218 protein-coding genes, 3 tRNA genes, 1 rRNA gene, 10 pseudogenes and 1 other annotated feature (2 of these 233 only partly in view) are annotated in these 230686 nt (G+C 39.6%); of the genes and pseudogenes, 44 read left to right on the top strand and 188 right to left on the bottom strand.

Translation table 11 applies throughout. From position 1 onward, the window contains the following. Nucleotides 1–626: the 3' portion of an IS6-like element IS1216 family transposase gene (locus IGI72_RS04420; protein ID WP_162985213.1), read on the top strand. It extends 55 nt beyond the left edge of the window; 626 of the gene's 681 nt are visible here — the last part of the coding sequence; its start codon lies beyond the left edge, outside the window; the stop codon is at nt 624–626. A 304-nt stretch (nt 627–930) separates the two neighbouring features. On the opposite strand, the gene IGI72_RS04415 is transcribed toward IGI72_RS04420, so the two are convergent. From IGI72_RS04415 to IGI72_RS04405, 3 genes are all read right to left on the bottom strand, one after another. Then, nucleotides 931–1695, bottom strand: coding sequence for an ABC transporter permease (locus IGI72_RS04415; protein WP_002337614.1), 765 nt, complete (start codon nt 1693–1695; stop codon nt 931–933). Then, entirely contained in the window at nt 1692–2345 is a 654-nt protein-coding gene (locus IGI72_RS04410) for an ABC transporter ATP-binding protein (protein ID WP_002307505.1), read from the bottom strand. Before IGI72_RS04410 ends, IGI72_RS04415 begins: the two co-directional genes overlap by 4 nt. A gap of 83 nt (nt 2346–2428) precedes the next feature. Further along, the gene (locus tag IGI72_RS04405; RefSeq protein WP_002307506.1) at nt 2429–2851 is read right to left on the bottom strand and encodes a cupin domain-containing protein; all 423 of its coding nucleotides are present in this window, start codon (nt 2849–2851) and stop codon (nt 2429–2431) included. Nucleotides 2852–3757: 906 nt separating this feature from the next. Between IGI72_RS04405 and IGI72_RS04400 the strand changes: the two genes are divergently transcribed. Next, nucleotides 3758–4252, top strand: a complete 495-nt coding sequence (locus tag IGI72_RS04400) for an AAA family ATPase (RefSeq protein ID WP_002337568.1) — start codon at nt 3758–3760, stop codon at nt 4250–4252. A gap of 379 nt (nt 4253–4631) precedes the next feature. Here the strand turns inward: IGI72_RS04400 and IGI72_RS04395 are convergent, their stop codons facing one another. Next, nucleotides 4632–4988 (bottom strand): helix-turn-helix transcriptional regulator, encoded by a 357-nt coding sequence (locus IGI72_RS04395; RefSeq protein WP_002337567.1) that lies wholly within the window; start codon nt 4986–4988, stop codon nt 4632–4634. 198 nt (nt 4989–5186) lie between these two features. Here IGI72_RS04395 and IGI72_RS04390 point away from each other — a divergent pair, with 198 nt between their 5' ends. Further along, nucleotides 5187–5270 carry a type I toxin-antitoxin system Fst family toxin gene (locus tag IGI72_RS04390; RefSeq protein ID WP_071869432.1) on the top strand — a complete coding sequence of 28 codons (84 nt, stop codon included), beginning with the start codon at nt 5187–5189 and terminating at the stop codon, nt 5268–5270. A gap of 314 nt (nt 5271–5584) precedes the next feature. Here IGI72_RS04390 and IGI72_RS04385 read toward each other — a convergent pair whose 3' ends face one another. Then, nucleotides 5585–5785, bottom strand: coding sequence for an LPXTG cell wall anchor domain-containing protein (locus IGI72_RS04385; protein ID WP_002337566.1), 201 nt, complete (start codon nt 5783–5785; stop codon nt 5585–5587). 160 nt (nt 5786–5945) lie between these two features. Between IGI72_RS04385 and IGI72_RS04380 the strand changes: the two genes are divergently transcribed. Next, nucleotides 5946–6626, top strand: coding sequence for an IS6-like element IS1216 family transposase (locus tag IGI72_RS04380; protein ID WP_162985212.1), 681 nt, complete (start codon nt 5946–5948; stop codon nt 6624–6626). Continuing rightward, nucleotides 6605–6931, top strand: coding sequence for a transposase (locus IGI72_RS04375; RefSeq protein WP_375354779.1), 327 nt, complete (start codon nt 6605–6607; stop codon nt 6929–6931). The genes IGI72_RS04380 and IGI72_RS04375 overlap by 22 nt, the downstream gene beginning before the upstream one ends. 197 nt (nt 6932–7128) lie before the next feature. Here IGI72_RS04375 and IGI72_RS04370 read toward each other — a convergent pair whose 3' ends face one another. Genes IGI72_RS04370 through IGI72_RS04345 form a run of 6 tightly spaced genes read right to left on the bottom strand, consistent with a single transcriptional unit; the run spans nt 7129 to nt 11887 of the window. Next, nucleotides 7129–7725 (bottom strand): YdhK family protein, encoded by a 597-nt coding sequence (locus tag IGI72_RS04370; protein WP_002316691.1) that lies wholly within the window; start codon nt 7723–7725, stop codon nt 7129–7131. Nucleotides 7726–7745: 20 nt separating this feature from the next. Next, nucleotides 7746–7952 carry a hypothetical protein gene (locus IGI72_RS04365; protein ID WP_002307659.1) on the bottom strand — a complete coding sequence of 69 codons (207 nt, stop codon included), beginning with the start codon at nt 7950–7952 and terminating at the stop codon, nt 7746–7748. Between the two features lie 14 nt (nt 7953–7966). Then, nucleotides 7967–9361, bottom strand: a complete 1395-nt coding sequence (locus IGI72_RS04360; RefSeq protein WP_002337643.1) for a sensor histidine kinase — start codon at nt 9359–9361, stop codon at nt 7967–7969. After that, the gene (locus IGI72_RS04355) at nt 9361–10041 is read right to left on the bottom strand and encodes a response regulator transcription factor (RefSeq protein ID WP_002294790.1); all 681 of its coding nucleotides are present in this window, start codon (nt 10039–10041) and stop codon (nt 9361–9363) included. The genes IGI72_RS04360 and IGI72_RS04355 overlap by 1 nt, the downstream gene beginning before the upstream one ends. A 27-nt stretch (nt 10042–10068) precedes the next feature. Next, nucleotides 10069–11652, bottom strand: a complete 1584-nt coding sequence (locus IGI72_RS04350; RefSeq protein ID WP_005237583.1) for a multicopper oxidase family protein — start codon at nt 11650–11652, stop codon at nt 10069–10071. A gap of 10 nt (nt 11653–11662) precedes the next feature. Then, the gene (locus IGI72_RS04345; protein WP_002294786.1) at nt 11663–11887 is read right to left on the bottom strand and encodes a heavy-metal-associated domain-containing protein; all 225 of its coding nucleotides are present in this window, start codon (nt 11885–11887) and stop codon (nt 11663–11665) included. Nucleotides 11888–12068: 181 nt separating this feature from the next. Between IGI72_RS04345 and IGI72_RS04340 the strand changes: the two are divergent. Beyond that, nucleotides 12069–12188 (top strand): annotated as a pseudogene (locus tag IGI72_RS04340) (transposase); the annotation flags it as partial. Between the two features lie 340 nt (nt 12189–12528). Here the strand turns inward: IGI72_RS04340 and IGI72_RS04335 are convergent. The 4 genes from IGI72_RS04335 to IGI72_RS04320 are packed head-to-tail and all read right to left on the bottom strand — an operon-like array spanning nt 12529 to nt 16178. Next, nucleotides 12529–12738: a heavy-metal-associated domain-containing protein gene (locus tag IGI72_RS04335; RefSeq protein WP_002325575.1), complete on the bottom strand. Its 210-nt coding sequence runs from the start codon at nt 12736–12738 to the stop codon at nt 12529–12531. A gap of 16 nt (nt 12739–12754) precedes the next feature. Beyond that, entirely contained in the window at nt 12755–15199 is a 2445-nt protein-coding gene (locus IGI72_RS04330; RefSeq protein ID WP_029486063.1) for a heavy metal translocating P-type ATPase, read from the bottom strand. Further along, nucleotides 15183–15548, bottom strand: a complete 366-nt coding sequence (locus IGI72_RS04325; protein WP_005237590.1) for a BlaI/MecI/CopY family transcriptional regulator — start codon at nt 15546–15548, stop codon at nt 15183–15185. The genes IGI72_RS04330 and IGI72_RS04325 overlap by 17 nt, the downstream gene beginning before the upstream one ends. A gap of 15 nt (nt 15549–15563) precedes the next feature. Further along, a complete protein-coding gene (locus IGI72_RS04320; RefSeq protein ID WP_002337632.1) occupies nt 15564–16178 on the bottom strand; it encodes a TIGR01906 family membrane protein in 615 nt (204 codons plus the stop codon). 155 nt (nt 16179–16333) lie between these two features. Here IGI72_RS04320 and lgt (IGI72_RS04315) point away from each other — a divergent pair, with 155 nt between their 5' ends. The 3 genes from lgt (IGI72_RS04315) to IGI72_RS04305 are packed head-to-tail and all read left to right on the top strand — an operon-like array spanning nt 16334 to nt 17527. Beyond that, entirely contained in the window at nt 16334–17137 is an 804-nt protein-coding gene (gene lgt / locus IGI72_RS04315) for a prolipoprotein diacylglyceryl transferase (RefSeq protein ID WP_002294779.1), read from the top strand. Next, nucleotides 17121–17345: a DUF2933 domain-containing protein gene (locus tag IGI72_RS04310; protein ID WP_002307648.1), complete on the top strand. Its 225-nt coding sequence runs from the start codon at nt 17121–17123 to the stop codon at nt 17343–17345. The genes lgt (IGI72_RS04315) and IGI72_RS04310 overlap by 17 nt, the downstream gene beginning before the upstream one ends. After that, a complete protein-coding gene (locus IGI72_RS04305; protein ID WP_002307645.1) occupies nt 17342–17527 on the top strand; it encodes a DUF2933 domain-containing protein in 186 nt (61 codons plus the stop codon). Before IGI72_RS04310 ends, IGI72_RS04305 begins: the two co-directional genes overlap by 4 nt. A 600-nt stretch (nt 17528–18127) precedes the next feature. On the opposite strand, the gene IGI72_RS04300 is transcribed toward IGI72_RS04305, so the two are convergent. Both IGI72_RS04300 and IGI72_RS04295 read right to left on the bottom strand, forming a co-directional pair. Beyond that, the gene (locus tag IGI72_RS04300) at nt 18128–19411 is read right to left on the bottom strand and encodes a hypothetical protein (protein ID WP_005237611.1); all 1284 of its coding nucleotides are present in this window, start codon (nt 19409–19411) and stop codon (nt 18128–18130) included. 201 nt (nt 19412–19612) lie between these two features. Then, nucleotides 19613–20017 (bottom strand): NusG domain II-containing protein, encoded by a 405-nt coding sequence (locus IGI72_RS04295; protein ID WP_002337550.1) that lies wholly within the window; start codon nt 20015–20017, stop codon nt 19613–19615. Nucleotides 20018–20289: 272 nt separating this feature from the next. Between IGI72_RS04295 and IGI72_RS04290 the strand changes: the two genes are divergently transcribed. Both IGI72_RS04290 and IGI72_RS04285 read left to right on the top strand, forming a co-directional pair. After that, complete coding sequence (locus IGI72_RS04290; protein WP_074536906.1) at nt 20290–21657, top strand: peptidoglycan DD-metalloendopeptidase family protein; 1368 nt, start codon at nt 20290–20292, stop codon at nt 21655–21657. Nucleotides 21658–21659: 2 nt separating this feature from the next. Further along, nucleotides 21660–22322 (top strand): class A sortase, encoded by a 663-nt coding sequence (locus IGI72_RS04285; RefSeq protein WP_438753274.1) that lies wholly within the window; start codon nt 21660–21662, stop codon nt 22320–22322. 22 nt (nt 22323–22344) lie between these two features. Here IGI72_RS04285 and IGI72_RS04280 read toward each other — a convergent pair whose 3' ends face one another. Continuing rightward, entirely contained in the window at nt 22345–23025 is a 681-nt protein-coding gene (locus IGI72_RS04280) for an IS6-like element IS1216 family transposase (RefSeq protein ID WP_001067799.1), read from the bottom strand. Between the two features lie 41 nt (nt 23026–23066). Between IGI72_RS04280 and IGI72_RS04275 the strand changes: the two genes are divergently transcribed. Then, nucleotides 23067–23486, top strand: coding sequence for a S41 family peptidase (locus IGI72_RS04275; RefSeq protein WP_229045690.1), 420 nt, complete (start codon nt 23067–23069; stop codon nt 23484–23486). Nucleotides 23487–24013: 527 nt separating this feature from the next. Here the strand turns inward: IGI72_RS04275 and IGI72_RS04270 are convergent. Next, on the bottom strand, nt 24014–24247 hold the full coding sequence (locus IGI72_RS04270; protein WP_005225230.1) for a hypothetical protein: 234 nt from the start codon (nt 24245–24247) through the stop codon (nt 24014–24016). A gap of 121 nt (nt 24248–24368) precedes the next feature. Between IGI72_RS04270 and IGI72_RS04265 the strand changes: the two genes are divergently transcribed. Beyond that, nucleotides 24369–24455, top strand: coding sequence for a type I toxin-antitoxin system Fst family toxin (locus tag IGI72_RS04265; protein ID WP_115224856.1), 87 nt, complete (start codon nt 24369–24371; stop codon nt 24453–24455). Nucleotides 24456–25029: 574 nt separating this feature from the next. Here IGI72_RS04265 and IGI72_RS04260 read toward each other — a convergent pair. The 3 genes and pseudogenes from IGI72_RS04260 to IGI72_RS04250 form a co-directional block, all read right to left on the bottom strand. Further along, nucleotides 25030–25383, bottom strand: coding sequence for a nucleotidyltransferase family protein (locus tag IGI72_RS04260; RefSeq protein WP_034868666.1), 354 nt, complete (start codon nt 25381–25383; stop codon nt 25030–25032). Nucleotides 25384–25713: 330 nt separating this feature from the next. Beyond that, entirely contained in the window at nt 25714–25968 is a 255-nt protein-coding gene (locus IGI72_RS04255) for a hypothetical protein (RefSeq protein WP_223597930.1), read from the bottom strand. Between the two features lie 882 nt (nt 25969–26850). Next, nucleotides 26851–27487, bottom strand: a pseudogene (locus IGI72_RS04250) (transposase); the annotation flags it as partial. Nucleotides 27488–27758: 271 nt separating this feature from the next. On the opposite strand from IGI72_RS04250, the gene IGI72_RS04245 reads away from it, so the two are divergent. From IGI72_RS04245 to IGI72_RS04235, 3 genes and pseudogenes are all read left to right on the top strand, one after another. Beyond that, complete coding sequence (locus IGI72_RS04245) at nt 27759–27953, top strand: hypothetical protein (RefSeq protein WP_005225228.1); 195 nt, start codon at nt 27759–27761, stop codon at nt 27951–27953. 401 nt (nt 27954–28354) lie between these two features. Next, nucleotides 28355–28975: a CadD family cadmium resistance transporter gene (locus tag IGI72_RS04240; protein WP_005237707.1), complete on the top strand. Its 621-nt coding sequence runs from the start codon at nt 28355–28357 to the stop codon at nt 28973–28975. A gap of 111 nt (nt 28976–29086) precedes the next feature. Then, nucleotides 29087–29419 (top strand): annotated as a pseudogene (locus IGI72_RS04235) (transposase); the annotation flags it as partial. A gap of 41 nt (nt 29420–29460) precedes the next feature. On the opposite strand, the gene IGI72_RS04230 reads toward IGI72_RS04235, so the two are convergent. The 12 genes and pseudogenes from IGI72_RS04230 to IGI72_RS04175 form a co-directional block, all read right to left on the bottom strand. Then, nucleotides 29461–30153, bottom strand: a complete 693-nt coding sequence (locus tag IGI72_RS04230) for a Crp/Fnr family transcriptional regulator (protein ID WP_005225225.1) — start codon at nt 30151–30153, stop codon at nt 29461–29463. 16 nt (nt 30154–30169) lie between these two features. Continuing rightward, nucleotides 30170–30721 (bottom strand): annotated as a pseudogene (locus tag IGI72_RS04225) (Dps family protein). A gap of 1 nt (nt 30722) precedes the next feature. Then, entirely contained in the window at nt 30723–30959 is a 237-nt protein-coding gene (locus IGI72_RS04220) for a heavy-metal-associated domain-containing protein (RefSeq protein WP_005225223.1), read from the bottom strand. Nucleotides 30960–31022: 63 nt separating this feature from the next. Next, nucleotides 31023–31631 (bottom strand): annotated as a pseudogene (locus IGI72_RS04215) (HAD-IC family P-type ATPase); the annotation flags it as partial. A 102-nt stretch (nt 31632–31733) separates the two neighbouring features. After that, nucleotides 31734–33638 carry a heavy metal translocating P-type ATPase gene (locus tag IGI72_RS04210; protein WP_074536898.1) on the bottom strand — a complete coding sequence of 635 codons (1905 nt, stop codon included), beginning with the start codon at nt 33636–33638 and terminating at the stop codon, nt 31734–31736. A 319-nt stretch (nt 33639–33957) separates the two neighbouring features. Continuing rightward, the gene (locus IGI72_RS04205) at nt 33958–34191 is read right to left on the bottom strand and encodes a heavy-metal-associated domain-containing protein (RefSeq protein WP_003125439.1); all 234 of its coding nucleotides are present in this window, start codon (nt 34189–34191) and stop codon (nt 33958–33960) included. A gap of 146 nt (nt 34192–34337) precedes the next feature. Continuing rightward, nucleotides 34338–35192: pseudogene (lgt, locus tag IGI72_RS04200) on the bottom strand (prolipoprotein diacylglyceryl transferase). Further along, nucleotides 35177–35514: pseudogene (locus IGI72_RS04195) on the bottom strand (hypothetical protein). The pseudogenes lgt (IGI72_RS04200) and IGI72_RS04195 overlap by 16 nt, the downstream one beginning before the upstream one ends. 228 nt (nt 35515–35742) lie before the next feature. Continuing rightward, nucleotides 35743–36447, bottom strand: a complete 705-nt coding sequence (locus IGI72_RS04190; RefSeq protein ID WP_003125436.1) for a Crp/Fnr family transcriptional regulator — start codon at nt 36445–36447, stop codon at nt 35743–35745. A 144-nt stretch (nt 36448–36591) separates the two neighbouring features. Beyond that, entirely contained in the window at nt 36592–37164 is a 573-nt protein-coding gene (locus tag IGI72_RS04185) for a Dps family protein (protein ID WP_002292150.1), read from the bottom strand. Nucleotides 37165–38004: 840 nt separating this feature from the next. Continuing rightward, entirely contained in the window at nt 38005–39195 is a 1191-nt protein-coding gene (locus IGI72_RS04180; RefSeq protein ID WP_074536899.1) for an IS256-like element ISLgar5 family transposase, read from the bottom strand. A 297-nt stretch (nt 39196–39492) separates the two neighbouring features. Further along, nucleotides 39493–40839: an aspartate ammonia-lyase gene (locus IGI72_RS04175; protein WP_003125428.1), complete on the bottom strand. Its 1347-nt coding sequence runs from the start codon at nt 40837–40839 to the stop codon at nt 39493–39495. Between the two features lie 158 nt (nt 40840–40997). Here IGI72_RS04175 and IGI72_RS04170 point away from each other — a divergent pair, with 158 nt between their 5' ends. After that, the gene (locus IGI72_RS04170; RefSeq protein WP_003125427.1) at nt 40998–41429 is read left to right on the top strand and encodes an Lrp/AsnC family transcriptional regulator; all 432 of its coding nucleotides are present in this window, start codon (nt 40998–41000) and stop codon (nt 41427–41429) included. Nucleotides 41430–41487: 58 nt separating this feature from the next. On the opposite strand, the gene IGI72_RS04165 is transcribed toward IGI72_RS04170, so the two are convergent. The 9 genes from IGI72_RS04165 to IGI72_RS04125 form a co-directional block, all read right to left on the bottom strand. Continuing rightward, nucleotides 41488–41934, bottom strand: coding sequence for an Lrp/AsnC family transcriptional regulator (locus tag IGI72_RS04165; protein ID WP_005470356.1), 447 nt, complete (start codon nt 41932–41934; stop codon nt 41488–41490). Nucleotides 41935–42026: 92 nt separating this feature from the next. Further along, nucleotides 42027–43199, bottom strand: a complete 1173-nt coding sequence (locus IGI72_RS04160; RefSeq protein ID WP_074536900.1) for an MFS transporter — start codon at nt 43197–43199, stop codon at nt 42027–42029. Nucleotides 43200–43213: 14 nt separating this feature from the next. Then, a complete protein-coding gene (locus tag IGI72_RS04155) occupies nt 43214–43966 on the bottom strand; it encodes an amino acid ABC transporter ATP-binding protein (RefSeq protein ID WP_060792673.1) in 753 nt (250 codons plus the stop codon). A gap of 25 nt (nt 43967–43991) precedes the next feature. Beyond that, complete coding sequence (locus IGI72_RS04150; RefSeq protein WP_005470349.1) at nt 43992–44963, bottom strand: NAD(P)-dependent oxidoreductase; 972 nt, start codon at nt 44961–44963, stop codon at nt 43992–43994. Nucleotides 44964–44975: 12 nt separating this feature from the next. Continuing rightward, nucleotides 44976–46196, bottom strand: coding sequence for a PLP-dependent aminotransferase family protein (locus IGI72_RS04145; RefSeq protein WP_005470347.1), 1221 nt, complete (start codon nt 46194–46196; stop codon nt 44976–44978). 23 nt (nt 46197–46219) lie between these two features. Further along, on the bottom strand, nt 46220–46966 hold the full coding sequence (locus tag IGI72_RS04140; RefSeq protein ID WP_074536901.1) for an amino acid ABC transporter ATP-binding protein: 747 nt from the start codon (nt 46964–46966) through the stop codon (nt 46220–46222). Then, nucleotides 46963–47673, bottom strand: a complete 711-nt coding sequence (locus tag IGI72_RS04135) for an amino acid ABC transporter permease (protein ID WP_074536902.1) — start codon at nt 47671–47673, stop codon at nt 46963–46965. The genes IGI72_RS04140 and IGI72_RS04135 overlap by 4 nt, the downstream gene beginning before the upstream one ends. Nucleotides 47674–47685: 12 nt before the next feature. Further along, a complete protein-coding gene (locus IGI72_RS04130) occupies nt 47686–48498 on the bottom strand; it encodes a transporter substrate-binding domain-containing protein (RefSeq protein WP_074536903.1) in 813 nt (270 codons plus the stop codon). Nucleotides 48499–48533: 35 nt separating this feature from the next. After that, on the bottom strand, nt 48534–49286 hold the full coding sequence (locus tag IGI72_RS04125; RefSeq protein WP_003125416.1) for an amino acid ABC transporter permease: 753 nt from the start codon (nt 49284–49286) through the stop codon (nt 48534–48536). Nucleotides 49287–49592: 306 nt separating this feature from the next. Between IGI72_RS04125 and IGI72_RS04120 the strand changes: the two genes are divergently transcribed. Further along, complete coding sequence (locus IGI72_RS04120) at nt 49593–50276, top strand: PHP domain-containing protein (RefSeq protein WP_002335147.1); 684 nt, start codon at nt 49593–49595, stop codon at nt 50274–50276. Between the two features lie 36 nt (nt 50277–50312). Here the strand turns inward: IGI72_RS04120 and IGI72_RS04115 are convergent, their stop codons facing one another. The 6 genes and pseudogenes from IGI72_RS04115 to IGI72_RS04090 form a co-directional block, all read right to left on the bottom strand. Next, nucleotides 50313–50810 (bottom strand): GNAT family N-acetyltransferase, encoded by a 498-nt coding sequence (locus tag IGI72_RS04115; RefSeq protein WP_002295755.1) that lies wholly within the window; start codon nt 50808–50810, stop codon nt 50313–50315. 55 nt (nt 50811–50865) lie between these two features. Beyond that, nucleotides 50866–51774 (bottom strand): annotated as a pseudogene (locus IGI72_RS04110) (IS982-like element ISEfm1 family transposase). A gap of 415 nt (nt 51775–52189) precedes the next feature. Beyond that, nucleotides 52190–52435: pseudogene (locus IGI72_RS04105) on the bottom strand (MerR family transcriptional regulator); the annotation flags it as partial. Nucleotides 52436–53230: 795 nt separating this feature from the next. Further along, nucleotides 53231–53536 carry a hypothetical protein gene (locus IGI72_RS04100; protein WP_060792665.1) on the bottom strand — a complete coding sequence of 102 codons (306 nt, stop codon included), beginning with the start codon at nt 53534–53536 and terminating at the stop codon, nt 53231–53233. 86 nt (nt 53537–53622) lie between these two features. Beyond that, a complete protein-coding gene (locus IGI72_RS04095) occupies nt 53623–53838 on the bottom strand; it encodes a hypothetical protein (protein WP_010748155.1) in 216 nt (71 codons plus the stop codon). 66 nt (nt 53839–53904) lie between these two features. Further along, the gene (locus IGI72_RS04090) at nt 53905–54105 is read right to left on the bottom strand and encodes a cold-shock protein (protein WP_074536940.1); all 201 of its coding nucleotides are present in this window, start codon (nt 54103–54105) and stop codon (nt 53905–53907) included. A gap of 295 nt (nt 54106–54400) precedes the next feature. On the opposite strand from IGI72_RS04090, the gene IGI72_RS04085 reads away from it, so the two are divergent. Then, on the top strand, nt 54401–54550 hold the full coding sequence (locus IGI72_RS04085) for a hypothetical protein (protein ID WP_175445299.1): 150 nt from the start codon (nt 54401–54403) through the stop codon (nt 54548–54550). Between the two features lie 75 nt (nt 54551–54625). Here IGI72_RS04085 and IGI72_RS04080 read toward each other — a convergent pair whose 3' ends face one another. The 19 genes from IGI72_RS04080 to IGI72_RS03990 form a co-directional block, all read right to left on the bottom strand. Next, nucleotides 54626–54829, bottom strand: coding sequence for a hypothetical protein (locus tag IGI72_RS04080; RefSeq protein WP_005225249.1), 204 nt, complete (start codon nt 54827–54829; stop codon nt 54626–54628). A gap of 670 nt (nt 54830–55499) precedes the next feature. Continuing rightward, complete coding sequence (locus IGI72_RS04075) at nt 55500–56570, bottom strand: chromate transporter (RefSeq protein ID WP_005225247.1); 1071 nt, start codon at nt 56568–56570, stop codon at nt 55500–55502. A 403-nt stretch (nt 56571–56973) separates the two neighbouring features. Continuing rightward, the gene (locus IGI72_RS04070; RefSeq protein WP_005225246.1) at nt 56974–57453 is read right to left on the bottom strand and encodes a GGDEF domain-containing protein; all 480 of its coding nucleotides are present in this window, start codon (nt 57451–57453) and stop codon (nt 56974–56976) included. A 706-nt stretch (nt 57454–58159) separates the two neighbouring features. Further along, entirely contained in the window at nt 58160–58516 is a 357-nt protein-coding gene (locus IGI72_RS04065) for a hypothetical protein (RefSeq protein WP_223597931.1), read from the bottom strand. A gap of 120 nt (nt 58517–58636) precedes the next feature. Continuing rightward, the gene (locus tag IGI72_RS04060; protein ID WP_218193596.1) at nt 58637–60304 is read right to left on the bottom strand and encodes an FAD-dependent oxidoreductase; all 1668 of its coding nucleotides are present in this window, start codon (nt 60302–60304) and stop codon (nt 58637–58639) included. Nucleotides 60305–60321: 17 nt separating this feature from the next. Beyond that, a complete protein-coding gene (gene arsB, locus IGI72_RS04055) occupies nt 60322–61401 on the bottom strand; it encodes an ACR3 family arsenite efflux transporter (RefSeq protein WP_218193595.1) in 1080 nt (359 codons plus the stop codon). A 2-nt stretch (nt 61402–61403) separates the two neighbouring features. Further along, nucleotides 61404–61730, bottom strand: a complete 327-nt coding sequence (locus tag IGI72_RS04050) for an ArsR/SmtB family transcription factor (RefSeq protein WP_074536842.1) — start codon at nt 61728–61730, stop codon at nt 61404–61406. A 611-nt stretch (nt 61731–62341) separates the two neighbouring features. Next, nucleotides 62342–63472, bottom strand: a complete 1131-nt coding sequence (locus IGI72_RS04045) for a serine/threonine-protein kinase (RefSeq protein ID WP_074536843.1) — start codon at nt 63470–63472, stop codon at nt 62342–62344. A gap of 342 nt (nt 63473–63814) precedes the next feature. Further along, entirely contained in the window at nt 63815–64180 is a 366-nt protein-coding gene (locus IGI72_RS04040; RefSeq protein ID WP_074536844.1) for a hypothetical protein, read from the bottom strand. 18 nt (nt 64181–64198) lie between these two features. After that, nucleotides 64199–64825 (bottom strand): hypothetical protein, encoded by a 627-nt coding sequence (locus IGI72_RS04035; RefSeq protein ID WP_074536845.1) that lies wholly within the window; start codon nt 64823–64825, stop codon nt 64199–64201. A 218-nt stretch (nt 64826–65043) separates the two neighbouring features. Then, nucleotides 65044–65280: a hypothetical protein gene (locus tag IGI72_RS04030; RefSeq protein WP_074536846.1), complete on the bottom strand. Its 237-nt coding sequence runs from the start codon at nt 65278–65280 to the stop codon at nt 65044–65046. Nucleotides 65281–65474: 194 nt separating this feature from the next. Beyond that, nucleotides 65475–65933 (bottom strand): hypothetical protein, encoded by a 459-nt coding sequence (locus IGI72_RS04025; RefSeq protein WP_138314763.1) that lies wholly within the window; start codon nt 65931–65933, stop codon nt 65475–65477. A 75-nt stretch (nt 65934–66008) separates the two neighbouring features. Further along, on the bottom strand, nt 66009–66395 hold the full coding sequence (locus IGI72_RS04020) for a DUF6075 family protein (RefSeq protein WP_138314764.1): 387 nt from the start codon (nt 66393–66395) through the stop codon (nt 66009–66011). 46 nt (nt 66396–66441) lie between these two features. Further along, nucleotides 66442–67104, bottom strand: a complete 663-nt coding sequence (locus tag IGI72_RS04015) for a DUF2786 domain-containing protein (protein ID WP_138314765.1) — start codon at nt 67102–67104, stop codon at nt 66442–66444. Between the two features lie 405 nt (nt 67105–67509). Further along, nucleotides 67510–67743: a hypothetical protein gene (locus tag IGI72_RS04010; RefSeq protein ID WP_074536848.1), complete on the bottom strand. Its 234-nt coding sequence runs from the start codon at nt 67741–67743 to the stop codon at nt 67510–67512. A gap of 35 nt (nt 67744–67778) precedes the next feature. Beyond that, the gene (locus tag IGI72_RS04005) at nt 67779–67940 is read right to left on the bottom strand and encodes a hypothetical protein (RefSeq protein ID WP_171025425.1); all 162 of its coding nucleotides are present in this window, start codon (nt 67938–67940) and stop codon (nt 67779–67781) included. Between the two features lie 54 nt (nt 67941–67994). Continuing rightward, nucleotides 67995–68861: a DNA cytosine methyltransferase gene (locus tag IGI72_RS04000; RefSeq protein WP_074536849.1), complete on the bottom strand. Its 867-nt coding sequence runs from the start codon at nt 68859–68861 to the stop codon at nt 67995–67997. Nucleotides 68862–68967: 106 nt separating this feature from the next. Next, nucleotides 68968–69147: a hypothetical protein gene (locus IGI72_RS03995; protein ID WP_008381280.1), complete on the bottom strand. Its 180-nt coding sequence runs from the start codon at nt 69145–69147 to the stop codon at nt 68968–68970. Nucleotides 69148–69230: 83 nt separating this feature from the next. Next, nucleotides 69231–69563 carry a hypothetical protein gene (locus IGI72_RS03990; RefSeq protein ID WP_138314766.1) on the bottom strand — a complete coding sequence of 111 codons (333 nt, stop codon included), beginning with the start codon at nt 69561–69563 and terminating at the stop codon, nt 69231–69233. Nucleotides 69564–69699: 136 nt separating this feature from the next. On the opposite strand from IGI72_RS03990, the gene IGI72_RS03985 reads away from it, so the two are divergent. After that, complete coding sequence (locus IGI72_RS03985) at nt 69700–69903, top strand: hypothetical protein (RefSeq protein ID WP_085811501.1); 204 nt, start codon at nt 69700–69702, stop codon at nt 69901–69903. Nucleotides 69904–69990: 87 nt separating this feature from the next. Here the strand turns inward: IGI72_RS03985 and IGI72_RS03980 are convergent, their stop codons facing one another. The 35 genes from IGI72_RS03980 to IGI72_RS03810 form a co-directional block, all read right to left on the bottom strand. Continuing rightward, on the bottom strand, nt 69991–76491 hold the full coding sequence (locus IGI72_RS03980; RefSeq protein WP_230311410.1) for an SNF2-related protein: 6501 nt from the start codon (nt 76489–76491) through the stop codon (nt 69991–69993). 38 nt (nt 76492–76529) lie between these two features. After that, nucleotides 76530–76850 (bottom strand): type II toxin-antitoxin system PemK/MazF family toxin, encoded by a 321-nt coding sequence (locus IGI72_RS03975; RefSeq protein WP_138314767.1) that lies wholly within the window; start codon nt 76848–76850, stop codon nt 76530–76532. Next, a complete protein-coding gene (gene mazE / locus IGI72_RS03970) occupies nt 76840–77010 on the bottom strand; it encodes a type II toxin-antitoxin system PemI/MazE family antitoxin (protein ID WP_138314768.1) in 171 nt (56 codons plus the stop codon). Before mazE ends, IGI72_RS03975 begins: the two co-directional genes overlap by 11 nt. A gap of 93 nt (nt 77011–77103) precedes the next feature. Then, nucleotides 77104–78003: a nucleotidyl transferase AbiEii/AbiGii toxin family protein gene (locus IGI72_RS03965; protein ID WP_223597819.1), complete on the bottom strand. Its 900-nt coding sequence runs from the start codon at nt 78001–78003 to the stop codon at nt 77104–77106. 13 nt (nt 78004–78016) lie between these two features. After that, nucleotides 78017–78610 carry a type IV toxin-antitoxin system AbiEi family antitoxin domain-containing protein gene (locus tag IGI72_RS03960; RefSeq protein WP_218193476.1) on the bottom strand — a complete coding sequence of 198 codons (594 nt, stop codon included), beginning with the start codon at nt 78608–78610 and terminating at the stop codon, nt 78017–78019. A 90-nt stretch (nt 78611–78700) separates the two neighbouring features. Next, nucleotides 78701–79138: a hypothetical protein gene (locus IGI72_RS03955; protein ID WP_223597820.1), complete on the bottom strand. Its 438-nt coding sequence runs from the start codon at nt 79136–79138 to the stop codon at nt 78701–78703. A gap of 27 nt (nt 79139–79165) precedes the next feature. Next, on the bottom strand, nt 79166–81223 hold the full coding sequence (gene mobP2, locus IGI72_RS03950) for a MobP2 family relaxase (protein ID WP_218193477.1): 2058 nt from the start codon (nt 81221–81223) through the stop codon (nt 79166–79168). Continuing rightward, nucleotides 81223–81654: a hypothetical protein gene (locus tag IGI72_RS03945; protein WP_138314771.1), complete on the bottom strand. Its 432-nt coding sequence runs from the start codon at nt 81652–81654 to the stop codon at nt 81223–81225. Before IGI72_RS03945 ends, mobP2 begins: the two co-directional genes overlap by 1 nt. Before the next feature lie 17 nt (nt 81655–81671). Then, nucleotides 81672–81941, bottom strand: coding sequence for a hypothetical protein (locus IGI72_RS03940; protein ID WP_223597821.1), 270 nt, complete (start codon nt 81939–81941; stop codon nt 81672–81674). Nucleotides 81942–82274: 333 nt separating this feature from the next. After that, the gene (locus IGI72_RS03935; RefSeq protein WP_223597822.1) at nt 82275–83234 is read right to left on the bottom strand and encodes a hypothetical protein; all 960 of its coding nucleotides are present in this window, start codon (nt 83232–83234) and stop codon (nt 82275–82277) included. Between the two features lie 15 nt (nt 83235–83249). After that, complete coding sequence (locus IGI72_RS03930) at nt 83250–83891, bottom strand: hypothetical protein (RefSeq protein ID WP_223597823.1); 642 nt, start codon at nt 83889–83891, stop codon at nt 83250–83252. A gap of 19 nt (nt 83892–83910) precedes the next feature. Beyond that, a complete protein-coding gene (locus tag IGI72_RS03925) occupies nt 83911–85023 on the bottom strand; it encodes a lysozyme family protein (RefSeq protein ID WP_223597825.1) in 1113 nt (370 codons plus the stop codon). 2 nt (nt 85024–85025) lie between these two features. After that, nucleotides 85026–86180, bottom strand: coding sequence for a toprim domain-containing protein (locus IGI72_RS03920; protein ID WP_223597826.1), 1155 nt, complete (start codon nt 86178–86180; stop codon nt 85026–85028). Between the two features lie 20 nt (nt 86181–86200). Further along, the gene (locus IGI72_RS03915; protein ID WP_223597827.1) at nt 86201–86392 is read right to left on the bottom strand and encodes a hypothetical protein; all 192 of its coding nucleotides are present in this window, start codon (nt 86390–86392) and stop codon (nt 86201–86203) included. Beyond that, the gene (locus tag IGI72_RS03910; RefSeq protein WP_223597828.1) at nt 86392–88956 is read right to left on the bottom strand and encodes a trse protein; all 2565 of its coding nucleotides are present in this window, start codon (nt 88954–88956) and stop codon (nt 86392–86394) included. The genes IGI72_RS03915 and IGI72_RS03910 overlap by 1 nt, the downstream gene beginning before the upstream one ends. 123 nt (nt 88957–89079) lie before the next feature. Then, on the bottom strand, nt 89080–89814 hold the full coding sequence (locus tag IGI72_RS03905) for a hypothetical protein (RefSeq protein ID WP_223597829.1): 735 nt from the start codon (nt 89812–89814) through the stop codon (nt 89080–89082). 545 nt (nt 89815–90359) lie between these two features. Continuing rightward, the gene (locus IGI72_RS03900; protein WP_223597831.1) at nt 90360–90752 is read right to left on the bottom strand and encodes a DUF5592 family protein; all 393 of its coding nucleotides are present in this window, start codon (nt 90750–90752) and stop codon (nt 90360–90362) included. A gap of 13 nt (nt 90753–90765) precedes the next feature. After that, nucleotides 90766–92895 carry a pLS20_p028 family conjugation system transmembrane protein gene (locus IGI72_RS03895; protein ID WP_223597833.1) on the bottom strand — a complete coding sequence of 710 codons (2130 nt, stop codon included), beginning with the start codon at nt 92893–92895 and terminating at the stop codon, nt 90766–90768. Continuing rightward, complete coding sequence (locus IGI72_RS03890; RefSeq protein ID WP_223597836.1) at nt 92888–95467, bottom strand: type IV secretory system conjugative DNA transfer family protein; 2580 nt, start codon at nt 95465–95467, stop codon at nt 92888–92890. The genes IGI72_RS03895 and IGI72_RS03890 overlap by 8 nt, the downstream gene beginning before the upstream one ends. A gap of 230 nt (nt 95468–95697) precedes the next feature. Next, on the bottom strand, nt 95698–95943 hold the full coding sequence (locus IGI72_RS03885) for a hypothetical protein (RefSeq protein WP_218193488.1): 246 nt from the start codon (nt 95941–95943) through the stop codon (nt 95698–95700). A gap of 24 nt (nt 95944–95967) precedes the next feature. After that, nucleotides 95968–96882 carry a hypothetical protein gene (locus IGI72_RS03880; RefSeq protein ID WP_218193489.1) on the bottom strand — a complete coding sequence of 305 codons (915 nt, stop codon included), beginning with the start codon at nt 96880–96882 and terminating at the stop codon, nt 95968–95970. 266 nt (nt 96883–97148) lie between these two features. Continuing rightward, nucleotides 97149–97328 (bottom strand): hypothetical protein, encoded by a 180-nt coding sequence (locus IGI72_RS03875; RefSeq protein ID WP_218193490.1) that lies wholly within the window; start codon nt 97326–97328, stop codon nt 97149–97151. A gap of 415 nt (nt 97329–97743) precedes the next feature. After that, nucleotides 97744–98307, bottom strand: a complete 564-nt coding sequence (locus tag IGI72_RS03870) for a DUF5626 family protein (RefSeq protein WP_218193491.1) — start codon at nt 98305–98307, stop codon at nt 97744–97746. A 233-nt stretch (nt 98308–98540) separates the two neighbouring features. After that, entirely contained in the window at nt 98541–99608 is a 1068-nt protein-coding gene (locus IGI72_RS03865) for a hypothetical protein (protein ID WP_438753240.1), read from the bottom strand. Between the two features lie 3 nt (nt 99609–99611). Beyond that, nucleotides 99612–99941, bottom strand: coding sequence for a hypothetical protein (locus tag IGI72_RS03860; RefSeq protein ID WP_218193493.1), 330 nt, complete (start codon nt 99939–99941; stop codon nt 99612–99614). Then, nucleotides 99938–100162, bottom strand: coding sequence for a hypothetical protein (locus IGI72_RS03855; protein ID WP_218193494.1), 225 nt, complete (start codon nt 100160–100162; stop codon nt 99938–99940). The genes IGI72_RS03860 and IGI72_RS03855 overlap by 4 nt, the downstream gene beginning before the upstream one ends. Nucleotides 100163–100177: 15 nt before the next feature. After that, entirely contained in the window at nt 100178–100993 is an 816-nt protein-coding gene (locus IGI72_RS03850; RefSeq protein WP_218193495.1) for a hypothetical protein, read from the bottom strand. Nucleotides 100994–101099: 106 nt separating this feature from the next. Next, a complete protein-coding gene (locus IGI72_RS03845; RefSeq protein WP_218193496.1) occupies nt 101100–102929 on the bottom strand; it encodes a hypothetical protein in 1830 nt (609 codons plus the stop codon). 57 nt (nt 102930–102986) lie between these two features. After that, the gene (locus tag IGI72_RS03840) at nt 102987–103445 is read right to left on the bottom strand and encodes a hypothetical protein (protein ID WP_218193497.1); all 459 of its coding nucleotides are present in this window, start codon (nt 103443–103445) and stop codon (nt 102987–102989) included. Nucleotides 103446–103655: 210 nt separating this feature from the next. Then, a complete protein-coding gene (locus tag IGI72_RS03835) occupies nt 103656–108413 on the bottom strand; it encodes an MSCRAMM family protein (protein WP_438753235.1) in 4758 nt (1585 codons plus the stop codon). Between the two features lie 791 nt (nt 108414–109204). Next, nucleotides 109205–109522 (bottom strand): type II toxin-antitoxin system PemK/MazF family toxin, encoded by a 318-nt coding sequence (locus tag IGI72_RS03830; RefSeq protein WP_438753232.1) that lies wholly within the window; start codon nt 109520–109522, stop codon nt 109205–109207. Beyond that, nucleotides 109509–109784, bottom strand: coding sequence for a type II toxin-antitoxin system RelB/DinJ family antitoxin (locus IGI72_RS03825; protein WP_005225277.1), 276 nt, complete (start codon nt 109782–109784; stop codon nt 109509–109511). The genes IGI72_RS03830 and IGI72_RS03825 overlap by 14 nt, the downstream gene beginning before the upstream one ends. Before the next feature lie 929 nt (nt 109785–110713). Beyond that, on the bottom strand, nt 110714–111202 hold the full coding sequence (locus tag IGI72_RS03820) for an AAA family ATPase (RefSeq protein WP_034868317.1): 489 nt from the start codon (nt 111200–111202) through the stop codon (nt 110714–110716). A 538-nt stretch (nt 111203–111740) separates the two neighbouring features. After that, nucleotides 111741–112130, bottom strand: coding sequence for a DUF4430 domain-containing protein (locus IGI72_RS03815; protein WP_438753230.1), 390 nt, complete (start codon nt 112128–112130; stop codon nt 111741–111743). Between the two features lie 87 nt (nt 112131–112217). Beyond that, entirely contained in the window at nt 112218–114695 is a 2478-nt protein-coding gene (locus tag IGI72_RS03810; RefSeq protein ID WP_438753228.1) for a vitamin B12-dependent ribonucleotide reductase, read from the bottom strand. Nucleotides 114696–114835: 140 nt separating this feature from the next. Here IGI72_RS03810 and IGI72_RS03805 point away from each other — a divergent pair, with 140 nt between their 5' ends. Together IGI72_RS03805 and IGI72_RS03800 are read left to right on the top strand one after the other, a co-directional pair. Further along, the gene (locus tag IGI72_RS03805; protein WP_087627021.1) at nt 114836–115375 is read left to right on the top strand and encodes a hypothetical protein; all 540 of its coding nucleotides are present in this window, start codon (nt 114836–114838) and stop codon (nt 115373–115375) included. A 557-nt stretch (nt 115376–115932) separates the two neighbouring features. Then, nucleotides 115933–117360, top strand: coding sequence for an APC family permease (locus tag IGI72_RS03800; protein WP_087627020.1), 1428 nt, complete (start codon nt 115933–115935; stop codon nt 117358–117360). A 115-nt stretch (nt 117361–117475) separates the two neighbouring features. On the opposite strand, the gene IGI72_RS03795 is transcribed toward IGI72_RS03800, so the two are convergent. The 5 genes from IGI72_RS03795 to IGI72_RS03775 all read right to left on the bottom strand — a co-directional run bounded on the left by IGI72_RS03795 (nt 117476) and on the right by IGI72_RS03775 (nt 122273). Beyond that, the gene (locus IGI72_RS03795) at nt 117476–118102 is read right to left on the bottom strand and encodes a TetR family transcriptional regulator (RefSeq protein ID WP_086294631.1); all 627 of its coding nucleotides are present in this window, start codon (nt 118100–118102) and stop codon (nt 117476–117478) included. Nucleotides 118103–118149: 47 nt separating this feature from the next. Continuing rightward, a complete protein-coding gene (locus IGI72_RS03790; protein WP_086294630.1) occupies nt 118150–118851 on the bottom strand; it encodes an ABC transporter ATP-binding protein in 702 nt (233 codons plus the stop codon). Between the two features lie 5 nt (nt 118852–118856). Then, nucleotides 118857–119933, bottom strand: coding sequence for an ABC transporter permease (locus IGI72_RS03785; RefSeq protein WP_123834059.1), 1077 nt, complete (start codon nt 119931–119933; stop codon nt 118857–118859). A gap of 318 nt (nt 119934–120251) precedes the next feature. Continuing rightward, on the bottom strand, nt 120252–121211 hold the full coding sequence (locus IGI72_RS03780; RefSeq protein ID WP_438753223.1) for an L-lactate dehydrogenase: 960 nt from the start codon (nt 121209–121211) through the stop codon (nt 120252–120254). Between the two features lie 93 nt (nt 121212–121304). Next, complete coding sequence (locus IGI72_RS03775; protein WP_438753221.1) at nt 121305–122273, bottom strand: TDT family transporter; 969 nt, start codon at nt 122271–122273, stop codon at nt 121305–121307. A gap of 150 nt (nt 122274–122423) precedes the next feature. Between IGI72_RS03775 and IGI72_RS03770 the strand changes: the two genes are divergently transcribed. Continuing rightward, nucleotides 122424–123251: a LysR family transcriptional regulator gene (locus tag IGI72_RS03770; protein WP_438753218.1), complete on the top strand. Its 828-nt coding sequence runs from the start codon at nt 122424–122426 to the stop codon at nt 123249–123251. Nucleotides 123252–123335: 84 nt separating this feature from the next. Here IGI72_RS03770 and IGI72_RS03765 read toward each other — a convergent pair whose 3' ends face one another. The 5 genes from IGI72_RS03765 to IGI72_RS03745 form a co-directional block, all read right to left on the bottom strand. Continuing rightward, nucleotides 123336–123764 (bottom strand): GNAT family N-acetyltransferase, encoded by a 429-nt coding sequence (locus IGI72_RS03765; RefSeq protein ID WP_438753216.1) that lies wholly within the window; start codon nt 123762–123764, stop codon nt 123336–123338. 383 nt (nt 123765–124147) lie between these two features. Next, on the bottom strand, nt 124148–126823 hold the full coding sequence (gene mngB / locus IGI72_RS03760; RefSeq protein WP_438753214.1) for a mannosylglycerate hydrolase: 2676 nt from the start codon (nt 126821–126823) through the stop codon (nt 124148–124150). Between the two features lie 263 nt (nt 126824–127086). Further along, complete coding sequence (locus IGI72_RS03755; RefSeq protein ID WP_015509121.1) at nt 127087–128187, bottom strand: PTS fructose transporter subunit IIC; 1101 nt, start codon at nt 128185–128187, stop codon at nt 127087–127089. Nucleotides 128188–128205: 18 nt separating this feature from the next. Further along, nucleotides 128206–128529, bottom strand: coding sequence for a PTS fructose transporter subunit IIB (locus tag IGI72_RS03750; protein WP_005225262.1), 324 nt, complete (start codon nt 128527–128529; stop codon nt 128206–128208). Then, nucleotides 128526–128987, bottom strand: a complete 462-nt coding sequence (locus tag IGI72_RS03745; RefSeq protein WP_005225261.1) for a PTS sugar transporter subunit IIA — start codon at nt 128985–128987, stop codon at nt 128526–128528. Before IGI72_RS03745 ends, IGI72_RS03750 begins: the two co-directional genes overlap by 4 nt. Before the next feature lie 247 nt (nt 128988–129234). On the opposite strand from IGI72_RS03745, the gene IGI72_RS03740 reads away from it, so the two are divergent. Then, the gene (locus IGI72_RS03740) at nt 129235–131169 is read left to right on the top strand and encodes a BglG family transcription antiterminator (RefSeq protein WP_438753210.1); all 1935 of its coding nucleotides are present in this window, start codon (nt 129235–129237) and stop codon (nt 131167–131169) included. 169 nt (nt 131170–131338) lie between these two features. Here the strand turns inward: IGI72_RS03740 and IGI72_RS03735 are convergent, their stop codons facing one another. From IGI72_RS03735 to IGI72_RS03715, 5 genes are all read right to left on the bottom strand, one after another. Continuing rightward, the gene (locus IGI72_RS03735) at nt 131339–131929 is read right to left on the bottom strand and encodes a nucleotidyltransferase family protein (RefSeq protein ID WP_015509119.1); all 591 of its coding nucleotides are present in this window, start codon (nt 131927–131929) and stop codon (nt 131339–131341) included. A gap of 178 nt (nt 131930–132107) precedes the next feature. Then, entirely contained in the window at nt 132108–132731 is a 624-nt protein-coding gene (locus IGI72_RS03730; protein ID WP_438753207.1) for an NAD(P)H-dependent oxidoreductase, read from the bottom strand. Between the two features lie 206 nt (nt 132732–132937). Beyond that, the gene (locus IGI72_RS03725) at nt 132938–136837 is read right to left on the bottom strand and encodes a Spy0128 family protein (protein WP_438753205.1); all 3900 of its coding nucleotides are present in this window, start codon (nt 136835–136837) and stop codon (nt 132938–132940) included. 85 nt (nt 136838–136922) lie between these two features. Then, nucleotides 136923–137264, bottom strand: a complete 342-nt coding sequence (locus IGI72_RS03720) for a hypothetical protein (RefSeq protein ID WP_438753203.1) — start codon at nt 137262–137264, stop codon at nt 136923–136925. Continuing rightward, entirely contained in the window at nt 137254–138684 is a 1431-nt protein-coding gene (locus IGI72_RS03715; protein ID WP_438753200.1) for a hypothetical protein, read from the bottom strand. The genes IGI72_RS03720 and IGI72_RS03715 overlap by 11 nt, the downstream gene beginning before the upstream one ends. A 494-nt stretch (nt 138685–139178) precedes the next feature. Between IGI72_RS03715 and IGI72_RS03710 the strand changes: the two genes are divergently transcribed. The 3 genes from IGI72_RS03710 (at nt 139179) to IGI72_RS03700 (ending at nt 140227) form a co-directional block, all read left to right on the top strand. After that, nucleotides 139179–139499 carry a DMT family transporter gene (locus tag IGI72_RS03710; RefSeq protein ID WP_015509118.1) on the top strand — a complete coding sequence of 107 codons (321 nt, stop codon included), beginning with the start codon at nt 139179–139181 and terminating at the stop codon, nt 139497–139499. A gap of 148 nt (nt 139500–139647) precedes the next feature. Further along, nucleotides 139648–139887 carry a helix-turn-helix transcriptional regulator gene (locus IGI72_RS03705; RefSeq protein ID WP_015509117.1) on the top strand — a complete coding sequence of 80 codons (240 nt, stop codon included), beginning with the start codon at nt 139648–139650 and terminating at the stop codon, nt 139885–139887. After that, complete coding sequence (locus tag IGI72_RS03700) at nt 139877–140227, top strand: hypothetical protein (RefSeq protein WP_015509116.1); 351 nt, start codon at nt 139877–139879, stop codon at nt 140225–140227. The genes IGI72_RS03705 and IGI72_RS03700 overlap by 11 nt, the downstream gene beginning before the upstream one ends. A gap of 207 nt (nt 140228–140434) precedes the next feature. Here IGI72_RS03700 and IGI72_RS03695 read toward each other — a convergent pair whose 3' ends face one another. From IGI72_RS03695 to IGI72_RS03670, 6 genes are all read right to left on the bottom strand, one after another. Continuing rightward, nucleotides 140435–143491 (bottom strand): mucin-binding protein, encoded by a 3057-nt coding sequence (locus IGI72_RS03695; protein ID WP_438753196.1) that lies wholly within the window; start codon nt 143489–143491, stop codon nt 140435–140437. 531 nt (nt 143492–144022) lie between these two features. Beyond that, entirely contained in the window at nt 144023–144379 is a 357-nt protein-coding gene (locus IGI72_RS03690) for a RidA family protein (protein WP_015509114.1), read from the bottom strand. Between the two features lie 100 nt (nt 144380–144479). Then, nucleotides 144480–144845 (bottom strand): hypothetical protein, encoded by a 366-nt coding sequence (locus tag IGI72_RS03685; RefSeq protein ID WP_438753194.1) that lies wholly within the window; start codon nt 144843–144845, stop codon nt 144480–144482. A 90-nt stretch (nt 144846–144935) separates the two neighbouring features. Then, nucleotides 144936–145529 (bottom strand): HD domain-containing protein, encoded by a 594-nt coding sequence (locus IGI72_RS03680; protein WP_438753192.1) that lies wholly within the window; start codon nt 145527–145529, stop codon nt 144936–144938. A gap of 198 nt (nt 145530–145727) precedes the next feature. Next, the gene (locus IGI72_RS03675) at nt 145728–146108 is read right to left on the bottom strand and encodes a DUF7006 family protein (RefSeq protein WP_005225213.1); all 381 of its coding nucleotides are present in this window, start codon (nt 146106–146108) and stop codon (nt 145728–145730) included. A 486-nt stretch (nt 146109–146594) separates the two neighbouring features. After that, the gene (locus tag IGI72_RS03670; RefSeq protein ID WP_438753190.1) at nt 146595–148088 is read right to left on the bottom strand and encodes a helix-turn-helix domain-containing protein; all 1494 of its coding nucleotides are present in this window, start codon (nt 148086–148088) and stop codon (nt 146595–146597) included. A 530-nt stretch (nt 148089–148618) separates the two neighbouring features. Between IGI72_RS03670 and IGI72_RS03665 the strand changes: the two genes are divergently transcribed. Beyond that, complete coding sequence (locus tag IGI72_RS03665; RefSeq protein ID WP_438753187.1) at nt 148619–149053, top strand: hypothetical protein; 435 nt, start codon at nt 148619–148621, stop codon at nt 149051–149053. A 104-nt stretch (nt 149054–149157) separates the two neighbouring features. On the opposite strand, the gene IGI72_RS03660 is transcribed toward IGI72_RS03665, so the two are convergent. From IGI72_RS03660 to IGI72_RS03650, 3 genes are all read right to left on the bottom strand, one after another. After that, on the bottom strand, nt 149158–151830 hold the full coding sequence (locus IGI72_RS03660) for a MucBP domain-containing protein (RefSeq protein WP_438753185.1): 2673 nt from the start codon (nt 151828–151830) through the stop codon (nt 149158–149160). A 395-nt stretch (nt 151831–152225) separates the two neighbouring features. Beyond that, on the bottom strand, nt 152226–152699 hold the full coding sequence (locus IGI72_RS03655; protein WP_336682607.1) for a DUF1456 family protein: 474 nt from the start codon (nt 152697–152699) through the stop codon (nt 152226–152228). A 57-nt stretch (nt 152700–152756) separates the two neighbouring features. Then, complete coding sequence (locus IGI72_RS03650) at nt 152757–152897, bottom strand: hypothetical protein (RefSeq protein WP_284592015.1); 141 nt, start codon at nt 152895–152897, stop codon at nt 152757–152759. Nucleotides 152898–153514: 617 nt separating this feature from the next. Between IGI72_RS03650 and IGI72_RS03645 the strand changes: the two genes are divergently transcribed. Continuing rightward, complete coding sequence (locus IGI72_RS03645; RefSeq protein ID WP_005225207.1) at nt 153515–153964, top strand: DUF305 domain-containing protein; 450 nt, start codon at nt 153515–153517, stop codon at nt 153962–153964. A 131-nt stretch (nt 153965–154095) separates the two neighbouring features. Here IGI72_RS03645 and hisIE read toward each other — a convergent pair whose 3' ends face one another. The 8 genes from hisIE to hisG all read right to left on the bottom strand — a co-directional run bounded on the left by hisIE (nt 154096) and on the right by hisG (nt 161408). Next, complete coding sequence (hisIE, locus tag IGI72_RS03640; protein WP_438753181.1) at nt 154096–154728, bottom strand: bifunctional phosphoribosyl-AMP cyclohydrolase/phosphoribosyl-ATP diphosphatase HisIE; 633 nt, start codon at nt 154726–154728, stop codon at nt 154096–154098. Between the two features lie 38 nt (nt 154729–154766). Beyond that, nucleotides 154767–155525, bottom strand: a complete 759-nt coding sequence (gene hisF / locus IGI72_RS03635) for an imidazole glycerol phosphate synthase subunit HisF (protein ID WP_005225205.1) — start codon at nt 155523–155525, stop codon at nt 154767–154769. Further along, a complete protein-coding gene (gene hisA, locus IGI72_RS03630; RefSeq protein WP_438753179.1) occupies nt 155522–156241 on the bottom strand; it encodes a 1-(5-phosphoribosyl)-5-[(5-phosphoribosylamino)methylideneamino]imidazole-4-carboxamide isomerase in 720 nt (239 codons plus the stop codon). The genes hisF and hisA overlap by 4 nt, the downstream gene beginning before the upstream one ends. Beyond that, nucleotides 156238–156861 carry an imidazole glycerol phosphate synthase subunit HisH gene (hisH, locus tag IGI72_RS03625; RefSeq protein ID WP_438753176.1) on the bottom strand — a complete coding sequence of 208 codons (624 nt, stop codon included), beginning with the start codon at nt 156859–156861 and terminating at the stop codon, nt 156238–156240. The genes hisA and hisH overlap by 4 nt, the downstream gene beginning before the upstream one ends. A 65-nt stretch (nt 156862–156926) precedes the next feature. After that, on the bottom strand, nt 156927–157520 hold the full coding sequence (gene hisB, locus IGI72_RS03620) for an imidazoleglycerol-phosphate dehydratase HisB (RefSeq protein WP_005225202.1): 594 nt from the start codon (nt 157518–157520) through the stop codon (nt 156927–156929). Beyond that, nucleotides 157517–158575: a histidinol-phosphate transaminase gene (hisC, locus tag IGI72_RS03615; protein WP_438753174.1), complete on the bottom strand. Its 1059-nt coding sequence runs from the start codon at nt 158573–158575 to the stop codon at nt 157517–157519. The genes hisB and hisC overlap by 4 nt, the downstream gene beginning before the upstream one ends. After that, complete coding sequence (gene hisD / locus IGI72_RS03610) at nt 158572–159852, bottom strand: histidinol dehydrogenase (RefSeq protein ID WP_438753171.1); 1281 nt, start codon at nt 159850–159852, stop codon at nt 158572–158574. Before hisD ends, hisC begins: the two co-directional genes overlap by 4 nt. Continuing rightward, nucleotides 159849–161408: an ATP phosphoribosyltransferase gene (gene hisG / locus IGI72_RS03605; protein ID WP_438753169.1), complete on the bottom strand. Its 1560-nt coding sequence runs from the start codon at nt 161406–161408 to the stop codon at nt 159849–159851. Before hisG ends, hisD begins: the two co-directional genes overlap by 4 nt. A 514-nt stretch (nt 161409–161922) precedes the next feature. Between hisG and IGI72_RS03600 the strand changes: the two are divergent. Next, nucleotides 161923–162560: pseudogene (locus IGI72_RS03600) on the top strand (CPBP family glutamic-type intramembrane protease). Nucleotides 162561–162717: 157 nt separating this feature from the next. Here IGI72_RS03600 and IGI72_RS03595 read toward each other — a convergent pair. From IGI72_RS03595 to IGI72_RS03555, 9 genes are all read right to left on the bottom strand, one after another. Continuing rightward, nucleotides 162718–162882, bottom strand: a complete 165-nt coding sequence (locus IGI72_RS03595) for a hypothetical protein (RefSeq protein ID WP_186318456.1) — start codon at nt 162880–162882, stop codon at nt 162718–162720. A gap of 118 nt (nt 162883–163000) precedes the next feature. Beyond that, nucleotides 163001–163843 (bottom strand): Cof-type HAD-IIB family hydrolase, encoded by an 843-nt coding sequence (locus tag IGI72_RS03590; RefSeq protein ID WP_074934501.1) that lies wholly within the window; start codon nt 163841–163843, stop codon nt 163001–163003. A gap of 239 nt (nt 163844–164082) precedes the next feature. Beyond that, complete coding sequence (locus tag IGI72_RS03585; RefSeq protein ID WP_438753167.1) at nt 164083–164466, bottom strand: DUF7006 family protein; 384 nt, start codon at nt 164464–164466, stop codon at nt 164083–164085. Nucleotides 164467–165044: 578 nt separating this feature from the next. Next, nucleotides 165045–165701, bottom strand: coding sequence for an HAD family hydrolase (locus tag IGI72_RS03580; protein ID WP_438753165.1), 657 nt, complete (start codon nt 165699–165701; stop codon nt 165045–165047). A 266-nt stretch (nt 165702–165967) separates the two neighbouring features. Continuing rightward, nucleotides 165968–166582, bottom strand: coding sequence for a hypothetical protein (locus tag IGI72_RS03575; protein ID WP_005225192.1), 615 nt, complete (start codon nt 166580–166582; stop codon nt 165968–165970). A gap of 233 nt (nt 166583–166815) precedes the next feature. After that, on the bottom strand, nt 166816–168081 hold the full coding sequence (locus tag IGI72_RS03570) for a CapA family protein (protein ID WP_438753162.1): 1266 nt from the start codon (nt 168079–168081) through the stop codon (nt 166816–166818). A gap of 281 nt (nt 168082–168362) precedes the next feature. Then, on the bottom strand, nt 168363–168494 hold the full coding sequence (locus IGI72_RS03565; protein ID WP_010747544.1) for a hypothetical protein: 132 nt from the start codon (nt 168492–168494) through the stop codon (nt 168363–168365). After that, nucleotides 168491–170629, bottom strand: coding sequence for a ferrous iron transport protein B (gene feoB, locus IGI72_RS03560; protein ID WP_438753159.1), 2139 nt, complete (start codon nt 170627–170629; stop codon nt 168491–168493). The genes IGI72_RS03565 and feoB overlap by 4 nt, the downstream gene beginning before the upstream one ends. After that, nucleotides 170629–171096 (bottom strand): FeoA family protein, encoded by a 468-nt coding sequence (locus IGI72_RS03555; protein ID WP_128432710.1) that lies wholly within the window; start codon nt 171094–171096, stop codon nt 170629–170631. Before IGI72_RS03555 ends, feoB begins: the two co-directional genes overlap by 1 nt. Nucleotides 171097–171453: 357 nt before the next feature. On the opposite strand from IGI72_RS03555, the gene nrdH reads away from it, so the two are divergent. The 3 genes from nrdH (at nt 171454) to nrdF (ending at nt 174998) form a co-directional block, all read left to right on the top strand. Further along, nucleotides 171454–171678 carry a glutaredoxin-like protein NrdH gene (gene nrdH, locus IGI72_RS03550; protein ID WP_005225182.1) on the top strand — a complete coding sequence of 75 codons (225 nt, stop codon included), beginning with the start codon at nt 171454–171456 and terminating at the stop codon, nt 171676–171678. Nucleotides 171679–171775: 97 nt separating this feature from the next. Continuing rightward, entirely contained in the window at nt 171776–173935 is a 2160-nt protein-coding gene (nrdE, locus tag IGI72_RS03545; protein ID WP_005225181.1) for a class 1b ribonucleoside-diphosphate reductase subunit alpha, read from the top strand. Between the two features lie 97 nt (nt 173936–174032). After that, nucleotides 174033–174998, top strand: coding sequence for a class 1b ribonucleoside-diphosphate reductase subunit beta (nrdF, locus tag IGI72_RS03540; protein WP_005225180.1), 966 nt, complete (start codon nt 174033–174035; stop codon nt 174996–174998). Nucleotides 174999–175057: 59 nt separating this feature from the next. Here the strand turns inward: nrdF and IGI72_RS03535 are convergent, their stop codons facing one another. From IGI72_RS03535 to IGI72_RS03510, 6 genes are all read right to left on the bottom strand, one after another. Beyond that, on the bottom strand, nt 175058–176116 hold the full coding sequence (locus tag IGI72_RS03535) for an alpha/beta hydrolase (RefSeq protein WP_151195707.1): 1059 nt from the start codon (nt 176114–176116) through the stop codon (nt 175058–175060). A 90-nt stretch (nt 176117–176206) separates the two neighbouring features. Continuing rightward, on the bottom strand, nt 176207–176923 hold the full coding sequence (locus tag IGI72_RS03530; protein WP_005225178.1) for an MIP/aquaporin family protein: 717 nt from the start codon (nt 176921–176923) through the stop codon (nt 176207–176209). Next, the gene (gene glpO / locus IGI72_RS03525; protein ID WP_438753156.1) at nt 176916–178745 is read right to left on the bottom strand and encodes a type 1 glycerol-3-phosphate oxidase; all 1830 of its coding nucleotides are present in this window, start codon (nt 178743–178745) and stop codon (nt 176916–176918) included. Before glpO ends, IGI72_RS03530 begins: the two co-directional genes overlap by 8 nt. A 3-nt stretch (nt 178746–178748) precedes the next feature. After that, nucleotides 178749–180269 (bottom strand): glycerol kinase GlpK, encoded by a 1521-nt coding sequence (gene glpK / locus IGI72_RS03520; RefSeq protein WP_005225176.1) that lies wholly within the window; start codon nt 180267–180269, stop codon nt 178749–178751. A gap of 131 nt (nt 180270–180400) precedes the next feature. Further along, a complete protein-coding gene (locus IGI72_RS03515; RefSeq protein WP_015509062.1) occupies nt 180401–181843 on the bottom strand; it encodes a helix-turn-helix domain-containing protein in 1443 nt (480 codons plus the stop codon). Further along, nucleotides 181833–183140 carry an FAD-dependent oxidoreductase gene (locus tag IGI72_RS03510; RefSeq protein WP_375806079.1) on the bottom strand — a complete coding sequence of 436 codons (1308 nt, stop codon included), beginning with the start codon at nt 183138–183140 and terminating at the stop codon, nt 181833–181835. The genes IGI72_RS03515 and IGI72_RS03510 overlap by 11 nt, the downstream gene beginning before the upstream one ends. 136 nt (nt 183141–183276) lie before the next feature. On the opposite strand from IGI72_RS03510, the gene IGI72_RS03505 reads away from it, so the two are divergent. Continuing rightward, a complete protein-coding gene (locus IGI72_RS03505) occupies nt 183277–184101 on the top strand; it encodes a DUF92 domain-containing protein (protein ID WP_438753152.1) in 825 nt (274 codons plus the stop codon). A 61-nt stretch (nt 184102–184162) separates the two neighbouring features. Here IGI72_RS03505 and IGI72_RS03500 read toward each other — a convergent pair whose 3' ends face one another. From IGI72_RS03500 to IGI72_RS03490, 3 genes are all read right to left on the bottom strand, one after another. After that, nucleotides 184163–184873 (bottom strand): MgtC/SapB family protein, encoded by a 711-nt coding sequence (locus IGI72_RS03500; protein ID WP_034858162.1) that lies wholly within the window; start codon nt 184871–184873, stop codon nt 184163–184165. A 232-nt stretch (nt 184874–185105) separates the two neighbouring features. Next, nucleotides 185106–185807 carry a glucosamine-6-phosphate deaminase gene (gene nagB, locus IGI72_RS03495; RefSeq protein WP_438753150.1) on the bottom strand — a complete coding sequence of 234 codons (702 nt, stop codon included), beginning with the start codon at nt 185805–185807 and terminating at the stop codon, nt 185106–185108. A 153-nt stretch (nt 185808–185960) separates the two neighbouring features. Then, on the bottom strand, nt 185961–186563 hold the full coding sequence (locus IGI72_RS03490) for a LysM peptidoglycan-binding domain-containing protein (RefSeq protein WP_074536355.1): 603 nt from the start codon (nt 186561–186563) through the stop codon (nt 185961–185963). A 234-nt stretch (nt 186564–186797) separates the two neighbouring features. Between IGI72_RS03490 and IGI72_RS03485 the strand changes: the two genes are divergently transcribed. After that, nucleotides 186798–187187: a YxeA family protein gene (locus IGI72_RS03485; RefSeq protein WP_005225168.1), complete on the top strand. Its 390-nt coding sequence runs from the start codon at nt 186798–186800 to the stop codon at nt 187185–187187. A 316-nt stretch (nt 187188–187503) separates the two neighbouring features. On the opposite strand, the gene glnA is transcribed toward IGI72_RS03485, so the two are convergent. From glnA to IGI72_RS03455, 6 genes are all read right to left on the bottom strand, one after another. Then, nucleotides 187504–188844 carry a type I glutamate--ammonia ligase gene (gene glnA, locus IGI72_RS03480; RefSeq protein WP_005225167.1) on the bottom strand — a complete coding sequence of 447 codons (1341 nt, stop codon included), beginning with the start codon at nt 188842–188844 and terminating at the stop codon, nt 187504–187506. Nucleotides 188845–188903: 59 nt separating this feature from the next. Further along, the gene (locus IGI72_RS03475) at nt 188904–189284 is read right to left on the bottom strand and encodes a MerR family transcriptional regulator (RefSeq protein ID WP_005225166.1); all 381 of its coding nucleotides are present in this window, start codon (nt 189282–189284) and stop codon (nt 188904–188906) included. A 290-nt stretch (nt 189285–189574) separates the two neighbouring features. After that, nucleotides 189575–190819, bottom strand: a complete 1245-nt coding sequence (gene hflX / locus IGI72_RS03470) for a GTPase HflX (RefSeq protein WP_438753147.1) — start codon at nt 190817–190819, stop codon at nt 189575–189577. After that, nucleotides 190816–191733: a tRNA (adenosine(37)-N6)-dimethylallyltransferase MiaA gene (miaA, locus tag IGI72_RS03465; RefSeq protein ID WP_005225164.1), complete on the bottom strand. Its 918-nt coding sequence runs from the start codon at nt 191731–191733 to the stop codon at nt 190816–190818. The genes hflX and miaA overlap by 4 nt, the downstream gene beginning before the upstream one ends. After that, nucleotides 191730–192479 (bottom strand): glycerophosphodiester phosphodiesterase, encoded by a 750-nt coding sequence (locus tag IGI72_RS03460; RefSeq protein ID WP_438753145.1) that lies wholly within the window; start codon nt 192477–192479, stop codon nt 191730–191732. Before IGI72_RS03460 ends, miaA begins: the two co-directional genes overlap by 4 nt. Before the next feature lie 223 nt (nt 192480–192702). Beyond that, nucleotides 192703–193221: a hypothetical protein gene (locus IGI72_RS03455; protein ID WP_005231097.1), complete on the bottom strand. Its 519-nt coding sequence runs from the start codon at nt 193219–193221 to the stop codon at nt 192703–192705. A gap of 175 nt (nt 193222–193396) precedes the next feature. Between IGI72_RS03455 and clpP the strand changes: the two genes are divergently transcribed. Next, a complete protein-coding gene (gene clpP, locus IGI72_RS03450; protein WP_005225161.1) occupies nt 193397–193987 on the top strand; it encodes an ATP-dependent Clp endopeptidase proteolytic subunit ClpP in 591 nt (196 codons plus the stop codon). 62 nt (nt 193988–194049) lie between these two features. On the opposite strand, the gene IGI72_RS03445 is transcribed toward clpP, so the two are convergent. From IGI72_RS03445 to IGI72_RS03435, 3 genes are all read right to left on the bottom strand, one after another. Next, nucleotides 194050–194643, bottom strand: coding sequence for a gamma carbonic anhydrase family protein (locus IGI72_RS03445; protein WP_005231095.1), 594 nt, complete (start codon nt 194641–194643; stop codon nt 194050–194052). 62 nt (nt 194644–194705) lie between these two features. After that, nucleotides 194706–196463 carry an ABC transporter ATP-binding protein gene (locus IGI72_RS03440; protein WP_005225159.1) on the bottom strand — a complete coding sequence of 586 codons (1758 nt, stop codon included), beginning with the start codon at nt 196461–196463 and terminating at the stop codon, nt 194706–194708. After that, complete coding sequence (locus IGI72_RS03435; RefSeq protein WP_438753141.1) at nt 196460–198193, bottom strand: ABC transporter ATP-binding protein; 1734 nt, start codon at nt 198191–198193, stop codon at nt 196460–196462. The genes IGI72_RS03440 and IGI72_RS03435 overlap by 4 nt, the downstream gene beginning before the upstream one ends. 401 nt (nt 198194–198594) lie before the next feature. Here IGI72_RS03435 and IGI72_RS03430 point away from each other — a divergent pair, with 401 nt between their 5' ends. Together IGI72_RS03430 and rnjA are read left to right on the top strand one after the other, a co-directional pair. Continuing rightward, nucleotides 198595–198807, top strand: a complete 213-nt coding sequence (locus IGI72_RS03430; RefSeq protein ID WP_005225157.1) for a DNA-directed RNA polymerase subunit epsilon — start codon at nt 198595–198597, stop codon at nt 198805–198807. A 1-nt stretch (nt 198808) separates the two neighbouring features. Then, nucleotides 198809–200488 (top strand): ribonuclease J1, encoded by a 1680-nt coding sequence (gene rnjA / locus IGI72_RS03425; RefSeq protein WP_005225156.1) that lies wholly within the window; start codon nt 198809–198811, stop codon nt 200486–200488. A 144-nt stretch (nt 200489–200632) separates the two neighbouring features. Here rnjA and IGI72_RS03420 read toward each other — a convergent pair whose 3' ends face one another. The 10 genes from IGI72_RS03420 to ezrA form a co-directional block, all read right to left on the bottom strand. Then, nucleotides 200633–200833: a cold-shock protein gene (locus tag IGI72_RS03420; RefSeq protein WP_005225155.1), complete on the bottom strand. Its 201-nt coding sequence runs from the start codon at nt 200831–200833 to the stop codon at nt 200633–200635. A 199-nt stretch (nt 200834–201032) separates the two neighbouring features. Continuing rightward, entirely contained in the window at nt 201033–201725 is a 693-nt protein-coding gene (radC, locus tag IGI72_RS03415; protein WP_005225154.1) for a RadC family protein, read from the bottom strand. Nucleotides 201726–201807: 82 nt separating this feature from the next. Further along, nucleotides 201808–202482: an HAD family hydrolase gene (locus IGI72_RS03410; protein WP_005225153.1), complete on the bottom strand. Its 675-nt coding sequence runs from the start codon at nt 202480–202482 to the stop codon at nt 201808–201810. After that, nucleotides 202475–203788 (bottom strand): bifunctional folylpolyglutamate synthase/dihydrofolate synthase, encoded by a 1314-nt coding sequence (locus IGI72_RS03405; protein WP_015509046.1) that lies wholly within the window; start codon nt 203786–203788, stop codon nt 202475–202477. Before IGI72_RS03405 ends, IGI72_RS03410 begins: the two co-directional genes overlap by 8 nt. 147 nt (nt 203789–203935) lie before the next feature. Continuing rightward, complete coding sequence (locus tag IGI72_RS03400; RefSeq protein ID WP_016611927.1) at nt 203936–206581, bottom strand: valine--tRNA ligase; 2646 nt, start codon at nt 206579–206581, stop codon at nt 203936–203938. Nucleotides 206582–207184: 603 nt separating this feature from the next. Next, nucleotides 207185–207419: a binding site (T-box leader), on the bottom strand. A 57-nt stretch (nt 207420–207476) separates the two neighbouring features. Beyond that, a complete protein-coding gene (tpx, locus tag IGI72_RS03395; protein ID WP_010747457.1) occupies nt 207477–207968 on the bottom strand; it encodes a thiol peroxidase in 492 nt (163 codons plus the stop codon). A gap of 65 nt (nt 207969–208033) precedes the next feature. Next, nucleotides 208034–208687 carry a redox-sensing transcriptional repressor Rex gene (locus IGI72_RS03390; RefSeq protein ID WP_005225148.1) on the bottom strand — a complete coding sequence of 218 codons (654 nt, stop codon included), beginning with the start codon at nt 208685–208687 and terminating at the stop codon, nt 208034–208036. A 154-nt stretch (nt 208688–208841) separates the two neighbouring features. Further along, nucleotides 208842–210050: a tRNA uracil 4-sulfurtransferase ThiI gene (gene thiI, locus IGI72_RS03385; protein WP_005225147.1), complete on the bottom strand. Its 1209-nt coding sequence runs from the start codon at nt 210048–210050 to the stop codon at nt 208842–208844. Between the two features lie 47 nt (nt 210051–210097). Next, complete coding sequence (locus IGI72_RS03380; protein WP_438755059.1) at nt 210098–211240, bottom strand: cysteine desulfurase family protein; 1143 nt, start codon at nt 211238–211240, stop codon at nt 210098–210100. Nucleotides 211241–211426: 186 nt separating this feature from the next. Then, nucleotides 211427–213148: a septation ring formation regulator EzrA gene (gene ezrA, locus IGI72_RS03375; RefSeq protein ID WP_005225145.1), complete on the bottom strand. Its 1722-nt coding sequence runs from the start codon at nt 213146–213148 to the stop codon at nt 211427–211429. 358 nt (nt 213149–213506) lie between these two features. Between ezrA and IGI72_RS03370 the strand changes: the two genes are divergently transcribed. After that, the gene (locus IGI72_RS03370) at nt 213507–214856 is read left to right on the top strand and encodes an aspartate kinase (RefSeq protein WP_438753138.1); all 1350 of its coding nucleotides are present in this window, start codon (nt 213507–213509) and stop codon (nt 214854–214856) included. Nucleotides 214857–214927: 71 nt separating this feature from the next. Here the strand turns inward: IGI72_RS03370 and IGI72_RS03365 are convergent, their stop codons facing one another. The 3 genes from IGI72_RS03365 to IGI72_RS03355 form a co-directional block, all read right to left on the bottom strand. Further along, entirely contained in the window at nt 214928–215452 is a 525-nt protein-coding gene (locus IGI72_RS03365; protein WP_034695349.1) for a haloacid dehalogenase, read from the bottom strand. 95 nt (nt 215453–215547) lie between these two features. Continuing rightward, entirely contained in the window at nt 215548–216408 is an 861-nt protein-coding gene (locus IGI72_RS03360; protein ID WP_005225142.1) for a Cof-type HAD-IIB family hydrolase, read from the bottom strand. An 8-nt stretch (nt 216409–216416) separates the two neighbouring features. Next, nucleotides 216417–217247 (bottom strand): DUF72 domain-containing protein, encoded by an 831-nt coding sequence (locus IGI72_RS03355; RefSeq protein WP_016610430.1) that lies wholly within the window; start codon nt 217245–217247, stop codon nt 216417–216419. An 88-nt stretch (nt 217248–217335) separates the two neighbouring features. Here IGI72_RS03355 and IGI72_RS03350 point away from each other — a divergent pair, with 88 nt between their 5' ends. Further along, nucleotides 217336–218304 carry an asparaginase gene (locus IGI72_RS03350; RefSeq protein WP_005225140.1) on the top strand — a complete coding sequence of 323 codons (969 nt, stop codon included), beginning with the start codon at nt 217336–217338 and terminating at the stop codon, nt 218302–218304. Nucleotides 218305–218354: 50 nt separating this feature from the next. On the opposite strand, the gene IGI72_RS03345 is transcribed toward IGI72_RS03350, so the two are convergent. The 6 genes from IGI72_RS03345 to IGI72_RS03320 form a co-directional block, all read right to left on the bottom strand. Then, nucleotides 218355–219113 (bottom strand): acyl-ACP thioesterase domain-containing protein, encoded by a 759-nt coding sequence (locus IGI72_RS03345; RefSeq protein ID WP_010747450.1) that lies wholly within the window; start codon nt 219111–219113, stop codon nt 218355–218357. Nucleotides 219114–219128: 15 nt separating this feature from the next. After that, nucleotides 219129–219959, bottom strand: coding sequence for a fructosamine kinase family protein (locus IGI72_RS03340; RefSeq protein WP_074934642.1), 831 nt, complete (start codon nt 219957–219959; stop codon nt 219129–219131). Nucleotides 219960–219975: 16 nt separating this feature from the next. Further along, the gene (locus tag IGI72_RS03335; protein ID WP_438753135.1) at nt 219976–220755 is read right to left on the bottom strand and encodes a tyrosine-protein phosphatase; all 780 of its coding nucleotides are present in this window, start codon (nt 220753–220755) and stop codon (nt 219976–219978) included. Nucleotides 220756–220914: 159 nt separating this feature from the next. Next, nucleotides 220915–222303 carry an L-cystine transporter gene (locus tag IGI72_RS03330; RefSeq protein ID WP_010747447.1) on the bottom strand — a complete coding sequence of 463 codons (1389 nt, stop codon included), beginning with the start codon at nt 222301–222303 and terminating at the stop codon, nt 220915–220917. A gap of 343 nt (nt 222304–222646) precedes the next feature. Next, nucleotides 222647–223975 carry an aminopeptidase C gene (locus IGI72_RS03325; protein WP_005225135.1) on the bottom strand — a complete coding sequence of 443 codons (1329 nt, stop codon included), beginning with the start codon at nt 223973–223975 and terminating at the stop codon, nt 222647–222649. A 119-nt stretch (nt 223976–224094) separates the two neighbouring features. Beyond that, nucleotides 224095–225111: an acyltransferase family protein gene (locus tag IGI72_RS03320; protein ID WP_438753133.1), complete on the bottom strand. Its 1017-nt coding sequence runs from the start codon at nt 225109–225111 to the stop codon at nt 224095–224097. 164 nt (nt 225112–225275) lie between these two features. Here IGI72_RS03320 and IGI72_RS03315 point away from each other — a divergent pair, with 164 nt between their 5' ends. After that, nucleotides 225276–225665 carry a GntR family transcriptional regulator gene (locus IGI72_RS03315; RefSeq protein ID WP_005225133.1) on the top strand — a complete coding sequence of 130 codons (390 nt, stop codon included), beginning with the start codon at nt 225276–225278 and terminating at the stop codon, nt 225663–225665. Further along, nucleotides 225662–227050 (top strand): hypothetical protein, encoded by a 1389-nt coding sequence (locus IGI72_RS03310; RefSeq protein ID WP_428221153.1) that lies wholly within the window; start codon nt 225662–225664, stop codon nt 227048–227050. Before IGI72_RS03315 ends, IGI72_RS03310 begins: the two co-directional genes overlap by 4 nt. A 90-nt stretch (nt 227051–227140) precedes the next feature. On the opposite strand, the gene IGI72_RS03305 is transcribed toward IGI72_RS03310, so the two are convergent. Then, a tRNA-Asn gene (locus IGI72_RS03305) sits at nt 227141–227214 on the bottom strand. Nucleotides 227215–227408: 194 nt separating this feature from the next. Here IGI72_RS03305 and IGI72_RS03300 point away from each other — a divergent pair. Continuing rightward, nucleotides 227409–227481 (top strand) — tRNA-Thr (locus IGI72_RS03300). 94 nt (nt 227482–227575) lie between these two features. On the opposite strand, the gene IGI72_RS03295 is transcribed toward IGI72_RS03300, so the two are convergent. From IGI72_RS03295 to IGI72_RS03285, 3 genes are all read right to left on the bottom strand, one after another. Beyond that, complete coding sequence (locus IGI72_RS03295; RefSeq protein WP_010747444.1) at nt 227576–227815, bottom strand: hypothetical protein; 240 nt, start codon at nt 227813–227815, stop codon at nt 227576–227578. A gap of 484 nt (nt 227816–228299) precedes the next feature. Next, nucleotides 228300–228449 carry a hypothetical protein gene (locus IGI72_RS03290; protein ID WP_438753130.1) on the bottom strand — a complete coding sequence of 50 codons (150 nt, stop codon included), beginning with the start codon at nt 228447–228449 and terminating at the stop codon, nt 228300–228302. A 4-nt stretch (nt 228450–228453) separates the two neighbouring features. After that, nucleotides 228454–228888, bottom strand: a complete 435-nt coding sequence (locus IGI72_RS03285) for a universal stress protein (protein WP_074536338.1) — start codon at nt 228886–228888, stop codon at nt 228454–228456. A 392-nt stretch (nt 228889–229280) separates the two neighbouring features. Here IGI72_RS03285 and IGI72_RS03280 point away from each other — a divergent pair, with 392 nt between their 5' ends. Next, the gene (locus IGI72_RS03280) at nt 229281–229637 is read left to right on the top strand and encodes an iron-sulfur cluster biosynthesis family protein (protein ID WP_015509034.1); all 357 of its coding nucleotides are present in this window, start codon (nt 229281–229283) and stop codon (nt 229635–229637) included. 48 nt (nt 229638–229685) lie between these two features. On the opposite strand, the gene IGI72_RS03275 is transcribed toward IGI72_RS03280, so the two are convergent. The 3 genes from IGI72_RS03275 to rrf all read right to left on the bottom strand — a co-directional run. Beyond that, on the bottom strand, nt 229686–230336 hold the full coding sequence (locus tag IGI72_RS03275; protein WP_005225128.1) for an HAD hydrolase-like protein: 651 nt from the start codon (nt 230334–230336) through the stop codon (nt 229686–229688). Between the two features lie 168 nt (nt 230337–230504). Then, nucleotides 230505–230578 (bottom strand) — tRNA-Asn (locus IGI72_RS03270). 11 nt (nt 230579–230589) lie between these two features. Beyond that, nucleotides 230590–230686, bottom strand: a 5S ribosomal RNA gene (gene rrf / locus IGI72_RS03265) (it continues 19 nt past the right edge of the window).

Below are 230686 nucleotides of genomic sequence, written 5' to 3'. Positions count from 1 at the left end.
GCTACTATCTTCGTTATAACCTTAGCTATCGTGAAGTTCAAGAAATCTTATATGATCGTGGCATTAACGTTTCTCATACGACGATTTATCGTTGGGTGCAAGAATATGGCAAACTACTCTATCAAATTTGGAAAAAGAAAAATAAAAAATCCTTTTATTCATGGAAAATGGATGAAACGTACATCAAAATTAAAGGAAAATGGCATTATTTGTATCGAGCCATCGATGCAGATGGTTTAACCTTGGATATTTGGTTACGTAAAAAACGGGACACACAAGCAGCCTATGCTTTTCTTAAGCGGTTAGTGAAGCAGTTTGATGAACCGAAGGTTGTAGTCACAGATAAAGCCCCCTCTATTACAAGTGCCTTTAAGAAACTAAAAGAATACGGCTTTTATCAAGGGACAGAACATCGTACCATTAAATACCTGAATAATTTGATTGAACAAGACCATCGTCCAGTAAAGAGACGCAATAAATTCTATCGAAGTTTACGCACTGCCTCTACCACGATTAAAGGCATGGAAGCCATCCGAGGATTATATAAGAAAACCCGAAAAGAAGGCACTCTCTTCGGGTTTTCGGTCTGTACTGAAATCAAGATATTATTGGGAATCCCAGCTTAAATCATAGATACCGTAAGGGATTTTATTCTTTATTTAAAACTTTGCAACAGAACCGTTCGTCGAAAGTTCTCATTGGTTGAGGATAGGCATGTTCAAAACAATCAGTCCGATATCCTTTTAATCCAGTTGCTGCACTATATAAAAAATTTCATCATAGTTTCGCCCTAGTCGTTCCAAAGATTCGATGACAAAAATATCCTTCTTCCTTAAAAAATGAAGTTCTTTTGCAATTATTCTCGTGAGGTCTTCTTTTAACTACATAAAATTGTAACCACTGGTTTTAAGAGTAGTGTATCATCCCAAATCATATAATTAATTGACTGCGATTGTTATAAAACTCACGGTAAGCCATATAACTAGCAATAAACGAAGAAATCGCAGTAACTGAAATCAACATAAACATCACAACAATTTGGTAACGAATCGCTTGAACAGGATCAATTCCCGCAAAAACCAACCCTGACATCATACCTGGTAGGCTGACAAGTCCAACCGTTTTTGTTTGGTCAATTGAAGGAGCCATGCCCGTTTTGACGCTTTCTCTTACAATACTCATGGACGCTTGTTTTTTATTGGCTCCCAATGCCAATTTTTCCAATACCTGTTGGCGTTGGTCCGTAAATTTTGAATTCAAAGACCGATAGGTCACTCCAATCGCAGTCATGGCGTTGCTGGCAATCATGCCTGTAATTGGAACGATTTGGGAAGGGGACCAGTCAATGACTCCTGAAAAAACAAGAATGAGTAAGGACAAGGCTGTTCCTACTCCAATAGCCGTCGTTGAAATTTTAAAAGAGCGGTTGATCCCCTCACTGCGTGTATGGGCGTTATAAGAAGCGTTGAACACAATGAACAAAACCATCGCTAAAGTGAGAAAGTTGTTATCCACTCGTAATACGTAGCTCAATACATATCCAATAAGGAATAATTGAACGACAGCGCGAATTCCCGCAATAAAAATGTCGTTTCCTAATCCCAATTTCTCTTTGTAATCAATCAACAAGGCAACTATCAAGAGGACAGAGGATAAAAGCAAAGAAAGATTACTGATTTCCAAATTGTTTGTCATTTCGATTCCTCCATTTTTCCACCTTTGATAGTAATCAGACGAGAAGCTTGGTCGATTTCTTCCTGGTTGTGAGTGACGGCCAACACCGTAGTTTGTTGGTCTTTCATCATGTCTCGGACTAAATCAAGGACAATCGCTCTGTTTTCTTGGTCCAATGAACTGGTAACTTCATCCAGGAGCAACACTTTCGGTTGATACATCAAATTTCGGACCAATGCAACCCGTTGTTTTTCCCCTCCTGATAGTTCCTTGACCTCTTTCGATAAGTAAGTTTCAGGTATTTGAACTCGTTCTAACAATTTTTTTGCACGTTCCCGATCAAATCCTTCTTCTCTTATGCGGGCAGGAAAAGACAAGTTCTCTTGAACTGTCTCATCGAATAGAGAAGCGTTTTGAAAGAAATAAGAGACTTCTTTTCTATACTCCACAGGATCGATTTTTTGCAGATCCGTACCTCGATAATAAATTTTTCCGGAAGTTGGGGAAAGCAGCGTACCAATTAATTTCAAAAGGGTACTTTTTCCACTTCCAGAAGGACCAGAAAAAACAATCACTTCCCCTTTGTTTACTGTAAAAGAGATATCTTGAAGGATTTGGTTTCCGTTTGCCTGAAAACCAACCTTCTCTAATTGAAACAATGAATCACTCATACCACTTCTCTCCTTTATAAAAAAGCCCTGCACCAGTGGACCATCCATACGGGTGCAGGGCTTTTGTTTCATCCTAGTGTACCTCAGTGTTCGTTTGGATCGTTTTTGGCGTCTTCATGAGTAGGGTGAACCGTTCCTTCAAGGTGATCTGGACCAGCATAAATGGTATACAGTCTGAGCGGCTTATCACCGGTGTTTTCGATGTTGTGCCACATGTCCGCCGGAACAAATACGGCGTCATCATCCATCACTTTTTGTTGAACATGTAAGTTATCTTTAGAAGGCCCCATTTTACACACGCCTTCTCCTTCTTCAATACGGATAAATTGGTCAATGCCTTCGTGCACTTCCAAACCGATGTCATCGCCCGGTTGAATGGACATTACGGTGACTTGCAGTTTACTGCCTGTCCAAATGGTCGTCCGGTAATTATCATTTCCTGTGGTGGCGTCTTCAATATTAATGATATACGGCTTCTTCCCATGATCCTTGTAGTCTATTTCCATCTTCCATTCCTCCTAGTCTTTGTACTGAAACAATGATACCTACTTCTTATTTATAATAATTCTAATTAATGGTACCACATCTAAAATTCTATGCAAAAAAATTGGCTTTTTGGAGAGCGATTCTAAACAAAGACCATATAATGCGCAATTACAATTGGTACCCCTTAATCCTCAGCACATAAAGGAAAAAATATGGAATCAAAAAATAATCGATATGTACTCTGGTTATGACTTGAATCAGGGAGAATTTCAGAGACGACACATCATACTTTTTTAGTTTGCACTTGTAAACTAACTAGCGTACATTAAGTTTATGCTCACTATCAAGCGTTGTCAATCCTTTAGACTCTTATCAATTTCGAAAGAAAGTAGCAAGGTTATTGATTGTGACTGTAAAAGTGGGGTGTTCCTATAAGCACATTAAACTATCTTCTCTAATTTATCATGCTATTTAAATTCTGTTTTTTCATGAGAATTTTTGTCCAAAACTTGTTAAAATGATTTTAAAAAATACTTACATACACAATCCCCAAAAAACACTAATGTCATTTCAGTCAAAAAAGATACCGCAGAAAATTTCCACCTGAGATTCGATACGATATTACTCTCTTGACAGCCAGCTTAATTCCTTAGTTGAATAGATTATTAAAGTGCACAAAAAACAATGCGGCGTTTGTTATATTTTCTGGTATAAGCGACGGTGCTATAAACTTTTTTGCAGATTAAAAATCATATGAATTTAACTCCAGTAATAAGAGATTAAGTGCCAATGCATAAATGGAGGCATGTCCAGCACTATGCGAATGCTAAAACATCAATAGTACAGGAAATCATGAAAAGAGTGAATAGTAATAATGCTTAAGGAGAGTGTCATGTTTTCTTGGTTTGTTATAGGAGGTTATATCAATGAAAAATACAGTAGATAATTTGTCGAAAAGTAAAGTTATTTTAATGTGCGGCCCTGCGGGAGCAGGTAAATCAACACTAGCAAAAAAATTTGAAAGTACCGGGATGACAATACTATCTTATGATGAAGAATCATTCAAACGAGGTTTGAATGAACATCCTTTACCTCAGGAGGTTTTAGAAGATATTAAAACCTATCTTGATGAAAAACTAATTTCACTTATCATGCAAAACATTGATATTGTTCTCGATTATTCATTTTGGTCTAGAGAAATGAGAAATGAATATATTTCATTATTAAAGAAATACGACATAGAACCCAAAATCTATTATATAAAGACACCTAAGGAAGTTGTTATGGAACGTATTCGAAAAAGAAACGGAAATCATCAAAATGATATCATATTGACGGAGCAAACAGCTTCCACTTATTATGATCATTTTCAACCCCCAACTGATGAAGAAGGTGAAGTTATAGTAGTCGAGGGATATTAATATTGTGGTTTTAGGCATGGAAATTGTACTAGATGATAAGTTTTGTCAAATTTTTTGAAAGATATACTTCCAACAAGGGGATACCAGCTTCAGGTGATATCATTATTGTCATCTCAGAGCAGGGGGTAGTATTGATTCAGCCGGAAGAATAAGTGGCGATGCAATGAAGACGATGAATGCATTATTGAAATTACAGGAAAAAAACTTACTGAAATACGTTATGTTTATTCTTTTGACAACTCTACTCAATCATGATTATGCAATTAGACACGTTATTTTTTATCATGAATGGATATGTTCCCGTCTACCGATGGTGCTAAAAACGCAGTGAATATGTTTCCGAGAACGAACATACTCAAATGACATTCATTCTGTCCTCTCAAGCCACATCGAGTTGGTGGGATTGATAACAAGGGTGGAAAAGTAGAGGCTGGAAATGGCTTGATATAGCGGTATTTTGAGGATTTTGGAGAGTTGAGATTATTTCTTCTTCCATTTCTAAATCCAATGTTACTTGTTCTGATTCTGGTTCTGTTGGCTCATTTGGGATTAAATCCACTACTAGCGTTGAGTTAGTTAACTTTGCAATTTGTTCTAGTGTTTTTATGGTTGGATCTGATTTTCCTGATTCTATTCGTGAATAATTTGATCTACTCATTTCTAATTCTTGGGAGAATTTTTCTTTTGATTTGGTACCTCTCATCTTTTTTAAGTTTTCTCTAAATGCTAGTTCCAAGTTTCTCCCCCCTGTTTATGTAAATATTTTGCACGTTTTCCATTTAATTATATCGTTACACCTTGTAAATCACAAGTGATTAATCACAAATCACTTGTGATTAGTGATTTTAGCTTTTATCTTAATTTATCAACTGTTTAGAATATTAAGTATGCTATACTAATTAACGGCAACTTGCCCCGTAAGGGGGTGCTATTCATGGAACAAATTATCTCGTTAGTTATCGCACCACTTTTAGTGGGTCTAATAATCACATTAGTTGATCATTGGTTAGATGATTAGACGATAGCAAGCAAGTTGCTGTCTAACTCACACGCTTGTATTCGCAACAAGTGCAAAGAAAAGCCCGACCTACTCGCAATAGGTTGGGCTTTTGTGCTATTCATTAGAACTTATCTCGTTTCGCACATTCATTATAGCATGATTTCAAAATGAAGCCAAGTTGCTGATTCTATCTGTTGTTATTGGTGTTGCCTAGAACGATTCTAAGCACATGTTTAATTTTAAAGTGGGCAATTTTATCTTTAAAATGTCCTACAATGATTCAATAAAAGCATGGCTGCTAGTGAAACTTGCGACCATGCTTTTAAATTTACTTAAATTCTCTTTTTAAAAATGATTCCTGATCCTAATACCATTAATGAACCTAGGACAGACAATGCAATATTTGCTGTTTCACCTGTTTTTGGTAAAACTTTCATTTTTCCGTCTAAACCTTTAACTGTAACTGTTCCGTCTTTTTGAACGTCTGCTCCAATTTCTTTAGCTTCAACTTTTTTTGTTGTTCCTATATTCAAAAATCATTTGACGATTAATTATTTTTTAGGTAGCGTATGTTTCAATAAACCAATTGAGTCTATCGTTAATAAGCTAAATAATCAGCGGTTCTGTTGCAAAGTTTTAAATCTACTATCAAATAAGGTAGAATAATAGAAAAAGATAGCAGGAGGAATGACGATGAATCCTTTTAAAGGAAAGCAATTTCAGCAGGATGTGATTATTGTAGCCGTGGGCTACTATCTTCGTTATAACCTTAGCTATCGTGAAGTTCAAGAAATCTTATATGATCGTGGCATTAACGTTTCTCATACGACGATTTATCGTTGGGTGCAAGAATATGGCAAACTACTCTATCAAATTTGGAAAAAGAAAAATAAAAAATCCTTTTATTCATGGAAAATGGATGAAACGTACATCAAAATTAAAGGAAAATGGCATTATTTGTATCGAGCCATCGATGCAGATGGTTTAACCTTGGATATTTGGTTACGTAAAAAACGGGACACACAAGCAGCCTATGCTTTTCTTAAGCGGTTAGTGAAGCAGTTTGATGAACCGAAGGTTGTAGTCACAGATAAAGCCCCCTCTATTACAAGTGCCTTTAAGAAACTAAAAGAATACGGCTTTTATCAAGGGACAGAACATCGTACCATTAAATACCTGAATAATTTGATTGAACAAGACCATCGTCCAGTAAAGAGACGCAATAAATTCTATCGAAGTTTACGCACTGCCTCTACCACGATTAAAGGCATGGAAGACATTCTAGGATTATATAAGAAAACCCGAAAAGAAGGCACTCTCTTCGGGTTTTCGGTCTGTACTGAAATCAAGGTATTATTGGGAATCCCAGCTTAAATCATAGATACCGTAAGGGATTTTATTCTTTATTTAAAACTTTGCAACAGAACCGCTTAGATCAATGCCTTCCACAATGGTTTTGTAAGAAGCTGACGTTTTTAAATAAATACAAATTAGGGATTCAATATGCTTTAAAACCCAGGTATAGTAATGGTTCATTGGAAAGAACAAATAATAAGATAAAAGTGATAAAACGAGTAGCCTACGGCTATCGAAATTTCCACAACTTTCGAGCAAGAATTTATCTCATTCAAGGCTTGATCTTCCAAGTAAAACAAAAACCAGTTAAGCACTCTGCCTAACTGGTTATGACTAAATTTTCAGTTGTCTCTCTACCAGCACTAAATGTCGAAGAGCCAAAAATCTGAGCCAGAATGAGGTTCGTTCTGACCCAGATTTGATTTTGCACAACTCATCAGTCCTTATTAACAAAGAGCTCATATTCCTCATGTTGAGAATACGAAGGCCATGTACCAGCTTATTGGTTTAGTATATAAAATTACTCATTATTTTCGTCATATTCCATCTCATCTTCAGTTACCCACATATGATTCTTAACTTCTTCTTGACCATCGGTTGGAGTGTAATTAACAACGTAAACAGTTCCTGTAATAGATTTATCTACTTTTGCTTCAGCTCCCATCATCCCATCCATGTGATCGGCATTCAAGATAACAGTATCGCCCTCATTTGCTACAGTCTCAGTATCTTTTAACTCTTCTTGTACTACCCATCGATGATTGTTAACCATTGGTCCCCCAGTTTTTGGCTCATAGCTTACTTCATACATTGTAGTATCAAAGGCCCCTACAACTTGAGCATTTGCACCTTTCATCCCTTCCATATGATCGCCTAGCAGTATAACATTACTTCCCACCGGGAATTTAGGGTTTGCAGCATCTTTCATTGAAGAAGGAACCATACCTTCGTGATTCATTCCCTCCATACTATTCATTTCACTAGACGCTGTAGAAGTCGATTCCTCGTTTGTGCTTTTAGAATTATTCGATTCACTTTGATTGCTACACGCTCCTAAAAATACAATAATTCCAAGACTTGCAAATACTAATTTTGTCATCTTTTTCACTGTCTTCATCCTCCTTTAATTAATCACATTTAGGTCATCTCATAAATTTGTAATCCAAAAACTTCTTTTTTAATTGTAGCTATTGATAAGTCCTTCTTAGAAAAGATTACTACAGAATTTGATAAGATATCTAAATGAACTTTTTCGACACTATCTATCGAAATCAGTTGAAAAAATATTTTTTTTGCCCAACATTCACATACTAGTTTAGCAATTTTTATCTGTTTTTGAAACAAATAACTCTCCTCCTTTATTGAAATGGTAACTTTATAACAAATTTAGTTCCTAGACCTAATTTACTTTTTACAGTTATACTACCTTTATGCGCTTCAATAACGCTCTTTACAATAGCTAATCCGATACCTTGCCCCCCTAAAGCTCTACTTCTGGAGGGGTCAGCCATATAAAATCTATCAAAAATATGAAGTTGCTGATCTTTTTCTATACCAATGCCGTTGTCTTCAACAATTAAAAGAACATGGTCTTTATTTTTACTTATAGAAAACTTAATGGTTCCATCCTTTTGCGTAAATTTAATAGCATTACTCAAAAGATTGATAACAACTTGGTTCATTTTATCTTTATCTGCAAATATATTGATGTTATCCCCTTGGATTTCAACATGAAGGTTTTTTGACTCAAATTTGCTGGAGAAATTTTCAATAACGGATTCGATCAACTTATATATGCTAAACTCAGTTTTATTTAAATGATCATACTTTGCTTCAATTTTGTTGATTACTTCTATATTTCCAATTAAACGAGTTAGACGATCTATTTCATCATAACAAGATTGTAGGCGCTCGGGAGTTATTTTCCAGACTCCGTCAATCATTCCTTCCACATTGCCTTTGAGGGTAGCTAATGGAGTTCTTAATTCATGTGAAATATCAGTAGTTAATCTTTTTCGAAGTCCATGCTGTTTCTCCAACTGATTACTTAAATCATTTAGGGAATCAATCAAGGAATTAATTTCAATAATTGAAGTTTCTTGTGGGATTTTATCAGCATATTCCCCACGGGTTAATTTATGTGTAAAGTCGCTTACATGCTTTAGTGGTAATCCTAATCTAGCAGAGATCCACGAAGCAAGTATAAATGATACAAGAAGAGCTGCAATAGCAACATACATTAAACTTTGTTTCATACTGGAGATAAACAAGGCATCGTGCTCTGTATAAGCAAAAGGTCCGAAATAATAAAACGTTACTTTTCCAAACTCGTTTCCATCATTAATTAACTTCTTTTTCGCTTCTATTGTTTCGTCTAGTTTCACACTTTTTTTCTCAGAAACTTTCAAGGCATTTTTTTTCAGTTTGTCCTGTGCTGACTTCAAATTTTTTCCTTTAAGTTCCCAAACCATGTTGCCTTGTTCGTCTTCTATAGAAAAATAAATATTATTTTCTAATGCTTTCTCAGATAGTGCTGCAAGTTCCTCGCTGTTCCATGTTTCTCCACTATTTAACCACAATAAATCAATTGTATATACATACTGATTCAACAAATCTTCTTGTCGCTCTTCTACGTATTTACTAAAATGATTGTTCGTCAAACTTAATGCGACTAAACTAATCGATCCTATTATTAATGTTGCGATTGCTAAAAAGGAAAGAACTAATTGAGTTTTTATCGTTCTTTTTCTCATTAGTGGCCACCAAATCTATATCCTGTACCATGGACTGTCAAAATATACATAGGTGATTTAGCATCATTCTCAATTTTATGTCTTAAGTTTTTTATATGAGAATCGATGCTCCTATCTAGTCCATCAAATTCTATTCCCTTAACTTTCTCTATCAAATCACTACGAGAAAAGACTTTATTAGGTGTGGATATTAGGGCGTGTAGAATATCAAATTCAGTTGTTGTGAGGTTTAATTCCACTTGATGTAGATAAACTTGGCGACTTTCAGGATATACTATCAATTCCCCATTACTTGAAGAAAGCTTATTAGGATTTGATAAGGTCTCAGTTCTGCGCAATACAGTTTGTATTCTCGCAACTAATTCTTTGGGACTAAATGGTTTAATCATATAGTCATCGGCACCTAACTTGAGACCAGTAAGAATATCATCCTCATCAGACTTAGCTGTTAACATTATAATTGGTACATTTGATACTTCTCTGATTTTTCTACACACAGTCAATCCATCAGTATCCGGAAGCATTAAATCTAACACAACTAAATCAGGATTATTTTTCTCGAACTTTTCCAATGCCATTGCACCACTTATTGCTTTATAAACTGAATAATGATTAGCAACTAGATAGGCATCAATAATTTCCAAAATTTTTTCTTCATCGTCCACAATAAGAATTTTCATAGACAATCATCCTTCTTAAATTATTTTCTATTTAATTTCCATTTGTCCCATCATGCCATACTCTTCATGTTCTAATATATGACAATGATACATGAAAATACCCTTATGGTCGAATTTCACAAGAAGTTCTACTGTTTCATCCGGATTTACCAGCACAGTATCTTTCCATCCCTGCTCGTTTAGTGCGGGCTGATTTCCGTCTCTAGATAAAATTTGAAACTGAACACCATGGATATGGAACGGATGAATCATTCCTCCCATCATACTATTAGTATTGTTAACTTCCCAAATCTCTTGAGTATCTAGTTTTTTAAATAAATCTATTCTTTCCATATCAAACTGCTTATTGTTGATGTTTACCATGTGAGACATTCCTCTTAAATTAATACTTTGTCTTGCTAAATCTTCCAATTTCTTTTCATCTAAAGTACTAATAGTATTTAGACTATCAGAGGGAGTAAACTCTTTGTTTTCTATCGTATTCTCAATTCTCATTGTCAAGGCAACCAAATTATTTGCTAGTAAATGAATTACCTCACCTTTTTTATAATTCTGAGTATCCACTAATATTTCTGCCCTTTCCCCGGGGGCTAAAAGTAGTTTACTAAGTTTAACAGAAGTATTCAGAAAACCACCATCTGTAGCAATTTGGTAGAATGATTCATCTTTATCCAAAGTAAAAGTGAAGTTTCTTGAATTAGATCCATTAACAATTCTATACCTCATCCATCGGTTTTTTATCTCAATATATGGATTGATAGTGCCATTAGTAAGCAACGTCTCCCCTTTTGTTCCATCAGAGTTAAAATCATTTTCATAGTTAATTTGATTAGTGGAGCTGAAAGATTTATCTTGCACAATCAAGGGAATGTCGTCGACACCATATTTGGAAGGTAAATCTAATGATTTTGAGTTGTCATCATCAATATACATCAAACCTGCTAAACCCTTATAAACTTGAGATGCTGTTTCTCCTTCCGGATGGGGATGAAACCAGAGTGTAGAAGCTTCTTGATCAACCTCGAATGTTACACTTTTTTTCTGTCCTGCTTCTATAATCTGATGTGGACCTCCATCTGCATCAGAAGCTACTTTCAAACCGTGCCAATGAAAAGATGTGCTAGCATCAAGATTATTGGTTGTATTGATAGTAACTTTTTGACCTTTTTTCAGTCTAATAACTGGTCCTAAAAAATCCCCGTTATAGCCTAATGTTTCAGTTTTTTCTCCATCCATTATTTGAACTTCTCCGTTTTGAGCAACTATATCATATATCACATTTTCTTTGCTTTTTGAAGATGGTTCAAGAACAGGGGGAATCAATAGTTGTCTCTCCGTTTGGTGTACTACCTTCAAATCAGCTTCTTGATTATCCCCCATCATATTGGACATTCTACTTGAGATTTGTCGTTGTTCTTCTTGAAAGACAACTTCAGCATGCTCCTCCTTGTTCTGCTGTTGAATCAATATGAAAACACCGCCTAGGGTCAACATTGATATTGTTGCTGCTAACCAAATATATTTATTATTCTTCAACCCATCATCTCCCATATCTATTATGTAGTTACCATAAAAAAAATATGTGGAGATTTTGTGTTGATTCCCCCACATATACTTATACTTATATAGATATATCCCTAGTTACAGTATACTTTGTATTTTTTAGTAGTTGATTTAAGAATGTTAAAGTTAATTTTGAATCAGCATCGAAAGTAACTGTACCTCTAGCCAAATCAACTATTTTTACACTGACTGTTGGCTCTGCTTCCAAAGCATTTCTTACTTTTGATGCACACCTTGAGCAATTCATTCCGTCAATAACCACTATTTGCAAATATTTCATCATAAAATTCCTTCTTTCTTAAAAAAGTCGCCTATATTGGATTTACTAATCTAATCAATCTTTTAAGAATTGTCTTACAAGTATCATAAGGAAAATTTATGGAGAAACCATGTATAGAGTTTGTTTTAGAGCTTTTAAATATAGGATAGATACAGATTGATTTGTTTAGTGTATGATTGCATATCATGTACATATATCGCTAAGTATCGCGCCCAAAACATAGGTTTCGAGTTTCATGAATATCCTAACAGGTAGAAGTGCTATGATGATATTCGATAAGCATCCTAATATGAAATATAAGTTTAGAACTGCTATTTTGGATAGTTCTTCCTCCTATTCAAATAAATAATTGTTCTACATAAGAATTTCACAATCCTCTCTACCCTCCTCTACTACCAAGTGAAAATCCATTTCAACTAATACCAAAAACCTACATTGGGATTCCAAAGGATTTTTGAGTTCAAAAAAACATGAAATGCCTCTCAGAAATCCGTCCATTGGATTCAACATATACTTATGCACAAAAAGCAGTGAATAAATTTAAAAAACTGGTTTTTCTATATATCTCAATTTGAAAAAAGTAGAATATAGAGGAACTTTCTTACCATAAGAATTCACATATTTAATGTGATGATTCACCAAACTTATAATGCCTTATAATTCGTATTTTTCAACAATTGATTAATAACGCTAATTGATAAATCTGTCTTTGTTGCAATAGTTACTAAACCTTCTTCGAGATTTACTTTCCTAACAGAAATTGAGGGATTCTTTTCTAATGCATACTTAATTTCTCCGGCGCATCCTAGACAAGCCATTCCACTAATAAATAAGGTCTGTAAATGTTCAGTCATAAGACAATCACCTTTCCTATTTGACTTTGAAGTTTTTTAAGCGAAGTGAATTTAAAAGTACTGTTATTGAGCTAAAACTCATAGCAACGCCTGCAATTAACGGGCTTAATAAAGGCCCCCAAAAAATGTTCAAAACACCCATCGCTATTGGAACACTTAACATGTTATAAGCAAATGCCCAGTACAAATTTGACTTTATATTCCAAATTGTTTTTTTGCTTAAATCGATCGTGGACATTAGCAATTGCAGATCGTCGTTCATCAATATTATATCCGCAGATTCCATCGCTATATCAGTACCAGAACCCATCACAAAACCTATATCCGCTTGAGCGAGGGCAAGTGCATCGTTTATCCCATTACCTACCATTGCAACCCTATGTTCTTTTGACTGCAACATTTTAACATAATAGGCCTTTTCTTGAGGTAATACCTCACTAATAACGTTGGTGATCCCAACTTGATTAGCTATTGCCTGTGCAGTAAGTTTATTATCACCCGTGAGCATAACCACATTGAGGCCAAGTTTATTCAACTTTTGAATTGCTAATGCACTTGCTGGCTTTATAGTGTCTTCAATCGCAATTATTCCGAGAAAGATACGATCATTTGCAATATACACTGGTGTCTTTCCTTTAGATGCTAAATTATCTGAAATTAACTTAAATTTACTAATGTCTATATTCAACTGCTTAAAGAACTCTTCATTTCCTAAACTTACTTCGGTACCTTTCAATATAGCATTAATGCCCAATCCAGAGAAAGATTCGAATATACTAGGTTCAACCAGATCAATCCCCACGATTTCGGCTTCTTTTACAATTGCCTCCCCAAGCGGATGCTCGGATGCTTTTTCAGCAGAGGCCGCTAAAAACAAGAGAAAGTTTCTATCCATATTTTCTGCAAGTATTATATCTGTTACCACAGGTTTTCCTTTTGTAATCGTACCAGTTTTATCGAATAATATTGTTTTTACGTGATGAGTTGTTTCTAAAGCTTCACCACTTTTAATTAAAATACCATTTTCAGCGCCTTTTCCCATACCGACCATAATAGCTGTCCGTGTAGCTAAACCGAATGCACAAGGACATGTTATAACTAAAACTGAAATTAAGACTGAGAATGAAAACGAAATACTTTGTCCAGATAGCACCCAAAGTAGACTAGATCCAATCGCAACTAGAATAATGATATATACAAAGTAACTTGAAATGATATCAGCCAGTTTTTCGATTGGAGCTTTCGAAGATTGTGCATCATCCACTAGTTTGCTTATTTGAGCTAAAGTGGTGTCTTTACCAATATGAGTTGTTTCATATCTTATTACGCCATTTTTATTTTTACTGGGTCCTATTACTCGGTCATTAGCTTTCTTTTCAACAGGAAGATTTTCACCTGTAGGCATAGATTCATCAACTAAAGACTTACCACTTATTACAATACCATCCAGTGGCAAACGCTCTCCTGGTTTTGCTATGATCACATCTCCTACTAAAACTGATTCAATAGGAACAGTCTGTTCCTTATTATGTCTGATAGTTTTCGCTGTTTTGGGAGTCATCCTCATTAATTTTTGTATTGCTTCAGATGTCTTATCTTTCGTCACCAACTCTAGGTATTTCTCTAGTCTGATTAACGTTAATATCACTGCTGATGCTCCAAAGTAGAGCTCTTTTGTATAGAGATAATTTCCGAATATAATCTGTATTGTTGCAAAGGTGCCGTATAAAAAAGCAATACTTGTACCTAAAGCAATTAATGTATCCATATTCGGATGTTTTTTCATGAGTGCGGAAAATCCAGTTTTATAATAGTCTTTATTGGCCAATATAACCGGAGTGGTAAATATCAATTGCGTCAGCGAAAAAAAACTAGGGTTTGTCGTAGAATCAATTATTTCAAATAGGGGTAACTCAAGTATATTTGCACTAGCAACATATAGAACAGGAATTGTAAATAGCATTGACGTGATAAATCTTCGCCTTAGCTTCTGTTGCTCTTGTTCTTTTGTTTTATAAATTACTTGTTCCTCCTCTTCAGAAAGAGCATATAGCTGATATCCAAGAGTTTTGACAACATCACTTATTTTTGCAACCGCTGAAGGGTCAGTTGATATTACCGAGAGTTTTTCTGCTTCAAAATTTACGTTGGCATATTTGACATAAGTCATTGATTTAACTACATTTTCAATTTTGTTAGCGCAGGACACACAAGTCATTCCACTTATTCCAAATACCTTTATCTCAGTTTTTTTTCGAATCTCAGCGTCATAACCAATGTCTTGAATAGCTGTTATAACTGTATGATTAGACAAAACACCTTCATCATATTCCAATTTTAGAACCTCAGTTGTTAAGTTAACTTTAGCGAAATATACTCCATCCAACTCATGAATTTTTTTCTCTATTGTTGTTGCGCAAACTGCACAAGTCATTCCATAAAGATTATATTTTGAAATCATTGAATTCCTCCGTGTCAGAACGTTTAACCAATCCGTTTAAATAGTAGCTTACTTCTGAGATACAACCTTCATCCATTCCAGAAAGTAACCTTTGTATTTCGGTTTCTAAAAATTCTTGCTTCTTAATCAGTGAAGTGTAGTATCTTTGGTTTTTTGAAGTGTTAAACGTGATCACATTTTTATCTAACAACCTTCTTATTAACGTTTTTGTTGTGGAGGGATGCCAACTATTACGCTCTTGCATTCCATGTGTTATTAAACCACATATTACCGGTTCATATCTCCAGATAAACTTTAAAACATCTAACTCTGAATTCGATACCTGTATTTTGCGTTCGACCAAGACCATCCCTCCTTAGGCTATTCATAAAGTACGTTCTTCTTTATTAAACAAATGATGAATTGTTGTCAAAGTAGAAACACTTATAGTTACAATTAATAAAAAGCATAAAAAGAAAAATGTTTCCGGTAAAAAACTGATAATTGGATCTGTACGATAGTCAAACATCCAATCATCATTGTCAAAAAATACTTGATGAAAAAGCACAAATGCTTTATCAAAAAACAGAAGTGCCATTACACAGACTGATATTATCATCCACTTGATTAAACTAGTGATTTCTCTGACTTGATCACGCGTTACTAATTTTTTCCTGTTTAGGTATAAAAGAACGCTACTCGTAGAAAGAAGCAATGAATAGTTAAGCTGGAACAAAAATTTAACATCTTTAAAATGGTTTATACCACGATCTGAGACGTATAGATTATCAAAAACCAATTCTTTTTGAAAAGGATTATTTAAATAGCCCATTAAATTTTTAAAATCTTGATTAACTTGAGATCTACTCCAGTTTTGAAAATTTATATCGCTTTGAAAGAATAAATTGATTTTGAGCAAACCAGGGAAGTTGATTGTCAATGTAATCGCGAGGGATAAAGCAAAGACAAAAAATAATAGAAATAGCATGCTTTTTTTCATTAAATTAATATTTATATTAGATCACTCCTTTTAATATAATGATAAAAAAACTTGTGTAGAAAATGTGTACTAATGTATCTGTCAAAAAGTCTACATAAAATTTCCATAATAGCCTGCTATAGTCAAAACAAGTTCATTAGGAAGGAGGGAAGAATTTGAGAGAACCCTACGACAGAGTATTTATTTCGTTTGGTCCATTTACTATTTATTGGTATGCCATTTTCATAGTGTTTGGGATCATAATCGGATATTTTGTTGCTAATAGAAGAGCAAAGCGTGCGGCATTGCCTGAGGATACAATTGTTGATCTGTTGTTATATGGATTGCCAGTTTCTATTATATCGGCCAGATTATACTATGTACTTTTTGAATTACCTTTGTACATTGATGATCCTTTAAGTATCTTAAAAATTTGGGAAGGTGGTCTAGCAATACATGGTGGATTAATTGGTGCTGTATTGACAGGGGTTATTTATTGCAAGAAGAAAAATCTTTCTTTTTGGAATGTTGCTGACGTAGTTGCTCCCAGTATAGTAATTGGACAAATCATTGGACGATGGGGAAATTTTATGAATCAAGAGGCCTATGGAGAAATTGTAGACATAGAGTTCCTACAATCTCTGAAACTCCCATCTTTCATAATTGATCAAATGTATATTGATGGGGCCTACCATCATCCGACTTTTTTATATGAGTCTTTATGGAATATAGGAGTACTCATTATTTTGCTTCTGGTGTCTAGAAATAGAATGTTCTTTGGGCAAATATTTTTAATTTATGTTTCACTATATTCCGTCGGGAGATTCTGGATTGAAGGATTACGGACCGACAGTTTAATGCTAACAGCAAACTTGAGAATGGCTCAAGTCCTGTCCATAGTCCTATTAATTGGCTCTATATTAACTTACATCTATCTCAAAAAATCTAAGGAGGAAGATTTACATGGAAGCATTACTTAATCTCTTACCACTACTATTACTACTAATTTGCCCTATCTCAATGATGTTTATGCATAAAGGGCACGGACATGCTGGGCATCATCATATGCATGGAGAAGATCATTCAAAACACACTGGTTCCGAAAATGATATAGCAAGTTTAAAAATCCAAACTGAGCAATTAAAAGAAGAAGTTGCTACTCTAAAGAACTTAGTTAAGGAGCGATGACAATGCAGTGGTTATTACTTTTATTATGTCCGATAATGATGATATTTATGATGAGGGGTATGCACTCAGGATCGCATAATGAAAAAGATGACGAACAATTGAAACAGGATCTTGAAAATTTAAAAGAGCAAAATGATATCTTAAGTAGTGAACTAAGCGATTTGAAATCACGGTTAAAATAAGTTAAAGGAGTGTGATTTATATTTCACACTCCTTTAAAATTCACTAAATTCATGGTTCAGAATAGAATTGATTCTCTCAAAATATTTAGTCTAACTTTACTCTTTATAAAACGAATAAGGCATGCGTGGTTTATAATCTTTCTTTATGTATTTCTGACACCAAAGAAAATGATCCTCATCATTCCATCCACTCGTTGCATTCCACCAAGAGTACATAACATTCCCTGGTGTATGGGGTAGTCCATACACCAGGGGATTCTAGAAGTAAGATTTATTGTTTCTTTTTTAAGTGCAAATAAAACCATTATCTTCGATGAATATAAGGAAAATACCTTTTTAGATAACATTTCTAGGTTATGAATAGATAGTATTCACTCTATCCGCAATTTTCTTCAACGAAAAGTTACTAAAATGGAAGCATGGGCAGCATTAATATGATGATTTTCTTCTAGACGTTGCTAAGACATTCAATAGCAATGAGCGCCATTATAAATGTGGAAGCTACTCGTAAAAAAAGGGAAGATTGATTTCCAATTCTGCCCAAATGCTTATTTATACTACAATTAACCGTATTAATTTCAACTTCTTTGTCCAGAATAACTACCGAACTAGTTCACCACTTGGATAATGAGATATCGGGGCTAAAATTGTAAAATCTTTGCCAAATTTCTTCATAAAATTAGCATGTTTCTCTAAATCTGTAAATAGAATGTATCGTAAGTGATCATGCAAATTTTGATTACGCATATAATGTGGTCTATTAAATTGTGCTCGTATCTCCTCTTCACGTTGATCTGGTGAGACAATATACATCATCAAATTTTCTTGATGAATCGAATACAAATCATCCATTCGATTCATCCCAGAAATTATTGACGTCGATTTTTCAACCTCAAAAGCACATATCGGTTCCCCATTTTTTGAAAACCAAATAACATCAATCAAACCAATCGTCCTACTTAACGGATTTGGTAATTGATAGATTGTTTCTGGTAATAGAGGTATAGACACATCTCCTAAGCGATTCCCATCTACAATTCTATTATGATCGTTTGAGGCAATCCAAGCATGATAACCTATCTCATTACCTAAAGTAGCTAAGATATATTGGATTTTTTGGTGCACATTTTTGCCATCCTCTTTTTCCAACTTCTGTTTTATTAATTTCTGTGTGTTACTTTCTGAAATTCTGACATACTCTTCTTCATTTTCGCGAACAATATAATTTAGTTTCCCAATATCAAATAAAAAAGCTGAGATAGCACCCAAATCTTTCGAAAAAAGTCCTCCTAAGCAGTTGAGTTCAATCATACCATCACGGAGTTTAAAATAGTCCTCCCATTTACCTAAGCGAATTTTCGAGCCCGTAAGATAATTATATCCATTTACAATAGCTGTGTTAAAAGGAGGGAAAATGGTAGGTTCTAGAAAATATAAAATGTTTGCGACAGCTGGACCAAGCCCTCTGATTTTCTTTTCTGCTAGAATATTTATAGCAAATAACATTTTAATTTCTTGATTAGCTTTAAGAATTTGATCAAGACAAAGTGAAAAAGCTAACTGATTTTCCCTATTTTCATAAATATCCGGAATTCTCAATTTAGGTTTCCACATAAATGCATGCTTGGCTCCTTTAAAAATTTCTGTTTGTTCTGCAATTACATTCATTATGTCCTCTAGGGCTGAATTTTTAAAATCTGTTGGGAACGTTCCGTTATTGACATGTTTGATAAGTACTTGTACGTATTTCCTAACTTTTTTAAACGCTTTCAAACGTTTTTCACTTTTGATAAACCAAGTTTGATACAGTAAATTTTCGCGTAATTTATATTGATTAAACACATCTGTTAAATAAGTATTATCCACTGTAATGATAACCACCATCCCTATTAATATCAATTATTAATATTTTTATAACCTAGTCATCTCTAATAAAACGTGCTACATGCAACATTCCTAATATAATCAATTATAACGATAGTAGTTACTTTGGCCTGATATCTATGACTTTTCTTATTAAAAGTCTAGTTCGGCTCCATTCTGTAATCAATGTAAATGTAGGATTTGTATTGTTTATTAGTCATACTAATAAATTAATGGATTCTCTTCTATTCCTAAAATTTCAACAATCAATTTATGAGGTAAACATATACTCATTTCCCCTGGTCTACTAATCCAGCCTGTACGAACAGCAATTTGATCAGGACTATTATCTTCTTTTACCCTAATTTTCCCTGGAGCTACTTCAATAATATTGTATTTCCCTTTTTGAGGATAATATGTTTTTTCTAAAGACTCACTAACTTGTGATAAGTTAAATTTGTCTACGACTTCTCCATCTATTTTAACAACTGCAATTACATCTTTACTTTCTCTATTATTTTCATTTTTATTAGTATCAAATAGTAAATATGGTAAAAATGATGCCATAATGACTCCAATAATAATGAGATAGTCCCAAGGTTTCGTAAGTCTCAATATTTTATCCACTAAATTCGTTCTCCTATATTAACTTTTGATATCATACTTTACAGTTGTGTGAATTTTATGTAGATATGTTTCTACTCCACAAAATCTCCATAAGTTTTAGTTATTTTAAATCTGTCTATTAAATTGAAATGTAGCATATGGATCCTATTACTTTTTGTATAGTAATTCCAATTTCAGTTCCTAATAGAACCTGTAATACACATAAAAATAGAGAGGAGAATATTTGTAAAATATTTCTTCACAATTAAAAATAAGGGAAGTGAAAAATCAATTTGAAAAAAATAATTATATCTACCTCGGTCATTGTGTTTTCGCTATTTTTTAGTAATAGTATATTAGTTAAAGCGCAGACTATTGAGGAAAAAATTAAAGAAAAAAATGATAAAATTGAAACGATTGTGAAAGATCAAAAATCAGCTAAAATTTATCTTACTGATTTAGATAACAAAATAACTCAGCTAGAAAATGAATATCAAAAAGTGCTAAAGGAAAAAAACACATCTGAGAAAAAACTTACCGAAATTAATCAAAAAATTACTACTCTTGAGAAAAAAATACACCTTAGAAATAAACTTATCGAAGAACAAGCTCGGAATGCACAAGTAAATCAAAAAAGTGACTCTATAATATCTGTCATGGTAAACGCTGAATCATTATCAGATGCAGTCACAGCAGCCTTTGGTATGACTAAGCTTATTTCTGCTAGTAATGAGATTATGCAGGCTCAGATAGATGATAAAGAAAGTTTAGATGAATTAAAAAAAGAAGCTGAGAAAAAAGTTATAGATGCGGAAAAGGAAACTCGCTCTCTCGAAGAGAAAGAAAAAAATCTTATAGAAGCTAAATTGAATCAAAGTATAAAAATTAATGAGATATCCGCTTCTTTGGCGACAGAGCAATCCGAGAAAGAAAAATTTGAAAATCAAAAACAAGAAGCAGAAAAAAGAAGGGAAGAGGAACTTAAAGCCCTAGCAGAGGAAAAGAAAAAAGAAGCAGAAGCTGCGGCTATTTTAAAAGCTCAAGAGGAAGAATCTGCATCTATTATAAAAGATCAGAAAAACGAAGTATCACAAATAGATGGTAACGAAGACATAGGAACAGATCAAGGAAATACTGATACGCAGGAAGAAAAACAGATCACAAATGAAACTTCGGATAAAGAATCTAACTCAGTTAATCAAGATGAGTACCAAGACAACAATAATTCTTCCAATAATAATCAGGTTCAAAGCCCTAGTTCTTCTGGTTGGGGCGCACCCGTAGCCAACATTATTGTCACAAGTCCATTTGGCGGAAGATCTGATCCTACTGGATTCTCTGGATCTTTTCACGATGGTATAGATATGGGTGGAACTTCGTCAACGCCTATCATGGCATCTAGATCAGGAACTGTAGTGCAGGCATCCTTTGATGGATCCGCAGGTAATTACATTATTATTGATCACGGAGATGGCTACTACTCATATTACCTTCACCTAAGTAATTTTATTGCTGCACTGGGCCAATCAGTGAGTGCTGGCCAGACCATTGGCACCATGGGGACTACAGGAAATTCAACTGGAGTTCATTTACATTTTGGAATAGCGACTAGCTCAAATTGGTCTGGATTCGTAGATCCTGCTCCATTTCTAGGAATCTAAAAATGATAAAAAGAATCAAGCGTATTTTTTTAAATTTACTTTTAATTACCATTTTTCTTATAGGCTTAGTTTTAATATTTAATTTTCAAATTCGATCTTACTTACTGAATAAACAAGTTCAACAATATGACATAGCAAATTATTCAAAGAAAGATTTGGAAGACAATCTGAAAAGGAAAGGAAACTTTGACTTTGATTCTGTTGAATCTATTTCAAATGAGTTAGTATTAAAAGCACAATTTAAAAATAGTGATTTACCTATAATAGGTGGTATCGCTATACCCGATGTAAAATTATCTTTACCCATATACAAAGGCTTAGACAATATTTCACTACTTTCTGGGGCTGGTACAATGAAATCAAATCAGCAGATGGGAGAACGAAATTATGCTTTAGCAAGCCATAGTGCTAAAGATAAAACTATATTATTTTCTCCATTAGAGTTTATTTCTCTAAAAGAAAAAATATATGTAACAGACTTAAAGAATATTTATATTTACCAAGTGTCTTTGAAAGAAAAAGTGGATCCATCAAAAGTAGAAGTCATTGATGATATTCCTAATAAAGAAATGATCACTCTTGTTACATGCGGGGATTTGGAAGCTGTAACGAGATTGATTGTACAAGGCACACGGTTCTGTTGCAAAGTTTTAAATAAAGAATAAAATCCCTTACGGTATCTATGATTTAAGCTGGGATTCCCAATAATACCTTGATTTCAGTACAGACCGAAAACCCGAAGAGAGTGCCTTCTTTTCGGGTTTTCTTATATAATCCTCGAATGGCTTCCATGCCTTTAATCGTGGTAGAGGCAGTGCGTAAACTTCGATAGAATTTATTGCGTCTCTTTACTGGACGATGGTCTTGTTCAATCAAATTATTCAGGTATTTAATGGTACGATGTTCTGTCCCTTGATAAAAGCCGTATTCTTTTAGTTTCTTAAAGGCACTTGTAATAGAGGGGGCTTTATCTGTGACTACAACCTTCGGTTCATCAAACTGCTTCACTAACCGCTTAAGAAAAGCATAGGCTGCTTGTGTGTCCCGTTTTTTACGTAACCAAATATCCAAGGTTAAACCATCTGCATCGATGGCTCGATACAAATAATGCCATTTTCCTTTAATTTTGATGTACGTTTCATCCATTTTCCATGAATAAAAGGATTTTTTATTTTTCTTTTTCCAAATTTGATAGAGTAGTTTACCATATTCTTGCACCCAACGGTAAATCGTCGTATGAGAAACGTTAATGCCACGATCATATAAGATTTCTTGAACTTCACGATAGCTAAGGTTATAACGAAGATAGTAGCCCACGGCTACAATAATCACATCCTGCTGAAATTGCTTTCCTTTAAAAGGATTCATCGTCATTCCTCCTGCTATCTTTTTCTATTATTCTACCTTATTTGATAGTAGATTTAAAACTTTGCAACAGAACCGATAGAAACAACGATTTAGAGCCTGTAACTCTTAAAAGTGGCAAATTAAACAGTAACATCTCAACAATAAAAATAAGTGATAACAAAAAAATAAAAAAAGTGCCGATTGCCATATTAATAGACAGTAATACAGGGAGTTCTGGCGAATTAACCGCTTTGTGCTTTAAGGGGATCCCTAATGTTAAATTTTTTGGGTCTGATTCAGCAGGTTACACTTCTGCCAATCAAACTGTCTATTTATACGATGGATCGACATTACAAATAACTTCTGCTTTTGTAAAAGACAGAACAAATAAAATTTATAAAAATGTTCCTATTAATCCAGATGTTCAAACAAATAATAGCAAAAGTTCTGCAATAGAATGGATAAAATCTCAATTAAAGTAAAAAAAACTTGCAAAGATTTTTCTTTCCAAGTTTTTTTTTACTTTGCTACTTGTGCTTTTTTCTTGCAACATGAGTAAATCCAATACTTAACCACCCGAAAAATAACACTAACCAAGTTGTACTATGTCTTGCTAGAAATGCGATTAAACTTAAAATAGCGACAATAAAATATAAAAAATAATCATATTTTGAAAAGAATTTACCCATAACTATTCCACCTTAAAGTTATATTTTCTGTAATATATTCTCTTTTCTTAATGTTGGTCTATCAGTTTTTAGTCTTAGTATACGTGCAGCTGCTGTGTCAGGAACTTCGAACGCTTCAAGCAAATCGGGACGACCTAGCTTGTCTGCTGATACCAAAAAATTCAGCAAGTTCTTTTACTGTCAACATTTGTTTTGGTTATCTGTCCGTTGTCACAAGGGTGCCACCTCGTTTGTTTTTCTTTTAGTATACATGAATTCGCTTTGCCAAGCGAAACCGATTGAATGCAGCAATCAAAGTAGAGGAACATGTAGTAAGAAAACTACATGTTTTCTTCTAGTAATTTTAGTATATAGTCGTCCGCTATGATCTCACCTTGCATGATCAGCCGTAAATGGTCGAAAGGGATTTTTGTGGATTTACTGAGTTGGTTCAGTTCTTCCTCACTCTTGATCCTTTCATAAATTTTTTTGGTTCGTTCGATTCGATCCCATTCTGTATTGGTCAAGTAGCGGGAAAGTTCATAGGTTAGCCGAGAATCCTCTGCACCGTGCACAATATCAACTCCTCTTTTTATGGATTATTATAAAGACAATAGAAAATAAAGAAACAACTGATCACTTGAATTGTTCATGTTATACTCGTTAATGGCAACTGCCCCGTGAGGGGGTGTAAATATGCTAGAAACTTTAATATCGCTGATTATCGCTCCACTATTCGTGGGTCTAGTACTCTTACTAGTTGATCGCTGGCTAGACGATTAGCCGATAGTCGAAGCAGTTGCCTTCTGGCCCCAACGCTGGAGTCGCAACAGCGCAAAAAAAGCCCTCCTATTCGCAGTAGGAGGGCTTTTTGGTGTAAACATGCTTGTTCTTTAATATCGCTTCGCACATTTATTATAGCAAGAAATTTTGAAAAAATCAAAATGCAGCAATCAGTACCGATCGTTTTTTTACATTAAAACTATTTGCGATTTTCTGTCTAAAAAAGTTGGTTACATTCTCAACTTTTATCGGTCAAAAATGTAACCAACTTTAAAATTGCTCAATCCCTTGCAGCACTAAGGTTTTTCTGACCTCGTTACATGTAGGAAGTCGTTTCCTAACCCCCCTATTAGTAAATGGGGGTTCACGGTCACTTCAGCTCGCACAGCAAGCTGAAGTGACACCAGAAAGGCTACAAGGATTTTTTGCTAGCGCAAAAATCCTACAGCGTCTGCACAGCAAACGCTGTACGCCATTTCTCTTTTTTATCATAACGAAAGTAAACTATTTTGCAAAGTTTTTTCTCTCTAACTAATCAAAAGTTTTGTAAAAATTGATCAATGGTATCTGCGCTTCAACCCTTTACTTTAAATGAGTCGCTCGTTTTAAAATCATAAATCATTACACAATCTGCTTCTATATTTTCTTTGAGAAGTGGGTTTCTTTTTTGGTTTGTTTCTGCGTTGATTGCACGTAGTGTAGTAAGGTCGATCTCTTTTTTTAATGCGCTACTTAATTTACTTTTTAACCGAATCACATCAAATATATTTTGGAGCAAAGACCCTTCACCGTCGATTAAAATATCTAAATCACTGGTTTCTGTTGCTTCGTTTCGAGCGTATGACCCAAACAGAAAAGCTTTTTTTATTTTCCATTCTAAAAATATTGGTGTACATAATTTTTGAATGTCACTAATTGTATAAATCAAATAACCGAACTCCTTGTCTTCAATTTGAATATTAAAATAAAAATGAAAAGCGACAATTATACTCACCGTTTAGGAAAAAATATTGATAAAAAAGGGAAGGAACAGGTAAATCGATTGCTTCTTTTAGATCAAAAAAAGGGAAAGAGCATAAGGTAGATACCCCCACCTTCTAGTTAGAAGGTGGAAAATAGGCTGTGCCTATTGGGTTTTAAGAGATTTCAAAGTGATATCATTGCGGCTTTTTTAGTGGCACCCAGATACCACTACCGATGGCACCTAGGTGGTACTTTTTGTAAAAAGTGCCACCTAGGTGCCACCATCAACCCTCAATTATTTTGGTAAATATTGGGAAACAATATCATTAAAATCACGTTCTTTTTTGACATCTTCTTGAACAGATTTGACCTTTTTCTTTTCTTCTTTCTTTGATTCGTCCTTCCTGTTTTTAAAGCGATAGTTCTTATTTCGAACAACTTTCTTACTCATTGTGACTGCTTCTTGATAAACATCAGAAGAAAAAAGGTCTTGTATTTTGGTATGATCTTGCTCCAATTTTGCATTGGTCATAATCTCTAATAAAGACAAAGAATCCAATACTTTTTTTTTCGAAATTTATTTCTTTTCTCACCCGATTAAGTAATTCAAGCAGCGCATATCGAATCATCGGACTATCTTTAATATCCTCGTCAACGGGCAGATAGGTTTATAATTCTTTCAAAGCATCTTCATGTTCCGTGTCTAAAAATACCGGAATTCGTTTCTTTGACATGTTATCTCACACACCTTTTTTGAGTTCGTCAATTTTCGATTCAATCAACTGAATCGTCTTTTCGATATCAGAAATTTTGGTTTGATTATCTGAAATGTTCCCTTTAAATGATTCAATCGTATTCTCCAAAGTGGTGATTGAATCTTACATTTTTGCTAACTACTCTCCGACTTGATATTCTTTTTCTTCAGTGAAAGAAGCAATTTTTTCTCGTGCATTTTTTATTTCTTCGACAAGAGATTTGTTCTCTTCCTCAATCATTCTCGGATATAATGAATTTTTAGAATTTGATAATTTCATGAATTTATAAAGAAACTAGACTTTTTGAACCGATCCCCAAAAGTTAGATTCTTAGTCTAACTTATAGGAATCATTTTTTTTATGATAAAATTTAGTTGTGATTTTAAGAAAATAAATGGACAAAATTATCGTAACGATAACTCTTAAATAACAATGAAATGAAAGAAAAGACGAGAATCTTCCAGTACTTCGAGAATCTTGTCTTTTCTTGTTGAATATAAAAAACCGAAAATAGATATATTTTAAAGGCTCTTGTCAATAAATCTAATGGTAATAAGTCAAGTTGAAGATTGAAAATATTTTTATTGTGTAACCTGTTTTGAAGCGCACTTAACTAGCTCCGCCTAAAATCAAATTTTTTACAGGGGATTTCAAAGGTTTGCGTCAATAACAGAATGTTATTTACCTATTACTCTCCTTGGCAACGCGTAGAGTCGATGGTTACGTAGTAGCGTATCCACAAGACGCGTAACTTAAGACGATTGCTCGTTTGTGTTTATATTTGGGACCTCTTTACATTTGCTTTGATAAAAAACTTTATATTCAGGAAGATACTTTTTTATAGAGTTGGTAGCTTTAACTAAGTAGTATCCAAAATAGCGATTCCCTTGTTTTGTCAGAGGTGTATTTTATGACTGACAGTTACCAGATTGTTTGACTTTCGAATATAAGCCTGCATATTTTGCCAATTTTGTTTGATTTTCCAATCGTTCAATTTGACCGATTTCAACGATTAATTAAGTGGAGTACACCTTTCCAATACCTGGAACACCGGGCAAATATTGATATTCTCGAATGCCGACAAATAATTGCTTGATTGCTTTTCCAAGTCTTTGATGTTCTTTTCAAGCGCACGAATTTCACGTACAAGAACACTTAGAACGACATTGATGGATTCTTGTGAAAGTCTACCTAAACGATAACTCATGGTAATTGCACGTTGAATGATTTGGCAATTTTTTCTGGATCTTTAAAGCAACCTTTTCCTTCTTCTTGTAGTAAGTCACAGAACGCCTCTAAGGCTTCTTTAGCTATAGTCGCAGCATCCGCAATATTTCCATAGTTAATGCAATTCCTTTTACGGTATCTTCACCCATGACAACCATTCTAAAAATTTTCGCTAACTCGTCCATTCCAGCTGGAAAAGAATCCCAAAAATCAATATCATAATTACCATTTTAATGATTTGTATTCAAAAATCAGATGAATTGTTTGACGTGGCAATTAATAATAATACTTTAGCAATCAACAAGATGATTGACGGTATGTGGTTAAAGAAGAAAAATAGCTAGGAGATTTTTGAGAGATGACTGGTAAATTTAAAGATGAATTATTAACTGTTGTTGCAGATAATGATTTAAAAAATATTATTCAGTTAAGAAGATACTTTGAAAATCATAGTGATGAATTTACGTTCAAAAATATCACTCGTTTTCATCAAACCATTAATAATAATGTCGATGTTTTTGGTCTATATTTTGAGGGTAATCTTCAAAATTAAATGCACTTAAATATAAAAGCCCCCTGACGAAAGTCGAAGGGGGTTTTTATTTTGGTTTGAGGTTTGCATACCTACCGAAAAGGTAGAGTAGCAAAACGTCAAACAGGTATCAGCTAAATGCCACCATAAGGGTGCGCTGATACTCGGCTCAAAAGAGCCGACAGAGCCGTCTGCAAGACCCCTCGGAGAGCCCACACTTTACCTTGTAAAGTATAGTGGGTTATACTTTACAAGGAAGTAGTCACCGAATTCCAGTTAGAAATTACTTTGTAACTACGTTTTGAGGAGGAGTAAAATGCTTTCCTACGTTCGACATTACCCATTAGCGATAGCTAAATTAATGTGTCTGTGCTCTCCTAAAATCTGCTGATTTATTACTGACTAATACTGGAGGTTTTTTTATGGGACAGACAATCATATCTGCTATTGGTGTTTATATTTCCACCAGTATCGATTATTTAATTATTTTAATTATTTTATTTGCACAGCTATCACAGAATAAACAGAAATGGCATATTTATGCGGGGCAATATCTAGGAACTGGCTTACTTGTAGGGGCGAGTTTAGTTGCTGCTTATGTCGTCAATTTCGTGCCTGAAGCATGGATGGTTGGATTGCTTGGTTTAATCCCTATCTATTTAGGGATTCGCTTTGCAATTGTTGGAGAAGGTGAGGAAGAAGAAGAGGAAGAAATTATTGAAAGATTAGAACAAAGCAAGGCAAATCAACTGTTTTGGACAGTCACATTGCTGACAATTGCGTCTGGCGGAGATAATTTAGGTATCTATATACCTTATTTTGCTTCGTTAGATTGGTCACAGACCCTCGTGGCGTTGCTTGTGTTTGCAATCGGCATAATTATCTTTTGCGAGCTTAGTCGGGTGCTATCTTCTATTCCGTTAATATCCGAGACAATTGAAAAATACGAGCGAATCATTGTGCCCTTAGTATTCATTCCACTTGGACTATACATCATGTATGAAAGTGGCACGATTGAGACTTTTCTGAACTTTATTTTATAGATAAAAAAGCCCCTTAAATGGGGCTTTCAGACTGTAGACAAAGTACTAGTTTTTAGTGCTTTGTCTTTTTTTATCCGTTAAAATAAGAGTATCAATTGGAGGTGTATCCAGATGCTCTCAAAACAAGATATGAGTAAACGCGCACAAATCGGTTTCTTTTCTCTTGAAGACTTGGTCCCACAGGACCATTTATTGCGGCAAATAGATCAATGTATTGATTTCTCCTTTATTTATGAATTGGTTAAAGAGAAATACGATGAAATCCAAGGACGTCCTAGCTTGGATCCTATTCTTCTAATTAAATTACCAATGATTCAATATCTATTTGGTATTAAAAGTATGAGACAAACAATAAAAGAAATAGAAGTGAATATCGCTTATCGCTGGTTTTTAGGTTTGAGTTTAGAAGATCCTGTTCCTCATTTTTCAACATTTGGTAAAAATAGTGTTGCTGACCAATACTATTTGACACAGAACCATTTAACTTAACTTGATGCAAATAATAACTTATCTAAATCAAATATCTCAACATATTTTTGAGTATGCTGTTTAATTAAACCTCTCTCTTCCAATGATGAGAACTTACGACTTATTGTTTCTGGGGTTGTACCCAAGTACGAGGCTAGATCTTTTTTCGACATTGGTAAAGTCACATAAGTATGGTTTTCTTCATCTTCAACGTATTCTGATAGAAAATCAATAATACGAGACTCTACTTGCTCCATACCAACCTGCATCGTTTGCTTTTCTGATACCTGTAAACGTTTCGTAACATCTGATAGTATTCTTCTCATAATTTCTGGGTAAGCGCCTAAATAGTCATCCATATCCTTTTTATGAATTCTACATATGCTCACTTCTGATATTGCTTCAGCATAATTAGAATGGTAACTTTCAGTTTGAAAAATAGCCACTTCTCCCATAAAATCACCAGGATTTAATATGCGTACAGTTTGTTCACGACCAGATTCATTTAAGTTATAAACACGTACACGCCCATTATTTATAATATAAAGTGTGTCATCTTTATCACCATTTCCAAATAACAACGCATTCTTTGCATAATGTACTTCTTGCGCTGATTGCGCAATTAAACTCATTTGTTCTTCATTTAGGTGATTAAAAATCGGAACTAAACGTATACAATCTATATGACTATGGTGGTGATGATGTGCCATACAGCTTTCCTCCTAATTAATCGTTATCTATATAGTCATCATCTTCTAACGCATCCTTGTTAACAAAGGCTTGAAGTTGCCAAATATTTATATCTAAGTAATCTTTATAACTAATTAGTAAATCTTCTAATGCATCATCTGCTTCTTCTTGTGCTAAACGCATTGCACGAACGGTAAATTCACGATTAGTCCTAAAATCTTCTACTAACTGTATGACCATTTCTTCAGCAGAATAATATTTTTCAGACGGATCTTCAGAAATTATTGTAAATTCCTGAAATTCAGTAGTTGTTGAAGCTGGCTTAAATCCTGAAGCTAGTAAACGTTCTGCAATCTTATCAAACCATGTCTCATTCTCATTGTATAAATTCTCAAAAACACTATGCAATGAATAGAAATTTGTGCCTTTCACATATCAATGATATTGATGTAATTTTACATGTAAGGTATGGATATTAGCAAGTATATGATCTGTGACAGCTACAGCATTAATCTTAGTATGATGAATGTGTTCTTTATATGCTTTTTCAGCAGCTAATTTTTCTTGTCTTTCATTTGCTGTTGTCATTTTATACACCTTCCTTTACTTTTGAACTAATAACTGAATATCCTAGGTTTTCAATAGCTCTTTCAATTGTACTCAAATTGACTTGTTCTTCATCAAAATCTACTTTTACCTTACTTGCATTGAACAGTACTTTTACAGAATCTTTTTCTACACCAGCTGTCTGTTTTAAACCACTTTCAATTTTTTGTAAACACGATGGACAAGTTAATGTTTCTAATTTTAATGTTGCTTTAGTCATATCTATCACTCCTTTAAATAAATTATACAGGACATTTCTTTTAAGATAATTGACATAGATCAATTATCTTAATTGATATCTTCTTAATCTCATTGCATTTAAAATAACTACTAAAATACTTGCCTCATGAACTAACATACCTATCGACATAGACATCCATTCACTAAATATTAAACTAACCAATAATATTATCACCACACTAACAGCAATTAGAATATTTTGTCTCATATTCGCATATGTCCCTTTAGCTAAACCTAAAGCATGGGGGAGACGATTAAAATTGGAATTCATTAGAACAATATCTGAACTTTCAATAGCCACATCTGTCCCATTTCCCATAGCAATCCCTACTTCTGCAGTAGCTAGAGAAGGGCTATCGTTCACACCATCACCAATAAAAGCAATAATTTCACCAGTAGACTGTCTTTCTTTTAGAAACGCTTGCTTGTCCTCAGGTAACATATCGCCATGAGCCTCGGTTAATCCTAGCTCCTTTTTAACTAAATTAACTGTGCCTTGATTATCCCCTGATAATACAGTGAGATTTTTAACACCAAGTGATTTTAATTTTTGTAGGTCTTGTTTAACACCTGCTCGAACTTGGTCACGGATTCCCATTAAAATAATTAACTTACGATCAACTGCCGTTAATACAATACTCTTCTTTTTTTTTCAAGAACTCAAAAAAGCGGAAAATCCCAGATTTAAAAATCTGAGTTTCCGCTTTTGTCATTTCAAGGATGGACTATTGTCTCAGCCTCTTCTAATTTATTCTTAAGATATTTTTACTTTCTCTGCAGGTGCTGATACTTCTTTTTGTTCTTTTCGACCTTTCAACTTATACTTCATTAATCTCATGCCATTGAAAATTACCACCAAGATACTACCTTCATGAACCAACATTCCGATAGACATATTCATCCATTCGCTGAAGAAGACGCTGGTCAACAAGACCAACACTACTCCAATTGAAATCACGATATTTTGTTTCATATTATTTGCGGTGGCTTTTACTAATCCTAATGCGTGAGGCAAGTTGCTGAAGTTCGAGTTCATTAAAACGACATCGGATGTTTCAATCGCTACGTCCGTTCCGCTTCCCATTGCGATTCCAATGTCTGCTAAAGCTAAGGACGGACTATCGTTAACGCCATCTCCAACAAAGGCTACAATTTGACCACGTTGTTGAAGTTTTCCGATATAAGCCGATTTGTCTTCCGGCAACATGTGGCCGTGAGCTTCGGTCAAACCAAGTTCGCCGGCGACCACATCAACGGTTCCTTGGTTATCTCCTGAAAGAACGACTAGATTTTTCACGCCCAAGTCTTTTAATTCCTGCAAATTAGCTTTCACACCCGGACGGACTTGATCGCGAATGCCCATCAGTACTTTTAATTCACCGTCGACCGCTGTCAAAACGAGAGAGTTCCCTTGTTGTTCAAACCGTTTGACATCTTTTTGCACTTTTTTGCTGAGAGTGACATTTTCTTTTTCCATCAAGGCCACATCCCCAACAGCCACTCTATGTCCAGCTACACTTGAAACGATTCCGCCGCCTTTCACGACTTCAGTTCCTTCAACAGGATAAAAATTTGTTTCTCCAATTTGATTTAAGACCGCTTTTGCTAATGGATGATCTGATTCCCGTTCCACACTGGCCAGATAGCCAAGCGTTTCAGCAGAATCTTTTTCATACAGTTCAGTCGCTGCAACGGTTGGGTTTCCGACAGTTAAAGTACCTGTCTTATCAAATACAATTGTATCCACATTGCTGAAGTCTTGAATGACTTCACTCCCTTTTAAAAGAACACCGTTACGAGCACCATTCCCGATACCGGCAACGTTTGAGACAGGCACTCCGATAACTAATGCGCCTGGGCAACCTAGAACCAAGATGGTGATTGCTAACTCAATATTTTGACTGAACGCCCATACAACAATTGCCAGAACCAAGACAGCTGGTGTGTAGTATTTAGAAAAGCGATCAATGAACCGTTCCGCTTCGGATTTAGAATCTTGTGCTTCTTCCACGAGTTCAATAATTTTTCCAAATGTGGTGTCCTCACCAACTCGGTCAGCTCTGATTTGAATCGTTCCGTTTTCTAAAATGGTTCCTGCAAAAACTTCTGCATCAGCTAGCTTGTTGACCGGAACAGCTTCCCCTGTAATGCTAGCTTCATTGATATGCCCTTCGCCCGTAAGGACTGTGCCATCCACTGGAACTTTCGCACCCGTTTTAACGAGCAAGATATCCCCTTCATCTACATCATCCACTTCTACTTCTTCAAATTCGCCATTATCCATTTGTTTCAAGGCGCTTTCGGGTGCCATTTCAGTCAATTCTTTGATAGCAGATCGCGTTTGGTTCAATGTTCGTTGTTCCAAGTAGTGTCCGAATAAGAATAAGAACGTGACAATAGCCGATTCTTCATAATTTTGAATAAAAAGCGCACCAATCGCTGCAATACTGACTAAGACATCAATACTGATGACTTTGACTTTCATTGCTTGAAACGCTTGAATGGCAATTGGCGTAATCCCAAAGACAGAGGCGATGATCAAAGACCACTCTGAAAGTCCTACGTTTTCTAAAACAAAGTGACTGAAGAAACCGAGTGCGATTAACAATCCACTGATGACGGTGATAACATTTTTCTTGCTTAATATATATTGTTGCATGCTTTTTCCCTCCAAATTTAATTTCTCTTTTATTGATAAACACAGTATAAGATAATTGCCTAAGTAATTAATTGACTGACATCAAGTTTTGAAAAAATACGTGTCCCTTCTCACTATTTTTTTGATCTAACAGCCTCAATGACACTTATTCCTCTTTACAGTTATAACGATACCCTCTTTTTATCGAATAAAAATTTACGGCTATCAAGTTTAGAAAGTTCTCTTTTATCGTTTCTAAGCACCTCGAATCGGATTGCAACAAAAAAGCAATCCCGGAAAAATAGCTTTTCTTCCAGAATTGCCTAGTTCATTTAATCTGTTAAGCGGCCTTGACTTTTGCTTTAAGGACCGGATAGCCTACGTTTTCGATAGCTTTTTGAATCTCTTCAATCGAAGTGACAGCTGAATCAAAATTGGTTTTGACTTTGCTGGAGTTGAATAATACTTTAATGCTGTCTTTATCAATACCGTTAACTGATTTCAAGGCACCTTCAATTTTTTGCATACAACTTGGACAAGACAACGTTTCTAATTGCAATATAGCTTTTTCCATAATTCCTATCTCCTTTATGTGTTTTTATTTTATCCGCAGCAGATTAATGAACACTGCCTTTTCCTCTTTACAACTGTAGTATAGCTCACTTTTAGCAAACGAAAATTGACGCATATCAAGTTTTGCACTTCTTTTTATCTTTTTGCTCAATTCACCATCTTAATAGTCTTTTTCTGCCCCTTATTGCCATCAGAATAATAATAAATTGGTGGATAGTCTTGTCTGCGTATAAACCATACTACAATCGCGCCAATAAACAGGGCCAGAGACAAGGCTTGTGAAACGCGGATCTACTCGCCAATCCATAAACTGTCCGTTCGCATACCTTCAATGAAGAACCGACCCACTGAGTACCACAAAACGTAACTCAAAGCGACTTCTCCTTGACGCAAAAGCTGTTTTCGGTTCCGTATAGTGACGATGAGGACAAAGCCCAACAAACTCCACAATGACTCGTATAAAAAAGTCGGATGGTAGTAGGTACCATTGATATTCATTTGTTCAATGATAAATTCAGGTAAATAAAGATTTTCCAAGAATTGACGAGTAACCGGTCCACCATGAGCTTCCTGATTCATAAAATTGCCCCAACGACCAATGGACTGGGCTAACAATACATTGGGCGCTAAAATATCAAGAACGAGTGCCAAAGAAGTACCTTTTTTCTTTGCATACCAATATAGCGTACCCCCTCCTGCAATCAATCCCCCATAAATCGCAATGCCGCCATTCCAAATCGCAAGGATTTGTCCTGGATTTTGCAGATAATAACCAAGTTCAAATAACACATAATAAAGCCGAGCGCCGAGGAGTCCAATCGGAATTGCCCATAAGGCCATATCGATAATGGTATCCTCTTCCAGTCCTTTTTTCTTTGCTTCCTTGGTGCTCAACTGGAGAGCCGCTAATATGCCCGCTGCAATAATGACTCCATACCAATGAATCACAACAGAACCAATCTCCACCGCATGGGGATTCAAAACGCCTAATACGAATTCCATTCTATTTGCTCATTTCTTCAATTTTTCGCGTCATTCTAGTCATGGTGATGCTGAACAAGATTCCGGCTAAGCTCCATGGAAACCAAACAGTAAATACACTTTTATCTCCCTGGTCACTCGCTTCGTAATACGCCACTTTTCCGTGTCCGATTACGCCGGCTCCTTTTACAACTTCCTCTTCTTTTTCCATAGCTAACCTATCTGCCTCAACAACGTTAGACGTTTTTGCTTCGCCGCCAATCGTGTTCTTGGTGAAAGGGACGACAAAGAATGCACCCGCTGCTGACAACGTGATGGCAACTATCACCCAAAAATAATGCACATTCACCCCTACTTATTTTTACGTTTTGTTCGACAACCCTATCTTAAAGAAAAATAAAACAAAAAAACTTGAGGGTTATCATGTTTGTGCTTTTATTTTTCCAATGAATGAAGGTCGTTCTGTCTTAAAAAAGCCAAAAACGGACAGATGGAAGCAAAAGCACTGAGTTCTGTCCCGTTGTTAATGAAGAGCGACAGAACACCAACGTGTAGAAAAAAGTGTGTCCGATTATTCGCTGTAAAGCAATAAATCATCTAAATCCTGAATCTTGATCCTTTTCCCAGACAGCTGTTGAATCAATCCCTCGTCCTCCAATTCTCCAAATTTGCGACTGATGGTCTCAGGTGTCGTTCCTAAATAGGAAGCAATGTCCTTTTTTTCCATCGGCAGGGTGATGGTGGGAGAGTTGCCCATTTCAGGTTCCACATTTTCTGCCAAAAACAAAACTAAACGGGTAATGACACTCTCCAAGGCTACTTGTGTCGTTTGACGTTCTGAACTTTCTAACCGTTTAGACATTTCCGCCAATAGTTTTAAAGAAATAGCTGGGTATTGTTCCAGAAAATCTTGGACATCTTTTTGCTGAATCATACAGACAACGGTATCTCGGGTTGCTTCGGCATATTCCTCGTGTACTGCATCCGGGTTGAACAAGGTCCATTCTCCGGTGAAATCACCAGGGTTCAAGATCCGCACTAGCTGCTCTTTGCCAGAGTCTGCCAATCGATAAATACGGATTTTCCCACGATTGATAATATATAAAGTATCCTCTTTTTCTTGTGAACGAAACAGAAACTCTCCTTTTTGATACTGTTTCGTGTGGGCTTTTTCAGCAATGTAATTCATCGCGCTATCCTCTAAGTGATTGAATATTGGAACCAAGCGGATACAGGCTGCGTGGTCGCCAATTTCATGATGGGTATGTTTAGTCAATTCATTCTCCCCCTTTATTTATTTTGTTTATATTCGCTGCTTTTATTATATAAGTCTCTTACTACAAAAAAATTGATGCACATCAAGAAAATGGAAAAAGGACTGGAAAGAATTCCAATCCCTAAATCAGCTTCTACTTTTACCTTAATCTTCATCCTCATCAAGAGCGTCATCATCTTCTAATGCTTCTTTACCAATGAACGCTTGCAGCATCCAAATGTTCTTGTCTAAGTCATTTTTAAAAGCAATCAATGTATCTTCTAAAGCATCGTCACCCTCGTCTTGAGCTAAACGAATCGCGCGAATAGTTAGGTCACGAGTGCTTCTGAAGTCCTCGATAATATTTTCAACCATGTCTTCTGCTTTAGCGTATTTATTAACTGCATCTTCCGAAAGCATCGAATATTTTTCAAATTCAACCGTTGTCGAAGCAGGTTTATGCCCAGAAGTAATTAGACGCTCCGCAAGTTTGTCGAACCATTTTTCATTTTCGTTATACAACTCTTCAAATTTTTCATGCAACGTAAAGAAATTGGCTCCTTTTACATACCAGTGATATTGGTGCAGTTTCACATGTAATGTATGCATGTTGCCTAAAAGATGATCCGCAATGGCCGCTGCATTAATTTTCGTATGATGAACATGTTCCTTGTGTTCTTGTTCTTCTTGCAATCTTTCTTGGGGTGTTCTTTCTTGAGTAGCTTTATTTTCAGTCATGATTTATTCCTCCTATAATTTTGGTTTGTTTAAAATAGCTTTCTTTGATTCCTCCTTTTTCTTTACTGAATTTAGTATAGGATAGATTTCCGTTAAAAAAATTGACGCTCATCAAGAAAAGTATTTCTTAATAGACGCCAGGCTTCTCTATTAAATTCAACTGAAATAATCAAAGGAATGAAGTCGTTCCCTCCAAACAAAAATTTCATTAAAGTAGGGCCTAAAAAAAGAATAGCAACTATACTTTGTCAAGAGACCTGACTGCTATTTTTTTGCTTGTTATTCTTCAATTACCAAATGTCTTGCCTTGCAGTATATTTAATACTCTTTCTCACTAGTGTTGCATGCAACACTAGTGAGAAAGAGTATTAATAAGATTAACCTAGAAGAATAACTTTACTTTATTTATGTCATACCATAAATAAAAATTGAAAAGAATTTTTTATTTATTTTTAGTAGATCGATTAATAGGAGTTTTAGCTTGGGAGCGTCAAATTTGCTGAATTAGATATTAGTATTATAAATGTATTTTAAAGAAAACAAGTGTCTTCTTCATAACTATTACATCTCCTCCATCCTCAAAAATTTATACCAAAAAATAAGAAAACAAATGCAATATAAAGGAGAATTCCCCCTCCCAAAACAATAAAAAAGTAGAAAACATATTTAGTCGTTTTGCTAATATCATTCGCATTTCTTATCTTAATACTAATAAAAATATAAAACCCTATGAGTATTAAAAGTGGTAGCATTTTGATCAACAATTTTTATCCTTCCTTTGAGAAAATCGGGAGCGTCAATAATTTTGTGTAAATGATTCTTCCCTACTGCAGATTATTTCTAATTCTCAATCAGTTGGCTTAGCATTTGTTCAAGTTCGCCTTCGGCCTGTTGGAAACCTTTATGACTGCGACCTAGGAATTTTTGGTTGTGAGTATCAAAAGACGAGACTAAGAAACGTTCCATCGACTCTTCATTTTGGAACTGTTCCTTGCGGTGGCTGTATTTCTTGATTTGCTTATTAAAGGATTCAATCAAGTTCGTAGAATAAATACTCTTGCGTATGGCTAATGGGAAATCATAGAAAGTGAGCAAGTGATCGTTCGAAAGAATCGATTCAACCACTTTTGGATAGCTGGTTTTCCATTTTTCCGCAAAAGCACCACGTGCTTCCAACGCCACCTCTTTAGATGAGGCTTGATACACCATTTTAAAATCATCACAGACTTCCTTACGATCATCGACACGCACTTTGTGACTGATATTACGGGAAACGTGTACACAACAATGTTGAAAACGAGCTTTGGGATAGAACCGACTAATCGCTCCTACCATCCCCTTTAAGCCATCCGTGATGAACAGGAGGACATTTTTCAAACCGCGCTCTTGAAGGTCCAATAAAATTTCCTCCCAAATCGTGATGGATTCAGTCGGTGCAATCGCATAGCTCAATACTTCCTTTGATCCATCCGGGCGAATGCCAACTGCGATATGAATAGCTTCCTTGGCGACGGTTTTCCGCTTTAACGGAATATACGTTGCGTCCATATAAATAGCAGCATAACGGTCATGAAGCTCCCGCCCTTTAAACGCCGTTACCTCTTCTGTAAATGATTTTGTTATATTGGACATGGTTTGGGGCGTGTAGTGATGCCCATACATTTTCTCAATCAAGTCTGCGATTTCCGACATGGTAATACCTTTTCGGAAGAGGTGAATGACGGTCTCCTCTAACGTGTCATTCGTCCGTCTATAAGCAGGAACAGTCTGTTGCTTGAACTCACCATTGCGGTCGCGCGGAATCTGGAGATGAAGTTCCCCATACTCGGTCTTGACCGTACGGTCATAGGAGCCGTTACGAGAATTACCCGTGTTAAAACCAATGCGATCATACTTTTCGTAATCTAGGAAAGCCGTTAACTCCGTTTTGAGAAGCGTATTGACTGCTTTCTCCAAATGGACACGGAATAATTCATTCAAATCGCCTTTGTTCGCTAGAGTCTTTAGAATTTCTGTAGTAAAATCGTTCATAGGGAAGTCCTCTCTTCTGTGAATGTGTTGTGGTAACTCTATTCTACAGAAGGGACTTCCTTTTTTCTATTTACACAAAATATTTTACACTCTCCTGAGTTAAACTGAATATCATTCTGTCTATATAAATTTTAAGATGGATTACCATACTTTTGTTTGACTCATTGACAAAAATCTAAAAAACTTATCCTCAGCGAGATTGAGTGTCTTTTACCAGACACAAATCCCTACTACAGATAAGTTTTTTATTTTTTTATGCTTTTAGGCTTTTAGGTATATGGATATTTCAGTTTTTCCTTACTGATAAGTTTCTGTCCGCAAGAATTCTTCTTGCTTTAATAGCTCCTCGATGGAACAATTTTTTTCCAATGCTTCTTTGACAAAAGCAGTGGCTTTTTCATAACCAATTTGCGGTGAAAGGGCTGTAATAGTCCCTGTACTGTTATTTACAGCTTTCGAACAAGCTGTTTCATTGACGGTAATACCTGCCACACATTTATCGGCAAAAATTTGACACGCTTTGGTCAACAGTTGACATGATTCAAATAAATTATGGAACATCACCGGCTCAAAAGCATTCAATTCCAATTCTCCGGAAGCTGCCGCAAAGGTGATGGCACCGTCATTTCCAATCACTTGAAATGCAATTTGACTGATAACTTCTGGAATGACTGGATTGACTTTGCCCGGCATGATCGATGAGCCTGCTTGTCTTGCTGGCAAGTTGAGTTCATGAAAACCAGTTCGCGGACCGCTGGCTAAGAGACGCAGATCATTGGCGCTTTTGTTCAATGTGATGGCAATCGTTTTTAATCCACCTGAAATCGAGGCGAAACTGTCGGTATGCTGTGTACTATCAATCAGGTCATTCGCTGGCCGTAAGGGTCTTGGAAAACGTCGGTTCAATTCTTGATAGAGGTATTCTTGATAGCGATAGGACGCATTAAGACCTGTCCCAATGGCTGTCCCACCCATATTTAAGGTCAATAGTTCTGCCGATAAGTGGTGCAGCCGTTCACGGCAACGCGTCAAACTGTGGGCATATGCAGCGAAACTTTCCCCTACTGTCATTGGCACCGCCTCTTGCAGTTGGGTTCGCCCCATTTTTGCCACGTGCTGAAATTCTTTCGCTTTCATATGCCATCTGTCAATCAACTGTACCAGCGCTTCATCCAATTGTTCAATATATACAAGCAAAGCCAGTTTCCCAGCACTAGGATAGACATCATTGGTGGATTGGCTTTGATTGACATCGTCTAAAGGATGAAGATATTGATATTCCCCTTTCTTATGCCCCATCAATTCTAACCCGCGATTGGCGATCACTTCATTCACATTCATGTTGGTGGATGTTCCTGCTCCCCCCTGAAATGTATCAACAATAAATTCTTCATCCCACTTGCCCATGATGATTTCTTCCGCAGCAGTCACAATGATTTGTGCTTTTTCTTTGGATAGCGTGCCAGATTGTTGATTGGCTAGCGCAGCTGCGGCTTTGATACGTGCTACTTGTTTGATCATCGTCAGATCAACTTTTTGATCAGTGAAAGCAAAATTTTCTTTTGCGCGATAACTATGAATACCATAATAAGCCCCCTCGTATATAGGTAGACTGCCAATTGTATCTGATTCGATCCTCATCATGATTTAAACACCCCTTTTTGTATTATATGTGATAAAATATCACATAAGAGAAAAAGACACGAGCCTTTTCAGCCATCTCTTTGTTAATCCTTGAAATTGATTCCTTTCACTTTGAAAAACAAAGAGAAACAGTACAAAAACAGAAAAGAGGAAAGTATTTGGATGAACTAGATAAAAAGTTGTTGAATCTGTTGCAGCAAAATGGTCGGTTATCGATCAAAAAGTTAAGTGAAGCGTTATTCATCACTGCACCTGCTGTTTCCCAACGAATAAAACATTTAGAAGAAACCGAGCAATTGTTGTATTATCAAGCGACGATTGACTATGAACAAGCCGGCTTGCCGATCAAAGCATTTATCCACCTGTCGATCGAACCACAGCAAAAAGCAAGTTTCTATCCTTTCATACAGGCGATCCCCAATGTGTTGGAATGTGATTGTGTCACCGGCCCTTATTCAATGTTAATCAAAGTCGTTTTCCCTTCTACCAAATCATTGGACAGCTTTATCAATGACTTGCAAAAATTCGGTCGAACCAACACCCAAATCGTTTTCTCGACGCCAGTTCCCTCTCGAGGATATCAATTCTGAAAACCCAAAAAGCGCGCTTATCTCACATAGACAGGCACGCTTTTTTTATATACAGGGGTCACTGGTCATCGACTGGCACTTGCAACCCTCGTGGTCCGACATTCGTTGAAAATACAATGTGGGTTTTGGTATCCCCATAAAATTGCAAATCTGTGATAAACCGATCCAAGACGACCGTATCACTAAAATAAACCTTCAAGAGCATAGAATAATCTCCAGTGATACAGTCACACTCGATCACATTTGGGATGTCTGCGATATAGGCATAGAAGGCTTCTTTATCTTTGGCATTCACTGCGCAATGGACATACGCTTTGATCAGATAACCAAGTTTTTGGTAGTCGATCAGTGCCTGATAAGAACGGATATACCCAAGGGTTTCAAGGTTTTGTACCCGCACAGAAACAGATGGCGATGAAATAAAGCATTGCTCTGCGATCTGCTTGACAGTGACTCGGGCATTTTGCTGCATGATGTTCAGTATCTTGCGGTCTAAGTTATCCATAATCATCCCCCGTTCTCATTATTTTCTCAGTTTATCGAGAAAACAACAGAAGCGCAAGTTGCAGATTACATCCTATGTTAAATTTCCTAACATCAACGCTGAGATAATTGGAAATAGCGATAAACAATCATCGCCCCACAAGCAAACAGACCACACCCAAAAAACATCATGTCAAAGCCAAAAAGACTGGCGATGATTCCCCACAAAAAAGCCCCACCTCCATAAGCTACATCTAAGGCTGCTGAAAATACCGCTGTCCCTTGCCCTCGCTGCGCCTCAGACACCGATTCTAATACAATCGTATTCATCACAGGCAATAAGCCGGCATAACCGACACCATAACAACTCGCGGCCAGAAGCAAGCTACTGAGCTGTGTCGTAAATGGCAACAGACAAAAAGAAACCAAAATCAATAATAAACTGCCATAAATCAATGTAGCCGTTTGGATTTTGGCGAGCAAACGTGGAAATACGACCCGTGTTGTGACCGTCATGATCGACATGACCGTAAAATAATAGCCTGCGCCGATAATCTCACGTTCAAGGGCATATTGTGCAATAAACGCCACCACGCCAGAATTGGCAAAGCATATCAAAAAAAGGATACCGCTAGGAAACACAACCGCTTTGATGCGAAGCAGTTCTCGTAACGATGATTTCGCTTCGCCAGAGTGCGTATTCCTCCGTGAAAAGGGCTGTTCTTTCAAAAAGAAACTCAACAAAAAAGCTGTTCCGCTCAACAAGACAGCCATCCGAAAAAGTACAGGAAATCCATAATTTTCTACAACAGCAAGTCCTATCAACGGGCCGATGGCACTCGGCACAGCCTGGGCGATACTGAAATACCCCAATCCGACTGCTAATTTGCCTTCAGGAATCGTATCAACTGCCATCGTCGCTGCTGCTGTCGCTTGCAAACTATTGCCCACCCCTTGCAAGATGCGCAGACAAAAAAGCATCAATAGCCCCTGCAGCAGATTCAATAAACTAAAATCAATCAACAGAATGGCTAATCCCATACAAAGCAAGACTTTGCGTCCATATCGATCCAATGCCACACCGATTGGCAAACGGCAAAACAAAGCAGATAGCCCCAAGACACCTACAATGGCGCCGGATACTGCTTTAGAACCACCTAAAGAAGCAACATATAACGGCATAGTCCCCATTTGGGTCGTGATGGCTGTCATTGCTAGTACCGTGACCACCATCACTAAGTAAAAATCTTTCGACCAAAGCCGACTAGAGCTGTTCACATTTTCCATATTGTGCCTCGCTTCTATACAGCTAATTGAAAACGTACTTGTGTCAAAAATTGCTGTGTACATTCTTCTTGCGGATCCTCAAAAATTTCTTCTGGTGTTCCCGCTTCTACCACCACACCATCCGCCATGAATATCACTTTATCCGCGACTTCTTGTGCAAATTGCATTTCATGCGTCACGATGATCATCGTTTGCCCACTATCAGCCAGTTGCTTCATGACATTTAGGACATCACCGACAAGTTCTGGATCGAGCGCTGAAGTGGGTTCATCAAACAGTAATAACTCTGGCGTCAAAGCCATCGCTCTGGCGATACCTACACGTTGTTGCTGTCCGCCAGACAGTTGACTAGGATACATCATAGCTTTATCTGCCAAACCCACTTTTTCTAAGGCAGATAACGCTGCTTTTTCTGCCAGTTTTTTTGGGAAACGCCGTGGTGTGCGTAGTCCTTCCGCCACATTTTGCAACACATTCATGTGGCTGAACAGCTCATAGGATTGAAAGACCATCGCTGTTTTGCGGGCGATCTCCAATCGTTGGGTTTTGCCAATATGTGCGAGATCATACTGGAAGTCACCGATAGAATAACTCCCCGCATCAGGCTGCTCCAACAAATTCAAGCAACGCAAAAAGGTCGTTTTTCCAGAGCCGCTAGGACCAATGATGCATACAACTTCCCCACGTTCAATTTGTAAGCCAACATTTTTTAAGATGACTTGTTTATCGAAAGACTTCTTCAATCCTTTGATTTCTGCTTGCAGCATACTCCCACCCTTTCTTTTCTATCGCTCAAAGCGCGATCGTATTGGCAGATTGTCCTTCTAGCAAAATATCTCTTGCATTGTTCAAAGCTGTTTCTGCAATTTCTTGTACAGCCAATTGGGTATAATACGCAATATGCGGGGTCAAAAGCACATTTGGCAGTTGATTCAGCTGTTGATAATAAGGATTTTGATCCCACCCAACTGAAAAATACCGTTCTTCATTGGCGATAGCGTCTAATACAGCACCAGACAAACGCCCTTGCGCGAGTGCGGCAATCAACGCATCCGTATCAACGATTCCCCCACGTGCCGTATTGACCAGACAACTGCCAGGCTTCATCTGTGCAAAAACAGAGGCCGAAAATAGCCCTTCTGATGCTTTTGTCAGCGGGATATGGATCGACAAGACGTCCGATGCAGCAATCAAGGTCTCAAAGGACACATATTCGACAATCCCCTTCAACCGAGGATTTTCACTCCTACTAGTGGCAATCACATGTCCCCCCATATGATAAATCGCTTCTGCGACTAGAGCACCGATTCGACCAGTGCCTAACAAACCGACTGTTACGTCTTGTAGCTCCCGACCAATCACAGACCGTCGATCAAGTTTTCCTTTGATCATTGCTGGAATATTGCGTAAAGCCATCAAGATCGACATCACAGTGTAATGGCCCACCGATGTTGGGCTATAAGAAGGGACATTGGTGACCGTCAACTGATGCTTTTGCGCCCAGTCAAAACGAACACCGTCGACCCCCGTTGATTTGATCGATAACTGCTTCATCCCTAAAATATGCAAGCGTTGGTACAGGGACTCATCTTGCTGCATAGCCAGACTAGGATACAAACAGATGCCGTCGTGCCCTGCTGCCAAATGGATATTCTCCCAAGACAAGCCCTCCATTACGATCGTCACTGGTGTTTTGTGGATAAATTGCCACCGTTCGATATAAGCAATTTCCTCTTCACTTACCCCGTAATAAATCAATTTCATTGGCAACACCTCCTAAATGACCCCTTCATATGCTGGCGGCATAGCGTATTCCAACGCATCACCTAATAAAGCGATCCCTTGATCGATCTGTGCCAATGTCGGCTTCGTAAAATTCAGCCGAAATGAATGCTCATAGCCTTTTCCCGCAACACTCATGATATTGCCTGGAATGACCGCAACTTTCGCCTCATCAAGGTAATCATAGAACCGCTCTGCGTCCATCTCAGTCGATAGGAAACAGGTGATAAAATAGCCGCCTGTTGGTTTGATAAAGGTAAGCTTATCCGTTGGCAGTGCCTGTAATGCTTGCAGCATGCGGGCATATTTCTCTTGATACAACAAGGTCAATTGGGCCACATGACCTTCGAAATCATGATGATCCATATATTCGGCCAATACCACTTGCCAATAAAAATTGGTGTGGGAATCGGCGGATTGCTTGGCCAAAATCAATTTTTCCATTGCAGGACCAGCAGCCATCATAAAACCAATCCGGCTGCTGGGTGCCAAAATTTTTGAAAAAGATCCCGCATAAATGATTCGTCCTTCGGTATCTAATGTTTTCATCTTAGGGATCGGTGTACCTTCATACAACAACTCACCGTAAGGATCGTCTTCAAAAATCAGCACATCATATTGACATGCCAATGCATAAATGGCTTTACGTTTTTCCAATGGCATTGATGTGCCTAAAGGGTTTTGGAAAGTGGGGATCAGATACAACATTTTCACTCTTGCGTCTGTTTTGAGGATTGTTTCTAAAGCGTCAAGATCCATTGATTCTGCTGCAAGATCCATCGGTACCGGCACTGGTATCGCCCCATATCCTTTGATAGCATTCACCGCACCGGAAAATGTTTGCTCCTCGCATAACACCACATCGCCTTCATTACAAAAGACTTTTACCGCCAAATCCATGGCTTGGGTCGAGCCCGAAACCACCAGCACCTCCTCTTCGTTATCGATATTTGACAATTGACGCAAACGTTCTTTGATCAAGGTCCGTAAGCGCGGATACCCCTCTGATGCCCCATACTGCAAGAAAGACTCTGGGTCCGCTTCGTTATATAATTTTTGCGAGATCTCTTTCAATGTAGCCATTGGAAATGCTTCTGTCGGTGGAAATCCGTAAGCAAAGGAAATAGCTGCTGCAGACTCCATATTTTTTTTTGCATTCTCTCTTAATGGAGATGCTTCTAATGTCATGATACGTTGTGCGAATTGATAGGCCATTCTATTTCCTCCCTGCATAGTTGTTAGCCGGCCAGCTGTGTGGTAAAGCGGGCTAAAAAGGCTTTGGTTCGTTCTTCTTTGGTTTCCTCGAATACTTGTTGCGGTGTGCCTTGTTCAACAATATGTCCATTCTCCATGAAAACGACTTTGTCTGCTACTTCATACGCGAATTTCATTTCATGGGTCACCAATACCATGGTCGCACCAGCTTCCGCAATTTCTCTGAGCAGCGCCAATGTCTGTCCCACTAGTTCCGGGTCCAATGCCGAGGTAGGTTCATCAAACAAGATGACCTTAGGATTCAACGCCAACGCACGGGCGATCCCGATACGCTGTTGTTGTCCACCTGACAGTTGGCTAGGATAAAAATTTTGTCGTTCAGACAAACCGACTTGATCCAACAAAGCCTCTGCTGTTCGCAGGGCAGCTTCTTTGCTTTGTTTTTTGGTCACGATCAATGGCATCATGATATTTTCTTTGGCTGTTTTATTTTGAAACAAGGCATAATTTTGGAAAACCATCGCTGTTTGCCGTTGATGGGTCAATATTTCTTTTTTACTTGCTTTGTGCAATGTGGTGGTGGTTTCTCCCAATTGAATCACACCTTGATCTGCTCGTTCCAAAAAATTGAGACAACGCAAGAAGGTCGTTTTTCCCGAACCGGAAGGCCCCAATAAGACGACTACTTCGCCTTTAGCGACATCAAGATCAATCCCTTTTAACACTTCTTGTTTGCCGAATCGCTTATGGATATCCGTTACTTTCATCATAATGCGGCCCTCCTTAGTTTGCGCAACAGCCGATTTTCCAGTAATTGTGCCCCTTTTTCGATGACCAAACTAATCAGCCAATAAATGATCGCAACAGCCACATACGCTTCTAAAAACCGATAATTTTGCTGGGCCGTGATTTTAGCTGCCGCAAAAACATCGACAACACTGACCATGGAAGCTAAGGCCGACGCTTTAACCAATGAGATCAGCAAATTACTGAACATGGGCAATGAAATCGGCCAGGCTTGCGGGAGCAGCACACGACGGATGACTTGTAAGTTCGTCATGCCGATCGATTTGGCTGCATCGAACTGCCCTTTTTTGACTGCCGCAAATGCGCCCCTGAAAATCTCGCTGCTATTGATAGCAGACATTAAACTCAAGGCGGCGATCGCTATCCAAACCATGTTGAAATCTTTAAATCGCAAAGTCCAATGCATCGACTCCGCCCAAATATCAAACTGTTTAGCAGAAATAAGATATAACGCTAAAATCACTAAAACCACTGGGACCCCTTTTAAGACCGTGACAATCACTTGCAGCACTGGTACGAGGATCTTGATCCTATACAGACGAATCAAGGCGATGATCAACCCAACCACCGCGCCAATGACTAGTGCGGTCAACGCCATAAAAAGCGTCGTACCAATATAATGACTTGCTGTTTTCAGCGCTTCGATCATAATAGACAATTGAAAACTCATCGCCATTCCTCCCTATTCTGGGACGTAATCCCCATCTAGATATTTTTCTGATAATTCTTTGATCGTTCCATCTGCTTTCAATTCCTCTAATGCTGTATTGACCGCATCAATAAAGTCTTGGTCAGCTTCTTTGTTGAACAATAAGTAGGCATCTGAGTTGTGGACTGGTTCGCTGCCGATCTCTAGATTTTCACTAAATGAATTGTTCCAATTATCGACTTGATATTCTGGTGCTAACGTTGCATCGACCGCACCTGAAGTGACTGCTTGTACGATTTGCTCGTTGTTGTATTCCCCATAAACCAATTCAAAAGCATCGGGATTTTCTGCCAGATAAGCCTCAGCCATTGCTGCTTGGTTAGTAGCAGTCGTCACATAGACTTTTTTTCCTGCTAAATCTTCGAAGCTATCGTAGACCGTACCGGCATCTGGATCAGAGACAATATACGTATCCCAGACCACATACCCAACATCCCCATAGACGAATTTTTCTTTCCGTTCATCATTGACTTCATATTCATAGGCAGCCATCTGGACTTTATTGCTTTCTAAATTTGATAACGTCGTTGGGAAATCCGCTCCTTCAAAGGTAAAGGTATAATCAAGTAATTTTTCGTCGATTGCTTTAACGACGGCGACATCATAGCCATCATATTCACCATTTTCGTCTAAATAAGCATATGGCAATGCTTCATTCCCAGTACCCACCTTGATTTCTGTTGCATCACTTGCTCCACTGCTTGCAGTGTCGGCAGAACTGCTTCCGCAAGCCCCTAAAACCAAAAGTGTCACCAATGTAATTGCACCTAAAATCGTTTTTTTCATTTGAATTCCTCCCTTTCCCTCTACCCAAAATTTTCCTATGTTGTTTTGATTTTTTGCTGTTTTTTGGTCCATGATATCAGTGGTACTTTTGCTGTTTGTTGTTTTGTTTTCGAAAAACTCATCCGACGTTCCAGACCGGTGAAAACACGTTCTAAGAGGAAGCTTAAGGTAATAAACAAGATCGCCGCACCGACATAGCCTTCAAGTGTATGGAAGGTCACTGCGCCTATCGCTCGCGCTTTGCCGACAACATCCACTACCCCAATGGTAAAAGCCAGCGATGTGTCTTGCAGCAGTGCAATCGTAGTTGTACCAAATGCAGGTAATGCGACACGGACAACTTGCGGTAAAATCACTTGTCGATACATTTGTGTTTTCGTCAATCCGCAAGCAATACTCGCTTCCTTCTGTGTGACCGGTACACTTAGAATCGCAGCCCGGAAAGTTTCAGACTGAAAGGCAGCAGTATTTAATCCGTAGGTGATATAGATGAAAATAATTTTATTCCATGAGGAAACATCGATTTGAATCATTTGTAATAAGGCGGGTACACCATAATACACAACATACAGTTGAACCAATATCGGTGTGCCTCGAATAAATGAAACGAAGACTGCCGCCAGTTGACTCAGAAATGGCACTTTTTCGACACGAATAAATGCAAGTAAAATCCCTAAAAGCAATCCTGTAATCGACGCCACTGCTACTATCATCAACGTAACCGGCAAAGCACTTAAAACCTTTGGAAAATATTCCCAAACTAATTTCCACTGAAAAAATTCCGACATATTGCCCCTCCTTTTTCTGAATATTCTGATTATTAGACAATATTACTAATGGAAAAAAATTTTTCAATAGATTCATTACTAAAACTTCATTAATTTTATAAATTCTCCCTTTTAACTAAAAAAAGAAAGATGCAAACGGCATCTTTCTTTTTAATATAAGAATATAAAATACTACCCGTGGTGCTAGTTAATTTTTTCCTAGAGGAAAATGTCTAAACATGTTGGTAAATCAACAAAAAAACGCATATAGTAGTCTCAAAACTCCCAAGAAATGAGGACTATTTAACAAACTACGATGGTTACGTCGTGACAACTGAACATTTTGACTTAGCCAATCCTGTTACTAAAGTCGATGATATCCCCGATTATGAAATGTACAGTCAAACAATCGATAGCTTAAATAAGCGTTTTGGCAATCGTGTTTTAAAAGGCATCGAAATCGGTTACATCGCTTCTGAAAAGGATCGGATCATCGACTATTTAGCCGATAAAGATTACGATTTAAAATTACTCAGTGTGCATCATAATGGTCAATTTGATTATTTAGATGACGAAGTCAAAGATATGGATCCTGCTATTGTGATTCCTCAGTATTTTGCACAACTTTCAGAAGCACTAGTTGTTATAGAAGCAGATGTCTTTGCTCATTTTGACTATGGTTTTCGGGTATTTGGTCTATCCGTTGCTGAATTTAAACAATATGAAGCGCAGTTTTTACCGATTCTAGATCAAGTAATCAAAAATAAATTGGCATTCGAATTAAATGCTAAGAGCGCTTACTTGTATGACAATTTAGCGTTATATGAATATGTCATCGATTTATATCTTTCACGTGGTGGTACCTTGTTTAGTGTTGGATCAGATGGGCATTACCTTGAACATTTCCGTTTCCATTTCGATGATCTTTTTGCTCTGTTAAAAGCAAAAGGTGTGACGGAATTAGCGATTTATCAAAAAGGAAAGCGAATTATGGTTCCATTACCAGTCTAAAAAAACGTCCTCAGCATCAAAAGTGAGGACGTTTTTTTAGATTTCTTTTTCTAAAATCGGACAAATACGATCTTGTTTTCCTAAAGGAAAATGTTTGATCCCGATTTTTTTAAATCCATGACGTTCATAAAAACGAATACCTGCATGATTTTTTTCATAAACAGTCAAACGTAAATAACGTTTTTGTTTCGTTTTAGCATAACGATTCGCTTCATCGAGTAACCGTTGCCCTAACCCTTTGTTTTGATAATCTTTGAGCAGATAGAGCCGTTGAATCTCTATAGCATCTTTTTCATCATTGACTTTCATATAACCAATGAGTATTTGATGATCCTTAATACCAATAAATTTACTGGTTGACTGTGCCAATTCTACTGCCAATATTTCAGTTGTCAATTGTGTCTGTAAATATCCTTGCATATCAAGTGGATCTGCGCCATCGATAAACGATTCATAAAAACTGACAACACTTACAACTTGTAAAGCATCTAGATCATCATAATCTAAATACGCTAGTGTGATTTGATTGTTCATCTAACTCCTCCTTTTGACATAGTATACTATAAATCACCCGTGGTGCTAGTTAATTTTAATATCCTAAAGAATATCTCAAAGTTCCTTCAAAACGTCGTTGTGCTCGACTTAATAGAACACTGTAAGCCAGTAATATGCTTTCAAATCTACTCTCTAGCCCTTTAACAGAACGTGAGTTGAAATTTTGACAACCTAATTTTTCTAAGGAAGAAAAAACAGTCTCAACTGTTTTTCTTTGTTTTCCAAGTAAGCTGTGGTCTAGTTTTTCTGATTTATCCATGTTTTTACGTGGCGGAACGGATATAGTAATGCCCTTAAGGGCAAGTTTTTCATGGATTTTATGGCTAATATATCCTTTGTCCCCTAGGATATTGGGAAGATTCGCTTCTTCCGATAAAGTCTCTAACACTTTCACGTCATGGACACCTGGATTCGTGATTTAGTAAGTAATCGGAAAGCCAGTCTTAGTAACGATCATATGAATTTTAAGACCATAAAAATAAGATTTTTTTGTTGAGTTATAGCCAACTTTGGCTATTTGATTCAATAGTTTTGCTTGTCTATTTCTAACTGGTTTACATAATAAACTAGGAAAACTATCTATAATTCCGACTAGTTCACCTTTGGTGAGCTTCTTGATGAAAAAGTATCGAATAATCTTGATAGTGTAAGCTAAGTTTGAACTTAAGCGAGTGAATCGACTCCTACTAGGAAAGTCACCATTAGGAAATAAGACGGAACAAACCGCTCTATACGTGGCTCTTTGGCTAGTATAGCCATTAATTATGCCCCATATAACACAAGCAATAATCACTGTATCGCGTTGCTTCAGTTGATCAGTATTTCTTCGGTTTTTAATCTTATCTGGTACACAATTGTGGTATATGTTAGAAACAGTTCTCATAATTTCCTTGAATGTTATAAAAGTATCTGTATAATGTTCAGTATATTTTGATGAACGCATATGTAGTCCTCATTTCTTGGGAGTTTTGAGACTACTATATGCGTTTTTTTGTTGATTTACCAACATGTTTAGACATTTTCCTCTAGGAAAAAATTAACTAGCACCACGGGTTTAATAAGTTTTGTAATAATTACTCGACACGGTAGTTCGTTAGCTACGCAGCCACTGATCGTTGCATAGTTTCTGACATTGTTCTTATGATTCAGTAACTCTTATTTCGTTTGACTCCTAATAGTTCATGGGCGAAGCGCGTCCGTCTAAAATAGTTGTTTCTATCGTTTGAACCTCATTGACAATTTTTGGAGAATCTTACCATTCCTTTTCAGCAGTTAAATGTAAAATTCTTTAATAGCTACGCTTATTTTTCATCCAGAATGATAACCTCCCAAATTTTTCCTTCTATCTATATAGCATCATTTTGTGTTTTACGTAATTGAACTAGTTGAGCAAAATCAATTAAAGATTCAATCGACAATCCAGCATTTCGCAAGTTTTTTGCTAGATAAATCCAATTTAAATCATTGGTAGTATAATCTCGGTAGCCGCTCTCGTGGCGGTGAACGGGTGGTATCACGCCAACACGCTCATAATAGCTTAGTGTATCCACACTTAAATCAAACATTTCAGCTGCTTTTTTATATTCATCGAATCTCCTCCTCATTCTTCTTATTTATAATAAACCATGGAGTTAACTCTAGAGAAACCAGAAGCCTCTTGTCTCTATGCTAATACTATACTAAATACCTCCTCACATTCCGTAGACTATTAAAATATTAAGCAATAGATAAAATCAGTTAAATGCAACTTCTCATATTCTAATGTTTATTAAGTAAGAATAATGTTAAAATAAAAAAACGAAGAGTATTCGGCGCAGTCCAGAAAAACTTCCCCAAGTTTTCTGTGCCGGTACTCTTCTTAGATTAATGCATGTTGCTTAATCAGCCTACGCTATATATTTCTTTTTTGCAAGTAATTACGATGTAGAAGCAATGCTTAGGAATCCCTTACGTTTTTTCTATTTTTACTTTTGACTTCTTTTAAGTGCTATACTGGATAAGTACCATGAAAGTAGGTGTTCAAATATGAATACTAATTTTTATCCAGTGGAAGTTTTTAGTTCGGACTACCGTTTATATTCATCAAAAGCAAAAACAAATTTGTATGATTTTCAATCGAGACCACCTTTGATCACGTCATTTGCTGTGCTAAATTTGAAAGAGTTGCACAATATTCAACTCAAATTATTTATTTACGATATTGATATCGAAAAATTTTCTACTTTAGAGGAAGCTAAATCTAGATGTAACTCTCTTATGTATAAATAATTTAACTAGCTGATCATAGCTAGTTTTTTTGTATATCTGTATCTAATGAACTAAATGTTCATCCTTAATCTGCTTAATAAAAAGAAATATTTATCGCAAAACTTATGGTGGCGGATTTAGAAGTTTATAGATTAGCGAATGACACAGAAATATCTGCCATCTGCTATGGGTGAATCAGATAAAATATATTTCTGGATGGTTCCTTTGAAGAGTTTTTCTCCTTCACAGCAACTTTTTAAAGAAGTATACATTTTTTCAGAACCATCCAGATAATAAACATTGATTCCCTGAATCTGATTATAATTAATCGGAGAACGTCGTGTACAAGAAAGTTGATCTCCTAGATATTTCACTTGATTAACAATCATTGGGTCATTAAGCCAATTTTTGTTAAGTGTCAATTTTACGATTAACTGATGAATAGCTTCTTTTTGCATTTTATTCCTCCACTCAAACCAATCGTCTATCCAGTTTACATATACATAGTACGTGATCAAAAAACTCAATCTATTCTTCATTGATTTCAGTTACTCATTAAATTTTTATAATTTATAACTGTTCTTTCCGTAGTATTCGTCACTTCTGAATTTGAAAGGGTTACAACTGCCGAATTGCTGAGTAGCTTTATAATTGTTCCAGCTGCTTGTTTTTTTCTATATCGAAATATGACCTGTTGATCTATATGAAAAGCTTGGCCTTCTATTGAAAGTTGTTGTGGTTTCCATTGTGAAAAACTCATTCTTACCCCTCCTTTGAAGTATGAAAAAACCGCCTCACACATGTTGAGACGGGTTAAAAGGCACTTTTATGCTTTATAGATATTAGCAGCTTGCATACCACGTTGACCTTCTTCAGTATCAAAAGTGACTGCTTGCCCTTCATCGAGAGACTTGAATCCATCTGCTTGAATCGCAGAAAAATGAGCAAAGATATCTTGACCATTCTCTCCGGTTATAAAACCAAAACCTTTGTCTGCATTAAACCACTTTACTGTACCTTTATTCATACTATTTCCTCCTTGTGCATCATTACGAATGCATTTTGTTGCAATAATTGTTTGATAAGCAAAAGGAGAGTATAAATTTCTGTATAGCACTCTTAATACGTTTCAAAGTTTATCACTATAAGTAGTATACCACACAAACTCTTTAGTTGCAACTTTACATAAAAATATTATTTTTTTATAAACTTATCACTCACTATACACTATTTTATTTTTAATGTGCTATACTATCTATATAGAATTTCGCTATGAACGTTATCGTTACCTTTCGTCACTATTTGAGAGAGGAGAATGTATTATGACATTCACTAACAAAACAATTGATTATCGTGTTACTTTGGACACTAACTTAAACTTGTTTATTGTTTTTTCTAAAAATGATGAAACCAAAGTGGCAACCGGTACTACAATCGAAAATGCAATACATGAATTAGAAAAACTAGCATAAGGAGTGAAACTCTCTAATGGCCAAGCTCTTTTCATATTAAAGGCAGCTACTTGTAAGAATGAGTAGCTATCTTATTCATTTTTTGTGTGCTAATTTGCTAAAAATGATCTCCATTGTTTCAAGTGTATCGATATCCATCTGACACAACCAGAGAAATACCTTCTTTTCCTCCTCCGTCCAAGTAGTTTTTGGATAGGCGGAAAGAAGTTTCAGATATTTTACACGTTGGATACTAGATGACAATAGCCAGTGCTGTTCAAAACTCTCACTTTCTTCCATATCATCCCTCCAAAATGGTATTACCTACAGTTAGACATAGCAAATGCAAGTAACTTTTAACTAAAAAATATCACAAACTAGCAAGCCAATCATCACAGATTAAAAATTGCTTTTTTTATGTTAATAAAGCAGTACATCTATTTATTGTCTCCTATTCTTAGATCCAGCTTCAGCTCGATTTTAAAATAGAGCAAAATCCTATAATTTCTGATCCGTTAAAATCAATATTGTAGAATTCATAATCATTTTTTATCAAGCAATCATTTATTTAAAAACCATTCACATAAGTAATAATTAACTTTTCGAAACCTAAGACTTTAAGGAATATTATTTTATTCTATAGTGGTTTTCCGATAATGCTTCCACATAATATCTTAATAACTTGTAATCTTTTTCATCAATACTTTTTATTATTATTTTATTTCCAAATAACGATCTGTGTGAACTTTTTAAAAGTCTGTGATGTATCTGATTTACAATCAAATACTCTACTTCTTCGTCCTTCAAGTTAGGATCAGTAATCTTTTCTAAATCCCGATGAATATAATTATATTCTAAGTGAGACGCGTCATTAATAACTCGTTTAAATACAAAAAAATCTATTGTTTTTATACATAAATACCCTAACATTCTTATGCAAAACTCTTATCAATAGATCATCTAATCTAAATCATAAAAATAGACCTAATAGAATTCCCCCTAAGATGAAGAATGCAGAGTTAATTTTGTATTTAAGAATACCTAATAGACTAATAAAAAAAATTAAAATGAAATACCATTCAACAAAGATATTTTGTCCTAATTGGATGGTAACATTAGCCATCAATGCTAATGCTGCCGCATTTATACCAATTAACATTTTGGAAAATGTATTGGATTGTTTAAGCTTGGAAAATAGTGGTGCTAATATAAGAACCAGTAGAAACGATGGTAAAAAAATCCCTACTGTAGCTACCAAAGCACCTGGGATATCGAAAAGTAAATATCCAATAAAAGTTGCTGTAGTAAATACAGGCCCAGGAGTAAATTCGCCTACAGATATGGCATCTATCATTTGAACTTGGGTCAATACTTGTAACTTATCAACAAATTCTGATTGGATAAACGCAAGTAATACATAGCCACTACCATATAAAAGTAAACCTATTTTCAGGAAAGTTAAAAATAAAATTGAGAGACTAAATGGCTCTATGACATAATTTTTAAAATTCCAATCTTTTTTTATTAATAGTAAGAGTATTGCGGCAACTATTAACACAGTGAGTTCCGAAGCACCAAAAACAACCAAAAGCAGAGACAGGCAAAAAACAATAAATGTAGACATATCTTTTATAGCTGTTTTAAAAAGCTTTATTAGAGCTGCTACAATAATTGCTACAATGACAGGCTTTATATACTCCATAATTGTTTGAACTCTAGGAAGGTCTCCATATAATTTATAAAAGTGCCCTATAATCATTACAATGACCATTGCTGGTAAAATAAATGAAATACCTGCTAAAAATAATCCCCATTTTCCAGCACGCCGATGACCTAATATAATTGCCATCTCTGTAGAGTTTGGACCAGGAATCAAGTTAGTAAATCCTAATAAATCTAGAAACTCTTCCTTAGACATCCATTGCCTTTTATCCACGACTTCTTCTTCCATCATAGCGATATGAGCAGCTGGTCCACCAAAAGCAAAGAACCCAAGTTTTGAGAACACTTTAACAATCTCGATGTATTTATTTTCTTCCATAAGCCCTCCAATAGCATGATAAATATTAAGTTATGTGCATGATTTGTTATATCAATGATTGGTTTCAGTTTAGTAGATCTTTACTTTCCAATAAATAGTTTAGAAAAGGACGCAAAGAGAAAAATAGAACTTTCTCTTTGCGTCCTTTGATGAAACCTTCTGAAAAACGATAAATATATTATCATTACAGTAGATTTACTCACCTATAAATATAAAAGCAACATATAAAAAGAAGACTTCCCCAATCTGCTTTCTCCGCTACTCTTTTAATGAGACACACTAGAAAATTTTAGAACAATTATTTATATATAGCAAGTAAAATGCCCTTGTTAAACAATACTATTTTAATGAACCGTCCAAGAGATCTTGATCAAGCCAAAATCATGTTTAATTGCATAATAAATCAAGAATAAACAACAACTGTGTTTCTACCTCTTTTTTTTGCAGCATACAGCGCTTGATCAGCCTGATTGATGAGTTCATATACATCTAAAGAAGAATCATACTTAGAAATGCCAGCAGAAAAATAAAGCGTAATCTTTCTTTCCCCTCCAATATTCAACTTATTTTTTAATAAGAATGCCTGAAATCTTAATATAGTCTTTTGAACAGACTTTAATGTACTGTCTTTGAAAATAACTAAAAATTCTTCGCCTCCATATCTATAAACCTCTACTTGATCTTGGTGTGCTTCACTAAGAAAAGTTGTTATTTTTTTTGAAAAGAATATTAAAGCACGATTTCCTGTAATGTGTCCATAGTGATCATTAATTCTTTTAAAATGATCTAAATCCATCATAATAAAAATAAGCTTTTCCTTTTCAACATCTGTCATACTATCTACGTCTTCATTTAAGCTTCTAATATTTTTAACTTTCGTCAATTCATCGTAGTTTCTCTCAATAAGTTTTCTATTTATATCTTTTAAGAATTATTTTTGAGTACTTAGATAGTATTGCCAAGAAATACAAATAATTATAGACCCTATAAACAAAGATAGATATTCCCAAAAAGTAAGTTTATATTCAAAAAAGAGCATAGAATTCAATCCAGCCATCATTAGAGTAATTAAAACAAAAAATATATAAAACGGTATCTGTATTTTATATTTATAAAAGGTTTTTTTAATTACGAAACTAAAAGTGAATGCCAGTATACTTAGAACTAGAATACTAAGTAATGTCTTGATATCAATAATACTTATTACGATAGTCCGATAAACACCATCATTAGAGCCAATAAAAGAAAATAATTTTTCATTTTGAATGAGTTAAAGTATAAGATAAATAAAGGTAATGTATATTCATAATAAACATACCCCACATTATTTATCGAAAAAGTTATGATAAAATACATTTGCGATACAAATAATATTAAACCAATAATTATTTTAAAAGAATATCGTAAATGGAGTTTCTTAAAATTTTTTACAAATAAATCATAGGAAATAAGTAAGCTAATTACTATAATTGAATACAATATTACACAAAGCAAATGTAAAAGTCCCATAGACATTTCTCCATTTCTTTTTTACTGTATACCAAGACTATAAGTATGAGATTTTACCTTTTCATTCCAACTATATAAATTTATTTTGCATATCTTTTTGCTTCTCTTATTTTATCTAGAATAAAACTTGTTTGACTATAATCAGTTAGTTCACGTATTACTTTTTTCACCGTACGATCAACAGCGCAAATACCAAACATATCAGAATAGAAGTCAGTTATTGATTTGATTGGACTAAACAATTTTTCTGATAATTCAGTTTTTTTTGAGTAATTCATTTCTAAGTACCCTTTGTCTACTAGCCGATCAATAACTAAATAAGCTGTATTCAGCTTAAATTCTGGGTATTTTTTTACAAAGTTACGTTTTGTTATCCCTCCCTCGCATTCATATAATGAAATCAAAACTCGGTATTCAATTTTAGTTAAATCTACCATCTTCAATTTCACCTCTAGTAGTCCATAATATATAAAAAAATGAAGCTTGAAAAAAATACAAATTTTACATCAAACCTCAAAATAAGTTTCTTCCTAATTATTCCAATATTTAGAATTCTATCATAATTTTTGTATCGTTTCACAAACTTCTTGATAGTTTTTATTTCCTCCGGATAAATTATAAACTTGTTTAAATCCTTTGTTCAGTAAAATATTTTGTGCTGCATTTCCAGTAACGCCTTTATTACAATAAGTTACTGTCACACATTCTTTATCCAATTCCTCATATCGATCTCTTAACTCAGCTAAAGGTATGTGAATTGCTCCCTCAACTTTCGAAGTTTCAAACTGTTTTCTTGATCTGGTATCAATAATTTGTAATTTTTCGCCGCTATCAATTCTTCTCAATAGCTCTATAGGGGTCATTAACGGGGTATCATTATTTATATCGTTGTTCAAAGCCATCCCAGTATAATGAATGGGATCTTTTGTTGTAGAAAAAGGTGGGGCATATGCTAAATCCAAGTGAAACAAATCTTCAGCAGTTGCGCCAAATGAAATAGCAGTAGCAAGCACATCGATCCGCTTATCTACCCCATCATAACCTATGATTTGAGCCCCAAGTATCTTCCCATTTTCTTTATTTGCGATTGCTTTGATCACCATTTCTTTACCATTCATATAGTCCGGCTTATTAGGTTTAATATTATATAAAGTAGTAATAGCTATATTATTTGCTAAAGCATCTTTTTCTGTGAGACCAGTTTGAGCAATTGTTAAATCAAAGAATCGTAAAATACCAGTTCCTAAGATTCCCTTGTGTCGTAGATTGCCACCTGTAATAACATCTCCTGCGATCCTTCCCATTTTATTGGCTGTTGAAGCTAAAGGTCGATAAATTGGTCGCCTAGTTATGCGATCAAAACTTTCTGCAATATCACCTACAGCATAAACATTTGGAAAATTGGTTTCTAACTTATCGTTTACTTCTATAGCTCCGGTAATTCCTAATTTAATTCCCATGGATTTTGCTAATGCGGTGTTCGGCTTTACTCCGGTAGCTAATACAAAAATATCTGCCGAAAAGATAGTTCCTTTAGCCGTTTCAATAGACTTCAGACTACCATCACCGTTAACTTTTCTGACGGTTTCTTCAGGGAAAAAGGCAATGTTTTTCCTTTTCATTTCATTAATGATTCTTGAAGACATGTCCCAGTCTAAATGGGACATGGGATATTTACTTCGTTGAAGTAACGAGACCTCAAGACCTAGTCTCTGTAACTGCTCGGCCATTTCTAAACCAATATATCCAGCACCAATGACAACTGCTTTTTTTGGCTCGTTTTCATCTACAAACTTCTTGATACTTTTCCCACTCGAAATATTTTTCACCTGAAAAACATTCTCAAAATGTCTATTAACAAATATTTCTGGGGTATTATAAACCGATCCTGTGGCCAACACTAAAACATCAAAATTATTGGTAAATGATTTTTTTGTAATTAGATTGATTCCGTGCACCAATTTTTTATCATAGTCAACCTGAGTTATTTCATGAGAGGTATGAATATCTACGTCGTACCTTTTTTTAAACCATTCAGCATTACGAGGCGTCAGTTCATCAAAGTTTTCCACTTCTCCCCCCACTGCATATGGAATCCCACAAACTGCGTAAGACACATCCATATCTTTATCATACAAAACAATCTCTGCATCTTCCGTATTTCTTCTTGCTTTTGCAGCGACACTTGTTCCAGCAGCGACAGATCCAATAATGATGATTTTCATTTCTCCACACCTATCCTTTATACGTTCTTGATTTCACTCAAAGATTCCGGATTTATGAACCAGTCTTTTGTTTTATTAGAAACCTTAACTAAAAGTAACATAACTGGCACTTCCACAAGTACGCCTACGACTGTTGCTAAAGTTGCTCCCGACTGTAATCCAAAAAGTGATATTGATACCGCTACTGCCAACTCAAAAAAGTTACTTGCTCCTATCATTCCAGCAGGAGAAGCAATATTATGTGGCAACTTCCAAAATCTTGCCCAACTATAAGCAATTGTAAATATTAAAATCGTTTGAATCGTTAAAGGAATTGCAATCAATAAAATATGCAATGGATTAGCAATAATTCTTTCACCTTGGAAGGAGAAGATAATGATCAGAGTTAGTAATAAACCAATAATCGTCACTGAATCAAATTTCTTCAAGAAGACATTTTCAAAATAGGTTAAACCTCTTTTTTTTATGATCAACACTCGAGTAATGAAGCCTAAAAACAATGGAACAACTACAAAAAGAACAGTAGACAGTAATAAAGTAGCTAAGGGGACACTTACATTATCAACACCTAACAAGAAAGCAACAATAGGTGCAAATAATACTAGGATAATTAAATCGTTGATTGCGACTTGAACCAAAGTATAGGCAGAGTCACCTTTTGTTAGGTAGCTCCACACAAAAACCATCGCTGTACATGGTGCTGCTCCTAGAATAACTGCACCAGCGACGTATTCTTTTGCTAGTTCTATTGGAATCAATTGTTGGAAAATCACATAAAAAAAGAGTGCTGAAATGCCATACATCGTAAACGGTTTAATAAGCCAATTAGTAACGCACGTGATAACTAATCCCTTAGGTTTTTTAGCAGCACGAACAATACTGGTAAAATCAATTTTTAACATCATAGGATAAATCATCAACCATATCAAAATAGCCGTTGGAATTGAGACCTGAAAATACTCAAATTGACTTAATGTATCAGGGATAGCTGGCGCAAATTGTCCAATCAACACGCCGACAATCATGCACAATATTACCCACAGAGTTAAATACTTTTCAAAAAAACCCAACCCTTCAGATTTACCTTTTGGTTTCATTTTTACTTTCCCCCTATTTTAGATCCTTCTTTTACTTTACATACACAGTTGCCTTCATTATTTACAAGTAATTGTTGAATAGATTCCATAAATTCTACAACAAATTCTTCCCTCAACGAATAATGGTGCCATTGTCCTTTTTTACTTACACAAACAACACCCGCTTTTTCAAGTACTTTCATATGATGAGAGAGTGTAGGTTGTGTAAAATCAAAATATTCAAGTAAATCACATGCACATAAACTGCCGCAAGAAAGCACATCTACTATTTTCATGCGATTTGGATCCGCTAGAGATTTTAATACTAATGAAAGAGATTCATAATTCATTCTTTCGACCCTCCTTATATAGATGATTATCTATATACAATATAGATAATCATCTATATAAGGTCAAGTTATTTATTCATAATTTCTAAATGAATTGAAAGTAATAGCATAGTTAGTAGTATCACTAAAGGTTATCTATGGGAAAATCTAGCATAGAAAAAGTGTCCAAGAATATCTAATCTTGAACACTTTTATAGTATATAGCAACCAAAGAGTGATCATAAACTCTTAAGTTTCTGACCCCATCCAATATTTGTCCTAATACTCATAAATCTAAATTTTAATTGAACAATGATTTAGTTACGAGTTAATGAACACGAAAGCAAAGTAATACTTATTAATTATGGTATCTAAAAAGAGTGTCCAGAAAATCGTCATTTTCTGAACACTCTTTTTAACAATTCCATCATACACATTCTATTTTTTTATATCTAATTTGCTCAACTTATCTGGTCGCAAAAAACGGTTTGTATATTTCAATCGGCAAATATACCACCAGGGTATACTCTGGTGTCCAATTAAAAGTGTTTGAACTAAACATATCAAAAGAGACACAACTACTTGTGTCTCTTTTGACTGGTTACATTATTATTTATATATTTCACATTTTTTTACTTGTCATCTAACATTTCTTTAATTTTTGGATGTACGTGTTCTTTGTCAAGGAGTGTTCTAATTTTATCTTGTGCATTGAATCGGCGTACGTCTACTGCTATATATTTTAGTATTTCTCCAGCTAAAAAAAGTGTGTCAATATTATGTTCTGATTCTTCCTCCATTAACAAAGTATACATAATATAGGAGTAATTATCATAGGCTTCAAAACTTCGACAATTAGACATACTGGTCTGCAATTTTTCCAATAATTCTTTTGCATGTGTAGGCTCACGCTTCAAAAATGTTAGCAAGATATTTCTATAGTTAGGAATCGAAAAATTATTGTAAGTCTCGATCGCTCCCATATTTAAAAAATATACTTTTATATCATCATTATAGATGTTATTCTCTATATCTTTTAAACACTTACTCTCAAATTCTGTATTTTTTAGCTTCTGTAAAATAGATTCAATTGCAGATAATAGTTCATTTGCATCAACATACCTAACTTTTTCACTTTGAGCAGTTGCGGCTTTAGATATAATCGAAAACTTATGATTATCATTGTCATAGTCACCGGTCATTATATAATTAATTATTTTTCCTAAACTATATACATCGGACTGCTTTGTTGCCTCCTTTAGACTATTTAGTTGCTCTGGAGCAGTATATCCATAATGTCCGAATGACGTAGTATTTATTGTTTTCCTTGAGTAATCTTCACTTAAATTTTTTCCCAAGCCAAAATCTGAAATAACTATTGATTCTTCTTTGATTAATATATTATTTGGGCAGAGATCACGATGTAAAATATCTAAATCATGTACTTCTTTCATTGTAGTAACTATGCTTAGAATGTATTCATCTTTCTTCTCTTTACTTAGTGAAGTATAATTATTTTCAATTAAATCCTTGAGATTTTTGTCACATAATTCCATAGTATAATAAAGACCAGTACTGTCTTCTCCGTATTCAAATACATTTATTACACCAGGTACATGAGATAAAGATTTTGTAATTTCGTATTCTCTATAGAATCGATGTTCTATCCCTTCTCTTGGTCTTACCATGTGGCTCAAATATTTAATAGCTTTACCATCTTTTTTAAATACATTACCAAATCCCCCACTACCTATCTTATCCATATTACCCTCCGAACATTAAAATATATTTTTTGGAAAAATCATATATCATTAAATTTTTAACAAATATAGTATATCACTATTATAATTTATGTTCATATAGGAAATTAAAATATTTCAATATAATCGGAATCACTGAGAGATAAACTCTGATATTCTCTAAAAAAGTAACTTTCTGATTTAATAAATTGAGCTGCTAGAAAAGCTATTAAATGAGTAAATAAACATAGCTCAAAAACTTTTAAGTTTCTGACCCCTTTTTAATTTATGGATCTTTCTTAGAGGTTTAAATAAAAACAACCCTTTTAGAATAGTTATCTAAAAGGGCGTCTTTGTTTAAAAAATTCATTCAATAAAAGTAGGTACATCAGATATCTTATCTAATAAGATAGGATCATTTTGCAACGTGGGGATAATTAGGAAATTTTGCTTGTTAGTTAAAATTATCAAACCATCATTATTGTTACTTGAATCTAAAGTGTAAGCATGTTCGGTTGATTTTTCATATTCCCCACGATCATATTCTTTTCCGTCAAAATATAATACATATTTCCCTTCTTTATCAAAGGTAACTTGCGTCTTTTGATTGTCGTTTGGACTACCAAAAAAACCAATGATATCAGGAACTCTATTTGTGATCAGATTAAAAACAAACGCACCTGTAACTAATAAAGTTATCAGAATCAAAACTATTGTCGATTTCTGTTTCACATGCTTCACCTTCTTAAATTATTGTGCCTTTGCTGACAAGGTTCGAGAATAAAGTGTTTTGGGGTAAGTATAATATAAGAACTGTTTTGGTCCATTTGGATTTGTGTAAGGAGCTCCGTATACTGCTACTTTTTGGACTTTATACTTTTCACTCACATGTAGTTTAAAGTATTGTGTTTTGTTAGGTGCATTTACAAAATTCCCTGAAGTCCCTGATTTTCCTAAATTGGTAGAAATACTAACCCCTGCAAAACCTGCACTTACGCTGACGTTAGGTCCACCTCCAGATGACCAATAGAATCCACCTCCTGAAGGAAATTTTGTTCCTTTTGTTGGTTGATTTCCTGCATATCCACTAGCTACTGGATATTTTGTTTCAATAACTTTTTGAGTGAGATTTACCCAAGTTGGACTTCTTGTTAATCCTGTTTTACTAGAAATATAGTCTTCAACTTGTTTTTGTAAATCTTGCTCAACTTCATATTCAGGAACTATCATTTCTATAGTCCCATCCTCTTTAGTTACATAATCCGAAGCAACAGAGTTACTTGACTCTTCTACAGCCCCAACTGTTGGAGTGGTTAAACTACCTACCATAACAAAGGAAACACTACATAGTAAAATCGTTAATACAATCTTTTTCATCATTATCCCTCATTTCATTTTGATAGCTTAAGTATGACAAAATTTAATGAGAAATAAAAGAAACCAAATGTTTACGTATCGGTGTTAAATGCTTAGTTTACAATGTAAACTTCTGGTTGCCTTCTTCATAAATTGGATTTCTTTATTGAAGAAACTTAATATTTTCTGCACGGATATTCCAGTATCCCCGTATTCAATATTTAAATGTCTGCTCCAACCTAAAATGGTAATCCTCCGTAAAAAGTATCACGACGTTTATCCTCGATTTTTTTGTACAGTTTCTTTACATCTTCTAATTCCTCTTCATCATAAAAAGGTATTATGTCGTCGAGTTCTTCTTCGTGTACTGGTTTCTTTAGTAATTGATCTGCCATTCCTAGAACAGTAGATACTATCAATGCTTCTTCTAAATTCAGTTCCATTACCATCGTTTCTTTACTTTCTTTTTCTATCATTTTTTTCCCTTCTTCCTATTTTCTATAATCCTTATTATTCTATGATTGCATTTCAAAGTTTCTCACTAACTTTTTAATATATTGAAATTGTGTCTACTTCCAGTTCTTTTCCCCTGTTTCCTCTACTGATCCTCGCTGAAGATCAATAGAGGAAGCAAAGATTTATTATGTTTGAATGTACTACCTCTATAATATTAATTTAGAACTGAATCAGCTGTATGAATATTACAAGCGTAGACATACCCGTCTTTTTGTTCGCCATCACTATAATACAGTACAGCTTCGACCGGTGTTATTTCAACCTTAGTCACATTTGTTGCTTGTGCGTACGATTCTCCATATTGTCTCGCTTCATTTTCTGTAAAAAATACTTTTCCTTCAGGAATTTGATTATCTTTGAATAAGTAAGATTCCACTGCTCCCTCGTAGAATCCATTATCATTATTTTCTTCATAATCAATTTCAGATTTGTCCTGGTCTTGATTCAACTGTTTTTCTAATCGATCGATTTTCAGATCCATCGCTTCAACTCTTTGCTGTTGACTTTCGATAGTACTCGTCAAACTTCTAAAATAAATAAAAATTGAGAATACCAGAGTGGCCAAAGAAAGATACGCCAAAACTTTAATTATGATTTTCCTATGTTTTTTCAACTAGACCCCTCCTATTTAACTAACTTTTTCATTTGTTTCCTCTATATATCCTTGCAAAGGTTAATTACAGCATACTCAGATAAAGTTAAGCCTTACAGCAATGGCGTTCTTTGCAAGATTGTATCCTGCTTCATCAACTCCAGAGAATATTTCTAAAGGAGAAATGTAGTATTTCTTTCCGTTATCAAACTCATAGAAGTCCTGATTTGTAAATAAGTTGTATGCTAAAGCTAGTAGTCGTTGTTCCCCTCCTGATAACCTACCGTCAAACCATGTTTCACTATTTATTTCTTTTCTTTCAATGTTAACTAAAGTGTTACGTTCATCAAACAGTTTATCATTCCCAGAAATGATAAACACCAAGCTTCTCCAGTAAGGGTCATGAAGATCCTCAAACCCTAGTTCATTCATCATGTAGCTGAATTTGGCGATATGTTCTTTGTTAAAAAATAAATCCTCCATATCTTTTCCTCCTAACCATATTTTTAATTCTATTTAAGAAATTCCTTTATACACTTAACTTATCTTTATCAGTAAAGCGTACTCCCTCTTCATACCCAGAGTAAAATGCTTCCCGATCCTTCACGTTATGCGACGTGTCTTTCCCAGGAACAAGTCCAATTTCTTTGACTGCAGTCTGGACCACTTCTGGCACTTGTAAAGCAAGTGCGTAACCGTTTGCTAGCACCTGCTTTCTGAAAGTCTCAGATAATCCCCGTAAATAGCCTTCAAGATAATCTTGCTTTAGCTGCCATTTCCGCTTGTACTTGCGACGAATTTCCGGTAATTGCAAAAACTGTCTTGCACAGAAGCTGGCACTACCACGGGCGTATTCAAATGTGATCTGTGCGACTTGAACGTCTGATTCGATTCCAACGAAATGAAGTTCAACCGGTGCGCCGGATACATAATAGTAGCGAACCCGAAAATTTTTAGCAATTATTGACGCTAATCGGTAAAACCATTTTTGCGGACGTCCTTGATAAATAACCACATCGATTACTGATTCGGTTTTTTGCTCTTGCTTAAAACTAAATACTTCCGATTCGTCAATATTGTGCTGAATCATCAATTCTTGGGCTTTTGCTAAAGCAGACATCGATTCTTCATCGTTAGCGTCATTTGCTAAAGCAAGTAATTTTACTATTTTTTGTTTTGCTTTTTCATCCATCACAATAATTCCTTTTTCCTAATTTAGTTTACCATTAATGAGATAGCGTTTTCTAATTTTTTTAAAAAAATGACAAAAATCCATTTTTGAATTCCGTTAATTCTCTGTATGCTATCTTGTTTAATTAAGTAATTCTCTAATATTCTGAATATGAATATAGTCATATTTGCTAATTAACTTGTCGATTGCATTTTCCTTCGTTTTAGGTTTCACCCAGGATATTGAATATATTAATTGGTCGAACTCATAGTACGAAAAGTCAACGGCAAATCTTATCATCATAACACCTTCTTATTGTTTAAGATCTTATAACCATGTATACTCTAAAAGACATAATAATTTGCTGCTCTCTTAGCGGAAACTAAGAGGGCAGTTTTTCTTTGAATCCGGTGGATAGTAGAATAATTATGATAACCAAATTTCTTTGTATCGCCTTGATCCTTCTTCAACATAGTCATCTATAAATTGAATATCTTCAGCTTCAAAATACTTCAAAAAATCGGAACGTCTCAATTTAAATTCTTGAATTAGTTCTGCACCAGCACCATTGCCATAATGTTCTATATCAAGTGACATAGCATCTCTCATTGCCGAAAAATATCCCTCGTCGAAATAGTGCTGTTCTTTTTTCGATCTCATAAATACATTCCTTTCTAGTTTTCTATTTCTGTCAATTAGTGACTATTATTTAGTTCTTTTCGGGCTTTGTCAGTCCGTTTTACAGCTGACTTATACACTTTAGAATCTTTGCTATACCCTAATGATTCGAGTTCTGACAGATCACTTTCCAATTTTTCTACCCACATTTTTCTATGATCCATTTGACTGTATTTCATGCTTTCTTCTTCCTTTCTTTCTAGTCCATATTGATTTTCTTTTTATTTCTTGTCTTAAGATTCAAAGTATTTTTTCAGCTGTTGCCCAACCCATCTTCCCATATCAACTGGAACAGCATTTCCAATTTGTCTATACGCATCATTATCAGTACCTTCAAATTTGAACCAGTCGGGAAAACCTTGGAGCCTTTGATATTCCAAAACGCTGTAAGGTCTTATACGCTTGCCATCATCTACAAGACGTGTGCTACGGTCTTTTGCATAATGCGCAACACATGTCGGTGCTTTACCGTTTCTAGGAGTAATAATTGGTTTATCTCGGTAGCCACCATTAAGACGTTTGTACACATATTCGGGTATATGAATTTCTGGATCACTTTCCAAAATATCCCCAACTGTTACAGGTATTTGTTCAATAGCAAGTGGATAGTCTAAGTTGTTAAATGGTTTTCTAGTACCGATCACAATCAATCTTTTCCTCTCTTGAGGTAGCCACCAGTTCGCATTTACCGGACATTCGACCCTTACGTAGTAATCTGGAAGCTTTGTCATACACTCCATTACAACTTGGAATTTCCTCATACCTGGTACGTTTTCAATTACATAAGCTTCGGGCTTTGACAAAGCGATATGTCTAAAAAAGTGAAGAAACAAATCATCACCTGTACGTGTACCACTTATATCAGCGATATTTGAATACTTGGTACAAGGATAAGTAGCAATATAAACATCAGCGTCCTGTTGATCTAAAACAGTTATCTGGGTAATATCGCATTGCGTTATTGTATGGTCGAAATTCATTTTTAACGTTGCGACTGCTTTTTTATCTATTTCAAAAGACTCTAAAATATTAATACCAGCTTCTACCATTCCGAGATCCATACCGCCGGCTCCGCTGAAGTAACTTTTTGCTGTGATCAAATGATTTCCCTCCTAAGCGTTAAGTAGTGTTGATTAAATTTAATCAAGCTGCTGTTTTATTTAAAAAAAGTGCCATCACTATTATGAATTAAGGAATAAAGTGGTATCACTCTCTCAGTTTCGGTATTTCAAAACCAGCTTTTTCTTGCTCAACCAACATATCTAACGCAATACACAAAAGTTTTGATTCACTCTTGCTATACTTCTTTTTCAGCTGTGATAGACTTTTTTGCCTATGTACATTAAGTGTTACTGGCAGTCTTTTGTTCCCTCTTGCGATTACCATATGCATTCTCCTTATTGATCTTACATAGTGAATGTAGAGATATGGCACAGGATAAATCGTTTTCCTGTGCCATAAACCATGCTCTACTGTTGATTCTTTTTGGCTTCTTTTGCTGTAGGAGTTAGTTCATAAACATAAGCGACAGCCATACCACATCGGATCGCTCCAAGTCTTTCTGGGCAAATGACATCTGCATCAATCAAAGCTTGTTCAATCCCTGTATTTTCAGACCAACCTTTAATTGCTACAAAATCTGGTTTGATCGCTGTATCTGTGTTTACGGTCGCAGTAGTGACTAATTCTTCTTCACGCATCCTACCTTTTTTCGGTTTTACTACCATGATTGCGACATTGTTGTTATCGGCATATTCTTCAAATCTTACTTGATATTCTTTGTTTTTTAGCATCATGTTCATAACGGGTTCCTCCTCTAATTTAGAAAATCTTTTTCCTTACAACTCTATTATATAAGGATATGCTTATATTCGCAAGCATTATATGGATATTCTTATATTTTTTTGATATAGTGTAAAATAGAAAAGGGGGATAAATTTGGATAATTCATCGCACAAAACCAGTGAAGCATTAAGACAGGCTGTAAAAAGGTATGAACAAAAAAATGCCAAAGCGAAGCAATATAGGAATAAAAAGTCTGCAACCAAAAGTTTCATTTTAAACTTGGCCACGGAAGAAGACTTACAGTTAGTTGAAGAATGGTTGAAAGAACGAGAAAATCAAGGCAATCATGAGTCATGAAAAGAAAAGATCCTCATAACAAAACAAATTGTTCATTGAGGATCTTTTTTAGTTTGCTATTGATTAAATTCAGCGGGCGTTTATAAACTACATCTCCCTTTCTTCGTGTAAATAATCTTCTTTGGAATACGCTACTTGAGATTTCTCGGTTTCTTCTATCTCATCAACTATTGATTGTGTGTCTGACTTATTTAGTGAGGACTCAATTTCTGATTGAATCTCTTGTTGGCGCAATACCTTCTCTTGTAATTCTTGAGCGTGGCTGAAAGGTTGTTTGATTTGTTCTTTAGCGCTTTCCATCTTTTCTTTTGTTTCTTGGACTTCTTCAGCTGCTTCTTGTAACATTTCGGGCAGTTGATTGATTTTGTTCTCTATCCGGCGAATGCTTCCAATTTGGGTGCTAGGATCTACGAGTAAATCGTAATGCCCTTTACCATGTAGACGTACTTGCAAACTTCCATAGCTTAATTCGCTTTTTCGCACAGAAAACGAAAACCCCTTGTATTCACCGATTTCTACGAAATCTGGAGAGCGCATATAAAGGAACGTGGCACTTTCAAAGACTTCTCCTGCTTTTGATCTTTCTGTGTATTCTTTGCCATCGATCACGATCGAAAACTCGTCAGGATCATTGTCTTTATAGCGTTGAATGTCTTCTTGTAGCGTGGCCATATGCTGCTCCCCGCTTTTGATCATTGACGGATAGATTTGATCGATTGAACGTTTCAATAGCTCTCGCTCATTCAAATACGAAGATTGTAACATTCTTAATTTCGTGATCTCATTATCCAACCGCATTTTGTCTGCTAGCAGCGGATTACCTGTCGCAACGGCTTTGATCTCAGAAGCGTCTAGAACCGTTTCAGACATCTCGTCTACGGTTCGAGTAATTGCCTTACCAGTCATTACTTGAGAGATATACGTGAGCTTTTGTTCCTGAATCTGCCACAAGAAACTATCAAATGTTCCTTTAGCCACATAACGATAAATCTGAATCTCTTTGTTCTCATTCCCCTGTCGAACAATCCGGCCATCTCTTTGCTCAATATCTGAAGGACGCCAAGGACAGTCTACATGGTGTGCTGCAATCAATTTGTCCTGAATATTCGTACCGGTCCCAACTTTTCCGGTACTTCCGATCAGAATACGGACTTCACCTTCTCGGACTTTCTCAAATAAAGCATCACGTTGCGCTTCGGTTTTTGCATCATGAATGAACGCCACTTCGTTTTCAGGTATATTTTTTTCAATCAGCTGACGCTTTATTTCATCGTAAACATTGAATTTCCCAGGTTTTGGCGTTCCGGAATCAGAGAAAATAAGTTGTGTCGATCGTTGTTCTTTTGTCTCTAACCAAATGGTAAATACCTTTTCAGCTGCACGTGCAATTTTGGTCTGTTTCAATTCTTGTTGATCGTATTTTGATTCATCGTAGTCATCTAACAGGCGTGGATCTAGTGCCATTAACTTCGCTTCGTTCGTGATTTTCAGCATATTGTCTACTTCCGGAGACACTTCACGATTCCTGATTTTTTCCGCACGCATAGCCAACTGATCCATCTTATCTTTTTGATAGGTAATAGGCTCAGTAACAATGATCTGTGCTTTCTCTCCTTTGATTGCTGGTACAGGAAGATTAAGCATGTCTTTGGTTTGAATGTCCGCTATTAAGTTAAACATACTCATCAGTTCCGGAAGATTGTGGAATTTAGAAAAACGATTCTTCATCTGATAGCCACTGCCTTCAGGCGTGATTTCCAGTGAAGAGACGATTTCGCCAAACGTGGAAGCCCAAGCGTCAAAATGGTAAACACCAAAGTCTTTTAATACATCTGGTTGTAAGTATTTTTGCATGGTATACATTTCCGACATCGAGTTAGAGATTGGCGTTCCTGTCGCAAAAACAACACCACGACCCTGATTTTCTTCAAGCATATACTTCACTTTCATTTCCATATCACTGGATCTTAGACTGTTAGACGCATTGACCCCTGCTACATTAGATAACTTGGTGTAGGAATAGAGGTTTTTATACAAATGAGCTTCATCTACAAACAGAAAATCGACGCCCAAGTCCTCGAAGTAAATCAAATCATCTTTCTTGTCTTGTTTATTCAGTTTGGCTAACCGTTCATTGAGCCTTTTCTCAAAACTAACCATCTGTTTGATCGACCAGGAATCAACATCATTCTCCATTTGATAAGCAGCGATTGCTTCAGATACCTGATTGATTTCTGCTTTTAACATATTTCGTTGGCGTTCTGGAGATAAGGCGATTTTTTCAAACTGAGAATGGCCAATAATCACGGCATCATAGTCGCCGACAGCGATTCGAGAAACGAATTGTTGCCGATTGGCTTTCTCAAAGTCTTTCTTGGTTGTAACTAGCACTTTTTTTGACGGATAGAACCGCAAAAGTTCGGTACCAAAATCGCCTGTCAGGTGGTTAGGCACAACATACATCGCTTTCTTGATCAAACCATGCGTTTTCATCATCATTCCTGCAGAAATCATCGTTAACGTCTTGCCAGCGCCTACCACATGAGCCATCAACCCACGTCCGTTTTGAATAATCCTGGCAACCATATTCTTTTGGTGCGGTCGCAATTCAATTTGTTCACTCAGCCCTTCAAACTCTAGGTAGCTACCATCATAGGCTCTCGGTACTAATCGATTGAATCGCTCTTCGTAAATTCCTTGCAGTTCTTCAAGGACTTGAGAATGATTCATGACCCAATTCTTGAAGATCTCTTGCAGTTCTTCTTGTTTTGAACGAGCATATTGCGTTTCTTTAGGATTTAATACATAGTGTGATTTTCCATCGCCGTCTTCCACTCGATCACGGATTTCGATTTTTTGGAGATTTAAACTATTTTCAAAAATGAGATACGCATTCGCACGTGCCGTTCCGTAGCGGTTACTGACGATCGGTCCTTTATGTGTACTTTTTCCAGAAATAAAGTAGCGAGAAGCGGTTGGATCATAATCCAATTGGACATAATGTTCCCGAACCATCCACGGCGGTGTTTCAAACGTTTCAAACATAAACTGTTCATACGTTTCTTTAGGTATCCAGGTACTTCCAACCGAATAATCGATTTCACCAGCTTTCAATGGCTCAGGCTGCACGTCCTCTAAAGAGGACACATTTTTTTCAAATAGTCCTGGATAGGATTCATTGAAGTACCGAGCTTCTACTAGCTTTTGTTTGACATCACCGCTTAGATATTCTTCTCTTACTTCCCAAACATCATCAAATTGATCCCCTTTATACTTCAATGGATCAATAAATATTTGACCTTCGAGTTCTTTGACTATGGTTCCTTTGTCTTTTCCATAAACATCCGCCATAAAATCTAAATCTACTTTTAAACGCCGTCCTAATGACAGCTGTAATGCTTCGATCGCAGAATCGACTGTTGTAATTGGTTCTTTTCTCCGGATAGTTGCCTTAAAAAAGACATCACCTTTTTCAACAGATCCGTCCTTATGGACTATTTCAATGGATTTTAGTAATGGAAGGTATTCGTCACGTTGAAACACTTTCGAGTTTTGCGCAATCGGACCAAAATCAGATACAAAGGTATCATACGCCTGATTCAGTTTTGCCAGTGCAAGCTGAAATTCTTCCACACTATAATCTTCTTGTCGTTGAACATAAATCACATGTAATAGCTCTTCTTTGATTTTGATCAATTGGGAAAGTTGTTTTTCGGCTTTTTCTGATCCTTCAAATGCTTCTAAATAGCCATTGTTGTTGAAGTAGATTTTCCCTTGGCTTTGGCCGTAATTGAAATTCGGGATCTCGGAAACTGAAACTTCATTGTCTGTTCTTTGTTCTACGAGAGAGATCTCTTTAGCGGAAGGCGTAAGCTCGAACGTTCCTGGTATCTTTTCAATCGCAGTCCTTAGATCATCAATCAAATTCGCTTCAGGATTTGCTTTCACATCGAGGGTTTTCCCACGAAAATTCTTAAGTGAAAGTTCGCCAAGAATCATGTCCGTATTTTTCACAAAATAGTTGTTAAAAGGTTTTCCTGGTACATCTCTATGCATGCCGACAAACACCCAGCTGGGTGTATATGAGCGCTCGATTTCCGAATTCTTTTGAAAGAATATAAGGTCAGTAACAACATCGGTACCTGCTATTTTTTTAAACGCATTACTTGGTAAACGAACGGCGCCAAGCAATTCACCTTTTTTTGCATACTCACGTCGAACATTTTCGCTTTGCTTATCTAATGTTGAGGTGGACGTGATAATAGCTACAATACCGCCTTCTTTTACACTATCCAACGCTTTTTTAATAAAGTAATCATGAATGGCATAGCTATGGTCGTAGTTAGGATCTTCGATTTGTATACTATCAAAAGGAATGTTACTGATTACGAGATCAAAGCCATTTTGATTTAGAGGGGTATTCTCAAAACCAGTCACCTCAATGGTTGCATCTTGGTGTAAGTGTTTTGCAATCGCTCCAGTCAATGGATCCAATTCAATACCGTATAGATCGGATTGAGTTCTTAATGATTCAGGCATAGCAGAAAAGAAGTTTCCAGTCCCCATCGAAGGGTCTAAAATATTTCCTCCCTGGAAACCCATAGTCTGTAACTTCTCATAGATCACTTCTATTAGCCGTGGATCTGTGTAGTAAGCCGTTAACACACTTTCACGTGCTTGGCGGTATTCCTCTTCAGTCAACAATTTTTTCAGCTGTTCACGCTCGGTCTTCAATCGATCATCACGGGTATCGAAGATACTCGCTAAACCGCCCCATCCAACGTACTTCGCCAGAACCGTTTGTTCTTCTGCCGTAGCCATTCTATTTTCAGATTCGAGCTTTCTGACTAAAGCAATCGCATCAATGTTGGCCTGTATCTTGTCTTTAGTTGCTTTTGGATAAAAGTCATCTAGCGATTCCAACGGAAATGAAAAGTGATTGCTGCCTTTAGTTGTCACGTTGTGACTTTCTTGTTTTTCGACGGATATAGAAGGCTTCTCAACTTTTGGCATTGGAACAAAAGCGACCTCAGAGCCGTACCCACTGTCTTGGAGCGGTTCTTCAGTGGCTTCAAAATCATCCATATCAAAGAGAGTGATTTCTTCTACCTTATCCAGTGATTCAGTGGCTTCATCTTTTGGGTCACTTACATCAATCGGCTGAGAAAGTTCGTTCGTTTTTTGGAATACTTCATTTACTCGCTCTTTTTCTTCTGCAGTCAAATAGTCATTCCTACCAATAAGGAAATCAATTCTTCCTGCAATATCAATCCATTTGTAGTCTTTCTCATATTCTTTACCGTCAACTATCTTAGTGATTCGAATACCTCGGTCTGGCCGTGAATTCATGGACGAAAAAGTTGCTCCATGGAGATCCAGTGTTTTGCCATACCAGCCAAATTCTTTTTTCAAAAAACGAACACGCTGTATCATGTCTTTTGTCTGAGAAAAAGCTAGAGAAACACGGAACTTTCCATCAACAGTTCCAGTCCCGTCCTTTAAAAGACGGGTAATCAATGATTCAGGAAATAGATCTGCTTCTAAAAAGGCACTACTGTCTTTTTGCTCATCTGCAGACACAAAAAAAGGTTCAGAAGACGCTGTCTCTTCCAAACCAGTTTCCAGATCATTTTGTTTTACAGAAGTTCGCTCATCGCTAGTTCGATCGCTTGTTCCCGATAGTTGTTGCGAATCTTGGTAGCTGTCTCCAGATTCTGCTGCTCCTCTAAGGTTAACGGATTCTGTTGCTCCATCTGTTCCGCTAGTACTGCTACTCGCTCCCATACCTTCTTGTCGATAGTGTGGCCGTAATTCATTAGTTCCCCTTGCATCAGTTTCATCTGATACTCTGTTGGCTGTTCTTCCTTCAGTTTTTCCACGGCGATTGAGCCAAAACGACCGAGCGGTTGGTTTTCTGGATACTCCATTTGCGGGATCAGCTGTCCGTTCTGGTTTTCTTGATACGTCAATTTCATCTTCCTTGCTCCTCTCAGTTTTATAAATCAAAATATCTTTACTTAAAAATCGGTTGATCTCGTTTGCTTTGGTCATCACTTCCACAAACGTCCGAAAATTTTGCAGTTGTGCCATTTCTTCAAATTCAGGAATTGGCTGAATCAAGGCTTTACTTTGAACCATTGCTAAACCTATCTCTAAAGCCAATCTTCTATGAACAGGATCTTCCAAGTCTGCTGTAAAAGAATCGATCATATCCTGTCTTTCTTGTGTGATAAAATCTGGCCACGTGTGTTCTTCCAAACTGTAATCCGGAAAATCTAGCACTTTCCCAACGGTCTGATTTACATCAAAGTAATAAGAAGCCATCATTTGATTATTGGAAAACCCAAGCGTCATGATTGCCTTGCTTCCAAATTTGACTTGACGACCAATTTTTTTCCATGTAGCGAAATCCGCTAAATAGCGAGCCTCGGGATTTTGACCATGAATAAATAGTTGGTCATTTACATCGTATTTATGGAGGAACTTTATTTGTTCCAAGTACTGTTGAAAAGATTGTGTCGTTTCTACAGTTTCAGCAAATGATTGCTTAAAAAGCATTCGTAAGGTAGATTGTTTTTTTTCGTCCATGTGCGCCTCCTGAAAGTTAGTGTGGCGCATGGATAAACTCAATCAAAAAAAGGAAAGTCAAAAATGGCTAAGAAGGTTTGAGCAACTATAAGAAACTCCCCTTCATCGCATGTGCCGGACAACGTGTACAGATCTGCAGAAGGATTGATCGTAAAAAACTCAGAACAATCGACGATCATCGAATGTTTCGAAGTCTCTAAGCTAATCTTGACCTCTAATGGTGCTTCAGTTGCAGCATCTGTCACTTTGCAGACGATCACTCGCTCATAGGTGTCGTAAAAGACATCTGCACTAAGGACTAGATACATTTGTCCCTGGTTATCTGATAGAATGTTGCGTTGGCTCCAGTTACTTTTCATCGCTTATCTGCTTTAATGGATTTTCAATCTTTGGAACAAGCTCAATAATGCCATTTTCTTTTTGGTGGCAATAAAAGTATTGATTTTCTTTTATTTGTAATTCTTTGGGCAGAGAAATGACGAGCGAGTTTCCAATGATTCTAGTTTTGACTGCTTTCATGATTGCTGTTCACCTCATGCGCTATTATACTCGTATATCCAAAGATATACAATAGTTTTTATTTGAAAAAAAAGAACCAGCTATGCTGATCCTTCAAAATTCCATCTCATTATTCATTTTTCTCTCTTTTTTTAATTTCTTTTTTTCCTCCATTTTCTCCTGATCCAGTATCAATTTCATCAAGGAATCAACTGATTCCAATGTAGATTCAAAGGAAATATCTTTAGCAAAATTGTTTTCACCTTGATATTTTTCCCATTTTTCTGCCAGTGACTGGCTTTCAGTCAGCTGAGGCATTTCGCTGTTGTATAGATTTTTGAATGAGGTGGAATTAGACCTTTGTTTAAAGGTACCCCGTATACTTTTGTATAGACTTTCTGCATCGATACTCTCCAGTTTAGGAATCATATACATATCATAAAAATCCTTCATCCTTGAATTGTCGATACCAAAACTGAATGTTGCATGTAGCTTTTCAGATAGAATTTGTTCCGTTGGGTAGGCAGGAATTTGTATTTGTCTATCTTCAAACATTAATTTATGTTCGTACATTGCAGCTTCCGGAATAATAGAATCACCTGACGTAATATCCAATTTAAAAGGGACACGTGCTGTATCTAAATAAGCAACTATTTTTGCTTGATAACCTGGATAAAAATCAGCTTCTCGGGTTTCTGATAATCCTTGAAGTTCAAATTGAATCCCGTCCTTTGTTGGATTGGCTATCAACTCAGTAAAAATCTCTGTTAGTTTTTCTTTAGTCAACTTTGAATTTCGGAAAGTAGTATCAATATCTACGGTTGATCGATTCTCTAGTCCATACTTAGAGCCAATCAAAAATCCACCTTTCAAGACGAAATCATCTCGGTAGTCAGATTCTGAGATACATTCCAGTAGTTTTTCCATCATAAAGTATCTTTGGACGATCTGTGGGTTCAAGTGTTTTTCCATTGCAAAGTTTCGAGTCTTTGCCTTAAACTGTGTCGGGGTCATTTAGTTGTTCCTCCTAATATAACGGTACCATATAAGCACTCATTTCTTTTGGCGATTTCAAAATTTGCATGTACTTTCTTAATTTACTTGTATTTCTACTAGGGCTATTCATATACTCTTTTAGCGCTTCTTGCTTTACTTCTGCACTTGCCGTATACCGTGAATTCCACATGTCACACAGGGTTCTTTCCAGATCATAAAGAACAATTTTGTTTCCATAAAAGCTTTCTGTTTCTGTTAACCCTAATTCAAATGTTTCTTTTGTTGTATAGTGAGGTTGAATAGCATATTTCTCAAGGCGATCTTTAGGAACATTATAGCCTTTAGGAAATGTCATATTTAACTTTTTTGGAATATAAGTTCCCACTTGATAAATATCTAGTGCTGTTTCGTGAGAAAAAACGCCTTTGGAGTAAACACTTTGAGCCAAGTATAGTTCATCAATAAACGTATCTTTCATCGCATAAAACCCTGGTGCTACCTTTTCGATTTGTTTAGATTTAACTAACCGATCTAATGTCATAGGGAGGATTCCCTCTTTTCGGGCATCTTTCAAAGATAGATTTCCACCATATTTTTCTAAAGCATCAGCAACCTTTTGATTCAAAATAAATCCCCCCTTTTGTTAACTTTAAACTAACTTAATTATACTACGTTAGTTTAATATTAACAAGAGGGAATCAGATTTTGAACCTATTTAAGTCATTTCAAATCCTTTTGCTTTTTCTTTCCGCTTCTTTTTACTTTTGTTAATTGCCACCTTTTCCTCGATAATCATTTCATCATCTTCTTGTATGAGCAGATTGGTAGTTTCAATTTCTTCAATTTCGTCCTCTTCCTCAATCGGTCGATAAAGTGTTTCAAATTCCTGAAATGAGCGCATTCCCTGGTTTTGAGCTATGAAGGTTTCGACATCTCGATAAGAATAAACCTTTGTATAGTCTTGAAGACGTTCCGCTAAAACATACAGCTCTTGCTGATTCTCATCAGGAACCACCGAAATCGTTAACGTTGGATCTTTTTCAAAATAAGCGACAATCTTTTCTCGTTCTTTTCTAACATCTAATCCTTGATCTCCAGTATCTGTCTGAACCATAATTTCCCTCCTAAAAAAACGGTCAGGCACTTTCGCCAAACCGTCTTTTCTTTCTTATTGTTTTTGTTAAATATTTGATTGACTCTCATACTGCAGTTCACGATATGCACGCTCATTTAGATAATGCTGCAGACTGTTTTCGCAAGATCTCCTTAATGATTGAACCATCTTTCGCATTTCCATTTCTTTGCGACGATCTTGGAATCGAGAAACATTTCTTGGAGCCACGCTTTTCCCCTTTGCGGTTTCTTTTTTTAGTAGCTCTTCGAGTTCTGCAGCTGTTGGTTGATAGGCTTCTGTTTGACTAATATCGTAAACACAAATTTCTTCAAAGACGACTGTGTCTTCTATTTTGTAGGGCGCAATGATAATCAACGGTTGATCGATCTCGTCTTCACGCACCTTACGGCCATTTAGTTTCCATTGTTGTGGACCATAAACAAACGTGGCCCCAGGGTTTTGACTCAGGATCATTGTGCGGTTCTTTTTTGAAAATCGATCAAGATTGTGTTGCTCGTTACCTTCCTCGCTCTCCGAAGATTTTTGTTCTTTTGCTGACACGAATTCTTCATCCAACGTTTTATGTTTTTGAATACTTGTTGGTTCATAGTGAACAAAATCCGTCTCACTATCCACCGCATGAATGTACATCGCTCTTCGCTCGATCGTATCCTCCCGATCGGCGTTCTCCTGATTCAGCTTATACTGTATCCCCATTTGACGCTGGTCTAAAGATTCATCTCGCTTGTCAAAGTGCTGTTTCATCAATTCGAATGCTTCAGCGAGTTGGTTCGACCGTTCAGTAGGAATCGAGTCGCTCTTAACTTCAGGTGATTTTTCAATGAACGGTTGCTCAATTTCATCTTCTTCCACAGGTGGCGGGATCTCATTTAGCAGGTGAAATACATCTTCCATTTCCGGAGAAATAAAATCTTGTTCTGTTGAAGATCCTAAATCGATTGGTAAAACCGCTTGTTCTTTTTGAAGGGCATCAAATTCTTCTGCAGTCATATTTCCCACTGCTTTTTGCATTTGTTGACTCTTGGCAAATGTTCTTACCTCATGCAAAATTTGGTTTCCAATCTGAGCGTATAACCCATTTTTTCCATACAACTGATTCTCGTAGTACGTCGGTGCGTTTCTTGGATTTCCATACGCTGATTCGTATTCGTCAGAAATTGGTTTTAAAAGGCGAACCACTTTTTCCATCGTTTCTTTTCCGTCAGTGTTTAAGAACAAATTGACCATCCGATCGAGCGGTTCTTTGAAACCATGCCTTTGGGCAAAGCCATATTTCCAAAAGTATTTGTTATCAGGCAATGCTTGCAGTAAATCGGTTGCTAACGTTTCGTATCGACCAGCCAAAAACTCACTACGATTCTCTTTTGCTAAGGTCACTTGTTGCTGTATCGACTGGCTTAACTCTTTGAATTGCGTTTCATTTTTGAGAAGCGTATTTACAAACGTCCGGCGTGTACTTTTTATGGCGGACTGTTTGAATTTGGCCATATACTGCCAACCAGTTTTCTCTGGATCAGTTGGGTGTTCATAATATCCCCACTCCCTCGTTGGTTCTTTTTCTACATACCCGATATGGACATGAATATGTTTCGTGTTGTAGTGAATGGCGCCCGACCACTCGCCTTCTAACCCTTCTTTCTTTTCTAAATCTGTGACTGCCTTTCTTGCTGCATCGATCAGTGAAACAGTATCCACTCGATTCGTTTTTTCATTCATTAATGCATGGTCAACTAGCCACTCATTTTTGAAACTAAAAACCATTTGCCAAAGTGGCGATTGATTTTCTTGTGCTTGTGTAAAGTAATCCTTTAAGTGATTCATTACTTCGAGTGGCGCTTGATCATAATGGCGAGTAAAAGAAGAACTTGTCTTTTCGGGATTCGACATATAGTCGTTATAGGTGGAGAACATGGTTTCATTTCCACCTTCAATACTGTTGTAACTATCCGCTTGATTCTGTTCCGAAAACACATTGTACTTATCAAAGTTTTCGTTCCGAACGGCGGAACTTCGGTTCATATAGTCAATGAATTCATGGAAAGCCTGGGCACTAGAGATGACGAACGCTGCTGAGTAAATGACGCCAGCTGTTTGTCTTGCCATCAATCATCACCAACTTGGTTATATTTTTTCCGGTGGTGCGCTGTTTTGATTTGACTTTCAAGCAGTTCTTGATATTGTTTTTTTGCTTCAATTAGTGGCAAAGAGTCCATTGCTTGGAACCCTTCAATCTCATGAAACCACATCATTGTGTTGAGTAATTGTTGATTCAGTTTACTGTTCATTTCAGCTTCACGTATGATAGTCATTTGTTGCCTTTGAAGAGTCAATAATTCTTCCATCGCTTGCTGTTCTTGGGAATGATTCTTTTCATAAAAGTCTAACAGTGCTTCTAAGGTGTAGCCTTCATTCTTATCATTCCTCACATCATTCCAATAGCGGATACGATCGATAGTGGATTCTTTTACCCAATAGTTTTTCTTTCTCCACTTTTCTTCCTCTAGACTTGCTTGTTCTAACTCTTCTTTTTCCATAAGTCTTGCCTCCTATCTTATTCAGTAAATGGATCCTTTTCTATTTCAGAATAGGATTTTTCAACGACGGTTATTGCTAACCATTCCATGAGTTGTTTTTGCTTTTCTATGAACTGCCGGTACCGGATTTCACTGTCCAATTGGAACTCATCATAAGCAATTTGCGTTAACACTTCTCGCAACATCTCATCACGACTTTTGTATCCTTTTTTCTTCGCTATCTTAACCAGTCTTTGGTGAATCTCTTCATCTACATCTCTAATCTTCAGTGGTTTTGTTCGACTCATCGTTGACTACCCCTCGTTTTTTTATAGCCAGCTGAGGCCCTGTTTTTTTCATTGGGTCTTAACATTGGCTTATTCGCCTCTGTCTAGTGTAAGAGCATAAGGGAAAATGGGGTCCACACAAGGTGTCCCGCCTTGCAGTGCAAGGCTTTTCTCTGGGACCCACTTTTCTACTTTTTCGCCCCTATGTCGCCCTTAATTTCAAGTATTTTCGCCCCTGTGTCACCCTTGATTTTCCTTCTTTTTGAGGAATTCGCCCCCCGTTCGCCCCTTTTCTTAGCATTTAGCACCCTTGGTTCGCCCCAATTCGCCCCTGTGTCGCCCATGGATTTTTTGTTATTTATTCTCAGTTTCCATTTGAGCAGCTTGATTTCGATCGATCAGTTTTTGACGTCGTTCTTCTACTACTTCAATTTGTTTTTGTGCTTCTTCAATTGCTTTGTAATAGCTATCAATTTGACTATTCAGCTGCTTATTGGCATTCTCGATTTCTTCTTTTTCACGTGCAGTTAAATACTCAGTTGACGCCTCATTTTCTAATATTTTTGACTTCGTTTTAACAATCTCTGATTCGATTTTTTGAATGCTCTCATTTAGTTTTTTCCGTTCAGCGATCGCTTTTTCAATATCTTTTTCGGTCAATTCAATGACATAATCATTCACATTGCGTTTGGCCAGGGTTTTACTCGTTTGGACTTTACGATAATCTATATTGAAGCTTGTTTGATTGACTTCTTCTTTATCTTCAAACACCATTTCTCCTTCTTGATTGTAAGTGGGATTGACGCTGATATTCTTCTCGGAGTAGCCAAAATCAATCAGGATCGTTGTCCATTTTTTAGGAAGTTCCGGAATAGTTAAGAGATAGTAATTATCAAAAAGTGGTTCTAGTTTGGACTCTAATGCGACCCCTTTATTGCCTTCTTTGACTGAACCTGCAAATGCTTGGTATTCTCGATTCACGCTCGTTTCATTGCGGCTTGTAAGGAGTATGACCTCCATATATCTAGTTTCGGGATTGTAGATACGTTGGAAGATTTGAACTGTATCATTCCCGATTGTCTGACTACTTTCTACACCAAAACCGCTATCTATAATCGGACTATCATCTTCAAATAGAAGTCTTGAGGTAAAGAAAAAGAGCGTTCCTATTATCGTAAATAGGAACATCCCTTTATAGATTATTGGCGATAGTTTTGCTCGCTTCTGTTTTACTTTTGTCTTCTTTGACTGTCCTTTTTGGAAGTCATCTCTAAACGTTTCAATCCGTTCAATCAGTTCTTTAATTTTTTTCATTTGTGCCGTCCTCCTCTATTCATAGAATCTTTCCGGCACATCATTCGTGGTGACTGTTTCTCGGATTTCATTCACTTTCCATACATTATTATCATTCTTTTTAAGATCCATCTGTACCAAATAACGTACTGTAAAAGGTTTATCTTCTTCATAGCTTGTAGACACATATAAGAAGCCGGTTACTGTAGCTTCGCCCAGTACGTTCTCTAAATTCACGTAGTATTTTTCACTGATTTTGCTCTGCTCAACAGTCATCTTGTCGTTACTTTCTACCCAATATGGAACGATTTTCCCCTTGGCTTTTGGCGTAAGATACTCTTGAATACTATCCATTTTCTCTTGAATATTATCTGAATTATTTGTGTAGAAACCATCTGTAAAAGCCTTAGCTACTTTTTCAATATTCTTGAATTCTAGTTCCGATCGTGTGTCTTTTGGAAGATTCACTTCCTGTGAATCAAGTTCTTCTTGCAAAGATTTATTTTCTTCAACATAAGAATTTATCGTCTCCTGATTTACTTTTTGTTCAGACAACAACGTATTATTTCCCTTCTCTTTTAGAACTGGTTGAAGATAATTTAGGGCAATCAAAACACCTAAAATAAAGCTCAGAACGCTAACAAGTATGAAAATTACGGCACTATTTTTTTTCTTCATTCGACCTCTTCCTTTCTCTCTATTTCAATCCTAGAACTTCAGCTGGATCGATTAAATTTGATTGCGATAAGTCACTCGATTTAGCTATTTCTAAATGTAAATGAGGACCGGTTGAATTCCCTGTACTGCCAAGCTGTCCGATTGTTTGACCTTGTTTTACAGTTTGACCGACTGTTACTAAAAGCTTACTTTGGTGAGCATATAAGCTTACTTGACCATTCGCATGTTGGATTACTACATGGTTCCCCCAGCTATAATGTGGACCGGCCGTGATTACTTTTCCATCTGCAATTGCTTTGATATTTGAACCATAAGGATTCGCAAAATCCAGACCTCTATGAAAGGCTGTTCCTCCTCCGAATGGATCAGATCGCCAACCAAATCCACTCGAAATCACAGGATTATCTACTGGCAAAGCATATTCACCATTAGGAGCTTGACTGCTCTCTGTATTATCAATGTATTGGTACACAAGTTCGGCATAAAAGAAGTTTCCTGAATGCCTATAAAGATACGTTCGCCCATCTGCTTGAGACACTTCGTTTACGTAAGAATATTTTTGTCCAGCAGTCGGATACCCATTTGCACGTTGGCTTGTTGCAACCACATTTTTCGAATAATATTCTGCTTCATCCACTGAGTGTTTCTTCTTTTTACTGCCTAGCCATGAAACGTAGCTTGAACCGAAGTTATATGCCTGAACGATTGCCTTTTTATCATTTTCCAGACCGTATCTTTTTGCTAATTCTAACGTTGTCTTATAGTGCTTTACTCCTTGACGAATCGACCATTCAACACTTGAAATGCTATTTGGCGGCATGCCTCCTGATTCACTTGATTGCATAGGATCACTCCCTCTACCACCCGATTCGACCATCATAATCGCAAGTAGAAACGGTACTTCTGAGGAAATTTCTGCTGCTTGTGCTTCTTTTTCAACGATAGATTTTAATGCTAAGACGTCAGCTGAGAGGTCTTTGTTTCCACTTACTTCAACAGCTTGGCTCGTTTGTTCAATACCTAAAATACCGGCCATCATGGTTTGAGTTTGCTCTATAAACATCGCTACTGCCGAAAATGTGAAGACAGAAATAATTACGATAAGCAGCAACTTTATTTTTAATCCTCTCATGATCAAACCCTCTCTGAGTACGACATTTGCATCGACTGAACAAGTTTTTCTGCTTCTCGTTTTTCTTTTAACTTTTCGGCACGACTATTTAATAATCCGGTTTTTTTAAGTTCCAACATCTCGTTCCAATCACCATTCTCCAATTCAGGTAGAAGTAATTTGAGTGTGTGGGCGGATTGGTACTCTCTTTCGTCTTTGTAGGTTTCATGTACATCTTGAACAAATTCTTGTCCTTTTTCATCGTTATTTACGGCAAGAATACTTTCTACTTTTGGCGCTTTAGTCAATTCTTGTAATAGACTTTTTGTCTCCCAAAAGGTGTCTTCTTTTAACCCCGAAAGAGATAAAAACCAAGAGTTAACAGGCAGAGATTCTTTTTGCAACTCAAACAAAGAAGCTGATTCAATCGGGCCTTCTGTGATAAATAAAGTCAACGGAACGTTATAAGCTACATTCACTCCAAATAAAAAGCCACGCTTTTTCATGGAGTTTTCACCTATGCCTTTAAAATACTTACGAGCTAATTTCAACTTTCCTTTGTCATTGAGTGAGGCTCTTTTTTCAAGAGATCGTGCGTAGGTTCCCTGTATATCGCAACCTACAATGTTTCCAGTTTTACCGACGCCTATATCAATGTGCTTGAATAATAAATTGTTTTTATTATCGGTAGAAACGAGATTTAGCTTTTCTAAATAATCAATTGTTTCATCCGATAGATAACGAGACTTTAAGTAAGACCGCTCCTTTTGACCGAGTTCACTTGTATCATAATTCCCCATCGTCGAAATGTGTTGAGGGTTAAATGGCTCTATTTTGCTTTCTAAGACATTTTGTCTAGCCGAGGACTTATTGATCGATTGATTCATTACACGCCTCGTGCTTTGAAACTGTAAAAGGTCTTCGACAGTTTTTTCAAAAGGTTCATTATAAAACGCCATTGATAGCTCAATGGCGTTGTTCCAAGAAGTAATATTTTGCGAATACCAGTTAACGACGCCTGTTTTAATATTTGCTCGTAAACTGTCATGGTCCTTATGCTCAACAAATTTTGAAGAAACCTGTTCGAATGGTTCTCCTCGCTCTAGCATGTAGGCGAGCATGTTTGTCTTACGTGCATAATTAAGTTGCTTTTCGGTAAACACTTTTAAATGGCTCACTTAGATCACTCCAATCCTACTTAAACGAGCAGCTGCAGTAATAGGTAAAGAAAGAAGACAAAAACCACTATCAGGTAGAGGGTCTTTGTCTTCGCTGCTTCCATTTTTTTTCCTGGCTCTTTTGGTTTGCCAATGACGATTCGCCTTGTTAGCTTTTTCGTCTGTTGCCAACGTCTAGCTCGTTTCTCTTTCTTCTCATTTTTGTCCTTCATTATAGACCTCCATCAAAGATTTCTTTCTCACGATCGGTTAGGTCGTAGCGAAATTTAATATTTGTAGATCCCTTAATGTTTAAAAGAATATCCCGTTCTTCGAATTTGAAAATCTCCGCTAAATCATAGTTACTTAGCTGTTTCCCAAAGATTTTCTTCATAAGTTGTTCTGAAGAGCTATCCTGTTGTAGCAAAAAGCGATAGGTAGTCAATTTAAACAGGTTCATTACTGCTTTAGATATTTCACCCATCTTTCCGTCCGTATAATCCGGAAAAGCATCCGCAATGTCATGCAAAATAAACGTTTGTCCAATCAACAACTTGCGAGCTTCACGGTTATAGCGGTCCAATTCATTTAACAGGGTCAAATTTTCCGTACGGATCGGATTATGGAACTCATCTGAAGTAATATTCGTGTAGATCAATTCATCCACTCGCTTTTGTTTCCGGTCAAAGAGATATTTTTCCCTCTGCCCGACACGTACCGCTTCACTAAAAGCAGCAGTATAAAGGTTGTAATATTGCGCATTATAGGTCGCTTTATCCGATTTGATTAAGTTCTGCATATCGAACGTAACTAACTGCCGGTGACTAAAATCAAATTCTGATCGTTGATTAAAGATATTCCCTGAATTATCAATAAAAGATTCTAATTGCGATACCAACTCATACAAGCTCTTTTTTCGGAATTCTTCAACTTCACTTGCCTGTTCTTTCTTTGCAAAGTCTAAAATATCCGAATAAATTGGATATTGTTCTGACTCATATTGAGTGATTTTCGATAAATCAAGGTTGTGATCTTCCATATACTTGGCATAGGCTTTGGGAAATAATTTTTTCGCCTCCACCATCACTGGATCATCACTCTTTATTTCGTTGTTCAAAGCAAAAATCAAGCGCATTTTTGTTAGATTTGTTAAATAGGACTGTTGTTCTTTCGTTCTCTTTGTTTTGGCATCCACATCTGAAGCGTAAATCTGACAAGGATTTAACCGTGCTTCTGCGCCATCTAAATGGATTCCACCCAGGTATTCAGTCAAACGCTTTGTTTCATCAGACATGTAGAAGCCAAAATGATTATTACCATATTCTACAAATTGTTTCGCTAGTTTCTTGGAAACGGTCGTTTTACCAAACCCCTGACTACCGACGATTATCATGCTGTACGATTTCCTTTGGCGATCCTTATGTGTAGGTGATAGACAGATAATTCCTGATCCATATAAAGGATAGCCGGAGTATGGAGCATCTGGATCAATATGATTCGTAAAATGAAACGGATAGCTGCCTGCAAGCGCAGATCCTTTGATTTCTTTCCCTTTTCTTCGAATCAGTTGCCGTCCTTGAGTATAAGAAACAAAGGAAGCTTTGAACTGTCGCTCCTGTTCATCTAAGAAACATGACGCCTGAAACTGTCGTTTACCTAATTGCATATGGACTTCTTTTTCTTTGCTGTTCAACTCTTCAATCGATTCCGCACTGATTATATAACGGACATGGATTTCTTTTAGCACCTCTTGGCCTTCAAGAATCTGTTCAACTGTTTGATCTAATTTGTAGTATTCGTTCTTCGCCTTTTTCTTCGATATTCTGGATTTTGAAGTAGCTACTTGATCTTCGTACTCTTCTAAGGAATTGTTTAGATTTTTCTCTACCATAGGATTAGCCACGTCGATCGATCGCATGTCCAGTGTTGTCACGGCATTTTTCATATTGAAAATATGTTGTCCCCAAAAATTCGGATTATTTTTTGGCCGATAAACAAGTAGATTCAATACACGAATGAAGCCATTACCAATTTGTAATTCTGTTGGCGAATGAGGTTTCAATCCCCCTAGTGGTTGAATTTGGCCGATAAAGAGTGGATCATATCCTTTTTTATCAACGATTTTTTGGACATCCGGTCTTCTTCCAGTTTCATCCGTATCCTGGTAGGGAATGCCAATAGGAATTGTTGATAAAGGATTATACAATCTTACAAGTAGCTTGATTTTTTGAGTTAATGACATTTTGACAGGTCGGAAATTCGCCGTAGAAACACTCATAATTTCTCGTTCAACGTCTTCTAACTCTTCTTTATCTGTGGCGAATATTTGTAAGTAAACCGTGTTGATTGGTTTGTTATTATCTAAATACTCTAGTTGACTAAGGGTGATTGCCTGTTCTGTTTGTACATTTTTGTTTCCTTTTCGCATCCTAAAGCGCCGACGTGCATAGTCAATGTTTTCCGACATATCGACCGGAAAACTGGTAAAGATCAATTTGAGATTCTTGTGGACGGTACGTAAGAATACCAGGTAATCATGCAATGCTTCTTGTCGCTGCTGTTCACTTCCGTCACGTGCAGACGCATCTTCGATTCGATAAAAATTAGTGACTTCTTTTTCCATCGCAAAACAATCTTCAGATATGATTCTTCGATACGGAATCAAAGATAAGACGGTCTTCTCTTGTTTTAGTCGACGAACTTTCTGCCGTTTTTCTTCAAGCAAGGGATCTTTCACTACTTTAGGGGTCGTTTTTTGTTCATCTAATTCTTGTAGTAACGCTTCTGAGTTAATCATTTCCTTTATTTGCACCTCCATTAGTTAAAAAAAGTGCTCTATCAACATACTGTTGATAAAGCACTTTTTAGTAAGAATATTTCAATTTTAATAAATATATAGGATTCAAATTATGACAGTATTCTAAGCACTTTCTTTTTTTATATCTTCCATTATATCTCCTAGTATTACTGTAAAGAAACTTGTCATTCTAGAATCATATCTCACATAAGTTACCAATCCCCAAAGTATAATAAATATCAACATTACAATTTCAGCAAATAAAATGACTCCTATCAACTTAAATGCTGAATAAAATTCAATCATAAAAGTGTATACCCTCGGAATAAAGCTAATAATTTCCTTTATTGCAGAGTAAGAGAACACAATTGCAATAATAAAAGATAAAAGATCCTTGTTTTTATCTTTTACTTTTAATTGGGAATGCCAAAGTCTAACTTCATGATTAGACAAACTTTCACGAATATAAATTTTTATATAATTGTATCGATCTGCGCTTGTTTTGCAGTCTATATCAAAATCCTTGTTTCTTAAATTTAATGTTGTAATTAATTCGCTAACATTTCCTATCTTTTCATCTGAAATCCAGCTAAAAGTATTCTTCTCTATTTTTTTTCTTCGTATTTCATGAACTTTGAAATAAATCTTCATAATCAAACTTGATACTGAAAACGATGCCTGTATCAAAATTACTGTTAGCTCTATTAAGAACATATAAATAAAGACGTATGATATTTTTTCTATTTCAGCTTCGTTTAAATGTCCTCCTCGAGCCAGATAAATTACATAACTTATCCCAAAAATAAAAAGCCATATAAAAACCAGATGAAATATTTTTAAATTCAATTTATCTTTCAATATATTTCCTCCCAGAATAATTTAAAATAATTATATCAAAGTTGAGAGTTTTTTTGCGATTTTATATTATTTTTATACAAATGATCAGTTTATTTCAAATTTACAATAGGTTAAACTTTTAATCCTGGTTAATTGTAAAAGAGATAAATTTACATATTATCAGAAATGTTCTAGTTTGACATAATTTGAACTGAAAGCCTATTTATAGTAATATAACTATGAAAAAAGGAGTTGCGCTAACAACTCCCCTAGCAGCACCGTTTAAGGCGTTGACGGGTTTTTATTACTATTTAAAAGATAATCGTTGTCCGCTAAAGCTGACGGTTATTTTTTTGTCATTTTTCACTGCTGTTAGGATACCAACAATGATCGTTGCGATTAAAGAACCGAAACTAATCATTCCCCCTAATGCTTAAGCTACAGACAAAAGGCTTCTACTTTCTAAAGAGTTAGCACTTATTTTCATAAGCACCACCACCTTTCAAAAGATAGCCACCGTCACAAACATTACTTTTCTGTTGTTATACCACAAACACTTCCCTGAATTACACTTTATCCAAGTGCTCAATTTCAAGTTCTTCTAAGGAAAGTAATTCGTCTTCCTCTTGAATTTCTTCAGTTGTTCCCATGACCATTTCAATTCGTTCTTGTACCTCAAAATCAATACGCTCAATCGCATGGTAGGTCGACCGATTGTTTGTTAAAGTAATAAATAATCGTTGATAGTTCCTCAGTTTCGCATTACTCACACTAGGACATAACCAAAAAAAGCCCATCAAGATTACAAACCAGAAGGAAAATCCTTGTAATTGCCCGAAAGTCGCATTCTGGACGCTTCTCGCAAGGTTGAACACAACAAGTCCGGCCACACCATCTTTTAACAAGATAGCGCCCCAAAACTTTGTTTCTGTAAATATCTCATTTTGAATATCGTGCATACTGTTCCATCACCTACTCTGATTTATTTTTTGTTCTTTTTCTATCCAGGTAAGGAGCGACAGATTCAGGGTGCTGCTCTTCTCTTTTGTTTCTACGTTGTTTTAACCATTCATTTACTTCTTGGCCAAATTCTTTGTTTCGATTGTACCCATCAACCATGTTTCCTACCTTATTTTTCGTATTCTTTTGGTAGTTCGGCGTATGGACCAATTGATTGACTTTTTTAGAGAATGAATTCGGCATTTCTTCATCTTTATCATTTTCCGGCTTTTTATTTCCCGTATGATTTCCTTTGACATTCTTAGTCGCAGAATTATTTTTCACAGCTGAATCTTTCTCATTAACCGTCTGTTCGGTATCAGCATCACCTGAATTTAAATTGGTAGCAGTTGACTCATTAAATGGCACTTCATTGTCACTTGTCGATAGATTTGATTGATCATTGTTGCTTTCTGGTTCATCTGTTAGTGGTGTTTGTTCTTCAACATGTGTTGAACCGCTGGATTCCCCTTCAAAGTCATCTACACTATTGTTATTGTGATCATCCTCCATATTATTTTCGTAATCATTCGCATACGGCTCAGTTTGTTCCAAGCTCCTATCATTTTCAGACAGTTCAAGGTTTTCTTCGATACGAGCTTCTGGCTCTTCTTGAAGTTCAACATCTGATTGATTTTCGGGTGTTTGTGTTAATTGATCTTCGTTCGTTTCTTGCTCTGTTTCTGCTTCACTTGTACCTGGCTCATTCTCTTGAGGTTGATCGAGTTCTTCGGAATTTTCATTCGAATCTTCTTGATTTTGCACATCCGGTTGTTGGTTGTTACTGCCGTTCTTGTTTTCTTCTTCCGGAAGATCCTCGTTGGTATTCTTCGCCATTTCGGAATTTAGACCAGCTTTTTCATCATTTTTTGGTTCCTCTTTTGAAGACATTCCTTCAGATAATCCTTTCACAAAACCGGCCATGTTTGCGGCACCATTAACCGTCTTACCAGTCATTTCGCCTGCTTTCTTGACAGCTTTCATTGCACCGATTCCCATCACAAAACTTCCAGCTGTAGATAGTCCGGCGTCGATACCAAGCGTTTTTTGAATGATAGAAGGACCATCATAGATAAACCATGCACCTCCGATAATCCCAAATATCTGAGCTAATACGGATAATTGTTGTGTCCCTAGCCAGGAATTATAAGCAATAAATACAGCATACATTCCAAAAATAGAGAGAATCAAAACAAATCCTGAAAAAAGCTCTAAAACTGCAATCTTGAGAAATTTGATATTTCGAATACTGAAGTAAGCAACAATATTTGCCCAAATATAGTTAAATCCGAGTTCAATTCCTAACCTACCACAACGAACAAGGGAAATAATCAGGGAGAATGCTAGGCACGCAAGAGTCGCAATCAATGGTAGCCAATTGATCGACCACCGATAGTAGCCTTTAACAAAAAGCTGTTTCATAAGCCATTTGGCGATTGTTCCTCCATCAGAATCAAATTTTTGGAGTTCTTTCCCACTGCCTGACTTACTGTTCACCACTTCATATAGTAAAGGCTCTCCATTATCAATATCTTCAGCATCTGTGATTTTTTCATTTACATCAAAAAAATTCCGGTCTTCTAAGTAATTCTTATTTTTTGGTTCCGTTGTTGTCCACCCATTGTCGGCTAAGACATAAACATCGGTAACATTTTTTTTGAAGCTGTCAAAGCCAAATTCGGCTTGTTCGCTGCTAACTGCATCGACAGTAGAATTTACGATCTTAATTCCATCTGACATGATTGAAGGAAGTAACATAACGATAACTACCATCAACAGAGCATTTAACGGAACAGCTCTTGTTTCTTCTGTTTTTCCCAGAAATAGAACTGCACCTATAATCAAAAGCGTAATCCCGATTCCAAATTTTTGAAAAGCACTAAAAGTCTCTAGGATTCCCCCTTTGCCGGTCATATCCGTAGCGTTGTAAAAGCCTAAGACACTAACCATTTCAGTCAGTACCCCGCCTACTTTTTCAACAATCCACATCAAAACACTGGAGATCCAATAGAGTACCGCTCGGCCAATATCCTTGATCATGTTCTGAATACTCAAGAATGGCGCAAATTCGAGTAGCTTTTCTAAAATTTCTTTATCACTCATAAGCTATCTCCTTCCATTCTCGAAACTGCTGTATATAACGATTGATCATTCGTTCTTCACTGGTTGATAACAAGAATGTACATAAAGACTGTACCTGGCCATTTTCAAGTATTTGTTTCAGTTCTTGTAACACTTCTTTTTGTCCAACAAAGAAACGAGCCATTATTTTCTGTATCTCTTCCACTTGCTCATTTGAATAATACTCTTTAACCGATCGCTTCCTTTCTTCGACCGAATATAGCCGTTCTAAAACTTTTGCTTTTTCTTCTTTTTTCCGTCTTTCTTCCTTTCCATTGTTTTTTTCTAACTGGATCAATTCTTCCAGTGACAATAAAGACAATTGCGTCCCCTCCTTCTTAGGAACAGGTTTCTTGTAGGTTTCGATTGGTGAGACTTCCTTTTGCACCACAGCTGGTTTGTCTGATTTTTCCTTTTGGGGCATAAGTGACCAATCCAAATCTTCAAGTTCCATTTCCACAAATTGGTTGTTTACAGGTATTTCTTCCCAAGAGACTTTGTCTAACTTCCGAAATTCATAAAAAGGGATCATATTTGAATCATTTTCTTGAGAATTTAAAATTGGGTACTGGTAAATCGGATTCCCTTTTAAATCAGTATGTTTATTGATTCGAAGGACAACTGACTCACCGGTTCTCGTTCTTTCTAACTCAAAACTGGCTAATAGATCGATTCGTTCCGAACTTTCAGTTTCAGAAGAACTGATCGACGTTGGGTCTTTATGCCTTGTCTTAGAATAATTTGAGCGAGTTCCTAACCGTCCAGAGATATATTCATTAGTAGCTTTAGAACCCGTTCGAATATACACGAGGTTGGCCGTATTCCCTAAAATGATTTCCTTTGTTTGCTCGTCGTATAACGACGTTAATTGTTCGGTGTCTTGTAAGACCAGGTGCTGAAATAGCTTTCGACTCGCCCCTGAAGTCCACTTACGTGCTAAATCAGAAATAGCAACGCCTAAATTTCCTCCTTCTTCGTAAATAAAATGGACTGCTCGATAACAAGCCGAGTCATCCTCTAAGTTGCATCGATTGAGCAACACTTGATAGATTTGATCAATATAATTGACCCCTACTGCATTATTAGAAGAATCTGCATCAGATAAAACCACAAAGACTGCAGTCGGACGTTCACGATCAAAACCGATTGATTCAAGGTCAAATCCATCATCATAAGCAGTCATTTTTGCGTTGGCACTCATGAGGAATTGTTGGAGATCTCCATCAAAATGTGTCACGATATTTCCTAGCGTCACTTGTGCGGGAGCAGATGCTTTGATTGCATCAAAATAACGTTTCGCAGGGTGATTTCTTGGCATTTCACTAAAAAAAACATCCAAGTATGATTTATCTTCATATTCAGCTAACAAGCGCTGTAGGTCCTTTTTATCCTTTGCGAACTGATTCAAAAAATCATGGCTGCCTTCTTTAATATGTTTGGACATCATGTCATTGACCACTGTGTAGATGGTATATGGATTTACTTTCATTTTTTCATTTTGTTCAAACTCTTGATCTGCCAAAGCAAGACCAGTAGAAATAAACAAGTTACGACAAGCTTTCGTCCAAAAACCACCATCTTTGCCTTCATTCACTTCTTTGAAATAAAGGAATGCAGCTTGGTTGATCGCTTTTTCTGCATTAGCTAATTGTTGCTCAGCCAATACGTTATACTTAATGCGACTCGCTTTATCCTCTTGTTGTCTCGCTTTGTCTGCCTTTTGCTTTAGTCGTTTGTAGTGTCGATAATAATTATTGAAAACAGCTAGGGTTGGGATTGGGTCTGAGAAATATTGATTCACGGTATTACAGATTCGAACGTTGTACCCTCGTCGTTTCAGTGTTTTGTACCATTTTCTCGGCTCATCCCCTTTGGTCGCAGTCATGACAAAAGAAGCCCGATCAGCAATTAAGCGGGCCCTGGTTAAAATATCAATAAATGGATCAATAAAGTAAATGCCTTTCCCTTGCCTTGTACCGGCAAGGGTCGCCGAGTTCGAATCAGACGTATCCACATAATAGTGAAATATTCCTTTTTCTTTCTCTTCAGGTGTTTGCGGTTTACGACCTACCGGATACCCTGGCATTCCATCATAAAAATCTTCATCTTCAGCAAAAATATGAACAGGGACTATCTCATATTCTTTTTCCATATCCTCTTCAGGGGTAAAATGCATGGTTCCTTGTGTTAAATCGTCTTCTAGAGGTCGAAATGACGTGTATAGTTTAAAATCAAAGTACCCAATTAAAGCCACAATCCCAAGGAAAAGAAGTAGATAAAATAGTGGATACCGCAATAGTGGGTAATAGAATATCGTTTGACCATACGAAACATGCGCTCGCTTCACTGTAAAATCAAAGAGTGGTTGGCTTAAAAAGGCAACACACTGGTGGAAAAGCCAATTTCCTAATGTCATTAGCACCAAAAATGCGATCACGGAAAAATAAGTAAGAAATTTTCGATTAGCCAAAAAGCGCAGATTATTCTTCTTTTCTTTTTCGTAATTCTTTTTGTGGTCTTTACTGACTTCTTTCTGCTTAGTTTTTGTTACCATAAGAACCTCCTCTCATGTATTCGCTAAAACAGACCTTTTTTTGCACAAAAAAAGACAAATGAATTAGTCATCTGTCTTTTTTCATCACCTTGAATCTCTCAAGAATGAGGTTATGAGATTTTCAAGAATAGAGCATACTTGCTAGGTCATCATAGTTCGCTCGTCTTGCTTGCTATGGTCAAATTTTCTTATACAAATTTCATCAAGACTAAGTTGAAAAACTACAACAATTAGCTATTATTTTTTTCTTCACTATTAGTTAAATATATCGTTTTATCTTCCCAGTTAATTTTTAAAGAAATAGCCCATGACATTTCTTGTATTTCGATATCACTATCAGAAATTACAAAGGAACAGAGCGCCCCTGTATCATTTTTATCTCTGATAACTAATTCATTAGAATTTTCGACGTTTGAAAATAATTTTAGATCTAAATTATTTTCAGCAATTAATTTCCAATCATTTTTTAAGTTCATTATATTTCCTACTTTCTTAATTAATTATTTTCCTGAAATTGTACCATCACCATCTACTGTGGCAACTCTTTTACCATCTTTATTTAATTTATACCGGCCTTTATGATTTGTTCTATCTTTTTGAATATCATAACGACCATTTTTAAACCTTTTACTCGATTTTCCATCTGAATCTTTGGGAGGATTACCAAATTTATCCCTGAAATCCCTAATCTTTACTCTCCCATTACCATCAAGAATTTTATTTGAAATATTATAATTATAGGCGATATAATCTCTTTTTGAAACAGACTTTTGATAATTATATCTAGTTGTTGTTTTATTTTTTGGTCTTGGCCGAGCGTTGACATGCGCTCTTATTTTATTATAAGCCCAGTGTCCAGATTTTATAATGGCTTTACTAAGTATATAGCTCCCATATGCAACAGCAACAGCAGCAGTTGCAACCACAGCTATTTGTCCAATCCCAGGAACAGTATAAAGCCAAGTAGTTGCATACCCAATGGCAGGTATATAAAAAGCTCTGGACTGAATTGGTCCCGATGAATTTCCAGTTAATTCGATCGAAACTTCCGTAGGATCCTCCATTTTATCTAGAAGTTTATCAAATTCTTCTGGGGTATAGAATTTGCCATCAATATAAACGCCATCATCTGTAAATTGGATATTCGTATCATCAACAACTTGTTCCGAAATAAAGTTTGTAATGGAGTCAAAATTAAGATTTTCATCTAACGTTTCTGGTAAAACTTCATTATCAGCTGAAACTTCTGATTGTTTTTTCTCATAAGCATCAAGTTCAGTAGCATAAGTTATAACCGGTATTACATTCGAACTAAGTATACAAAGACTTAGCATTAAAGTGAAGCACGTAAAAAGCTTCTTCCTTTTAGAATAAACGTTCTTTTTTCTTCTTCTCCAACTGCTATTATCAAACATGCTACCACTCCTTATTTTAATACTTTCTATGTAAAACTATACCACATAGAAAAATAATTACTCCTTACAAAATTGTAAGCAAAGGGGAAGCATTGATAATAATAGGTCTTACGAACACTAATGGTGGTAACGGACTCCTTTGCCAATAGCCAGGGCTTTATTATTCTCTTGAGCTAGCAATCTATTCCATTTCCTTACTTTTCTATGCGCTCGAAATTCTCGGATCTTTGTTAATATGTTTACCTCTCCTCCATCTTTTTTCATAGTTATTGGGGAAGGTACTCTTTACCAATTTGCTTGAGTTTTCTTTCCCACAATTCTTGGTTTTTTGAGTCTTTTTCTTTGGAATAGTGTGAGATCATTTGAACATAGATCTCCGTTGTATCAATCATTTCTTCCAACTGATCATCGTTTAATTTATCCTGTATCTTCTTTGCTTCTTCCACGTTCTTTTGTCTTAAATATCCAATAGCTAGCTGCAAAGATAACTGTGTACCTTCAAGACTGGTTTATTTTTGTTTTTTCTCTTTGTTAAAAAACTCCCTTCATCTCCAAATAGTGTAATCCTCCTCATATCCAATCGTCCGTTTTATTCTCTCAAGTAGTTAATAAATTTTAGGGAGTAAAAAAGTCGACTTCATTCACTGAAGACGACCCGTATTCATCAAGCTATTAAAAGAGCGAAGCTTTGATAAACATAATTTGTGGTAGGAACACAACTATCATGAGGAAAATATTAATGATCAAAGCTACTTTCCAAAAAAGAAGTCTTTCCTTTTTATATTGATAAACAAATAAAAAACATAAAGCTATTAGCAAAATATCAATAGCGATGAGAGGCAATAAATTCATGGAAAACATTTATGATAACTTCATTCCTGTAACTAAATAGTTACCAGAAATATTTCCATATAGTCTGACCGTTGTATTCCACCCTAACCAATCTATTCCTACCGAAGTTTGCCCCTTTACTCCGGAGGTTGTAGACGTATAATATGGGCTTCCTAAGCTAGTTGACCAAAGCAAACCATTAGACCAAGTTCCATACGCTCTTGTGATCTTTTTGTTTTTTACAGTTACTTTATAACCAAAGTTACAAGTTACTCCAATAAAAGATACACTATAAGTTTTATTAGAAAGCTTATATTTGTCCCCTGCTTGTCTTGTTGTGATGCTCACATCTTCTTGAACACTTAACTTGCCTAAATAGTTTCCATCGCTATCAACAATTGTAGTTTCCTCTTTGCCTGATGATTCATCTAGTTCTATTTCAGAAATTATGGTAGTTTCCGGAGCATCGTTTACTTCGACCACGTTTGTGACTGGTTCTTGGCTCACTTCAGAAGCTGATGCAAGTACCGCCGGAGAAAACTCCAGTGCAAATAGACTCCCCAATAAAACTAAAACAGAAATTTTCTTTTTCATAACAAAACCTCTTTCTTTTTTATTATAAACACACAAACATGTGATTATAATAACAATGTCAGCATAAAAATAACCATTTGGACTAAAATTTCGTCCGATGTTATTTTTTGCATCAAGTTTTATCAGTATTATATTACCACAATACTAACATTTCTGTTTCGTTTTAAAAAATACATTCCCGTATATTCTAATTTTCATTAATGCACCCTATCTTTGTCTTCAAATTTTACCTCCTATGGAAGAAACTCGTTACCAATTTTCTCGAGTTTTCTTTCCCACAATTCTTGGTTTTTCGTATCTTTTTCTTTGGAATAGTAAGAGATCATTTGAACATAGATCTTCGTTGTATCAATCATTTCTGCCAACTGATCATCGTTTAATTTGTCCTGGATCTTCTTTGCCTCATCCACGTTTTTCTGCCGTAAATAGCCAACAGCCAGCTGCATAGCTAACTGCTCATCTTCCAGACTTTCGCTTATTAGCTTTGCTTCTTCCAATTGGTCTAATTGAATAAACGCAATCGCCATCATCATTTTCCTCGCATTGTTTAGTGTAGAAATATCCGCTTCTATCACTGTCTGCCAGTCCTTTTGATTGAAAGCCACTTCAAACTTACCAATCTCCGTTGGATAGGCTTCTTGAAATGCTTCTAACTGTTCAAATGCTTCTTGCTCAACTAAAAAATTGACAACTTCCTCTTGTCTATCCGTCTCTTTTTCCGCTACTTCCATATAATTATCAAGGGTAATTTTTGTTATTTCGACACTTGAAGAAATAGAAGTTGTTGGCTCCTCTTTTCCTGAAAGAAATTCCTCTTTGAGAAAATACGCACCAGCTGCTATTAATAAAATCAGGAAAAGTTTAACAAGTGTGGAAATCGAATACGTCCTGAAAAAAATATTTGATCGTTGACTTTGCGAAATTTTCTCTTTCTTGCTTGGTCTAGGTATTCTAGTGGAAGTAGCTTCGTCTTTCTGCTTGTGTTTTGTTGGTAAGGAAGGCTTTTTATCGATAAAACCAGTCATTTCGAGAATTTGTTGCTCCTCTTCTTTTGTGATTCCCTTCTTTTTTACTAAGAGTTTTAGTTTTTTCTTTAAATCATCTTCGAAAGATTCTAGGCTTGATTGTTTTTCATATTTCCCTTGATAAAAAGTTGCTCCATCAACTTCCAAAAGCTGAAAGGATAGCATTTCTGAAGGATTCATTGCTTCAGTAACCTCCAGAAACGCTTCCCATTCTAAAGGATAAAGAGGAAGTGTAAATCCCTTGATCTGAGCGTCAAGAATTTCCACTTCAACCATTTGTTATCCTCCGATCCAACCCCAGAAAGTATCTCTGATCCAGTCAAAATTGACGATTACAATGGCACCTACAATCGCACCAATCAATAATTTTTTAGCCCATGACTTGATTTCTGCTCCTAAGAATTGGGCGCCACCAAAAAGAATGATAATGATCCCGATTCCGATATTTGCGATTGCTTTGAATTGTGTGCCTGCACCGGTTTCAATATCTTTCAATGTAGTTTGAACATCCGCAAAGGCAGTTAAGTCAATTGTGAAAAATAAAAAAGCCATTGCCCAAAGGACAAAAGCCAATCCTAACCATTGATAACCTGTTCTCTTTTTTGTCATTCTACTTCTCCTCCATGGATTGCTTGTGTTGGTTGACTTACGTCGCTTTTTTTCGTTTGTTGCAATTTTTCGTCCATTAATCGATCAAGGATTTTTTCTCCTTGCTCGTCCACGAACTTTACATGTTGTTCATGCAGCCACTCATCATACTCCATGCCGTCTAAAGACATGAGTTTGATTGTTTTTTTCTTGATTTCCGATCGTTCTTTTTTAGTAGCCATGCCACTTCTCCTTTCTTATTTTGGTAATTTGATAGTAAACGGCACTTCATAGAGCATCAAAAACTCTCTTTCTTGAAAGAATTTCTTCGTAGGTACTTTTTTTACATAGTGTTTCTTTACGCCATATGCTTCATAAGCATAGCCATGCTCTTGAAAAAGATCATTTAATTCGAGATCCGGTTTTACAGCCACGCAGTAATCAAAGTCAAAGATTCGTTCTAGCTTCGTTGTCACTTCTACTGTGATTTCAGCGGCTGTTTCCCAAAGTCGCTCCTTTTCCTGGATAGCTTCCTCTTGGCTTGAAAAAGATTTGTGCCATACTTTGCCGTCCTTTTGATAATTATATGACCACCTTCTAAGCTCGCCCTTAATGGCGTAGCCATTTATAACATAGACATCATACGCAACCGGCAGGAGAGGATACTTCAATGTCCATACTGCTGAGTTTCCGCAATTTGCTACTATATCAGCTATTTTTCCTCTTTGTTCTAGTTCGTCGATTTCTCGAATGGAAAAAAGACCCAATTCTAGTGAAGCTTCTAGCAGCTTCTGTAAAATCGGGTACGCACCTTCTGATTCTTGAAAGAACTCGTTGTTTACTGTGTCGATATGCATTGCAAGACATCTTAAGCAAGTCAAGTAAAGTTCTAGTGGTGAGCGTGTTAGGTTATTCAGTTGAATCGTTCTTTCAAAATTCTTGTACTGTCCTTCTTTTTTTAGCTCTTTTGGGACCACTTTAACAATAAACCCTTGATACACATCTGAAGGTTCAAATATTGCATCTAAAATTGAAATGAGCAGCCTTTTAATAGCAAGTTCTTTTTCATTCAAGGACTATTATCTCTCCTTTCTTATCGGTGGAGAACGACTACAAGGATCGTACGGTTCCTTCACGCCATCAAATCCTCTCACCATTTATTATTCTATTAAAGATTGTTCAGACGTCTGGAGTCTGTAAATCCACTTGTTCATTGATCTCAAGATCAGAACTATCAGTGTGTTCGATCAGTTCCTCTTTAGAAGGTTCTTCTAGTGCTGCTTCAACAGAATCTAAGTGATTTTCGGTAGGTAATGACGTGTGATTCTCTGTTTCTTCAGGAACCTGATTTTCAGGAACTACTTCACTATTTTCCCCGTCCCCACTAGGTGTATCCGACTCATTCTCTTCTGTTTCTGGATCTTCACTTGTAGCAGAATCGTCTTCTACAACTGTAATGATTGTAAGAATGGTTGTTGATTTTCCGTGACTATCTGTAGCGGTTATTGCGATTTCATAAACGCCTGGTATATCTGTACGAATGGAATACAAGGTTTCTTCATCAACCGATATAGTTGGTGTCAGGTGATTTTTATCGTCTTCTTTATCAGAAACTGAAATACTATCTAAAAAGGCTTGTGGATTAAATGAATCGCCAATTTTTAGTGTTTGATTGCTTACTGTAACGACAGGAGCCTCATTTACAACTTTCACTGTGATAACCTTATCGTCCACCTTTTTGCCGTCACGATCGGATACATTTCCGATTTTGATAGTGTAATTACCTTCTTTCCTTAAATCAAGATTATTCTCTAAAATATTATCGTTTGTCAGTTCAATCGGATAACCATCTCGGTCATCTTCTTTATCTGTAACAGATAGCTGATTTAGAATCGAGAATGATTCGTCGATCGATACCGTATATGAAGATTCACCCTGAATGACAGGCGCTTCATTTTTAACGAAGAATCGGATAGTTACAGGCACTGCTTCAAAACCTTTGCTGTCTGATACCGTTGCAGTCACCAAATATTCTCCCTCGATTCCAGTATTGACAGTTGAGAGGAATTCAATCTTCTCTTGTAAATTCCCATCCTCTGGATCTGTGGCTGTAAAATATTTAACCATGTCAATAGATTCGTGAATCGATACTTCTATTGTGGTAGCAAAAGCATGAATTTTGGGTCTGCCATTTACTTGTACGGTGATTGTTGCTGTATCTGAATAACCAAATTTATTTACCGCATGAATGATCATGGTGTTAGTTCCAACACTAAGCGTACTATTCTCAATCCACACACTTGGTGACTTATCCATTGAATCAAAGACAGAATAGTAGTTACTTACATCAAAAGAATCGCCTTCGTTCAATTCGAAGTAGGATTGACTAACAACAATTTTGGGCTTTGACTCAACTGGCAAGATAGGCGTTGGTTCTGGATCAGGAGCCGGACTAGGATCAGGAATAGGCGTTGGTGTAGGTAGAGGTGTAGGTTCTATTTCCTCGTCTTTATCTGTTTCTTCAACATCTTTTCCTACTAAAATAGGACCAAGCCCTTCGTTATCGGTATTAACTGCCAAATCTTTTCCTGAATTTTTTTCTTTTTCCGTAGTTTCCGTTACTTTGGCTACTTCCTTCAGCTCTGAAAGTGTTAGCAATGACTTAGCAGGGCTTGTTTCTTCACTGGAACCTTGAATACGGGAAAAAATAGAATCAAACAAGCCTGAATCTGCAGACGTTGTGTCACTGCTTTTTTTCTCATCATCTTGTTTTTGGTCAGTACGATCACTCTCAGATTGGGTTTTAGATTGCGAAGAACTATTTGTATTCTGATCTTGGGAACTGGTTGTTACACGTTCCATATCCTTGAATTCACTTTTGGATGACGAATTTAGAGCATTAATTCCGAGCGCTGTACTGAAAAATATCGCTCCTAAGGCGACAGCTATAACTATTTTTCGCTTATTACTCGGCGTTTTTTGAGAGCGAGTCTCTTTTTCTTCACTCATAGCTTCCTCCTAATAGGTTATTTTTTATGCGCAATCGCACTTTTTCGAATAGCAATTTTACGCTTCTTCGCTTTTTTTTGCCGCTTCTTGTTTTTGTAAATAGGCTTGATATTTTTTATTAATATGAAAAAGAAGCTCAATTTGAGAAGGCCGAAGGTCTTGTTCTTCAGAAACGATAAATTCAAAGTGTGACATCTGAAAGATATCTTTCCCCTCATATGTTTGTTCTGTTTGTTCACTGTCGATATTAAGGACAACTGGTGTTTTGTCTTTAAAACCAATCAAGTCTTCCACGTTGATCACGATATTACTGTTGCTGCCAACGATTAGGCCTAGTTTTTGAACGCCTAAAATACTGGTACGTGTGACCGTATTGTTACGAATAAGCTCGCCAAGACGGCTTTTCGATAACTGAACCGTCGTTACTTTTGTTCCTTCCTCGTTATAATTTAGTAGGACGTCTAGTCCAAGTGATAGATGTAAAATCCCTGGATCATGGTGCAAGGTTTCACTCATTTGATTTCCTCCAACTCTGAAATTTTATTTTGTATATTTTGATCTGAACTCGTCGATTTGGTCTGCTCGACCAGCCACAACACAACATGCGTAGACAGCTAATACGATACAGGCTGCTATAACGACAAAAATGCCAATAAGCATTGCTTTTAACATACTCATGATCTCCCCTCAAAAAAGGGAAGACCATGAAGGCTCTTCCCTTTCGTTTTATTTATTCATCTGTTTTTTTCGTAAGAAGAAATATCCCAAAGCCACTGCTAGTAATAAAGCAGCACCGGCTACCGTCAAATAAAGAGAAGTCGTTGATCCTGTTTTTGGCAACGTCCCTTTCTTCACTGGTGTAAGAGCTTGTTGTTTGTCTTTACCATCGAAGTTATGCTCACAGTCCTTTTCGCCTGCTTCGTTGTAACCAACTTCCTTGAAGAAGAAAGTCGTTCCTTCAGGGTATTTAGACGTGTCTACTTTCGTTTTCACTTGTTTAACGATCGTCGAGTCATTCACCACGTAATTAATTTTTCCAGAAGTCCAAATATCGGTCATTTTTCCATCTGGTGTTTGAGCAACTAGAATCGCTTCAAATGCTCTTTCAGTGCCGTCTAAGACGTTCTCATGGCTCAGGTCTACGTTGTCATAGGCGTTGATAATATCCCCGTGAGTGAACGTCTGTGTCTTATTGTCACCGGTATGTGCTTTCGTGCGAATAGATACTTTTGGTGATATGAATGTAACGGTTTGTTCGTCATTCTCCAATTCGTCATGGCGGCCGATTTCCTTCGTTTTGTCTTTGTCTTCATAAATGACATGCGTTGCAGTCAGACGTGTGCTGTCTTTCAACGTGCCTTTTGGCAAGGACAATTCTGTTGTGAACTCAAACGTTCCTTCCTTGTCTGTTGTGATCTCAGACGTAGAAGTGGATACGACTTCTTTTGTATCACGATTGACATATGCTGTATCAACAAAATACGTGTGACCTGGTTTCATACCATCGACTGCTACATAGTCCGTTAATTCATTATCAATATCAGGATTTGCTTGTTTTTTCCCATCTTTTGTCGTCGCAAATTTTGTCGTGATCTCTAACGGTTTGCGGAAGTTGACTGCATTTACTTCAATCACAGACCCATCTTCTTTAGGTGTGACCGTAAAGCTTAAATCGTCAGTATTGTCTTCGTACCAGTCTAATGGACGAGATTCAACGAATTTGTAGTTTCCAGTTGGAAGATTTTCAACAACGATCTCCCCAGCTGCATTCGTCGCATGTTTAGAAATCACTGTTTCTGTTGTCGTTTCTTCACCGTTTTCGTCAATCATTGAATCGATACGAACTAAATCAAACGCTACATTTTCTAGTGCTTGACCGTCCAAATCATCGGTTTTCACTAATTTGACCGTCGCACGGGCCAATTTATTAAGAATTGGATTTCTAGCAATCCGTGTTAACGCTTGTTTATTTTCTGCAAAGCTGTCTGCCCATACATGGATCTCATGTTCACGATCATTCGTTGCCGGTGTGTAAGTGAAGAAGTATTGCTCTTCGTTTAACACATGATCGCTACCAGCGTCCACTTCTTGCAAGTAGTAATCGGCTTTAATATTCGGCAGCAGCATGTTTTCAAAAGAAAGCACACCGTCATTTACTACTGCATAGCCTAATGTAGTACCGGCTTTCAGTGTTGTATCACCGATTTGTAAGTCTTGTCCGGTTCTTAGTGCAAATACTTGGCCATTATTGGCATTTTCCAATTCAACAACAGCTTTTCCATCTTCCCATCCAGTGATCACTTCCTGTTGTTTGTGACCATAAATATTGATTTCTTGAAGATAGTTTTCAGCAGTTGCCGTAGTTGAAGTAATATCAACGTTTTGACCTGCATAAGTAATTTCAAAAGGAATCGGTTGAGTGTCTTCCAAATTCACACCAGCAGGTGCGCTCGTTTCGACCAATTCATAAGCCCCGATATACAAGAAAGCGTCTGTTTGGAAATTCCCTTCAGAATCAGTGGTCCAAACTTTATCTTCTCCGTCTTTTTGTAAGAATTCACCAGCTGTAAAACGAATCGTGCCTTCAGCTGTCACGATATCTTCCGTTGGACGGATCTTGAAACTGAAGCCTTCGCCATTTGCTTGATCGAATTGAATCTCAGAATAGCTGCCATACTCGCTTTCTTTTGTTTCAACGGACATAGCCGTTTGAACCGTTTTGTGTAGGGTCACTTGTCCTTTTTGGTTGTCATTTTTGATCGTAACAACCACAAGACCGTCTTTTTCTTCACCGGTCACTTCAAAATCAATCGTGTTTTTCGCCACCACGTAGCCTTCAGGCGCTTTTACCTCTTTGGCATAGTATTTCCCAAAAGCAAATTGCGTAGGCAACTGAAGGACGCCTTCTTCGTCTGTGTAGAACACAGATTGTTCTTTGCCTTGAAGATCCTGCATAACTAATTGTTCGCCGGTGGTTTTTGAATAGATTTCAAAGCCAGCATTTGAACGAACGATCGTTTTTCCTGTTTCAGCATCAACTTTGACAAATTTCACCTTGGCTTCTTTTACTTTATTTTCAATGACATAGTGGAAACGTTGACCGTCTTCGCTGATCGTCACTTTAAAGTCTGCAATACCTGTATATCCGTTTGGTACTTTCGTTTCGGATACCACATAGGTTCCATAAGGCAATTTATCAAATGACACATAGCCTTGCTTGTCTGTGAGTGCTTTACCAACGACTTCTTTCTTGCCAAAGTCTTGTGTAACGGTAAATTCGACGCCTTCAAGAACGGTTGGTTGGTCTGAAGGATCTTTCCCTGTCAACCAGTTCCAGGCTGTCGTGTACCAGTTGTAATTTACGGTCTTGATCAAATCAAATCCGCCAGTGATCACTTTGTTTTTCTTTACTGCAGTCGCTTGTTTGGCGACGCTTGCTGTTTGACCTGAGTATTCAACAGAAAACTCAACCGGCGTTTTATCTAAGACGTAGCCGATCGGCGCTTTCGTTTCTAAAAAATAGTAGGTGTCGATCACTAAATCATTGACCGTCAGCTGTCCCTTGTCATTGGTGGTATAATGACCGATTTTCTTGTTATCTGACTTGCGGAACAAATCGAATTCTGCACCGGCAAAGGTTGTATCCCCTTGAGAAACAGTACCCGTTTCGCTATCTTGTTTTGTGAGAACAACCGAACCTTTTTGTTCTTGGTTTTCAATTTTTTGATCTACGTTCGTGATTTCAACGTTTTGACCTGCATAGGTGATTTCAACTGTCCAAGTATTCGTATTTAACAAATACCCTTCAGAAGCAGCTGTTTCTTTCAGCGTGTAGGTGCCTAAAGGAAGGGACTTTGTTTTTGCCTGCCCTTTTTCATCCTTTGTGATTGTAGCAACTGGCGTGCCGGTTGCTTTTGATCCAGCATAAACCTCAAAAGTATTACCCGCCAACGTATAATTGCCATTCACCATATCTTTTCCAAACTCCACACCAGACTTATCGATAGAAATCGAGCCTAACTGGCTTTTGTTTGTGAACGTAACCGACTTCGTTTTGTTTGCTTCAATCGTGAGTGTTTTCTTTTCCGTATTCAAAACATAGCCGGTTGGTGCTTTTACTTCTTTGATTTCTAAGACAGTTCCTGTATCCCATGTACCAGAGATTTTTCCGTCTTTATCGGTTGTTTTGGTTTCCGTTTTGTTGGTCGTTTTATTCGTGATCTCAAATTGCGCTCCGGCTAATCCTTTGCCGTTTTCGTCGACTTTAATGATTTCACCTTGACCTTGTAATTCAATGTTCAAGCTTACATTGAAGAATCGAGGGTCACCAATTCTAGCCTTCATAACATCTTGTAAATAAGGCGCTGAGTAAATAATTGTTGCTCCTTCGTATTCAGCTGCAATTTGATAGCGTAATGTTAGTGTCCCTGATTCCTTACTATCTGATTTTGGTGTAATTTTTAACGTATTGCCTGATTGAGATACTGTCATATTAGCAGTATCAGCTGTCACTTTGTATTTTGGTAAGTTACCTGTCGTATCTGTTAATATTAACGTCTCTCCAAGTTTTACCGTGTAAGATTTACCTGCAAATGAAGGTAGTGTAAAGAAGCTTTCTACTTCTTCCAAAATATTCTTACGGAACGTATTGTAGCCTGATTGACTAGCCATACCCGCATAATCATATATACTACCCGAAGTTACTCGGGTAGTGATTTCTTGTACCAAGCGCTCTGTATAAAAAGCATTGACGACAGATTTTTGTTTTTCCCATCCATAATAAACAGCTAACGAAGCCCGAATATACTTGTCTTGGGAAACCTCTGACGTTGTATAGGGATAGTTTGCACCCCAATTCAAGGGAACCCCAGGTTCAATACACCAGAGCATACCACCATTTGCATCTTTTTTCGCATACCATCCTAGTTCAGAAATGCCATTCGAATACGTCCACCCGATTGTAGACGAACCATAATCACGGTTCACATAAACCGATTGACCCGCTGCTTTTGCCATTCGTAATCTGATTGGATTTGGGTTTAACATGTTTTGAACTTCTTGAATAACGGACAAATAGTCGTCTCGATAAGAGGTTCCATTCGTACTAACGATCGTGCCATCAGCGAGCATTTCGTATCCTTGTTCACGGAGGTAATCATAAACCGATTGATCCGCCTCTTCAGTTGACGGTTGCGTCGCTTCTTCTGCTGTTTCACTCGTCGGACTATCATTTGCATTTTGACTCTCTCCGATTTTTTCCTGTTGATCAGTCTTCGTATTTGTCGATTGATCGGAGGAAGTGGTGCTGGTTTCTGCTTCTTCTGTGGCCGATTCTACTACTTCAGTTGCAGTAGTGTCTTCTTGTACTTCTTGTGTCTCAACCGTGTTCACTGTTTCTGCCAACACAGATACAGGTTCAACGATCGTACCACTCAAAGTCAGAAACAGCATGAGAGTAGTCATTAATTTTTTTACTTTACTCATAAGTACACTCCTTTTAGTTAGTTGCAATAAAAAAAGACAGATTTGATAATCTGTCTCAATTCATCGCTATATTCATATTCGCTAAATTTAGTTTTTATAATTCTTTTCAAATTGTTTTTCTATAGCACTTTATTTGTTAGATTTGTTTTCCATAAAGCCAACGTTTTTCTTGAATTCTTCTAATTTTTTTCTTTATTAACTTATATTTGTTTATGCTTTTTAGTGTTAAAAAACATTTCAAAACCTTGGTATACCTATTAAAATTCAACATATCCAAAGCATTTTCAAACTAAATAAAACTATCAATTATTTAACTCTTAATCAGCGGGTCGCGGGTTCGAGCCCCTCACGGCCCATTGGGTGCCAAACCCACGGAACAGATAAATGTTGGTGCGAAAGCATTTCGAAAACATTTATGCTGTTCCATTTTTTTGGTTATAATTAATTTATTGCCAAGTGAATAAGAAGAAATGCCTTGCTGTCAAAAAGTTTCTTATTTAAATGATGTATGTAAGAGCTATGCTTTTCGAAAAGTTTTTTTCTACGAGATGACTGAACTCTTTGCACGTGAAATGCTTCGTTTTTCCATAAATTAACTGAGTCAGATAATTTGTGGAAGTAATAGCTTCTGTATAAATCCAGTGAGTGCTTCGCTAGTTCAAAAACCTTTACAGTAATTTTTTTCTCACTATTACCACTACAAATTAGATATGAAATCAAAAAAATCACTACCTAGTCCTAATGAAAAGGTAGTGTATTTTTAATGCTGTTCATTCTTCTAAGAGCGATCCTTAAGAAACTCTTCTAAATGATTCAAATCTTTCTGAGATAGTTCCCCTATCTTTATATTTAAAATCTATTTTTTCTTTAGAAAGAACGAATAACGTTCCTGTGTCAATCCAAGACTCTTTTTTTAAATTTGAATCTTGCCAATCATTGATATGAAAATAAAGCTTTTTTATGCGCTCTGATTTGTGTTCAAACTTGCTTGTAATCGCATAAAAAAGAACTTCATTTTCACTATTCTCAATAATCAAAACTGGTCGTCTTTTTCCTTCTGGTTTACCCACATAAGCCACATACATTGAAACTATTTTATTCATCTTCATCCAACCAAGCCTCGAAAGCCTTATTATCATCTATCCTCGTCACATTAGTAGATTTTTTCGCTAACTTAGCAATTCGCCTTGCTTGCTTTGTTTGTTCAGAAAGTTTTACCTCAAAGGGTAATCCCCCTTTTTCTATGACTTGTTTATAAAAAATAGTAATTGCCGTAGTGGGATTCATTCCTAAATCATGTAAAATATCTTCTGCTTCCATTTTTAGATCTTTTTCAACCGCAATCTGAATTCTTTCTTTTTCCTTCTTCATAACGCACCTCCAAAAAGAGTTTTTTATACTCATATTATACTCTATTTGAACGCTATTTTCACTTACTATACTCATAAATAAATTTATTTTTCGCATAAGAAATCTAACTTCTTCAAATTACCTAACTTTTAGTCAGTGGGTTTGACACCCAATGAACAGGTAAATCGTGGCGCGAACCCCTACTTATATTATCTCCATGTATTCTTCAAAAAATCCATGGATATTACACTAACACTAATTATCGTAACACCATAAAACAAGGAGCATAACTTGTTAACCTATGTCATGTCCCTTGTTTTTTTAATTCAGGTATTGATAAACTAAATACATAAACCATACTAATCCTATTATAAAAAATAGATTTAAAATGTTTTTATTTATTTTTCTTCTTTGCTCTCCAAAGTATGGCGACCTTTTTTGCCAAAGCAATTTCCTGTTTTTCACATCAGAAAAAAACAATCTTAAAACTATAAATAACACAGGAAGAGAAAAATTTAACACTATATAAAAATATCTGTAGGATCTCCAATTATAACTAACCCTATCAAAATAAATAATATAAAAAGAAAAATTAGTTTATACTGAACTTTCATAACTCACCTATACAATCAATTGATTTTATTCTATTTGCATTCTGAAGGTTCTGAGGGGACGATCGTCATTTTAAAATAGTTCTCCTATTTCTTACCCTCTTTTACAATTTTGGCTGATCTAATTCCTCTCATCAGCAATTGGATACAAATTTCGTAATAGCTGCTCTTATTCTTCATTTGGGGTGGTCACCGCTAAATTATTTCTTCTATCGAAGAATGCAACAAGAAAAGAAATTGCCAATCACTATTTTGCTTCTAGCATGACTGTCCTTCGTGTCCTGCACAGGAATAAGACTAACTGTATTGAAAAAGAGTAAAAAACGTTTTGATGCTACTTCATATATTCTTTTGCTCGATCACTACCTCATCTTCATTTACCGGTTCTTCGAATCCTGAAAAAAACCGTTGAAGGATTTCTTCTGTAATAGGAAAAGCGGAATTTGCAGTTTGGACTTTGTTTCTGATCGCTAATCGTTTTCGTAAAGTATCATAATCAGCTTTTAGATAGATTACTTTAATCGTCACATCATATGCTGCCAGTAGTTCTCTATAGGCGTCTCGGTGACTTTTAGCCCAAAAACTAGAATCGACAACTACGTTTTTTCCTTCTTGAACAGCCTTTACTGTAAGCTCTTTCAATTTAACTGAAGATAATGAAGAAACTTTTGCATATTTCTCCGAAGGGTAATCAACACCATAAACGCCATAGTCTTCCCAAATCAATTCATCTATTGCTAATCTTACATAGCCTTCTTGCTCTTTTTGTTTTGAGTAAGTGGTTTTGCCTGCACCACTAACGCCACACATCAAAAGTACCTCAACCATTATTCTCCTCCTACCTTTTCTGATCAATAAACAAAGAGAACGAAAAAACCTTATTTGTAATCAACGCTCATGTTTTAGACCACTGTTCGCCACCCACATCTGATAATACAATGATAACATTGTTTTTATGAACAACAAGCAGATTGGGAAACAATCGCAAGAAAAATAGTAAGTAAAACCATATATTAGAGAATAGAAGCGTTAGCCACTTAAGCTAACGGATAAATCAAATTTTTGTCCATTTCCACTCTACTATAAAAAAATTATTTTCTACAAAAAATAGGAACGAAAGCCAAAATACGAAAGAAACATCATGGCTAAAACTTATGTATGTAATGGTATCTTTATTTCTATTATTCCAATTTTAAAATAAAATAAGCCACCACTCCAAACTATGATAGAAAAACAAGAATAGACTCTTGAAGAGAACTTGAATGCAAAACTGCCTCCAAAATCAACGCAAGAGTCTATCTGTATAGATAAAGATCTTTATGGGCAAGTTCTTTTGCACCAATAAAGATCCTTAGAATCAAACAAATCAGAATGCTTTCAAATCAAATGTGATAGTGTCATTGTTCTTTAAAATCAACGCTTGTGCCCCTTTATCGGTCATTTCGTCATTGACGGTATAGACCCAAAATAGATTGGCTTTTTGATCTTGACTGATGCCGTCGATAGAGGTGATAAAGCCATCTTTTTCTTTGATCGCAAAGTTTTCTTTCATTACTTCCAGCAGCGACTCATTTTCTCGGAACGTTACTTCTTTTGAGGTCACAGTTTCTTGATTTTGGATGACGATCGTAGCTGTTCCTTGTTCTTGCTTCAAGGAACTTTGCTGCGTGCTTTCTGGCGTTACACTTGCCTGTTGGCATCCTGTAGCGACGAGTAGTGTGCTCACTAGCATGAATACGACAAATACTTTTTTCATCTATTTCTTCCTCTCCAATAGTCAAAATACTAATCGTTTTTCTATCCAGTATGCGGATAAGAATTATTTTATCAATCTCGTTTTTTCTTAGAGCCCGCATTTTAATTGGATTTTACAGTTTGTGCAGGTACTACAGCCACCGATTTCCTCAATGGTTCCTTCATGGCAGATGGGACAGATTTCACCAGAGGCGACGGGTTCATTTACTTGAACGACAGACAGCGGTTCAACTTGTGCGGTCAGCTCATTTTCAACCGCTTCTAAGGTAAGTACTTGTGAATCTCGGCTGCCGTCTACATAGACAGTCCCTCCTTTGGCTCCTCCTTCATAAAGATCTCGATAAACCTTGGCTACTTGGCTTACTGTATATCCTTTTGGTGCATTGACCGTTTTTGAAATGGAGCTATCCACCCAGCGTTGAATGGTGCATTGCACACCGACATGCTCTTCGGGCGTCAACTCCATAGCGGAAATGAACCATGCCGGCAACTCCGCTTTGGTTCGTTCAGGATGATCCATCAGGTATTCGTCAACGATTTCCGCATTGATTTCAATAAACTTACCTAGTCGACCGCTTCTAAAATAAGAAAAGGAGTAGTAAGGTTCTAAACCAGTTGAAACTCCCGTCATCGTGCCTGTCGATCCTGTTGGCGCAACAGTCAAAAGATGAGAGTTGCGAATACCGAATCGCAGCACGCCTTCGCGGATGTGCGCTGGCATTTTTTTCATGTATCCTGTATCGATAAATTTCTTCCGCAACGCTTGCGTCTCTTGGTCATTTTTTCCAATCAGGAAGGGAAAACTGCCTTTTTCTTTCGCCAATTCAATGGATGCCTCATAGGCAGTGACTGCCATTGCCTCGAAAATTTGATCAACGAATTGATTTCCTTCTGCCGATCCGTATTTTTTCCCGCAGTAGATCAATAAATCTGCCAAGCCCATGATCCCTAATCCAACACGTCTTTCCCCTTTCGCCTGCTGCTCATTTTTGTCAAAAAAGTAAGGCGTTACGTCAATAACATTGTCTTGGAAACGAACTGCTGTTTTCACGGTTTCTTTTAGTTTGGCAAAATCAACGGTGCCCTTTTGGCGATCCGCCATGTTTGCGAGATTGATGGCTGCCAAGTTACAGACCGCATAGGGGGTTAGGGGCTGTTCACCGCACGGATTGGTTGCCACGACTTTTTGTCCGTATGCTGTAGCATTCGTCATCTTGTTGGCATTATCGATAAAGAAAATACCAGGCTCAGCAGAATATGTTGCACAAAAAGTAATCAACTCCCATAACTCACGAGCTTTGATCCTTTGATAGGTTTTGACTTTATGGCCAGCAGCTGCCCATTCTCGCACATCCCCGACTTCCGCCCATTTTGCATCATATTGCGCCATTTCTGCTTCTAAATAATTGTCGATATCTGGAAAGCGTAGCTCATACCACCCATCTGTCTTCACTGCTTCCATGAATTCTTCTGTCAAGCAGACTGAGATATTCGCGCCAGTTAAGAAATCACTTTCTTTCACCGTATAGCTGCCACCTATGCGCAATTTTTCTTTTGCCTTTTGGATCATTTCATTATGTTCCTTATCTGACGATTCAGGCAGTTGTGCTAGATAAGTGAACATTCTTTCTTCCATTTTTGTCAGAGGGTCAAATTGCAGTTTTTCATTGATCAGTTGTTTGATCGTCGCATTTGTGATTGTTTTTTTTAGGTGAAGCAATACAGCAGGATTTTGAATTTTAGAAAGAATAAATGCAAAAATATCTGGATGCCAATCTGCCATCATAATCATCTGCGCTCCACGGCGGCTACCTCCTTGTTCTACAAGGTTCGTCAAGTTTGCCAAATCATTCAACCAAGAAACTGCCCCAGAAGACCGACCACTGACACCGTGGACCACACTTGATTTTGGTCGCAAGGTCGACCCATTGGTTCCGACCCCGCCACCTCGACTCATGATTTCCATAACTTCTTGTCGATGAACAGCAATCCCTTTTCGGGAATCATGGATGAAAGGCATCACAAAGCAATTGAAGTAGGTAACTTGAGAATTTGTTCCTGCTCCATAAAGTACTCTGCCTGCGGGGATTAGGTTTTGCGCCACGATTTGTTGGTAAAACGCCTCAAAGAAGCGCTCCTGGTCATGGGCCTCGTTGGCAGAAATCCCTTTGGCTACACGATGCGCCACTTGCTCAAAAAAGAGTTCTAACGGTTTTTCAATGTCACTTTTTCTTCTTTTAACAAGTCCATTGGCTTGTTCATCAATATCTTCTAACGCTGAGCGATAGGCCTCTTCCACTTCGATAGAGACTAGTTCCCCATCGATTGCTTTCACAACACCGATTCCTCGCGCAGGATATTTAGGATCAGCTTTCGTTGTCAAAATCACCAAATCATCCTTACGCAATGTTAGATGGGTTTGATCTTTGTATGAATAACGATCCAGCATAATCAAACGAGCGATTCCCTCAAATGTTTGGGTCATTTCTGGTGTGATCGCCGAAACTTCTTGGAACAACTTGATATCCTCGTTCAATTTCTCAATCGTTTGTTTTTTGTATTCCATTTCTTTCCCTCGCCTTCTAAAACACAACATATTGTGCTCGTTTTTTATTATCGTACTATATAATGTGTATTTCAATCTTGAATTTTATTATTTTCCATGTATAATGAGAATGATTATCAATTAGAAAGACGGCGATTCTCATGCTTCCTCCCCAAACCAAGATATTTTCCATCCAAAGAATTTCTCATTTAGCACTGATCACTGCGGCTTGTATCGTTGGACGGTTAGTTTTTGTCTTTATCCCTAACATTCAGCCTATGAGTGCCCTTTTATTTTTAGTGGCTTTTTCTTATCGTTTATCTGATGCGTTGATGATTGCCTTATTAAGTTTGCTCGGAACAAATATCTATCTAGGCATGGGTCCCTGGACGATCAGTCAATTGGCTGCACTTACTGTCACCATCGTTCTTTTTCATCAGATTGGAAAAATACCGATCATCAAGAAAAACCGCTTCTTGCAAGCTTTCTTTGCCTTTCTTTGCGGACTTCTTTATGGCTTGATCGTTTCGTTGATGGAAGTTTGGCTTTATCAGTTTCCTTCGTTTCTTGCCTATTACCTTCAAGGACTACTGTTCGATTTCTTCCATGCCAGCGGAAACTTCGTCTTTTATCTGCTTTTATGGCCAGTATTTGAGCGAATAACACCCACCTCCTATAAATTGGCGAAAAAAAACGAGTGATTTCGATGGAACGAAGCATTCGGCTAACTTTGTTTTCGTGTTTCTTTGAAAGAATGTTCGCATAAAATTTTAAAAAAAAAACAAAAAAACTACGACTACTCTCCTGTTTCCTTTGCTTAAAAATCTATCCAAAAAGCATCAGTGAAAGCCTTTCGAAAGGGTTTCTTCCATCTTTATACGTCCATTCATTTAAATGAAATGATCCCTCTTTCATCCATGCCCTTGACCGAATGTAGTTGGATTTCTTTCAGATTATTAATGAATGATGATGTTTGCTTTTGCTATCATCAGAAATTTATTATTTTTTTTAAATAACAATTTAATTTTTCTTGACCAAAAGAATTCAGAGGTTTATCCTAGCTATGGAAAGTCAACGACTGGATAAAAAAGAAGCAAGTGAAATTTTTTATTCAATTTGACCTTTGACATTTGTGAAAAAATGCATAAGAAACTTGATCGTGATCAAGCGCTTATGGAAAGAAATTTTTTTCTCACTAAATTTCAAAAAACGCTCTATTTTAATCAGTCAGAAAAATCATTTTAAGAAGGAGAAAGCGATGAATGAGAAACAATTACGCTGGTATAATATTGCGCTGATGGCGTTCGTCTCTGTTTGGGGACTGGGAAATGTTGTAAACAACTACGCTCAACAAGGATTGACTGTTGTTGTTTCGTGGCTATTAATTATGGCTCTTTATTTTGTACCCTATGCATTAAGTGTTGGTCAGTTAGGATCGACCTTCAAAGAGTCAAGTGGTGGGGTTTCCTCATGGATCAAAGAAACCTCAACAAAACGGTTGGCTTTTTTTGCTGCTTGGACTTATTGGGTCGTTCACGTGCCTTATTTGGCACAAAAACCCCAAGGAATCTTAGTATCATTAAGTTGGTTATTTAAAGGAAATGGTACATTTGTATCAACGATGGGCTCCATGGAAGTCTCGTTGATTTGTTTAGCTATTTTTCTATTCTTTTTATGGATTGCCTCTAAAGGATTGACGACCTTAAAAATGATTGGGAACATCGCGGGAACAGCCATGTTCGTAATGTCGATTCTTTTTATTCTTTTAGCAGTCACTGCTCCAGCAATGACTGGTGCTGAAATTGCTACACCAAACATGTCATCTGTTTCAACCTATATCCCTAAATTTGACTTTACCTATTTAACCACGATCTCGATGCTGGTATTTGCAGTAGGTGGCTGTGAAAAAATCTCGCCTTACGTAAATAACACAAAAAATCCTGCCAAAGAATTTCCAAAAGGCATGATCTTTTTAGCCGGTATGGTGGCGTTATGTGCCTTGCTCGGCTCGATTGCTATGGGGATGCTTTTTGATGCCAACCATATTCCAGAAGATTTGATGGTCAACGGCGCTTATGAAGCCTTTCAACGACTAGGAAACTTCTACGGAATCGGCAATTTCTTTGTCATTCTTTATTCCATCGCCAATGCGTTAGCGCAAATCTCTGCTTTGGCATTTTCAATTGATGCCCCATTGAAAATATTATTGTCTGATGCTGATTCAGAATTTGTACCAAATGGCTTAGCAAAACTAAACAAAAAAGGAACACCAGTAAACGGGTATATTATGACAGGTATCCTAGTCAGCATTTTGATCATCATTCCAGCACTAGGAATCGGCAATATGACCGAACTGTATCGTTGGTTGCTAAACTTGAATTCAGTTGTCATGCCATTGCGTTACTTATGGGTCTTCTTAGCCTTTATGCTAGTCAACAAACACGCCAATCGCTTTACTTCCGATTATAAATTCGTGAAAAACACCAAGGTTGGCTTTGGGATCGGCTTATGGTGCTTCTTGTTCACGGCCTTTGCCTGCATTTTAGGGATGGTTCCTAAACTTGATTATGGGGCAGATCCGCAAGCTTGGTTCTTCCAATTGGCCTTAAATATCATTACGCCAATCGCCTTTCTTTTGATTGGCTTGATCTTGCCGATCATTGCGAAACGTGTAAATAAAAAATAATCATTCCCTCAAAAAAGAGGTGCCCGACAACTATTTCAGTTGTCGGGCACCTCTTTCTTTGTAAATGAACTTCTCCGCCGTGCGAGGCATTTGCTCCATCCTCTTGCCGAAGCATTCATTCTTCTTCATTGTCCTCTTTGATTCCATACTTGATCCATTGCACCTTATAGCGAAAATCTTTGATCAGCTCTTTTGCGGTCCATTCATTCGAAATAAAATCTGTCAGACTATCCATCACGACCGCCATAATAAAGTAAAGGAAACTGACGGCTTCTTGCGTATCATGGATCGTAAAGCGATTTTCTTCCAACAGCTCCAACCACTGACGAATCATGGGCGAATCGTCAGGGATCGCATCGCGCTTCGTCCAGGCATTGCTTTGGGTACATAAGTGGATCATTTTCCAATGATCATCTTCAGGTGACCATTGACTGCACCAAGCCAAGTATTCTTCGATCCCTTTGAAAAAATCATTTTTGTTGCGATTGATAAACGTAAAAATCGCGGAATGGATTTGGTTTGAATAGTCGGCGATCGCATAGTCATAGGCATCTTCTAAGTTTTGAAAGTACTTGTAAAACGCCCCTCTAGAAATGTGCGACTTTTCGACGATGGCAGAGACCTTGACTTGACTGATGTGCTTGCTGAAGAATTCTTCTAAAAGCACGGCATCGATTTTTTCTTTTTTCGCTTGTTTTAAATGAAAAAATGTTGTACTTGGCAAGGGATTCTCCTCCATCATTCGCAATCTACTCCCTCTATTATAAACAAATCCCTCTACTTTTCCACTCAGACTTGTGCAGTTTCTCTTGACGGGGCGTTTTGTTCGATCAGATTGCCATCTTCCATTCGGAAAATGCGATCACTCCATTGGATCATTCGCTCGTCGTGGGTGACCATGACTGTCGCTTTCTTTTTCTCATGCGCTTCTTTCACCAATAACTTCACGACTTCATACGCATGATCGGTGTCTAAGCTGGCAGTTGGTTCATCCGCCAAAATCAAGCTTGGGTCATTAAACAACGCCCGGCCGATCGCTACTCGTTGACGTTCCCCACCAGATAAATCGCGGGGAAACTTGTCTTGAAGATCGAGAATATCTAATGAAGCAAGCAATTCATCAATCCTTTCCTTTTCCTTGGCTTTTCTTGAAACTTTGTCGACCAAATAAAATTGTTCCTTTACCGTTAAAAAAGGGATCAAATTCGAGCTTTGCAAGATAAACCCAATCTCTTTAAAACGCAACTTTCCTCGTTGCTTTTCATTTAATTGGGAAAAGTTCACCTGGTTGATAATGATCTCTCCCGATGTTGGACTTTGTAAGCCGCCAGCGATGGTCAAAAAGGTACTTTTTCCTGAACCAGAAGGACCGATGATACTGACAAACTCCCCTTCTTGAACATGAAAATTCAGTCCTTTTAATGCCGTTACTTCGGTATGCTGCTTGCCAAATTTTTTTATAATATCCTTCATTACTAAAATGTCTTTCATCTTTGTTACCCTCCTATTGCCGTGATTGGATCGACTTTTGTGACCGTCCGAATGGAGAATAAGCCGCCTAGAACTGCCACGAGAATCAAGATGCCGCTATAAAGCAGCCACTGCTTTAATTCAAAGAAAAATGGCATGGCATCTGGTAAAAACAAACTGGTGCCGTATGCCGCCGCAAATGCTAGGGCTACCCCGATCACACCGACCATAAATGCTTGCGCAATAATTGATTTGGCAATAAAGCTGGTCCGAATGCCTTGGGCTTTCATCACACCAAAAATCGCCGTTTTTTGCAGGGTGATCACATACATGAAAATCCCCACGATTGCCGTTGCAACGACAAATAAGAAGTAGATCATGGCATTTAAGGTCAAGTTTTGGGCAGAAAATCCAGGAAGCTTTTCAATAAAGTCTTCCGTTGCCAACACTTTGAGCTGGGTTCCTTCTTGGTTATCGACTTTCGGATCACTTGATTTGGTCACAATGATATTGATGGGCTGCTCCTTGTCAGATGCAAATGGTTGATTAGCAAACTTCATTTTCGTCCAAGTATCGAGAGAAGTATAAATCACTGGTGACACCGTATAAGACGTTTCTGGGGTGATCCCAACGACTTTGAAGGTTTCATCTGAACGCCCGATTTTCACTTGATCCCCGACCTTGATACCTTCTTCTGCTAAGTTTTCTGAAATCGTGATCTCATTTTCTTTTGAAAACAGCTTGCCCTCTAAGACTTCTGGTAACAAGAACGCATCGTCTTGTGTACCAAAAACAGTCACATTGACTTGTTCATCGTTGACCGTGATGACACTGCTATATAGACCAATCGGGGCTTTTTGGGTCCCTGCTACACGGTCTAGATCCCCTCTCGTCAATTGCGAAGCCGCAAATGTGTCATTCGCATCTTCTGATAAAACGATCGCGGATGAATCCCAATCGACGATGGCCTTTTTAAAATCCCAGTTAAGTCCCGTTGCTAAGCCAGACAATATAAAAACAACATAGGCGATCAAAAACATGATTCCTACGATCAGCCCATATCTTAATTTTGAATAACGCATTTCTTTTATAGCCAGAAACATTGCTCTTTCCTCCTGTTTTCCAAATGTTGACAAAGTGTCACTTTTTGAAGAATACCACACAAGGTGACACTTTGTCACTTTTTACAACTCGAAATGTTTGCAAGGTTGATCGATCATTCTTTTTCTGTCATTCACTGAGGATGTTTTTTTTAAAGGAGTGAGAAAAAAGAGAGTTGAATAGTGGGCGTTTCGCGTAAAATACGCCATTTCCTTTTAACATTCTTGGCTAGATGTAAAAAAAGCATGGACGACCGTAAATAGTCGAACCATGCTTAGGCAAAAACGAACACGAGGATTTCATTAATCGTATTCTAAAGATCAGCTGACCTTGCTTTGTCCAATTGTGGAAATTACTGCTCGTAACTGATGACACGAAGTATCAAACTGCCGTTTTTCCTCAGGAGTAAGCGTCAATTCAATAATTTCGCGGACGCCGTTTTGGTCCACGACTGCAGGAACACCTGTGAATAAATCGTTGATGCCATATTCCCCATCAAGGTAGGAAGACACCGGCAGAATCGCTTGCTCATCATTTAAGATCGCTCGAACGATTCTTGCGACACACATCCCTATTCCGTAAAAAGTTGCTTGTTTTCGATCAATGATTTCATAGGCGGCATTCTTTACTCGTTCAGAAAGAACCGCTAGATCGGCAACGGTCAAACGATCCTTTTGCTTGATCAATTCTACGATCGGTTGTCCACCGATCGTTGTATGGGACCAGACAGCGACTTCCGAATCACCGTGTTCCCCAATGATATACCCATGAATATTTCGTGGATCGATGGCTAATTTTGCCGCCACTTCTTTTCGAAGTCTTGTGGTATCGAGGGTCGTTCCCGTACCAACGACACGATTGGCTGGCAACCCGGACACACGCCATGCTTGATAAGTTAAGACATCGACTGGGTTTGAAGCGATGACAAGCACGCCATCAAAGCCTGAAGCCATCACTTGTTTTGTGACGGTTGCCATAATTTCGGCGTTCACATCGATCAATTCAAGCCGTGTTTGTCCTGGCTTTTGGTTGATCCCTGCAGTAATAACGACGATATCAGCATCTTTACATTCCGAGTACTCTCCCGCCCAAACTTTGATGTTTTCTTGCCCCCATGACATTCCGTCTAACAAATCGAGGGCTTCTCCTTCTGCTTTGTCTCTATTGACATCGATCAAGACCAATTCATTGATCAGTCCTTGATTGATCATGGAATACGCAATGCTCGTTCCAACGAAACCTGTTCCGACAACGACAACTTTTCTGCTTGTACTTTTCATGTGCGATCCCTTCCCTTTCTTTTCAAATACTTGTACTATTGTTTTGCGTAGAGTACGCATTTTCTTAAAAAACGGATGATTTTTTGTACTTTCTTAGTAACTATGATCGGCAATCAGCGCTTTGGTTTGCTGATACAAATGAACAGCATATTTTCCTAACACATAGCTGACGATAATCACGGCAAAGCTGGTTTCAATAATCGTTAAGGCTTGTAGAAACCCAAATATCAGTGGGTGATTTGCAAAAAACAGTGCTGATTTGAACATTGCCGTCGCCGAGATCACAAGAGGAAACGTAAATGCCGCATAGCTTGGGTAAAACCCGACTGCCAGCATGTTTTTCATATAAGCGACGACACAGAAATAAATCGTTTGTGACAATAACAGCATAAAGGCGACAAACCAAGCAGAGCCTTGCTCAAATACGGAAAGGTAACCTGCTAAGCAAAGAGAACCTGGTGCTGTTAAAATCGTGATCAAAGGAACTGCCGCACGTTCCGTCAGCTTTTGATGGACGATTCGCTTTAAAATAATCGGCAAAAGCGCAAAATACAATACCAATGCGATCCAGACGATCACTTCCCCTAGCTCTTTAAAAAAGACAGCAGAAGTATTGGGAATTACGCCAATCCCGACGAAGGTAATAAACCAGCTTGGATAAATGTATTCCAGCGAAAGGTCAACAGGCAAAATATGCACGACAACAAAATAGATCATTAAAGCAAAATGTAAGCCGATAGCCCCCCACCAGAGCAGATCATTCACCACTGCATTGGGAATGACCCGTTCAAAAACAGTGGAAATCACCATCAGCGCCATCGTAAAGGTCGGCGCCACCGAAGCAACGATTGGGTTTTTCAACTCTGACATCGTGTGCTTAAATGTAAAGCATACTTTCAGAAGGAAGAGCCCCATGATGAAAATACCAAGGGTGCAAAACCCATTTCCAACCGTCTCCATTCCTTCTGAATACAATAAATTCCCCAAAGACACAGTGCCTAAAATCAAGCCGCAAATCGGGATTGGCAATGAATGTAAAAAATGCTGGATCGATGTTTTCATCAACTCATCCTTTCTTAATGCATGAAAATTTCAATTAAATTTGCTTTCTTTTTTCTCTACACTTATACTATAATCACCTGATAACTATTTGTAAAATTGTACTTTTAAATACTAATTATAAATATTATTAATAATAAAGGAGTCCGCAAAATGATTGAATTGCTCAAAACCTTCATTGTTGTTTATGAAACGAGAAACTTTAGTCTTGCCGCCAAACAGCTCTATAAAACTCAGCCAACGATCTCCTTGCAAATCCAACGATTAGAGGCGGAACTTGGCTTCAAGCTTTTTGAACGCAAAGGAAAACAATTGATTTTACCCACTAGCCAAGCGGAGTTTTTGTATCCTCGTGTGGTCGAGTCCCTCCGCTCATTGTCCACTATTTTTTCGCAAGCCAAAGACACCAAAAATTTTAAAACAGCGTGTGTGCTCGCTTGTTCGAATACCACCGCCGTCTACTTACTGCCCAGCATCATGGCACAGCTGATTGCAGAATTTCCAACATTTGCCTTTGAAATCAAAATCATGAATTCTCAAGAAGTGATCGATGCCGTCGAATCAAACAAAGCCCATATCGGCCTGATCGAAAAATCAATCGTTTCGCCATTGATCCAAAAAGAATTCGTTTATCGCGATGAATTGGTGTTAGCAGGCAACCTCGCTTCTGATTTTTGGGTCTTGCGGGAAAACGACTCGGGGATGTATTACATTAACGAAACCTATCTGTACGCACAGCACCTGCATCCACAAATCATCAAAGCCAATAACAGTGAAGTGATTTTGTCCCTACTAAAACAAAACATCGGCAAATCGATCATTTCGAAACTTTCATTACCAGAAGGGTTGCCTTGGCAGAAACTTGATCCAGAGTACCGCTATCGTGATCTTTTTATCATTCAGAATCGTCAACGTGTGACGCCGGAAACCGGAGAGGTATATGAGGAGATTAAACGGTTGTTGTTGGCATTGATTCCATAAATATTAGTCTTTTGAACCAATTAAAGTGAATACAAAAAAAGACGCTGGAGTGTCGTTTGTCACTCCTCCAGCGTCTTTGTATTTTTATAATTCCTTGATAAACCGTTTCTGTTCATGACTGCTATGATAGCCATGGTTTTCATAAAACCTGTGAGCAGCTTGGCGTTTAACATTCGAATTTAATCGAATGCCTTGCATTCCTCGCTGTCGGGCTTCTTCTTCAATTGCCGACAGTAGTTTCCCGCCAACGCCTTGCTTTTGCACTTGATCATCCACTACCAAACCTAGGACATTAAAAAATTGCCCAGCAGAATAAACTGTTGAATACGGCTGTGCTTCAATCATCCCAACTGCTTTTCCCTTTATTTCGGCAACAAGCAAGAGATGATCCTCCTCAGCTAAGATTCTCTTTAGACCTTCGATCAATACTTCTTCTTCAATCGGATAGCCTAGTACTTTCGACAAATGAGCTAGTTCTTTATGATCAGACAATGCTGCGGCTCTAATTTTCATGATATTCTCCTGTCTTGCAGCTTTTGACTCAACTATATTTTTAGAATGCTTATTTGTCAAGAAAGCCCGTTCTGCGCCGCTGATGTGAAATACCAAAAACTACATAAACTGAGATTGAAATAAGAATTAAAAGAAAACCGACAAGCTGCCTTCTGACTTTCCTCCTTTCGTGCAACTCGTACAGAGGAGAGATTTTTGCATACCTTGGAAAGGATGGCTTAGGTATACATTCGCTATTGGCATTCAACCTACAAAGATTCTCGTCTGTTTCGCATTAGTATTAAAAAAGGCTCGTAAATACTTTGATAAGACTTACGAACCTTTTTCACTTTTCTATGGCACAAGCGGACTCGCCGCTTCGCGTTACTTTTTCTCAGTAGTGATTACTCTACATACAATGTCACAAATTTTGCGTGGCCTATTTTTTCAAGAGTGACTACATTCTTTTTCACAACAAGTGCTTCTTTTGTAGCTTCTTTTAAATCGACTGTTTCTACTACATTCACTGGATGATTGAATGTGATCGTCGCGTGTCCACATTCATCTAAAAGCCCATTGTATAGGCGAAAAATATAACCTGGACGATCTTCGGCTTTTTTCAATACACTCAGGGTCAGATTGCCATTGATCTCAAAAAGACTAAAGTTTGCCGGTAAGGTTGGTTCAACCGGTCCTAAAGTAAAAATCAAGCGGGAATTCAGGAATTCTGCGGTTTGATAAAGAGTGATCGGTGTTACTGCTTGTTTGGCACGTTGTGCAACATTTGCTTGATCAAATCCTTGAGCAAAGTAAGCAACAGAGAAATCAAAGTGCATCGTTTTGTGGCACTGTGCAGCTGGTGTTGCAATCACTGATTCTCCTGAAGCACGCCCTGGTCGATACAGTAGATTCTCTTTCCCCATGAAGCCATAGGTTCGGAAAATCGTTAAGCGAATCGTATTAAACGCTTTGCCCACGATCTCATATTCACGTACACCCTTGGGCATGACTGCTACGCCATGGGATGCATCGAATAAACCGACAAACGATTGACAAGTTTCTATGGCGATCGGCTGCTCATTCCATTGCTCTTTATTAGCTTCCCAAAGAGCCATTTCTTTTTCAAACACAACAGGGCGCTGCAACGTACCAAACTGTTGGTCAGCCAGCGAAAATTTCGAGGCAATTCCGGTATCAAATAGCACACATACCCGATGACTATCCACTTGTTGGTTTTCAACCGTTAAGTTGAAATCAATTTGTTGCGATTGTTTTTTCAACACGATCGTCAATTGGATCGGTAGTGAAGCCGAGACCTTCTTTTCTGCACGTTCAGCTAAATCCTTCGGAACCCTCAGCGTGAATGCCACATCAATCTTTTGGTAGATTGCTGATTGCTGAATCGAGATCGTTGGTTGCGCATCAATTGATGAAATCACAAAATCTTTCACAGGTGGTGAATAATTGAATGAATCACCATCGTCGCCATTTTCTTCAATGATCCCTTGATTTTGATAAAGCACCTGATTGGTTTTATCTAGAATATCTAACGAGCCATTGCTATTGACAGTAATCTGATAGTACTCATTTTCGATCGTATTGGTTGTAATCTCCTGCAATGGTGCGCTTGTATCACCTTTTAAATCAATTGTCAGCTGAGTATACCCCATACTCGGCACGTCAGTCGTTTCTATGGCAATCTTTGCTTTATAGACTTTCTCCGGCAAATAGATCTCCTTGACTGGATCTAATATGTTCCCCTGATTCAACACATACTCCGTTTGGTCGGTAAGCTCTAAAATCGTATAAGGTAACGCCTGACCTGACTGGTCAAGGATCGCAAAATCTTTTTGCGGCAAATAGACCTCTGCTTCGATCACCCCATTACGTTTTGTGTCATAGGTATTGAAAAGCGTAAAAGTAATTTCTTTTGCTTGTGGGTTGTTGATTGCAGTAGAAATCTGTCGTAACATCAATTCGACAAGATTCATAGAAATATCTCGCGCTTGCTTATAGCGCATATAGATATCTTCGTTGGTCGTATCAGAAACACAAGAACCAATCGAATCATGCGCCGCATTTTCAAACATTAACTTCCAAATCTCTATGACTGTTTCTACGGGGTACTCAAATCCTAATTGCATAGCCATGGTTAAGATAGGCTCCATGACATTGACTAAGTAATGTTGGATCTGAGTGTTCATCGCCTTCAAATCAGGACGTGAAGAAAAAATCGTTTTGTGAATTCGCATTAATTTGCCGTTGATCAGTTCACCAGCGATTTCTTCCAACTCAGGATGGCGTGCTTTGACCGCAGCAATGTATTTTTCGATCGTTGAAAATTGTAACTCATACTCATCCTGATACAGTTGATTCATTCGATCAACCAATTCTGGAAGATTTTCTCTAACTGGTGCTTGGTCAAAACCATTTGGAAAATACACTTGATCCGTTGCACTGCGTCCCCAAGTCGTTTTAAACGGTTCTTGATGTAAGAACTCTGCTAATTCTGCTTCTCGTTCAGGAATGGCACCGCCAATGTAGTACCCACTTGGGATCTGGTAAACATTGACCACAGAACCATCTTCTCCACGCCATTTGTACTCTGTGTGTTTAACATCGTCATCACTGACACCGCGCCAAAACATCGTGTCAGTGATACCAAACTCACGATAGATTTGTGGCATACTAGCTGCTTGTCCGAAAGAATCTGGCACATAGCCGACATTCATGTAGGTTCCGAATGCTTCACAAATTTTCATGCCATATAACATATTTCGAACAATGCTTTCTCCCGAGATCACTAATTGATCGGTTTGTGTGTACCATGGGCCAATGATCAATTTTCCTTGTTGAACAAGTTGTTGAATCCTTTCTTTGTCCTGTGGGCGCCATTTCAAGTAATCATCTAACAGAGAAGCCTGTCCATCTAAAATGAAACTTTCATAAGGATCATCCTTTTCTAGTTGTTCAATGACGTTTTTTAGATCGTGCATCAAATAGATTTTCGAGCGACTCGTCGTAAAATACCATTCGCGATCCCAATGACTGTGGGGTACGACATGTACTGTTTTTTTCATTCAATCATTCCTCTCCCGTGATTAAAAAAGGCACGTAACGATGGGTGTCGTTCGTGCCTATTAATTTTTCTCAATTTTTTTACCATCTGGTACGCATCATTTGATCCTTACATAAATGCTTCGAATTTTGAAAATCGTTTCTCTTCAAATACTCTTGTTTTCTTCCCCAAATCTTGTCCTTGTCAGATACCTTAAACCGTTCTTGAAAAATCACCTGATCGTGCCTTTTCTTTTGCTACTATTTAGCTAATCAGCCTTGTTGCTTAGTTTTCAAAGCTCACTTCAATATCATCGAGGGCAATATCTTCTGTTTGTTCTTCTTGCTTATTGAAATTCACGAATAAAGGCGCGACAAAACCGATGAAGGCTGCTCCTGCAAATAGTCCAATCAAATACGCCCAACCGTTTCCAACAGTGAAGAAGCCGTAGATTCCCCCAACTGGTGGCATTTTGTCATACATTCCTAATGCGATCCCCAAACCAGAAGCAATTGCACCTCCCAACATGTTGATCGGCACAAGCCGTAATGGATTGACTAATGTAAAAGGAATTGCTCCTTCTGTGATTCCGATGAACCCCATAATAAAGTTATTACGCCCAGCATCCAGTAGCTCTTTGTTGAATCGATTTTTGTGGAACAAAGTTGCTAAGGCATATCCAAATGGTACCGCACAAATCGCAACGTTCACGATGATGGCTGGTAAATAGACTCCTTCCGCTAGTAACACATTTCCTGCCATCCAAGCAGCTTTGTTTACAGGTCCCCCTAAGTCAGAGCCAATCATTGCCCCCATGATGACTGCCAGTAAAATTTTGTTAACGTCATTTTCAATCATGGTTCGGATCCATTCAACCAAACTAGTATTGATCCACGCCAATGGCTCAGAGAGTAAGGCGCCCATGACGATTGCTACGGACAATGTAGCAATCAAAGGTAAAATTACCAACGGCATCACCCCAGCAAACGACTCCGGTAATTTGATATGTTCTTTCGCCCACTTCACTAAGTATCCTGCTAAGAACCCAGCAATAACTGCCCCTAAAAACCCAGCATTGGTGCTAGAAGCGACTGCACCACCGATAAAGCCGGCACCTAGCGCAGCCTTATCTCCAACAGAATACGCGATAAAACCAGCCAAGACAGTATTGATTAAGCCGATTCCTGTCCACCCTACTTGTTCAATCAAATAAAGCGCATGTTTAAAGCCTTCCGTGTCAGCATAAGGATCTAAGCTTGTGATCCCCATACCAAGAGCAATCATTTTCGGAATGGCAACAACCAGTGAAGCACCAATAATCAATGGCAGTACAAAACTAATTCCACTCATCAAGTGGCCTTTTAAATCTGCTAGAACTCTTTTCATCATCCTTGCCTCTTTCCTTTAGTTTGCGTTTCTTTGTTCAACAGCAGCTACACATTTCTTCAGCACCGCTTCCGGTGCCTTGATACACGTATTGATATTTACTCGAATTTGCGGTTTTCCTTCAAACCGTTCCATCCCAACAACTTTTTGGTCAGTCGCTAAAAGCAAGAAATCCGCTTCTTTTGCTTCGGCTGCAGTGATCTCATTGACTTGCCCTAATGAGCCTTGCTGTTCGATCTTGACCTCATAGCCAAGTTTCACACCAGCTTTTTCTAAAGCTTTTGCCGCCATCGGTGTATGTGCCAATCCAGCTGGACAGGCGGAAATTCCTACTATTTTCATACAATTTTCTCTCCCATCATTTCCTTTTTGATCAATTCTGCTAAATAAGCTTTGTCTTCTGATTGTTGAATCTGCTGGATGAATGTCTCTTCAAGCAATGCGGTTGCTAGGCGACTCAACATTTGCAGATGCACCGTTCCTTCATCTTTTTTAGGAACCATCAAAGCAAACACATTTTTGACTGCCGAATCATCGAAGGTTTCCCATTCGATGGCTTGCTCTAAACGAATAAACAAAACGGTCGGTTCCAAAACCGGTTCAGCTTTTGCATGTGGAATAGCAAAGCCTTCTTGTAAGCCGGTTGAATATTGTGCTTCCCGTTCAATGAATGCCGCACATGTATCTGCTGCATTGGTAACGATCCCTGATTCATAGGCATGATGCGCAATTACGTGAAACAGTTCTTCTTTTGATGTAACAGCCACATTCAAGAGAATATTTTTTTTCTGAAAATCCATCTCATCTGCTCCTTTCCTTTATTATGAAACCATTATCGTAATTCGTGTGGTTTATTTTCTGTACACGTTTAATTTACGGTTTCTAATTCACGATGTAAACACAACAAATTTCCAATTCAAGTGGCAATCATTAGTAAAGCGTTTTCCAAAATGATTGCCAACTCTTCTGGAAATTTTCGGTACTGGTGAAGCATTTCATTCTTATTCTTTCTATTGTATGATGAGAAAGAGCACGGAGGTGAAACAAGTGTCAAAACTTGCTTATCAACGATTAGATGATCTAATGGAAGTATTAACTAGACAAACGGCGCCGCTACCAATGAAGGAGTTAACAAAAAGCTTCTCGATTTCTGAGCGAACGGTTCGGACCGACATTGCAAATTTGAATGATTTGTTAACAAATGTGGGTGCCTCCATCAAGTTGATTCGAGGGCAAGGCTATTTGTTGTCTATTGGTTCAAAAGAACGATTTCATGACTGGTGGACTGAAAGTATGTCGACTACCGAGTCCTTTCTAACTACGAGTGAAGAACGACAAGCCTATCTACTTTTCCTTTTATTTAAGAATGTAAACCCTTTATCCTTAGATGATTTTCTTGATCGATTATTTATTAGTAAAAACACCTTTTACTCATACTTAAAAACGGCTCGAGACAATTTAGCGACCTATCAATTAAAAATAGTAAATCGTCCAAATATTGGCTTTGAAGTCTTGGGTAACGAATTCGCCAAGCGACAAGCAATCAGTGATCTTTTGATTGAAAAAGATCTCCAAGAGTATTTGGTGGGTTTTACGGAAATGGAACTTGAGTTGTTTGATACGATTGATCTGACCCGCTTGCAAGAATTGTCATTAAATCATCTGGCGCCCTTAGACTTGTTAGACTCTGACTACTATCATAAAAACATTCTTTCTCATTTTGCTTTAGCAATCAGTCGCTTTATAGCTGGCCATCAGATCAACGAATTTCCCTTGCACGTGCCCGCGCTCAAAGAAGACGCCCAGAAAGTTGTTGGTCACTTCTTAGAAGAAATCGATCATGCATTTGATATACAATTGACTGCTGGAGAAAAACAATACTTCATTTACTATCTTGCGATGAATGCACCACGTTTAGTTGAAACAGGCGATGCAAGCGATTCTTCCACGAAAACTGCGAAAGCCATTGTGGAAGAATTATTAACTGCGATCAAACAGACGTCAAACTATGCGTTAGAGACAGACAAGATGCTAATAGACGATTTGACATCTCATATTGAGGGCTTTATCAACATGAATCTAATGGATGCACGCCGTAGCAATCCATTGCTGGCAACGATCAGAAAATCTTTTCCACAGGCTTATGATTTATGTTTGACTCATTTAGAAACGGTAAGCCTGAAACACGGTTTTTATTTTTCTCCTGATGAGATCGGCTATATCGCTTTGCACATCGCAGGTGCTATGGAAAGGAGTTCCATCAGAAATCATCATAAACATCGCGTCATCCTTGTTTGCGGAACCGGTCGAGCCATGAGTCGTATTATTGAAGCAAAAATTATCAAACACTATCAAGAAACGATCGAAGTCGTTGATCGCTTTTCTTACGTCGAGCTACAACAATGTGATCTTTCTGCCATTGATTTTGTGATCACAACCGTTCCATTAGAACAGTTCTCGGTTCCTTCTATTTACATCAACATGGCCAAGCTAGATAAAGAAATTGGCAAAATCGAACCGTTCATTGAAACGCTCAGTGAATCAAAAGATGGTATCTATTCATTGTTTCAAAAAGCATTTTTTCTTCATGAAAATCATGCAGATAAAGAAACCTTACTAAAGAAAATGGCGCAGCAATTGTACCAAAAAGATTTTGTGCCCCAAGATTTTTATGATAGTGTGAAAAAACGAGAAGCAATCAATCAGACCAATATTAACGAGTGGCTTGCTATCCCCCATCCCATGACCTTGATGGCAAAACGCTCAGCCGTTTCAGTGGCGATCATTCCTGACGGCGTTGATTGGGGAAATGGTGATTTGGTTAAATTCGTCTTTCTCTTTGCGATTCAAAAAGACGAATATGAAGATACCGAAGAAATCTATAGTCTTTTATTAGAGTTGATGGATCGTGAAGATATTCAACAAGCAATCCTGCAAAATAGTGACTATCACCACTTTTTGAGCTGTATAAAGCAATTATAAAAGGAGCTGGGGAATCCAGCTCCTTTTGTTGATTCTAACTTTTGTGAAATGCATGCAAACTATGGTTAAGGAATAGAAGGTTTCTGAAATCATGAACGATAGACATATGTTAAAAATCAAACAGTTTCTATTCAAAGATTAATGCATAAATCACTATGTTCACCAGTTGTTACTGCCAGCCAATCACATTAAGTTCTGGCCACTTCGAACACCATTTTTCAATCTTTTTTTCATAAACTTCCCGGGAAATCATCGCTTTGTTTGGTCTTACTATCCCAGAAAAGAGGTCATACATGCCATAAGGGGCAAAAACCTGGAGCTTGCTTTCCTGATCAAAAAAAACACCGATCGAGGTTGCAGTACTGGGCCAAGTACTGATCGCTTCTTCAGTAGAGGTATATGCGGGAATAGAAAACCCGAATTCTTCTTCATACCATAGGTGCACCCTTGCCTCATTCTTTACATCCAGCGCATATTGATTTTGTTTAGTAGTTTCCACTATTTGTTCTAGTACCATGCGTTCTTTCTCTTGACTCAAATCTGTGTCAAAATAAACGATATCCACATCACTTATTCCGTAACCGATGGGCTTAGAAAAAAGATGATTCCATACAGACTGCGTGACACTTCCTCCACCGACATAGAGGTTTGGAATACCTAAAGCCGAGACATCTTTAATGATCTTGTAAAGAGTAGTATCTTTTTTCAAAATATTAATCAATACCGTTTCTTGAATAGCTAGACTCTTATTCTGATACATTGTTCTTCTCCTATCTGAAGCTTTCTACACTGTTTATCCTAATCTTTTCGTTTCGGTTTTTCACATTAAATTTCACTTAATACATATTGGTTGCACAAAGTACTCTTGAATTATAAATATAACTCATAAAAAGATTTGCCTCCGCTAAATTTGGAATTAGCATACCCTCTACTTAACTTCATAGACCTTTTGCTCTTTTTTCAACTGCTTGTAAAAATTTCAACCTTGTTTCTATCGTATTACTTTCTCGTCTCATATTTCCCAGCACAAGATTTTTTTTTGTTTTTATTCCACAATGACTCAGGACTGCATTTTTTAATACAGATATACCGTAACTATCAGGAACACTAATTGGACCACTAAATATTTTATAGAAAAAGGTAGGAGCCTTGCTCGTTACAATAATGTCTGCAGTTCGGCCACTTAAAAGCTTCTTGAATTGTCTTCCGCGTATGTAGTTCATCAAGAAAAATCCAGAGTAATTCGAGGAATAAGCGATACCTGGTGTGAAGACTCGGTCAATCCATCCTTTTAGGAGACTCGGCATGGAGCTCCACCAAATAGGGTATATAAAAACAAGATGATCAGCCCATTGAATCAGTTTTTGCGATTCTTCTATGATTGGGTCAACAGTCATACGTGTGCGGTAACCATAGCGTAATACTGGATCAAAAAATAGTTCTCCTAAATTTAAATGAGCAATATCATGACTACTCGCATCAATATTTTCTTTATATACTTTGTATATCTCTGAACAAAAACTTGCTTTATCAGGATGGCCATTAACAATCAATACCATCATTTTATCCTCCTTAGTGTACACTTTTTGGTTCACTAATCATCTCATATCTTAAAGAAAGATCATATAGTAAAAAAAGAAGAAGTGAATTTATCAACTTCTTCCTTCAAAATAGTACCTATCTATCAAAGAACTGTATTCCAAAGTTATTGGTATTAACTCTATACGAATTCAATTCTTCGTATGTGTTTAATCAAACACGAGTAAAACTAGTTCTTACTTTTTTTATTTTTGAAAGCCAACAGTGCGAAAATAAAGATCAAAAATGATCCAATTAATCCATATAATGGATTGAAAGCCTCTCCTGTCTTAGGTAATGTCTCATTATTCGATTTCTTCAGTTTATCATTTTCTTTCTCCAACACTTTTTCCCTGGTTGCTTTAATTGAACGATCATTTATTGAAAATTTGATCGGTGTTTTATCAATTTGATAACCACTCGGTGCTTTGGTTTCAATCAACTGATACTCTCCTACTTCTAAATTACTTATCTCAACCTTTCCATCTTTGCTCGTAACTATGTTTTTTTGTACAATATTTCCTTTCGAATCTCGCAGCTCAAACTCTGCATTTGCCAGTAGCTTTCCTGTTTCACTGTCTACTTTTTTCAGAGTTACTTTCCCAAGTTTTGGTGATACATAAGTATTCTTGAAAATAATCGATTCTTGGTACGCTGGAATTGCCACTAATTGCCCTGTTTGGTCTTCCACTTTCACGGTTACATGGTAGACTGTATCATCGTAGGTGATCGTGCTATCTGTCCCTACGACTTCTCGGATCGTATACTTGTATGTCCCTGCTTGGTCATAGTCGATTGCATCGAAGTAAATTTTTCCGTTGGCATCATTGGTCTTGGTTTGAAGCACTTCCCCTTGCTCGTCCAACAGCTGGAATTGAAATTCATCTGCACTTAGTGCTTTGCCAGCTAGTTCTTTACTTGCTTCTAGAACCACACTCCCTTTTGCGGGATTGTAGCTATTTTTAAAAACAGCACTGCCTTCATAGCTTGGACTTGCCACTAATTGCCCTGTTTGGTCTTCCACTTTCACGGTTACATGGTAGACTGTATCATCGTAGGTGATCGTGCTATCTGTCCCTGCGACTTCTCGGATCGTATACTTGTATGTCCCTGCTTGGTCATAGTCGATTGCATCGAAGTAAATTTTTCCGTTGGCATCATTGGTCTTGGTTTGGAGCACTTCCCCTTGTTCGTCCAACAGCTGGAATTGAAATTCATCTGCACTTAGTGCTTTGCCAGTCAGTTCTTTACTTGCTTCTAGAACCGCACTCCCTTTTGCGGGATTGTAGCTATTTTCAAAAACAGCACTGCCTTCATAGCTTGGACTTGCCACTAATTGCCCCGATTGATCCTCCACATTTACCGTTACATGATAGACTGTGTCATCATAGGTGATCGTGCTATCTGTCCCTACGACTTCTCGGATCGTATACTTGTATGTGCCAGCTTGGTCATAGTCGATCGCATCGAAGTAAATTTTTCCGTTGGCATCATTGGTCTTGGTTTGAAGCACTTCCCCTTGCTCGTCCAACAGCTGGAATTGAAATTCATCTGCACTTAGTGCTTTGCCAGCTAGTTCTTTACTTGCTTCTAGAACCGCACTCCCTTTTGCGGGATTGTAGCTATTTTTAAAAACAGCACTGCCTTCATAGCTTGGACTTGCCACTAATTGCCCTGTTTGGTCTTCCACATTTACGGTCACGTGGTAGACTGTGTCATCATAGGTGATCGTGCTATCTGTCCCTACGACTTCTCGGATCGTATACTTGTATGTCCCTGCTTGGTCATAGTCGATTGCATCGAAGTAAATTTTTCCGTTGGCATCATTGGTCTTGGTTTGGAGCACTTCCCCTTGTTCGTCCAACAGCTGGAATTGAAATTCATCTGCACTTAGTGCTTTGCCAGTCAGTTCTTTACTTGCTTCTAGAACCGCACTCCCTTTTGCGGGATTGTAGCTATTTTCAAAAACAGCACTGCCTTCATAGCTTGGACTTGCCACTAATTGCCCCGATTGATCCTCCACATTTACCGTTACATGATAGACTGTGTCATCATAGGTGATCGTGCTATCTGTCCCTACGACTTCTCGGATCGTATACTTGTATGTGCCAGCTTGGTCATAGTCGATCGCATCGAAGTAAATTTTTCCGTTGGCATCATTGGTCTTGGTTTGAAGCACTTCCCCTTGCTCGTCCAACAGCTGGAATTGAAATTCATCTGCACTTAGTGCTTTGCCAGCTAGTTCTTTACTTGCTTCTAGAACCGCACTTCCTTTTGCGGGATTGTAGCTATTTTTAAAAACAGCACTGCCTTCATAGCTTGGACTTGCCACTAATTGCCCTGTTTGGTCTTCCACATTTACGGTCACGTGGTAGACTGTATCATCGTAGGTGATCGTGCTATCTGTCCCTACGACTTCTCGGATCGTATACTTGTATGTCCCTGCTTGGTCATAGTCGATTGCATCGAAGTAAATTTTTCCGTTGGCATCATTGGTCTTGGTTTGGAGCACTTCCCCTTGTTCGTCCAACAGCTGGAATTGAAATTCATCTGCACTTAGTGCTTTGCCAGTCAATTCTTTACTTGCTTCTAGAGTCAAAGCGACAGGTTTTTCTATTTTCTTGTTTACAACATTTTTCGTCACTTCTTTATCGTTACCAAAGTCGCTTGGAGTAACAGTTAGTACCTGATCCAATAATTCATAACCCGCAGGAGCTTTTATTTCCTTTATCGTATAATTATCCTTCAGAAGATCATTGATAGAAGCTCGCCCCTCGTCATCTGTTGTCAATTTTCCTACAACTTGTCCCGTTGACTCACGTAGAACTTCAAATTGTGCACCAGAAAGAACTTCCCCTGATTCATTCGTTTTAAGAATACTTACCGTGTAATTATATCCTTCGGCTTCGCCTCCTCCTTTTTGGTAATTTGTATAGGCAACGCCATCCTTTATCACTACGTCATTTGATGTCAATACAGCCGTATTAACGATATTCTCTCCATCAACAGGCGTATAGGCTAGTTCTGCTTTATAGTAAATTGCATATTGATCTTCACTACCAATATCTCCAAAATCTATTGAGAATGATCGTTGATCACTAGAAACATTGATTTCATAATCTCCAGTCACGTTGACACGATTTACTAATTCCCAATCATTTCCAGCAGCATTTAATTGCCACTTTCCTTTATAAATAATGAACGAACCTGGAACATAAGTGACAGCCTGACTATTTATCGCATCGGTGATTGTAGCATCAGGATAGTTACCGCTACTTCGATTGATGGCAACATAATATTGAATCGTTTGATCACTTCCGTCTGTAAACCAACCAGATTTCGTTAAAGGATATGTGGTTGTATCTATACCGGCATAATCAATTTCAATTGGAAAGGTCGTTCCTTCAACATCAATCGTCGTCGTGATTGTCTGTTCCTCTTGAACAATTGTTGAATCAACGCCCGCGTAAAAATAAAAAGAGCCATGTATATCTGAATGGGTTTCTGCATAATCTGTATAGGTCAGAATAATCTGTTTTGAATCTGACAGAACGGTTGCATTGGCGACGATGTTTCCGTTCGAATCTTTTAGTTCAAACGATTCGTTACTACCAAATCTAAGTTCAGACGGTAAGGTGATCGTTGTCGTATCCCCTTCTTTTACTTGGTTATTTGGTAGATCAAACGTCCCATTGATTCGAAATGTCTCCCACTGTCCAACAGCTTCCGTCAGAGGATCTCCATTTTCATCCGTGATACTAAAGGAAGTGATCACATCATCAACTGCTGAAATTGGAGCAATGGTTGGCGCTCTTGATTGTTTCTCCGAAGTCTGTAAAGTTTCTGATTTAAGATCTGATTGTACCTCTGTATTCTGTAAATCTGTAGATTCTACCGATCCACTTGATGTGGTGGTTGATGTTTCACTTTGTGACTCACTTGTTATATTTGTTACATCACTCGTTTCACTTGTAGCTTGTGTAGTTTGGGTTTCACCAAAACTCATTTCAGCAATCGCGTGTAATGGCGCAACTAAGATAGATGTTACAATTACTAAAAGGCTAAAATAAGTAGAAATTCTTCTTTTCATATTCACCGATTCCTTTTCTATACTATTAATGTGTTGCATACTGACATTTTTATACCGTTGCTATAAGATTCATCTATTTCAACTACTATCTTTTATGCAAATATTCCGTGTACTTTCTTCCATATAAAATTCCTCCAGACATACTTTCTAAAATTTTTCCTAAATAGATGGGTTTTTCATTTGAAGGCAAATAAGGTTGTTCCGTTAACATTGTTAATTGTTGCTCAATTGAGAGGAAATTTTCCTTTTGTTTTCTGTATTTTGCTAATTTTTCTGAATCATTCTCAACAACGATTTCGTTATCATCTGAACCTATTTCAAACGCATATACTGGTACTTCTTCCTTAGTTTTATCTTTAGGCAAAAAACTTATTTGATTGATTAGGAAAAAGGGTAGTACTACCCATGTAAAATATTTATCTTTCAAATGTTCCCTCCTTTAGTTGCACTAGCAACTCTCCCAATTCCTTCCAATCGTTGGACGTTGGCGGTTTTTTCCAAATAAGTTGTTCGCAGTTCAATTTATCCATCGCACAATCCGAAAGAAATAACTTGGTATTATTACTGATTTTGGCTTCAAAGATAAGATTCATCGATTGTAATGACTGTAGCATCATTTTTATATAGTCGTTATAATTATTCCCATGTGAAAAATCAATACAAACATTTAAAGGTGCCTCAATTTCTTCCATGGGTAGCCGCGTAACTAGTAAGAAAAGATAGTCATAGTAAAGTTTATTTTTCTCTGATTCAGACTGAAAAAAAACGGATTTTTCTATTTCCAGAAAAAATTTTCGAATAAATTTATCGATTGCTGGATTGGTTTCTTGAAAATAATTGAACTTCCCTCGAACAATAAACGACTGATTTTTAAAGCGATAAACTAACCACTTAATATGTATATTTGTTAGTTCATTCTCTATAAAATCATCTTTTATTACGTATTGGAATGTATCAAAAAACATAGAAATAAATTTTTGAGTCAACTTATCAGCTTCTTCATGCATGTCAAACGTCATGAACTTCTTAATAAATTTTTCATTGTCGATTTCAAAATGACAGAACATCAAAAAATAACCAATTTCTTTTTCAATCTGCTTATCGCTAATCGAAAAGTCCATAGTTAACGTTTTTTTTAACCACTTCGTAAAATCATTTTTCCCATAATCCACATAAGTTTCTTGTATAAAATGTTTATTTTTCAGTCGAATGAACCAAATACTAATAAACATAGTTAGTTTAATTTCTTTTGTTTTAGGGATTATTAATAAATACTGCGATGAAAATTGCTTTATAATTTTATCGGTCAATTGACGAATTTCTTTTGGAAAAGGATTTTCAATACCGTTAAATAACTCATAATACGTACTAAATAATATACTGCGTACGTTTAACTCCTCCCCAATAATTCTGTTCTTTTTAATCAGTATATTTTCTTCATTTAATAAAGATTTTAAATGGCGAAATTTCACGTAACTAGCAGTCTGACTACTGTGTAGTAATCCGACTTGCTTTTTCATAGGAATCTCACTGATGAAGAAATTATCCAAAATGTTAAACAGCTCACAAATTCTAATGAACTTAATTCTTATTTTTTTTACTGTTACGTAATCGAGATTAGCGCAACTGATTTCTCCAGATTTTTTTATACAAATTTCAGTGTCTTTAGAAATTAAGTACAAATGCGTATTCAATTCATCTATATAAGTTTCAACTTTATAGACAGAAATAGCCAAAATCTTACTTAATTCTGAAACGGTACAATAATGATTTTTGTAATTCTCAATGTATTTGAGAATTACCCACTCATAACGATACCTCTCAATCAACAGCTCTTCTGACAACATAGAAATACGTCCTCCCTAATATAAGTTTACAAGATTAGTCAAAAAGTAGTATAAGCTTTTTTAAACAAAATTACTTATTTTTTTTATTTTTAAAAAAAATATAGTAATTTTAATTTAATTCATGTAATTAGAAAGTTGAACTACATATGCTCATACGTCATTAGCAGATGAACGATAATTAGTTTTCTTATCATCTATTTTTTTCATATTCATATTTCCCCCTTGTCGCCATTTAATTTTTGACAAAAAGGCAAATTGATTAAGAATTTATCTCATCGACTATCGTTAACTACAAAGCTAATATTCATTCTAGAAACAACTTAATAGAGGTACTCGCAACTCGTTGACAAATTGCTTCCTTTCAGCTAAGATTTTCTTATTGTTCCATTAATTCAATATCCAAACCACCACCGGGTGATAGAAGTGTTTGGTAAACTCATTAGGTCCTTGAAGAGTTTACTGGATGCTTATTTTTTTTGAGGAGGAAAAAGTATATGACATGGATGTATTTATTTTTAGGCGGCTTTTTTGAAGTGGTATGGGCTTCGACTATGAAGCTAAGTAATGGATTTACCCACTTTTGGTATAGTGTCTCTACACTACTCGGAATGATTTTCAGCTTTGGCTTCCTGGCTTTAGCGGTAAAAAACTTACCATTAAGTATTGCTTACCCCGTTTGGACAGGGATAGGCGCAGTTGGTTCGATCATTATCGGCGTCGTGTTCTTCAAAGATCAGCTATCCCTTCTGACTTGGGTGTTCGTTGCTTTATTAATAGTCGGGATTTTGGGCATCAAGTTTACCAGCGGACATTGATGATATCTAAAAAAACAGCCGTCAGTTCATTTCTGGCGGCTATTTTATGGCAATTCATTCAGTTTCAGTATAGATATAGTTAGTTTTAGTATAATTAAACTTTACTTTTATATAACTATGGTTTACAATGATTTTGGGAGGTGATCGTTTGAAGGAAGATTTTGGCGACTCTATTGCTAATAAAGTATATGAATATCGGGTGTTAGCTAGGCTTACTCAGCAAGAACTTGCGGACAAAGTAGGTGTTTCAAAACAAACGATTTTTGTCATGGAAAAAGGCAACTATACGCCAACGCTTTTATTAGCCTATCGTCTAGCGAACGTTTTTCAAGTGGACATCACTGATTTATTTACTTATACAGAAGGAGAGAGGAAATATGGTCATTAAATCACTTTCAGATATTCCCAGCGCATTATTTTACCGTCTGAAAACTTGGGCAGAATATTCTAATGCCAACTGGAACCTATTGCTAGGTATCGGCATGCTTTTACTGATTTTTGGCATTGCTTTGGTTTATGTTTACACTAAAAAAATTGGCAAAGAAGATGAACATTCGCAAAAAATCTATTACATCTCCACCATTGCGATGCTGCTAACGATCGTCTTTTTAGACATTCTCTTTCCAAAAGATTACATGTGGAATCAGTTTTTCCTTTACAAGTATGCTCTGGCTTTTATAGTGAGCGGGCTGAGTTTGGTTTATCAGTATAGAAAACAATTTTTATAAAAAACAAACTCGGTCCCTTTAAGATGGGAACCGAGTTTTTTTCTGTGATCAGTACCTGTTCATAGATCACTCACTTTTTATTCGCAGAAGTAAAGCAGAAATACTGCAAACAATCGTCACATTCGAAAATTGTTTGCAGTTTCCTACCTCTAATTTAGTATAAGCAACACTCGATCAAATCTTCTTCAAGCGTTTCTTCGATCCTTCTTACTCACTCTTTCTTTTTGAGCGTTTCATAAAGAGACCTAATAGTGATGCGACAACCAATGCCGCTCCTCCATACAAACCGTACGGCGTTGCTTGTTCCCCAGTTTTTGGAAGAATTTTTTCACTAGTTGCTGTTTTTGTTGTTTCTGGTACTTTAGTCGTTGGTTCCTTATCAGTAGACGATGTCGTAGCTTCTGGATTTGTCTGATCATTTGGTGTGTTGCTTGGCTCTTTTGATGGGTCTGTCGGATCGGTTGGATTCTTTATATACGTCACAGTCAGTTCCCTATCTTCATCTTCCACAGTCAATCCTGTTTGTTCTTTGACCGTCGTAACATCTGCCGTGTAGCCATCAATATTCTTGCTTTTCACCGCATCAAAGGTCGTATCATTGTTTTTCGCTTGCCATTCACCAAAAGTTTTTTCACCTGTTGCTTCATTCGTTGTCACTGTCCGCTTGAAGGTGACCGTGTCGACTTTGTCTGGGGCGGCTTCTTTGCCGTCTTCATACATATAATGAATCGTTTGCTTGATTTCTTTAGTTTCTGTTGACTTAGTCATATTTGGTGAGTAAGTGACAGTTACTTTAAGATCTTCTGATTCTGCAGTCAAACCTGTGACTTCATCTATGCTTGTTTTGTCTGCGTGGTAGTTCTTGATTTCGGGACTTTTCATTTCATTAAACGTTGTATCATCATCTTTGGCTTGCCATTCACCAAAAGTTTTGTCACCTGTTGCTTCATTCGTTGTGACAGTTCGTGTAAAAGTAACAGTGTCCGTTTTGTCTGGTGCGGCTTGTTTACTATCTTCATACACATAATGGATCGTTTGCTTGACCTCTTTAGTTTCTGTTGACTTAGTCATATTTGGTGAGTAAGTAACAGTTACTTCGGAGTCTTTGGTGTTAGCTGTCAAACCTGTAACTTCGTCAATGCTTGTTTTGTCTGCGTGATAATTCTTGATTTCAGGACTTTGTACTTCATCAAACGTTGTATCATCATCTTTGGCTTGCCATTCACCAAAAGTTTTGTCACCGGTTGCTTCATTCATTGTGACAGTTCGTATAAAAGTAATAGTGTCCGTTTTGTCTGGTGCGGCTTGTTTACTATCTTCATACACATAATGGATCGTTTGCTTGACCTCTTTAGTTTCTGTTGACTCAGTCATATTTGGCGAGTAAGTAACAGTTACTTCGGAGTCTTTGGTGTTAGCTGTCAAACCTGTAACTTCGTCAATGCTTGTTTTGTCTGCATGGTAGTTCTTGATTTCGGGACTTTTCATTTCATCAAACGTTGTATCATCATCTTTGGCTTGCCATTCACCAAAAGTTTTGTCACCTGTTGCTTCATTCGTTGTAACTGTCCGTGTGAAGGTGACCGTGTCTACTTTGTCTGGTGCGGCTTGTTTACTATCTTCATACACATAATGGATCATTCGCTTGACTTCTTTTGTTTCCGTTGATTCGACTATCTTTGGCGAGTAAATGACAAATTCTTCAATATCTTCTGAATCGGCCTTTACATCCATGACTTCATCAATAAAATCCCTGTCTGTATAGTAGTTGGCTATCTCCGGACTTTTGACTAAATCAAATATCGTATCATCATCTCTTGCTTGCCATTCACCGAACGTTTCTTCGCCAGTGGCTAGATTCGTCCTTATTTCTCGAGTAAATTCAACTGTATCTACATGATCTGGAGCAGCTTCCGTACCGTCTTCATGCAAATAGTGAATGATTCGTGCGACAATTTTCCTTTCTTCCTTGGTTTCTATCAAGGGACTATAGATATACGTGACCGTTTGCGGAACATTACTAAAGACAACCTTCTCATCACCATGGACTTCCTTCAATGTATAGTTAGGAATATCTTCAGGAACAACTTCAATTGTATCGCCAATATTTCCGCCAGTCAGTACATTCGGGGGCAATAATTCATTGCCATCTTCATCTAAGTAATTGACCGTAACTGGTGCGGCCTCAATGTGATGAGGCTGCCACACATAAGTGTCCGCCATAGACGCGCCATCGTAGGACATAACAAGATCTTTTGATGAGTAGACATAATCGCCATAAGGCGCATCAACTGTTCCATTTCCAACATTTTGCCAATATCCTGTATAGTAACTGGAATGAAAGCCATACATGTCACTAGGCTCTGACAAATTGACCGGATAGGGATTACTTGACGAATTTTTCCACCCAACAAAACTAAAATTCGGCCCCAACTTTAATTCCTTTAAGTACAAAGCATTGCCTAAAAATTCGTTCATCCCTGCTCCCAATGAGCTTATTACACTACTGCTATCAAAGTTCGACAAATCTAGCGATGATCCTCGAAAGCCATAGAACATATTATTCATTGTGGTCGCTTGACTCGTATCAAGAAAAGTCAGTCCTACAATTTCATCCAACTCTGAAGGGACTTTCCCATCATGAGAGGTACTTTCAAACAGACCTGGCACATCTGCTGGTAGAATGACTGGTGCTGTGAGAATAACTTTTTTTATGACCATATTTTTAAGTTCTTCCGTTAAAGGAATCACTTGATCCACCGCAGTTGTTAATGTACCTGCTCCTACAGTCAAAAACCCTTCAATATCTAATGTTGCTGGCGCAGTCCCCCACATGCCCGTCCACAATATATTTTCTGCTAGCGCAGATTTTACTTCCTGACTCTCATCAGCCGCCATACTGCTTTCTGTGTCTTCTTCTGTACTGGCGTTTTCTGCAGACTGTTCTGTTCGCTGATCAGATTCCGTTTCTTCTACTTGAGTTGACTCGACTGTTTCTTGTTCAGTTTCTTGTTCAACTGCTTTTTCTTTGCTCCCCGTTTCAGAAGTGGTCGTTTCCTCCGTTACTGCTGGTTCGGAAACTTGCTGTTCAGAAAGATTCTCACTCGTACTCAGTGTTGCTTCCTCTATCTCTGAAGTGCTGATTGTTTCGGCCGCAGCAGGGATGCTAACAACTGCTTGTGTAACAATTGGGCTTCCCAAAATAAACACTGACGAACTAACAAGAAGACGCGACAATAGTTCTTGCTTCGCTGATTTTTTCATTACTGTTCCCTCTTTCAATTTAAGTGAATAAGCGCAGCGACACTCTCCCCAATGCAAAAAAGCTGCCCGTTGACAACTACTTCTTACTTCTATGTAATACGTTCGTTGTTCTCATTCCTTATGCCTGCATTATTACATGGTTCTCGGATCAGGACACGACAATAAACGGCTTGAAAAATACAAAAAAAGTCCTATTTTATAAAAAGAAAATAAAGGAATATGAAGGGGGCGATCGCTAAAAGTGTATACAAAATAAAATAAATAACACGTTATTGTCAGACTACACTCTATTTTTAACTCTTTCTTCTCAATAACTTACCACACTGATGAGAGTTCCGTGATTCTAAAAAAGATGTGTTAGATTAAAAAAAGAGGACTGATTCCTCAGCCCCCTTTTCTTTGTCTGCTTTTTTAATCAATGAAGCGTAAGCAACACCGTCATTCAAGAAAACACTGGCTTACCATTACTTTTGCCGATAGGTAACCATAAAGAGACGTTCCGTGTTTTCGAAATGTACTCCCTTTATCGCGCTATCCCTTAAAAGCTATCGCATCAATTTGAAAAAGAATCCCCACCTCGCCAGAATGAGCAAATTCTGTCTGAATCGATTTTCTAACAGGAAATTTCCCATGGAAGGTTTCTTTTAAAATCTTTTCCATAATCGGAATATCAAAAATATTTTTGAAAAGTACATCCATCTTTACCACATCTGCTAGTGCTAAATCCACCAATTTTAATCGCTCTTCTAATTGCTTCAGTGCTCCTACAATCTGCTTTTCGATCGGCTCGCCAATATTTCCCACGCAATAGCCAACAAAAACAAAATTTCCTGCTTCGATCACGCCCGAAAGCGCCCATTCCTCATTAATATCATAACGTTTTATCATTTTCTTCTTTACTCCTTTTGCGTTTGAGCCATTTTTTTCACTACTTTTATAAAAAAAACTTCTATGCCTATGTTTTGCCAAAACACAGGAAATTCAATGATTACCGCAAATGAATGTTTCGTTTTTCAACCAAAAGAAAAACTCCTAGAACCACCATCATGATGGAAAGAGCCATTCCTACAGAAAACTCATCACGACTTCCAAAATGAAGAATCTGCCAAAGCCTTGTCAGCTGATTTACATTTGCGGCTTTTACGATCAGCTGTAAAAGATAATAGAGGAAAAACAAGAGGGCAGTGACACCGAATGCTTTTGCTGCCGTGTAGCAAACAAGCGATTTTTCTTGTTCATCTTTCGTTTGGACAAAGGCATAGTATACCCAATAGCCCCCATATATTGATGTAAGAATAGACACTGTTACGATAAAATACTTTGTAAAAATATACCCTACTTCCCCGATACTCATAACCATTCCTTCTCTTCTAGTACATTTGGTTTTCATTTTGATGATGCTCTTCTACTTTGGCTCATGTTTAACAGCTTATTGATTTTTGCTTTATTGCTTCAGCCAACCTTTATTTACGGCATCATCTATAAGTTTTCTAACATAGTCCCAAACTTCTGGCATAATTTCTTTGATGACCTCGTTTCGTTTTAATTCGCGTTCAACATCAATGTTATTTTCTAACCAGGTATTCCCGTCACAGTAGTATATCTGCAAGACCGGCTGTAACCTATCGATTGCCGCTGCATATTTTGCTTCTACGGTTGCCATTTCCTCAAACGCTTCCCACAAAGCCATAAATTCATCATATTGTTCTCTCGGCAATGTAGAAAATAAACTTGTAGCTGCTTCCCGTTCTCGCTGTTCTTTATCCAGGTACCCAGCTTCATCATAACAATAGGTATCACCCGCTTCGATTTCTACCATATCATGAATAATTAACATTTTGAGTGCTCGCAACAAATCCACTTGCCCTTCGGTTGCGACATGTTCTGCAAGCAATAGTGCACATAATGTCAAATGCCAGGTGTGCTCTGCATCATTTTCCCGTTGGTTTCTATCATAGATCAGTGTCGATTGTCTAAGGATAGATTTAAGCTTGTCAGCTTCGACAATAAACTGGATCCTCTTTTCTATTGCATTCATCTGTGACCTCCAATTATTTGTTAAATGAATTTATATCAAAGGGACAGCTTTTTTCCACAATGCCTCCAAAGTTGCCTAAAAAGACTGCAGCCTTTTCTTTTGGTAAAACAATTACTCCTGCACAAACCTTAATGAAAGGCTCCTTTCAAACTTCCTATAACACTTTTTCCTCACGAATGATCTTTGTTGTTACTTCAACTACTCCACGGAAAAATGCAATGAATGGGGCGTAGGCGCGATCAATGTCAGCCCACATCTTTCTTTAAAATAGGTTTTGCTATCTTGTTTCGCCACTTGCAAAATTTCTGCCTCAGCAAAAGGGACCACATTGTCACTCCCCCGCAATTCACTGCATTCCAAAATAATCAAAATTTCTGCTTCTAATGTATTGATTCTCGCATACTGTTCAAAAAAGTTTTCGTGATTGATTTCTTGGATCGCTCGTTTGATTTCGAAGCAATTGGCAAGAATCTTCTCTTTGAGTTCTGGAAACTCTTCCTTGAAAAAAAGCCGCTCCGTTTCCTCCATGTAGAAGTTTAAATATTCTTCCATTGAATGGATCTTAAATGCTGACTCCATCTTTAGCCCTCCTGTTCTATTTATTGGTGAATCTTATGTAAAATCCTGTTTATATGTTTATAGTTGGAACGAATACGTCGATGCGTACTCTATGGAAATATTGAAAGGAAATCGATCTTTAGGCTGAAATCACTAGCATTTCGTTAAATAGAGGATTCGAACACTTTTTCTTAGCTTCGCTTTTTCGTAAAACGTTTCTGTTGACCGAGATCTTTATGCCTGCATTATTACATGTTTTTTAGGAAAGGAGACGCCAATCATTTGTTTGTTAGAAGCAAATAAAGTCCTGTTAGATACCTTCGGGTTGGATCGTATCAATTTTAGTTTCATAAAAGTAAACAAGCCCAAGAGCCGATTGAGCGATTGACAAACTACATAGGAAATCTGAGAAACGCTGTGCAAAACTTTTCACTTCCCACTAAAAAAAGGGAGGATTCTCTGGTTTTGAGAATCCTCCCTTTTTTTCATACTGTGAAATCCACAGTTTTACGTATGTTTTTGACTAAACTCATTCTGGAACTTTTCAACTGCTTCAATCAGTTCAAGCCAGCGATCCCCCGTTGGAAAACTATTCCATTTAAAAAATTGGACGTTGGGGTTTTGGTCAATAAAGGCTTGCCGATTGACGGGATAATCTGTCACGACAAAATCGGGATTTTCGGAAACAAATGAAAGTGTGTACCCAAACCAGCGTTTCAATCGTTCCTTTTGTCTGATTTCTTGGATTTTTCCGAATTTTGATTCGTGAAAAATACGAACCGTAGAACGATCAATTTTCGCTACCAGAGAAAGAAGCATACTATATTGAAAAAGCAAGCGATTGTTCGCTTCATACATGGTTGAAAAAATTGATGATTGTTGCGCTAACGATTGGTACATCTCCTGAACAAGCGGAAAAATCTTAGGGAAGACACGGCGATAATCTTTGTCCGTGGTGCTTTTTCCAAAGGCATCGATCTTATTTTTCGATGCAAAAAGAAGCGAAACCGAATGAATATTCAAGGCATTGACCAACAGATAATCAATATTGCTTTCAGAAACGAGAAAAACTTTCTGAGCATTTTCCGCAAATAGCCTTGCTGCAGCGATTGCTCGTGGAGAAAAATGTTCCCCAATTGTTAACTGACTAGGAATCTCTTCAGGTAAGTACGTCGTCATGACAGAAAACATATAATACAAGAAGAGAAATTCTGTTTCTGGAAGCCCATTTAGAATCAAATTGTCTCTTAGCAATGGCTTGATGAGCTCTTCTTTAAATTCTTCAAAGGAAATCGTCAGATGCCTCATCTCCCTCATCTCTTGAGGAATCTCTTTTACAGGAAAGCCTCTTTTAAAACGATAAATACTCAATGCCAACAATTGCACAAATTTCTCCTGATCAATCCCGCGATAAAAACTGGGATAACTTGTCAACTTTTTCTTCAATGTACTGACACTTTGTTTCGTCAATCCACTATAACGCGCGTTCGTTGCATCATAGATCTGCCAATACATGATGTGGAAAAAATGCCGAATGCGGTATTCTTCGCCCACAAAAAGCGGTTTTCTTTTTAGGTTCAATCGAATGTGATAATTTTCAAGAATCGTTTCTACTTCCTTTAGTTTTCTTTGAACCGTGCGATTGCTGACATAATGTTGTTGGGCGGTTTCTTCCAGCGACACATATTTATCACTAAAGAGTCTGTCTAAAATTTGAAATGGCATGCTTTCTGCTAGCATGACCGAATAAAGCTTAGACAAAAGAAAATTCGGCGCAAAATAAAGCGTCATCTCTCTACCTTCATGCAACGCAATCTCAAAATAAGGATACGCCTTTTGCAAATCGAGTGCTCGCTCAAAAACTAAGACGATTCTTCGTTTTGATAAGTTAGTCTTTTCAGCAAGAATATTTAGTTTTTCACGCTCCACCGCCTGCTCAAAAAAATGCGCAAACAATTCATAAACATCTTGGTCTAATTTAGTTAAAAGAAATTTATACATAATAATACCTCTTAACTTTATTTTTAAGGTAATTATACTCCTTTCACAATCTATTTTCATTCAGTGTGTATTCATTGACTACTTATTTCATTTTATAAGAAGCTGTCTCTGAAACTATCACCTTCTGAATCATTTAGGATAAGCAAAAGCATGGCTACAACTACTTAGAACTACGAGTTACTACGTCTGGAGAGCATTGCTCTTTCTAACAGCTAGTTTAAGACGACAAAACAGTCCAAAGCGCTATTTATCAAAAAATTATTTTATAATAATAAAAGTAAAAAACCGTATATTTTGCTACGATAATAAGAGAGTCGGTTTTTAGGAGTATTTACAATCGAATAGTTAGGTAGCCTTTGAGCATTTCAACAATTCCAAAAGCTTTTACTTTCTATCAATTACGCTTATATAAAGTTGAAAATTAGTACAGTTATTTTTAAAGTATCTTCGCCATAATCAAGCTAACTTCTTACATTATTTAAAAAGAATGGGGGACAGGTGTTCATGCTTCGCTGAATGAACTGAAATCAATGAAAATATCAAAAAAAATAGTATGGTCAAGTGTTGCTAGTATTCTCGTTCTAATTTTAATAAGTCTCGCTGTCTTTTTCTCCCCTAGTAATAAAGCTGGGATCGTTGTTTCAAATGACTTTGGAAAGATCACCGTTCCGTTGCGAATAAATAGAACCTATTTAACTCAAACAAACACTGTCTTCTATCAGCCTGAAATACGCTCAGCCAAAACAGCTCTGGAGGAGGCGAATTTATTAGGAGAAAGCACACTTTCGATAAAAATCGGTGAGGAAGAAAAAGAAATTGTTTCTTATATTGATGCCAATGTTAAGAACTTCTCTCTAGAACTAAACGTGGAAGACTATGACAAAACAACAGGAAAATTAGTCTTGACTATTGCCTATCGGGATGGCTTGAATGATGAATTCAAGAACGTAACATTCGAAAGATAACTGACAAAAATCTCATATTCTCGCTCATAATTAAATAGGGTTAAACAAAGAGTATCCAGAAAACAATCAATTCTGGATACTCTTTCCTCTCTATTGAAAAGCTTTTAATTTTCAGTTTTTCTTTTTCGTCTCAAAATTACTACGAAAGAAAACAGAACAGTGATGACTCCCAAAAAGCCCATGATTCGTTGACCTGTACGTTGTTCTCCTGTTGCAGGCAACTTATTTTTTGATTTGGTTTTTGTGCTTGTTTGCTTGCTGTTATTTCCTGAGCTATTCCCGTTCTCTTCGTCCGGCGTCTTGTTTTCTGATTCTGGTGTATCTTTTCCTGAATCTTCTCCCGGTTCATTCTCTTTATCAGCACTGTAAACATAAATAACTTCTTGGACGGCATCACTGAAGGTACCTTTTGCATTTTTAGGCGTCTTTGAAACTCGCCAGCCAGCTATTTCTTTGGCGTTGCTTTCATAAGACAAGCCAACTTTTCCACTAAGGATCGTTGGTTCAGCTAATTGATTTCCTTCCATGTCTTCATATCTTACGATAACCAGTGCTGCATCACTACGTTCATAGACATAGGTAACTTCTTGCGCATTTTCACTATAAGTCCCGTTAGCGTTAGTTGGCATTTGGGAAACGTACCAGCCTGGGATGGCTTTGGCTTCACTTGTATAGGGCAGACCTATTTTACCACTCAATACTGTCGGGGCAGATAGTTGATTCCCTTCTTTATCTTTATACTTGACCGTAACTGGGGCTGCATCACTACGTTCATAGACATAAACGACTTCTTGAGCTGTTTCGCTATAAGCCCCATTAGCGTTAGTTGGTGTTTGAGAAACGTACCACCCATTGATTGTTTTGGCTTCACTTGTATAGGGTAAACCTACTTTGCCATTCATTACGGTTGGTGCTGCTAATTCATTGCCTTCTGTATCTTCATACTTGACCGTAACTGGGGCTGCATCGCTACGCTCATAGACATAAACGACTTCTTGAGCTGTTTCGCTATAAGTCCCATTAGCGTTAGTTGGTGTTTGAGAAACGTACCACCCATTGATTGTTTTGGCTTCACTTGTATAGGGTAACCCTACTTTACCATTCAATACGGTTGGTGTTGCCAATTCATTGCCTTCTGTATCTTCATACTTGACCGTCACTGGCGCTGCATCGCTACGTTCATAGACATAAACGACTTCTTGAGCTGTTTCGCTGTAAGTCCCGTTGGCGTTAATTGGTGTTTGAGAAACGTACCACCCATTAATTGCTTTAGCTTCACTTGTATAGGGCAAACCTACTTTGCCATTCATTACGGTTGGTGCTGCCAATTCATTGCCTTCTGTATCTTCATACTTCACGGTAACTGGGGCCGCATCACTACGCTCATAGACATAAACGACTTCTTGCGCGGTATCACTGAAGGTCCCTATCTTATCCCCTTGAATCTCTTTCAGTGTATAGCCTGAGATATCCTTTTCTTCCGTAGTAAAGGGGTCGCCTACATACCCTGATAAAGTGACATTTGGTGCAAGCGTCTGTCCGTTTTCGTCAAGATACTTGACCGTAACATCTTCTGCAGTATTCACATACTTCACAGGTACTTGATAATTCACTAAATATTGAATGGTACCTGTACTAGCAGCTCTCTCGGTGGATAAACGATTAGGAACAAGAGAAGTGATTGACAAATAGTCAACATTGGCGGGAATATTTTTAAATTGAATTCCTTCTTCAGTCAGTTCAAACCCATCATTTTCATATAAGGGAAAGCTATAGCCATTTTTATCTATCCCCCGAATCGAATAAGAATACTTTTTGTTGGACAAAGAAGAGAGCAACGCATTTCCTTGGGTATCAACCATCATACGGTCTTTATAAAGAACATCAGATTGGCCATCTTTTACTAGCATTGGCTCTAATAGTATTTTCTCCTGAGTCATAATAGATAGTTGGGAATTTTGATGGTGTTCTGGAGATAGCTCTAACTTAGAAAAATCCGTCATGCTACTTGCATAGACCGTCAGATAATCTGTTACCCATCCACTAAGATATTGACCAACCCCAATTAATTCTTGGGCTGTCAAATAGGCATCATAATTACCTATGTGGATATTTGAAAAAGATCCTTTTGGAAGAATGTGTGCTAGTACATTAGGACGGGTAAACAATGTTGCATTTTCCGCCATAGTGATTTGGGGAACATTCGTAGCAATAATAGACGTCGTGTATAACGCTTGCAAGTTGCTAGCGTATTCTAAACCAGTAAAATCGACTACTGTGTCTTTGACTAAAGAAGAAAAATCTAACTGTTTTAGATTCACCATATCTTCTTGAGTGATTGTATCAACGGTTTTGTTTAGCCCTTTCGCTACCTCATTTTGCAAATTCTTATCCGGCATCCAAGTGTCTAATGAAACGCTTCGATTAGAGAATGCCTCTTTCATTTCCGCTGATGATTCAGTTGCCGAGCTAGCTGTGTCTTTACTTGGATCAGGGAGGGGTTCTTCTGTACTTTCCGTCGAGCCACTTTTCTCATCATCATTAACCACTTCTTTCGATTCTAAGTTACTTGTGGTGTCACCGTTGATTTCTTCTATAGGAGAAGAATCGACTGTTTCAGTAGTCTCCTCCACTTTTTCTAATGTTCCTAATGTCGTTATTTCTTTGTTTGATGGAATGGTTTCCTGTTCCTCAGCCATAACTTGTGCCAAAGGTGCCAACACAGGCTGACTTAACAAGATCACCAATGACAAATAGCCCCAAAATTTCCTTTTCATAACATTCTCCTTTTATATTCGTTTAAATACGATACGCTTTCCTATCTTTCACCTATCGACAAACTTCCCCTTCTGATGATGGTGACGACTTGTTAATTACAACTTTTAGACACAGGATACCCCTGTTCATTTTGATAGTATTACATGGTTCATCATTCTGAACACGTCAACATTTGTATCAGAAATGACCAAACTTGTCAGGTTTTAACAAACAGGTTATTCAAGCAAACAGATCGCTCACTTCACCTGCTCCTTCATGCTCCAAGCTTGGCCCCAGTTAGCGTTATAATTACTGATTTACATTGTTTTTTTAAATTTACACACAAAAAAAGAGACACATAACATGCATCTCTTTGGGCGGCCCATTGTAAGTTCAGCCTATTATTGATTTTTTACTAGTTATCCCGATACTCGATCGTCAATCCTTTTAAAAAGTTGCGGGCATATTTGTCTAGGCATGGCTTGTAATTGCGATGGCCTTCTTTTCGTAAAATGGCGCCTAATTCACCTTTTGAAACTTTGACTCCCGCTTGCTCGAAAATGTCCAGCATTTCATCTGTTGTTAGGGAAAGGGCGATTTTTATTTTCTTCAGCATCAAATTATTTACATTGCCATTGTTCAACTCTAGGACAGGTTCTGCAGCATCTGGCTTTGTTCCTCGTTGCGAGCGAATCAAACCATTTAAGAAACGCTCAAAGGCTTCATTGGTACACTCAATCTCGTAGGTCTCAGGATCTTTTTTCTTCAATAATTGTCTTACTTCTTCTTTTGAGAAAGAAGCGCCGCCAAGTTCAAAAATTTTCACCATGTCGGTATCCTTGATATCCAAAGCATAGCGTAAACGCGTCAAGCGATCATTGTGATTCATTCTATACACCATCCATTTCTTAGGTTGATTATAACAAATAAAAATGCTTAAGAACCATCATTTTTGAATTCCTTTGCTTGGGATTGCTAGAAAATTAATTGCCCAACGCTTAGACAACACCCGTTTGCGTTCATGTGAAAGTCCCTTGTACTGATTCACGACACAATCAGTAACGACCAAAACAGTTTCTGTCGCCATCCTCTGTCTTCTTCACTGTAACATGGTACATAGATTAGGAAAATCATTCGAGTATTTTCTACTGCCGATCATTACCGATGATAAAAGGAGGTCTGCTTTATCCTTCTTTCCTCATTAAGCAATCACTGAAGGAACAAAAAATGTATGGTTTTCGCTTTTCAGGACAAAGAACTAGGAGGGGAAAAAATGACATTTGTGTTGATTCTATGTATAGGACTTGCCCTTGTGCTTAGTATCTATTCAACGAATAAAAGAAAAAAGAAATAAGCGAGTTTGATTTCTTTTAGGAAGGGCGTATTTTCGTCCTTTTTCATTTACTGCTTAAAATACCCTGATTTTCAATCTTCTTTTAAAATGGGGGCTTCTGTTAGGAAAAGCCGAGCATTGCCTCTATATGGATGACAGGATGCACGCTTGGTCATCGTTTCCTCATCTCTAAAAGGAACCTGCTTAAGTGTATTATTTTTCTAAACTCTTCTTATCCGCTATACTTAATTTAACGAGAAAATTTTTTGCTTAACAATAAAATAATCAAAAGCAAGGCAGGTGTTCTTGACCCTTTTGGTTGATTTTATTGTTTTATTTCGTGTAGCAAAAACAAAAAGGAGAGGAAAGAAATGAAGAAATACGGGAAATTTTTGGTGATGATTGGGGTATCGACGGTGATTATGTTTTGTATGATGTATTTCAATGTCTACGCCCTCGATCATATCTTTTTCAGCCAAACCCGCCTATTTATGGCACTGATGATGGGCGCGATGATGGCGATCATCATGCTGTTATTTATGTGGAAGATGTATGACAACAAGAAAATGAATATCGGAATTTTAGTTGTCAGTGTTGTACTCTTTTTTGGTTCACTGTTTATGGTCAGAAGCCAAACCGCCGTGGGAGATACGGCCTGGATGAAAGCCATGATTCCCCATCATTCGATTGCGATTCTAACCAGTAAAAATGCCGATTTGTCTGATCCAAGAGTAAAAGAACTTGCAGAAAAAATCATTGACGCACAGGAAAAAGAAATCAAAGAAATGAAAGAATTGATCGAAGAGTTGGAAAACAAATAGCCAGTTTGTGTGCTCACTCAAAGAACCATCAGATCAACTTTATCGCCACGGTTGCGAAGCCCTTCAAGCAATGACTGAAGGGCTTCTTTTTTATCGTCAGTTGCTTTCTTTCTACTGAAAAACCCTGACCGTTATTGCATCCGTTCTTGTTTGACTTTCTTATCCACAACATGACGCTTGGCAAGCTCTTGGCGAATAGCCGCTAAATCAATCCCCATTTCTGCCATTAAAACCAATGTATGATACGCCAAATCAGCAATCTCATAAACGGTTTCTTGGCGGTCTTCCTTCATCGCCCCAATCACGACCTCGGTTGCTTCCTCGCCGATTTTTTTTAAGATTTTCTCACTGCCTTTTTCAAACAAGTAGCTGGTATAGCTACCATCTTGCGGCGTATCTTTACGACCTTTTATCAGCTCATACAACGCATCGATGGTCGGAGAGGATTCTGTACCATAAAGCACCTCTGTAAAGCAGCTTTCTGTGCCTGTATGGCAAGCAGGTCCATCTTTTTTTACTTTGGCGACTAAGGCATCTTGATCGCAATCTGCGGTCAATGATACTAAATGCTGGTAATTGCCGCTGGTTTCTCCTTTGCGCCACAATTCTTGGCGACTGCGGGAATAAAAGGTCATCAATCGGTCCTTCAGGGTCAAGGTCAAACTTTCTTGGTTCATATAAGCCAAGGTCAAGACTTCATTCGTTTCCACATCCTGCACGATCACTGGAACCAATCCTTGTTCATCAAATCGTACTTGCACCATGTTATCCACTCCTTCTATTGCCTATCAAAACGCCAACGCTATACGATTCGTACGGGAATATCGACGGCCTGTAATTGTTTTTTCAGCTCAGGGATTTTTACCTCGCCATAGTGAAAAATCGAGGCCGCCAACCCTGCTTCAATATTTGGCAATTGAAACAGCTCGATAAAATCGGCACTTTTGCCAGCACCACCCGATGCGACGATCGGTAATTTGGTGATTTCGCTGACAGCTTTCAGCAAGTCTAAATCAAACCCCTGCTTCACGCCATCGGTATCCATGCTGTTGATGACTAGTTCACCAGCACCTAACTGCTCAGCTTGGCGAATCCATGCCAATGCTTCTAAGCCTGTATCTTCCCGTCCGCCTTTGGCAAAAACATGCCAGTTCTCACCGACACGGCGAACATCAACGGATAAAACAACGCACTGGCTGCCATAGCGTTTCGCGCCTTCTGCAATCAACTCTGGTCTGCGAAGCGCCCCCGAATTGACGCTGACTTTGTCGGCGCCACAGTTTAAGACTCGTTCAAAATCTGCTACTTGATTGATGCCGCCCCCCACCGTCAAAGGAATAAACACTTCTGACGCCACGCGCTGCAAAATGTCCGTGAATAAGCCGCGTTCTTCTGCAGAAGCAGTAATGTCATAAAAAACCAGCTCATCGGCGCCTTGTTCATTGTAAAAGCGCGCCAAAGTCACTGGATCATTGACATCTTTTAAGCCAGCAAAATTGACCCCTTTCACGACTCGCCCATCTCGCACATCAAGGCAAGGAATGATTCGTTTTGCGATCATGCTTCTGCCTCCCCTGCTGCTAAGACATCGGCCAATTGGAGACTGCCGTTATATAAGGATTTCCCAACGATCACGCCAGAGATGCCCAACTGTTTTAATCCTTTGATATCTGCCAATGAAGACACGCCGCCAGAAGCCACGATGTCGCAATCCAATTGATTGAGTTTTTCGTATAAGGGCAGATTGATTCCTTCTCCTGTACCGTCACGCGAGATTTCGGTAAAGATGATCGTTTGCGCGCCCCATTCCACCAATTGTTGGCAAAAAGTAAACGCGTCTGTTGCCGTTTTCTCGAGCCAGCCTTCCACGGCCACTTTTTCTTCCTTGGCATCGACCCCAATCGCGATCTTATTACCGTATTTCTTGAGCATCGCTTTTGTGAATGCTGGGTCTTTCTGGGCAATCGTGCCGAGGATCACCCGATGAACGCCTGCTGCCAAACAATGCTGGATCGTTTCTTCCTCACGAATCCCGCCGCCAACTTCGACAAACAGATTGGTTTGCTGGACGATTTTTTTTGCGACATCAAAGTAATGGAGTTTGCCAGCTTTGGCACCATCTAAATCGACGAGGTGCAGATAGTTGGCACCTTCTTCTTCAAATGAACGAGCAAATGCCACTGGATCATCCCCAAACACTTCTTTTTGCTCATAGTCTCCTTGGTACAAACGGACCACTTTTTGATCTAACAGATCGATTGCTGGAAAAATTTTCATAGCGGCACCTCCGTAAATGCTTTTAAAATCTTCAACCCGACACCCCCGCTTTTTTCTGGGTGAAACTGAGTGCCGAAGACATTGTCTTTTTGCACGATACCGGGAATCGCCAGACCATAGTCACTGTCTGCCACGACATACTCTTGGCAATCAGTAGCAAAATAACTGTGGACATAGTAGACAAAGTCTTGTTCCCCTAGCCCGCTGACTAATGGACTTTCCTTTCTGACAGTCAGCCGATTCCAACCAATTTGCGGCACTTTTAGATTCAGTTCGGCTTCTTCAAAGGCGCTTTGCATGGAAACGATCCGTCCTGGAATCAAACCGAGCCCCGCATGTGTGCCAAACTCCTCACTACTATCAAACAACAGCTGCATCCCTAAACAAATGCCTAAAAAGGGTTTGCCAGCTGCTGCCAATTCTTGGATCGGTTCGATCAGCGACAACTCTGCCAACTTTTGGCGGGCATCGCCAAAAGCGCCTACGCCGGGTAAAAGAATGCGGTCGGCAGCTTTTAATTCTGCTAGTGAACGCGTGATTTGGCAGTCAATACCCAAATAATCCAGCGAACGAGACAAGCTGAACAAATTGCCGACCCCATAGTCGATGATTGCTAACATAATACGCCCCTTTCCTTATCTCATCCATCTGTGTGGAAGATACGTAATCATTTTTCCCTCATGAATCACTGGATCGTCCCTTTGGTTGAAGGGATCTCATCTGGGGCTGCTTGATTGATCGCTACTGCTTCACCTAAAGCCCGCCCAAAGCCTTTAAAACAAGCTTCCACAATGTGGTGGCTGTTTTTGCCAGCGATTTGATGGAGATGGATCGTAGCACCTAATTCACGGGCAAAAGCAATGAAAAATTCTTCAACCAATTCCGTATCAAACTGCTGCCCTATTTTTTCGCTCGGTATCGCCAACTCTACGACTGCCATGCCGCGACCGCTGATATCGATCGCTGTCATAACTAAGGCTTCGTCCATCGGCAGCAGCATACTGCCATAGCGTTTGATGCCTCGTCGCTCCCCAAGACTTTCTGAAAACGCTCGGCCAATGGCGATGGCAACGTCTTCTGTTGTGTGATGGGCATCTACTTCTGTATCGCCATCACAGACCAACGTCAAATCAAAGCGACCGTGGCGGACAAATAATTCCAGCATGTGGTCTAAAAACCCCACACCAGTCTTGATTGATTGCTGACCAGTACCATCGATCGTCAACTGCAGGTGGATCTTGGTTTCAGTCGTATTGCGGGTAACTTCTGCTTTTCTCATTCCTTCACCTCTTCTATGATCGTTGTTAACACCGTCATCAATCGTTCCATCTGGGCCCTCGTTCCTACCGTGATTCGCAAATACTCTTTGATGCGGGGCTGATTAAACCAGCGGACGAAGATTTTCTGCTCTTTCAGTGCCTGATACAACTCTTCACCAGCAATCGCAGGGTGCCTTGCAAACAAAAAATTTCCTTGGCTGTCGGTCTGCTCAAAGCCGAGCTTCGCTAGGGCTTGCTTGCTCCACTCACGCACCTGGATCGTTGCTTGGATCTTCTCATCGACATACGCTTGTTCCTGCAAAACGGCTGCACCTGCGGCTTGGGTCAAACTATTGACATTGTAAGGATTCAAGCTAAATTTCAACCGATTCAAGTCTTGGATCAGTCCTTCATTGGCAACCGCAAAGCCCAGACGTGCCCCTGCCAGCTGCCGAGATTTCGAAAACGTCCCCACAACCAAGAGATTTGGGTATTGATCGATCAAAGAAACCATTGAAGTGCCGCCAAAATCGATATAGGCCTCGTCGACAATCACTAAGCGATCGGGATGCCGTTTTAGAAAGGCACAAATTTCGCTTTGTTCTTGATAAACCCCAGTCGGCGCATTGGGATTGGCAAAAATGACGGTCCCTTTGAGCGAATCGTAGTCCGTTAACGCAATCGAGAAATCTTCTTGCAGCGGAACAGCGGTGGCAGCGACTTGGTACAAGGCACTATACACTTGATAAAACCCATAGGTCACATCGGGAAAGGCGATGCCGTTTTCCGTGAAGCCTTGAAAGAGATAGGACAAGACTTCGTCACTGCCATTACCGAGAAACAGCTGGGCTGGTGTAATGCCAAGATAAGCAGCCAGAGGGGTTGTCACCACTTCAGCAGCAATATCCGAGTAACGATTCAGCTTGTGGGCGGCATCGGCAACCGCTGCTTGAACACTTGGCGCTGGCGGATAAGGACTTTCATTGGTGTTCAGTTTAATAACGGCTTGCTCGTCTACTTGTTCCCCTGGTGTATAAGGAGTCAGCTTGTGATACTTTTGATGTAAAAAGGTCATTTTTCTCCCTCTCTTCGTACATTGATCGAACGGGCATGGCCGATCAAGTCTTCGGTTTCTGCGAACAATGCTACGGCTGGACCAGCCGCCTTCATGGCTGCTTCTGGGTAATACAAGTAGCTGCTTTTCTTAATAAAATCATCCACTGATAACGGTGAGTAAAAACGGGCGGTCCCTTCCGTCGGTAGGGTATGATTTGGCCCAGCAAAATAATCTCCCAGCACTTCTGGTGTATGATGTCCTAAAAAGACACTGCCCGCATTTTCTACCTGTCCCAACAAAGCAAAAGGATCTGCCACTGCTAATTCAAGGTGTTCTGGGGCGATTTGATTGGCAATGGTAAGAGCATCGGTCAAATCTTTGACTAGGATCAGCTTTCCGCTAGATTCAAGCGCTGCAGCAGCAATGTCTTTTCGGGGCAGTTCCTTCAGCTGCAAGTCAAGCTCTACTTGGACTTGTTCAATCAAGGCTGCTTCTGTTGTGACTAAGATGGCTTGCGCTAAGATATCATGCTCGGCTTGTGCCAAAAGATCCGCTGCCAGCCAGCGAGGATTTGCGCTGGCATCGGCGATGATCAGCACATCGCTGGGCCCTGCGATCATATCGATATCAACTTCGCCGTACACCATTTTTTTCGCTGTGGCGACATAAATATTTCCTGGCCCCACGATTTTGTCGACTTTGGGAATCGTTTCTGTCCCATAAGCCAATGCCGCTACGCCATGGGCACCACCGACTTTGTAGATTTCATCCACTCCAGCAACGGAAGCTGCCGCTAAGATAGCAGCTGGAACTTTTCCTTGGCTGTCCGTCGGTGTGATCATAACGATTTTTTTGACCCCGGCGATTTTTGCTGGCAGGACATCCATCAAAACCGTACTAGGATAAGCTGCTGTGCCGCCAGGAACGTAGACCCCGACTTTTGCTAGTGGCAAGACCCGCTGTCCCATCACAACGCCATTTTCCTTCGTTAAGACAAAGCCTTGCTGGACTTGCTTTTGATGAAATGCCAAAATGTTTTCCTTCGCCTGTTCCATCACCTCAAGCAGCTCAGGGGAGACGGCTTGGACAGCCGTTTCAACCTCCTCAAGACTGATGGTTAAGGAAGACAAGGTCACTTGATCGATTTCTTCAATTAATTGAAACAACGCCTGATCTCCTTGCTGCTGAACACGGGCAATGATTTGGGCGACAACGGTTGAAACATCCTTCGTTTCCGACTGTTTCCTTGCCACAATCGTTTCGATCGTATCTTTTTGGGTCGAAAAAATTCTCATAATTGCTCCCTCACCTTCTCAATCACTGTTTGAATGCGTTCTTGCTTGAAACGCCACGTGGCGTGGTTGATCACTAAACGCGCTGAAGACGGCGCGATGTCTTGGATCACTTCTAGATCATTTTCTTTTAGTGTCGTCCCCGTTTCGACGATGTCAACGATCACATCGGAGAGACCTAATAAAGGAGCCAATTCAATGGATCCATGCAGTTGGATCAATTCCACCGAGCGACCTAATCCTTGATAAAACTGGCGGGTGATCTGCGGATATTTTGTGGAGACCCGCAGCGGACGGGAGAAATCTTCCTCGAAATCCGTACGCGCTGCTACTGCCAAACGGCAGACCCCCATATGCAAATCAAGAAATTCGATGACTTCTGCCTTGCTTTCCATTAAAATATCTTTGCCTACGACACCGATATCCGCCACTCCGTGCTCCACATAGATCGCCACATCGCTCGGCTTGACTAAGAAAAAGCGCAGCTTGTTTTCTTCATCACAAAAAATTAGTTGGCGATTGTCTTTGAAGACGCCTTGCGCAGCGACTCCAGCTTTCGTGAATAAATCGTATACGGCATCCCCCATGCGGCCTTTAGGTAGCGCAATGTTCAAATAGCCTGAACTTTCGTTGTCAGTCGGCACCTTTTGCCCTACATGGTTGAGCTTCATACCAAACCCGATCGCCGCTTGCTCTTTGCCTTGCCGACTCATCAAGCGATCATAACGGCCGCCATATAAAATCGTCTCTCTTGCTTCTTCGATGAATCCTTGAAACAGCAAGCCACTGTAATAATCGGCATCATTTAAAATTGAAAAATCCAGCCTTATCCGAATGGAGGCTGACAGTTGTTCTTTTTGCAATGCTTGATACAGTTGTTTTAGTTCTGCTAAACCAGCTTGTGCTTGGGGATACTCTGCCAGCAGCTCTTTGGCTTTTTGATACTTAGTTTCAAAATCACCTGACAAACGTACCAGTTTCGCCAATTTTTCAGCTTCTGTTGCTGACAAGCCAGCCTTTTCAGTCAGTGCATCCATGTCATGGGAACTCTTGTCCCGCAGGCAGTGCAGTACCTTTTGTCGATCCGCTTCGGGGAAGCGTTGGCAGATGCCATCCAAAATCCCCATATGAGACAGATCCAAGGTCCCTTTTCCCACCTGAGCCAAACTTTCCCAAGCCAGTTTTACAACCTCCAGTTGATCTTCCCATGTGATTTGGTCAATGAGCTCCAAACCGATTTGATCGATCTTTTGGTATTCCCCTGCTTGACGATCCTGTCGATAGACATCCTCCACATAATACACTCTGCGCGCTTCTCCAGAAGGTGTATTTTTGGCAATCGACAAGGTGACATCGGGTTTTAGCGCCATCGTCCTGCCATCCGTGCCTGTAAACGTGATGATGGAAGAACCACGCAAGAACTGATCATTTTGCTGATAGTTGCGATACTCTTCAAAATTGTTCGAGTGATAAGGTGAAAAATGATGCTGCGTATACAATTTTCTTAATTTCAGTTCGACTTGTTCGGCTGGTTTTAATACATTCCATAACTCTTCCACACTTATCACTCCTATTTCATGCCACTGATTCGGCTTTCTCACTGCTAAAGTCACGCTTTATCATCGATTCACCATCAGTTTTTCTAATAATACTAATGGTTTTGCCATAAATAAGCAATGGTATTTTTCGAAATATTCTGGAATTTTTAGTCGATTTCAAGAGAACATAACGATGTCGTTTCTTTGTTGACGATTATTCCATCGAATCTGGAAGTCAGTTTTCCTTTCTTAATGAAGTAATTTAGTTCTTGTGCATCCTCCATCACTTAGTTGCTCAACCATAAAAAAGTCCGGAATATACGACTATCTTGTTTCAGAAACTCGTTATCGATTACTCTATCCTTTGTACCGTACAAAGAATTGGCGCAAATGAAGCGATAATAACGAAAATTAACCAAAACATTCATTGTCGTACTTATCGCTTATGTTGCGGCACAAAAAGCACACTGCAGAAGAATCAGAGAAAACAGCTAAATAGTACATGCTCTATAGCTTAATAAGGAGAGAAAAGTAAATGAACAAACTTATAGGAAAACAAATCTCATGGAACAACGCTTTACTAGGAACAGTCCTCGCAGGTATCGGTTTGGTCGGTCTTTTGTATGCCCCTGCCATCGTCAGCATCTTCTCATTATCGATTGCCAGCTATTGGGCATTACGGCTGGTTTACGGTAAAGAAGCAGTCAAGCAGCTCTTCGGAAAACCCATCGCACCAGTGAAGACGATCAGCAAATATTTTCTTTTAAACATCCTGATCAGCTTCCTCGTTTCTCTCGTATTGCAATACGGACTAAAGTGGGATCTTCACGGAAATCCAGTGAACGAAGGCTTTCAATGGTTGACTCTGCTAGTTATTCCAATCATATTACTTGGAGAAGAACTCTTTTCCATCTTCTTTTTAGCGATCTTTTCTAGTAAATGTACCTTGCCAGTTGCCAGCATCCTTTCCCGATCATCTTTGGCTTGGTTCATTACAGCACTTATGACAACGGCAATGTTTTCCATACCTTGGTCCATATTCTTTTCATTCAAGGGGTGGCGCGCTTGCTATTTAACCAAGCTGCCATCAAGAGCAACTCGATCCTGACTAGTTGGGGCACACATGTCTTGTTCGACCTGTTTGCTATTTTAGTGGCTTATCTGACTGCTTGAGAAAAACGAAAAAGACTGATTCAATTGAAATCAGTCTTTTTTGATACAACAACTAGTTACCTGAGTATCCCTCCCTGAAAAGAAGCATTGATCGCTTTTGTGCCTTTCACAAGGTTGGGTGTTTGTTCTATTTGCTGTGTTTGATAAGAAAATGTTCTTACTTTTTAAAGGGTTCCTCTTTTACTTTCTCACAAATTTCTGCTTCACTGTACACCTTCATCAGCCGCTTGACTTCGCCTTCGATATTAAAACGCAAGGCTTCTGTCGCCTTCAGGTTTTTCAATGCTTGTTCAAGATAACAAAGAAAAGTCGTTTCCTTCATTTTAACTCAGCCTCCTTGTCAATCGTTGGTTTTACAGGTCACTTTAACAACGTCGCGCAACTCCTGATCAATCCCTCTAGAAAACAAAAGGATTGTGCAGACATCTGCTTCCTAGTGGTTACACCAAACCGTGCTTTTGGAGTGCTTGCGCAATCCCGCCGTCTTCTGGTCGAGCCGTCACCTCGTCAGCTACTGCCAATAGCTGTTCACAGGCATTGCCCATCGCAATTCCTGTCGCAACGGCTTCAAACATTTCGACATCATTATGGCCGTCACCAAACGCCAAGGTATCTTTGTTATCGATCCCTAGATGGTTCAAGAGAAAATCGATGGCTGTTTTCTTGTGGATATTCTTGATGCCGATCTCGCCACTGTCTTTGCCAAAAACAGGAACTGTACTGCGAATCATTTGGAATTGTTCGTGGTATTGGTCATGGACCTGTTCATAAGGAATGGAATGATTGATGAAGGAAACTTTGTTCACGTCATCGTAATCGATTTTCGCTTCGTCCTCGATCAATAAATCAAGGAACCACTGAATAGTTTGAACACGTTGTTTTCCTGCTTCACTTTCAACAGGCTCACCTGCTAAGACGATCTCAATCAACCGATTTCGTAAATTGGTACTTGCAAATAATCCTTGATTCGATTCCAAGTAATACTCGATTTGGTTTGCTTTTAAGAAATCGATCAGTCTTAATAAGGCTTCCTTTTCAAAAACTTTGTGCAAAATCACCTCATCGTGCACCTCGCAATAACCGCCGCCGGCACCAATCATTCCACTTAAAGGCAGTGCCAGTACATCTTCTGTGATTTCGGCTTTTGAACGACCCGTACACAAGAAAAATTCATGCCCCTTCTTATGTGCCGCTGTGATCGCTTGGCGAGCACTTTCAGGTACGTTTCCCGCATCATCGCACAATGTTCCATCTACATCTAAAAAGACAATTTTCTTCGTCATTTCATTCCCTCTTTCCTAACCCAATCAATAAAGCGCTCACATGAACATATTTGCTGAATCCAAGATGTCACCATCAGCCGCTTGCTATTAGTATAACAAATCACAAGATAACCTCGCTAGACTATTTTACTGACTCATACATAAACACGCTCTCCTTTTTTCTCGATGCCCTTTATCTTTGATGATCGTCAAATGGCTTTCATTTGATCACTTTTAAGGTGACTTATCCTTTGCGTAGCTTACTCTTCACTTAAATAAATCAACCCCCATTTAGGTAGTTGGTTAGTTGCATGACCCGTAAGCTCGCGATAATAGTACCGTTTGTCATGCTTGATCATACTGATAATTTCCTCTTCCTTCATCCCCAGCTCTTGACATAGGTCAGTTTTGGTATTGGTCACAAGTTCCAGTAGAATTTGGATCTGTGCGTCCACAGCCAGAAGCGCTCGAAAGGTATCAAATAAGTTCTTTGCTCGATCATAGTAAATGTCTTCGAAGTCAACACAAAGTTCCTGATAATAAGTAAAAAGTTTCGGATAGGCTGTCAGTACCCCAGCGCTTAACAATACTTCCTTTGAATAAGACAGATAATCCTTCGGGTCATTTATTTTTTCTGATAACACAGAATCACTCCTTTCCATCCATGGCTTTTCTTCAATGATAGCATTGATCCCTCATTTAATCGTAATGATTTCCTTCTTCGTTAATCGCCCCTACATCCCTTCACATAAAACAAAGGCTTTATCTTCTAGTATTTCAAATCACATGAAATCCTTGGGTGGCATCCCGTTCTGCGCTCACCTCCAATGCATGATCTAAGGAAATCAGTTACTCTCATTATAGTTTTTTGTTGCTCCAAGCTTATAATTCCTTTTTGCTCTAGCAGAGGAATAAGAGAGAAAAATCCAGCGTACCCGCATTGCTTTATCTAAGAAGAAAGATCAAAAGGAAATTATTTGCAGTGATTTTCCGATGATTACACGATCAACCAAAAGAACGAATGGAAATGAATGCTTTTAACCAATGCTGTGGCGCCTTCATTCTCACGACAGCACAAAAAACCAATGATCGCTGGTTTCGATCATTGGTCAAAGTTCTCAATTTACATTTTGTAAAAGGACAATCTGTCCTTTCTTTTTCGATCATGCCAAGATATAAGCGAGGCTAAAACGTCCTCTTACACTGTGAGCACAAAAAAGGATCATGCATATAGAAAATCTAAAATCTCACGTGGCGCGTCTACCAAAGCATCTGGGTTTTCTTCAGAAAGCTTTTTCGGATCGTGGCTGCCCCACGTAACGGCGATCGTTTTGACACCCGCGGCTTTTCCCATTTGGATATCAAAAATAGCATCTCCTACCATGATCGTCTTTATCGGGTCAAATTGATAGTGTGCCACGACTTTATTGATTCCTTCGGGATGAGGTTTGTAGTGGGTCACCGCATCAGAGCCGATGATTTCTTCAAAGAACGCCACAAGGTCCTGAGCAGCTAGGTTTCGTTTGACAACCGCTGTCTTCTTACTTGAAACGACGAAACAAGGTACCTTTCGTTTGTTTAAGATTTCTAAGACATGGGGAATTTCTGGAAATACTTTCAAGGTACTTTCTTCATAGGTTTGGTAATAGGCTCGGAAAATCCGAATCAATTCCGTTGCGGTTTCTTGATCTAATGGCTGTTCAGACATTTTAAAAAATGATTCTTCGATCGGTATCCCCATATAATGTTCAATGACTACTTCACTGGGTACTTTGAGTCCCATCTCTTTAAAAGCTGCTTTTGTCGCCTTCACACTACATTCTTTTGAATCCAATAAAGTTCCATCTAAATCAAATAGCACACATTCAACCTGCTTCACGATATTTCCTCCTCCAAAAGGTATTCCATCAATTTTCTACAAATGCTTTTTTCATTTACGCAATATTTCTTTCCATTACTGATTATCTCTATTTTATCACTAAAAAAAAGCATTATCATATTTTTCCATAACCTTCTTCATTTATTGCTAATATACTTATATAAAAAACGACTCGCTTTGAAAACAGAGTCGTTTCTACAAGATAGGCAAATTTACCTGAAGGCCTATTTGTCAGACATAAAAAGTTAAACCCATTTTTAGCTTTTTTATTGCAAGATATATCCTTTGCCCCAAGCTGTACGGACGCGTTTTTCAGTATAGTCGTATTCATCTAATTTCTCATTGATTCGTTTCGCCAAAATCGATAGCTGCGATTTTCGGGAATTCGTGCCGCCGTTGCCCCAAATTTTCCAGCAAAGGTCCTCTCGGTTGATAAATTGCTCTTCTGCTAGATTATTGAAAAAGATCTGTTCTTGCAGACTAAGAAATTTAGGGAACGATTCCTTCGTTACTGATGCCTTTTCTAACTTGCGAGTATTTGGTGGCAAAGCCGCCAAAAATTCTCTCAACTCGACAAATGACCGATTAAGATAGGTCGCATTTTCCGCTTTTTCCAGTATCATTTCTTGTTCGTCATTCCCTGGCAAGATTCGAACGATCCGCTGTTGATAATAAGGAGCCAATGTCTGATTGAGCAATAAAAATTCTGGATCAGCAATTGTTTCACTGACAAATAAACAGTCAAATAACTTGGCACTTTCTATCAACCATTCCTCCTCTTCGGTACTTCTGCCCACGAACACTTCATGGCTCAAAATCTGCAGCTCCCGCTGCAAATCAATCTCATATGATATATTTTTCGTCAATATGATAATTCTCATGATACACCCTACTTTCCTTTCTTATTTATTCAGAAATGAGTTGGAAATGATTTCTGAATACTTTATGTTGACATTATTACTTATTTTTATCAGCTTGAGGTGTCATTTTTTGTTCATAAATGGTGATCTGGTGTCATGTTTTAAAAAAATAGATTGACTTTCATTTCATGGTTCATACTCTTCGAAAGCCAATAAAAAAGCAACCTGTTAGCCAGATTGCTTTCTTGTCCTCACTACTCCCACTTCAAATCCAACAGCTCCAGCATTTCATGGTAGGCGGTTTCGATCCGCTGGCGCTTTTCTTCAGGGATATTTTTGGCATATTGCCCATCTGGCAGATAATCTTCGGCAAGGTAGACTTGAAAATCAAAGGCCTGCAAGACGCCGTATTCTGGATCATAATAGGTACGATCAGGGATCGGTTCTTTGGACACCCAAGTCGGATGCATGGCAATCTTGCTTAAATAGGTCCGCTGCCCTTCTTTGGAGATTTCAACTTCTGGGATGACGCCTCGTTCGGTCCAATAGTTGTTATTGACGGTTTCATAACGTTGATTCGACAATAAGTTTCCCATTGAATAAATGATAAATTTCTTTTCACCGTCCTTTTCGATGATTTCGGTTGGTTCTGCTACATGCGGATGGCCGCCGAAGATAATATCAGCACCAAAATCGATCATCTTCCGATAAACAGTTTGTTGTTCTTCCGTTGGTTCTAAAGAATACTCGACACCAGACTGAGGCATCACGATGGTGATATCCGCCAAGCTTTCCGCTTCTTTGATCTCTGCTTCCACTTTATCTAACGACAAGTCTTTCAAATAGGTGTCATACTCTGCTTGAGTTAAGCTTTCTTCAAGGCCATTGAAGCCATAGGCATAGGCCAAGAGAGCAACTTTGATCCCGTTGACTTCTTTGACCAGGATTCCGCTATTGTCGACCGTGACACCAATCGTTGCCAAGCCTTGGTCGTGAAAAGCAGCCGCCGTTGTTTTGATTCCTTCGATCCCTGTATCTAAAATATGGTTATGGGCAAGATCAATCACATCAAAGCCCGCGTCTTTGATACTGGCAACAGCATCGATAGGGGCGTTGAATAAGGGAAAACCGCCAAGCGGTTTATTAGGATTGATGGTTCCTTCAAAATCACCTAAAGCAAGGTCCGCCGATGCAATCAGCGGTTTGACTTGCTCAAAATCATTGTCAAAATCATAACGCTTCCCGTCGTAAGCGCTTAAATAAACAGGTGTATGATAAAGCATATCGCCACTAGCTGTCACTGTGATGGTTTTTACTGCTGGCTTTGTTTCGGTAGAACTACTCGTTTCTTGCATTGGCTTTGTTGCCTTTGTCGTTTCTGCTGTATGACGCTGTTCGGGGATGCTTGTCACTTGAATCACTAGATAAATCACTCCAAGTATGATTGCCAGCAACGCTGTACTTAACCCCACAATGATCCGCTGGTGTTTCTGACGCTCCCGTCTTCGTTGTTGTCTCATGCCCTCACCCTTTCACTCTGCTTTATCAAAAACCTATCTTCGTTTACGTTCTAACGAGGTTCCCTGCTCCCTTTCCTGCGACCCCCCACTAAATAATATCTTTTCATTAAATAATTATACTATATTTGAGATTCCTTTAATAGGTCGTTTTGTAAAGAATAAAAAAACAGCCCGATCGTGATCGAACTGTTTTATTCGCTTCTGAGTTGTTTTATTCGCTTCTTTTATTCTTTTCTATAGCAGCTCTGACCTCATAAATTTTTGCTTCCTGAAGCTATTTTCTACTTTGCTTCCTCATGCTTCACGGGACAACTGCTATGACAATCAGAACAATGATCCTTTTTCACCATGCGGTACACTACACGGGTGCCATAGCCAAAAATCAGGCCGCTTAGAATTATTGTAGCAATCATTTTTCGCCTCCTACGACTTGGATCAAGGGTGCACTCCCGCGGAATGGTTTCTTCAACAGAGCAAATACCAATAGCCCAGCAATGAGGATTGCCGCGAAAACACCCAGCGTGAGGTGTCCGCCTTCAAAGATGACGTGCCCGAATTGGTAGACCAACAAACTAGCGCAGTACGCCAAGCCACATTGATAGCCGATGGCTAACCATGTCCACTTGCTGTCCCCCATTTCACGGTGGATCGCACCGATAGCAGCAAAACAAGGGGCACATAGTAAATTAAAGACGAGAAAAGAGTATGCCGCCACAGCAGTGTAATCGCCGCGCAACACTTGCCAAATCTCCGTCCCACTTTCTGACAACTCCCCGGTTTGTCCGTAAAGGATCCCAAAGGTGCCGATCACATTTTCTTTGGCGACCAGGCCAGTGATCGTCGCCACGGCGCCTCGCCAGGTTCCCCAGCCTAGGGGAGCAAAAAGCGGCGCCAAAAATCGTCCGAAAAAGGCCAAAATGCTTTGGTCTTCTGTGACCCGCTGCAAGGCAAAGCTGTAGCTGGAGGTAAACCAGACAAAGATACAAGCCACAAAAATTATCGTCCCGGCTTTTTTCACAAAAGCAATGGCTCGATCACAGGCACTTTTCAAAATCGTTGTGAGCTGCGGCAAGTGATACGCTGGCAGTTCCATAATAAATGGTGCCAGATCACCTGCAAACAGCGGTGTTTTTTTCAAGACGATCCCTGAAAAAATCACAGCACCCATGCCGACAAAATAGGCCGATGGGGCGACCCAACTATACTGAGGGAAAAAGGCTCCTGAAATCAATGCGATGATCGGCAATTTGGCAGAACATGGCATGAAGGTCGTGACCATCACCGTCAACCGACGATCCTTTTCATTTTCAATCGTTCGGCTTGCCATCACGCCGGGCACCCCACAACCGGTAGCGATCAACATGGGGATAAATGACTTGCCAGATAGACCAAACTTGCGAAACAGGCGGTCCATGACAAATGCCACCCGTGCCATGTATCCGCAGTCCTCCAAGATAGCCAAACAAAAAAACAGCACGAAGATCTGCGGCAAAAAGCCTAAGACCGCACCGACACCAGCCACGATGCCGTCTAAAATCAGTTCTTGCAGCCACTGGGCGACTTGCAGCTGTTCTAGCCAGTGCGCTGCTGTTTCGGGAATCCAGCTGCCAAATAATACATCATTGACCCAATCAGTACCAATCGTACCAATCGTCTGAATCGATAAATAGTAGATTCCCCACATAATGAAGGCAAAAATCGGTAGTGCCAATACGCGATGGGTCAACACACGGTCGATTTTGTCGCTGAAGGCTAAGTGCTGATCTGTTTCCTTGATGACTGCCAGCGCCAACAATTCTTCAATGAAGCCATAGCGCTCATTGACGAGAATGGCGTCACTGCTGTCTTTAAAGATCAGCTCTAAAATCGAAATCGTCTCCTGAAGGACTGCCTGCTGGGAATCAGTCAGTTTACACATCGTCTGAATCGCTTCATCTTTTTCAAAGAGTTTTATGGCAAACCAGCGTTTTTGCTGCTGAGGGATCGTCTCTGGCAAAATCGCCATGATCTCGGTCAAGCCAGCTTCTAGACGAGCATCGTAGCGGGGAGGAAGCGGTTGTGTATTGGCTACATGCTTCGCTGCCTCGATCATTTTGGTTAAGCCGCGTTGCTTCAAAGCACTGATCCCTACTACGGGAACCCCTAGACCGTAAGCCAGCTTTTCGAAATTGATCTGCAAGCCTTTTTTCTTTAATAGGTCGATCATGTTGATGGCTGCCACAGTCGGGACATTCATTTCTAATAATTGCAATGTTAGATACAGGTTGCGCTCCAGGTTGGTTCCATCGATAATATTGATCACCGCATCCAATGATGCTTCCATCAAATAATTGCGAGAAATCAGTTCTTCTGGTGTGTACGGCGACAAGGAATAGATCCCTGGTAGATCTTGGATCAATACTTGTCGGTCTTTTCGCAGTCGCCCCGCTTTTCGTTCCACGGTAACGCCTGGCCAATTCCCCACTGTTTGTTTGGCACCGGTCAATTGATTGAAGGTACTCGTTTTCCCGCTATTGGGATTTCCTGCTAATGCAAAGTGATAGGTCATTACGCTTCGACTCCTTTTTCGACAAAAACCAACGCTGCTTCTTGCTTTCTCAAAGACAATTCATAGCCGCGGAGCCGAATCTCCATCGGATCACCCAAAGGAGCCAGCTTCACCACTTCCAAATGGACGTTTTTCGTAAGCCCCATATCCATCAATCGACGGCGCACCGCACCTTTGGCGGCGATCTGATTGACCTTCCCGCTTTCACCGACTTGCAGCTGATCCAAAGAGGTAATGATGGTTTGCTGCTGGGTTTCTGTGACATCGATTTGTTCCATGACCCGTTCATCTAAAGCGATCCGCGTTCCTTGGTGTAAAATGATGCCGCCTTTGCGATCTTTTTGTACCACAACGATTTCAACGCCCGTGCGAATACCAAGATCATTTAAATGAGCCGTGATTTCTTTGGTGGTTGTCAACGAGTCGATTTTGTATGTTCCAGAAGCCCGAGTTTGCGCCATTTTCATTGCTTCTTACTCCTTTTGTGAAGTGTTGTTATAATTAACCTACTTTAATTGAGAATGATTATCATTATAATAGAGCCATTTCCATAAGAAGTCAATCTGTTTTGGGTCTCACTTTGAATCTTCCTTCACAATGCGGATTTTTTTTACTCATTTTGATTGCATATCCCCTGTATTAATTACGCAAAAACCTTGTAATTCTAAGTATTTTCCGCTTTTTTCCCTTGCATAAAAAACACAGAAACACTATAAATTGTGTATGCCGAATTCACAAGCACAAGATATAGTGTTTTTTCGTTGACTTTCTCCGAGACTTATTTATACTAGGTTTATAACTATTACAACTCGGAGGAAACAATTATGAATATCAAACTATTTTCGAAAAACAACTGCATGCAATGTAAAATGGCGAAACGCTTTTTAAGTGAAAATCAGATTGCATTTGAAGAAATCAATATTGATAATGAGCCTGAAGCATTAGAATTTTTGAAAGAACAAGGATTCCAAAGTGTGCCAGTCATTACCTCTGATGCGCAAACGATCATCGGTTTCCGTCCAGATCAACTACGTCAATTAGCGAGCTAAGATTTTTCTCAATGTGATGCTTTTGAGGGATTTGTCAGTCGTCCAGACCGCAAGTCCTTTTTTATACGAACAAAACAAGAAAAGAGGTTAGCCATTTATGAGCTTGAAAGAAATCAAAGATGTCAGTTATTTCAAATTGAATAATGAGATCAACCGTCCAGTAGATGGTCAAATTCCATTAAATAAAGACAAAGAAGCCTTAGCGGCATTCTTTAAAGAAAACGTTGAACCAAATACCTTAACCTTTGCGACTGCAATGGACAAAATCAATTATTTGATTGAAAATGATTATTTAGAAGAAGAATTTATCAAAAAGTATCGCCCTGCCTTTATTGAGCAATTGTATCAATTCTTAGATGAGCAACACTTTACTTTCAAATCATTTATGGCTGCTTACAAGTTTTATTCACAATACGCATTAAAAACGAATGATGGTACCGCGTATCTAGAACGTTACGAAGATCGGGTGGCTTTCAACGCCCTTTACTTTGCGGATGGCAATGAAGAGTTAGCAATGAGCTTGGCAGATGAAATGATCTACCAACGTTACCAACCAGCAACCCCTTCTTTCTTGAATGCAGGACGCAAACGTCGCGGTGAGTTGGTTTCTTGTTTCTTGATCCAAATCACTGATGACATGAACGCGATCGGTCGTGGGATCAACTCCGCGCTGCAACTTTCACGAATCGGTGGCGGTGTCGGGATCACGTTATCAAACTTGCGGGAAGCCGGCGCGCCTATCAAAGGCTACGAAGGGGCAGCAAGTGGTGTGATGCCTGTAATGAAATTGTTTGAAGATAGCTTCAGCTACTCAAACCAATTGGGTCAACGGCAAGGGGCTGGCGTGGTCTACTTGAACGTCTTCCACCCAGACATCATCAGCTTTTTATCAGCGAAAAAAGAAAATGCGGATGAAAAAATCCGTGTCAAAACCTTATCATTAGGCGTGATCGTACCTGACAAATTCTACGAATTGACGCGCAAAAATGAAGAGATGTATCTCTTTAGTCCCTACAGTGTCGAAAAAGAATATGGCGTGCCCTTCTCTTATGTCGATATCACCAAGGAATACGACAACTTAGTCATGAACCCACGGATTCGCAAAACCAAAATCAGAGCCCGTGATCTAGAAAACGAAATTTCTAAATTGCAGCAAGAATCTGGTTATCCTTATATCATCAATATCGATACAGCAAACCGCAGCAACCCAATTGATGGCAAGATCATCATGAGTAATCTTTGTTCCGAGATCCTTCAAGTCCAAGCACCATCTGAGATCAACGGCAAACAAGAATACGAAGTTTTAGGAACAGATATCAGCTGTAACTTAGGTTCCACCAATATCGTGAACTTGATGGACAGCCCTGACTTTGGGAAATCTGTTCGAGCAATGACTCGTGCCTTGACCTTTGTTACTGATGCGTCTGACATTGACGTAGTACCATCGATCCAAAATGGGAATGCCTTGAACCACACGATCGGTTTAGGCGCAATGGGCTTGCATACCTATTTTGCAAAAAATCAAATGGAATATGGTTCACCAGAATCCCTTGAATTTACTGATCTTTATTTCATGTTGTTGAACTATTGGACATTGGTTGAAAGCAATGCCATCGCCAAAGAAAAAGGCGAAGTTTTCCATAACTTTGAAAAATCAGCGTATGCAGACGGCAGCTACTTCACCGATTATATCCAAGGTGACTACCAACCAAAATCGGAAAAAGTCAAAGCATTGTTCGAAGGCGTCTTTTTACCAACTGGTGAAGATTGGGCAGCCTTGGCACAAACCGTCAAAGAAACCGGCTTGTATCACCAAAACCGCCTAGCCGTTGCACCAAATGGTTCGATCTCTTATATCAATGATACGAGTGCCAGCATCCACCCAATCACACGGATGATCGAAGAACGCCAAGAAAAGAAAATCGGCAAGATCTACTATCCAGCACCTTACTTGAGCAATGAGACGATCGGCTACTACAAATCAGCCTACGATATGGATATGCGCAAAGTGATCGATGTTTACGCAACTGCTCAAAAACACGTCGATCAAGGTATGAGTATGACCTTGTTTATGCGGTCAGATATTCCAGAAGGTCTTTACGAATGGAAAGAAACGACAAAACAAACCACCCGTGATTTGAACATTTTGCGTCACTACGCTTTCCACAAAGGCATCAAATCGATCTACTATGTACGGACCTTTACAGATGATGCAGAAGAGATCGGCAGCAACCAATGTGAAAGCTGCGTCATCTAATCCAACTTTTGCCTGAAAACGAACCAACCGCCTGCCCCTGCTCTTTCTTGACAGCGGGTCGGCTGTTGTCTTGATACGATTATTGGAGGAACCGACTATGGGTAAGACTTACTATGAAGCAATCAACTGGAATGAGATCGAAGATATCATCGATAAATCCACTTGGGAAAAATTAACAGAACAATTCTGGTTAGATACGCGGATCCCTTTATCAAATGACCTTGATGACTGGCGGACGCTATCTCCATTAGAAAAAACAACGGTGGGCTACGTCTTTGGCGGCTTGACTTTATTAGATACCGTTCAATCAGAAAGCGGTATGGATCAACTGCGTAAAGATGTCCGCACCCCACACGAAGAAGCGGTCTTGAACAACATCCAATTTATGGAATCTGTCCATGCAAAAAGCTATTCATCGATTTTCAGCACCCTGAATACAAAAGCGGAGATCGCTGATATTTTTGAATGGACCAACACCAATCCATATTTGCAAAAGAAAGCCGAACGAATCAATGAGATCTACAAAAATGGCACACCGCTAGAGAAAAAAATCGCCAGTGTATTTCTAGAGACCTTCTTATTCTATTCAGGTTTCTATACACCCCTTTACTACTTAGGCAATAACAAACTAGCGAACGTAGCGGAGATCATCAAATTGATCATTCGTGACGAATCCGTTCACGGCACGTATATCGGCTACAAATTCCAATTAGGTTTCAACGAATTACCAGAAGACGAACAGCAAAAGCTGAAAGACTGGATGTACGATTTGTTGTATGAGTTGTATGAAAATGAAGAGCGTTATACCGAAGAATTATACGATGAGATCGGCTGGACCGAAGAAGTCAAAACCTTCTTGCGTTACAATGCCAATAAGGCTTTGATGAATCTAGGTCAAGACCCGCTTTTCCCAGATACCGCCAACGATGTCAATCCAATCGTCATGAACGGTATTTCAACTGGTACCAGCAACCACGACTTCTTCTCACAAGTTGGGAACGGGTATCTGCTTGGTTCCGTGGAAGCGATGAAAGACGATGACTACTTCATCGGACTTGATTGATCTGCTGACAAAAAAACACCTTGTTTCTCGCCAATTGAGGGTGAGAAACAAGGTGTTTTTTAGTGAGCCAACTGGTCTTTGATAAAGGTCAACGTTTCTGTCAAACAGGCCTGTGCTTGGGGCAAGCTATAATCAAATTGGTATTCGTGGGTCACCGTTTCCGAATCCCCTTTGTAAAAGCGACTCGTCACGGGAATATCAAGAGCTTGCAGCTGGTTGGCAAAGGCAATGCCTTGGTCTTCAAAGGAATAGGCATTGCCATCCGTGATATACGTTGGTGGAAAATCAGCCGTCAATTTATCCACCAGTGAAATTTCCTGCAGTTGGGGACTATCTTGCCATTCTTTTTTTCCTAATAACGACCAAGCCACCGTTTTGACAAAGAATTTCATAAAGCGATCATCTGAAGAAGTCCCAGCGATCTGCTTCAAATCAAGCGGTCCGCAATAGGAAATAAACCCTTTCAGGGCCGATGCAGGAATATCTTGATCAAAGGACATTTCCTTCGCATACGCTGGATTGGTTTGCAGCGCCACATATTGCCCAGCGATTTGGGCTCCTGCAGAATCCCCGCCGAAGAAGAGTTGATCGAAATCCAGCATGGGGTATGCTTGGGCATCTGCTTTGATCGAGTCTACCGCTTGGGCTAATTGTTTGACCTGTCCAGGATAATGCAGACTTGGTGCCCATTCATAATTAATCGAAATCACAGCAGCTTTGGTTTCATCGACGACATAGGTCGCAAACTCTTTGACCCCTTCTTTGTCTCCGCCGACATAGCCGCCCCCATGGACCCAAAAAATGACTGGAACAGGGCCTTCTTGTGCCTCTTTGGGATAATATAGATCAAAGGTACTACGTTGATAATCCGATTGATACGTCAAGTCCTGTTTGACCGTCACATTCGGCAAACTTTTTTGATAAGCTGCCTCATCCTTGATGGTCACTTCTTGGTTAAACAGATGACCGATCAAAAAAGCCCCCGGTCGTGGGGAGAGTTGAAAAGCCAGAAAAACGGCAGCTAAGAGTCCGATCAGGACCATCGCCACCCACATGAAAAAGCGCAGAATTTTTTTCAAGTAAAAGCTCCTTCCTTCTTTCTGTTTCAGCTTTTTCATTTAACCATGTTTTTTTAGCAAATTCAATGACAATCGCTAAAGATTAAAAAAGGATGATACCAATAGGCATCATCCTTAAAATAACATCGTTTATAATGGCAACATCATAAACAAACCAGCAGCGATCGCTGCCCCGATCATTGGACCGATGATTGGTACTAACGCATAGCCCCAATCGGAAGTCCCTTTGTTTTTGATTGGCAAGATTTGGTGAGCGATCCGTGGTCCTAAGTCCCGTGCCGGATTGATGGCATAGCCTGTTGGTCCACCAAGCGACAGCCCGATCGCTAAGATCAAGATCCCAACGACGATGGGATTTAATCCATCCGTAAAGGTATTGGCACCAAAAGCCAATAAGCCAAAGACTAAGACAAAGGTACCAATCACTTCAGTGATGGTATTCGATACTAAATTACGAACTGCAGGCCCTGTTGCAAAGGTACCTAAAATCGCGCCTTGGTCTTTTGTTTCATCCCATAATGGCAAGTAGTTGAGCCAAACGAGGATCGCCCCTACGATCGCACCAGCAATTTGTGCCAGCATAAACGGTACAGCCAAGCTCCAAGAAAAATTCCCCGTCATCGCCATGCCTAATGTAACGGCTGGATTCAAGTGAGCAGGTCCCATGTACCCTGAAACGTAAACGGCAATCGTTACCGCTGTCGCCCAGCCCATTGCGATCACGATCCAGCCAGAGGCTTCTGCTTTACTCTTTTTCAGATTGACTGCCGCACACACACCATCCCCTAACAAAACCAAAATAGCCGTTCCTAGAAATTCACTAAAGATCTGGGTTGTTTCATTCATCTTTTTTTCCTCCTTTTAAGGCTGTTAAATCTGATTCTGCGATCACTTGGTTCAATTCTGCTACCTGGGCTGCTTTTTCTTCCTCGCTCCAGCCAAAGAAGTCGGTCATAGCTGCAACGACACCGGCTTTGACTTCATCTAAGGTGTCTCGCATAAATAGGATATGGTTGGTCCGACGCAATAGATAATCGACAGGCGTCAGAACCATTTCTTCATGCAAGGAATAGTTCAAGGCCGTACTTTCTTTTTCATCTAAGCCCTCAAACTTCGTCTTGTAGTTCAACACTTGGGGAAGATTCGACCCATAAAGATGAGCCAAATACGTCGCAGCGGCTTCATCGAATCCAGCGGCTTGCGCTTGGTCAGCCAGCTTCGCTAATTCTTCCTCTACATTGGCTGCATCAAGCTCACCACCAGAAACTGGGTACGTGGTTGAATCCACCAACTCGAAGGATGCACCGCTTTCTTGGAGCAATTCATTGATCCGTTTGACTGCTCCTTCCGCCATCAAGCGATAATCGGTGATTTTTCCCCCTGCCAACGTCAATAGTCCGTCTTTTGAGCGTTCCAAACTGCTGCCGCGAGAAACTTGCGATGGATCCACTTTGCTGGCTTCTACTCGTTCTTGTGCTTGTTTTACGGCTTTTTCTACGACTGGTCGCTGCCGCTCATCTTCAAGATACTCTTTGACGCTTTCAACGATCTGCTCAAAGCTTTCATCCGATAGTTTGCCTTTACCGCCGCCATTGTAATCAGACCCGCCATTATTCACAATCAACGGACGCAATCCTGCCCAGCTCGCTTCGATATCATCAAGGGTGATCTGAGCGTGAGGGAAGCGTTCATTCACGATGGTCAGTAGATAATCAACATCTTCTTGCGTGACCGTTGGATGGGCGAAATCGCCTGTATAATCCGTATCGGTTGTGCCAAAATAGGTCTTATTTTCTCTTGGTACCACGAAAACCATCCGACCATCATTTTTCCCAGTATCAAAATAGGTTGGTTGCGGCACTTTTAGTTTTTCCCGATCGACCACTAAATGGACACCTTTCGTCGGACGCATTTGTGGCGGCAACTCATCATTCTTGTCTAATTGACGAACGATGTCTGACCAAGGGCCTGTCGTGTTGATCACGACTTTGGCGTGAACCTCAAAGCGCTCGTTTGTCAGTTGATCCTCCACTTCTACCCCATTGATGATGCCTTGCTCATCATGTAAGATGCCGACGACTTTGGCTTTACTGATCATTGCTGCCCCATCGGCTTGTGCTCGTTTGATGTTTTCGATCACCAAGCGGGCATCGTTGTTGCGAAAATCAAGATAGACACCGCCACCGACTAAGTTTTCCGCCTGCAGCTGAGGTTCGCGTTCTAAGACCTCTTCTTTCGTCAGCAGATAATTTTCGTATTTACTGCCTGTCACATTCGCTAAGCGATCATAAAGATCCATCGCCACTTTGACAGAAAACAAGGAGAAGGTTGCCCCTGGTTCATCATAGATTGGCAAAAGCATTGGATCTGGTTTCGGGATATGCGGAGCAATTTGCTGCACGATCGCCCGCTCCCGCACGGTGTCAGCGACCACTTCCACGTCAAAGGTTTTCAAATAACGAATACCGCCATGAACGAGTTTGGTGGACCGCGAAGACGTTCCTTCGGCAAAATCCTGCATTTCCAAAAGCACCGTCTTCATCCCAGCGGCTGCGGTTTGAACAGCAACCCCCGCGCCAGTGATCCCACCACCGATGATCAATACATCATAGGTGGTCTTTGCCGCTTCTTGAATGGTTTGCTTCCGATCTTTATGTGAAAAGGTCATGGCTTACTCGCCTTCTTTCTTCGCTTTGAATTTGAAGGTCTGAGTAGCTGCCACCGCTTGTTTCCAGCCTTCGTACAAATTGTCTCTTTCTTCTGCTGGCATTTCTGGTGTAAACATTTGCCCTTCTTCTGCCATTGATTTCAATTCATCCAAGTCTTTCCAGAAGCCAACCGCTAGCCCTGCCAAGTAAGCTGCACCTAATGCGGTTGTTTCCAGATTCGCAGCTCGTTGCACGTCAATGTCTAAAATGTCCGCTTGGAACTGCATCAATAGATCGTTTTTGGCTGCACCGCCATCGACTTTCAGCAATGGGATATCGATGCCAGAATCTTTTTTCATCGTGTCGATGACATCTTTTGATTGATACGCAACAGCTTGCAATGTTGCCCGAACAAAATCTTCCTTCGTCGTCCCACGAGTCAAGCCAAAGACGGCTCCTCTTGCATCTGAATCCCAATAAGGTGCGCCCAATCCAGTAAAGGCAGGCACCACATACACTTCATTATCGCCTTTTGCTTTGGCAGCTATTTCTTCTGATTGCGGAGAAGACTCGATCATTCGTAGACCGTCCCGCAGCCATTGGATCGCTGATCCAGCAACGAAGATACTTCCTTCTAAGGCATAATAGACTTTGCCGTTGATGCCATACCCGATGGTCGTCAGTAGGTCATTGTCAGACAATTGTGGTTCTTCACCCGTATTCATGACGATAAATGCCCCAGTGCCGTAAGTATTTTTGATCATGCCTTTTTCAAAGGCCATTTGTCCAAAGAGGGCGGCTTGTTGGTCCCCAGCCATTCCAGCGATTGGTACTTCACTGCCGTAAAAATGGTAGCTGCGGGTGTGACCATAGACTTCTGAGTTGCTTTTGACTTCTGGCAGCATCGAGCTTGGAATATTCAAAAGATCCAAGATTTCTTGATCCCATTCTAATTTATGAATGTTGTAAAGCATCGTCCGACTAGCATTGGAGTAATCGGTGACATGGACTTGCCCATCTGTCAGTTTCCACACAAGCCATGAATCGATCGTTCCGAAAAGTAGCTCGCCATTATCCGCCTTTTCTTGTGCCCCTTCGATATTGTCTAAAAGCCAGCGCACCTTGGTCGCTGAGAAATACGCATCAATGACTAACCCAGTTTTTTCATGGATCATCTCTGTATGGCCATCTGCTTTTAATTGGTCAGCGATCGGTGAAGATTGGCGGGATTGCCAAACGATTGCATTTGCGATCGGCTGGCCTGTCGTTTTGTCCCAAACCACTGTCGTTTCACGCTGGTTGGTGATCCCGATGCCGGCGATTGCTTCTGGTCGGATACCTGATTCAATAAATGCCCCTGCGATGACTGATTGGACAGAGTTCCAAATTTCATTGGCGTTGTGTTCTACCCAACCCGATTTTGGAAAGTATTGCGGAAACTCTTTTTGTGAACTGCCGATTTTTTTCCCGTTACGATCAAAAATAATTGCTCTTGAACTAGTGGTTCCTTGGTCGATCGCCATTACATAATTTTTTTCTGCCATTTGATTCGCTCCCTTTAGTTTTTTATACGCTTTTCTTGTTAGCGCTTTCTGACTTGCTTTTATTTTAGCTGAACTTTCGCAATGTGGTTCGTCAATTTTTTTTCAAATTTCTAAGAAATTGACGAAATCCACTATTGAAAGCGTTCGCGGATCATTTTTTTGATCGTTTCCCGATCATAAGCGGTACCTAGTTCACTGATTCGATAAGTCGGTGTTTTCGTCTCGATAGCATAATTTGCCAAGATCAAGTCATATTCTTGTTCTGGGCGATAGCGTTCTACGACTACGCCATTCAAATTTTTGAGATACAGCAGCCACATGTAGTAGAGGGCTTCTTTAAACAGTTCATCCATTTTCAAAGCGATCCCGACGCGAAACTCCCGATTGATTTGATAATCGATGATCGTGATCACACTCAAGTATTTGACCATCGTCATCATCAACAAACTATTTTTATCAGATGGCTTGATATCAAGCTCTGCTAAAGCCTTATCCAATAGTTCGTGACTGATTTGCTGGATGTTACGACTGGATAGCTGCGCTTCTAACTGCCAAATATTTTCTCGATCAAAAACCTCCACATCCCCTTTGAAAAAATACACGCGGCTGTGGATCTGCAGCAGGTGACCATAACAAGTGGCTTCGATTTCACGGGGAACAAACGATGGGCGGTAGAGATGCAAAATATGTTCCAAAATCAAGGTATCCGTCAAGGCAGTTGGCGTAAACCGAGAACGCTGCAGCATATACACTTGCAGATCGTGTTCGGATAACACCGAGAACGACAGTAAAAAGACAAAGTGCAGCATCGCCTCCTCTTCTCTGACTTCTAATGCATAATGGCCAAACCCACGAAATACCAACTCCCGTAATTGCTGAAACAAAGGATCTTTCGTGTAGGGTACCATTTTCTCCCGTAAGACTTGAAAGGATTGAGTAGCAATTTTCAGTCGCGCCTTCATGATCCTCAGCCATAGGGACAAGCGCTGTTGGGCTTCTTTCGTGAAAGTCATGTTCAGACCTCGTGTGATCAGACCGACGTATTTTTCATCGATCGGCAGCGGCTGACTATCGAAAGAATGGACATACCAAAAGAGTTCAAAATAGAAATAACGAATTTGCGTTTCTTCCCCAATCAGCTTTCCTTGCCAGATCTCTAACTCGAATTCTGCTAGCAAGCCATTTAGCTCTTTGATTTTGCGAAACAAGGATGACTCGCTGACCGCTAATTTTTGTGCCAGCTGGACAGTGGTCACCTCTTGATGCTGCAAAAGATGCTCGAGGATTTGAAATTTCAATGCTGAACGATAAAACGCCCATTCGATTTGATTAAGGGAAAAAGTGGGACTCATTTCAAAGACCAGGACACCTTTTCGATAATACAACTGACACTGCTCTTGGTAGTGAGCCAGCTCATCTTGCAACTCCTCCACATATTTTTCCAAGGAAGGCTTACTGATGCCAAGATAGCTCGCCAGCTCGTGCAGTTCCATTTTTCCGCCCACCAGTAAAAGCTTTTTGAGCAGCTGCAATTGCTTTGCTTCTTTTTTTTCTAATAACTGATCAAGTCTCATCGGCATCACTTCCCGACCATAGAAAAGTTTCGTCGATTACATTAGTGAACCGTGGATGGAAGAAAAAGTCTTTTTGGGTCAACTCCTCCATCGTTGCCTGCTGCTCGATCGCAAACGCTAGTAAATTGATTTTTTCCAAAATATTGGCTTTTGATAAAAGCTGCGCACCAACGATTCGGCCGCTGGCTTGTTCGATCATCACTTTTCCATGAACCTGTGTTGGATCAAACAAGGAACTGGCGGCAGTAAACGTATGACAGACGATCGGAGATTCGAAGAAAAACCGATCCGACTCGGTCAAGCCGGTGCTTGCTAAGTACCACCCAAACAGTTGCGTACCGACTGTCCGCAATCCGCCACGAAACGGGATGGTTTTGCTTGCCAGATTGCGAGCTGCTGCGATCCCTGAGCGAACAGCATTGTTGACTAAGGGCATATAGACCGTATCTTTCGTAATAGCATTCGGAATTTGGATCAAATCGCCGACCGCAAAAATATCCGTGGCAGAAGTTTCCAAGTAGGCATCTGTCCAGATGGTTTGATCACTGTGTAATTCAAAGACCGCAAATGCCTCTGGCAAGCGAGGATGAACGTTGACTGTCGTCAATACCAGATCGCTTTCATAGCCTTGATCGGCGGTTTCGATCCGAAAGCCTGTTTCCGTTTTAACGACTGCCAAAGTTGGCTTGGACCAATGCAGCTGCAAGTTGGGGATTTTTTCGATCTCCGTTAAAAAGGGCTGCAAAAAATCGTGATCAAAGTACTTGAATAAAGGATATGACATTGATTCGATCACACTGACTTTTTTTCCGATCGCAGTCAAGGTATTCGCCGCTTCCATCCCCGCTTGACCAGCACCTACGATGGTAATCGACTCTGCTTGGGGCAATTGCTGCAAGAAATGCTTGGCTGCCTCATATTCCTTGTAGGTCAGTAGTGCTTCTTCTGGTTGTGGCAAAACAGTGGAATCTTGACTGGAGCCTGCTGCCAAGACGAGTCGATCATAACTAAGTTCTCGCTTATCCGTTCGAATCCGATGATCCGAAGGAAAAATCTCCAGAAGCGTTTCTTCTAAGGCAACGTCAATCGTTTCTGCCTCCAGCTGCTCCTTCGTACAAAAGAATGCTTCTTCCAGCGATGCGATCCTGCCTTCGATCAGCAATAACAAACCGCTTGGAACAAACCCAAGATGGGCTTTTTTTTCTATCAATAAAATCTCTGCGTCAGGGTATAATCGGCGTGCTTCACGGGCGCAGCTGACACCCCCAAAGGACCCGCCTATGATAATGATTTTCATTGGATCACCTCTCTCCCTTAGCTTAAATGAAACGCTCTCATTTGACGAGTAAAAAGCTATCAGGCTGACTATTTTTTTGTTAACTGCGGTAAAATAAATGAGACCTATGCTAAACTATACGCAAAGGAGTGTTCAAATGGTTTTCTTTTATCAATTCATGCTGGGATTGTTTGCCAGCATATTCGTTGCAGCGGCAGCATTCGTCTTTCAGTGGCTGACTGTTTCTGGCGCACTGGCTGCGATTCTTTGCGGCACACTGGTCATTGGCTTTGGTCCGTGGTACAGCATCTTTTTGATTGGCTTTTTCTTTGCCAGCTCTGGCATCATTGGTCTTTTAAAGAAAATGCGCAGTCAGCCAGAGTCAGCTGTGCTTGCCAAAGGTGCTCGCCGTGATGCAAAACAAGTCTTTGCGAACATCGCACCAAGCATCTTTGCGCTACTGCTTGCCTTTTGGACGAAAGAACCGCTATTCCTTTGGGGATTTGTGGCGGGAATCGCTAGCTGTACGGCTGACACTTGGGGCTCAGAAATCGGCGTGCTGAGTCCAAGTCCACCGCGTCACTTACTAACGGGAAAAAAATTACCACCAGGACTTTCCGGCGGTGTCAGTTGGTTGGGAACTGCCGCTTCCCTAGCAGGGAGTCTCGCCATCACTGGTTTATTCGCAACAGCCTTATGGTTGAACGGCAAGCCGTTCTCCTTTGATCTCTGGTTGACCTTGACTGCCTTAGGCTTTGGCGGTAGTCTTTTGGACAGCTTACTGGGCGCAACGATTCAGGTGCGCTATCAATGCCCTGTCTGTCACCAATACACCGAAAAAAAAGTCCACCACGACGTTGCCACCAAGCAAGTCGGCGGTCTTTCCTTTGTAACGAATGAAGGGGTCAATTTGCTGAGTTCAATAGTGATCGTTACTTTGACTGTGTGTTTCTTTTACTTAAAAATGTCTACCGCATCATAAAAAAAGCAGCAAAGCACCTCACTAATGTGAGGTGTCTTGCTGCTTTTTGACTCAATACCGATTAAGCAATATCCACTAAGCGGATCTTCGTGACATTTTTGTAGACAGACAATTCTTCGATCACTTCAGAAAAGCCTAGGCCTCGGGGGAGATCAATCGTATAAATGTTGGTATAAATGCGATAGTCTTCCATAAATTTGACATCAAAATTGACATCTTCGATCACGATATTTTTCTCTTGGAAGTACTCCGTCAAAAACTCTTTGGTCTCGGTGCGATGGATGTACTGGATCTCTAATTTTTTTGCTGTCGGTACGCGGACGATCCGCTTAACGATCGTCAATGCAAAGAAGATCCCGATAAAACTGCTTAATGCGATGGTGTAAAAGCCCATCCCGATGGCAATTCCTAAACCTGCGATCGCCCATAAGGAAGCAGCCGTCGTCAACCCCGTCACCGAGCGCTTCGTCACAATGATCGTTCCAGCGCCTAGAAAACCGACCCCGCTGACGACTTGGGCGATCAATCGTGCTTCGTCTGAACGAATCACGCCTGCTAAATCTGGATGATCCAGCGCATCTCGCATGGCACCTGTGGCGATCTCCACTTGGATCAATGCAATGACACAAGCTCCCATGCAAACCAAGATATGGGTTCTAAGACCAGCTGGTCGGCTTTTGTATTGCCGCTCGTACCCAATCGCTCCTCCCATGATCATTGCCAGCAGCAATCTCAGCGCTACTTCAGGAATGGATAAATGCATATCAACCATTTGCATCCCTCTTTTCTTCGTATTCTCTCTTTTAACTATAGCATCTCTGATGAAAAAAAGAAAAAAACAGCGCCGAATCAGTCAAATAAAAAAAGCCCCCTCAGAAAATAAGCAAGTAAGCTACAAACCATTGCTCGCAGCTGCGCTGGCGCTACTGCACAAGCGCAGGGGGAAGCTGCGAGGATGGCTCATTTTTCCTTCTGACTTATTTCTGAAAAGGGCTGATTTTGTTTTACAGGTTGCTGGCAGCAGCCTCATCGATGATCACGATCACGTCATCATGCTTTTGTAAAACAGAAGCCGGTAATTCGTTGGTTACGGGTCCTTCAATCATTTTTTGGATCGCATCCGCTTTGACTTCGCCAAATGCCATCAAAATGATTTTTTTGCTTTGCATAATCGAACCGATCCCCATTGAAATTGCCGTCGTTGGGACGTCTTCGACTTTATCAAAGTTGCGTTTGTTGGCATTGATGGTCGATTCAGTCAAATCAACGACTGAGGTCGTTCCTTCAAAAGATGCACCAGGTTCGTTGAAGCCGATATGTCCGTTTTGACCGATACCCAAGATTTGGATATCAACTGGGTGATCCGCAATCACGCTATCGTAGCGTTGGCATTCTGCTTCTAAGTCTTCCGCTTTGCCGTTTGGTACGAAGGTTTCTTTGAATGGTTTTTTATTGAATAAATGAGCATTCATGAAGTAGCGATAGCTTTGTTCGTCTTCGCCGCCTAGTCCTACGTATTCATCTAAGTTGACTGAAGTCATTTCTGAAAAATCAACTTCACTGGCAGTCATTTCTGCATAAAGGGTCTCTGGCGTGCTTCCTGTTGCTAAACCTAGCACCTTGGCGCCATTTGCCATACCTTCTTGAATCAATTCAAAAGCTTTCTTTCCGCCTTGAGCAGCATCTTTAACGCGAATAATTTCCATGATCAGCGCTCCGTTTCTATTTGGTATAGTCCAATAATACCACAGGTTGTGTTTGATTACAATAATTAGTCTAGACCAGATGACGATTTTTTCTCGGCAATCAAAAAAAGACGAGCTCTAAAATGCGCTCGTCTCTACTCGTATTCTACTTGTTTACCAATTTGTATAAACATCAATACCGCTATGACCGACACCTGTGTCATAGACTTTATAGGCACCTAAAGATGATTGACCAGTCGATCCTTTCGGTTGATTATCGCTGGCAACAACGATGTACCCATCGGCATCACGGATGGTTCCGTCTGATGCTACATGGCGACCAGGGATATTCAATCCGCCTCCTGGCAAGACTTTTTGTGAGTAGTACGATTCTCTCACACCATTGAAATAGTTGATCCCATCCACTGGATTCAAGACACCAGAACCAGCACCAGGAACGCTTGAACGAGTTTGACTCACGTTAGCAGTCGCTGTGGATTCACTTTTTTCTGTGCTTTCTTTCGTACTTGTTTCTTTGTTTTCTACTGATTGGCCATCGTTAGAAACCAACAATGTTTCGCCATCAAAAATCATATTTGGATTTTCGATGGAATCATTTAAAGCTAAAAGGTCTTCGACCGTTGTTTGATAAGTAGCAGCGATCCCAGATAGAGTGTCTCCTGGTTCGACAACATGGGTTTGTTCTGCTGCTGACACAACTGTTCCACCAACGAATAAACCAAATCCTGCAACAACTGTAAATGCAAATTTTTTCAAATGAAAAAACCTCTCTTTTGATTATTTGTCCCGCTATCGGGCACAAGTAAGAGAATAACATTACAATATTGCAGGAAGGTTTCAGAAATATTTTTCATTATCACAATTGTTAAACAGAAAGTTACAGGATTTTTATTCAAAAATGCTAAACTTACAATATTGTTATCCCTTTCGATGAGTGCTTTTAGTGGCCACATGCTATAGTGATGCTAGTAATGGAAAGGAATGATACCCATGAAAAAACTACTATTAACGCTTGGCGTTTTGATTATTGTCGTAGCCGGCTATTTCGGCTACACGTACTATGCAACAACGTATCGCGGCATCACGGCTTATGCTATCACACCCAACAAAGTCCCTGAAAAGACACAGACCTACAGCGATTCTGGTGAAAAAATCGATGGCTCTTTTACCTACAAATACACCTTTGAATTCGTAAAGAAAAATGGTGAAAAAGAACTCATGACCTATGACCTGACGGGCGAAAATGTAAAACCATTGGCTCCAAATACTTTAGTCAAAGCAGAAATCAGTAAGACCCGCATCATTTCTGGTCCCAATGAAGTCCCTCAATCAGAAGTCCCCGCAAAAATACTGTCTGAGCTGGAAACCTTTGACGAATAAGGACTTCTTACAAGAAACTTTCTACTTTTTAAGGTTCATTTTACTTTGACCGACTATGCTAGCTTTATACCAAAACTATTTTTCTTCCTCTTACCAGTCCTCGCCCGACTGGTATTTTTTGATTTTTCCCAATGGTCAAGAGTTACGCTTCTTATAGACAAAACCGCTCTAGCTTCGCAATGGTTTTTTTCTCAAACTTTGATCAAGCAGCTATTGATGATCGGAAATAAATAAAACCAGAATCAATAGGATAAACGCTAGTTTCATCATAAAAAAACCGCTAGATTGTTTATCTCTAGCGGCTTTTTTTGCGATTTTAATAGAGTTCCAAGTATTGTTCTCTTTCCCACTCGGAGACTGTTTGGCGGAAGGCTGCCCATTCTAATCGTTTTGCTTCGACAAAGTTGGCATAGATGTGTTTGCCTAAGGCGTCGATCATCACTTGGTCTTTGCGCAATGCTTTGATGGCATTGTGAATCGTTGATGGCAGATCTTCGATTTGTGCTTCTGCACGTTCTGTTTCGTTCATGATATAGATGTTGCGGTCGACAGCTGGTGGTGGTGTCAACTCACGTCTAACGCCATCAAGTCCTGCTTGTAATAAAACAGCCATTGCTAAGTATGGGTTAGCGGATGGGTCAACTGAACGCAATTCCAAACGCGTTGACAAGCCTCTTGATTCTGGCACCCGAATCAATGGTGAACGGTTGCGTCCTGACCATGCCACGTATACAGGCGCTTCGTAACCTGGCACTAAGCGTTTGTAAGAGTTGACGGTTGGGTTGCAGACAGCCGTGTAAGCACGGGCGTGTTCGATCAAACCGCCTAAGAAGTGATACGCTGTTTGGCTTAATTGCATTGGTCCTTCTTCATCAAAGAAGACATTTTCATCACCTTTGAACAAGGACATGTTGCAGTGCATGCCTGAACCGTTGATGCCGAATAATGGTTTTGGCATAAAGGTCGCATGCAAGCCGTGTTTACGAGCAATGGTTTTCACGACAAGCTTGAAGGTTTGGATGTTGTCACATGCTTCCACTGCATCCGCATATTTAAAGTCGATCTCGTGTTGCCCTGGTGCCACCTCATGGTGAGACGCTTCAACTTCAAAGCCAAGGCTTTCTAATTCTAATACGATATCGCGACGGCAGTTTTCCCCTAGATCGGTTGGGGCAAAATCGAAGTAGCCGCCTTTGTCGTTTAATTCAGTTGTGATTTCGCCTGCTTCATCTAATTTGAATAGGAAAAATTCGGGTTCTGGTCCAAGATTGAAAGAAGTAAAACCAAGGGATTGCATGTCTGCTAATGCCCGTTTTAAGTTGCCGCGAGGGTCGCCTGCAAATGGGGTGCCATCTGGATTGTAGATATCACAGATCAAACGAGCCACTTTGCCATGTTCACTTTCCCAAGGGAAGATCATCCAGGTGGACAAATCAGGATACAGATACATGTCACTTTCTTCAATACGGACAAATCCTTCAATAGAAGAACCGTCAAACATCATTTTGTTTTCCAGTACTTTATCTAATTGACTTACAGGTACTTCAACGTTCTTGTTCGTTCCTAAAATATCAGTAAACATCAAGCGTAAAAAGCGCACGTTCTCATCCTTTACGATTTGTTTGATGTCTTCGGCAGTTCTTTCAAATTTTGGCATAGTATCCCTTCCTTTTTCCCAATTCTTATTTTATATCACAGCAATGATCTACAAGTGCTCTACATTCGTGGACCTTTTTGCTGGTATGGCTGTTGTTGATTCAATCCACCTTGAGCCAAGAGTTCATCATAAAAAATTCGACGTACATCTTCATCGGTCAGCGGCGGTTTGTTCTTCGCTTCTTTTTCTTTGGCAACTTTCATTTCATAAACTCGTTTGATTCCCGCCATGTTCAGTCCATCGGAAAGATAGTCTTTGATCTCTAGCAAGGTATCAATATCATTCAGCGAATACATTCGTCGATTGCCATCGCTGCGTTCCGGGTGGATCAATTCTTGTTCTTCGTAATAACGAATTTGACGGGCGGTGAGATCGGTCAATTTCATGACTGTTCCGATAGGAAAGACTGACATTGAGCGCCGCAATTCTTTTTCCCGCATAACTTGGCTCCCCTCCGTTTCAATGATGCTGCGTAACTTTATGGAAACTATACCAATTCTTTTTTTGCGTGTCAACCCCTCATGTTAGAAAAAGTGACATGAATGCAATTTTTTTTGATTTTTCCACTGAGTCCTTGATTTGATCGCATGTTCAAGCAGTCCTTTTTCTGGAAGAAATGGTGCCTTAGCCAAAAATGTTCGGGTTTTGCACTTGAAGGAAGTCAAACCACTTATACTTCCATAATTTTGTCACCACAAAAAAAACGGTGCATCGGCTGCACCGCTTCTGTTTATTCTTGTTCTTGCGCCATTCTGCGTAGTGGATAGGTATCCTCCAGCGCAAATCCTTTGATATGATAGGTCTGTGTTGCTTCATCGAAGGCATTGCTCAACACTAGCGACTCCCGTTTTAAACGATTCAGCGCATTGCCTTCATAGGCTTGCAACACCAGATGATAAGGCTGCATGATCTGCATCAATTCCATTTTGATCGCCTGAGTCAAGCGCTCTTTGCCTTTGGTACTCTTTGCTGAGATCAAGACATTGGGAAAGAGCGTTGGGACAAACTGATCGGCGTCGATGCGATCCGCCTTATTGTAGACCGTCAACATCGGTAATTGGGTCAAAGAAAGTTCCTCCATTAATTTTAAGACCGTCTCCTCTTGCTGGACCCGTTCTTCGGAACTGGCATCGACGACATGCAGCAAGAAGTCCATGTTTTGACTTTCCTCCAGTGTGGAATGAAACGCATCAATCAATTGGGTCGGCAATTCTTGGATAAAACCAACCGTATCGGTAATGGTGACTTCGAATCCTTCTGGCATCCGCCAGCGTTTCGTCAAAGGATCGAGTGTCGCAAACAACTGGTCTTGCTCATACGTATCCGCACTGGTCAAAATGTTTAAAATAGTTGATTTTCCAGCATTGGTATAACCAATCAAGCCCATTTGAAAGACTTGGCTGTCTTTGCGCTTTTGGCGTGTCCGGTCTCGATGGGCTGCCACTTCCTTCAATTCCCGTTTGATGATGGTGATGCGGTTGCGGATGTGTCGACGATCGGTCTCCAGCTTGGTTTCCCCTGGCCCTCTCGTTCCGATTCCGCCCCCTAGCCGAGACATGTTCTTTCCTTGCCCTATCAAGCGTGGAAGCAAATAATCCAGCTGCGCCAATTCTACTTGCAGCTTTCCTTCTTTGGAACGGGCACGCATCGCAAAAATATCAAGGATCAGCTGAACGCGATCAATCACTGGCACTTCTAGCGCATCACCGATCAACTGGCTTTGCCTTGGTGTCAGTTCATGATTGAAGATCACTAGATCTGCTTCATGTGCTTCTGCCAACTGCTGCAATTCCGCAACTTTCCCCTTGCCGATCACGGTTTGTCGATCGACTTGCTGCCGTTTTTGCACCAGTGAAAAAACAACTTCACCATTGGCGGTTTTTGTTAAGCTTTTCAATTCTTTCATTGACGAATCAAAATGAAGATAGTTTTTCTCCGTTTCTACTCCGACAAGAATCACACGTTCTTGGCTCATCTTTTCTCCTCCAACCATTGGTCGATTTCTGTTTCAAGGGTACGTTGTTCTTCAGGTTGCCTCACTAAATCAATCCATCGGGGCTGTGCTCGGTTATTGAACCACGTCAGCTGCCGCTTGGCGTAGCGGCGTGAGTTTTGCTTGATTTGCTCAATGGTCTCCTCCAATGTGGCCTGCCCTTGAAAATAAGGCAAAAATTCCTTGTAGCCGATCCCTTTGGCGGCTTGCGTTTCTGGATACTGCAAAACAGCTTTTGCTTCTTCGATCAAGCCTTGATCCATCATCAAGTCCACCCGCTGATTGATTCGCTGGTATAACACTTCTCGCTCAGTGGTTAACCCGATCATGAAGAAATCGTACAAAGCTTGTGGTGTCTCTTTTGGTGCAGCGATACTTTCGCCAGTCGTTTCAAAAACCTCCAACGCACGAATCACTTTCCGCTCATTGTTGTAGTGGATCTTCGCTGCTGCCAAGGGATCGACCGCCTGCAGCTTTTGCCATAAAGCTTCTTTGCCGATGACTACTGCTTCTTGTTCGTAACGCTGACGAATCGTTGGGTCGCCTTCTTCTGCCCCTAAACGAAAGTCATACAAAAGCGCTTGGATGTATAACCCTGTTCCCCCTACAACGATCGGCAGCTTTCCTTGCTGCTGGATCGTCTCGATGGCTTCACGCCCCATTTGCTGGAAATCAGCGGCAGAGTATGCTTCCGTCATCCCCCGAATATCGATCAAATGATGAGGAATCCCTGCCATTTCTTCCTTCGTCACTTTGGCGGTACCGATATCTAACTGACGGTAAATTTGCATGGAATCCCCGCTGATGATCTCCCCATGGTATTTTTGGGCTAACTGGATACTCAAGGCGGTTTTGCCGACTGCGGTCGGTCCCACGATTACTAAGACTTTTTTCATCCTTTTGTTTCCTCACGGACCTGTTGCACAATTGCCCGAGCTTTTTCTGGAAAATCGGTGATGATCCCCGTCAACCCCAGAGCCAAGCAGGTGCGAATCGCCGCTTCTTCGTTGACAGTCCACGGACGGATCGCGATCGGAAAATCAGTTAAGACCGTTGCTGTCTCTTGAACCCAGCGATAGGCAGGATGAATTCCTTCGATATACTGTCGGCTGAGCGCCAACGGTGGTTTGTCTTCCCCGCGTCCCATAATAAAATCAAGGGTCGCATCCGGTTCGATCGCATGCATCCGATCCAAGGTCTCGATATTGAAGGAACAATACCAATGAGTGAAGGGCCATTCTTGGCTATTCAATAAGTCGGATACTTTGGCTTCGATTCCTTCATACTCATAATGATCGGTTTTTAATTCGATCGTCAAAATGCCACGATAATTCTTCGCTGCAAGTAAATCCAACACTTCTTTTAGCGTGGGGATTTTGGCGGCTTGAAATTCCTCAGAAAACCAGCTGCCAGCATTGAGTTCTTTTAGTTCAGCAACCGTCAGGTCACAGATCCGACCTTTGCCGTTGGTCGTTCGATCAACCGTTTCATCATGCATGACGATCAAGCCGCCATCTTTTGATAGATGTACATCTAACTCAATGATATCAGCTTTGACCCGCACCGCTTCCGCAAATGCTGGTAGCGTGTTTTCAGGTCGGTTGCCGCTACTCCCGCGGTGGGCAACGATTTGTACCATCATTCTTTCACTCCATTCTCACTCTTTATTTTACCATGGAATCTCCTAGAACCAAAAAGCCTCTGTTTGTTTCGATCCTCTTAATGAATAATAACGCTTTGTTTCGGTCAAAGAAAAACACCCTTACTATGATCGCAGTAAGAGTGTGTGTGATCAGTTAAAAAAGCGCAACCGTCGATACTCTGGTTTGGTTGCCTTAACCAAGGAAAACGGCTGATCAGTAGAATCAAATCGTTTTTGAAAAATAGGTCAACGGTTCGCTCGTCATGTTTTTCATTTGGGTTTTACGCTCATTGACCATTTCGACTAATTGATCAAGGAAATTTTCCATAATGATCCGACCGCCTTTATAGGTATACCCACCGATTTTAACAGTTTCCTCTGGGGATAAAATCACCCGACGTGTCCCGATTTTTTTGAAAAATTCTTCCAAGAAAAAATTCGGTAGATAAAAACTGTTTTGCGCCGCAAAAGATTGTAGATAGGCAAAATCATCGATGGTGATATAACAGTCGTCAAAGGCATCAAAGCTGACATACTCATCCATCAGCATGACCCGTTTTTGTAGAATCTCACTGATTTTTTGATTCAATAAAACCAACGTTTCGATTTCTTTGACTTTATGCTCCAACAAACGGCGTTGTTTTTCTTTTTGCTCCTCATACCGAATGCGTAAATTAAAAATGATGGTTACTAACAATGCGCCCACTAAGACGCCGATCAAACCTGCTATTGCTACTGCCATTCTTCGATCCTTCCTCATTCCTTTTTTCATATTGTATCATATTTGAAAGTTTCGCAAAAAAGATAACGAACTTTTTATTTGACCTTTCTTGACCTAATCGGTATACTATCTCTTAGATATTGAGAAAACTTTATGCTAAACTATATCTATAACGATTTTTAGGAGGACTATCACTATGAATTTAATTCCTACAGTCATTGAACAATCATCTCGCGGTGAAAGAGCGTATGACATCTATTCTCGTCTATTAAAAGACCGGATCATTATGTTGAGTGGTCAAGTAACCGATGACTTAGCAAACTCGATCATTGCTCAGCTTTTATTCTTGGACGCGCAAGATTCTGAAAAAGACATCTACTTGTACATCAACTCGCCTGGCGGAAGCGTTACTGCTGGTCTAGCGATCTTTGATACCATGAACTTTATCAAAGCCGATGTCCAAACCATCGTTATGGGGATGGCTGCTTCTATGGGTTCATTCCTATTGACCGCTGGTGAAAAAGGCAAACGCTTTGCATTACCAAATGCAGAGATCATGATCCACCAACCATTAGGTGGCGCACAAGGACAAGCAACTGAGATCGAAATTGCTGCCCGCCACATTTTGGCAACCCGCGAACGTCTGAACAAAATCTTGTCAGAACGTACCGGTCAACCAATCGAAGTGATTGAACGCGACACCGATCGTGACAACTTCATGACCGCACAAGAAGCCAAAGATTACGGCTTGATCGACGAGATCATGGAATCAAACAAATTGAAATAAGCTTGCATAAAAAAAGGTGTACGAAGCAGTTCGTACACCTTTTTGCGTCTTTTGGTTCATCATCAGACTTCACCATATTCGCCCTGTTGGTAAGCATACCCATTTTCCACGTAATGCGTGATGTTTGCCTGATTTTTGGCGATTTCTTCTTCTGTCAACGGGCGGATCACTCGTGCAGGACGACCAAACGCCAACACATTGGGCGGAATGACGGTTCCTTCTGTTACTAACGAACCAGCACCTAACAAACTATTTTCACCGATCACTGCATGATTCAAAACAATCGAGCTCATGCCGATCAGCGCCCCTTTTTTGATGGTACAGCCATGAAGCATACACTGATGCCCAACAGTCACATCGTCTTCCACGATCGTCGGGGCATCGTGATCAACGTGGATGATCGTTCCATCTTGAATATTGGTACGCGCGCCGATTTCGATGCGATTGGCATCGCCTCGAATCACTGCTTGAAACCAGACCGTACTCTCTTTTCCTAGAGTCACGTTTCCTACGATCGTCGCATTTTTTGCCACAAAACAAGGTGTTCCTTGCAACGAGGCTGGCGAAACTGTTTTGTGGGTTTCATTCCCTGATTGTTCTTTGTCCATCAACTTCTCCTTCCAATCCATAAACGGATCTGCGCTTTCTTTTTTCACTATAGCACCACCCTTGCGACAATGCAAAAAGAGCGCCAGTCAGACTGGACGCTCTTTTGGGTTTACTCGGCTTCTTCTGAAAATTGGCTTTGGTACAGTTGGCTATAAAAGCCGCCAGCTGCCAACAAGGTCTCGTGATTGCCTTTTTCAATGATTGACCCTTGATCCATCACTAAGATCAGATCTGCTTCACGAATCGTTGACAAACGATGGGCGATCACAAAGCTGGTACGACCTTCCATCACTTTATCCATTGCTTTTTGAATCAGCGCTTCTAAGCGGGTATCCACCGAACTGGTGGCTTCATCGAGAATCAAAATCTTCGGATCAGAGATGACTGCCCGAGCGATGGTCAACAATTGTTTTTGCCCCAAGGAGACATTGTCCCCTTCAGAGTTGATGATCATTTCGTAGCCGTCTGGCATCGTGCGAATGAAGTGATCGACGTTGGCGGTTTTCGCTGCATCAACGACTTCATAATCGGTGGCATCTAATTTCCCAAAGCGAATGTTGTCGCCGATCGTGCCTTCGTACAACCATGCATCTTGTAAGACCATCCCAAATAGTGACCGAACATCGTGACGTTCCATTTTCTTCGTGTCGATGCCGTCGATCTTGATGGCCCCTTCATTGACATCATAAAAACGCATCAACAAATTGATCAAAGTGGTTTTCCCAGCACCTGTTGGTCCCACGATCGCCACGGTTTGTCCAGCTTTGACTTCAAAGTTCAAGTCTTTGATCAACGGTTTTTTCGGATCATAGGCAAAGCCGACATGTTCAAAGGTCACGTCGCCTCTGATTTGTTCTGGCAATTGGATATCCGTTTGATTGACTGGCTCTTCTTCCTCATCTAGGATTTCAAAGACCCGTTTTGCTGCTGCTGAGGCACTTTGCAAGACGGAAGACAGCTGGGTAATGTTCCCCATTGGCTGACTGACTTGCCAAATGTATTGTATGAACGCTTGCAGCTGACCAACAACGATTACGCCGCTGATCACATAAAAGCTCCCCATGACTGCCATTGCGATATAGGTAAAGTAAGCGGTCATTTGCACCAGCGGCATCATCAATCCTGACACAAAGGCAGAACGAAAGCCGTAATAGCGCAACTGGTGGTTAACGTTTTTAAACCCTTCAAGTGTTTGCTTTTCCCGTCCATACACTTTCAACACACTGAATCCAGTCATGTTTTCTTGTACGTAGCCGTTCAGATCCCCTAACGCATTTTGCATGCCTTGGAAGTCTTTTTGCGACTTTTTGACGATCGTGCGAGAAATCAATAAGGAGGCTGGGATCATGATCAATGAAACCAATGCCATGTAGGTATTGATGTAAAACATCATGGAAACCGCCATAACGATTCCTAAGAAGGCATTGACGATCCCGATCAAGGCTTGCTGCATTGCACCGCTGACGGCATCCACGTCATTGGTCACCCGTGACAGGATATTCCCTTGTTGGTTGCGGTCGAAGTAAGAAACGGGCAAACGATTGATTTTTTCTTCAATGTCTTGCCGCAGATCTCGCATCGCAGATTGGACAACGTTGGTGATCAGCAGCCCTGACATCAATTGTGAGAAACAGTAACCGACACCGACGACTGCGATCCAGATCAAGCAAAGGATCACGTAATCAAAATTAACGCCTTCGCCTGCAGCGATGTTGCGGCTGATCTCTGTCGTCGGTAATCCAGAAACATACGGCATTGCCGCATTGAAGCCGACGGTTGCAACAGTAAACAGCAAGACTAGGATAAATTGTACTTTGTACGGTTTGATGTAAGCACCTAACCGTTTTAAAGAAGAGATTGCTTTCATTGTGCCAACTCCTCCTCTGATAATTGTGACGCCGCAATGTCGTAGTATACTGGACAAGTTTGCAGCAGTTCTTTGTGGGTGCCGATGCCAACCACATCGCCTTCGTTCAAGACGACGATCTTATCGGCATTCATGATCGTTCCTACTCGTTGAGCAACGATCAAAACGGTCGATTCTGTGGTTTCTTTTTTCAAGCGTGCCCGCAATTTTGCATCCGTTTGGTAATCCAATGCAGAAAAACTATCATCAAAAATATAGATCTCTGGTTGGCGGATCACCGCACGGGCAATCGCTAGGCGTTGTTTTTGTCCGCCAGAGAAGTTGGTTCCGCCTTCTGCCAAGTGAGCATCAAAGCCATCTGGTGTGCGAGAAATGAAATCTGCCGCTTGCGCAATCTCGGCTGCTCGTTCCAGCTCTGCTTGCGTGGCATCTTCTTTCCCATAGCGTAGGTTTTCTGCGATCGTCCCTGTAAATAGCAACGCTTTTTGAGGGATAAACCCGATCTTGTTGCGCAACGTCGTTAAGCTGTAATCCCGAACGTCAACACCATCCACCAAAACTTGGCCTTCACTGACGTCGTAAAAACGTGGGATCAATTGGATCAAGGTTGATTTTCCACTTCCAGTACTACCGATAAACGCCACGGTTTCCCCTGGTGAAGCGGTAAAGCTAACATTACGGATCACTGGACTTTGAGCATGTCCTGGATAAGCAAAGGTAACATTTTTGAATTCCAAGAAGCCTTTCGTCTTAGTTTCAGTCACTGGCTGTTCTGGCTCTTTGATTTCAGAAGTCGCATCTAACGCTTCTTGGATTCGACGAGCAGAAACCGCCGCTCGTGGATACATCGTAAAGACAGTCGCAAACAGCATGAAAGAAAACAGCGCATGGAAGATGTATTCGATAAATGCAATCAAGTCACCGACCTGCAGTTGCCCTTGATCGATTTGAATACTTCCCGTCCAAATAATCAAAATCATCACGATATTGAATAAGAAGAAAAAGCCTGGTTGTGCTGTTGCCATCAAGCGAAACAAGCTGCGAGAACTAGAAGCATAGGCTTGGTTGACTTTGCCAAAGCGTTTTTCTTCAAATTTTTCATTGACGAAGGCACGGATCACTCGTAAACCAGAGAGATTTTCCCGCAAGATGCCATTGATTTTATCTAGATTGGCTTGTTGTTTAGTGGATAAGGGTTCCGAGATTTTGGCAATGGCGATGACGGCCATCAGCAATATCGGCAATGCCCCCAAAACATACAACCCTAGTTGTGTACTTGTCCGCATGACCATGTACAAGCTGACCACAAACATCATGGGTGTCATTAAACCTGTCCGTAAGATGCTTTGCATAAACAGCATGATTTGATACGCATCATTGGTCACACGGGTGATCAATGATGAAACCCCGATTTTTTCATATTCGGTATGTGAATAGCCTTGGACTTTTTCAAAAAGATCGTCACGAATATCTGCCACAATGTTAGTGGTGATACGTGACGTGAAATAGCCTAACAAAATGTTCATCGTGATCCCCACAATGGTGATCGCGATCATCGCCGCACCCATTTTCCATATGTAGTCGCGATCACCAGCGGTGATCCCTTTGTCGATCATTCTTGCCAATAACGTCGGCAAACCTAATTCAATCAAAATAAAACCAAAAACACAGATGAAATTAAAAACCAGCAGTTTCTTGTTTCTCATCGTGTAGTGCCACATTAATTTCAAAAAATCCCCTCCTTTTTTACTTCATTACTTCTACTATAGCATAGGAATATTCTTATTGTAATGCACTTTCAACGAAAAAAAGCAAACTTCAGCGATAGTCCTTTCATTTTCTTTCAGTAAGCCTTTTCAAAATGACGAGTTTCTATACTTATTCGTTTTTCTGTGATAAAATAGGGATACTTGTAGTGGAACGACTTACAAACCCGGTGAATTTTTTATGACGACATTTGGAAAGCAAAGACGAGGCTTTCTCTTTTTTCTCACAACGATTGTCTGAAAAAAGCATGCAGCGGCTCTCGAAGCCTTCTTTTCAGGTCACTTTATTCGGACCTCGATTTTGTGATGCAGCGAATTCATCAACCAAATAGACTACTGCGAAAAGCAGATAAAGGAGAAAAGATATGATTTACAAAATTTATTACCAAGAAACAAAAGACCGCAACCCAAAGAGAGAACAAACCCACTCTTTGTACATTGAAGCAGACGATGCAGTGATCGCACGCCGTCTGGTTGAACAAAATACCCCATACAACATCGAGTTCGTTCAAGAACTAGATGAAAAACATTTAGCTTACGAAAAAGAAAACGCTGATTTCAAATTAGCGGAGTTTTAAGATGAAAGTTTCGCTGAAAAATAATGAGACTGGCGTATTCGGCGTCGGTGGACTTGGCGAAATCGGAAAAAACTGTTATGGGGTTCAATTCCAAGATGAGATCATCTTAATTGACGCGGGAATCAAATTCCCCGAAGATGAACTGCTTGGGATCGACTATGTCATTTCCGATTATAGCTACATCGTTCAAAATTTACCGAAAGTCAAAGGCTTGATCGTCACTCATGGTCACGAAGACCATATTGGCGGAATCCCTTACTTGTTGCGGGAAGCCAATATCCCGATCTATGCGGGACCCTTGGCACTTGCTTTGATCACCAACAAATTAGATGAGCATGGCTTATTGCGGGATGCGGAATTACACGAAATCAATGAAGATACGGTGATTCGTTTCCGTAAAACATCCATCAGCTTCTTCCGAACGACTCACAGTATCCCTGATGCTTTAGGTGTCGTTGTCAAAACACCTTCTGGCAATATCGTCGCAACTGGCGATTTCAAGTTTGACTTTACGCCTGTGGGCGAACCAGCAAACTTGCACAAAATGGCAAAAATTGGTGAAGAAGGCGTCCTTTGCCTCCTTTCCGATAGTACCAATGCAGAGATTCCGACCTTTACCAAATCAGAAAAAACGATCGGCAGCTCGATCCAAAAGATTTTTGAAAAAATCGATGGTCGGATCATTTTTGCCAGCTTTGCCTCCAACATTTTCCGTCTCCAACAAGCTGCAGATGCGGCGGTTGCGACTGGACGTAAAATCGCCGTTTTTGGACGCAGTATGGAAAATGCAATCGTCAACGGACAGCGCCTTGGCTATATCAAGGTGCCAGATGGAACCTTTGTGGAATCTCATGAGATCAACCGTTTGCCTGCAAACGAAACCATGATCCTTTGTACGGGTTCTCAAGGAGAGCCAATGGCTGCTTTGAGTCGGATTGCCAACGGGACTCACCGTCAAATCCAAATTCACCCAGATGATACCGTGATTTTCTCAAGCTCACCGATCCCAGGAAATACCACGAGTGTCAATCAGCTGATCAACTTGTTGTTGGAAGCTGGCGCAAACGTGATCCATGGCAAATTGAACAACATCCATACTTCTGGTCACGGTGGCCAAGAAGAACAAAAACTGATGTTGCGTCTAATGAAGCCAAAATTCTTTATGCCTGTCCATGGGGAATTTCGGATGCTGAACATCCACACCCAGTTGGCACAAGATGTCGGTGTACCAAAAGAAAATTGTTTCATTATGGAAAATGGTGACATGTTGGCCTTAACAGCGGATACCGCTCGCTTGGCTGGTCATTTCAATGCCAATGATGTTTATGTTGACGGCAGCGGTATCGGTGATATCGGAAATGTCGTCTTACGAGATCGTCGCATTCTTTCAGAAGAAGGCCTCGTCTTAGCTGTCGCGACAGTCGATGTGGCGAAGAAAGAAGTCCTTGCTGGACCAGATATCCTTTCTCGTGGGTTTGTTTATATGCGGGAATCTGGCGAGATGATCAACGAAGCACAGCAGATCCTCTTCCGTGCATTGCGGGAAGTCTTGAACCAACCAGACCCAACAGAACACAAATTAAGAGAAGCGATGTCTTCGGCGTTACAGCCATTCCTATTTGAAAAAACCGAGCGTCATCCAATGATCCTTTCGATGATCATGACGCCGGACGATTTATAGTCTCACATGCGAGGGTAGTTCTCAGGTTACTGAGAACTACCCTTTTTCCTTTCCGTTATAAAAAGCAAAAAAAAGACCATCGAATCGATGGTCTTTTGGGGTTTTTGATTTCAAAGTGCTCTTACTGGCAGTTTGTTTGAAAGCTTACGCTTTGTTTACGTTAACTGCTTGAGGTCCACGATCAGAATCTTCCACGTCGAAAGTTACTGCTTGACCTTCTTCTAAAGTTTTGAATCCTTCACCTTGGATCGCTGAAAAGTGTACAAATACGTCTGTACCGTCTTCGCGAGAGATAAAACCAAACCCTTTTTCAGCATTGAACCATTTTACTGTACCTTGTTCCATTAAAAAAAACCTCCTCGTGCATAAGCACTTAATTGTGTGTAACATTGCCTTTGTGCGATAGAGGCCTAACGTGCGTTTCAACATCTATTCAGCAAACAAAATTACAATAATATTTTACACTTGCCCGTATTTTTTTGCAAGACAGACGATTAGACAATTCACCTTTATTTTTAATAATGTTCGCAAACTCGGCTTATTTTCACACGTCTTCCTGTTGCCACAGCCCCTCTTCTCGCAAACTGACATAGGCATTGTCGCCAATGATCAAATGATCCAATATGTCGATCCCCATCAAGTCTCCGCACTTGATCAAGCGGCGTGTAAACAGCAGATCTGCCTCTGAGGCTTGGGGACTGCCGCTGGGATGGTTGTGGACGACGATCACTCGGGCGGCACTGTAGCGTACCGCCCAATGAAAAATCTCCCGTGGGTGAGCGATCGACTGATTCAACGATCCGATGAAGATCGTTTTTTTCTGAATGATCTCATTTTTCGTATTCAAATATAGCCCTAGTAAATGCTCTTGACGACAATCCTTCAACTCTTGGATCAACTGATGGGCGATCGCCATACTAGAGTTGACCTTACCGTACTTTGGTTGAGCGGAGCGCTGGATTCGCACACCTAATTCAACCATCGCTTTAATCTCGATGGCTTTGATTTGTCCGACGCCGCGAATTTCTTGTAATTCATCGATCGTCGCTTGCTTTAGTTCATACAATTCTTGAAAACGATTCAAGACACTGGCCGCTAATTCGAGGACATTCAGAGGACGTGAGCCAGTTCGCAGCAAAATGGCCAATAATTCTTGATTCGAAAGGGCATCCACTCCATATTCTACTAAACGCTCTCGGGGAAACGAGCTTTGGGGAATCACTGTTTCATTGATCATAAAAAAACTCCTTTGCGTCGGTCTAATAAAAGATACGCAAAGGAGAGAGTATTTCATGAATCAGGTGCGCAAAAAATCGCAGCTAGATCGAAAAGGCGGTTTCTAGAAAATCTGGGACATCCTCTAGTGATGGTAAGACTTTCAAGACTTTTTCTTCAATGATGGTCGTCGGCGCGATCAAATCGGGAATCATAATGACTGAGATCCCTGCCCCATGAGCAGCATGAATACCGTTAGCCGAATCTTCAAGGATCACCAATTCTTCTTTTGGTACCGCCAATAATGCGTGGGCTTTTTCAAAAATCTCAGGATCTGGTTTTGCCCGTGTGACATCATCAAAGCAGACGATCTCAGGAAATTCCGCCGTTAAGCCTGCTGCTTCCAGCAAGGTATCGATCACTTTGCGCTGGTTGCTAGACGCCAACACTCGGGGAATCTTTTTCTCATCAAGATAATGCAATAACTCGTGGATGCCCGGCTTCAATTCAGCCTCGCCCCGTTGGAACATTTCCAGCGTTTGCTGAAAAGCCGCTTGGATAAAGTCTTCGATCATTTGATGGCCAAAGGCTTCGTCGAACCGCTCATGGTAAGCTGCCCAGACTTCTTCATCCGAGACCCCCACATAAGCTAAATACAACTCTTTTGTATAGGGAATTCCCATTTGATCCGCCACGATTTGAGTAGCCTGGTAATAGAGCAGCTCCGTGTCAAAAATCAAGCCGTCCATATCGAAAATCACACCACGTAACTTAGCCATTTCTTCCTCCTATTGCCAACAACAATTCACGAACTTCTGAAACAAAATACAACGATCCTGTCACCAGCAGCAAATCTTCATTGGTCATTTTTTCTAATAATTCTGCCAAGCCAAACTGCCATAAAGAGACGGTTGAGATTCGTTTTTCATCGAGTTCCTGATAGCCGTCTGCTAAATGCAATGCTTTTGGGAAATCAAAGGTCGTTAAATAAATCTCGGCTTGCGGAATTGCCAGCAATTGCTGAAGCATCTCATTGACGTTTTTGGTTTCTAAGGCTGAGAACAGCACATGGATGCGATAGTCGCTGAACTCTTCTTTCATCGTATCCACCAAGCGAGCCATGGCATGCACGTTATGGGCGCCATCGATGATCACCAGTGGTTCACTGCTGATTCGTTCCATTCGGGCGGGCCAATAGGCTTTTCTTAGCCCATTGCGAATTTCTTTAGCTGAAAATGGCAGCTGCCGTAGGTCGCAATACAGACTGTACAATTGGATCGCAACACCGGCATTTTCTGGTTGATGGCGGCCTAACATCGGTGTTTTCAAGCCTTTGATTTTGCCATGCTCATTTTCAAAATCAAACAATTCGCCCCACTCTTCATCAGGATGACGATAGGTCACACGGTACTCTTGCCCTGCATGATACGCAGGTGCCTGTGCTTCTGCAGCTTTCAAATCGATCACCGAAAGCGCGCTTTCAACGATATTGCCAGTCACAAGGGGAATTTGTGGCTTGATGATCCCCGCCTTATGGGCAGCGATTTTTTCAATGGTATCGCCTAAGACATCCATATGATCCATGCCGATCGTCGTGATCGCTGTCAACATCGGGGAAATAACGTTGGTACTATCTAAAAGTCCCCCTAGGCCAACTTCCATTATCGCAACATCGACGTTTTTTTCTTCAAAATAGCCTAATGCCATGGCAGTAATGATCTCAAACTGAGTGATGCCCGTCAAGGTTTCATCACGATCGATTTCAGCAACCAGCGGCTGGATTTTTTCCACCCAAGCGACCAAATCCTCATCTGATATAAATTGTCCATTGATTTCGATCCGTTCATTGAACGCTTCAATGTGCGGGGAAGTAAAAGTCCCCACTTGCTGCCCAGCTTCTTCTAAAAGACTGCGCAAATAGCTGACGGTTGATCCTTTGCCATTCGTGCCGGCGATATGGATCATGGTTATGTTTTTTTCAGGATTGCCCATTCGTTTTAATAATGCTTCGACACGCATCAATCCGGGTCTTTGCCCAAATGCCAAACGCGAATGGATCCACGCTGTTGCTTCTTCGCTTGTCATCTCCTTCACCTCGCTCTTATTTTATCAAAAATCCCACAGCTTTCCCAATTTCTTTCCTTTAAACGAGAAATTTGTTTGACGGTTTCTATCGATTACGCAAAAACAAGCATCTACAAGAGATGCTTGTTTGCAGACAGTCGACGCTTCCTATTGAATCGTGCGCAATTGCTCGATCCGTTCTTGGACTGCTTTTTGTTTTTCAAGATAATCGGCTTCTTTGCTGCGTTCTTGTGCTACGACTTCCTCTGGTGCATTGGCAACGAAGCGTTCATTTGCCAATTTGCCTTGTACCCGTTGAACTTCTTGGGTGAACTTCGCTAGTTCTTTCTCCAAACGCGCGATTTCTTCTTCAATGTTGATCAACCCAGCTAGCGGCAAGTAGATCGTCGCGCCTGATAGGATGGCTGACATCGCCAATTCAGGGGCTTGTAAGCTGTTAGAGATTTCTAGTTCTTCTGGATTACAGAAGCGTTCGATATAGTTTTTGTTGGCGATCAAGAATTCTTCGATCTCAGGCTCATTTGCTTGGATCAGCAAAGTGATTGGTTTCGAAAGTGGTGTGTTTACTTCTGCACGGATGTTTCGAACCGAACGAATCAATTCTTTCAACACTTCCATCCCTTGCGCCGCTTTTTCATCGGTCCATTCTGGTGCCACTTGTGGATACTCAGCAACAACTAATGATTCCCCTGTATGCGGCAGTTTGCTCCAGATTTCTTCTGTAACAAATGGCATGATTGGGTGCAACAAGCGTAAAATTTGATCAAGAACATGGACTAAGATGCTCTTATTGACTTGTTTCGCTGCTTCATTGTCACCGTATAAGGTTTCTTTCGACATTTCAATGTACCAGTCACAGAAATCATCCCAGATAAAGTTGTATAATTGACGACCCGCTTCCCCAAATTCGAAGCGTTCAAAAAGGTCAGTGACTTTTTCAATCGTTTCATTCAAGCGCGTCAAGATCCAACGATCCGCCACTGATTTTTCACCAGAAAAATCAATGTCTTCGGCAGTCATTTCGCTGACATTCATCAAGACGAAACGGGAAGCATTCCAAATTTTATTGATGAAGTTCCAAGCGGCATCCATTTTTTCATAGCTGAAACGCACGTCTTGTCCCGGTGCAGAGCCATTTGATAAGAACCAACGCAATGCATCGGCACCGTATTGTTCAATGACTTCCATCGGATCGATCCCGTTTCCAAGCGACTTACTCATTTTGCGGCCTTGTTCATCACGGATTAATCCGTGGATCAAGACATTTTCAAATGGTCGTTTGCCAGTAAATTCCAAGCTTTGGAAGATCATACGGCTTACCCAAAATGCGATAATATCATAGCCAGTCACTAATGTATTGGTTGGGAAGTAGCGTTGGAAATCTTCATTGTTTTCATCTGGCCACCCCATTGTTGAAAACGGCCATAAAGCAGAACTAAACCAGGTATCCAATACGTCTGGATCTTGCTGCCAATTTTCGGCATCCGCTGGCGCTTCAAGTCCTACATACATTTCTCCCGTTTCTTTGTGGTACCAAGCTGGGATTTGATGGCCCCACCACAACTGACGAGAGATCACCCAGTCATGGACATTTTCCATCCAACGTAAGAATGTTTGGTTGAAACGTGGCGGATAAAAGTCCACCGCATCGTCGGTTTCTTGGTTGTCGATGGCTTGTTTTGCTAATGGTTCCATTTTTACGAACCATTGTGTCGATAAACGAGGTTCGACTACTACGCCTGTCCGTTCTGAGTGCCCTACGCTATGAACCATTTTTTCGATTTTGATCAGACGACCTAACGCCTCTAAGTCTTTCACGATTTGCTTACGAGCAGCAAAACGATCCATGCCTGCATAAGTACCTGCTAAGTCGTTCATTGTTCCGTCATCATTCATGACATTGACCCGTGGTAGGTCATGGCGGTTACCGACCTCAAAGTCATTCGGGTCATGGGCAGGAGTGATTTTTACGACCCCAGTTCCAAATTCTTGGTCCACGTACTCATCTGCGATGATTGGGATCTCTTTATTGACCAAAGGCAAAATCACTTTTTTACCAATCAATGCTTGATAACGTTCATCTTCTGGATGAACCGCGACTGCTGTATCCCCCAGCATCGTTTCTGGACGAGTCGTTGCGATCTCCACCACACCGCTGCCATCTGCTAATTCGTAAGACATATGGTAAAAAGCACCTTCGATGTCTTTGTGGATCACTTCAATATCAGATAATGCCGTGCGGGCTTGCGGATCCCAGTTGATGATGTACTCGCCACGATAGATCAAGCCTTTTTCATATAGCGTCACGAAAACTTTGCGAACTGCTTCGGATAATCCATCATCTAACGTGAATCGTTCACGGCTATAGTCTAGGGATAAGCCTAGTTTCGCCCATTGTTCCCGAATGTGACCGGCATATTCTTCTTTCCAATCCCATACTTGTTCAACGAATTTTTCCCGACCAAGGTCATAGCGAGAAATTCCTTGTTCCCGCAGCTTTTCTTCTACTTTGGCTTGGGTAGCGATTCCGGCATGGTCCATTCCTGGTAGCCATAAGGTGTCATACCCTTGCATCCGTTTTTGACGAATGATGATGTCTTGTAACGTGGTATCCCAGGCATGACCTAAGTGCAATTTTCCTGTTACGTTTGGTGGTGGAATCACGATAGAATAAGGTTTTGCTTCTTTGTTGCCGCTTGGTTTAAAACGGTCATGTTCTAACCAATCTTGGTAGCGCCCCGCTTCTACTTCTTGGGGATTGTACTTGGTGGATAGATTTTCAGTTTCTGTCATAGTTGGTCCTCCTAAAGTTACGTTTTTTAGACGTAATGGTTGGTGTGGTTTTTTTGTGCCTGTTGCTGGGTAAAGCGTGACAATGTTTGAATCGTTCAGGATTAGTGCCGTGGTAAATATCAGCTGTTTGTTGACGCCACGCTTGTTGTTCGTAAAAAAAACGTTGCTTACAGAGGTCAAGGCACACTTCCGTGATCCGCTATTGTGTCTTAGGGCTTTTGGCAACCGATCTGACTCGCTTCGTGGACCAGTTTTGATGACTTCTTGTACTGTTCATCATCTATTCTGTCTTGCTTCGCAAGCCAATCATAGTGATTCCTAGTTTGGTTACTACGCTCCCTATGGTCGCCTAGTACTGTTCATCATCTATTCTGTCTTGCTTCGCAAGCCAATCGCAGTGATTCCTAGTATGGTTACTACGCTCCCTATGGTCGCCTAGTACTGTTCATCATCTATTCTGTCTTGCTCCGCAAGCCAATCATAGTGATTCCTAGTATGGTTACTACGCTCCCTATGGTCGCCTAGTACTGTTCATCATCTATTCTGTCTTGCTCCGCAAGCCAATCATAGTGATTCACAGCAAAAAGCGCCCTAATGCCGAGGCATTAGGGCGCTGATACGCGGTACCACCTAAATTGCAGATTGCTCTGCCACTTTGACGTGAGGTAACGTTCACGACGCGCTTGATCTTACTGTGCGGCTTTGTCTGCAAGAAACAAACCGTGGTTCGGATCAAAGACCTTCAAGCTACCTTTTCAGTGTCTGGGGAAGTCTTGCACCGACCGACTTCTCTCTGACCGCCAGGGTCACTGATACTCCTCTTGAACATTGTCTTGCTATCATAGATTCTTGTTTCATCTTGCTACATTCTACAATGAACTTTTTTGAAAGTCAATCAGAGGTTTGCTTTCGCAGCATCAATGGCTGCTTGATAATCCGGTTCGTGGGAGATCTCAGGCACGATCTCAACGTGTTGGATCACGCCTTCACGGTCTAAAACGAAAATTGCTCGGGCAAAATGACCGAAGTCTGGGATCATGATTTGATAGGCCTCACCGAAGGTATTCGCCGGATCATGAAGCATGATCATGTCAACACCTTCTTGGCCGCACCATTGCGCTTGTTCTTCTTTTGTATTGTTAGAGATCGTGACAAAATGGATGTCATCCAATTGACTTGCCTCTTGGTTGAAACGCTTGGTCTGCAATGCACAGACGCGTGTCACAATATCGGGAACCACGCTGATGATCGTTGGTTTTCCTAAAAAATCAGTCAGTGTGTATTCCTTGTCCTCTAAACTTTTCAAGCGAAAATCAGCTGCTTTATCCCCTACTTTTGGTTGGTTGCCAGGCATCTCATAAACCGTTTCTTTGCGTGTAACTTGCATAACATCTCTCCTATAGCATTTTCTCCCAGTATAAGAAAGATTGTCAAAAAACGAAAAGGATTTGCTCAGACTTTCGATTTTTGCGAGTAGGTCGTATCAAAAAAGATCAATGTTTGCAATTCTGTCGTCAAATCAATGTATTGGATATTGACATCTTTTGGCACGATGACGGGATCAGGGGCAAAATTTAAAATCGCTGTGATCCCAGCATCCACGATCGCATCGATCGCCATTTGTGAATAACGACTAGGAACGGTCGAAATCGCTACAGTGATCCCTTTTTCTGCTACGACTTCCGCCAATTGATCCATTCCATAGACATAACGCCCACTAATGGTCTGACCAATCATTTCTGGATCATTGTCAAAAACCGCGACCACGGAAAGATTTTCATTTCTGCGAAAATTGTTGTTGGCTAACGCTTTTCCTAAATTTCCATAACCAATCAAGGCGATTTTTTTCTCTTCATTGGTTTCTAAGATATAGCTCAATACCTCAATCAGATAGGGAACATCATAGCCATAGCCACTTCTGCCCAATTCTCCTAGATGAGAAAAATCTCGGCGGATCGTGGCTGAAGGAACTTGCGTGATTTCTGCAAACTCTTTCGATTTGATTCGCTGAATACCAGAGGCATCCAGTAATTTTAAGTGTCGTAAATAAGCTGGCAAACGTTTTGCCGTCGCTTTCGGAAGTTTTTTATCTCTTAATGCTTCCATCCTGTCCACCCTCCTTGTTAAATGATTCACATATTGAGTGTAGCATGTTCCATTTTCAATAGCAAGAAAATATTCACAAACTCTCTCACTCGATGAAAAACGACCACAAATGTTCAAAAACAGTTGTGGTCGTAGCATTAAAATCGGGGTTTTATTATAAAAATTCAGCGAATTCCGTTGCTGCTTTTTCTTGATTTGCCGTGATTGCTTCCAGTTTCAACCCAGCCATCGCACGTTCCATCATCCCTTCGATATCGAGACGTTCTTCATATTGGTGGACCTTATCCAGTCTTGGGCGCGTCTTTGGTTGAGGAGGTGCAAAGATTGTGCAGCAATCCTCAAATGGCTGAACTGATAATTCAAAGGTATCAATGGCTTCGGCAACTTCAATGATTTCCAATTTGTCCATCGTTGCTACTGGGCGCACGATCGGCGTATTGGTTACTTCATTGATGGCGACCATGCTATGCAAAGTTTGTGAAGCCACTTGTCCTAATGATTCACCATTTAAGATGATCAAGCCATGACGAGCTTCCCGAATCGCATCCGTCAAACGCAACATCATCCGACGGGTGATGGTCATCCAATAGCCTTGTGGCACACGATTTTTGATTTCTTCTTGGATTTCTGTAAACGGAACTTCGATAAACTGGATGCTTCCCACATAAGGCGCAAGCTTCTTCGTTAAATCTTTGGCTTTTTGCAACGCTTGTTCACTCGTATAAGGAGGACTTGCGAAATGGACCGCTTCGATCTCAACGCCGCGTTTCATGGCAAAGTAGCCTGCAACTGGCGAATCGATACCGCCAGAAAGCATCAACATTCCCTTTCCACTGGTGCCCACTGGCAGCCCGGCTGCTCCTTGGATCGTTTCATAAGACAAATAAGCGCCATCGATCCGTATTTCTACACGCAAATTGATGTCTGGTTTTTTCATTTGGACTTTGATATCAGGAAAACGGTCGATCACCGCATTCCCTAAGGTCAAATTCAACTGGTTGCTATCTTGCACAAACGAATGATCACTGCGCTTGGCTGTGATTTTGAAGGTCTCAACGCCCGTATAGATCTCTGCCATGACGTCTTGAACGGCTTTCTTTAATACTTCGATATCTTTTTCGACCCGAATGCTGGGGGAAAAGTTTTGAATCCCAAAGACTTTTTGCAGCTTAGGAATGATCTCTTGGCTGTTTTCACCGTTCAATAGCAAGTGCATGCGATCTCGCTCGGCATGAACTTTGACATGGGGATAATCTGCTAAGGTACGTTTGACGTTTGAAGCTAATTGCATAATAAAACTACGACGATTTTTGCCCTTTGTTGACAGTTCGCCATAACGAACCATGATTTCTGAATAATTCACGAGAAAACTCCTTTGATTTGGATTGATTTTATAGTGGTCTGTCGTGCTTAATTGATTTTCGAAAATTTTTGGTACAACTGGTGGAAGACGATCAGAAACTGCTCGACTTCTGCCATCGTATTGCTCTCATCTAAACTGATACGAACAGCCGATGTTGCTAACTGTTCTGGAACGTGCATCGCATGAAGCGTACTGCTGGCCAGCTTTTTACGGGAGGAACAAGCGCTCGTCGTCGAAAGATAGATCTGCTTTTCTTCAAAGGCATGGACTAAAACTTCTCCTCGGATCCCTTTTAATGAAAAACAAAGTATGTGCGGCGCAAACCCTTCTGTGCCAGAAAAAAGCGTGACTTTCTCGTACCCAGCCAGTGCTTCTTGCAAATAGCCTTTTAATAATTGAACATGGTTCGGCTTTTCAGCCTTGTGTTCTGTCGCTAAACGTAGGGCTTTTGCCATAGCAACGATTGCTGGTACATTTTCGGTACCGCTGCGCTGGTTTTGCTCTTGCCCACCGCCGGTCATCAATGGCGCCAGCTTACGGCCTTGTTTCCAATAGATAAAGCCTGCGCCACGAGGTCCATGAAATTTATGCGCAGAGAACACGGCAAAATCGACCCGCTCATTGAACCATTGTTCTTGCGGCACCTTTGTGATGGCTTGGACGGCATCCACATGGAAATGGATCGTTGGATGCTCCGCTAGCACAGCTGCGATCTCATGGATCGGTTGGATCGACCCTACCTCATTATTGACCGCCATCACCGAAACCAAAATCGTTTCTTTGCGAATCATGTTTGCTAATTCAGACACGTTGACAAAGCCTTGGGCATCGACAGGCACAACACTGACTTCAAACCCTAACTCGGCTAATTGAGCCGCTGTTTCACTGACGGCAGGGTGTTCAATACTGGAAATAATCAGGTGATTCCCATAGGCTTTTTTCGCTAAAGCAGTCCCTTTGATGACCCAGTTGTCTCCTTCAGTTCCCCCACTGGTAAATGCGATCTCTTTGGAAGAAACGTTTAACAGATCGGCGATCTGCTGACGAGATTGCTGCAGCAGACGATTGGCTTGATTTCCTAAATCATGCAGGCTTGAGGGATTGCCGATAATTCGCTGACTGACTTGGACATATGTATTTAAAGCTTGTGGATAAATAGCGGTTGTTGCACTGTTGTCAAAATAGATCAATGATAGGACCCTTTCTCTAAAAAAATTCTTTCCCATTATAACTGCTCTTGGGCTGAGTTTCAAGGTGACTCGCTGGCTTTGGCTTTTTTTAAAGGAAACTTTTCCTTCCTTCGTAAGCGGTACTCATGCAGCGAGCCATTCTTTCCATGAAAAAAGCCAGTCAGTTTTTCACTGCTGGCTTTCGTATTATACTAAGTCGCGGTTATTGAAGTAGAAGTTTTCGATCCGTTTGAAGGCACCTGGTTCTACTCGTTCCAACGCTGTGCCGATTTCATCTAGCGCATCTTGATAGCGATATTCTTTACTGAACAAGTAAAGTGATTTGTCGATCGCTGCCTTGATATCTGGATGAGAATGACGATAGCGGTTGGCATATTGCATCATTTGCTCAGTCAATGCCGCAGCATCCACTAAGTCTTTTGTTTGTTCATCTAAAAGATCAAGATCTTCTTCACAGACAGAAACCAATTTATTGATTTCTTGCATGTTGATGCGAATCTTGTTCAATTCTTTGCCTAGTTCTTCGACACGATCCGTTGCCACGAAGAAGAATTCTAAATACTCGCCTGGCAAACCAGGTAAGCGTTGTTTCTCAACAAACCGTTTCAAGTTGCGTAGACGGAATTCGAAGCTTTCCACTTTTTCTTGTGCAACTTTTTCGCCACGACGTAATTCCGCAAGAGAATCATCGATTTCAACTTGCTGGCTTTCCACATCATCCAAAATCTTGTAGGCATCTTTGTAGAAGCTTTGCACTTCTGAATACGGAATCTCATGTTTTTCCAATTTCGGTAAGTACTCGTTGTTGCGGCGAGCCAATTCGTCCACTTCGGTTTGGAAGCCGCGGACGCGACCCAATTCATTATGATTCAAAGTATAGCTTTGCGCCGTATGATCCAACTCGATCAACAACTGACGGTTGTTCTTCGTTGCGTGGTCAATGTAGTCTTCGATGATCTGACGATTTTTCATGACATATTTCTTGGCATTGATCTCACGTTCCATCACCGTATACAAGGCATCGATATCACTTGCAGTATCACGGCTTGCCACTTCAACGGAAGCGACTTCTGTTTTCGCTAGATCGTTCATGGAGTTTTCAACCCGTTTTTTCACACGGTTGATTTCTTCTTGGAAGTTTGCTTCTGGGAACACATATTTTTGTTCTAATAATTTTTTATAACCCTCTTGGATTTCTTTCAACTGATCAGGGAAGGTACGATTTAATTCTTCGTACGCCGCTGGGATCCGTTTCATTAGGTCTTCCACTTCATAGGTGTGTTTTTCCGCTTGGTCTAACACTTCCCGTGCTTCCACAGGATCGCCTGAAGTATTTAAGGTAACAAATTGGGTGAACTCAATTTCAATGTTTTTGATTTGTTTTTGCAGCTCATTGTAGGCAGGACCGAATTCTTCGCCTTGATCCCGCAGCTTCTTCTTCAAGTCTTCGTAAACGTCCAGCGCTTTTTGAACTTCCAGTGAATTTCGTTCTTCACTTTCTCGTAATTCTTTCAAGCCTGCGCGAATCTCTTCCACTTGGCGTTCCATCTCGTCCATGGTCGCTTCGGCTTGGACGATCGCCCCTTTTGCTTTAAAAAAGCGGATGCGTTCGTTCAGCTCTTCCACTTCAAAGATTTGACTTTCAAGTTCAGCAAAAGATTTTGTGGAGATATCTGTCCATTGTTGGTTCCACTCACGGAAGGTGTTTTGACTTTGACCAACCAAGTGCATTCTTTTTACTTCATCGACTTCTTCGATCACCGGCAAGTCAAACAGATTTTCTTTGCGTTTTTCCAAGTCATTCAGCTTTTCTTGGTTTTTCTTCCGCATGAAAAAGCCAATTGCATACAAGACCGCTGCGATGATGATGATGGCAATGACAATTCCAAAGATGATATTAGTTCCCATTTTGTGGTTCCTCCAATTTTCAAATATACATGTTTCGTCTAAAACCTGCTGATCAGCAGATTGATTGATAAGTTCGTTGAGTATAAAAAGGACAGATAGTCCCTTTATAAAAAAGCATCTACGCTAGATTATAGCATAAAGAAAAAAATCAAGCATTAGATTGAGGCAAAAAAGATCGACTTTTTTCGCATCGAATAAAATAAATCACGGCTTTTCCAGCGTTAATGAAAACAAATCGTGAAATTTACATCAACAAGTGACTTTTTTTCTGATTTTTCCGGTTTTTTTCAAGAAACCGCTTGATTTCTCCCTATTGAAACTGTACTCTAGTAAAAAGCTTGAACAGGAGTAATGTCAAATGAAAGTAGCGAAATTCGGAGGCAGTTCCCTTGCCTCAGCCGAACAAGTCGAAAAAGTTGTTGCGATAATTGAAAGTGATCCTAAAAGACGGTTTGTTGTTGTTTCAGCGCCTGGTAAGCGTTCCAGCGACGATCAGAAAGTCACCGATCTGTTACTAGCTGTCTGTACCCGTCTGTGTGCCCAAGAAGAAATCACTGATTTAATAGAAGAAATCTATGCCCGCTATACAGCGATCGCCGCCCCCTTTGGTATCGAACAAGTCCATTTAGACCGCATCTGGCAATCATTGGTGGCTTTTCAAACACTGCCTACCCAAGACAATCCGCATCTTTATGATACAGTCTTGGCAAGCGGCGAAGACAACAACGCCAAATTGATCGCAGGGATTTTACAAAGCCGTGGGTTAGCTGCTCGCTACATGAATCCGCAAGAACTTGGGCTGCTGGTGACGGATGAACCTCAAAACGCCCGTATCTTGAACAAGTCGTACGCCAAGATTGCACAATGGCGCGACAGTCCTGAAATCTTAGTGATTCCTGGCTTCTTTGGCTACACAGAAGCGGGCGAGATCTGTACCTTCTCTCGAGGAGGATCAGATATTTCTGGTGCCATCGTGGCGGCTGGTCTGCAAGTAGAATTGTACGAAAACTTTACCGATGTCGATGGGATTTTTTCTGCTCATCCAGGCTATGTTCATCATCCAGAGTCCATCAAAGAAGTGACCTACCGAGAAATGCGAGAGCTGTCTTATGCAGGCTTTACTGTGTTGCACGATGAGGCGTTGATGCCTTCATACCATGCGAAAATTCCCGTGGTGATCAAAAACACCAATAATCCAAGTCATCCTGGTACCTTGATCACCAACCAGAGAGACAATTTGGATCAGCCCGTGATCGGCGTTGCCAGTGACGAAGGCTTTTGTATGATCTATATCCGCAAATACTTGATGAACCGCGAAGTTGGGTTCACGTTACGGGTCTTAGAGATTTTCCGTGAATTTGATTTAAATTATGAACACATGCCTTCAGGAATCGATGATATCTCGATCATTATGCGCTCCAACCAGTTGAATCCAGTATTGGAAGAAGAACTGCTGCGCAAGATCGCCTACGAGATCGATCCCGATGAACTGCGAATGACCCACGATCTATCCATGGTCGTCGTCGTTGGTGAAGGAATGCGTCAACGAGTCGGGATCACTGCCGACAGTACCGCTGCCCTTGCGCGGAAAAATATCAACTTAGAGATGATCAACCAAGGGTCCTCTGAGGTCAGCATCATGTTCGGTATCCACAAAGAACAAGAAAAAGCCGCTGTAAGAACCCTTTACTACACTTTCTTTGATTAAACCAAACGTGCCAGTTGCACCACTCCTTTTGCTGATAAGCAATCGGAACGGGCAACTGGCACGTTTGGTTTTTATTCTGACGATTCTTGGGCTTGTTTTTGTGCCAATTGGCGGTTGATTTCTGCCTTGATTCGCGGTTCAGGAGCAAACCGTTCTTCCCAATCGCTCGGCTTCATGACTTTGTGGGTCTCAGGATCATAATGAGGCTGCCCATCTGGAAAAAGTTTCCCCATGTTGGCGTCATGAACGATAGCCAGAATCGGCGCTGGATCGACCCCTAACAGTGAAAACGAGCCATAGGTAAAATACAGTAGATCACAAAGCGCATCGACTTGTTCTACTAGAGAATCACTGACAGGCTGTTGTTTGGCAGCCAGCTTGGCTTGGGCTTGATCGATCGCTTGATGCAAATGCTCCAGACCTGCTTGAAAGGTCTCTTCGTCATTGTTGCTGGCAGCATAAAGGAACTCAACTAATTCTTCAATTTTAAAACCAGCACGAAACTGGGCTTTTTCCGCTGAAAAAGCTTGTGGATATGGCGGTCGCGTTGGATCAAAGGTTTTATGAAACTCTTCCGTCATTTCAAATGGACTCATTTTGCTCGCTTCTTTCTGCTTTTTCTCATGGTTCTTTTTTATGGTTCTGCGCTGTCTTCTACGTTGCTTCATAGATTGGCTACTTGCTTATTTTTTTATTCCCTGGCTTGGGCATCCTCGGCAATAATGCCAAAATGGATTAAGGCTTTCTTAATGCCGTCATGATCGTTAGTATCCGTCACAAAGTCAGCACTGGCTTTAGTGATGGGCTGGGCATTGCCCATCGCAACGCCGATCCCCACGCCTTCTAACATTTCCACATCATTAAAATGATCCCCAAATGCCATCGCTTCTTCCATCGCGATCCCTTCATAGGCCAAAAACTCTTTGATGCCTTTGATTTTCGAACCGTTTTTCGGCACGATGTCAACAGAATAGGCATTGGATCGCTTAAAATCACATTGCGGCAGCTTGGACCGTAATTTTTCGCGCTCTGATTCAGGGCTCAGCATAATGCACTGATAGATGGGCTCTCGTAAAATGTCCAACGATTCATAGCGTTTGGCGTTGCGATTGGGACTAAAACGCTGCAAGACTTTCTTTAAAAAACCGACGGGAAATTTTTTGGGCACATAGCGTAAGTAGCGCTGCATGACGGGTGATTGGCTTAAGCGGATCGTCAAGCTGCCAGCCACTTGGGTTTCTCCGCCAAACATGACTTGGCGGTAATTTTCATCTGCGTATTCTACGATCGCTTCCAGCGTTTGTTTTGGAAAAGGTTTAGCATAAATCAAGTTTTCCTTCGTGTAGACATATTGGCCGTTATAGGTGATAAACATGTCTAACGACAAGTAATCGATCACCTTCTCTAAATCAACCGGACCACGTCCGGTGGCAATGCCGCAGAGGACGCCATTGGCTTGGGCTTGTTTGATGGCTTCACGGGTACTGGCAAGCGCCTTGCCGTTGCTGGCAATCAGCGTGCCATCAATATCAAAAAAGATTGCTTTTATCATATGACTCCTCAAAATAATTTCAACTGATTAGGATTTAATGCTTCGTAATCGATCTGCAGCGCATCGATCAATGCGCGGGCATTGTCAGCGGCATCACGACCGGCATTATTATTGAAGACCACTGCGACTTCTTTGGCATTGGCTTCGATGGCTTGGACTGCGTGTTTTAACTCCGTTAGTTCGGCTTGGTCATAGCGATACAAGGTCCGCAGATTTTTGGCATCTGGTCCTGTCGCTGTCCAGCCGCTGTCGTTGCGTCCGTGAAAACGGCACAAGACAAACGCGGGATTGGTCACGGTTGGATCAAGGGGAATGGTGGTCGATAGCTTTTTCGGCTGATCAACAACTACTAAGGAAAACTGTTTTCGCTTCATATAATCGATCATTCCAGGATACAGTTTCGGCTGATACCAGCTGCTGTCTCTCAGCTCGATCGCCACTGGGTAGCCCGCAAACCATTCTCGCACTTGGTCTAAATAGGCGACATTTTCTTTCGTACATTTAAAGCTGTTGGGAAACTGCGCCAATAGGCAAAAGAGTTTGCCTGCTTCTACCATTGGCGCGATCGCTTCTTTATAAAGCTGCAGTGCTTCGGTCATAGTCAACTGATCTGGCAAATCCCCTTGGGTGGTCACACTTTGATGGACTTTCAACACAAAGCGGAAATTTTCGGGAATCTGGGTCAACCAGTTGCGCACGTCTTTTTCTTTTGGCAAAAAATGATAGGTGGTATCCAGCTCAACTAGCGGAAAATAACGGGCATACTCAAATAATTTCGAGTTTTTTCTTTGCACGAGACTGCCATGTTCACTAAATGTGGTACAACCAATTCGAATCATTTTTTCCCATCGCTCCTTGTTTTCTTATTTTAATAGTATACAATAGTTTTGAGTTAAGAGTAAATAAATCATTGCAGGTGATGAAAAAATGAAACGAATTCTCGTGTTGCACACTGGCGGCACCATCGCCATGAAAGAAGACACCCTGACAGGCGGCGTCAGCCCTGATGTCAGCAATCCGCTGATGGATGCACCGATCCACATTGACGACGATGTTGAATTGATCGTCGAAGACATTTTTAATATTCCCAGTCCTCATATGACCCCAAAAGAAATGCTGCAGTTGAAAGAACGTATCCAGCTGGCGCATTTAAGCGGGGTCGATGGGGTCGTGATCACTCACGGAACCGATACGCTGGAAGAAACAGCCTTCTTTTTAGATACCACAATCGGCGGTCAGTTACCGATCGTGGTGACTGGCGCCATGCGCTCAAGTAATGAAATCGGCAGTGACGGGCTTTATAACTTTGAAAGTGCGATTCGGGTGGCGAAATCACCTGATGCCTTAGGAAAAGGCGTCTTAGTCGTCATGAACGATGAGATCCATTCCGCACGTTATGTTACGAAGACCCACACCACCAATATTGCGACATTCCGCACCCCGACATTAGGCCCGATCGGCTTAGTCACAAAGCACCGTATCTTGTTCATGCAAGAGCTGTTAAATAACCGCCATTTGGATGTTGATCGTGTCGATGGTCTGTTTCCGATCGTCAAAGCCTATGCGGGAATGACTGGGGAATTGTTCGATGCTTTAGCCGACTCGCTGATCGATGGACTAGTGATCGAAGCTTTAGGCGCTGGCAATCTGCCGCCGCAAACCATAGAGCCTTTGAAAAAACTGATCGCTAGAAACATTCCAGTCGTCTTAGTTTCTCGCTGCTTCAACGGCGTTGCCGAGCCGGTCTATGACTACTTAGGCGGCGGGATCGAATTGCAAGCTCTTGGGGTGATTTTCTGCAATAGCATCAATAGCCAAAAAGCCCGTATCAAATTGCTAATAGCAAAAAACCGTGGGTTGACCATGGATGAACTGCCTGATTTCATGGAGAATTAACCAAACAAAAACCCTTTTGCCATTCCGCTAATGGAGGCAAAAGGGTTGTTTTATTTTTCTCGCCAAGTAAAGATGGCTTCGCAGTAAGTATCCTCACCGATCTTGATCTCGTGGATCGTTTGCAGCGGCACAGCCTCGCCGGCTTCATCGACTGTCTTCTCATTGATTTGAAAATGGCTTTCGATCAAATGGCCGTAAGCCACTTCCCGATCAAAACGGATCGTCACTTGTGTCACTTCATGTTTTGTTAAAAACTCATAGCCTAAGACGTCCATCAGCCAATTGAAATACATGGCATTGTTGACATGCTGATTGCTATCAATATCGTAGAAACGCACTCGATACGGCAAAAATTGTCCTTGCGTGATAGGGGTGATCTTCGGATAGCGTTTGATTCGCTTGATTTTTTCACTGCCAAAAGGCGCCACGATCTCATCTGGTACACTGCTGACTTTGCGCGTCTTCGGATCCATCAACGCAAAAACCGCCTCGATTTTGACCAGTTCCGTTCCGTCTTCTGCCAATAACCAGAAGTAACGGTAGCAGAAAAATTTATTGTATTCTCTCGCCTGGGTCGCCACTTGGATCTGCTCCCCTACGCGCGGCAAACGAGTCACCGTTATGTGATAGCTGGTGATGATCCAGGTCAAGCCATAACTAGCGATGACTTCTGGTCCGCGGTTTAACGCCGCACTTTGTTCCTCTGATGTCTTGATGGCGATGCCTAGCATGGCTGGAAACGTCATCGTTTGGTTGACATCACATTCATAATACGCCACTTCATGTGTGGTTTGATACTTTGCTGCCATAGTTCTAATTGCCTCCTAAAAACGACTCAATATTTCATCGACACTTGGTCCATAGCTTTCGCCAAACTGATTCAAATGGACCAATAAATAATACAATTGATACACTGGCAGTCGCTCTTGCCAATCCTCATCTAATGGATAGACTTCTTGATAGCCTTCCAAAAATTCCTGACGAAAACCACCGAAGAGCTGGGACATCGCAATATCCATTTCTCGATCCCCATAAGCGACTGCTGGATCAAGAAACACTGGTTCTCCTTGCTGATCGAACAGCACATTCCCCCGCCAAAAATCACCGTGTAATAAAGCAGGTGTGACGCTGCGATCACGCCAATTCTCATGCAAAAATTCTTTCAAACGCAGATAAGCAGCTTCCCGTTTGGCATGCCAGCGGTTACCCAGCTTCGCTAGTTCGACTTGCACATCCAAACGGCAGACTGTGTAAAAATCAAGCCAATCGGTGGTTTTCGGATTGACTTGCGGCAAAAAGCCGATGTAATTGTCTTCGTAAAACCCAAAAGACTCCTGCGTCTGCTGATGAAGCCGAGCCAAGCTTTGACCTAAGCGTCGCTGCTGTCCTTCCCCACCATCGATCCATTCCATCAATAAAAATGCCCTCTCTTCAGTCTGACCGAGACGTTCGATTTTTGGCACCCGCACGAAAGGGGCTAATTCAGCTAAGCCGTTGATCTCTGCTTGAAAGAACACCGATGAAACATGAGGATGAGTTTTTAAAAAATAGCGATTTTCTGCTGTAGTGAAACGATACGTTTGATTGACATCCCCACCACTGATGGGCGTCAGCGAGCCGGTCATCCCGATTGCTGCGAACAATGCTTCCTCCATACGGATCTCCCTTTCTTTACTCAGTCAGTTGGGCATTCAAATACGCTTGCTCTTCTTTCGTCACCCCTAGTCCCTGCAGGAGATACTGATCGACCGAACCGAAATGCTGATCGATCGCAGCCAAGCTTTCATCAAGAAAACTCTCTTTGGCACTCATCAAAACCGTGATCGCTGTTAACAGCTCTTGCGGCAAATGCTGGGTCATTGGGGCAAATTTTTCTTTTAGCATTGGGGCTAAATAGCGATTGGTCGCTAAATAATCTTCTTTGATCGTCGTTGGTGCCACCGCCAACACATGCAGCAATAAAAAGGCGCCAAAGCCTGTGCGATCTTTGCCAGCGGTACAGTGGAACAAGGTTGCACCTTCGCCTTCCGCATTAGCGATCACATGATCAAAGAACTGCCGATATTGTTGGCGGGCATAGTCGCTTTCAACAAAGTGACGGTAGACTTTTTTCATCTGCTCTTCGGCATCTTCCCCATCTTCCAAGTGTTGCTTCAAGCTTTCTGGCGACAAGGAAACCATCGTTTCGTCTTCTTTAAAAATAGGTAAAAAAAGCTGCTTTGCTGTGGCGATCGGTCGATCAGGTTGTGCATTGGCTTCAGCGATGGAGCGAAAATCAATGACCTGATTGACCCCATAGTTTGCCAGTACTGCTTGATCTGAAGCAGTCAATTCATTGATCGCCGCACTGCGGATCAATTTTTTTCGTTTGATCGTCGTGCCGTTTGTCGTTTGATAGCCGCCAAGTTCTCTGACGTTTGCTGCTCGTTCTAGTTGAATCAATTGTGTCATTGCTTATCCCTCCCGCGATGTTCTAGTTAAAAGTATAGCAGAAACTTCGCTATTAAGGGCACTGAAACCTAGATTTTTCTATGAGCTGAGCTTTAACGGACAAAAAAAAAGAAAGACCACACGCAGTCTTTCTTTGCTTTCGCTTGTTACAAAATGTTTCTATTCGGCTTCGATCACGGCGGCAGAATCATCTAAAATCGAACGATCCAGTTCGTTGATACGACTGCTGGTCACCATTCCTGCAACCATACTGTCGCTGACATTAACGAGTGTCCGTGCCATATCGATCAATGGTTCAACAGAAATAACTAAGCCTACGATGGCAATCGGCAAGTTCATTGAGCCTAAGACGATCAATGAAGCAAAGGTTGCGCCACCGCCGACACCAGCAACACCGAATGAGCTGATCGTAACTACTGCAACTAGCAGCAGGATAAACTGCCAATCAAAGACATTGATCCCAACCGTTGGTGCAACGATCGTTGCCAACATCGCTGGATAAACACCCGCACAGCCGTTTTGACCAATCGATAACCCAAAGCTGCCCGCAAAGTTAGCCGTGGCTTCATCAACACCTAACGCTTTGGTTTGGGTTTCGATGTTCAATGGCAAGGCACCCGCACTTGAACGAGAAGTAAAGGCAAAGCTCAAGACTGGAAAGGCCTTTTTGAAATACGTTACTGGATTGACCCGAACAGCGATCAGCAATAATGAATGAACAAGTAAGACCAAAATCAAAGCCGCATAAGAGGCGATGATAAATTTGCCTAAGTTCAAGATGGCTTCAAAATCACTTGAAGCTAATACATTAGTCATCAATGCCAAAACGCCATAAGGTGTCAGGCGTAAAACTAACGTGACGATACGCATCACGATTTTATATAAGCTGTCCATCAAATTCGCAAAAGTTTCCGCTTCTTTCGGTGATTTACGTTTGACACCAAGAAAGGCGATCCCCACAAAGGCTGAGAAAATCACGACCCCGATCGTACTTGTCGAACGAGTACCCGCAAAATCGGCGAAGACATTGCTTGGGATGAAGGAAACGATTTGTTGTGGGATCGATAGATCTTGGACTTGTGTCGAACGTTCCGCTAATTCTGCGATCCGCGCTGTTTCCGTTGCCCCTTCGGTAAAGCTGGCACCGTCAAGACCAAAGACCATGACCATCACAATTCCGATCAAGGCAGCGATCGCCGTTGTCCCTAGCAAAGTCGCAAGAACCGTAAAACTGATCTTCTTGATTTTTTCGCTTTCTTTCATCTTGGTGAAAGCACCAACGATCGAAACGAAGATCAAGGGCATGATCAGCATTTGCAAGAGAGCTACATAGCCGCTACCGACCATCGTGATCCAGTCAAGAGCTTGCGTGACAACGTCAGAGCCTGTCCCAAAAATCAGCTGCAGCACGCCACCAAAAACGATCCCGACGAACAACGCCGCAAAGACCCGCGTAGAAAACTTCACGTGACGTTTTTGCAATAAGTAGAACCCATAAATAAGGGCAGCAAAAAGTAGAACAACAATAATAGTTAACAGATTTGTCATTTGAATCCTCCTTTTGTTCAATAAACATGACAAAGTCTGTCAGAGGAAGTAAAGGTTCCCAGTGACCATTCTTCAACAGTTCACTCTAATGAGACGTGTGGCATCATTAGTGACTATTCCATTTTAAAGAAGTTTGCTTTATCTTACAATAAATAAGTTCCCACTTTTCCGGGATGGTACCGCTTTTTTGTTAGAAAATAAAAAAAAACCGTTGCCGCAACCCCACACTGTTAGGATTTCTACTTTCCTAACGGTTGGATTGCGGCAACTGGTTCGTTATTTTTTCATTTCATTTTTTGAAAAGTTTCAGAGAATATTCAAGAGGTCAATAGAAATTGCTGACTTACGCCAATGCCCCCATTGGGTCCCAAGGTGCTAAGACTGTTGGTTCTGCTTCAAAGGCAGCCAATTGTTCTGCTGTCAGGAACTCTTTGCGAACCACGATTTGATAGGTGTATTCATCCATCCACGCATCGCTCATAACGAAGAAGCCATTCGTTCCGACTTTTTCACCCCAGCTGTTTTCGACTTTCCATTTGGTTGATTCGCCGTCGATCAAGTCAACGCCAGTCAAGACCATCGCGTGGGTCATTAAGCTTTCGCCAAAATCTAAGCGTTCTGCTTTGGTCATCGTAAAGTCGATGTCAAATAGGTCGTTGATATCATACGCATCTAATGCCATGATCCCAGTATCTCTGGTAGAAGATTGACCGACATCACAACCGAACCACACGGACTCCCCTTGTTCCAATTGAGCGATCGCTAATTTTTTGAAGGTCGGCATATCGACATTCAAGTATTTGACTTCTTTGCCGCCAACCACGTTCCCTAGCATTTCTACGGTATACGATTGATTGTAAGGCTTGTCGGCAGTTGGTGCGTTGATGATGCTGACATAATCGTCAAGGTCCACCCCGACATATTTTTCATAAAAGCTTTGCGGTGTTAAGTTGCGATCAATGTGATAGTTTTTGTCTTCATCACGGTATTCAAAATCAAAGGTTTCTGGCGGTGTGCCTAAAGAAGTCGCTAAGAAACGATAAATGTCTTCCAACATCGCTTCTTTGGCTGTTTGGATGTCTTCAGCTGTTTTGCCTTCAGCCACTAGCTGACGCAAAGCAACCGCATCTTTACGCAGTTTTTTGTTCAAGTAATTGTTTAGGTCACGAGAATTGGAAGAGTTGCTGCTTTCTGGCATGACCGTTTTTGGTACGACACCATATTTTTGGAAAATCGAAACGATCATGTCCCATTGCCCACCATCTTGTTGTGGTGTTTGCAATAAGAAAGCAACTTTGCGACTTGTTAAAGGCTCGTTAGCAGTTGCTAAAATATTTTCATAGAAATAGTTGGCTTTTTCGTATTTGTCCCAAAAGAAGGTATGGTTTTGCGACAATTCAAATTCTTTTAGATTGAAATCATTCAGCATCTTATGACGGAATGTATTCAATGCGGCAAACATCCAGCAGCGGCCTGATTGTTTTTGGTTTGAGACTTTCCCGGTTGTCACATCAACTGAAAAAACTGGCACATTGTTGACTTTTGCTGACACGTTTTCCGCAGAAGCGGTGATCCCATTTTTCACAACACTCCGTTGTAGTGCCGTTTGTTTATTATTGTCTTGATACGCTTGCGCAAAGGCAGCGGTGGTCTTTTTTGAAATTTCTGACATATTTCTTCATCCTTTCACTTTCCGTTCCTTCCATTTTACGCCTCTGCCTCTCAAATAACAACCGCTCCTAGAAAAATGAAAGGATCATCTTTCTAAGAGCGGTTGCTCGTATCAAGGATTTAAAGAGTTAGCATCAAAAGCAAAAAGCCAAGTAAAACAAAGGATAGCCCTCGTTCAAATCGTGCATAAAGGAAGCGGATCGGACGACTAGCTAGCAAGATCGTCAGTAAAACACTGGCTAACACCAACGTCACAAAGCCTAATACCGACAGGTTCAAGTCGGTGATCGCTAATGCCCGCAAGCCCTTGATGAAGATCCCCTGTAAAAGATAGACCAGCAGAGTGTTTTTGCCCCACTTCGTAAAAAAGAGGTGCTCTCTATGCACGAGGCTCAGAAAGCCGATGATCCCCATCAGCCCGATCACGAAAAAGACCGCACGCAAGGGACCGCCGAACAACGGATAGCTCAAGTAGTCGTCATAAGGCTTGGAACCAAAAACCATGTACTTGTTCATCCCATGAAAAAACGCGATAAAGGTGTAGATGATCGGTAAGAAAAGCAAACTGATGGTCCGAATCTTTGGTTTCAATAAAAAGCGCATCTCATTTTTGGGAAAATAAAACCCGATGATGAAAAACGGCAAAAAGACAAAGGTCCGCTGCAAGGTCAACACTTGATTTAAAAATGGCACGTAGCCAGCGAAGATACTCAAGGCGATACTCAGCAAGATCGCCTGCTTTTTGGACATTTTTTGAAAGACTAACAGCGAGAGCTGCCAAAAGAACATGCTAAGCAAAAACCAAAGTGCCCATTGCGGATTCAACAGTTGGATTTTTAACGACTCCCGTAGACCGATCAACCAGTAATAGACGGTGTAAAACACCTGAAAGAAGACATAAGGCAGCAAGAACTTTTTCATCAGCTCACGTAGCTTGTGTCCCTTCGTCAACGGTTTGGCAAAGTACCCAGCCAGAAAAACAAAAGCTGGCATATGGAAAGTGAAGATAAAATAATATAGGTCATGATAAAACTTCTGATCGCCGATAAAAGGCTGTAGTAAGTGACTGAAGACGACCAAGATCATCAGTAAAAATTTTGCATTATCAAAGTAAGCCGTTCTTTGCGATTGGCTCATAAAAAGTTCCTCCTCTAAGTTGTATCTGTCAAAGGATACCTGATCCATGAAACAGAACTGTAACAAGCTATTTACTTTTTCCTAACGATTCTTGTTCATTTGATTACCAGTTGCTATTTTGTATACTTTGTATTAATATATATAATACAAAGGAGCTGTCTTCGATGATATTTGATATTCAAACCCAAAGCAACCAACCGATCTACCAGCAGTTGCGGGAACAGATCATTGTCGGTATCGCAAAAGGCGATTTATCCGCTGGCGAATTGCTACCATCCGTCCGTCAATTAGCCGAAGAGATCGGCATCAATACCATGACGATCTCAAAAGCCTACAATTCCCTCAAAGAAGAAGGCTTGTTAGTCACGGATCGCCGTAAAGGAACCGCCGTTGCCGCACCACCACCGTTTACTTCTGGACAAGAAGCGGAGTATCGCCAAAACTTGCAGCTGCAGCTAGCAACCGCTCTCTTACACGGCAAAAGCAAGCAAGCGCTTTTAACGGATGTTCAACAACTGCTGGACCAATTTCCTGAAAGGAATGAATGCAAATGACCTATCTTTTTTTCATTATTGCTCTTGTCCTCTGTGGGACGACCGCCTTTGGTTTACGCTTGATCAGTAAACCCCACAAAAATGTTTTACTCGAAAATACCCTTGCCCCTGAGCATCTGGATGATCCTAGCGTCCACAGCTTGATCACAGAATTTCGCAAGCGTATCTTACAAATCGTTGGTACATTTAGTGTAGCAAGTCTCCTTTTTTTGTTCAATTTATCTGACTCCATCATCCTTACCCTGTTCTGGCTTTATATGGCCGCTTTGCTGGGGACAGCTTACCTGGTGCAAGTGCATTACATCGGGAAAATGCGGCAATTGATCCTTGCCAATGGATGGGAACTACCCATCGATCCGATTCGGATCGATACAAAACTCGTTCAAGCCAAAAATAAACGGATGCTGCCGTGGTATAGCCTCGTTCCTGCGGGGATTTTGTTGATGATCAGTTTGTACCAAGCATGGCAGTTGCCTGATCTTTCTACAGGATACTTGATGGGCGGCGTCTCCTTAGCAATTTTTGCGCTGTTCGTCTATCTCTGGGTGATCATCAGCCGCTTACCCGTTCGCGGGATCAGCGGTGATTCAGCTATCGACCAGCACATCAATGATTTAACAAAGCGCTATTGGTCCTTATTGATCGCTGTCACTTGTACCATTACGCTGCTCTTGTTGACTGTCCCGCTGGCATCCATGTCCGCTACTGGAGCATTCAGTACTATCCTCTTAGTGCTCTTTGTTGTTTTGGTTGTTTTCTTGATCGTCTTTACCTTCTTCTTGTTGCTAGATCTACGTAAAAAACAAGATCAGCTCTTAGAACCAGCAGGACAACCGCGCTATTATGGTGAAGATGCTTACTGGCGATATGGTTTTTACATCAATCCTAATGATGCGCGACTGTTTGTTCCTGACCGTGTTGGGATGAATATCGGCATCAATCTAGGCAAACGTAGCGGACAAATCGTCTCAGGTATCACCGCTGTCTTCTTACTTGTATTAATGGTCGGTACCATCATTCCGATGTATCGCTTAGATTTCGCTCCTGATGCGATCACCGGTGAAGTGCAAGGACAAGAAGTCACCTTCGATGCACCAATGACTGGGAAAACAACGGTCTCTTTGGCAGATATAGAGACGGTGGAATTGATCGAAGCTTTGCCATCGCCTCGTGTTCGTACCATGGGTGTAGGAACCGCCAGTTACCAAATCGGTAAATTTACCGTTGCTGGTGATCCTGCCAGAATGTTCGTGGACATAAACTCGACACCTATTTTAAAAGTCACCACCAAAGATGGGCCAACCGTTTTTTACACAAATAAAAAAGCCGCCGAAACGACGGATTTATACGAGGAACTAGTACAGAAGATTTCCTTAGCGGAGTGAGTGTTCTGGAGAAAAAACTGGGGAACCCATTATCTCCAGGCTATCCACAACCAAAAAAACGACCTTCCGAAACGAAGGTCGTTTTTGATACTCCGGCAGTAGGACTCGAACCTACGACATCATGATTAACAGTCATGCGCTACTACCAACTGAGCTATGCCGGAAGAATCTATCTGTACTATACCAAATAGTCAGATAATTTAGCAAGAGCAAAAATCAATTTTTTGTTCCTTTTTTTCAAGAAAATCCCCTTTTAGAAACTTCCCTTCCCGCAAAGTGTTTTTCTCAAGAAATATCCGAAAATCTCATTGACAAAGCAGCGCCTTTACGGTATTCTATATCTTGTGTTAAATAACACGCCGCTTTAGCTCAGTTGGTAGAGCGCATCCATGGTAAGGATGAGGTCGACGGTTCAAGCCCGTCAAGTGGCTTTGGTATGACAACGTTTGTCGGACGTTGTCTTTTTTTGTGCATCTAATTCCCAAAGTATAGCGATAATTTCTGAACTTAATCATTCGTACGCCCCTAATTTCCTGCGATATACAAAAGAAATAAGATCGTAAAACCCAATAGTAGGACCGATACAACTGCTTTCACTATCCTCGCTGCATCTTTAAATTTAAACAAGAGCGTATATAGATTAATAAAGTAAATGATTGATAGGGCTGCTTCTTGCGAATATTCTTTTACTTGGATCAAGCCTAGCCATATAATCAGCAAAAGAATCGAAAAAACAACCAAATAGTTTTCTGCAACACGCTTCATTTCATTCTCCTTTTTTATTGTTTAAAATTGATATAACAAGATTTATTCCAACATCCTCTCAATGTCCCTCATTATTTAAACAAGAATCTGAAATACAAGGTTTAATTCCGCAAGTCAAACTTGACCAATTACCACGGGGTGAAGGTTCAATTCAATTTAACCAATTCATTTCAAATGCCTTCTTTCTATTTAATTATGAAAAGTATAATAGTAGGCAGAAAAATAATTACTATAAAAATAACAAACATGATCATTAAAATTTTAAAAATCTTTTTCATCATTTATTTCTCCTTTCCAACAATATTCGATTGTATTCTGCTGCATTCTGTAAAGTCGATAAATTATCAGCCCCTCTCTCAAATACTTTTCCTACAGCCTTTGCTTATTAAAAGTGTAACAAACTACCTCTTCTAATAGTCAATTTTTATAAATTTAAATAAATTTTTTTTTACAAAACGAACAAAACGGGTTTTCCAATTGGTGCTCACAGCTCAATTTTAGACACATCTTTTTTACCACAAAAAACCCACTCTCCTAAAGCTAAGAGAGCGGTTTTTTCAACTACACTAAATTTTTTAAAAGGATACGCTTTATGCTGAATTAAAAAATAACATACTGTTTCCGTTTGATTCAACTTCTTACTTCACGACCAACACCGTACATTTCGAATGATTGACGACATAATCGGTAGTTGAGCCTACGACAGCTCGGGTCAATGTGCCTTTACCAGTTGCACCAATAATGATCAAATCAATCGGGTACAATTCTGTTGCTGCATGAATGATAAAGCGTTTTGGATCGCCCACTTCAACGATTACCTCAACCTCTTCTACCCCATGCTGATTGGCATCATAGATTTTTTTCAACATGTCCGTTTCCACACGCAATTTTTCTTGGTCAAAAATTTTTGCAAAAGCATAGGCACTTGTGGATAACTCAGCATTGTTGATAACAGAGAGGACATACAATTTGGCTTTGTTCATACGACAAATCGCGAGTGCTTCTTGGAACGCTTTTTCTGACTGATCCGACCCATCCAAGGCAACAAGTACATTTTGACAATTACGTAACATCCAAATCGCCTCCTTTTCTTTATTTTACCACAAAAAATGGAAGCGTTACAAAAAAGGACAAGGTCTACTCTTAAGAGACCTAAAACTTCCTTTAAGATTTGTGAAGTTCCTTACTTGTCTTTGTGATTATGCAGTAAAATAAAGAGAAGAATGATTCGAGGTGAAAGAAATGCGCTCTTTTTTCCAGGCTGCGGTCACTGTGCTCTTGTACTTAGGGCTTTTCTTGCTGATAATCGGTATTATCGCCTTTTTCTTGCTAAAACTTTAAGCTTGGTTTGTTGAAAAGCAAGTTGCTGTCACATCCCTAAGAGGAGTGATACACTTGGTTTATCAACAATTATCGAAACGAAACAGTTTGCTGCTCACTCGTTTCAAAAAGGAGATCATGCAAAATGGACTTACATATTACCCCTACTGCCGCTGCTCGCTTTCCAGAAGGACACGACTTATATATTCTGACGAGTAATGACGGATCGAACCAATTTTCTTCAGCAGCTGGATGCTGTATGATCGGCGAACGTTTTTTGATCACACCGATTGACGAACCGTTAGACCCATACAATGAGTTAGTCTCAAGCAATCAGTTTACTTTCTTTACATCAACCTATGATCAAATGTTCTTGACTGGTCATCTGATTCTAGATGTTCACCCAACTTCAGGAACTTTGATTTTGAAAAACGAAAGCGGCTATTTGGATACCAATCTTTTATTGGAATCCTCTCCACAGTTGAAACAAACGAATGCGTAACTAAAGAGCTGACAAACGCCTTGTAAGGTGCTTGTCAGCTCTTTTTCTCTATAATGAATCTGGAATCAACGCTAAGAGTTCTTGTGTCTCAGCGGCTAAAGCGATCGCACCAGCATCAAGCAATTCTTCTTTTGACCCAAAACCATATAAAACGCCGATTGCCGGTAACTGGTTTTCTTTTGCCCCTAAAATATCATGCTCACGGTCGCCGATCATGATGGTTTGCTGCGCTTTTTGCTCCTTTTCGATCTCAGTTAACGCGTAGCGGATAACGGCCGCTTTTTCCCCACGTTTATTCTCGAGATCCGCCCCATAGATTCCTTTGAAATAGCCATCATACTTGAGATGGGTCAGGATCTCTTTTGCAAAAACTTCTGGTTTCGACGTAGCGATATACAAATCGTGATCCTGCGCCAGCTCCTGCAATGTTTCTTCGATCAACGGATATGGTTGGACTTGAAACATGCCCGCTTGACGATAATTTTCCCGGTAGAAGGCAACGGCTTGCTGGGCAGCAGCTTCATCGAAGCCCAATCCACGGAAGGATTCAATCAAAGGCGGCCCCACAAAGCTCCGCAGTACGTCTTGCGCTAATTGCTCTTTTCCCATTTTTTCCATCGCATATTGAATCGATCCATAGATTCCTTCACTCGAATCAATGATCGTTCCATCTAAATCAAAAAGTACTTTCTTTCTCACGCCATCGTCTCCTTTTCTAATAGTATAGAAAAAAACAGCAGTACAAGCAACACTTCTTCCTTTTCGTTCTGATCTCATCTAAATAAAAAAGACGCTGCCCCATCAAAGGCAACGTCTTTGTTTTTGTCATTTTATGTAAAAAAAAAGATAGCATATGCTATCAAGCAACTCCGGCAGTAGGACTCGAACCTACGACATCATGATTAACAGTCATGCGCTACTACCAACTGAGCTATGCCGGAAAAATTGAAATGCGTGGCGACGTCCTACTCTCACAAAGGGAAACCCTTCACTACAATCGGCGCTAAGAAGCTTAACTTCTGTGTTCGGCATGGTTACAGGTGTATCCT

It is taken from the genome of Enterococcus sp. DIV1059_2, from assembly GCF_051713685.1.
Classification (GTDB): domain Bacteria; phylum Bacillota; class Bacilli; order Lactobacillales; family Enterococcaceae; genus Enterococcus_D; species Enterococcus_D casseliflavus.
Note: the sequence above shows the minus strand (reverse complement) of the source record. Positions and strands in the feature narration are given on the sequence as shown.

Coding starts and splice junctions, on each gene's coding strand:
- IGI72_RS04405 (WP_002307506.1), bottom strand. CDS start 2,851: ATGGAAATAGACTACAAGGATCATGGGAAGAAGCCGTATATCATTAAT.
- glnA (WP_005225167.1), bottom strand. CDS start 188,844: ATGCCAAAATTTGAAAGAACTGCCGAAGACATCAAACAAATCGTAAAG.
- mazE (WP_138314768.1), bottom strand. CDS start 77,010: ATGAAAGCAGTCAAAACTAGAATCATTGGAAACTCGCTCGTCATTTCT.
- IGI72_RS03505 (WP_438753152.1), top strand. CDS start 183,277: ATGGTTTTCTTTTATCAATTCATGCTGGGATTGTTTGCCAGCATATTC.
- IGI72_RS03715 (WP_438753200.1), bottom strand. CDS start 138,684: ATGTTGTCAGAAGAGCTGTTGATTGAGAGGTATCGTTATGAGTGGGTA.
- IGI72_RS03510 (WP_375806079.1), bottom strand. CDS start 183,140: ATGAAAATCATTATCATAGGCGGGTCCTTTGGGGGTGTCAGCTGCGCC.
- IGI72_RS04095 (WP_010748155.1), bottom strand. CDS start 53,838: ATGAGTTTTTCACAATGGAAACCACAACAACTTTCAATAGAAGGCCAA.
- rnjA (WP_005225156.1), top strand. CDS start 198,809: ATGAAAGTTTCGCTGAAAAATAATGAGACTGGCGTATTCGGCGTCGGT.
- IGI72_RS03590 (WP_074934501.1), bottom strand. CDS start 163,843: ATGACGAAGAAAATTGTCTTTTTAGATGTAGATGGAACATTGTGCGAT.
- IGI72_RS03440 (WP_005225159.1), bottom strand. CDS start 196,463: ATGAAAGCAATCTCTTCTTTAAAACGGTTAGGTGCTTACATCAAACCG.
- IGI72_RS03455 (WP_005231097.1), bottom strand. CDS start 193,221: ATGGCAGTAGCAATAGCAGGTTTGATCGGCGTCTTAGTGGGCGCATTG.
- IGI72_RS03805 (WP_087627021.1), top strand. CDS start 114,836: ATGCTTCCTCCCCAAACCAAGATATTTTCCATCCAAAGAATTTCTCAT.
- IGI72_RS04245 (WP_005225228.1), top strand. CDS start 27,759: ATGACTGGTAAATTTAAAGATGAATTATTAACTGTTGTTGCAGATAAT.
- IGI72_RS03515 (WP_015509062.1), bottom strand. CDS start 181,843: ATGAGACTTGATCAGTTATTAGAAAAAAAAGAAGCAAAGCAATTGCAG.
- IGI72_RS03320 (WP_438753133.1), bottom strand. CDS start 225,111: ATGAGCCAATCGCAAAGAACGGCTTACTTTGATAATGCAAAATTTTTA.
- IGI72_RS03885 (WP_218193488.1), bottom strand. CDS start 95,943: ATGAACTTAAAAAATGATTGGAAATTAATTGCTGAAAATAATTTAGAT.
- ezrA (WP_005225145.1), bottom strand. CDS start 213,148: ATGGGAACTAATATCATCTTTGGAATTGTCATTGCCATCATCATCATC.
- IGI72_RS03390 (WP_005225148.1), bottom strand. CDS start 208,687: ATGGAAGCATTAAGAGATAAAAAACTTCCGAAAGCGACGGCAAAACGT.
- IGI72_RS03460 (WP_438753145.1), bottom strand. CDS start 192,479: ATGATGGTACAAATCGTTGCCCACCGCGGGAGTAGCGGCAACCGACCT.
- IGI72_RS04185 (WP_002292150.1), bottom strand. CDS start 37,164: ATGACTGAAAATAAAGCTACTCAAGAAAGAACACCCCAAGAAAGATTG.
- IGI72_RS04050 (WP_074536842.1), bottom strand. CDS start 61,730: ATGAATTATGAATCTCTTTCATTAGTATTAAAATCTCTAGCGGATCCA.
- mngB (WP_438753214.1), bottom strand. CDS start 126,823: ATGAAAAAAACAGTACATGTCGTACCCCACAGTCATTGGGATCGCGAA.
- IGI72_RS03710 (WP_015509118.1), top strand. CDS start 139,179: ATGACATGGATGTATTTATTTTTAGGCGGCTTTTTTGAAGTGGTATGG.
- glpK (WP_005225176.1), bottom strand. CDS start 180,269: ATGGCAGAAAAAAATTATGTAATGGCGATCGACCAAGGAACCACTAGT.
- IGI72_RS04125 (WP_003125416.1), bottom strand. CDS start 49,286: ATGTCGGAATTTTTTCAGTGGAAATTAGTTTGGGAATATTTTCCAAAG.
- IGI72_RS03680 (WP_438753192.1), bottom strand. CDS start 145,529: ATGAATGCAATAGAAAAGAGGATCCAGTTTATTGTCGAAGCTGACAAG.
- IGI72_RS03800 (WP_087627020.1), top strand. CDS start 115,933: ATGAATGAGAAACAATTACGCTGGTATAATATTGCGCTGATGGCGTTC.
- IGI72_RS04035 (WP_074536845.1), bottom strand. CDS start 64,825: ATGAAAAAGATTGTATTAACGATTTTACTATGTAGTGTTTCCTTTGTT.
- IGI72_RS04150 (WP_005470349.1), bottom strand. CDS start 44,963: ATGAAATTGATTTATTACGGGGTAAGTGAAGAGGAAATTGCTTATATC.
- IGI72_RS03810 (WP_438753228.1), bottom strand. CDS start 114,695: ATGGAATACAAAAAACAAACGATTGAGAAATTGAACGAGGATATCAAG.
- IGI72_RS04135 (WP_074536902.1), bottom strand. CDS start 47,673: ATGAGTTTTCAATTGTCTATTATGATCGAAGCGCTGAAAACAGCAAGT.
- radC (WP_005225154.1), bottom strand. CDS start 201,725: ATGATCAATGAAACAGTGATTCCCCAAAGCTCGTTTCCCCGAGAGCGT.
- IGI72_RS03890 (WP_223597836.1), bottom strand. CDS start 95,467: ATGGTAACAAAAACTAAGCAGAAAGAAGTCAGTAAAGACCACAAAAAG.
- IGI72_RS03420 (WP_005225155.1), bottom strand. CDS start 200,833: ATGGAACAAGGTACAGTAAAATGGTTCAATGCTGAAAAAGGGTTTGGT.
- clpP (WP_005225161.1), top strand. CDS start 193,397: ATGAATTTAATTCCTACAGTCATTGAACAATCATCTCGCGGTGAAAGA.
- IGI72_RS04060 (WP_218193596.1), bottom strand. CDS start 60,304: ATGAAAATCATCATTATTGGATCTGTCGCTGCTGGAACAAGTGTCGCT.
- IGI72_RS03660 (WP_438753185.1), bottom strand. CDS start 151,830: ATGAAAAGGAAATTTTGGGGCTATTTGTCATTGGTGATCTTGTTAAGT.
- IGI72_RS03915 (WP_223597827.1), bottom strand. CDS start 86,392: ATGAAGGACAAAAATGAGAAGAAAGAGAAACGAGCTAGACGTTGGCAA.
- hisF (WP_005225205.1), bottom strand. CDS start 155,525: ATGATCGCAAAACGAATCATTCCTTGCCTTGATGTGCGAGATGGGCGA.
- IGI72_RS03325 (WP_005225135.1), bottom strand. CDS start 223,975: ATGTCAGAAATTTCAAAAAAGACCACCGCTGCCTTTGCGCAAGCGTAT.
- feoB (WP_438753159.1), bottom strand. CDS start 170,629: ATGACCTATCACTTTGCATTAGCAGGAAATCCCAATAGCGGGAAAACG.
- IGI72_RS03730 (WP_438753207.1), bottom strand. CDS start 132,731: ATGATGGTATTGATTGTTAATGGCCATCCTGATAAAGCAAGTTTTTGT.
- IGI72_RS03975 (WP_138314767.1), bottom strand. CDS start 76,850: ATGAAAAGTAACTGGAGCCAACGCAACATTCTATCAGATAACCAGGGA.
- IGI72_RS03930 (WP_223597823.1), bottom strand. CDS start 83,891: ATGAAGAAAAAAAATAGTGCCGTAATTTTCATACTTGTTAGCGTTCTG.
- IGI72_RS03670 (WP_438753190.1), bottom strand. CDS start 148,088: ATGTATAAATTTCTTTTAACTAAATTAGACCAAGATGTTTATGAATTG.
- IGI72_RS03860 (WP_218193493.1), bottom strand. CDS start 99,941: ATGACAAAAAAGAGAACAGGTTATCAATGGTTAGGATTGGCTTTTGTC.
- IGI72_RS04145 (WP_005470347.1), bottom strand. CDS start 46,196: ATGGCCTATCAATTCGCACAACGTATCATGACATTAGAAGCATCTCCA.
- IGI72_RS03535 (WP_151195707.1), bottom strand. CDS start 176,116: ATGAAAAAGCTGAAACAGAAAGAAGGAAGGAGCTTTTACTTGAAAAAA.
- IGI72_RS03845 (WP_218193496.1), bottom strand. CDS start 102,929: ATGAGTGAAGAAAAAGAGACTCGCTCTCAAAAAACGCCGAGTAATAAG.
- IGI72_RS04410 (WP_002307505.1), bottom strand. CDS start 2,345: ATGAGTGATTCATTGTTTCAATTAGAGAAGGTTGGTTTTCAGGCAAAC.
- IGI72_RS03750 (WP_005225262.1), bottom strand. CDS start 128,529: ATGAAAATAGTAGGAATTTCCGCCTGTCCAGCTGGATTGGCACATACA.
- IGI72_RS04005 (WP_171025425.1), bottom strand. CDS start 67,940: ATGAAATACAGTCAAATGGATCATAGAAAAATGTGGGTAGAAAAATTG.
- IGI72_RS03815 (WP_438753230.1), bottom strand. CDS start 112,130: ATGAAAAAAGTATTTGTCGTATTCATGCTAGTGAGCACACTACTCGTC.
- IGI72_RS03785 (WP_123834059.1), bottom strand. CDS start 119,933: ATGTTTCTGGCTATAAAAGAAATGCGTTATTCAAAATTAAGATATGGG.
- IGI72_RS03935 (WP_223597822.1), bottom strand. CDS start 83,234: ATGAAAAAAATTAAAGAACTGATTGAACGGATTGAAACGTTTAGAGAT.
- nagB (WP_438753150.1), bottom strand. CDS start 185,807: ATGGAAATTATTCGCGTTAAAGATGCTGCTCAAGGCGGAAAGAAAGCT.
- IGI72_RS04310 (WP_002307648.1), top strand. CDS start 17,121: ATGGAAGCATTACTTAATCTCTTACCACTACTATTACTACTAATTTGC.
- IGI72_RS03765 (WP_438753216.1), bottom strand. CDS start 123,764: ATGAAAATTAGAGCCGCAGCATTGTCTGATCATAAAGAACTAGCTCAT.
- IGI72_RS03790 (WP_086294630.1), bottom strand. CDS start 118,851: ATGAAAGACATTTTAGTAATGAAGGATATTATAAAAAAATTTGGCAAG.
- IGI72_RS03770 (WP_438753218.1), top strand. CDS start 122,424: ATGATTGAATTGCTCAAAACCTTCATTGTTGTTTATGAAACGAGAAAC.
- IGI72_RS03995 (WP_008381280.1), bottom strand. CDS start 69,147: ATGGTAATCGCAAGAGGGAACAAAAGACTGCCAGTAACACTTAATGTA.
- nrdF (WP_005225180.1), top strand. CDS start 174,033: ATGGGTAAGACTTACTATGAAGCAATCAACTGGAATGAGATCGAAGAT.
- IGI72_RS03855 (WP_218193494.1), bottom strand. CDS start 100,162: ATGGCTACTAAAAAAGAACGATCGGAAATCAAGAAAAAAACAATCAAA.
- IGI72_RS03775 (WP_438753221.1), bottom strand. CDS start 122,273: ATGAAAACATCGATCCAGCATTTTTTACATTCATTGCCAATCCCGATT.
- IGI72_RS04305 (WP_002307645.1), top strand. CDS start 17,342: ATGACAATGCAGTGGTTATTACTTTTATTATGTCCGATAATGATGATA.
- IGI72_RS04085 (WP_175445299.1), top strand. CDS start 54,401: ATGACATTCACTAACAAAACAATTGATTATCGTGTTACTTTGGACACT.
- hisD (WP_438753171.1), bottom strand. CDS start 159,852: ATGAGAATTTTTTCGACCCAAAAAGATACGATCGAAACGATTGTGGCA.
- IGI72_RS04115 (WP_002295755.1), bottom strand. CDS start 50,810: ATGAACAATCAAATCACACTAGCGTATTTAGATTATGATGATCTAGAT.
- hisC (WP_438753174.1), bottom strand. CDS start 158,575: ATGACCTTTTTACATCAAAAGTATCACAAGCTGACTCCTTATACACCA.
- IGI72_RS04065 (WP_223597931.1), bottom strand. CDS start 58,516: ATGGTAGATTTAACTAAAATTGAATACCGAGTTTTGATTTCATTATAT.
- IGI72_RS03310 (WP_428221153.1), top strand. CDS start 225,662: ATGACCTATCTTTTTTTCATTATTGCTCTTGTCCTCTGTGGGACGACC.
- IGI72_RS03355 (WP_016610430.1), bottom strand. CDS start 217,247: ATGATTCGAATTGGTTGTACCACATTTAGTGAACATGGCAGTCTCGTG.
- hisA (WP_438753179.1), bottom strand. CDS start 156,241: ATGAAAATTTTTCCAGCAATCGATCTGTTAGATCAAAAAGTGGTCCGT.
- IGI72_RS04080 (WP_005225249.1), bottom strand. CDS start 54,829: ATGGAAGAAAGTGAGAGTTTTGAACAGCACTGGCTATTGTCATCTAGT.
- IGI72_RS03695 (WP_438753196.1), bottom strand. CDS start 143,491: ATGAAAAAATCAGCGAAGCAAGAACTATTGTCGCGTCTTCTTGTTAGT.
- IGI72_RS04020 (WP_138314764.1), bottom strand. CDS start 66,395: ATGGAGGATTTATTTTTTAACAAAGAACATATCGCCAAATTCAGCTAC.
- nrdE (WP_005225181.1), top strand. CDS start 171,776: ATGAGCTTGAAAGAAATCAAAGATGTCAGTTATTTCAAATTGAATAAT.
- tpx (WP_010747457.1), bottom strand. CDS start 207,968: ATGCAAGTTACACGCAAAGAAACGGTTTATGAGATGCCTGGCAACCAA.
- arsB (WP_218193595.1), bottom strand. CDS start 61,401: ATGAAACCAAAAGGTAAATCTGAAGGGTTGGGTTTTTTTGAAAAGTAT.
- IGI72_RS03940 (WP_223597821.1), bottom strand. CDS start 81,941: ATGAGTCGAACAAAACCACTGAAGATTAGAGATGTAGATGAAGAGATT.
- IGI72_RS03685 (WP_438753194.1), bottom strand. CDS start 144,845: ATGAGTATCGGGGAAGTAGGGTATATTTTTACAAAGTATTTTATCGTA.
- hisH (WP_438753176.1), bottom strand. CDS start 156,861: ATGTTAGCAATCATCGACTATGGGGTCGGCAATTTGTTCAGCTTGTCT.
- IGI72_RS03530 (WP_005225178.1), bottom strand. CDS start 176,923: ATGAATGAAACAACCCAGATCTTTAGTGAATTTCTAGGAACGGCTATT.
- IGI72_RS04010 (WP_074536848.1), bottom strand. CDS start 67,743: ATGAGATCGAAAAAAGAACAGCACTATTTCGACGAGGGATATTTTTCG.
- IGI72_RS03725 (WP_438753205.1), bottom strand. CDS start 136,837: ATGAAAAGAAGAATTTCTACTTATTTTAGCCTTTTAGTAATTGTAACA.
- IGI72_RS03900 (WP_223597831.1), bottom strand. CDS start 90,752: ATGCACGATATTCAAAATGAGATATTTACAGAAACAAAGTTTTGGGGC.
- glpO (WP_438753156.1), bottom strand. CDS start 178,745: ATGACCTTTTCACATAAAGATCGGAAGCAAACCATTCAAGAAGCGGCA.
- IGI72_RS03485 (WP_005225168.1), top strand. CDS start 186,798: ATGAAAAAACTACTATTAACGCTTGGCGTTTTGATTATTGTCGTAGCC.
- hisIE (WP_438753181.1), bottom strand. CDS start 154,728: ATGGTGCAAGTACGATTTGATGAACAAGGATTGGTTCCAGTGATCGTG.
- IGI72_RS03990 (WP_138314766.1), bottom strand. CDS start 69,563: ATGAACATGATGCTAAAAAACAAAGAATATCAAGTAAGATTTGAAGAA.
- IGI72_RS03880 (WP_218193489.1), bottom strand. CDS start 96,882: ATGTTTGATAATAGCAGTTGGAGAAGAAGAAAAAAGAACGTTTATTCT.
- IGI72_RS03350 (WP_005225140.1), top strand. CDS start 217,336: ATGAAACGAATTCTCGTGTTGCACACTGGCGGCACCATCGCCATGAAA.
- IGI72_RS03755 (WP_015509121.1), bottom strand. CDS start 128,187: ATGAAAAGAGTTCTAGCAGATTTAAAAGGCCACTTGATGAGTGGAATT.
- IGI72_RS04045 (WP_074536843.1), bottom strand. CDS start 63,472: ATGGATAAGATAGGTAGTGGGGGATTTGGTAATGTATTTAAAAAAGAT.
- IGI72_RS03665 (WP_438753187.1), top strand. CDS start 148,619: ATGAAAATATCAAAAAAAATAGTATGGTCAAGTGTTGCTAGTATTCTC.
- IGI72_RS03575 (WP_005225192.1), bottom strand. CDS start 166,582: ATGAGAATTATCATATTGACGAAAAATATATCATATGAGATTGATTTG.
- IGI72_RS04345 (WP_002294786.1), bottom strand. CDS start 11,887: ATGATGAAATATTTGCAAATAGTGGTTATTGACGGAATGAATTGCTCA.
- IGI72_RS03335 (WP_438753135.1), bottom strand. CDS start 220,755: ATGACACAATTGATTCAACTAGAACGAGCAGCAAACGTCAGAGAACTT.
- IGI72_RS03405 (WP_015509046.1), bottom strand. CDS start 203,788: ATGACAAGCGAAGAAGCAACAGCGTGGATCCATTCGCGTTTGGCATTT.
- IGI72_RS04280 (WP_001067799.1), bottom strand. CDS start 23,025: ATGAATCCTTTTAAAGGAAAGCAATTTCAGCAGGATGTGATTATTGTA.
- IGI72_RS04075 (WP_005225247.1), bottom strand. CDS start 56,570: ATGGAAGAAAATAAATACATCGAGATTGTTAAAGTGTTCTCAAAACTT.
- IGI72_RS03980 (WP_230311410.1), bottom strand. CDS start 76,491: ATGGACGAAAAAAAACAATCTACCTTACGAATGCTTTTTAAGCAATCA.
- IGI72_RS04265 (WP_115224856.1), top strand. CDS start 24,369: ATGCTAGAAACTTTAATATCGCTGATTATCGCTCCACTATTCGTGGGT.
- IGI72_RS04320 (WP_002337632.1), bottom strand. CDS start 16,178: ATGAAAAAAAGCATGCTATTTCTATTATTTTTTGTCTTTGCTTTATCC.
- IGI72_RS03345 (WP_010747450.1), bottom strand. CDS start 219,113: ATGGCAGCAAAGTATCAAACCACACATGAAGTGGCGTATTATGAATGT.
- IGI72_RS03925 (WP_223597825.1), bottom strand. CDS start 85,023: ATGAGAGGATTAAAAATAAAGTTGCTGCTTATCGTAATTATTTCTGTC.
- IGI72_RS03410 (WP_005225153.1), bottom strand. CDS start 202,482: ATGGCTAAGTTACGTGGTGTGATTTTCGATATGGACGGCTTGATTTTT.
- IGI72_RS04210 (WP_074536898.1), bottom strand. CDS start 33,638: ATGCAACAATATATATTAAGCAAGAAAAATGTTATCACCGTCATCAGT.
- IGI72_RS03820 (WP_034868317.1), bottom strand. CDS start 111,202: ATGGTTGAGGTACTTTTGATGTGTGGCGTTAGTGGTGCAGGCAAAACC.
- nrdH (WP_005225182.1), top strand. CDS start 171,454: ATGAATATCAAACTATTTTCGAAAAACAACTGCATGCAATGTAAAATG.
- hisB (WP_005225202.1), bottom strand. CDS start 157,520: ATGAGAAAAGCAGAAGTTACCCGCAATACGACTGAAACCAAGATCCAC.
- IGI72_RS04175 (WP_003125428.1), bottom strand. CDS start 40,839: ATGATGAGGATCGAATCAGATACAATTGGCAGTCTACCTATATACGAG.
- IGI72_RS03400 (WP_016611927.1), bottom strand. CDS start 206,581: ATGACAGAAACTGAAAATCTATCCACCAAGTACAATCCCCAAGAAGTA.
- IGI72_RS03285 (WP_074536338.1), bottom strand. CDS start 228,888: ATGTTACGTAATTGTCAAAATGTACTTGTTGCCTTGGATGGGTCGGAT.
- IGI72_RS04360 (WP_002337643.1), bottom strand. CDS start 9,361: ATGAGAAAAAGAACGATAAAAACTCAATTAGTTCTTTCCTTTTTAGCA.
- IGI72_RS03835 (WP_438753235.1), bottom strand. CDS start 108,413: ATGAGTAAAGTAAAAAAATTAATGACTACTCTCATGCTGTTTCTGACT.
- IGI72_RS03690 (WP_015509114.1), bottom strand. CDS start 144,379: ATGATAAAACGTTATGATATTAATGAGGAATGGGCGCTTTCGGGCGTG.
- IGI72_RS03895 (WP_223597833.1), bottom strand. CDS start 92,895: ATGAGTGATAAAGAAATTTTAGAAAAGCTACTCGAATTTGCGCCATTC.
- IGI72_RS03340 (WP_074934642.1), bottom strand. CDS start 219,959: ATGGAGGAAGCATTGTTCGCAGCAATCGGGATGACCGGCTCGCTGACG.
- IGI72_RS03330 (WP_010747447.1), bottom strand. CDS start 222,303: ATGACAAATCTGTTAACTATTATTGTTGTTCTACTTTTTGCTGCCCTT.
- IGI72_RS03650 (WP_284592015.1), bottom strand. CDS start 152,897: ATGGCGACAGAAACTGTTTTGGTCGTTACTGATTGTGTCGTGAATCAG.
- IGI72_RS03570 (WP_438753162.1), bottom strand. CDS start 168,081: ATGAGACAACAACGAAGACGGGAGCGTCAGAAACACCAGCGGATCATT.
- IGI72_RS03780 (WP_438753223.1), bottom strand. CDS start 121,211: ATGAAAAGTACAAGCAGAAAAGTTGTCGTTGTCGGAACAGGTTTCGTT.
- IGI72_RS03745 (WP_005225261.1), bottom strand. CDS start 128,987: ATGGATTTTCAGAAAAAAAATATTCTCTTGAATGTGGCTGTTACATCA.
- hflX (WP_438753147.1), bottom strand. CDS start 190,819: ATGAGCCAAGAACGTGTGATTCTTGTCGGAGTAGAAACGGAGAAAAAC.
- IGI72_RS04180 (WP_074536899.1), bottom strand. CDS start 39,195: ATGAACGATTTTACTACAGAAATTCTAAAGACTCTAGCGAACAAAGGC.
- IGI72_RS03595 (WP_186318456.1), bottom strand. CDS start 162,882: ATGAAGGAAACGACTTTTCTTTGTTATCTTGAACAAGCATTGAAAAAC.
- IGI72_RS04370 (WP_002316691.1), bottom strand. CDS start 7,725: ATGAAGACAGTGAAAAAGATGACAAAATTAGTATTTGCAAGTCTTGGA.
- IGI72_RS04140 (WP_074536901.1), bottom strand. CDS start 46,966: ATGATGAAAGTAACGGATATCCATAAGCGATTCGGCAAACAAGAAGTG.
- IGI72_RS04300 (WP_005237611.1), bottom strand. CDS start 19,411: ATGGTGGTTATCATTACAGTGGATAATACTTATTTAACAGATGTGTTT.
- IGI72_RS04090 (WP_074536940.1), bottom strand. CDS start 54,105: ATGAATAAAGGTACAGTAAAGTGGTTTAATGCAGACAAAGGTTTTGGT.
- IGI72_RS04390 (WP_071869432.1), top strand. CDS start 5,187: ATGGAACAAATTATCTCGTTAGTTATCGCACCACTTTTAGTGGGTCTA.
- IGI72_RS03840 (WP_218193497.1), bottom strand. CDS start 103,445: ATGAGTGAAACCTTGCACCATGATCCAGGGATTTTACATCTATCACTT.
- IGI72_RS03865 (WP_438753240.1), bottom strand. CDS start 99,608: ATGGTTGAAGTGGAAATTCTTGACGCTCAGATCAAGGGATTTACACTT.
- IGI72_RS03315 (WP_005225133.1), top strand. CDS start 225,276: ATGATATTTGATATTCAAACCCAAAGCAACCAACCGATCTACCAGCAG.
- IGI72_RS04330 (WP_029486063.1), bottom strand. CDS start 15,199: ATGATTTCAAAATATAATCTTTATGGAATGACTTGTGCAGTTTGCGCA.
- IGI72_RS03475 (WP_005225166.1), bottom strand. CDS start 189,284: ATGCGGGAAAAAGAATTGCGGCGCTCAATGTCAGTCTTTCCTATCGGA.
- IGI72_RS04380 (WP_162985212.1), top strand. CDS start 5,946: ATGAATCCTTTTAAAGGAAAGCAATTTCAGCAGGATGTGATTATTGTA.
- miaA (WP_005225164.1), bottom strand. CDS start 191,733: ATGAAAAAAGTCTTAGTAATCGTGGGACCGACCGCAGTCGGCAAAACC.
- IGI72_RS03565 (WP_010747544.1), bottom strand. CDS start 168,494: ATGATTGCTACAATAATTCTAAGCGGCCTGATTTTTGGCTATGGCACC.
- IGI72_RS03500 (WP_034858162.1), bottom strand. CDS start 184,873: ATGGTTGATATGCATTTATCCATTCCTGAAGTAGCGCTGAGATTGCTG.
- IGI72_RS03430 (WP_005225157.1), top strand. CDS start 198,595: ATGATTTACAAAATTTATTACCAAGAAACAAAAGACCGCAACCCAAAG.
- IGI72_RS04400 (WP_002337568.1), top strand. CDS start 3,758: ATGAAAAATACAGTAGATAATTTGTCGAAAAGTAAAGTTATTTTAATG.
- IGI72_RS03675 (WP_005225213.1), bottom strand. CDS start 146,108: ATGGAGTCAGCATTTAAGATCCATTCAATGGAAGAATATTTAAACTTC.
- IGI72_RS03370 (WP_438753138.1), top strand. CDS start 213,507: ATGAAAGTAGCGAAATTCGGAGGCAGTTCCCTTGCCTCAGCCGAACAA.
- IGI72_RS04130 (WP_074536903.1), bottom strand. CDS start 48,498: ATGAAAAAAACGATTTTAGGTGCAATTACATTGGTGACACTTTTGGTT.
- IGI72_RS04325 (WP_005237590.1), bottom strand. CDS start 15,548: ATGGTCTTGGTCGAACGCAAAATACAGGTATCGAATTCAGAGTTAGAT.
- IGI72_RS04335 (WP_002325575.1), bottom strand. CDS start 12,738: ATGACTGAACATTTACAGACCTTATTTATTAGTGGAATGGCTTGTCTA.
- IGI72_RS04350 (WP_005237583.1), bottom strand. CDS start 11,652: ATGTGGGGGAATCAACACAAAATCTCCACATATTTTTTTTATGGTAAC.
- IGI72_RS03555 (WP_128432710.1), bottom strand. CDS start 171,096: ATGAAAATGGCGCAAACTCGGGCTTCTGGAACATACAAAATCGACTCG.
- IGI72_RS03280 (WP_015509034.1), top strand. CDS start 229,281: ATGGACTTACATATTACCCCTACTGCCGCTGCTCGCTTTCCAGAAGGA.
- IGI72_RS03295 (WP_010747444.1), bottom strand. CDS start 227,815: ATGAAGCGTGTTGCAGAAAACTATTTGGTTGTTTTTTCGATTCTTTTG.
- IGI72_RS03910 (WP_223597828.1), bottom strand. CDS start 88,956: ATGATTAACTCAGAAGCGTTACTACAAGAATTAGATGAACAAAAAACG.
- IGI72_RS04165 (WP_005470356.1), bottom strand. CDS start 41,934: ATGGATAACTTAGACCGCAAGATACTGAACATCATGCAGCAAAATGCC.
- IGI72_RS04355 (WP_002294790.1), bottom strand. CDS start 10,041: ATGAAAATTCTTATTGTGGACGATGAAGAAAAAATTTTGGAAATTATT.
- IGI72_RS04160 (WP_074536900.1), bottom strand. CDS start 43,199: ATGGAAAATGTGAACAGCTCTAGTCGGCTTTGGTCGAAAGATTTTTAC.
- IGI72_RS04240 (WP_005237707.1), top strand. CDS start 28,355: ATGGGACAGACAATCATATCTGCTATTGGTGTTTATATTTCCACCAGT.
- IGI72_RS03365 (WP_034695349.1), bottom strand. CDS start 215,452: ATGAGTCCATTTGAAATGACGGAAGAGTTTCATAAAACCTTTGATCCA.
- IGI72_RS03870 (WP_218193491.1), bottom strand. CDS start 98,307: ATGAAAAAGAAAATTTCTGTTTTAGTTTTATTGGGGAGTCTATTTGCA.
- IGI72_RS03700 (WP_015509116.1), top strand. CDS start 139,877: ATGGTCATTAAATCACTTTCAGATATTCCCAGCGCATTATTTTACCGT.
- IGI72_RS04205 (WP_003125439.1), bottom strand. CDS start 34,191: ATGGAAAAAGCTATATTGCAATTAGAAACGTTGTCTTGTCCAAGTTGT.
- IGI72_RS04155 (WP_060792673.1), bottom strand. CDS start 43,966: ATGCTGCAAGCAGAAATCAAAGGATTGAAGAAGTCTTTCGATAAACAA.
- IGI72_RS03830 (WP_438753232.1), bottom strand. CDS start 109,522: ATGAAGATGAATAAAATAGTTTCAATGTATGTGGCTTATGTGGGTAAA.
- IGI72_RS03825 (WP_005225277.1), bottom strand. CDS start 109,784: ATGAAGAAGGAAAAAGAAAGAATTCAGATTGCGGTTGAAAAAGATCTA.
- IGI72_RS03360 (WP_005225142.1), bottom strand. CDS start 216,408: ATGATAAAAGCAATCTTTTTTGATATTGATGGCACGCTGATTGCCAGC.
- IGI72_RS03735 (WP_015509119.1), bottom strand. CDS start 131,929: ATGTATCAGAATAAGAGTCTAGCTATTCAAGAAACGGTATTGATTAAT.
- IGI72_RS04220 (WP_005225223.1), bottom strand. CDS start 30,959: ATGACTAAAGCAACATTAAAATTAGAAACATTAACTTGTCCATCGTGT.
- IGI72_RS04015 (WP_138314765.1), bottom strand. CDS start 67,104: ATGGATGAAAAAGCAAAACAAAAAATAGTAAAATTACTTGCTTTAGCA.
- IGI72_RS03645 (WP_005225207.1), top strand. CDS start 153,515: ATGAAGAAATACGGGAAATTTTTGGTGATGATTGGGGTATCGACGGTG.
- IGI72_RS03795 (WP_086294631.1), bottom strand. CDS start 118,102: ATGATGGAGGAGAATCCCTTGCCAAGTACAACATTTTTTCATTTAAAA.
- IGI72_RS04230 (WP_005225225.1), bottom strand. CDS start 30,153: ATGGCACATCATCACCACCATAGTCATATAGATTGTATACGTTTAGTT.
- IGI72_RS04285 (WP_438753274.1), top strand. CDS start 21,660: ATGATAAAAAGAATCAAGCGTATTTTTTTAAATTTACTTTTAATTACC.
- IGI72_RS04100 (WP_060792665.1), bottom strand. CDS start 53,536: ATGCAAAAAGAAGCTATTCATCAGTTAATCGTAAAATTGACACTTAAC.
- IGI72_RS03655 (WP_336682607.1), bottom strand. CDS start 152,699: ATGAATCACAATGATCGCTTGACGCGTTTACGCTATGCTTTGGATATC.
- IGI72_RS04030 (WP_074536846.1), bottom strand. CDS start 65,280: ATGATAGAAAAAGAAAGTAAAGAAACGATGGTAATGGAACTGAATTTA.
- IGI72_RS03945 (WP_138314771.1), bottom strand. CDS start 81,654: ATGGAAAAAGAAGAGTTAGAACAAGCAAGTCTAGAGGAAGAAAAGTGG.
- mobP2 (WP_218193477.1), bottom strand. CDS start 81,223: ATGGCAAGACAAACAGCTGGCGTCATTTACTCAGCAGCGTTCGTCATC.
- IGI72_RS03965 (WP_223597819.1), bottom strand. CDS start 78,003: ATGACCCCGACACAGTTTAAGGCAAAGACTCGAAACTTTGCAATGGAA.
- IGI72_RS04415 (WP_002337614.1), bottom strand. CDS start 1,695: ATGACAAACAATTTGGAAATCAGTAATCTTTCTTTGCTTTTATCCTCT.